Origin of the sequence: Chryseobacterium angstadtii (assembly GCF_001045465.1) — a bacterium.
Classification (GTDB): domain Bacteria; phylum Bacteroidota; class Bacteroidia; order Flavobacteriales; family Weeksellaceae; genus Chryseobacterium; species Chryseobacterium angstadtii.
The window spans coordinates 634,387-865,072 of record NZ_LFND01000003.1 but is presented as its reverse complement, the minus strand read 5'-3'; the positions used below and the strand labels follow the sequence as shown (position 1 = coordinate 865,072).

General features: G+C 37.4%; 202 protein-coding genes and 5 tRNA genes (2 of these 207 running past the window's edge). 85 read left to right on the top strand and 122 right to left on the bottom strand.

Going from position 1 to position 230,686, the window contains the following annotated elements:
* The 4 genes from ACM46_RS11740 to pepE all read right to left on the bottom strand — a co-directional run.
* Nucleotides 1-65, bottom strand: partial view of a sensor histidine kinase gene (locus ACM46_RS11740; RefSeq protein WP_048506818.1) — the 5' end (the start) only. The gene continues 1,087 nt to the left of window position 1, outside the view; the window shows 65 of its 1,152 coding nt (coding positions 1-65); the start codon lies at nt 63-65; the stop codon falls past the left edge of the window.
* A gap of 7 nt (nt 66-72) precedes the next feature.
* Nucleotides 73-1,443 carry a D-alanyl-D-alanine carboxypeptidase/D-alanyl-D-alanine endopeptidase gene (gene dacB / locus ACM46_RS11735; RefSeq protein ID WP_048506817.1) on the bottom strand — a complete coding sequence of 457 codons (1,371 nt, stop codon included), beginning with the start codon at nt 1,441-1,443 and terminating at the stop codon, nt 73-75.
* A gap of 57 nt (nt 1,444-1,500) precedes the next feature.
* On the bottom strand, nt 1,501-1,998 hold the full coding sequence (locus ACM46_RS11730) for a hypothetical protein (protein WP_048506816.1): 498 nt from the start codon (nt 1,996-1,998) through the stop codon (nt 1,501-1,503).
* Between the two features lie 81 nt (nt 1,999-2,079).
* Nucleotides 2,080-2,772, bottom strand: a complete 693-nt coding sequence (pepE, locus tag ACM46_RS11725) for a dipeptidase PepE (RefSeq protein WP_048506815.1) — start codon at nt 2,770-2,772, stop codon at nt 2,080-2,082.
* A gap of 195 nt (nt 2,773-2,967) precedes the next feature.
* Between pepE and ACM46_RS11720 the strand changes: the two genes are divergently transcribed.
* Complete coding sequence (locus ACM46_RS11720) at nt 2,968-3,534, top strand: tetratricopeptide repeat protein (protein ID WP_048506814.1); 567 nt, start codon at nt 2,968-2,970, stop codon at nt 3,532-3,534.
* Between the two features lie 219 nt (nt 3,535-3,753).
* Here ACM46_RS11720 and ACM46_RS11715 read toward each other — a convergent pair whose 3' ends face one another.
* A complete protein-coding gene (locus tag ACM46_RS11715) occupies nt 3,754-4,242 on the bottom strand; it encodes a YdeI/OmpD-associated family protein (RefSeq protein WP_048506813.1) in 489 nt (162 codons plus the stop codon).
* Nucleotides 4,243-4,427: 185 nt separating this feature from the next.
* Between ACM46_RS11715 and fsa the strand changes: the two genes are divergently transcribed.
* Complete coding sequence (gene fsa, locus ACM46_RS11710; RefSeq protein ID WP_048506812.1) at nt 4,428-5,081, top strand: fructose-6-phosphate aldolase; 654 nt, start codon at nt 4,428-4,430, stop codon at nt 5,079-5,081.
* A 58-nt stretch (nt 5,082-5,139) separates the two neighbouring features.
* Here fsa and ACM46_RS11705 read toward each other — a convergent pair whose 3' ends face one another.
* The 4 genes from ACM46_RS11705 to ACM46_RS11690 form a co-directional block, all read right to left on the bottom strand.
* Nucleotides 5,140-6,006: a GLPGLI family protein gene (locus tag ACM46_RS11705; protein WP_048506811.1), complete on the bottom strand. Its 867-nt coding sequence runs from the start codon at nt 6,004-6,006 to the stop codon at nt 5,140-5,142.
* 95 nt (nt 6,007-6,101) lie between these two features.
* Nucleotides 6,102-6,989 carry a GLPGLI family protein gene (locus tag ACM46_RS11700; protein ID WP_048506810.1) on the bottom strand — a complete coding sequence of 296 codons (888 nt, stop codon included), beginning with the start codon at nt 6,987-6,989 and terminating at the stop codon, nt 6,102-6,104.
* 56 nt (nt 6,990-7,045) lie between these two features.
* Nucleotides 7,046-8,989, bottom strand: coding sequence for a M56 family metallopeptidase (locus ACM46_RS11695; protein WP_048506809.1), 1,944 nt, complete (start codon nt 8,987-8,989; stop codon nt 7,046-7,048).
* A gap of 6 nt (nt 8,990-8,995) precedes the next feature.
* Nucleotides 8,996-9,361: a BlaI/MecI/CopY family transcriptional regulator gene (locus tag ACM46_RS11690; RefSeq protein WP_048506808.1), complete on the bottom strand. Its 366-nt coding sequence runs from the start codon at nt 9,359-9,361 to the stop codon at nt 8,996-8,998.
* Between the two features lie 335 nt (nt 9,362-9,696).
* Here ACM46_RS11690 and ACM46_RS11685 point away from each other — a divergent pair, with 335 nt between their 5' ends.
* The gene (locus ACM46_RS11685; RefSeq protein WP_048506807.1) at nt 9,697-10,284 is read left to right on the top strand and encodes a hypothetical protein; all 588 of its coding nucleotides are present in this window, start codon (nt 9,697-9,699) and stop codon (nt 10,282-10,284) included.
* A 601-nt stretch (nt 10,285-10,885) separates the two neighbouring features.
* On the opposite strand, the gene ACM46_RS11680 is transcribed toward ACM46_RS11685, so the two are convergent.
* On the bottom strand, nt 10,886-11,344 hold the full coding sequence (locus ACM46_RS11680; RefSeq protein ID WP_048507155.1) for a GNAT family N-acetyltransferase: 459 nt from the start codon (nt 11,342-11,344) through the stop codon (nt 10,886-10,888).
* Nucleotides 11,345-11,432: 88 nt separating this feature from the next.
* On the opposite strand from ACM46_RS11680, the gene ACM46_RS11675 reads away from it, so the two are divergent.
* From ACM46_RS11675 to ACM46_RS23675, 4 genes are all read left to right on the top strand, one after another.
* A complete protein-coding gene (locus ACM46_RS11675; RefSeq protein ID WP_048506806.1) occupies nt 11,433-12,881 on the top strand; it encodes an aminotransferase-like domain-containing protein in 1,449 nt (482 codons plus the stop codon).
* A 72-nt stretch (nt 12,882-12,953) separates the two neighbouring features.
* Nucleotides 12,954-13,205, top strand: coding sequence for an Ada metal-binding domain-containing protein (locus ACM46_RS11670; protein ID WP_048506805.1), 252 nt, complete (start codon nt 12,954-12,956; stop codon nt 13,203-13,205).
* A 427-nt stretch (nt 13,206-13,632) separates the two neighbouring features.
* The gene (locus ACM46_RS11665; protein WP_241486002.1) at nt 13,633-14,157 is read left to right on the top strand and encodes a GLPGLI family protein; all 525 of its coding nucleotides are present in this window, start codon (nt 13,633-13,635) and stop codon (nt 14,155-14,157) included.
* A 78-nt stretch (nt 14,158-14,235) separates the two neighbouring features.
* Complete coding sequence (locus ACM46_RS23675) at nt 14,236-14,382, top strand: hypothetical protein (RefSeq protein ID WP_241486001.1); 147 nt, start codon at nt 14,236-14,238, stop codon at nt 14,380-14,382.
* 96 nt (nt 14,383-14,478) lie between these two features.
* Here ACM46_RS23675 and ACM46_RS11660 read toward each other — a convergent pair.
* From ACM46_RS11660 to ACM46_RS11650, 3 genes are all read right to left on the bottom strand, one after another.
* Nucleotides 14,479-14,551, bottom strand: a tRNA-Met gene (locus tag ACM46_RS11660).
* Between the two features lie 38 nt (nt 14,552-14,589).
* Nucleotides 14,590-14,662, bottom strand: a tRNA-Met gene (locus ACM46_RS11655).
* A gap of 39 nt (nt 14,663-14,701) precedes the next feature.
* Nucleotides 14,702-14,774: transfer RNA gene (locus ACM46_RS11650), tRNA-Met, on the bottom strand.
* A 1,301-nt stretch (nt 14,775-16,075) separates the two neighbouring features.
* On the opposite strand from ACM46_RS11650, the gene ACM46_RS11645 reads away from it, so the two are divergent.
* The 4 genes from ACM46_RS11645 to ACM46_RS11630 all read left to right on the top strand — a co-directional run bounded on the left by ACM46_RS11645 (nt 16,076) and on the right by ACM46_RS11630 (nt 19,365).
* On the top strand, nt 16,076-17,041 hold the full coding sequence (locus tag ACM46_RS11645; protein WP_048506804.1) for a nuclear transport factor 2 family protein: 966 nt from the start codon (nt 16,076-16,078) through the stop codon (nt 17,039-17,041).
* Between the two features lie 54 nt (nt 17,042-17,095).
* Nucleotides 17,096-17,596 (top strand): peroxiredoxin family protein, encoded by a 501-nt coding sequence (locus tag ACM46_RS11640; protein WP_048506803.1) that lies wholly within the window; start codon nt 17,096-17,098, stop codon nt 17,594-17,596.
* Between the two features lie 9 nt (nt 17,597-17,605).
* Nucleotides 17,606-18,595: a peptide-methionine (R)-S-oxide reductase MsrB gene (gene msrB / locus ACM46_RS23820; protein ID WP_338151993.1), complete on the top strand. Its 990-nt coding sequence runs from the start codon at nt 17,606-17,608 to the stop codon at nt 18,593-18,595.
* 191 nt (nt 18,596-18,786) lie between these two features.
* Entirely contained in the window at nt 18,787-19,365 is a 579-nt protein-coding gene (locus tag ACM46_RS11630) for a cytochrome P460 family protein (protein ID WP_048506802.1), read from the top strand.
* Nucleotides 19,366-19,538: 173 nt separating this feature from the next.
* On the opposite strand, the gene ACM46_RS11625 is transcribed toward ACM46_RS11630, so the two are convergent.
* Nucleotides 19,539-19,611, bottom strand: a tRNA-Met gene (locus ACM46_RS11625).
* Nucleotides 19,612-19,712: 101 nt separating this feature from the next.
* Here ACM46_RS11625 and ACM46_RS11620 point away from each other — a divergent pair.
* From ACM46_RS11620 to ACM46_RS11585, 8 genes are all read left to right on the top strand, one after another.
* The gene (locus ACM46_RS11620; RefSeq protein WP_048506801.1) at nt 19,713-20,324 is read left to right on the top strand and encodes an L-threonylcarbamoyladenylate synthase; all 612 of its coding nucleotides are present in this window, start codon (nt 19,713-19,715) and stop codon (nt 20,322-20,324) included.
* A gap of 41 nt (nt 20,325-20,365) precedes the next feature.
* A complete protein-coding gene (locus ACM46_RS11615) occupies nt 20,366-21,070 on the top strand; it encodes a CPBP family intramembrane glutamic endopeptidase (RefSeq protein ID WP_048506800.1) in 705 nt (234 codons plus the stop codon).
* Between the two features lie 4 nt (nt 21,071-21,074).
* Nucleotides 21,075-21,833, top strand: a complete 759-nt coding sequence (gene yaaA, locus ACM46_RS11610; protein WP_048507153.1) for a peroxide stress protein YaaA — start codon at nt 21,075-21,077, stop codon at nt 21,831-21,833.
* Nucleotides 21,834-22,685: a peptide chain release factor N(5)-glutamine methyltransferase gene (gene prmC / locus ACM46_RS11605; protein WP_048506799.1), complete on the top strand. Its 852-nt coding sequence runs from the start codon at nt 21,834-21,836 to the stop codon at nt 22,683-22,685. It begins immediately after the preceding gene.
* A gap of 28 nt (nt 22,686-22,713) precedes the next feature.
* Complete coding sequence (locus tag ACM46_RS11600) at nt 22,714-23,739, top strand: serine hydrolase domain-containing protein (RefSeq protein WP_048506798.1); 1,026 nt, start codon at nt 22,714-22,716, stop codon at nt 23,737-23,739.
* A gap of 4 nt (nt 23,740-23,743) precedes the next feature.
* The gene (locus tag ACM46_RS11595) at nt 23,744-24,103 is read left to right on the top strand and encodes a DUF4180 domain-containing protein (protein WP_048506797.1); all 360 of its coding nucleotides are present in this window, start codon (nt 23,744-23,746) and stop codon (nt 24,101-24,103) included.
* A gap of 533 nt (nt 24,104-24,636) precedes the next feature.
* Nucleotides 24,637-25,209 (top strand): hypothetical protein, encoded by a 573-nt coding sequence (locus ACM46_RS11590; protein WP_048506796.1) that lies wholly within the window; start codon nt 24,637-24,639, stop codon nt 25,207-25,209.
* A 7-nt stretch (nt 25,210-25,216) separates the two neighbouring features.
* On the top strand, nt 25,217-26,758 hold the full coding sequence (locus ACM46_RS11585; protein ID WP_241486000.1) for an L-type lectin family protein: 1,542 nt from the start codon (nt 25,217-25,219) through the stop codon (nt 26,756-26,758).
* A 52-nt stretch (nt 26,759-26,810) separates the two neighbouring features.
* Here ACM46_RS11585 and ACM46_RS11580 read toward each other — a convergent pair whose 3' ends face one another.
* The 7 genes from ACM46_RS11580 to ACM46_RS11550 all read right to left on the bottom strand — a co-directional run bounded on the left by ACM46_RS11580 (nt 26,811) and on the right by ACM46_RS11550 (nt 35,501).
* Nucleotides 26,811-27,782 carry an NAD-dependent epimerase/dehydratase family protein gene (locus ACM46_RS11580; RefSeq protein WP_048506795.1) on the bottom strand — a complete coding sequence of 324 codons (972 nt, stop codon included), beginning with the start codon at nt 27,780-27,782 and terminating at the stop codon, nt 26,811-26,813.
* Nucleotides 27,779-28,564: an SDR family NAD(P)-dependent oxidoreductase gene (locus tag ACM46_RS11575; RefSeq protein WP_048506794.1), complete on the bottom strand. Its 786-nt coding sequence runs from the start codon at nt 28,562-28,564 to the stop codon at nt 27,779-27,781. Before ACM46_RS11575 ends, ACM46_RS11580 begins: the two co-directional genes overlap by 4 nt.
* Nucleotides 28,565-28,707: 143 nt before the next feature.
* Nucleotides 28,708-29,817, bottom strand: coding sequence for a helix-turn-helix domain-containing protein (locus ACM46_RS11570; protein ID WP_048506793.1), 1,110 nt, complete (start codon nt 29,815-29,817; stop codon nt 28,708-28,710).
* 30 nt (nt 29,818-29,847) lie between these two features.
* Nucleotides 29,848-30,501, bottom strand: a complete 654-nt coding sequence (locus ACM46_RS11565) for a rhomboid family intramembrane serine protease (protein WP_048506792.1) — start codon at nt 30,499-30,501, stop codon at nt 29,848-29,850.
* An 11-nt stretch (nt 30,502-30,512) separates the two neighbouring features.
* The gene (locus tag ACM46_RS11560; protein WP_048506791.1) at nt 30,513-33,101 is read right to left on the bottom strand and encodes a DNA gyrase/topoisomerase IV subunit A; all 2,589 of its coding nucleotides are present in this window, start codon (nt 33,099-33,101) and stop codon (nt 30,513-30,515) included.
* Nucleotides 33,102-33,108: 7 nt separating this feature from the next.
* Nucleotides 33,109-33,585, bottom strand: a complete 477-nt coding sequence (locus tag ACM46_RS11555) for a hypothetical protein (protein WP_048506790.1) — start codon at nt 33,583-33,585, stop codon at nt 33,109-33,111.
* A gap of 32 nt (nt 33,586-33,617) precedes the next feature.
* Nucleotides 33,618-35,501, bottom strand: coding sequence for a DNA topoisomerase IV subunit B (locus tag ACM46_RS11550; RefSeq protein WP_048506789.1), 1,884 nt, complete (start codon nt 35,499-35,501; stop codon nt 33,618-33,620).
* A 185-nt stretch (nt 35,502-35,686) separates the two neighbouring features.
* Between ACM46_RS11550 and ACM46_RS11545 the strand changes: the two genes are divergently transcribed.
* The 13 genes from ACM46_RS11545 to gwsS all read left to right on the top strand — a co-directional run bounded on the left by ACM46_RS11545 (nt 35,687) and on the right by gwsS (nt 49,880).
* Complete coding sequence (locus ACM46_RS11545) at nt 35,687-38,566, top strand: sensor histidine kinase (protein WP_048506788.1); 2,880 nt, start codon at nt 35,687-35,689, stop codon at nt 38,564-38,566.
* Nucleotides 38,541-39,272, top strand: a complete 732-nt coding sequence (locus ACM46_RS11540) for a LytR/AlgR family response regulator transcription factor (protein ID WP_048506787.1) — start codon at nt 38,541-38,543, stop codon at nt 39,270-39,272. The genes ACM46_RS11545 and ACM46_RS11540 overlap by 26 nt, the downstream gene beginning before the upstream one ends.
* A 344-nt stretch (nt 39,273-39,616) precedes the next feature.
* Nucleotides 39,617-39,820 carry a hypothetical protein gene (locus tag ACM46_RS11535; protein ID WP_048506786.1) on the top strand — a complete coding sequence of 68 codons (204 nt, stop codon included), beginning with the start codon at nt 39,617-39,619 and terminating at the stop codon, nt 39,818-39,820.
* A gap of 109 nt (nt 39,821-39,929) precedes the next feature.
* Nucleotides 39,930-41,180: a T9SS type A sorting domain-containing protein gene (locus ACM46_RS11530; RefSeq protein WP_048506785.1), complete on the top strand. Its 1,251-nt coding sequence runs from the start codon at nt 39,930-39,932 to the stop codon at nt 41,178-41,180.
* 122 nt (nt 41,181-41,302) lie between these two features.
* Nucleotides 41,303-42,352: a hypothetical protein gene (locus ACM46_RS11525; RefSeq protein WP_048506784.1), complete on the top strand. Its 1,050-nt coding sequence runs from the start codon at nt 41,303-41,305 to the stop codon at nt 42,350-42,352.
* Between the two features lie 227 nt (nt 42,353-42,579).
* Complete coding sequence (locus ACM46_RS11520) at nt 42,580-45,516, top strand: sensor histidine kinase (RefSeq protein ID WP_048506783.1); 2,937 nt, start codon at nt 42,580-42,582, stop codon at nt 45,514-45,516.
* Nucleotides 45,485-46,216 carry a LytR/AlgR family response regulator transcription factor gene (locus tag ACM46_RS11515; protein WP_048506782.1) on the top strand — a complete coding sequence of 244 codons (732 nt, stop codon included), beginning with the start codon at nt 45,485-45,487 and terminating at the stop codon, nt 46,214-46,216. Before ACM46_RS11520 ends, ACM46_RS11515 begins: the two co-directional genes overlap by 32 nt.
* A 400-nt stretch (nt 46,217-46,616) precedes the next feature.
* Nucleotides 46,617-46,832 (top strand): bacteriocin, encoded by a 216-nt coding sequence (locus tag ACM46_RS23115; RefSeq protein WP_117614431.1) that lies wholly within the window; start codon nt 46,617-46,619, stop codon nt 46,830-46,832.
* A gap of 38 nt (nt 46,833-46,870) precedes the next feature.
* Nucleotides 46,871-47,104 (top strand): hypothetical protein, encoded by a 234-nt coding sequence (locus ACM46_RS11510; RefSeq protein WP_048506781.1) that lies wholly within the window; start codon nt 46,871-46,873, stop codon nt 47,102-47,104.
* A gap of 75 nt (nt 47,105-47,179) precedes the next feature.
* Nucleotides 47,180-47,395 carry a hypothetical protein gene (locus ACM46_RS23205; RefSeq protein WP_131707579.1) on the top strand — a complete coding sequence of 72 codons (216 nt, stop codon included), beginning with the start codon at nt 47,180-47,182 and terminating at the stop codon, nt 47,393-47,395.
* Between the two features lie 135 nt (nt 47,396-47,530).
* On the top strand, nt 47,531-48,553 hold the full coding sequence (gene gwsG / locus ACM46_RS11505; protein ID WP_083997389.1) for a grasp-with-spasm system ATP-grasp peptide maturase: 1,023 nt from the start codon (nt 47,531-47,533) through the stop codon (nt 48,551-48,553).
* Entirely contained in the window at nt 48,550-48,774 is a 225-nt protein-coding gene (locus tag ACM46_RS11500) for a hypothetical protein (RefSeq protein ID WP_048506779.1), read from the top strand. The genes gwsG and ACM46_RS11500 overlap by 4 nt, the downstream gene beginning before the upstream one ends.
* The gene (gwsS, locus tag ACM46_RS11495) at nt 48,771-49,880 is read left to right on the top strand and encodes a grasp-with-spasm system SPASM domain peptide maturase (RefSeq protein ID WP_048506778.1); all 1,110 of its coding nucleotides are present in this window, start codon (nt 48,771-48,773) and stop codon (nt 49,878-49,880) included. Before ACM46_RS11500 ends, gwsS begins: the two co-directional genes overlap by 4 nt.
* A gap of 27 nt (nt 49,881-49,907) precedes the next feature.
* Here gwsS and ACM46_RS11490 read toward each other — a convergent pair whose 3' ends face one another.
* A complete protein-coding gene (locus ACM46_RS11490) occupies nt 49,908-50,441 on the bottom strand; it encodes a DUF2867 domain-containing protein (RefSeq protein ID WP_048506777.1) in 534 nt (177 codons plus the stop codon).
* Nucleotides 50,442-50,742: 301 nt separating this feature from the next.
* Between ACM46_RS11490 and ACM46_RS11485 the strand changes: the two genes are divergently transcribed.
* Nucleotides 50,743-51,549 carry a hypothetical protein gene (locus ACM46_RS11485; protein WP_048506776.1) on the top strand — a complete coding sequence of 269 codons (807 nt, stop codon included), beginning with the start codon at nt 50,743-50,745 and terminating at the stop codon, nt 51,547-51,549.
* Between the two features lie 110 nt (nt 51,550-51,659).
* The gene (locus tag ACM46_RS11480) at nt 51,660-52,808 is read left to right on the top strand and encodes a methionine aminotransferase (RefSeq protein WP_048506775.1); all 1,149 of its coding nucleotides are present in this window, start codon (nt 51,660-51,662) and stop codon (nt 52,806-52,808) included.
* Nucleotides 52,809-52,812: 4 nt separating this feature from the next.
* Here ACM46_RS11480 and cls read toward each other — a convergent pair whose 3' ends face one another.
* The 3 genes from cls to ACM46_RS11465 form a co-directional block, all read right to left on the bottom strand.
* Nucleotides 52,813-54,276, bottom strand: coding sequence for a cardiolipin synthase (gene cls / locus ACM46_RS11475; RefSeq protein ID WP_048506774.1), 1,464 nt, complete (start codon nt 54,274-54,276; stop codon nt 52,813-52,815).
* 117 nt (nt 54,277-54,393) lie between these two features.
* On the bottom strand, nt 54,394-55,158 hold the full coding sequence (locus ACM46_RS11470) for an SDR family NAD(P)-dependent oxidoreductase (RefSeq protein ID WP_048506773.1): 765 nt from the start codon (nt 55,156-55,158) through the stop codon (nt 54,394-54,396).
* Nucleotides 55,159-55,256: 98 nt separating this feature from the next.
* Nucleotides 55,257-56,195: a helix-turn-helix domain-containing protein gene (locus ACM46_RS11465; RefSeq protein ID WP_048506772.1), complete on the bottom strand. Its 939-nt coding sequence runs from the start codon at nt 56,193-56,195 to the stop codon at nt 55,257-55,259.
* A 143-nt stretch (nt 56,196-56,338) separates the two neighbouring features.
* Here ACM46_RS11465 and ACM46_RS23510 point away from each other — a divergent pair, with 143 nt between their 5' ends.
* From ACM46_RS23510 to ACM46_RS23505, 3 genes are all read left to right on the top strand, one after another.
* Complete coding sequence (locus ACM46_RS23510; RefSeq protein ID WP_173426480.1) at nt 56,339-56,503, top strand: hypothetical protein; 165 nt, start codon at nt 56,339-56,341, stop codon at nt 56,501-56,503.
* 152 nt (nt 56,504-56,655) lie between these two features.
* The gene (locus ACM46_RS23110) at nt 56,656-56,847 is read left to right on the top strand and encodes a hypothetical protein (protein ID WP_117614430.1); all 192 of its coding nucleotides are present in this window, start codon (nt 56,656-56,658) and stop codon (nt 56,845-56,847) included.
* A gap of 47 nt (nt 56,848-56,894) precedes the next feature.
* Nucleotides 56,895-57,062, top strand: coding sequence for a hypothetical protein (locus tag ACM46_RS23505; RefSeq protein WP_173426479.1), 168 nt, complete (start codon nt 56,895-56,897; stop codon nt 57,060-57,062).
* A gap of 88 nt (nt 57,063-57,150) precedes the next feature.
* Here the strand turns inward: ACM46_RS23505 and ychF are convergent, their stop codons facing one another.
* The 9 genes from ychF to ACM46_RS11415 form a co-directional block, all read right to left on the bottom strand.
* Nucleotides 57,151-58,242 (bottom strand): redox-regulated ATPase YchF, encoded by a 1,092-nt coding sequence (gene ychF / locus ACM46_RS11460; protein WP_048506771.1) that lies wholly within the window; start codon nt 58,240-58,242, stop codon nt 57,151-57,153.
* A gap of 203 nt (nt 58,243-58,445) precedes the next feature.
* Nucleotides 58,446-58,997, bottom strand: coding sequence for a ferritin (locus ACM46_RS11450; RefSeq protein WP_048506769.1), 552 nt, complete (start codon nt 58,995-58,997; stop codon nt 58,446-58,448).
* A gap of 176 nt (nt 58,998-59,173) precedes the next feature.
* Nucleotides 59,174-60,424, bottom strand: a complete 1,251-nt coding sequence (dctA, locus tag ACM46_RS11445) for a C4-dicarboxylate transporter DctA (RefSeq protein ID WP_048506768.1) — start codon at nt 60,422-60,424, stop codon at nt 59,174-59,176.
* A gap of 49 nt (nt 60,425-60,473) precedes the next feature.
* Nucleotides 60,474-61,691 carry a porin gene (locus tag ACM46_RS11440; RefSeq protein WP_048506767.1) on the bottom strand — a complete coding sequence of 406 codons (1,218 nt, stop codon included), beginning with the start codon at nt 61,689-61,691 and terminating at the stop codon, nt 60,474-60,476.
* A gap of 4 nt (nt 61,692-61,695) precedes the next feature.
* Complete coding sequence (locus ACM46_RS11435; protein ID WP_048506766.1) at nt 61,696-63,249, bottom strand: M14 family metallopeptidase; 1,554 nt, start codon at nt 63,247-63,249, stop codon at nt 61,696-61,698.
* Nucleotides 63,250-63,262: 13 nt separating this feature from the next.
* Nucleotides 63,263-64,561, bottom strand: coding sequence for a porin (locus ACM46_RS11430; RefSeq protein ID WP_048506765.1), 1,299 nt, complete (start codon nt 64,559-64,561; stop codon nt 63,263-63,265).
* Nucleotides 64,562-64,567: 6 nt separating this feature from the next.
* Nucleotides 64,568-65,710, bottom strand: a complete 1,143-nt coding sequence (gene iadA / locus ACM46_RS11425; RefSeq protein WP_048506764.1) for a beta-aspartyl-peptidase — start codon at nt 65,708-65,710, stop codon at nt 64,568-64,570.
* A 3-nt stretch (nt 65,711-65,713) separates the two neighbouring features.
* Entirely contained in the window at nt 65,714-67,069 is a 1,356-nt protein-coding gene (gene dcuC, locus ACM46_RS11420; RefSeq protein ID WP_241485999.1) for a C4-dicarboxylate transporter DcuC, read from the bottom strand.
* 11 nt (nt 67,070-67,080) lie between these two features.
* The gene (locus ACM46_RS11415; RefSeq protein ID WP_157859451.1) at nt 67,081-67,692 is read right to left on the bottom strand and encodes a lamin tail domain-containing protein; all 612 of its coding nucleotides are present in this window, start codon (nt 67,690-67,692) and stop codon (nt 67,081-67,083) included.
* Between the two features lie 139 nt (nt 67,693-67,831).
* On the opposite strand from ACM46_RS11415, the gene pdxR reads away from it, so the two are divergent.
* The gene (pdxR, locus tag ACM46_RS11410) at nt 67,832-69,331 is read left to right on the top strand and encodes a MocR-like pyridoxine biosynthesis transcription factor PdxR (RefSeq protein WP_048506762.1); all 1,500 of its coding nucleotides are present in this window, start codon (nt 67,832-67,834) and stop codon (nt 69,329-69,331) included.
* An 87-nt stretch (nt 69,332-69,418) separates the two neighbouring features.
* On the opposite strand, the gene ACM46_RS11405 is transcribed toward pdxR, so the two are convergent.
* The 8 genes from ACM46_RS11405 to ACM46_RS11375 form a co-directional block, all read right to left on the bottom strand.
* Nucleotides 69,419-71,023, bottom strand: coding sequence for a glycoside hydrolase family 10-like protein (locus ACM46_RS11405; protein WP_048506761.1), 1,605 nt, complete (start codon nt 71,021-71,023; stop codon nt 69,419-69,421).
* 188 nt (nt 71,024-71,211) lie between these two features.
* Complete coding sequence (locus tag ACM46_RS23660; protein WP_241485998.1) at nt 71,212-71,787, bottom strand: MFS transporter; 576 nt, start codon at nt 71,785-71,787, stop codon at nt 71,212-71,214.
* Nucleotides 71,772-72,587 (bottom strand): MFS transporter, encoded by an 816-nt coding sequence (locus ACM46_RS23655; RefSeq protein WP_241485997.1) that lies wholly within the window; start codon nt 72,585-72,587, stop codon nt 71,772-71,774. The genes ACM46_RS23660 and ACM46_RS23655 overlap by 16 nt, the downstream gene beginning before the upstream one ends.
* Nucleotides 72,588-72,616: 29 nt before the next feature.
* Nucleotides 72,617-73,945, bottom strand: coding sequence for a DcaP family trimeric outer membrane transporter (locus ACM46_RS11395; protein ID WP_048506760.1), 1,329 nt, complete (start codon nt 73,943-73,945; stop codon nt 72,617-72,619).
* Nucleotides 73,946-74,204: 259 nt separating this feature from the next.
* Nucleotides 74,205-76,010: a translational GTPase TypA gene (gene typA, locus ACM46_RS11390; protein WP_048506759.1), complete on the bottom strand. Its 1,806-nt coding sequence runs from the start codon at nt 76,008-76,010 to the stop codon at nt 74,205-74,207.
* A gap of 185 nt (nt 76,011-76,195) precedes the next feature.
* Nucleotides 76,196-76,501, bottom strand: a complete 306-nt coding sequence (locus tag ACM46_RS11385) for a DUF1294 domain-containing protein (RefSeq protein WP_241485996.1) — start codon at nt 76,499-76,501, stop codon at nt 76,196-76,198.
* 234 nt (nt 76,502-76,735) lie between these two features.
* Nucleotides 76,736-77,041, bottom strand: a complete 306-nt coding sequence (locus ACM46_RS11380; RefSeq protein WP_206541007.1) for a GIY-YIG nuclease family protein — start codon at nt 77,039-77,041, stop codon at nt 76,736-76,738.
* A 272-nt stretch (nt 77,042-77,313) separates the two neighbouring features.
* Nucleotides 77,314-77,991 (bottom strand): YceI family protein, encoded by a 678-nt coding sequence (locus tag ACM46_RS11375; protein ID WP_048506758.1) that lies wholly within the window; start codon nt 77,989-77,991, stop codon nt 77,314-77,316.
* Between the two features lie 292 nt (nt 77,992-78,283).
* Here ACM46_RS11375 and ACM46_RS11370 point away from each other — a divergent pair, with 292 nt between their 5' ends.
* Nucleotides 78,284-78,949 carry an O-methyltransferase gene (locus ACM46_RS11370; protein WP_048506757.1) on the top strand — a complete coding sequence of 222 codons (666 nt, stop codon included), beginning with the start codon at nt 78,284-78,286 and terminating at the stop codon, nt 78,947-78,949.
* Between the two features lie 193 nt (nt 78,950-79,142).
* On the opposite strand, the gene cas2 is transcribed toward ACM46_RS11370, so the two are convergent.
* The 3 genes from cas2 to cas9 are packed head-to-tail and all read right to left on the bottom strand — an operon-like array spanning nt 79,143 to nt 84,615.
* Complete coding sequence (cas2, locus tag ACM46_RS11365) at nt 79,143-79,481, bottom strand: CRISPR-associated endonuclease Cas2 (RefSeq protein WP_048506756.1); 339 nt, start codon at nt 79,479-79,481, stop codon at nt 79,143-79,145.
* The gene (gene cas1, locus ACM46_RS11360; protein ID WP_048506755.1) at nt 79,478-80,371 is read right to left on the bottom strand and encodes a type II CRISPR-associated endonuclease Cas1; all 894 of its coding nucleotides are present in this window, start codon (nt 80,369-80,371) and stop codon (nt 79,478-79,480) included. The genes cas2 and cas1 overlap by 4 nt, the downstream gene beginning before the upstream one ends.
* Nucleotides 80,372-80,373: 2 nt before the next feature.
* A complete protein-coding gene (gene cas9 / locus ACM46_RS11355) occupies nt 80,374-84,615 on the bottom strand; it encodes a type II CRISPR RNA-guided endonuclease Cas9 (RefSeq protein WP_206541006.1) in 4,242 nt (1,413 codons plus the stop codon).
* Between the two features lie 211 nt (nt 84,616-84,826).
* On the opposite strand from cas9, the gene ACM46_RS11350 reads away from it, so the two are divergent.
* Together ACM46_RS11350 and ACM46_RS11345 are read left to right on the top strand one after the other, a co-directional pair.
* On the top strand, nt 84,827-86,950 hold the full coding sequence (locus ACM46_RS11350) for a Tex family protein (protein ID WP_048506754.1): 2,124 nt from the start codon (nt 84,827-84,829) through the stop codon (nt 86,948-86,950).
* Nucleotides 86,951-86,995: 45 nt separating this feature from the next.
* Nucleotides 86,996-87,631 (top strand): HAD family hydrolase, encoded by a 636-nt coding sequence (locus tag ACM46_RS11345; protein WP_048506753.1) that lies wholly within the window; start codon nt 86,996-86,998, stop codon nt 87,629-87,631.
* 115 nt (nt 87,632-87,746) lie between these two features.
* On the opposite strand, the gene ACM46_RS11340 is transcribed toward ACM46_RS11345, so the two are convergent.
* The gene (locus ACM46_RS11340; protein WP_241485995.1) at nt 87,747-89,570 is read right to left on the bottom strand and encodes a helix-turn-helix transcriptional regulator; all 1,824 of its coding nucleotides are present in this window, start codon (nt 89,568-89,570) and stop codon (nt 87,747-87,749) included.
* Between the two features lie 247 nt (nt 89,571-89,817).
* Between ACM46_RS11340 and ACM46_RS11335 the strand changes: the two genes are divergently transcribed.
* The 5 genes from ACM46_RS11335 to ACM46_RS23375 are packed head-to-tail and all read left to right on the top strand — an operon-like array spanning nt 89,818 to nt 91,952.
* Entirely contained in the window at nt 89,818-90,282 is a 465-nt protein-coding gene (locus ACM46_RS11335) for a hypothetical protein (RefSeq protein WP_048506752.1), read from the top strand.
* Nucleotides 90,279-90,761, top strand: coding sequence for a hypothetical protein (locus tag ACM46_RS11330; protein ID WP_048506751.1), 483 nt, complete (start codon nt 90,279-90,281; stop codon nt 90,759-90,761). Before ACM46_RS11335 ends, ACM46_RS11330 begins: the two co-directional genes overlap by 4 nt.
* Nucleotides 90,761-91,219: a hypothetical protein gene (locus ACM46_RS11325; RefSeq protein WP_206541005.1), complete on the top strand. Its 459-nt coding sequence runs from the start codon at nt 90,761-90,763 to the stop codon at nt 91,217-91,219. The genes ACM46_RS11330 and ACM46_RS11325 overlap by 1 nt, the downstream gene beginning before the upstream one ends.
* Nucleotides 91,220-91,230: 11 nt before the next feature.
* A complete protein-coding gene (locus ACM46_RS11320) occupies nt 91,231-91,770 on the top strand; it encodes a hypothetical protein (protein ID WP_048506749.1) in 540 nt (179 codons plus the stop codon).
* A gap of 5 nt (nt 91,771-91,775) precedes the next feature.
* The gene (locus ACM46_RS23375) at nt 91,776-91,952 is read left to right on the top strand and encodes a hypothetical protein (protein ID WP_157859450.1); all 177 of its coding nucleotides are present in this window, start codon (nt 91,776-91,778) and stop codon (nt 91,950-91,952) included.
* A gap of 90 nt (nt 91,953-92,042) precedes the next feature.
* Here the strand turns inward: ACM46_RS23375 and ACM46_RS11315 are convergent, their stop codons facing one another.
* Entirely contained in the window at nt 92,043-93,638 is a 1,596-nt protein-coding gene (locus tag ACM46_RS11315; RefSeq protein ID WP_048506748.1) for a right-handed parallel beta-helix repeat-containing protein, read from the bottom strand.
* A 213-nt stretch (nt 93,639-93,851) separates the two neighbouring features.
* Between ACM46_RS11315 and ACM46_RS11310 the strand changes: the two genes are divergently transcribed.
* Nucleotides 93,852-94,355, top strand: a complete 504-nt coding sequence (locus ACM46_RS11310) for an RDD family protein (protein ID WP_048506747.1) — start codon at nt 93,852-93,854, stop codon at nt 94,353-94,355.
* Between the two features lie 138 nt (nt 94,356-94,493).
* Here the strand turns inward: ACM46_RS11310 and ACM46_RS11305 are convergent, their stop codons facing one another.
* From ACM46_RS11305 to ACM46_RS11295, 3 genes are all read right to left on the bottom strand, one after another.
* Nucleotides 94,494-96,065: a M20/M25/M40 family metallo-hydrolase gene (locus tag ACM46_RS11305; protein ID WP_048506746.1), complete on the bottom strand. Its 1,572-nt coding sequence runs from the start codon at nt 96,063-96,065 to the stop codon at nt 94,494-94,496.
* Nucleotides 96,066-96,191: 126 nt separating this feature from the next.
* Nucleotides 96,192-97,340: a hypothetical protein gene (locus tag ACM46_RS11300; RefSeq protein WP_048506745.1), complete on the bottom strand. Its 1,149-nt coding sequence runs from the start codon at nt 97,338-97,340 to the stop codon at nt 96,192-96,194.
* A 159-nt stretch (nt 97,341-97,499) separates the two neighbouring features.
* Nucleotides 97,500-97,871 carry a winged helix-turn-helix transcriptional regulator gene (locus tag ACM46_RS11295; RefSeq protein ID WP_048506744.1) on the bottom strand — a complete coding sequence of 124 codons (372 nt, stop codon included), beginning with the start codon at nt 97,869-97,871 and terminating at the stop codon, nt 97,500-97,502.
* Nucleotides 97,872-98,020: 149 nt separating this feature from the next.
* Here ACM46_RS11295 and ACM46_RS11290 point away from each other — a divergent pair, with 149 nt between their 5' ends.
* Together ACM46_RS11290 and ACM46_RS11285 are read left to right on the top strand one after the other, a co-directional pair.
* A complete protein-coding gene (locus ACM46_RS11290; RefSeq protein ID WP_048506743.1) occupies nt 98,021-98,554 on the top strand; it encodes a nuclear transport factor 2 family protein in 534 nt (177 codons plus the stop codon).
* Nucleotides 98,514-99,470 carry a DsbA family protein gene (locus ACM46_RS11285; protein WP_048506742.1) on the top strand — a complete coding sequence of 319 codons (957 nt, stop codon included), beginning with the start codon at nt 98,514-98,516 and terminating at the stop codon, nt 99,468-99,470. The genes ACM46_RS11290 and ACM46_RS11285 overlap by 41 nt, the downstream gene beginning before the upstream one ends.
* Before the next feature lie 215 nt (nt 99,471-99,685).
* On the opposite strand, the gene ACM46_RS11280 is transcribed toward ACM46_RS11285, so the two are convergent.
* The 6 genes from ACM46_RS11280 to ACM46_RS11255 form a co-directional block, all read right to left on the bottom strand.
* The gene (locus ACM46_RS11280) at nt 99,686-99,862 is read right to left on the bottom strand and encodes a histone H1 (protein WP_040994607.1); all 177 of its coding nucleotides are present in this window, start codon (nt 99,860-99,862) and stop codon (nt 99,686-99,688) included.
* Nucleotides 99,863-100,184: 322 nt separating this feature from the next.
* On the bottom strand, nt 100,185-101,534 hold the full coding sequence (locus ACM46_RS11275) for a DUF3526 domain-containing protein (RefSeq protein WP_048506741.1): 1,350 nt from the start codon (nt 101,532-101,534) through the stop codon (nt 100,185-100,187).
* 2 nt (nt 101,535-101,536) lie between these two features.
* Entirely contained in the window at nt 101,537-102,985 is a 1,449-nt protein-coding gene (locus ACM46_RS11270) for an ABC transporter permease (protein ID WP_048507146.1), read from the bottom strand.
* A gap of 10 nt (nt 102,986-102,995) precedes the next feature.
* Nucleotides 102,996-105,470, bottom strand: coding sequence for a TonB-dependent receptor (locus tag ACM46_RS11265; protein ID WP_048506740.1), 2,475 nt, complete (start codon nt 105,468-105,470; stop codon nt 102,996-102,998).
* Between the two features lie 10 nt (nt 105,471-105,480).
* Nucleotides 105,481-106,182 carry an ABC transporter ATP-binding protein gene (locus ACM46_RS11260; protein ID WP_048506739.1) on the bottom strand — a complete coding sequence of 234 codons (702 nt, stop codon included), beginning with the start codon at nt 106,180-106,182 and terminating at the stop codon, nt 105,481-105,483.
* Between the two features lie 71 nt (nt 106,183-106,253).
* Nucleotides 106,254-106,613: a hypothetical protein gene (locus tag ACM46_RS11255; RefSeq protein ID WP_048506738.1), complete on the bottom strand. Its 360-nt coding sequence runs from the start codon at nt 106,611-106,613 to the stop codon at nt 106,254-106,256.
* A 769-nt stretch (nt 106,614-107,382) separates the two neighbouring features.
* Between ACM46_RS11255 and ACM46_RS11250 the strand changes: the two genes are divergently transcribed.
* From ACM46_RS11250 to ACM46_RS11235, 4 genes are all read left to right on the top strand, one after another.
* Complete coding sequence (locus tag ACM46_RS11250; RefSeq protein ID WP_048506737.1) at nt 107,383-108,864, top strand: M1 family aminopeptidase; 1,482 nt, start codon at nt 107,383-107,385, stop codon at nt 108,862-108,864.
* Nucleotides 108,865-108,993: 129 nt separating this feature from the next.
* Nucleotides 108,994-109,509 (top strand): hypothetical protein, encoded by a 516-nt coding sequence (locus ACM46_RS11245; RefSeq protein WP_048506736.1) that lies wholly within the window; start codon nt 108,994-108,996, stop codon nt 109,507-109,509.
* A gap of 508 nt (nt 109,510-110,017) precedes the next feature.
* On the top strand, nt 110,018-110,932 hold the full coding sequence (locus ACM46_RS11240) for a helix-turn-helix domain-containing protein (RefSeq protein ID WP_048506735.1): 915 nt from the start codon (nt 110,018-110,020) through the stop codon (nt 110,930-110,932).
* 93 nt (nt 110,933-111,025) lie between these two features.
* Nucleotides 111,026-112,231 (top strand): MFS transporter, encoded by a 1,206-nt coding sequence (locus ACM46_RS11235; protein ID WP_048507145.1) that lies wholly within the window; start codon nt 111,026-111,028, stop codon nt 112,229-112,231.
* A gap of 70 nt (nt 112,232-112,301) precedes the next feature.
* Here the strand turns inward: ACM46_RS11235 and ACM46_RS22825 are convergent, their stop codons facing one another.
* The 3 genes from ACM46_RS22825 to bla all read right to left on the bottom strand — a co-directional run bounded on the left by ACM46_RS22825 (nt 112,302) and on the right by bla (nt 115,228).
* Nucleotides 112,302-113,177 carry a zinc metalloprotease gene (locus tag ACM46_RS22825; protein WP_053082695.1) on the bottom strand — a complete coding sequence of 292 codons (876 nt, stop codon included), beginning with the start codon at nt 113,175-113,177 and terminating at the stop codon, nt 112,302-112,304.
* 104 nt (nt 113,178-113,281) lie between these two features.
* Nucleotides 113,282-114,322, bottom strand: a complete 1,041-nt coding sequence (locus ACM46_RS11225) for a serine hydrolase domain-containing protein (protein WP_048506734.1) — start codon at nt 114,320-114,322, stop codon at nt 113,282-113,284.
* Nucleotides 114,323-115,228: a class A beta-lactamase, subclass A2 gene (bla, locus tag ACM46_RS11220; protein WP_048507143.1), complete on the bottom strand. Its 906-nt coding sequence runs from the start codon at nt 115,226-115,228 to the stop codon at nt 114,323-114,325.
* A gap of 909 nt (nt 115,229-116,137) precedes the next feature.
* Here bla and ACM46_RS11210 point away from each other — a divergent pair.
* The 6 genes from ACM46_RS11210 (at nt 116,138) to ACM46_RS11185 (ending at nt 123,743) form a co-directional block, all read left to right on the top strand.
* Nucleotides 116,138-116,584: a sugar dehydrogenase complex small subunit gene (locus ACM46_RS11210; protein ID WP_048506732.1), complete on the top strand. Its 447-nt coding sequence runs from the start codon at nt 116,138-116,140 to the stop codon at nt 116,582-116,584.
* Nucleotides 116,581-118,875 (top strand): GMC oxidoreductase, encoded by a 2,295-nt coding sequence (locus ACM46_RS11205; RefSeq protein WP_048506731.1) that lies wholly within the window; start codon nt 116,581-116,583, stop codon nt 118,873-118,875. Before ACM46_RS11210 ends, ACM46_RS11205 begins: the two co-directional genes overlap by 4 nt.
* 4 nt (nt 118,876-118,879) lie before the next feature.
* The gene (locus ACM46_RS11200) at nt 118,880-120,343 is read left to right on the top strand and encodes a ferritin-like domain-containing protein (RefSeq protein WP_048506730.1); all 1,464 of its coding nucleotides are present in this window, start codon (nt 118,880-118,882) and stop codon (nt 120,341-120,343) included.
* A gap of 18 nt (nt 120,344-120,361) precedes the next feature.
* Entirely contained in the window at nt 120,362-121,888 is a 1,527-nt protein-coding gene (locus tag ACM46_RS11195) for a peroxidase, FMP-type (RefSeq protein WP_048506729.1), read from the top strand.
* 914 nt (nt 121,889-122,802) lie between these two features.
* Complete coding sequence (locus tag ACM46_RS11190; protein WP_048506728.1) at nt 122,803-123,216, top strand: VOC family protein; 414 nt, start codon at nt 122,803-122,805, stop codon at nt 123,214-123,216.
* 167 nt (nt 123,217-123,383) lie between these two features.
* Nucleotides 123,384-123,743: a hypothetical protein gene (locus ACM46_RS11185; RefSeq protein WP_048506727.1), complete on the top strand. Its 360-nt coding sequence runs from the start codon at nt 123,384-123,386 to the stop codon at nt 123,741-123,743.
* Between the two features lie 99 nt (nt 123,744-123,842).
* On the opposite strand, the gene pgl is transcribed toward ACM46_RS11185, so the two are convergent.
* The 3 genes from pgl to gndA are packed head-to-tail and all read right to left on the bottom strand — an operon-like array spanning nt 123,843 to nt 127,491.
* The gene (gene pgl / locus ACM46_RS11180; protein WP_048506726.1) at nt 123,843-124,553 is read right to left on the bottom strand and encodes a 6-phosphogluconolactonase; all 711 of its coding nucleotides are present in this window, start codon (nt 124,551-124,553) and stop codon (nt 123,843-123,845) included.
* Nucleotides 124,554-124,579: 26 nt separating this feature from the next.
* Nucleotides 124,580-126,061, bottom strand: coding sequence for a glucose-6-phosphate dehydrogenase (gene zwf / locus ACM46_RS11175; RefSeq protein ID WP_048506725.1), 1,482 nt, complete (start codon nt 126,059-126,061; stop codon nt 124,580-124,582).
* Between the two features lie 11 nt (nt 126,062-126,072).
* Entirely contained in the window at nt 126,073-127,491 is a 1,419-nt protein-coding gene (gene gndA, locus ACM46_RS11170) for an NADP-dependent phosphogluconate dehydrogenase (protein ID WP_048506724.1), read from the bottom strand.
* 356 nt (nt 127,492-127,847) lie between these two features.
* Between gndA and ACM46_RS11165 the strand changes: the two genes are divergently transcribed.
* Together ACM46_RS11165 and ACM46_RS11160 are read left to right on the top strand one after the other, a co-directional pair.
* Entirely contained in the window at nt 127,848-128,606 is a 759-nt protein-coding gene (locus ACM46_RS11165) for a transporter (RefSeq protein WP_157859448.1), read from the top strand.
* A gap of 142 nt (nt 128,607-128,748) precedes the next feature.
* Nucleotides 128,749-130,167 (top strand): aminotransferase-like domain-containing protein, encoded by a 1,419-nt coding sequence (locus tag ACM46_RS11160; RefSeq protein WP_048506722.1) that lies wholly within the window; start codon nt 128,749-128,751, stop codon nt 130,165-130,167.
* A 135-nt stretch (nt 130,168-130,302) separates the two neighbouring features.
* Here ACM46_RS11160 and ACM46_RS11155 read toward each other — a convergent pair whose 3' ends face one another.
* The 5 genes from ACM46_RS11155 to ACM46_RS11135 all read right to left on the bottom strand — a co-directional run bounded on the left by ACM46_RS11155 (nt 130,303) and on the right by ACM46_RS11135 (nt 146,446).
* Nucleotides 130,303-135,312 carry a hypothetical protein gene (locus ACM46_RS11155; protein WP_048506721.1) on the bottom strand — a complete coding sequence of 1,670 codons (5,010 nt, stop codon included), beginning with the start codon at nt 135,310-135,312 and terminating at the stop codon, nt 130,303-130,305.
* 6 nt (nt 135,313-135,318) lie between these two features.
* The gene (locus ACM46_RS11150; protein ID WP_048506720.1) at nt 135,319-142,707 is read right to left on the bottom strand and encodes a coiled-coil domain-containing protein; all 7,389 of its coding nucleotides are present in this window, start codon (nt 142,705-142,707) and stop codon (nt 135,319-135,321) included.
* Between the two features lie 71 nt (nt 142,708-142,778).
* Nucleotides 142,779-143,798, bottom strand: coding sequence for a hypothetical protein (locus ACM46_RS11145; protein WP_048506719.1), 1,020 nt, complete (start codon nt 143,796-143,798; stop codon nt 142,779-142,781).
* A 494-nt stretch (nt 143,799-144,292) separates the two neighbouring features.
* Nucleotides 144,293-144,940, bottom strand: a complete 648-nt coding sequence (locus ACM46_RS11140; RefSeq protein WP_048506718.1) for an N-acetylmuramoyl-L-alanine amidase — start codon at nt 144,938-144,940, stop codon at nt 144,293-144,295.
* A gap of 282 nt (nt 144,941-145,222) precedes the next feature.
* On the bottom strand, nt 145,223-146,446 hold the full coding sequence (locus ACM46_RS11135; protein ID WP_048506717.1) for an autotransporter outer membrane beta-barrel domain-containing protein: 1,224 nt from the start codon (nt 146,444-146,446) through the stop codon (nt 145,223-145,225).
* A 319-nt stretch (nt 146,447-146,765) separates the two neighbouring features.
* On the opposite strand from ACM46_RS11135, the gene ACM46_RS23650 reads away from it, so the two are divergent.
* On the top strand, nt 146,766-147,281 hold the full coding sequence (locus ACM46_RS23650) for a hypothetical protein (protein ID WP_338151996.1): 516 nt from the start codon (nt 146,766-146,768) through the stop codon (nt 147,279-147,281).
* 367 nt (nt 147,282-147,648) lie between these two features.
* Here the strand turns inward: ACM46_RS23650 and ACM46_RS11120 are convergent, their stop codons facing one another.
* Nucleotides 147,649-148,065: a recombinase family protein gene (locus ACM46_RS11120; RefSeq protein WP_048506714.1), complete on the bottom strand. Its 417-nt coding sequence runs from the start codon at nt 148,063-148,065 to the stop codon at nt 147,649-147,651.
* 720 nt (nt 148,066-148,785) lie between these two features.
* On the opposite strand from ACM46_RS11120, the gene ACM46_RS11115 reads away from it, so the two are divergent.
* Nucleotides 148,786-149,502, top strand: coding sequence for a tetratricopeptide repeat protein (locus tag ACM46_RS11115; protein ID WP_048506713.1), 717 nt, complete (start codon nt 148,786-148,788; stop codon nt 149,500-149,502).
* Nucleotides 149,502-150,254, top strand: coding sequence for a helix-turn-helix transcriptional regulator (locus ACM46_RS11110; protein WP_048506712.1), 753 nt, complete (start codon nt 149,502-149,504; stop codon nt 150,252-150,254). Before ACM46_RS11115 ends, ACM46_RS11110 begins: the two co-directional genes overlap by 1 nt.
* A gap of 198 nt (nt 150,255-150,452) precedes the next feature.
* Here ACM46_RS11110 and ACM46_RS23875 read toward each other — a convergent pair whose 3' ends face one another.
* From ACM46_RS23875 to ACM46_RS11095, 4 genes are all read right to left on the bottom strand, one after another.
* Nucleotides 150,453-150,620: a bacteriocin-like protein gene (locus ACM46_RS23875; protein WP_420911832.1), complete on the bottom strand. Its 168-nt coding sequence runs from the start codon at nt 150,618-150,620 to the stop codon at nt 150,453-150,455.
* 198 nt (nt 150,621-150,818) lie between these two features.
* Nucleotides 150,819-150,893 (bottom strand) — tRNA-Arg (locus tag ACM46_RS11105).
* A gap of 372 nt (nt 150,894-151,265) precedes the next feature.
* Nucleotides 151,266-153,035 carry a TonB-dependent receptor gene (locus ACM46_RS11100; RefSeq protein WP_048506711.1) on the bottom strand — a complete coding sequence of 590 codons (1,770 nt, stop codon included), beginning with the start codon at nt 153,033-153,035 and terminating at the stop codon, nt 151,266-151,268.
* Between the two features lie 83 nt (nt 153,036-153,118).
* A complete protein-coding gene (locus ACM46_RS11095; protein ID WP_048506710.1) occupies nt 153,119-156,082 on the bottom strand; it encodes a tetratricopeptide repeat protein in 2,964 nt (987 codons plus the stop codon).
* Between the two features lie 236 nt (nt 156,083-156,318).
* Here ACM46_RS11095 and ACM46_RS11090 point away from each other — a divergent pair, with 236 nt between their 5' ends.
* From ACM46_RS11090 to ACM46_RS11080, 3 genes are all read left to right on the top strand, one after another.
* Nucleotides 156,319-158,559, top strand: coding sequence for a CocE/NonD family hydrolase (locus ACM46_RS11090; protein ID WP_083997386.1), 2,241 nt, complete (start codon nt 156,319-156,321; stop codon nt 158,557-158,559).
* A 113-nt stretch (nt 158,560-158,672) separates the two neighbouring features.
* Entirely contained in the window at nt 158,673-160,349 is a 1,677-nt protein-coding gene (locus ACM46_RS11085) for an APC family permease (RefSeq protein WP_048506709.1), read from the top strand.
* A gap of 131 nt (nt 160,350-160,480) precedes the next feature.
* Nucleotides 160,481-160,831 (top strand): Mpo1-like protein, encoded by a 351-nt coding sequence (locus ACM46_RS11080; RefSeq protein WP_048506708.1) that lies wholly within the window; start codon nt 160,481-160,483, stop codon nt 160,829-160,831.
* A gap of 165 nt (nt 160,832-160,996) precedes the next feature.
* On the opposite strand, the gene ACM46_RS11075 is transcribed toward ACM46_RS11080, so the two are convergent.
* Nucleotides 160,997-163,018 (bottom strand): hypothetical protein, encoded by a 2,022-nt coding sequence (locus tag ACM46_RS11075; RefSeq protein ID WP_048506707.1) that lies wholly within the window; start codon nt 163,016-163,018, stop codon nt 160,997-160,999.
* Between the two features lie 140 nt (nt 163,019-163,158).
* Between ACM46_RS11075 and ACM46_RS11070 the strand changes: the two genes are divergently transcribed.
* From ACM46_RS11070 to ACM46_RS11050, 5 genes are all read left to right on the top strand, one after another.
* Nucleotides 163,159-163,506, top strand: a complete 348-nt coding sequence (locus tag ACM46_RS11070; protein WP_048506706.1) for a DUF4377 domain-containing protein — start codon at nt 163,159-163,161, stop codon at nt 163,504-163,506.
* A 268-nt stretch (nt 163,507-163,774) separates the two neighbouring features.
* Nucleotides 163,775-165,994 (top strand): peptidase domain-containing ABC transporter, encoded by a 2,220-nt coding sequence (locus ACM46_RS11065; RefSeq protein ID WP_083997385.1) that lies wholly within the window; start codon nt 163,775-163,777, stop codon nt 165,992-165,994.
* Between the two features lie 8 nt (nt 165,995-166,002).
* Nucleotides 166,003-168,663 (top strand): lantibiotic dehydratase, encoded by a 2,661-nt coding sequence (locus tag ACM46_RS11060; protein ID WP_048506704.1) that lies wholly within the window; start codon nt 166,003-166,005, stop codon nt 168,661-168,663.
* Nucleotide 168,664: 1 nt separating this feature from the next.
* The gene (locus tag ACM46_RS11055; RefSeq protein WP_048506703.1) at nt 168,665-169,531 is read left to right on the top strand and encodes a thiopeptide-type bacteriocin biosynthesis protein; all 867 of its coding nucleotides are present in this window, start codon (nt 168,665-168,667) and stop codon (nt 169,529-169,531) included.
* Nucleotides 169,518-171,434, top strand: a complete 1,917-nt coding sequence (locus ACM46_RS11050) for a lanthionine synthetase LanC family protein (protein WP_048506702.1) — start codon at nt 169,518-169,520, stop codon at nt 171,432-171,434. Before ACM46_RS11055 ends, ACM46_RS11050 begins: the two co-directional genes overlap by 14 nt.
* A 384-nt stretch (nt 171,435-171,818) precedes the next feature.
* On the opposite strand, the gene ACM46_RS11045 is transcribed toward ACM46_RS11050, so the two are convergent.
* From ACM46_RS11045 to ACM46_RS11025, 5 genes are all read right to left on the bottom strand, one after another.
* Nucleotides 171,819-172,013, bottom strand: a complete 195-nt coding sequence (locus ACM46_RS11045; RefSeq protein ID WP_131707578.1) for a pinensin family lanthipeptide — start codon at nt 172,011-172,013, stop codon at nt 171,819-171,821.
* A gap of 97 nt (nt 172,014-172,110) precedes the next feature.
* Nucleotides 172,111-174,300: a TonB-dependent siderophore receptor gene (locus ACM46_RS11040; protein ID WP_048506700.1), complete on the bottom strand. Its 2,190-nt coding sequence runs from the start codon at nt 174,298-174,300 to the stop codon at nt 172,111-172,113.
* A gap of 11 nt (nt 174,301-174,311) precedes the next feature.
* Nucleotides 174,312-175,760, bottom strand: a complete 1,449-nt coding sequence (locus ACM46_RS11035; protein WP_048506699.1) for an ABC transporter permease — start codon at nt 175,758-175,760, stop codon at nt 174,312-174,314.
* A complete protein-coding gene (locus tag ACM46_RS11030) occupies nt 175,750-177,183 on the bottom strand; it encodes a DUF3526 domain-containing protein (protein WP_048506698.1) in 1,434 nt (477 codons plus the stop codon). The genes ACM46_RS11035 and ACM46_RS11030 overlap by 11 nt, the downstream gene beginning before the upstream one ends.
* A gap of 220 nt (nt 177,184-177,403) precedes the next feature.
* Nucleotides 177,404-178,105: an ABC transporter ATP-binding protein gene (locus ACM46_RS11025; RefSeq protein WP_048506697.1), complete on the bottom strand. Its 702-nt coding sequence runs from the start codon at nt 178,103-178,105 to the stop codon at nt 177,404-177,406.
* A 126-nt stretch (nt 178,106-178,231) separates the two neighbouring features.
* On the opposite strand from ACM46_RS11025, the gene ACM46_RS11020 reads away from it, so the two are divergent.
* On the top strand, nt 178,232-178,612 hold the full coding sequence (locus tag ACM46_RS11020) for a Fur family transcriptional regulator (protein WP_048506696.1): 381 nt from the start codon (nt 178,232-178,234) through the stop codon (nt 178,610-178,612).
* A gap of 393 nt (nt 178,613-179,005) precedes the next feature.
* On the opposite strand, the gene ACM46_RS11015 is transcribed toward ACM46_RS11020, so the two are convergent.
* Nucleotides 179,006-180,361 (bottom strand): deoxyguanosinetriphosphate triphosphohydrolase, encoded by a 1,356-nt coding sequence (locus ACM46_RS11015; RefSeq protein WP_048507141.1) that lies wholly within the window; start codon nt 180,359-180,361, stop codon nt 179,006-179,008.
* A 238-nt stretch (nt 180,362-180,599) separates the two neighbouring features.
* Here ACM46_RS11015 and ACM46_RS11010 point away from each other — a divergent pair, with 238 nt between their 5' ends.
* The gene (locus tag ACM46_RS11010) at nt 180,600-181,226 is read left to right on the top strand and encodes a class I SAM-dependent methyltransferase (RefSeq protein ID WP_048506695.1); all 627 of its coding nucleotides are present in this window, start codon (nt 180,600-180,602) and stop codon (nt 181,224-181,226) included.
* 7 nt (nt 181,227-181,233) lie between these two features.
* Here ACM46_RS11010 and ACM46_RS11005 read toward each other — a convergent pair whose 3' ends face one another.
* The 3 genes from ACM46_RS11005 to ACM46_RS23200 form a co-directional block, all read right to left on the bottom strand.
* Nucleotides 181,234-182,301, bottom strand: a complete 1,068-nt coding sequence (locus ACM46_RS11005; protein WP_083997384.1) for an endonuclease/exonuclease/phosphatase family protein — start codon at nt 182,299-182,301, stop codon at nt 181,234-181,236.
* 80 nt (nt 182,302-182,381) lie between these two features.
* Nucleotides 182,382-182,717, bottom strand: coding sequence for a DMT family transporter (locus tag ACM46_RS11000; RefSeq protein ID WP_048506693.1), 336 nt, complete (start codon nt 182,715-182,717; stop codon nt 182,382-182,384).
* A 1,062-nt stretch (nt 182,718-183,779) separates the two neighbouring features.
* Complete coding sequence (locus tag ACM46_RS23200) at nt 183,780-183,965, bottom strand: hypothetical protein (protein WP_131707577.1); 186 nt, start codon at nt 183,963-183,965, stop codon at nt 183,780-183,782.
* A 22-nt stretch (nt 183,966-183,987) separates the two neighbouring features.
* On the opposite strand from ACM46_RS23200, the gene ACM46_RS10995 reads away from it, so the two are divergent.
* From ACM46_RS10995 to ACM46_RS10975, 4 genes are all read left to right on the top strand, one after another.
* On the top strand, nt 183,988-184,707 hold the full coding sequence (locus tag ACM46_RS10995; RefSeq protein WP_048506692.1) for an AAA family ATPase: 720 nt from the start codon (nt 183,988-183,990) through the stop codon (nt 184,705-184,707).
* Entirely contained in the window at nt 184,704-185,441 is a 738-nt protein-coding gene (locus ACM46_RS10990) for a YggS family pyridoxal phosphate-dependent enzyme (protein WP_048506691.1), read from the top strand. The genes ACM46_RS10995 and ACM46_RS10990 overlap by 4 nt, the downstream gene beginning before the upstream one ends.
* A gap of 630 nt (nt 185,442-186,071) precedes the next feature.
* A complete protein-coding gene (locus ACM46_RS10980) occupies nt 186,072-187,010 on the top strand; it encodes a hypothetical protein (protein WP_048506689.1) in 939 nt (312 codons plus the stop codon).
* Between the two features lie 253 nt (nt 187,011-187,263).
* On the top strand, nt 187,264-187,446 hold the full coding sequence (locus tag ACM46_RS10975) for a hypothetical protein (RefSeq protein ID WP_048506688.1): 183 nt from the start codon (nt 187,264-187,266) through the stop codon (nt 187,444-187,446).
* A gap of 72 nt (nt 187,447-187,518) precedes the next feature.
* On the opposite strand, the gene gcvP is transcribed toward ACM46_RS10975, so the two are convergent.
* Nucleotides 187,519-190,377, bottom strand: coding sequence for an aminomethyl-transferring glycine dehydrogenase (gene gcvP, locus ACM46_RS10970; RefSeq protein WP_048506687.1), 2,859 nt, complete (start codon nt 190,375-190,377; stop codon nt 187,519-187,521).
* Between the two features lie 432 nt (nt 190,378-190,809).
* Here gcvP and ACM46_RS23575 point away from each other — a divergent pair, with 432 nt between their 5' ends.
* Nucleotides 190,810-190,962, top strand: coding sequence for a hypothetical protein (locus ACM46_RS23575; RefSeq protein ID WP_206541004.1), 153 nt, complete (start codon nt 190,810-190,812; stop codon nt 190,960-190,962).
* Nucleotide 190,963: 1 nt separating this feature from the next.
* Here the strand turns inward: ACM46_RS23575 and ACM46_RS10965 are convergent, their stop codons facing one another.
* The 24 genes from ACM46_RS10965 to tpx (ACM46_RS10850) form a co-directional block, all read right to left on the bottom strand.
* Nucleotides 190,964-191,611: a J domain-containing protein gene (locus ACM46_RS10965; protein WP_048506686.1), complete on the bottom strand. Its 648-nt coding sequence runs from the start codon at nt 191,609-191,611 to the stop codon at nt 190,964-190,966.
* A gap of 291 nt (nt 191,612-191,902) precedes the next feature.
* On the bottom strand, nt 191,903-192,160 hold the full coding sequence (locus ACM46_RS10960) for a hypothetical protein (RefSeq protein ID WP_048506685.1): 258 nt from the start codon (nt 192,158-192,160) through the stop codon (nt 191,903-191,905).
* A 90-nt stretch (nt 192,161-192,250) separates the two neighbouring features.
* Complete coding sequence (locus ACM46_RS10955) at nt 192,251-192,592, bottom strand: hypothetical protein (RefSeq protein ID WP_048506684.1); 342 nt, start codon at nt 192,590-192,592, stop codon at nt 192,251-192,253.
* A gap of 13 nt (nt 192,593-192,605) precedes the next feature.
* Entirely contained in the window at nt 192,606-193,184 is a 579-nt protein-coding gene (locus ACM46_RS10950) for an RNA polymerase sigma factor (RefSeq protein WP_048506683.1), read from the bottom strand.
* Nucleotides 193,185-193,512: 328 nt separating this feature from the next.
* Entirely contained in the window at nt 193,513-195,519 is a 2,007-nt protein-coding gene (locus ACM46_RS10945; protein WP_048506682.1) for a S9 family peptidase, read from the bottom strand.
* 121 nt (nt 195,520-195,640) lie between these two features.
* Nucleotides 195,641-196,096 carry a DoxX family protein gene (locus tag ACM46_RS10940; RefSeq protein WP_048506681.1) on the bottom strand — a complete coding sequence of 152 codons (456 nt, stop codon included), beginning with the start codon at nt 196,094-196,096 and terminating at the stop codon, nt 195,641-195,643.
* Between the two features lie 115 nt (nt 196,097-196,211).
* Entirely contained in the window at nt 196,212-196,655 is a 444-nt protein-coding gene (locus tag ACM46_RS10935; protein WP_048506680.1) for an SRPBCC family protein, read from the bottom strand.
* 109 nt (nt 196,656-196,764) lie between these two features.
* Nucleotides 196,765-197,193 carry an SRPBCC family protein gene (locus tag ACM46_RS10930; RefSeq protein ID WP_048506679.1) on the bottom strand — a complete coding sequence of 143 codons (429 nt, stop codon included), beginning with the start codon at nt 197,191-197,193 and terminating at the stop codon, nt 196,765-196,767.
* Between the two features lie 149 nt (nt 197,194-197,342).
* Nucleotides 197,343-198,197 (bottom strand): VOC family protein, encoded by an 855-nt coding sequence (locus tag ACM46_RS10925; protein ID WP_048506678.1) that lies wholly within the window; start codon nt 198,195-198,197, stop codon nt 197,343-197,345.
* Between the two features lie 98 nt (nt 198,198-198,295).
* Nucleotides 198,296-199,162, bottom strand: a complete 867-nt coding sequence (locus ACM46_RS10920; RefSeq protein ID WP_048506677.1) for a VOC family protein — start codon at nt 199,160-199,162, stop codon at nt 198,296-198,298.
* Between the two features lie 95 nt (nt 199,163-199,257).
* Nucleotides 199,258-199,497, bottom strand: coding sequence for a helix-hairpin-helix domain-containing protein (locus ACM46_RS10915; RefSeq protein ID WP_048506676.1), 240 nt, complete (start codon nt 199,495-199,497; stop codon nt 199,258-199,260).
* A gap of 35 nt (nt 199,498-199,532) precedes the next feature.
* Nucleotides 199,533-199,946, bottom strand: coding sequence for an SRPBCC family protein (locus ACM46_RS10910; RefSeq protein WP_048506675.1), 414 nt, complete (start codon nt 199,944-199,946; stop codon nt 199,533-199,535).
* A gap of 75 nt (nt 199,947-200,021) precedes the next feature.
* Nucleotides 200,022-200,453, bottom strand: a complete 432-nt coding sequence (locus ACM46_RS10905; RefSeq protein ID WP_048506674.1) for a VOC family protein — start codon at nt 200,451-200,453, stop codon at nt 200,022-200,024.
* 144 nt (nt 200,454-200,597) lie between these two features.
* A complete protein-coding gene (locus tag ACM46_RS10900; RefSeq protein WP_048506673.1) occupies nt 200,598-201,374 on the bottom strand; it encodes an alpha/beta fold hydrolase in 777 nt (258 codons plus the stop codon).
* 3 nt (nt 201,375-201,377) lie between these two features.
* Nucleotides 201,378-201,902, bottom strand: coding sequence for a DinB family protein (locus ACM46_RS10895; protein ID WP_048506672.1), 525 nt, complete (start codon nt 201,900-201,902; stop codon nt 201,378-201,380).
* A gap of 520 nt (nt 201,903-202,422) precedes the next feature.
* A complete protein-coding gene (locus ACM46_RS10890; RefSeq protein WP_048506671.1) occupies nt 202,423-202,662 on the bottom strand; it encodes an SRPBCC domain-containing protein in 240 nt (79 codons plus the stop codon).
* 15 nt (nt 202,663-202,677) lie between these two features.
* Nucleotides 202,678-203,118: an SRPBCC family protein gene (locus ACM46_RS10885; protein WP_048506670.1), complete on the bottom strand. Its 441-nt coding sequence runs from the start codon at nt 203,116-203,118 to the stop codon at nt 202,678-202,680.
* Between the two features lie 66 nt (nt 203,119-203,184).
* Complete coding sequence (locus ACM46_RS10880; RefSeq protein WP_048506669.1) at nt 203,185-203,646, bottom strand: hypothetical protein; 462 nt, start codon at nt 203,644-203,646, stop codon at nt 203,185-203,187.
* Between the two features lie 97 nt (nt 203,647-203,743).
* Nucleotides 203,744-204,157, bottom strand: coding sequence for a VOC family protein (locus ACM46_RS10875; protein ID WP_048506668.1), 414 nt, complete (start codon nt 204,155-204,157; stop codon nt 203,744-203,746).
* Between the two features lie 78 nt (nt 204,158-204,235).
* Nucleotides 204,236-204,826 carry a Crp/Fnr family transcriptional regulator gene (locus tag ACM46_RS10870; protein ID WP_048506667.1) on the bottom strand — a complete coding sequence of 197 codons (591 nt, stop codon included), beginning with the start codon at nt 204,824-204,826 and terminating at the stop codon, nt 204,236-204,238.
* A 204-nt stretch (nt 204,827-205,030) separates the two neighbouring features.
* The gene (locus ACM46_RS10865; protein ID WP_048506666.1) at nt 205,031-206,242 is read right to left on the bottom strand and encodes a DUF763 domain-containing protein; all 1,212 of its coding nucleotides are present in this window, start codon (nt 206,240-206,242) and stop codon (nt 205,031-205,033) included.
* Nucleotides 206,243-206,419: 177 nt separating this feature from the next.
* Complete coding sequence (locus ACM46_RS10860) at nt 206,420-206,824, bottom strand: glyoxalase superfamily protein (RefSeq protein WP_048506665.1); 405 nt, start codon at nt 206,822-206,824, stop codon at nt 206,420-206,422.
* A 130-nt stretch (nt 206,825-206,954) separates the two neighbouring features.
* Nucleotides 206,955-207,302 carry a VOC family protein gene (locus ACM46_RS10855; RefSeq protein WP_048506664.1) on the bottom strand — a complete coding sequence of 116 codons (348 nt, stop codon included), beginning with the start codon at nt 207,300-207,302 and terminating at the stop codon, nt 206,955-206,957.
* Nucleotides 207,303-207,391: 89 nt separating this feature from the next.
* A complete protein-coding gene (tpx, locus tag ACM46_RS10850) occupies nt 207,392-207,889 on the bottom strand; it encodes a thiol peroxidase (RefSeq protein ID WP_048506663.1) in 498 nt (165 codons plus the stop codon).
* A gap of 379 nt (nt 207,890-208,268) precedes the next feature.
* Here tpx (ACM46_RS10850) and ACM46_RS10845 point away from each other — a divergent pair, with 379 nt between their 5' ends.
* The 3 genes from ACM46_RS10845 (at nt 208,269) to ACM46_RS10835 (ending at nt 212,173) form a co-directional block, all read left to right on the top strand.
* Nucleotides 208,269-208,721, top strand: a complete 453-nt coding sequence (locus tag ACM46_RS10845; RefSeq protein WP_048506662.1) for a T9SS type A sorting domain-containing protein — start codon at nt 208,269-208,271, stop codon at nt 208,719-208,721.
* A gap of 13 nt (nt 208,722-208,734) precedes the next feature.
* Complete coding sequence (locus ACM46_RS22820) at nt 208,735-209,844, top strand: cadherin repeat domain-containing protein (RefSeq protein WP_053082693.1); 1,110 nt, start codon at nt 208,735-208,737, stop codon at nt 209,842-209,844.
* A 109-nt stretch (nt 209,845-209,953) separates the two neighbouring features.
* On the top strand, nt 209,954-212,173 hold the full coding sequence (locus ACM46_RS10835; protein WP_048506661.1) for an NADP-dependent isocitrate dehydrogenase: 2,220 nt from the start codon (nt 209,954-209,956) through the stop codon (nt 212,171-212,173).
* A 276-nt stretch (nt 212,174-212,449) separates the two neighbouring features.
* Here the strand turns inward: ACM46_RS10835 and ACM46_RS10830 are convergent, their stop codons facing one another.
* The 4 genes from ACM46_RS10830 to ACM46_RS10815 all read right to left on the bottom strand — a co-directional run bounded on the left by ACM46_RS10830 (nt 212,450) and on the right by ACM46_RS10815 (nt 216,052).
* A complete protein-coding gene (locus ACM46_RS10830) occupies nt 212,450-213,442 on the bottom strand; it encodes an MBL fold metallo-hydrolase (protein WP_048506660.1) in 993 nt (330 codons plus the stop codon).
* 74 nt (nt 213,443-213,516) lie between these two features.
* Complete coding sequence (locus tag ACM46_RS10825; RefSeq protein WP_048506659.1) at nt 213,517-214,518, bottom strand: aldo/keto reductase; 1,002 nt, start codon at nt 214,516-214,518, stop codon at nt 213,517-213,519.
* An 89-nt stretch (nt 214,519-214,607) separates the two neighbouring features.
* The gene (locus ACM46_RS10820) at nt 214,608-215,513 is read right to left on the bottom strand and encodes a helix-turn-helix domain-containing protein (RefSeq protein WP_048506658.1); all 906 of its coding nucleotides are present in this window, start codon (nt 215,511-215,513) and stop codon (nt 214,608-214,610) included.
* A gap of 119 nt (nt 215,514-215,632) precedes the next feature.
* The gene (locus ACM46_RS10815) at nt 215,633-216,052 is read right to left on the bottom strand and encodes a hypothetical protein (protein WP_131707576.1); all 420 of its coding nucleotides are present in this window, start codon (nt 216,050-216,052) and stop codon (nt 215,633-215,635) included.
* Nucleotides 216,053-216,466: 414 nt separating this feature from the next.
* Between ACM46_RS10815 and ACM46_RS10810 the strand changes: the two genes are divergently transcribed.
* Nucleotides 216,467-216,754 carry a GNAT family N-acetyltransferase gene (locus ACM46_RS10810; protein WP_048506657.1) on the top strand — a complete coding sequence of 96 codons (288 nt, stop codon included), beginning with the start codon at nt 216,467-216,469 and terminating at the stop codon, nt 216,752-216,754.
* A gap of 1 nt (nt 216,755) precedes the next feature.
* Here the strand turns inward: ACM46_RS10810 and ACM46_RS10805 are convergent, their stop codons facing one another.
* On the bottom strand, nt 216,756-217,796 hold the full coding sequence (locus ACM46_RS10805; RefSeq protein ID WP_241485992.1) for an MBL fold metallo-hydrolase: 1,041 nt from the start codon (nt 217,794-217,796) through the stop codon (nt 216,756-216,758).
* Nucleotides 217,797-218,016: 220 nt separating this feature from the next.
* Here ACM46_RS10805 and ACM46_RS10800 point away from each other — a divergent pair, with 220 nt between their 5' ends.
* Entirely contained in the window at nt 218,017-219,546 is a 1,530-nt protein-coding gene (locus ACM46_RS10800) for a S41 family peptidase (RefSeq protein WP_048506656.1), read from the top strand.
* A 51-nt stretch (nt 219,547-219,597) separates the two neighbouring features.
* Here ACM46_RS10800 and ACM46_RS10795 read toward each other — a convergent pair whose 3' ends face one another.
* The 6 genes from ACM46_RS10795 to ACM46_RS10770 all read right to left on the bottom strand — a co-directional run bounded on the left by ACM46_RS10795 (nt 219,598) and on the right by ACM46_RS10770 (nt 226,543).
* Nucleotides 219,598-220,188: a hypothetical protein gene (locus ACM46_RS10795; RefSeq protein ID WP_048506655.1), complete on the bottom strand. Its 591-nt coding sequence runs from the start codon at nt 220,186-220,188 to the stop codon at nt 219,598-219,600.
* Nucleotides 220,189-220,205: 17 nt separating this feature from the next.
* Nucleotides 220,206-220,706 carry an RNA polymerase sigma factor gene (locus ACM46_RS10790; protein ID WP_048506654.1) on the bottom strand — a complete coding sequence of 167 codons (501 nt, stop codon included), beginning with the start codon at nt 220,704-220,706 and terminating at the stop codon, nt 220,206-220,208.
* A gap of 116 nt (nt 220,707-220,822) precedes the next feature.
* Nucleotides 220,823-222,805 carry a M4 family metallopeptidase gene (locus ACM46_RS10785; protein WP_048506653.1) on the bottom strand — a complete coding sequence of 661 codons (1,983 nt, stop codon included), beginning with the start codon at nt 222,803-222,805 and terminating at the stop codon, nt 220,823-220,825.
* Between the two features lie 617 nt (nt 222,806-223,422).
* Nucleotides 223,423-224,238: a hypothetical protein gene (locus ACM46_RS10780; protein ID WP_048506652.1), complete on the bottom strand. Its 816-nt coding sequence runs from the start codon at nt 224,236-224,238 to the stop codon at nt 223,423-223,425.
* 11 nt (nt 224,239-224,249) lie between these two features.
* Complete coding sequence (locus tag ACM46_RS10775; protein ID WP_048506651.1) at nt 224,250-224,759, bottom strand: RNA polymerase sigma factor; 510 nt, start codon at nt 224,757-224,759, stop codon at nt 224,250-224,252.
* Between the two features lie 155 nt (nt 224,760-224,914).
* Entirely contained in the window at nt 224,915-226,543 is a 1,629-nt protein-coding gene (locus ACM46_RS10770; protein WP_048506650.1) for an NADP-dependent glyceraldehyde-3-phosphate dehydrogenase, read from the bottom strand.
* 176 nt (nt 226,544-226,719) lie between these two features.
* Between ACM46_RS10770 and tpx (ACM46_RS10765) the strand changes: the two genes are divergently transcribed.
* Complete coding sequence (gene tpx / locus ACM46_RS10765; RefSeq protein ID WP_173426478.1) at nt 226,720-227,292, top strand: thiol peroxidase; 573 nt, start codon at nt 226,720-226,722, stop codon at nt 227,290-227,292.
* Nucleotides 227,293-227,352: 60 nt separating this feature from the next.
* Here the strand turns inward: tpx (ACM46_RS10765) and ACM46_RS10760 are convergent, their stop codons facing one another.
* From ACM46_RS10760 to ACM46_RS10745, 4 genes are all read right to left on the bottom strand, one after another.
* Nucleotides 227,353-228,072, bottom strand: a complete 720-nt coding sequence (locus ACM46_RS10760) for a TonB-dependent receptor plug domain-containing protein (protein ID WP_048506649.1) — start codon at nt 228,070-228,072, stop codon at nt 227,353-227,355.
* A 167-nt stretch (nt 228,073-228,239) separates the two neighbouring features.
* Nucleotides 228,240-228,806: a hypothetical protein gene (locus tag ACM46_RS10755; protein ID WP_131707575.1), complete on the bottom strand. Its 567-nt coding sequence runs from the start codon at nt 228,804-228,806 to the stop codon at nt 228,240-228,242.
* A gap of 114 nt (nt 228,807-228,920) precedes the next feature.
* Complete coding sequence (locus ACM46_RS10750) at nt 228,921-229,859, bottom strand: tetratricopeptide repeat protein (RefSeq protein ID WP_048506647.1); 939 nt, start codon at nt 229,857-229,859, stop codon at nt 228,921-228,923.
* A gap of 97 nt (nt 229,860-229,956) precedes the next feature.
* Nucleotides 229,957-230,686, bottom strand: the 3' end of a protein-coding gene (locus ACM46_RS10745) for a urocanate hydratase (protein ID WP_048506646.1). Its footprint extends 1,256 nt past the window's final position; the window shows 730 of its 1,986 coding nt (coding positions 1,257-1,986); its start codon lies beyond the right edge, outside the window; it ends in the stop codon at nt 229,957-229,959.

Below are 230,686 nucleotides of genomic sequence, written 5' to 3'. Positions count from 1 at the left end.
ACCACCAAAGTCATCAGTAAAAATATAATCCAGTTATTGAGCCTGGCAAGTATGGATTTCCTCAAAGCTTTTTTATTTTAAAACATTCAGAATTTTCTGCAGTTCTGCATTTCCACTTCCCTGATAGTTATTAATGATAATTGAAAATACATATTTTTTTCCGTCTTTCGCCGTGTGATAGCCTGCAAAAGATTTCGTATCTCTCATGGTTCCGCTTTTCATCTTCATTCCGTTATCCTGAACGGGAAAACCATCGTAATAAGCATCAAACCAGGGTTGTTTTCCGGCATACAGCAGAGCCTGGACTTCCGCTTTTGCAGCCACATAATTTTGGGGAGAAAGTCCGCTTCCGTCGGCAAAATTGATCATATTCGGATTGATTCCTTTCGATTTCCAGAATTCTTTTAAAAAAGCAATTCCACTTTTAAAACTGGAATTTCCCTTTTTTTCTTTCCCTAAAGCTTTAATTAAAGTTTCTCCATAAAGGTTTACACTTTTCCTCAAAAACCAGTACACGATTTTATCCAAAGTCGGCGACTGATAAGTAAGAATTACATTTTTCGGAGCTCCGGTAGCCTGTTTTCCTTCTAATTCAAGCTGTGAACCCGTAATTACTTTCCCTGAAATCTCAATTCCTGCCTCTTTCAGCCATTGCCGAACCTCAGTTCCCAGCTGTAAAGGCGGATTAGGTACTGCCCCGGAAACAGTAACGGTTTTCCCCGCGGGCAATGTCCCGTTTATTAATGCCACATCGGAATGGGGAGCTGTAAAAATCAGGCTTTGGTCTGAATTACCGCCTGCCTTAAGATCATTCAGCCATTTTATATTTTCCAGCGGATAAGAAAACCCTTTGAATTCAGTTCCGCTGATATTGATATCAAACTGATTTTCCCTCCAGTTTGTTCCCCATACTCCTGCTCCGTAATAATTGCCGAGATCGTCCCATGGCCATCCTCCGGGAATTGTCTGATGGTCAAAGTAAGAATCATCAATCACCAGATTCCCCGAGATTTTTTTTATCCCGGAACTGTTGATCGCTTCCATTAATTTCTTTTTAAAATTTTCAGGTTTGTACGCATCATACCTCCAGCTTCCAAGAGTAGGATCTCCGTTTGAACTGATTACAAAATCTCCGTTCAGGATACCCGAAGAAATATTTCCGGAATAGCCTGCCATTGTTTTAAAGGTATAATTTTTCCCTAATGTTTCAAGAGCAGCACCCGCCGTGAAAATTTTCTGGGTAGAAGCTGTTGAAAGACCTTTATTTCCTTGGTATTCGTAGATAAATGCCCCATTTTCATCAGCTACATAAAATGATAATCCGGACGAAACCGCACCCGAAGAATCCATAAGGTCTTTGGTGGCTTTATCCAGTTTCTGCGCCATATTCTGAGCAGATAGTATTTGAACCGACAGTACAAAAACTGCAAGTGTTTTTTTCATTACAAGCTTATTTATTCAAATATAGAAAAGATTCTGCCTTAATTCAAATCAATCCCATCAACTTATGAAACCTGATAATATTCTTTCTAAAGTCCAGATCCCATTTATTTTTTTCAGCAATATTCTTTCTCCGTTTCCACATAAACTACCACAATAATGACCGTAGCTTATAATTACCTTGGACTTATCCAATGAAAATAAAGGTTTGCCAACAAACATAAAAGATGAATTCCCATGCTTTTTATTAAACTCATCCCAAAAATATTTTCCTTCTGATTTATATGCCAATAATTTATCTTTATGCACAATCCTTAAATTTTGGATATATTTTGGATTAAGTATGAATCCTCTAGAATCTTCGTATTGCCGTCTTAGTGATTTGATATCTTTTTGATTAAAGTCATTTTTTAATATTTTACTGTTTAGAAAATAATCATCATTTTGATTAGCCTTATAGTTTATATCTTCCGTAATAACTTTTATATTTTTAATATGTTCAGTTTTTACCTTAATAACATAATTAATAACATCATACATTTCTTCATCAGAAATCATTGGGACTTGCGATTTACAAATTCCAAAAAATAAAAAGACACAGATGAATAATCCTTTAAACACGAAATAATTTTAAAAGTACTAGATTGATGTTCCCGCTTCTATTTCATAAGGCTCTTTATCTTTCTCAAAAATTCTGGTCAGCTCACTGCCTTCCACGGTGATGGTGTCTCCAATTCTTCTGATCCAATTTCCTTCACGAAGACCAACAACCTTCATATCGTTCTGAGTCAGGAATTCTCTGATTCTTGTTTCTCTGGTTTCACCGTTGTGTTTCAGATCAGGATTGGGATCCAGATAATGCGGATTCAGGTTAAACGGAACCAGTCCCATACAATCAAAACTTGGCGGATACACAATAGGCATATCATTCGTCGTTTTCATATTCTGACCTCCAATATTGCTTCCGGCGCTGCATCCAAGATAAGCTTTTCCGGCTTCCACATTATTTTTAAGGACAGACATAAGCCCTTCTTCATGTAAAGTTTTCACCAGCAGAAAGGTATTTCCACCTCCCGTAAAATATCCCTGAGCGTTGTTCAGAGCTTCTGTTTTATTTTCAAATTCGTGAAGACCTTTTACTTTAATATGAATGGTTTCAAAAAAAGAGCGGGCCTTTGCTGTATAGTCTTCGTGAGAAATGCCCCCGGGTCTCGCGAAAGGAACAAAAATAATCTCGTCGATCCCTTGATACAGTTGTATTAATTCTTCTTTTAAGTATTCCAGATATTCTCCACCGAAAAGTGTGGAAGTTGAAGCCAATATGATATTCATAAAAGGAAATGATGTTGATGATTAATAAAAATTTCAATAGACAAAGATAAACTCAATCACCAACGAATCAAAAATTAAGCTAAAAAAAAGTAGGGTTCCGTTAATATTTTCTAAAAAAACTTAATGCTTCTAAAATTTAGGCGCTTGTGGAATTATTATTGAATTTTAGTATTTAGAATTTTAAAATGTAAGAATATGAAAATGACTAAAATTAATATTAAGAACCTATTTTTAGGATTAATACTTGTAGGAAGTGCCGGTTTGGCTAATGCACAGACCACTCAAACAGATAGTACTGCTAATACCGCTGCAGCTGCCACCACCACTCAGCAACAAGCAGGTAACCCAACTATCGAAGGCCTTAAAAAACAAATTGAAGCCAATCCAAAGGATGCAGAATCACTGGCAAAATTGGCTACAGCATACCAGGAAGCTTCAGACTGGACCAATGCGATTGATACCTGGAAAAAAATCTCCGTATTGTTACCGGATTGGGCTCCATCTTATTACAGTCAGGCTTATGCCTATCAATCTGCTAAAGATGATGCCAATGCCAAAATTGCTTATGAGAAATACATAGCCACTATAAAACCGGAAGAAGTAGAGCAAAATAAGAAGAATCTGGCTTATGCCTATTTTTACTTAGCTTTTGCAGAACAACAGACCAACCGTGATAAAGCAAAAGAACACATTGCTAAGTCGATCCAGTATGATCCTACCAATCAGGATGCTGTGAAACTGAGCAAAGCTTTAAATTCATAGTAAAAACAAAAATCCCGAACATGGGTGGCCCTTAAAAGTTATGCTTTTAAGGGCTTTTTTATGAAAATTCATTTAGTTCAAAGGACCTCGCTGAAAGTTTCTGATTTTGCGTCTTTTCGCTTTTTGCAACAAAGAAGTTTAAACAAGTTTGGTATCAAAATCAAACTTTGTGTGAAAAAAATATAGCTTTATCTTCAGCTTTGAGTTGAGCAATTTATTTTATTCAATTCTTTTTCCAAAGAAATCTGTTTCGCCACGAAGGTGCCGCATAATTTTTTCAATATTCCGTTCTATGCTGGCTTCTGTTTTCAGATTACTGATATAGCGGATCAGCTCGTTTCTTCTTGACGGAATCAGGTTTTCAAAATTACGGGTCGCTATTGGACTTCCTTTAATTGCTTCATCCAGCCTGGGGTGAATGGAAATGGTTCTGTCTGCATCATCAAATTCAACCGAAATTTCAATCATTTCACCAATTCTTTTGGGAGAATCTTTCAGCATAATCATATTGACATACAGTCTCCATTCCCCTAAATATTTCATCAGGTTCTGTCTGAACTCTTTCCCGTTCACCGTTCCTTTTACGGCAATAGGACTTTTATCCTTCCCCGCTGCCTCAAAGATTTCATATAAAATCTCTTCAGGAACAAAAACAAAAGGATTAATTCCTATAATGTCAAGGACGGCTGTAAAACTGTTGTTTTTCATGTTTAACAAATATAGTGTTTTGGGGTGAATTGGGTGCCGGTTTCGGGATGCGGGGTGTAGTTGTTATTACGTGTCCTGAAAATCCTCCAGCTTCTAGCTTTTGGCTTTTGGCCATCTATCAAAATTAAAATTTTCCACTCACAAAGGGATTCCTTATCTTTGCAATAATAAATCTATCAAACAAAATGAAATTTTTTATTGACACAGCCAATTTAGAGCAGATTAAGGAAGCAAGAGACCTTGGAATTTTAGATGGTGTAACTACCAACCCTTCATTAATGGCAAAAGAAGGAATTCAGGGGAGCGAAGCCATTAAAAACCATTATAAAACAATCTGCGAGCTTGTAGACGGAGATATTTCTGCTGAAGTACTTTCTACCACGTATGAAGAAATGATCAAAGAAGGGGAAGAATTGGCAGCAATCCACCCGAATATTGTGGTAAAAATCCCAATGATTAAAGACGGGATCAAAGCTTTAAAATATTTCTCCGATAAAGGGATCAAAACCAACTGTACGCTTATTTTCTCTGCTGGACAGGCTCTTTTAGCGGCTAAAGCGGGAGCAACTTATGTTTCTCCTTTCCTGGGAAGATTGGATGATATTTCTACAGACGGATTAGGTCTTATCCAGGAAATCAGATTAATTTTCGATAACTATATGTATGAAACGGAGATCCTTGCTGCATCTATCCGTCATTCTATGCATATCATCGACTGTGCTAAAATCGGAGCAGATGTTATTACGTCTCCACTTCCTCCGATCTTGAGTTTATTAAAGCACCCTTTAACTGACAGCGGACTGGCTCAGTTTGTTGCAGATTCTCAGAAACTGGCTTAATCATCAGAGTTATTCAGATATAAAAATCCCGAAGCTTTCGTTTCGGGATTTTATTTTTTTATTTTAAAAGATCAAGTTCTATAGGATTATTTTCTTTTTTGATCCTGTCTTTCATCTTTTTTTCCTGTTCTTTTCTTGATTTCTCGGGATCTATAAGTTTTTCGGAGTCATCTCTTTCTTCAATAATAATGCCCTGTGCCAGCATCTGTCTCTCGCTTTTCATGGGATCTGCACGGAAATCATTAAATGCTTTTTTATACTTGACTTCATTCAGAGTAATCAGAGGGTTGTAGCGTTCTTTATCTTTTGTACTTTTCCAGTCGTAGGTATTCGGAAGTTTTTTAATTCCTTTCAATTCGAAAGTGTAGGTAAGACTAGCATCTTCAATTTTCACAATTAATCCCGGCAAACCATGAAATTTATACGGCCCGTCCTGAATCGGAAGATCTGTTGTAAACCATGCTGTCCATTTTCTTCCTGCGAAATTACATACAGCTTTATGTGCGGTAAAATTTCCTACTTTTTCTCTCTCCGGAAGTATTTTCCAGTTCTGTGTTCTGCCATCCTGTACCATATATTCATCTGAACCGAGTGTTGTAAAGAAATTTATGGAATACGCAGGGTACGTCTTTTCAACACTGTATCTTACTTTCCCTTTGAATTTAAATCCTGAAAAATCAAAATCTGTATTCCCATTTTTAACCTGCTTTCCTATAGCTGCCTTCATCAGAGAATCCGATTCATAAAAGTCTTTACTGTAGAACTTTGACCCTTTTGGAGTTACATCCAGAATCATCAGTTCGGTTTCTGTTTTGTCTTGCGCTGTAGAATCTATTTTGTATTTATATTCGTAAGTAAAACGCTGGTTTTGTGCGTAGAAAAGCAATCCTGATAACAGGAAGAATAAAAAAAGGGATTTATTCATGATTTAGGTTTAAAGTTTTAAGTATTGAATATAATAAAAAGAAAACAGGGTGACTTCGAAAATCACCCTGTTTTTTATCATGTAGAAACGGTTTGCTACTTATAGAGTTCCGGTTCTATTTTATTGTTGTTTTTTTCTCTTTCTATTTTTGCTCTTTTCTCCATATTCCTATACATCTCATTCATATCTATGCTTTTTCCATCCTGATTTTTCATATTAACAACAGCACCCGCAGGAAGTGTACTCATCATTTGTTTCATATCTTTGGTAGGATCTGTGAGATAGTCTTTCCAGGCTTTTTTAAACTGCTTTTTATTGATTTCAATTTCTTTTCCGCCAATACCAACCATCGTCAGCCCCGGTATTTGAATATCTTCATCTGAAGCAGCTTCTGTTTTCTTGTTTCCTATTAAAGTCATGATATGGGAGCCTGTTTTATCTTCAATTTTTACGATAAGTCCCGGCAATCCATAAAATTTATAAGGTCCGTCCTGAAAAGGAATATCTGTTGAAAACCAAGCGGTCCAGCTTCTTCCTCCAAAATTTGTGGTGGCTTTTTGTGTATTGTATTCCCCTATTTTTTCCTTATCCGGAAGAATTTTCCATTCCGGCTTCTGGTCTTCAGCTACTTTATAGGTTGTATTTCCTATTTTTTCAGAAAAAGACATGCTGTAATCGGGATACTTCTTAGTGACACTTGTAAAAATGGTCCCCGGTTTTATATTTTTCTTGATACTGATATTTCCGCCAAATCCGCCTTTCACTTGTTTTGCGATGTCTGCTTTTGTGGTGGAATCTGAAATAAATTTTTCATGGCTGTAATATTTCGATCCGTTTTTGTCTATATCCAAAAGCATAATATCACTTTTCACCTCTGCTCTATTGGTAGAATCTGCGATGTATTTGTAATCATAAAAGAATCTGTTGGTCTGAGCGCCGGCCCATATTCCCAGAAGTAAAAAAAATAAAAGTTTAGTTTTCATAATTTGATTTTAATAAAAAAGCTTTGCCAATATCAACTGACAAAGCTTAATGGTACTTATTTTTTAGTCTGAATTCTTATTTCTCCCTTTGAGGTACTAAAACCGCTTTGTTTATTAATCGTGATGCTGCCAATAGTTTCAGGCTTAATGGCGTCCATCTCATCTTTAGTAATTTCTCTTCCGTCCAGGAAAATTTTGGTGTCGTCCAAACCACCGATTACCTTAAATTTCTTCACCCCATTCATCGCAATAGTCCCGTCTTTTGAATCTCTTTTAATATAATCCGCCTGCATTTCCAGTGTTCTTTGTTTAGTATTATTGTTCAGCTTATCAAAATTGCTGTCACTATAGAAAAATACACTTCCTCCGGTATTTCCGGAAAACTTTTTATTGATTTCCATCCTTATTTTTTCGCCTTGTATCCTTGCTTTTTCACCGGCTATTCTTGCCGATTCGCCCTGAATTCTGGCAAACTCGCCATTTTGTCTTGCGATTTCTCCCTGCTTTCTTGCTTCTTCACCTTTCAACCTCGCTTTTTCGCTCAGCTCCATTGCTTCAGCGCTTGCCTTTTCGGCTTTCTTTCTGGCTGCTTTTCCTGCTTTCATCGCTTTTCTGGCTTCTTTTTCTGTTGCAGGCCCCCATTGAGAAACCACATCATTGAAACGGTATACTTTTACTTTAGGAGCGTTCGGAGCTGCGGGCGGTTGTGGAACATCCTGAAAGTTGAAATTTAAATTGGCCAGATCAGGTATTTCCACCCCCATCTTTTCAAGAGCTTTGGTTTTATTCTTCCATTCATCGGATTTGAAGAACTCATTTATCTTTTGAGCTTCTCCGGTAGAAAAATTCATGGCTACTTTAAAGTCATCAGAGCTGGTAATTTTTCCAAGTTCTCCGGAAAGTTCACTGATTTCATCTATCTTCTGCTGAAACTCTTTGCTTTCCGGCTTCAGATCTTTTAAAGCTTTACTCTTTTCTTCAATTTTCCTTCCAAGATCCGTTATTTTTTTCTCACTAACGGATCCGTTGAACGATTTTGGCTCTTTAATCTCAACTTTTTCAATTTTCTCACGTTTTACGGTGTCTTTTTTAATTTGAGAAACGGCTTCCTCGATCGCTATATTTGTTTCTTTAATTTCTTTGTTCTTGGCATTTACCATGTAGGCAAAAGCTACTGAAAATAAAACCGGCAATGCAAAAATTCTACGCGCATACCCGAATTTGGTTTTTGGTTTTTGTAACATTTTGAGTCGTTTTTTTAGATTTGAACTTAAAAACGGACTGGCAGCAGGCAACTGTGTTCCGGAAAAGTGGCTTGCTAAAAGCATCTGCGCAAATGCTTTGGTGTCCGATTGTTTGACGGCTTTTTTATCCGCCAGGTATTCATGGATCAGGCTGATCTCTCTTTTAATGATATGAAAAAAAGGATTGAACCAGAAAACAGAAGTTACAATTTCAATAAATATCTTATCGAAAGAGTGTTTCTGCTCTATGTGGACCATTTCATGTTTTAAAATCTGTTCTCCTACATCAGAATTCAAGGTGATGGTATTTTTCCAGAAGAGATTTTTAAAATATGAAAAGGGAGCTTCAGTCAAGTCTGTACGGTAAAAATTGATTCCGTCGAAACTTTCTTTTTGAAACTGTTTTTTTAGTTGTTGGATTTTCAGAACTCCGAAGATGAGTTTTCCTAAAAAATAGAAAGAAACCAATCCCAAAGCTGAAAAAACAATTCTAAGATAAATGTAGCCATTGTCTATATTTTTTTCTGTGTTAAAATTCTGTATCTTATCAAGAAGCATATATACATCGCTGTTTACTTCTATCGTAAAATCATCTACCCTGATCAGGGGCAGCAGGAGCGATATCACCATCGCAGCCAGCAGATAAAATCTGTTGTAGTGATGAAATGTCTTGTCTTTTAAAGACAACTGGTAATACAAAAACATTACACCAGAACTTAGAATTACTTTTCCAAAGTATAAAAGCAGAGTTTCCATGATCTGTTAGTTTTTCTTTTTCAATTCGTCCAGAAGCATTTCAAGATCCTCTACCGTCATTTCATTTTTTTCTACAAGGAAAGAAACAGCGCTTTTATAAGAACCTTTAAAATAGTTTTTCACCAGACTTTTCATGGTCTTCCCGGAATACTGTTCTTTGGTTACCAAAGGAAAATATTCATGTTGTCTTCCGTATACATTATAGTCTACGAATTCTTTGTCTTTCAGGACTTTTAAAATAGTAGATACGGTATTCGTATGAGGTTTCGGCTCCGGAAACAGGTCCAGAACATCTTTCAGAAATCCTTTTTCCAGTTTCCATAAATACTGCATTACCTGTTCTTCCGCTTTTGTTAAATTCTGAATTTTCATATCCTTTTCATTTGATCATTATAGTGACATCCGTTTGATTGAATTCCATATCACTAATAAATTAGTTATACAAATGTAGAAATAAATCCGAATCAAACAACTAATTTTCTAGTGATAAAAATAAAACAAATGTAAGTAATTGATAATCAATTAAATAAATTTTATTAAAAAATGTTAAATTTTTAATCCACCTTATTTATACCCTGTTTAATATGCAGAAAAACTTCACATTAAGCTATAAATTCTTAAAACTTGTTAAATTTTATTAAATAAAATTAAAATGAATTTGTTTAAAGTGAGAAAATATATTTATTTTAGTGCTTTAAAAATTTCTCATGAAAAGATATAACTTATTGATTGTACTATTACTGCTTATTTTTAACGTTACTACAGCGCAAAAGAGGAATTCTCCGGCTGCAGATCTCAGTATCTTAAAGGAAACCAAAACGAAGATTGAAAATACAGTTCCACTGGTTATCAAGCATCTTCAGACCATCGCAGAGAAAGAAGGTGACAACACGGTTCTTAATAATGGAAAAACAGCTCTGGCAAAAGAATATGGTATTCTGGAGTCTGAATGGTTCCTGTACAGAAACAATATGAAGAACTGTATTCTTAATAATTCTTCCAAAAAAGCAAAAAAATGCATGGAATACCACACTCAATACCTGAGAAATACATTCATCAACTATGGTAATTATATTTCAAACCTTACAAGAAAGAACGGTTATCTGGGTGTAGAAGGTGATACAAAATTCGATTTCAAACCGATTGATATCACAACAAAATTAAGTGAAGCTTACTTCGGTGCCAATGATGCAGCAGGAAGAATGAAAGGAGATCAGAAAAAAGACTTTTTAGGACAGACGATGTCTGATGACAACAAACTTACTCCATTCAATCAACTGGCTCAAGCTCAATAAAATTAATCCCAACTATACTCAATCCTGCTTTTTTAAAGTGGGATTTTTTTTTGAATATTCATGTATTTCCGACCTGGCACATATATAAACACTTTTACTTACACCAATTCTTACATCAGCCAAATGATTGGCAACAGACAGTTCCTGCTATTCAGTTAAGCTCAGGTATCAATAAAGGTTAATAAAAAAGGGGTAAAAAATAAGGATTGATGAATAAACTGCCAGCCTATCTGATCTGGCTTGTAAGCAATTTGTAAAAAAGATCTCCGCCGGGAAGGCTGTTATGTACTAATCATAAAAACATTCGGGAAAAAGTAGAAAATGAGGCGGAGATCATTAAACATAAATAAAACTCTACAGCCAGTCTCCTGATCCATTAGAGCGCAACAAAATTAAGATTTGGGTTGATAAGGATGAAAAATATTTTATAGAATTAAATCTATAAAAATGTAGAAGTAATACTACTTCTGAGACAATAAGATTGATGTGATGATGTGGCGATGTAATGATGTGGTGATGTGCTGATAAGAGATTGTCTTAACATGATCACTTTCACATCCTAACTTCTAACCTCTAGCTTCTAACTTCTAACTTCTAACTTCTAGCTTCTAATTTCCTTCCACCAGTGATAATAATTATGATGTCCATCATACTCAAAGCCGCAGCGTGGATAAAGAGTATTCCCTATATCGTTGGTTTTTTCCGTTTCGAGCATCAGCCCACAGGCATTTGTCTCTTCGCACCATTGCTTGCTCCGGTTGATAAGCCCCACGGAAATCCCCTTTCCTCTGTAATCCGGATGTACAAACAAATCGCTTAGCAGCCATTGTTTCTGCAGTCTGGTATAATGAAACAATTTATAAAGCTGGACAAAACCCACCGCTTTTCCATCAGCTATCGCGAGAAACAGATCAGATTCATTATTCAGGAATCTTTCTTTAAGGAATATTTTTCCTTTTTCCACATCTGATTCCTGACGGTAAAAAACACGGTAAAGATTGAATAGCTCTGCTGTTTCGTTAAGATCCTCGAGGCCTGCTTTTTTAATAGTGTAATTCATTTCTTTAATTATTTTGATTAACAGTACAAAAGTACCTTCAAATAGGACTACATTTGTGTTCCACATTTTAAATATAAGGTAGTCCAGCATGCTTCCCTTCCAACATATCATCAGTATCGATAAAGAAAGCAAGACCGCAGTGTACAGACAGATTGCAGTCTCTATTATCGCGGCCATAAGAAAAGGTATACTCAAACCCGGTTCTCATCTTCCCGGAACCCGGGAGCTTTCAAAAGCACTGGAAGTTCACCGTAAAACAGTTATAGCCGCCTATGACGAACTGTATACGCAGGACTGGATCAACATTATTCCAAGAAAATACACTGTGGTTGCCGATAAGATCCCCATATTAAGACCCCAGCAATGGAATGATGAAGATCCCGTTTCTTCTTATGAAAACAGTTTCAACCTTCCGTTTAGAATAATTGATGAGAAGACAGAAAAAATACACACCACTCCACCTCCTGAGGTCATTATTGATGACGGACATCCGGATGTGAGGCTTTCTCCAATTGATGAGCTGCTTAAAACCTACCGGTCCTATACTTCCAAAAGACACAGTATCAAGTATGCCAATATTGGAACGGAGCAAGGTACTTTAAGGCTTCGGCAAGAACTCGCACTGTATCTTTCTGAAACAAGAGGTCTGAATATCCGTGCAGAAAATATTTTAATTACGCATGGCGCGCAAATGAGTATCTATCTTGCCGCACAGCTTATTTTGGGACCCGGCTCGAATATTATTGTAGGATCCCCCAATTATCCGGCAGCCAACATAGCATTTGAACAGACCGGAGCCATACTTACAGAAGTACCTGTGGATGAAAATGGTATAGATACCGAAGCTATTGAAATTATTTGCAGGAAAACAAAAATCAATGCGGTGTATGTCATCCCTCATCATCATTATCCTACGACGGTTACACTCAGCGCGGCCAGAAGGATGAAGCTTCAGGAACTATCGGCTACTTACTCATTTGCAATCATTGAAGATGATTATGACTATGATTATCATTATACTTCTTCACCTTATCTTCCTCTGGCAGGAAGCAGTCATCATGGAAATATCATTTATATAGGATCTTTCTCCAAAATCCTGGATCCCTCCCTCAGGATAGGTTTTATGATAGCTCCGGAAAACTTTATTGATCAGTGTACAGCATTACGGAAGATTATTGACGTAGGTGGTGACGGATATATGCAAAATGCATTGGCTTTTCTGATAAAAGAAGGCGAGCTTAAACGGCATATTAAAAAGGCAAAAAAAATCTATCATCAGCGAAGAGATTTTCTGGATACTTTACTAGAAGATAAGTTAGGTCATTATCTTTCCTATACCTGTCCATCCGGCGGCATGGCTTTCTGGGTTAAGCTGTCACCTGAATATCCTGTCCACCGTTTACTGGAAATTCCACAACTGAAAATTCTGCGCACCGATGAGAAAAGTAACGCTTTTCGGTTTGGTTTTGCTTCTATGGACGAAAAAGAGCTGGAAAAAATCGTGGATTTCCTGAAAGCAGCATTCGATCGCTTTTGATCATTGATTCAATTGCATCCATATGACAAGTTTTGGATTGTTTACTTACGGAAAACTGTAGATATTTATCCAATGGAAAAACATACTGATTTATCTGATCCTGTTTTAAGAAGTAAAATAAAAAACCGGAAACTTTATTTTGGAGGGAATCAAAAATTAAAAATTTACGGATTACTCACCTGTTCTTCCGGTAAAAGAATGAAAAGAGAAAACAGGGTCTTTTTTATATCAGAAAAAGAGGCGTTGGAAAATAATTACCGTCCTTGCGGGCATTGTATGAAGGAAAAATATAAACTCTGGCGGAATGAGCAGCATGGCAAATAAAGAGCCATAGAACTTAGCATTTTTTATCGCAAAGTTTAATATTATTACGTGGTATTTTAAGAAAATAAAGAAAAAAATCGATCAAAGATCAATTCGAATAAGCGAGCGTTTTATCCATAAAGCTTCATCAAATCAATCATGGATTGATTTTCTCCTTTGTAAAACTCAAAGTAATATACCATTAAGATAAAACTTTGCGCTAAAAAATGTCAGAGATTCTGTTTTTCATACAAAGATTAATATCATGACGCGATATTTCAAGAAAAGAAATAAATCAAAAGTTGATTCGGTTAAGCAAGAACTTTTACCGACGGCATAGCTCCTTTTTCCTATGTGAGTCAATACTGTTTTACTTAATAAAAATATTTGTATACTTGTTTTGAGATAATGCTGATGAATCATCTGAAACCAAGTCCTAGTTTTTTATATGAATAAGTCTGTTTTTCTTTTCTCTACCATTTTCTTTGGAACCATGTGTGCCCAGAAACAAATTCACATTCAATATCTCAATGTAAGATCAGCCATAGCCAATGTACATGAAGATCTTTATACCGATGGAAAAAATGTAATTTCTAAACAGAATGGCAATTTTGTATGGACTGATCCTGAATTTAATAGAAAACTGAAAGGCCGGGATTCTTACTTTATATCCAGTATTGACGATACTCAAAGTGACAGAGATTTTTTCTTTAACTCCTATGTAAAAGATAATGCCGAAGACAATTATTTTGTATACGATAAGGTTCCACATATTGAATGGAAAATAGATAAAGAAACCACAAAAAAAATACTGGGTTACCAATGCATCAAAGCTACAGCAATTTTCCGGGGCTCTCCCATAACAGCCTATTTTACTACAGAAATTCCATATTCAATAGGGCCTTTTAAATTTTTTGGACTGCTGGGTGCCATTCTTGATGTCAGAGTGGATAATAAAAGTTATGACATATAGAAAGCGGTTAAAGTTGATTTGAATGACCATACAAACATCAATTTCCAGCCTGAATTTCCCGAACATAAAAAAATTAAGATGAAAGATTTTATCATCCTGAAAGATGAAGCTCATCGTAACTTTGGTAAAGACATGGTAGTTCCGGCAGGTACAACCGTAAAATCATTGGAAGGGAGATTAATGGTAGAAAAAGTTTTTGAGTGGGAAACTCAGCCTTCTCAATAGATAAAAGAAGAATTTTCTTTTGTGTCAATGCTTTTTTATATCAGAATGGCATAAAAAAATAGGTACAACTTGCTGTTGCACCTATTCTTGGTTTAGTAGCGGGAACCGGACTCGAACCGATGACCTTCGGGTTATGAGCCCGACGAGCTACCTACTGCTCCATCCCGCGGTGTATTTTTAGAGTGTCTACCGAAAACACTTGCTTAGTAGCGGGAACCGGACTCGAACCGATGACCTTCGGGTTATGAGCCCGACGAGCTACCTACTGCTCCATCCCGCGGTGTATTTTTAGAGTGCTTACCGAAAGCACTTAACTTAGTAGCGGGAACCGGACTCGAACCGATGACCTTCGGGTTATGAGCCCGACGAGCTACCTACTGCTCCATCCCGCGATATTGTGAGTGCAAAGATAGGACTATTTTCCTAAACTACAAATATTCGGCCTATATTCGTTTCATATTCCCTTTAGTATTCGGATAATCAGCCTGAAAAGTTTTCTGTATGGAGAGGCTATTTAACTTCTCAATAACGAAATTTCACATTTACCTATCTATTTTTACAATTTTTGCAGAGCAGTACGGGTTTTTATATGGTATGCTTGTTTAAATTTCTTTGCGTTCTACTAACTATAAAATAAATCCAAAATCAAAAATTTAAGATCCACATCAGAACTAAAACCAGATTCTCAAAAAAAGCCGTCAATTTTGTCCTGATACAATTGAATTATTTCAAAATTCCATTCACAAGTTATTATAAAAGTAAATATTTTATAACGTAAATCCATATTGCTGATAATCTAATAATTTTTAAGCCAAATATGTAAATCAAACCAAGATCAGTAACATTTATCAAACAATCACTTTGTAATTTGATTTATTTTCATTAACTTACTATTCAACAAAAACTGAAAACTACTTTATTAATTTTCGTTTAATGTTGTATAAGTAAAAATACCCAACCTATATTCTATTTGATTTAAAAGAAATAAATCACCAGCTAAACAACGACATTATTTAAAATTTACATGAGACCATTATCAATTGTATTTGAACATATAATTGTGAAGTGGGAGGATATTGCTATGTGCTATAGAACTCTTTTTTCAAAATGTATAGCACATAATAAGTTTGAATTATTTGAATTAATAGATGAAGATTACACTAAACTTGTTTAAACTTTTTAGCAGAACATTAAAAATATAAAATAAGTCCATTAAACTCACTTTAAACTTAACCACAAAAGAGACAAAAGCTATTTGCACAGATGTTAGATCTGATAAAAGTTCTCAAAAGAATAAAAAATCAGAGATTTTTAAAGGTTTATGTGAACTTCTATACGCAAAGTATTTAAGCTTAAAAATCACTAAAGTGTTTAAAATAAAACTTTTGCGACTTTTGTGGTTTAATAAAAAAAGTTAAACAGTTTTACTTTTAAAACACCTGTATTTCAGACTAAATACAGAGGATTTTATTGCAGTTTGGCAGCTACTGAAAGAAAAATAAAGACACATTTAAAGGAATTTATTCATCAATAAAGAATCCTTAATGATCACTTCAACAGATACAGTCGCTTTCTGAAATCCTCATGAAATATCGACATAAAAAGTCGTTGATTTTTTTGGCAAATTTCCTTGTTACGGAAGTATGAGAAGACTTAACGATACCGGTCTATGACTATTAAAACTAAGTATATTATGATTTTAAAAAAAATTACATTCGTATTATCAGTTTCTGCCATTTTATTGAGCGCAGCCGCATGCAAACAGAACAATAATTCTATCGAAAAATCGGCAGGATCTAAAACGACGGACAACGAATCTGCTTACATGGAAAAAGTTCGTTCCAATGCTTCCACTTTTCATCAAAATTTCAGTAGCGGATCTTTTGAAAAGAATGGTCCATTGGTTGACGAAAACATTTATGTCAATTCCAATAATGCAATAGTGATTGGCCGTGATGCTTTTGTACAAAGAATAAAACGCTTTCACACTCCTTTCCCGCATCTTAATCTGCGCGATAGAATTGTAATTGTAGACGGAGATCAGGTTGGGCTGCTCTACATTATGCAAGACAAACAGGACGGGCCTTACGGAGAAATTCCGGCTTCGGGTAACAAAATCAATGTGTATGCCGCAGAATTTTTCACCATGAATGAAGATGCACTGATGAAAGAACTGCTTACCATTACTCAACTGGATCAGTTAAAAAAACAGATTACCGGTAAAGACAAAGTAGAAGAATTTGAAAAAGTCACCCTGCTTCCGATTAAACCTACCAGTGTTGATTTCAAGAAATTGACTAAAAAAACTATGGATAATTATGTTCAATATTTTAATACGCGTAATTGGACCGCTTTGGAAGCTATGTTTGCAACGGACGCAAATATTAAGATCAACGGTACATCTTATAAAGGTACTGCTGCATTGATAACCGACATGAAAAAACTCATCGAAAAAGTACCCAACGTCACCTATCATCTCATTAGAAACGTTGCCGAAGGCGATCGAGGTGCCATCGCTTATGAAGTAAACGGAACTGTTAAAAAAGGCTCTATTCAGGATGTAAAACAAGGAGTCCATTTCCAGTTTGATGACCAGGGGAAAATCATCAGCTCAGTAGTCGTTTTCAACAGCGAAGACTTTGAAAATCAGCTGAAATAACCAGCTGTTTCTGTATACATTACACTTTAGATTTAAATTTTAAAAAGAAAAATTATGAATAACCGCAACTACGGAATTGAAGGATCTCCTGCACCCGAATGGCCGGATTTCAGATGGATCGACGCCAATGGGAAAGATATTCCACCCATACATTTTAAAGACTATCAGGGAAAATTTCTGGTATTATTTTGTTTTCAGAGCTGGTGCCCGGGATGCCACAGCTCAGGATTTCCATCTCTACAAAAAATGATTGATGGTTTGGCTGATAACGATGATGTGAAATTCCTGGTAGTACAAACCGTTTTTGAAGGTCACGACCAAAATACTTTCCAAAAACTTAAAGAAACACAAGAACAATACGGACTGAAAATTCCTTTCGGACAGGACGATGGCAGTACTTCCAACCGGAATACATCATCCATTATGTCTCGTTACAACAATGGCGGTACACCCTGGTTTATTTTTATCAACAACGAAGGTCAGGTGGTATTTAATGATTTTCATCTCAACCCTGAAAAGGCGATTGAGTATTTACAAAGCATTACAAACAATTAAATATTTAGCATGATGATAAACTGGTTAGATGTTATAAAACGAGCCAACTTCGGCAATTCAAAACCCGACAAAAGAGTAGAAAAGACAGACGAAGAATGGGAAGCTATTCTAAGTCCCTCACAATTTTATATCACCCGTGAAAAAGGCACTGAACGGGCTCATAGTTCAGATTTATGCAACCTTTTTGAATCGGGCAGATATGCCTGTATTTGTTGCGATACCGAGCTTTTCGATTCGGAAGAAAAATTTCAAAGCGGCACAGGCTGGCCCAGTTTTACACAACCTATAAAAGAAAATGTAGTAGATTATACAAAAGATACTACTCACGGCATGTATCGTATAGAAGCTACCTGCAGCACCTGTGATGCACATCTGGGACATGTATTTCAGGATGGCCCGCCTCCCAGCGGATTACGATTTTGCATCAATGCCATTGCCATTAAAAAGGTAAAAAGTAAATTTCGTTTGGTCACTATTGGTGGCGGTTGCTTTTGGTGTACCGAAGCTATTTTCAAAAACCTCAAAGGGGTAAGCCAGGTAGAAAGCGGCTACAGTGGTGGTCGTACCCGCAATCCTACTTATCGCGAAGTAACCAGCGGGCTCACCGGTCATGCCGAAACCATCCAAATCACTTACGATTTTTCTGAAATTTCGTTTGAAGACATTATAAAAATACATCTTACCACACACAACCCTACCACACTCAATCAGCAGGGTGCAGACAAAGGGTCACAATATCGTAGTATTATCTTTTATCGCAACAATGAAGAACGTGAAACCGCCATGCGCGTCATCAAAGAAGTACAGACCTTGTATGACAGTATGGTTATAACCGAATTAAAAATGTTCGAAGCTTTTTATAAGGCAGAACTGCACCATCAGGATTATTACAACAACCATCAGGATCAACCCTACTGTCAGGCCGTCATCAATCCTAAGCTGGAAAAACTTAAAACCCTGTATAAAGACAAGCTTAAAACCAATACAGAAGAAGGTTAAACAATAGGGAAACAAAATTCAAAAAGTAAAACCCAACAACATGGTAACTCTTCAGGTTATTAAATACAACGAACAAATGAAACATGGCTTTAAACATTAAAACCAATCAAAGCATGAAAAATCGCACTTACAATTCATTGTTTTATCTATCATTAGTAATGATTAGTATTTTTATATATTCCTGTAAAAAAATGGGTCCGGACAAAAAAGCACCTTACACTTTCGATGAAAAAGGAGAGCTGATCCGCCCTACTAATTATCGTACCTGGGTTTTTGCAGGAACAGGAACTACACCCAAAGCACACGATTCAACCGCAATTTTCCCTGACTTTCAAAACATATACATTGATCCGGAAAGCTATGAATACTGGAAGGAAAACGGTTATTTCAGAGAAGGGACTATTTTTGTAAAGGAACTTATCCGCAAAGGAGATACCATTTCACCTATAGGCAAAGGCTTTTATCAGGGAGAAGCTTATTCGCTTTCCGCCACCATTAAAGATACCGTCAGATTTCCCAATTCCCCCGGCGGCTGGGAGTATTTTAAATATACGGATTACGAAAAAGGAATCCTTACAGAAAGCTCACCCGCTCTCGGTGGCAGCTGTATTAGTTGTCATAGCAATGCAAAGGCCGGATATGGACCTTTTCACGAATTATATATGGTTTTGCGGGATGCAAAAAAAGCAGGAAAGAATAATCCAGAGAATTTAAATACCCGTGGTGGATTGAAACCTGAAATGCCTTCTCACATGCGGGAAAAGGAATAATTTAATAAGTCAAAAATGGAATTCTTACTTTAAAACAGGAAGTAAGGACTAATAAATGCTGGGGGTTTCATTTTAATTCATTTGTATTCGGTTTTTAAAATTCCAAATAATATAACATAAAAAAATCGGTACAACTTGCTGCTGTACCGATTTTTTTCGTTTATAAAACTTAGTAGCGGGAACCGGACTCGAACAGATGACCTTCGGGTTATGAGCCCGACGAGCTACCTACTGCTCCATCCCGCGATATTGGATTGCAAATATACGATTATTTTTTGAAAACCCTAATTTTTCTTTTAAATAAAGGACTTTTATGAAAACTATTTTATTATTTGTATCTTTGTTTTATGGCAAAAATACTGAAAATATATCCTGATAACCCTCAGGAAAATCTTGTGAATGAGGTTATTAAAACCTTAAAAAATGGCGGACTGATTATCTATCCCTCCGATACCATCTATGCCTTAGGATGTAATATTTTTGACATAAAAGCTATGGAAAAGCTGGCTCAGCTGAAAAAAACCAAGCTGGAAAAAGCTAAATTCTCGATTATCTGTAATGATCTCAGCCATCTTTCAGATTTTACGAGACCTATTGACACCTCCACTTTCAGATTTTTGAAAAGCCATCTTCCGGGACCTTTTACCTTTATTCTTGATGCCAATAAAAACCTGCCTTTAGCTTATAAAAACCATAAAACAATTGGTATCCGTGTACCCGATCATCCGATTCCACAGCTGATTGTAGAAAAACTGGGCCACCCGATTGCATCAACTTCCATCAAAGACGATGACGAAATCATTGAATACTCTACAGATCCGGAACTGATTGCTGAAAAGTATGATCACTTAGTGGATATCGTGATTGATTCGGGATATGGTGACAATGTAGCCTCCACGATTGTGGATCTTACTTCGGGAGAGCCGGAAATTATCCGTCAGGGAAAAGGAATCATCTAATTAAGTATTAATTGTTAAAAGCTGACCGCTAATTTTTTGGGATGATGAGTTTGAATGGGAAATATGCATTGGGCGTTCTTTTGACCTTTGTACTTCTTGCTGCAGTAATGCTGTATGTTTTTCCATTGATTTATTTTATCACAGGAATAAAAGCATTTACCCCTACTAATTTCGGTTATACAAGAATTGCGCTCTGGCTTGTTCTCGCTTTGATATTGGCCTACAACTTTTTTATCGAAAAGGGCTCTTTTCTGCTCTGGAAAGATAAAAAATATCCGGTTCTGTTCTATATTAAAGCGGTTATTGCCTTGTATGTTATCTGTGCATTCGGTGGGGCCATGCTTAATCTGATCATTCAGCTTCTGACTCAGGAAGGAATGAGCCGTAAACTCGTTCAGATCTCTTCTGTTTTTAAAAATAATTATCTGCTGATTATCTTAACCTGCTTTACCGCGGGTGCCGTGGAAGAACTTCTGATGCGGGGATACATTCAGCCAAGAATTGAACACCTATACAGGAATCCATACATCGGTATTATTGTTTCTGCTGCCCTGTTTGGAATTCTGCACAGTACCTACGGAACCATCGGACAGGTTGTAATTCCTTTCTTTATCGGAACCGTTTTTGCTTTGTTTTATAAAAAATATACCAACATTAAAATTCTGATCATCTGCCATTTTATGTACGACTTTGTGTCTATGATGATTCTGAATTGTATTGATATTAAACATTTATCTGCATTTTAACATTATGAAAATTATAACTTCTCCTGCCAAACTGATGAACGTTGAGAATTCAACGGATTTACTGAGATCTACCACTCCGAAATTCATCGAAGAAGCAGCATTTATACAGTCTTATCTCAAACATAAATCGCCAAAATACCTTTCCGAATTAATGGAAATATCACCCAAACTGGCGGATGAAAACTGGGAAAGAAACCAGAGATGGAAAGACAAACCTACTGCAAAAGAATCTGCTCCCGCTATGTTCGCCTTTACCGGTGAAGTATACAGAGGACTGGATGCGAAAACCCTTGATAAAAATGCGATTGACTATCTGCAGAAAAATTACAGAATGCTTTCCGGACTGTACGGTCTTTTGAAGCCTTCTGATAAAGTAATGCTTTACAGACTGGAAATGGGTCGTCATTTCGAATTTGATCAATACAAAAATCTGTATGAATTCTGGAGAGAAAAAATCACGGAGCAGCTGAATTCTGAAATGAAGAAAGGCGAAATACTCCTTCATCTATGTAGTAATGAATACGGAAAAGTAATAGACAGAAAGAAATTAAATCATAAAGTAGTAGATTTTGATTTTTATGAACTGAAGGACGGAAAACTGAAAACCATTGTTGTTTACACCAAACATGCAAGAGGCCTCGTTGTAAGATTCTGCGCAGAAACCCAGGCAAAAACCCTGAATGATGTAAAAGCATTCAACTATGAAGGCTATTTGATTGATGAAGAAAAATCCACCGACACCAAACTGGTTTTCACAAGATAAATGACGCTATCCGAATTTAAAAAATATTGTAAAACTGAACTTTCCGAACTGTATACCGATTCGGAAAGTACTTTTTTGTCTGCTGTCTTTATACAGAAAATAGTAGGTTTCGATTCATTTCACCAGAGAAGACTTTCTCATCAGGAGCTTCTTATGGATGATGAACAGAAGCTTGTTCAGATGGTTTCCGATTTAAAAACCGGAAAACCTTATCAGCAAATCGTTGGAGAAACTGAATTTTACGGAATGGTATTTTTCGTGGATGAGCATGTTCTGATTCCCCGCCCGGAAACGGAAGAGCTTCTTGAAATAGCCATCAGAGAGATTAAGAATTCAAAGTTTAATATTCAGAATTTAAAGATTCTGGATATCGGAACCGGAAGCGGGGTGATTCCTTTGGTTTTAAAAAAATATTTTCCCAACGCAGACATTTCATCCATTGATTTTTCTGAAAAAGCATTAAGTACAGCTAAAAGAAATGCGGAACATCATCAGTTAGAAATTAACTTTATTCATGCAGATTATCTGAATTTTGAATTAAAGGAAAGCTATGATATCATTATTTCCAATCCGCCTTACATAGGAATTGAAGAGGAAATTGAGATTGCAGATTCTGTGAAGGAATTTGAACCGAAAATGGCTCTTTTCTCCCCGGTTCAGGATGCACTGATCTTCTACAGGAAAATAGCAGAAGATTCCAGATTTCATTTAAAAAATCAGGGGCTTTTATTTTTAGAAATTAACCAGAAACTGGGACCGGAAACATTGGAACTGTATACGGAACATTTTTCCGAAGCTCAATTAATCAAAGATTTATCTGAAAACGACCGCTTTATTGTTGGAAAGAAATAAGTAATTTTATCTTCTTAAACCAATACCCATGCGAACCTCTATATTCAGTGTGCTGACCGGATTTGCCCTTGTTTTACAACTTTCATCCTGCAAAAAGAATTCTCTTGATATTGTAAAAGAATACAGTGATAAAGGGGAATTCAATGGTTCGGTTGTCATTGTAGAAAACGGAAAAACGGTTTGTGATATGGCATTCGGGCTTAGTAACAGGGAGAAAAATATACAACTGGACAAAACCACTCCAATCTATATTGCCTCTTTAAGCAAGACTTTTACCGCAGTTTCGGTGATGCTTCTTCAGCAAAAAGGTCTTCTGAATTATGACGATAAAGCTTCAAAATACATACATCTGCCTGAATATGCTCAAAATGTAAGCATCAGGCAGCTTTTAAACCATACTTCGGGAATAAAGGACTACGAAACCATTATTTCTGATAAAAAAGGACTTACCAATCAGGATGTACTGAACTGGCTGAATAGTTTAGACAAGCTTCAATTCGCTTCAGGAAGCAGTTTTGAATACAGTAACAGCGGTTATATCATCCTTTCTTCAATCATTGAAAAAGTTTCAGGACAGCCGTATGGAACGTTTCTCAGTGAAAATATCTTTGTCCCGCTGGGCATGAAAAATACCTGGGTGTATGATTCCTCAACCGTTCATAAAAATAGGGCAACAGGCTATAATCAGAAAAAACAGCCGGATGATTATTCCATTCTGACAACAGGAGATGGCGGCATCTACTCCACTCCTGAAGATTTATATCTGTTTGATCAGGCTTTGAGAAATTTCAAACTGATCAATAAAAATAATACTTCTCTAATGTACTCTCCTCCTCAACTCTCCAACGGAAAAGTTTCCGGCTATGGTTTCGGATGGTTTATTGAGGAAGATGAAGGCAGGAAAACAGTAAGTCATACAGGCGGCCTGAATGGCTTCCGAGCCGTATTCTGGAGAGATCTCCAAAGGAACTGCTCTATCATAGCATTGACCAATCAGGGAGATGCATTTCCGCTGGATAACTTTTTACATGACATAAAAAAGACAATTCAATAACACCATGACTATTCAATCTCACGAAATTAATACGATAAAAATTGCAGAAATCATTTCTGATACCATTATAATCCAATCTGCACAGGATGGGCTCGATCTTATGGGAGACATCTATTATCAGGGTTTTGATAAAGTCATTCTTTATGAAAAAAACATGACTCCTGAATTCTTTGATTTAAAGACTAAAATGATGGGAGAAATTCTTCAAAAATTTTCAAACTACCGTATAGGATTGGCTATTGTAGGTGATTTCAGTAAATATGAAAGCAAAAGTATGAAGGATTTTATCTTTGAAAGTAATAGAATGAGACATGTCAGTTTCGTAGCTTCCGTTGAAGACGCACTAAAAAACTTTTCTCAATAAGCTCTTTTTCAATGTTTTCCATAAAATCAATAAAAAAACGCTTATCTTTTTACTATTATTACTTGTATAAATTTTATATTGTTTAAAATACAACACAATACTTTGTTTTATAAATTAAAATCAATTGTTAAACTTTATTAAATTAACAATAAAACAAGTTAAAAAGTATTAAATCAACTATTCAACAAGGTTAAATTCAAATTAATCCGCCAAAAACGATATTTTAAGTATTTTATTTGTATATTTGCACAAAACACAAAGGATTATGAATTTTACGCATTTACCAGCCTATAAGGCAACTTAATCAATTTACTTTATTGAATTTTTCAGATAAAACATAGATTGTTCTCTATGAGGCATACTTGTTATATCTGTTATATTTGGGACCCAATGCTTTCTATTAGCACTATTCAAATGAATAGGAAGGAGTACTTATTTCCTGTATGGAATTAAGCAGACCGGAACATACCTTCCAGGGAAAAAAACAACACAAAAAAACATAAAATACACAGATTAAAATGATTCAACTTATCATGATCAAAAAATTATTTCTACCAATCGTTTTACTAAGTACTTTTTCTTTTGCTCAAGTAGGAATTAATACTTCAATGCCTGACGAAAGCGCTATTCTGGATGTTTACAGCCAAAATAAGGGAATGCTGATCCCAAGACTTACTACTGCAAAAAGAGATGCTATCATCAATCCGGCCAACTCACTTCTTATCTATGATACTGATAAGAAATGTTTAAGCCAGAATATTGGCACACCTTTGAAACCTGACTGGTTATGTATCAGCAGTAATGCTGTAAAAATGTTTTATATGCCTAGTGTTTCTTTTGACACTTCCGTAAATGCCACTGCCCGAACTAAGGATTTGTATACCTTATATAAAACTCAGTTTGGATCTCCAAAAGCGAAAAGCACCAGCGCTCCTGCTGCAATTCCTTTTTTTCCATCAAGCAAAGACCTTTATTATTATGTAACGGATGCTGATCCTAATGTATTCAGTAATATTACTATTTCTGATGATGGTGTAATGAAGTATGATGTAAAAGCAGCCGCTACAGACTGTTCTTTTATTAATATCGTTTTTGTTGTTAAATAATTGAGTTATGATAAAAAATACCTTGATTGTACAACACAAAAGGTTTTTGTTTATTCTTTCCTTATTTATTTTCACACAGAATATTCAGGCACAGAATGAGCAGGGAACCGGTTATCCGTATTTTGTTAATTTCACCCAGGGATTACAGCCTCAGGAAGCCTATAAAGTTACTACCAGCGGTGTGCAGAATGATGCGACCTTTACTACAGACGGATTACGACTTACCCGCAGTGTGAATAATATTTCAGGAGGAGTAATCTTGGCTGATAAGATATTCAAAAGTGACCAGGGAATTAAATTTGAATTTGAATTTGCCATTTATGGAGTAAATACGAACGGAGGAGACGGTATCTCTATATTCTTAGTAGATGGATCTATTCCTAAAACCCAACTTAATCTCGGATATTTTGGTGGGGGATTAGGATATAGTTTTGTTCGTGGAGGCGAATCTACGGAAGGACTTAGAGGAGCATACCTTGGTATCGGTCTGGATGAATTCGGAAATTTTAAAACCAGCTTTAATCAGGGAGAAAGGGTTAGAAATGGAATTTTCGGAGTATCATTAACAGATGGGAGAAGCAATGTTTCTTTAAGAGCTAAACGCGGAAACCAATCCCTTTCATCAGCTGAGCCTGCAGGATACAATGGCTATCCGCTGCTTTACAGTATAGCGACCAATGCATCACCTTCCAGCAACAACAGATCTGCTTATCTGGATACTGCTACAGGTAAATATATTGGTGCTAAAAACACGACTCTTCAGCAATTCAGTATTGAAAGCGGCGGAACTACTATTCCTCCCACTGAAAATGATGCAAGATTCCGTAAAGCCTATGTCACACTGACTCCCAATCCTGCAGGTGGCTACAATATCACCCTGGAAATACAGCACGGAACTGTGAAAGAAAAAGTAATTGATAATTATTATTATCCAACTTCTCTGAAATATACGGAGACGACAATATCCAACAGTACGGTAAGAACTCTGGATACTTCAGCGCCTGCTACTTTCAGAATTGGGTTTGCTGCTTCTACCGGAGCTGCTAAAAATATACATTTATTGAAAAACTTAGGGGTTACAAGGCCTTACGCTGCGGAAGTAACGGATGATCTGTTTGCAGGATGCCCGGGGATAAAGTCAACCTATTATCCTTTGCTTAATGATGCGGCTTATTCTTCAGCAAGCGGTCAAAACCCACCAACACTTTCCTATAACAACCTTGATTTTAATTCATTCCGTTTTTTGGATAACAATGGCGCTGTGATTCCGAATATAACAGGCGGAGTTTATACGAACAGCCAAGGTACATGGACCTACTCACCCACTACCGGAGCACTTGCTTTCAGGCCTGCGGTTGGATTTACCGGAGTTGCCCAGATACAATATGATATTAAAGGCGGTGGAAGTAATGGTACTGAAGCTCCCTACAATAAGGAGGAATACAGATCATTGCCTGCACTGGTACAGGTTACTATTTCGAGTGCAAACAACTGTAGCAAAGCCTGCGTTATTTCCAATAAAAATGTAACACAGATTATCACAAGATAATTTTACAAAACCAGCTATCAATAGCTGGTTTTTATTTTTAACGAAATAAAAATCAACATTTACCACTCTTAATAAAATACTGAACAGCATCTTCTATTGCCTGATCAACAGGCTGATATTGGACACCCAATTCCTCTTTCGATTTTAGGTTGTTATAATAATTACAAATCTGAAGGGCCTTCATATTGGAAGTACTCAGGTTTGTTTTTATTTTTAATTTTCGCAATCCGTCACCAATCAATCCAAGAAAGTTCAACAACCTGTTTGGAATGGCTATCATGATTGGATTCTGAACAGTAATCTTGTTTATTTTCCTAAAAAATTCTCTGTAGCTTAAATTCTCATTGGCTAAAAGGTATTTTTCACCATTCCTTCCTCTTTTAACAGCATTCAACACTCCATGGGCAGCATCTTCCACATGTACAAAGTTTTTTCCTCCTTTTGGATAGAATACGACTCCCTTTTTCCAGACCCAGAAAATAATTTTCCCAGAGCTTGGTTTACTGTCATAAGCTCCGAGCATAAAAGTAGGATTAACAATGATAACGTCTGTGGCTTTACGGTTCTTTAAAAGATAATCTTCGGCGGCCAGCTTGCTTTGAGCATAGTAAGAATGTGTAAAGGGATATAGCTGAGGAGTATTTTCGCAACCCAAAACGGGAGCATTTCCATATCCCAGCGTATTGGCTGTACTTACAAACAGAAATTTCTGTGCTCCGGCCGCCACAGCTTGAGCAAACAAATGCAGTACGGCATCATAATTCGTCTTTTTATACTCCTCATAAGACAGCAGATCCTGACGGGTTTCCGCCGCAATGTGAATCACTGTATCTACTTCCTGCAAATACTGTGAAATATCTGAAAACAGATCTCCTTCTATCAGTCTGAGATTTTTACTTTCTTCGCCCATCCAGCTGCTTTTCTTGCGCACCAGAGCAATAACAGAATAATCATATTGTAATAATTTAATAACGGTATTAGTTCCCAGCAGCCCTGTAGCTCCGGTTACAAAAATATTTTTCATGCTTCAATTTCTTTTTTGATGGCGCTGGTCATCAGAGGCAGCTTAATCCAAATCGGCAGGATCTTCATCACCAGCCAACTTATAGGATTCACCATAATTACGGAATCTTTTCTGAAAAGCTGCCGGATACAGTAAGCAGCCACTTTATTTGGGTCCAAAAGGGTAAGTTTCCCCAAAACACCCTGTTTTTCAATTCTTTTGCAGACATCCATATTGGTTTTCATTGCCCCGGGATTCACTACGCTTACAAAGACATTCGTATCTTTCAATTCTTCGTGAAGTCCTCTCGAAAATGAATGGATAAAAGTTTTTGAGGCAGGATACACCGTTTTAAAACCAATCGGTGAAAAAGCTGCCATACTGGATACATTTAAAATATAGGCTTTAGGCTGTCTTAAAAGGTTAGGCAGCAGCTGATGAGTGATGAGTGAAGTAGCCGCTACATTCACCTGCAAAATGGTATTGATATAAGCGGGTGATGCATCTACAAACTTTTTGGTTCCGCCAAGTCCGGCATTATTGATCAGAACATGAATTTCGAAGGACTGGTTCAGCCATTCCGTAAGTTTCATCACATTTTCATTTACAGAAAGGTCTACTTCATAGTAATGTGCTTTGATATGATAGGTTTCTTCAAGTCTTTGGGAGAGTTCTTTTAAATGCTGGCCCGGAAGGCTTACCAAAATAACATTGATATTTTTCCCGGCCAGATTTTCGGCAAATGCTTTTCCAAGTCCCTGACTTGCTCCCGTTACTACAGCATATGATTCTTTCGTATCCATAAAACAATTTTATGGGACAAAGCTATCCCGAAAAAGGCCTCAGAATGTTCAGGATTATCCGAATGAACCCATTTTAAAAACAAACAAGATAAATCAATAAAATACTAATAATCAGGCTATTAAATAAAGCAAAACGTTAATATTTATAAATCGGAACTATTTTTATACTCGGAAGGGGTCTGATCTGTCAGTTTTTTAAAGGTGGTATTAAAAGAAGTCTTGGAATTGAATCCTGACTCGTAAGCAATTCCTAAAATAGACAATTTACTCTGAGGATCCTTCAGCAGTTTTTTGGCGTAGCTGATTCTGTACTCATTCACATACTGGAAAAAATTCTTTTTAAATCCGGTATTGATGACATAAGAAAGATGATGCGTAGAAACAGAGACCAATTCTGAAAGGCGGATCAGGTTTAGCTCACTGTCGAGATAAGGTTTCTGCTTCTCCATGATTTCTTCCAGCTGGCTTTTGATCTTGGCAAGTTCTTCGTCTGAGATCAGCTTTTTCTTTATTTCTTCGGTTCCGGGATCTTCATCAATGGAGATCAGTTCTTCACGCTGCTTTTCTTCCAAAGGGTAAATTTCCTTCTGTTTTAAAGAATAATACCCTACAAAATAGATCACCAGCAAAAAGACTCCGTTAATGAAAAAATTAAGAGCTTTAGAGTCATAGGATAAATTATAAACTACGTAGATAATGTTGATAATGAAAATAATAATCGTAATGTATTCCAGCCAGTTGAGATTGATTCCTTCTGTATTGGAAGAAAACTGCTGAATTCTTTTCTTGTGTTTCCTGATGGTAAAATAAGAAAGTCCCGTATAAAACAAAGCCTGAAAAAGAATAAGCCCGATAAAGATAAAATTGAAAACCGTATTATCTTCAAATCCTCCAAACCGCTGCAACAGAATATTGATCCAGAAGAAAACAGGAAGAATCAGGTATTTAAGGTCTGTTATCTTAAATTTAAATGAAGGATTGGTGTAAAACAAGACACTGAAATAGAACATGATCGGGGTCAGGAACTGAATCACCTGAACTGAGATGATGGAATGAACCTCAACCTGGGATTCTTTAACCAGTGTAAGCACTTCATCCAACCAGAAACTCGACCATAAAAAAAGAAATATCCCGAACCAGAAATTGGCTTTCCTGTTGACCCGCAAAGGATTGGATAATTTCAGTACAGACAACAAAACCAATGAACCATAGATTAATACAACGATGAAGCGGTTTAATTCTGATGTGTTCATTGGTTTTGATATTTTAAGTAAAGATAGCTTTTATCCTATTCTTTTCCTTACAAAAATTTCGTAGCCCAGATAAATTAACGGAAGCGACATAATTCCCAGATAAAGTGCATTGTGCATGGCCGTCTCAGGAGCTACAGCCACAGCGTAAACCAGGCCGAAAAAAGCGCCTCCAAGATGTGCGGCATGCCCGATATTATCGCTCTGTCTCGGATTCATCATCATGTATACGGAATATCCGAAATACAGGAGCCCGAAAATATAGCCTTTAATAGGAATCGGAATAAAGAAAATATAAATCCCGATATCCGGAATCATAGCTATAGAAGCAAACAATATCCCTGAAACTCCTCCACTGGCTCCTACAGCAGAATACCACGGCTGCTTCTGATAAATGTAAAGCGAGAGAAAATTCCCCAGCAATATAGATCCCAGATAAACTACTGCAAACCCTACATTTCCAAAAGCCTGAATAACGATGGGGCCAAAGAAATACAGCGTCATCATATTAAACACCAGGTGCATAATATCAGCATGCAGGAATCCGGATGAAATCAGACGGACGTATTCTTTTCTGTGCAGAATAGGTCCCACGCTGAATTTATATTTCTCAATAATACCGGCATTGTTGAAGGCAACAAAACTGATAATGGCTGTAATGATAATAAATAAGATGAGAATATTCATAGCTTTAATTCTTAATTTTCCGGTTCATCACTTTCAAAAAGATCTCCTATTACCGTTCGGTCATCATCCACAATACCGTCTCCGGTTTCCGGTTCTTCATATACTTCCGGTTCTTCTTCCACAGGTTCCGGGATGGTGATATTGATTGTTCTTACTTTAAATTTCGTAAACTGGTTTCCAATAGCCTTGATTCCTTTTACCGTAATGAATTCATCCAGTTGAATGACCTCTGTCTCCCGTTCTTTGCCTTTATCTTTAGCAAAAATAATCTCGGCGGAAGCACCATTGGCCACAATCACGTTTTCGATAAATGATTTCGGGTGTTCCGAAGGCATGAAGGTTTGTACATTCACGGTATTTTCCAGCAGGAATCTCTTGATAAAATAAATATCTTTTTCTCCGTCGTAATAGATGCAGGTTACCGGCTGTTGCGGTTTCCATTTTTCCAGAACCAGGTATTCATCATCAAAACGGTTGCCAAGATCGAAAGATACGAGTTTTACTTCCCCGTTGGTATTGATTGTCAGAATTCTGTCGTCTCCTTTAAAATTGCCTAAAAGGGTTCCTCTGGCATCTGCATTCAGTCTTCTTACCGTGTCATCAAACCAGATTTTCCTCGGGGCCAGCGTAGAAACACCTTCCTCTTTCATATCCACTTTTTTCACAGAATATTTGGTCACCAGATTTCCTTTGGAATCTCTTCCTTTAATCGCGAGATCGGAAAAATCGATTTCCATTTTATTTTTTCTGATTCTTGGATTCGGTTTTAAAAGGACGGTCACGGTTTCTGCTTCTCCATTCGGGTTGGCAGAGAAGTACAGCACTTCCGAACCTTTTTTATCAGAAGCCAGCGGATAATCCGTATTTCTGGTTACCGCAGTTACAGAAAAACGCTTCATGTAGTAAGGTCCGTCCCGGCCTTCGCGGTAGATCATGTTGTATACCGTACGCTTGTCGTTTTTCTTCCATATGGCAACGCTAAGAAGATCTTTCCCGACAAATATTTTGGCATCCACTTTTACAACTTTCATCGTTCCGTCTTTTCTGAATATGATGATGTCATCAATATCCGAGCAGTCGAACAGATACTGGTCTTTTTTCAGAGAGGTTCCGATGAAACCTTCTTCGAAATTGGCATAGAACTTCTCATTGGCTACTGCTACTTTTGTGGCGTCAATGGTATCAAAAATTCTAAGCTCAGTTTTTCTCTGTCTGTCTTTTCCGTATTTTTTCTGGATATTCAGATAATAATCAATTGCATAGGCAATCAGATTGGCAAGGTGATATTTTACCTGTTCTATTTTCCCTTCAAGAGCGGCAATATTTTCTTTAAATTTATCTAAATCGAATCTGGAAATTCTTTTAATTCTGATCTCGGTCAGTTTTAAAATATCTTCTTCCGTTACAGCTCTTAAAAGATGTTTGGTATGTGGTTTTAATCCTTTGTCAATAGTTTTAAGTACATCTTCCCAGGTTTTCACTTCTTCGATGTCATGATAAATCCTGTTCTCGATAAAAATTCTTTCCAGTGAAGAGAAATGCCAGCTTTCCTGAAGCTCGTGAAGTTCAATTTCCAGTTCTTTCTGAAGCAGTGAAACCGTATGGTCGGTATTCATTTTCAGAATATCGGAAACATTCATGAACATAGGTTTGTCGCCTACAATCACACAGGCATTCGGAGAAATAGTCACCTGACAGTCTGTAAAAGCATACAGTGCGTCTATCGTTTTATCCGGCGATACATCATTATGAAGGTGAACAAGAATCTCTACCGTATCGGAAGTATTGTCTTCAATTTTTTTGATTTTGATCTTTCCTTTTTCGTTGGCCTTCAGGATAGAATCAATCAGGTCGCTGGTTGTTTTTGAGAAGGGAAGTTCAGAAATCACAAGTGTATGCTTGTCTGTTTGGGTGATTCTGGCTCTCGCTCTTACCTTACCTCCTCTCTGGCCGTCATTGTACTCGGAAACATCCAGATATCCGGCGGTCAGAAAATCCGGAAACAGTTCGAATTTCTTTCCTTTCAGATAGGCAACGGATGCATTGATCAGTTCATTGAAATTATGCGGAAGAATCTTTGTGGAAAGTCCTACCCCGATTCCTTCCACTCCCTGTGCAAGAAGCAATGGGAACTTCACGGGTAGATCGATAGGCTCGTTATTTCTACCGTCGTAGGATTTCACCCATTCCGTAGTTTTAGGGTTAAAGACTACTTCCAGTGCGAAAGGAGTCAGTCTGGCTTCTATATATCTTGCAGCCGCAGCAGAATCCCCGGTATAAATATTTCCCCAGTTTCCCTGAGTATCTATGAGGAGTTCTTTCTGGCCAATCTGGACCATAGCATCTGTAATGGAGGCATCCCCGTGAGGGTGATACTTCATTGTATTTCCTACGATATTGGCTACTTTGTTGTAACGGCCGTCTTCCAATTCCCGCATAGAGTGCATAATCCTTCTCTGAACAGGCTTAAGCCCATCATAAACGGAAGGAATCGCTCTATCCAGAATTACATAGGAAGCATAGTCCAGAAACCAGTCTTTATAAAGTCCTGAGACTTTTTTCAAGCTCTCACCTTCGTGCGAGTTTTCTTCTGTCGTCATCTGTTTTTTAATCGTTTTTCTCTTTATTAGCTTTCACTACTTTATTCAGAGAGAGTTTTAAATCATTTACTTCTTTTTGGCTTAAATAAGATATTTCATATTTAAGTATGGTAGCACCGCTGCTTTTACTTGAAATCGTGATGTATAATCTTTTAAAAGAGAAAAGCTTTACAATCTCGTAGCTGATCAGTTTATACTTCGGAAATTCATCGTGAAGAGGTCTGTCTAAAAAAGGGATGATATTCCTGTTTTTAAAATTCAGCGCTTCTCCGTCACTGTCATATTCAAAGATCTGCCTTCCATTGAGGTGAAAAATCACCAATAACATTACCGGAAGCAGAATAAAACCATAGCTTACTTTTCCGACAGCATGAAATCTGTATTCGTTCAGCAAAAATGCGGTAATTCCAAATATAACCATCATCAGCAGCAGTGTGTGTATAAAATTGTAAACTGAAGCTTTATTACGGTTGCTAAGTCTCATTTCTGGTTTTTTATGTTTATTAGTTTATTTTATTAACCTGCAGCTTCATCCAAAACTTCTTTCTTATCAATATCCGTATCTTCCACTACCAGATTTTCAAGAATAAATACCTGCCTGTCCGGCGTATTTTTCCCCATATAGAACTCCAGCAGCTGATCTATAGTCTGATCCTTCCCTATTACAACAGGTTCCAGACGAATATCTTTTCCGATAAAATGTTTGAATTCATCCGGAGAAATCTCCCCAAGTCCTTTAAATCGGGTAATTTCAGGGTTTTTTCCCAGTTCGTTCAAAGCTTTTATTCTTTCTGCTTCTGTGTAGCAGTATCTTGTTTCTTTTTTATTTCTTACCCTGAATAATGGGGTCTGAAGAATGTACAGGTGCCCATTTTTGATGAGATCGGGGAAGAACTGAAGGAAGAAAGTGATCATCAGAAGACGGATGTGCATACCGTCCACATCGGCATCGGTAGATATAATAACCTGGTTGTATCTGAGATCTTCCAGACTTTCTTCAATATTTAATGCCGCCTGAAGAAGGTTGAACTCTTCATTCTCGTATACTACTTTTTTTGTCAGTCCGTAGCAGTTCAAAGGTTTTCCTTTCAGCGAGAATACGGCCTGAGTCTCCACATCTCTGGATTTGGTGATGGATCCGGATGCAGAATCTCCCTCGGTAATGAAGATCTGGGTCTCCCCTTTTCTTTCATTTTTCTGATCGTTGTAATGCTGTCTGCAATCGCGGAGTTTTTTGTTGTGAAGAGACACTTTTTTTGCTCTTTCCCTTGCCAGCTTCTGAATTCCCGAAAGCTCTTTTCTTTCTCTTTCCGAGATCAGGATCTTTCTCTGGATTGCTTCTGCAATTTCAGGGTTTTTGTGAAGGAAATTATCCAGCTTGCTTTTCAGGAAATCAATGATGAAAGTCCTTACGGTAGGTCCATTCGGTCCCATATCATTAGATCCCAGTTTGGTTTTGGTCTGAGATTCAAATACAGGTTCCTCTACATTGATAGAGATGGCTGCAATGATTGATTTTCTGATATCTGAAGCATCAAAATTCTTATTGAAAAATTCGCGGACTGTTTTCACATATGCCTCACGGAAAGCATTAAGGTGGGTTCCTCCCTGTGTGGTATTCTGTCCGTTTACGAAAGAGAAATACGTTTCTGTCTGCGATTTGTCTGAATGGGTGATGGCCAGCTCTATATCATTATCTTTCAGGTGAATGATTGAATAGAGGATTTCGTTTTCCATCTCTTCTTCCAAAAGGTCTTTAAGTCCGTTTTCAGAATAATAGGTTTCCCCGTTGAAAAGAATTTTCAGTCCGGGATTCAGATACGCGTAATTGCGTAACATCTTTTCTATATATTCCTTTCTGTATTTGAAATGCAGGAAAATATCTCCATCGGGAATGAAAGAAATCTCGGTTCCGTTACGGTCTGAAGTTTCTTTTTCTTCATGGTTTTCTGTGATCAGTCCTCTTGAAAACTCTGCCATTTTGAGTTTTCCGTCGCGGAAAGATCTTACTCTGAAATATTCTGAAAGTGCATTGACGGCTTTGGTACCCACCCCGTTCAGTCCTACAGACTTTTTGAAGGCTTTGCTGTCGTACTTACCACCCGTATTCATTTTGGAAACAGCATCTACTACTTTTCCCAGCGGGATTCCACGGCCAAAGTCACGGATAGAGACTTTACCGTCATCCAGCTTTATTTCAATTCTTTTCCCGGCTTTCATTCTGAACTCGTCAATGGAGTTGTCCAGAATTTCTTTCAGGAGAATGTAAATACCGTCATCGGCAGATGAGCCGTCTCCGAGCTTCCCGATGTACATTCCGGGGCGTAAACGGATGTGTTCCTGCCAGTCGAGGGTTCTGATATTATCTTCGGAGTAGATTGGATTTATTTCTTGTGACATATATGATTTCAGCAAACATACAAAAGTACGAAATTGTATAAAATTATCCGAATTTTTTCAATCTGATTTTTCCCAAAATTGAGCTTTTAAGCTTTGTATTATTATTAATCAAATGATATATTTACAACATTATTCAATATCAGGTGAAAAAATCAATTATTTTTCTTCTATTATATTTTATTTTATTGTTTTCATCATTATTTTCTGCACAGATTCCCGGAATGGTCAATTATAATGAAGAAGATGGGCTGAACTGTTCTTATACCTATCATCTCCGGCAGGATAAAAACGGTTTTATCTGGATAGGCAGTGATAACGGACTTTTCCGGTTTGACGGGAAAGAGTTTAAACAATATGGAAAAGAAGAAGGATTAAAAAATGTAGATATTATCTCTTGCGAACCCCTACCCAATGGTGAAGTTTTTATTCTTCCTTTCCTGAATGATTTTGCTTATCTGAAAAAAGGCCGCGTCATCAATCTGAATATTAATGATTATTTAAAAAACCAGTTTTCGAGTTCTATTCCTAAAATCACACGTGACGGCAATAAACTTTATCTGTATGGCACAACAAACCCGCAGAATATCTTCACGTATGAAAACGGCAAAGTAAAAAAAACGCCGATCCTTTTGGATTATAAACAAAGAGGGCTTTTAACTGTACAATATGACTTCCGCACTCAGAATCTGTATTTAAATGATCCTGTAAAGGGAGAGATCGTGATTTATCACATAGGCAGCAGGAAAGAACGAAGAATAAAAATAGATCCCGGGCATATTATTTGTGAAAAAGATGATCTTTTTGTTTTAAACAACAAAAACAGTATTGATATCTATCAGCTGGACAATCCTTATCATATTACCAAAAAATATTCTTATAGGACCAAAGAGAATGTTTTCTACGGAGCTATAGATAAAAATAACAAACTGTGGCTCAATGTTCAAAACGGGGGTGTTCTGTATTTTAAACAGTCACTGCTTGAAACTAAAAAAAATCTGGCTCCGCCTGTAAAAATTCTGGGCAACTATGTCATTAATAATGTGCTGGTAGACCGAGATGACAATGTGTGGTTTAATTCCCGGAACAGCGGTGTTTTCTTCATTCCCCAAGCGCTTTTTACGAATCACATCAATTTATCTGTAAAAAACAATTCCGAATACATCAAAGCGATTGCGAGGGATGATAAAAACATTATTCTGGGGTACAACAATTCTTATGGAGCCATTATTTATAAGAATGGTAAAATGCTGGAAATTGTTCTTGATAAAGATAATAAGGATGAAAACAAATCGATTTACATCAACAATAATCTGTCTATTTTCGGGCTGGCCTCTAAAATTGTTGTTCATACGATTTCCACTGGCGAGAATACCAAAATACAATACGCTTTAAAGAGCATTGTTCCCTATACTGAAGATTCTGTCTTTTTCTGTACTGCCGCCAGCCTGCTGGTTTATCATTTAAAGAACAAAAAGATAACCACCGTTCTCAACGAAAGGGTTTATACCGTTCTGCCTTATACCCAAGAAAATTTATTTATCGGGAATTTCAGTGATCTGTACAAATTCAATATCAAAACCAAAACGAAGACTTTATTTTTAAAAGGATATTATTTTACGGATATTAAAAAATTAAAGGACAATGTATATCTGGGAGCTACCAATCTGAACGGAATTATCCTCTTCAACGATCAAAGAATTTTAAATACGATTGAAAAAAAAGATGGTTTAATCAACGATCAGGTCAAAAAAATAACAGTCGAAAATAAAAATATGTTCTGGGCCAGCACCAATTCCGGAATATCCAGGATTGATCTCACAGGAGACAAGGCTTCCATTAACAATTTCACGCAGACAGACGGGCTACCCTCGAATGCCGTTTCAGATTGTGTGATCCGAAACGATACTATTTTCATAGGTACTTCTAAAGGACTGGGCATCTTTCCTGTAAAAAAATTAATGGCTCAGGAAAAGTTTATACAGAAAAAAGTGATCATCAACTCCATAACCATTGAAAATAATGAACATTACAATCCGGGCACAGATTTAACCGGTTACTCAAACAATACGGTGATATTCAGCCTTAGCTTTCCCGATTATGCGTCTCAGGGGAAAATAAGCTATAAATATAAAATAGAAGGTCTTAATGATTCGTGGCAGGTGAATAATTCTTCGAAAATCATACTCAGCTCTATTCCTCCCGGAAAATATGTATTCCGGGTTTACGGATTAGGGTATAACGGAAAACAGTCCTACACGTCTTCCGATATTGCTTTTGAAATCAAGCCGAGATTCTGGCAGACATGGTGGTTCAAACTTATACTTTCACTGATCGCCATCACTCTGATTTCTGTGATCATCAATTCCTATCTGCAAAAGAAGCGCAGTAAAAAGTTAGAGAAATTCTATCACGAAAAAAAAATAGCAGAATTGGAACTGCAGGCGATTAAAGCACAAATCAATCCTCATTTTATTTATAATTGCCTTAATTCCATCAAGTTTTTATTATTCAAGGAAGATTATCAGGAAACGGAAAATTATTTGGATATATTTTCCAGGCTGATCAGGAAAACCCTACATTATTCGGAGAAGACATTTATGCCCATTGAGGAAGAAATAGAGTACCTTTCTCTGTATATGGACATGGAAAAACTTCGCCAGAACGAGCTTTTTGATTATACGATTGAGGTATCCGAAAAAGTAAACAAAAGATGGCTGATTCCTTCATTATTAATCCAGCCCTTTGTGGAAAACGCTATAAAACATGGGATCTCCGGACTGAAACCCGACAAAGGCCTCATCAAAATATCTTTCGATTACATAGATTCTACCCTTTGCATCATTATTGAGGACAATGGTACCGGAATTAAGACTAAAAACGAGTCTCTCATGAATACAGACTCTTTCGGATTGAAATTATCCCAGAAAAGGATTAAAACCTTTCAACAGCTTTTTGAGACCCATATTACTCTGGAGGTCATCAATCTATCCGAGAAGCACGCCAGACAAGGAACCCAAATTAAACTATATATTACCCCTTATGAAAACTCAAATCTGCATCATTGACGACGAGAAACACGGAAGAGACTATATTGCCTTATTACTGAAGAAGGAGTTTCCTGATATCCAGATTGGCTACGAAGCTTCCAGTGTGGAGGAAGCTTACATCTACCTTACAAAACATTCACCGGATATTCTGTTCTTAGATATTCAGCTGAACGACGGTACTGCTTTCGATCTCCTTTCAAAATTTAAAGATATTTCCTCTCAGATTATTTTCGTTACTGCTTTTGAAAATTTTGCCATTCAGGCGATTAAAAACGGGGCTACGGATTATCTTTTAAAGCCTATTAATAAAATTGATTTCATCATAGCCGTTAATAAAGCGCTGGACAATATCAAAAAAACACAGCCTTTACCTACCAATACCAATCCTCTGCAGGATCATAAAATCATTCTTTCCACGCTGCAGGGATTCAAGGTAATCGGCATTGCCGACATTGTCCGCTGCGAGGCAGATTCCAGCTACACGACCTTTTATCTTATCAATAAAACCAAAATAATGGTCTCTAAAACGCTGCATGAATTTGAGCTGATGCTCCCTGAGCTTCATTTTTTCAGAATCCATCACAAGCATCTTATTAATGTTGATCATCTTCAGGAATACATCAAAGGCAGAGGCGGACAGGTGGTAATGAGTGACGGATCTGTTCTGGATGTATCTTTCCGAAGAAAAAATGATTTCCTTCAGAAGATAGGAAATGTGGAGTAACCTGAATTCGGAATAATGTATTTTTCTCAAATTTCAGACTTTCAACTGAGATTAAGAATGTCAATGGTGAATTTTGCTTTGCAAGTGAATATAGGTTGGAGAATAAGAGTCAAGACACATGATTCAGATGATAATTTATTAGCTTAATAACAACCGACTAGCAAGTAATAAACCAGTAACCAGCAACCAAAATCATCCCGAAACTCATAATCCATAATTCAAAACTCAGACTAGAACCACCCTTTTGCGCATTTACTTTCCCGGCCCCCGCACTTATTAGTTGTTCCTGTTTTTTGTTAAGGCTCTTCTCTATTTTCGTCATGCTAATCAACTAAAAAATTATCATGAAAAACATTGCTAACAAAGAACTGACTAAAAAACAAATGAATGCTATTGCAGGGGGAACTGCTTTTATTACTCCAAGCAGCCCGGGAGCAATCAACCCGTCTCAACCTCCTATCGTTCAAAATCCACAACAACCCATTGGAGGGATTCCTGCTATCTACACAATGCCATGGGGCGGGCTTCCGTGGGTGGAACCTAAATAATGGATATTAAACACCCATTCCGGTCTGATGACTGGAATGGGTGTTTAATATCCATTATTCTTTGCCAGATTACTCTGGCTTTATAAAACTTTTAATCTACACCATCACTATGAAAACACTACCTATTATTTTTAAAAAAAGTATTCTCCTGATGTTATTTGCATTTTTGGGAAATACATCGAATGCGCAGGCTCCATGCTCCGATTTCAATGCCACTACAAATTCAGGAGGGAATTGGGCTCCTTCGCCTGCACCTAATGGAAATGTATCTGTAAATTTCGGTTCCGCCAATACTTTAGACGGATCGCAGTATCTTATTTTAGGAGATCAGTCCGGAGGATCGTGGTATCAGAACTCTACAGATTTCAGAGATCTTGGAAAAAGATTCCTCGGGCAATGCCTGTTTTTTGATTTTTATCTGAAAAATGACAGTGGTTTCGGGCAGCCTTATCATCCCTTCATCACCATTTCAAATGGTACTCATAATGCTACATTTACCGCCAATATTACAGTAACACCAGGAAGCGGATGGGTACGTATTAAAGCTCCGATCCAGCTTTCAAGCGGCGGCGTACTCCCAAGTAATTCAGATGGAAGCTGGGTGCTGAATACCTCTACCAATCCGGCAGATTTTGATAACATGATGATGACTTCCACCACACTGGCCATTACTCCTGATATTACGAACACCCAGCAGGAAATAGTATATTTTGACAACATTTGCGTAAAACCATGCAGTGACTGTACAGCGGATTTTACACTGGATACTTCATTCAGTACCTTAAACAATAGCGCTACTGCGAATTTAACCTTGATCAACCCTATTCTTTATTCTACTCCCGGAAATCCCGGACCTACGTATTCTATAGATTGGGGAGACGGCAGTTCATCCAGCTTTATTTATCCTACTACCCTTCATACCTATTCCACGCCGGGCACTTATACCGTTTGTGTTACGGAAAATCAGGGTAAATTCTCCAAATGTAAAAGATGCTTTACTTTCTGCTACACCCCATCAAAAAACATCAGCAATACGGTAAAGGTAAAATCGCCTATGCCCGAAGTTGAAGCCATTATAAAAGCTGAACTTCAGGCTGACAACGAGCAAAAAGAATTTCTTATAGTTCCTAATCCTGCAATAAGTCATATAGAAATACCAACAACCCTGAACGAAAAGCAAACAGTTTCTGTAAGACTTATTGATTCTTCAGGAAAAGTAGTACTGGAAAAATCCGAGAATCTCGGGAAAGGACGTCAAAATATTAAACTTAATATAGAAAGGATGAATCAGGGAGTGTATATCGTTGAATTAAAATCAAACGGTAAAACCAGTTCACAAAAACTGATTATTTCAAAATAAACAGAAATCACTGATCCTGAATCCAATACAAATTATAAAAAGCTTATACCGAAAAAATTTCTACTACAGAAGAAGCTTTTCCCGGTTTATCAGCAAACAAATTAATATTTAAAATAGTAGTCATGAAAACAAGAGAATCATTAATAACACTGAAAAAAGCAGTACATAAATTCGCTTTTAAAGAAAACGCTGTTGGTATAAAAAGAACTTATCTATACAATTCAATCTTCGTTGTACTCCTATCAATAGTGTCTTTGGGCTGTCAAAAAAGTATTGATGAGATTACTGAGCAGCCTTTAGAAAAAAGCACGAAAAGCTATCTGAATAAGAATACAGATAATGACCCCAAAAAGATGTTAGCATTCGAAACATTGTCTGATTATGAAAAATTCTTCAACGATCCGGAATTTGCTAATAAAAAAATAGAAACTACAGATTATTCTCCATTACGCAATACCATTGATAAAATTAATGATTTAACCGATTCCCAGACTCCGGATCTGGAAACCAATCCTATAATTGAAGACGAGATTTATGAGGGCTATGGGTTATTGTTGGATATTTTGAATCAGAAAAAACTTGTAGAACTGGGGAATTACATTGTACGTGTGGATCTTGCAAAGGATAAAATTTACACCATACCCAAAAATTCCCCAAACGCTGTAGATGTTATTCTTAACAGTCCAACAGATGAGTCTTTAGTGGCTTCACATGATCCCAAAACTGAATTAATTTCTTTTCTGTTTAATTTTATAGGATGTAATGATCGTTGGGCACAAAAAAAACAGGTCAGATTAGATTCAGATTCCGATGGCGTATATTGCAGTAACAGGAAAAGAACAAAAAAGGAATTAACGTATCAGTCGGCCGGAATATATTTTTCTATTGTGGGAGAAGCTAAAGGACAGAAGCGTACCCTTATCTGGTTTAGCGACAACAGTCAATATCCTGATATTTCTTACTTCTCTTATACTTTCAAAAGAAGATGTGGCTCTTCAGAATATTGGGGAGGAGATCCTGATAGCTGGGGAAACAGTCTGGCCTGGTCTCATGATGGAAATAAAGCAACATTCAGACCTTATCAAAGTACATATGCTCTGAAAGAATTTAATGTGTATGCCAATATAGTAGGATGCGGAGGCTCCCACACATTACATATTGAAGATTATTAATTCTTACTATAGAAAGTAACTTAAAGAATAATAACATCCAATCTTTCCATCTCGGAAATCCGGGAGGAACTATACCATTGGAATAACGACAGCAGGAGCTATTGGGTTTCTGCTGTTTTTTTTGTTGTATTCCATGCTTAATTTTAATTCATTTTAAAGAATATTCACCTTTATGTGTTGCATTATTATTAATCAAATTCTATATTTACCGCATTATTCAATATAATGTGAAAAAATTATTAATACTTTTCTCATTTTCTTTTATTCTGCTTTTTTCAACATTGTCTTTTGCTCAGATCCCCGGAATGGTCAATTATAATGAAGAAGACGGCCTGAACAGTTCATATACCTACGGGCTCGTGCAGGATAAAAACGGATATATCTGGATAGGAAGTGATAATGGTCTTTTCCGGTTCGACGGAAAGGAATTCAAGCAGTTCAGCAGTAAAAACGGGCTGAAAAATATTGAAGCGCTATATTCTTATCCCCTTCCCAACGGAGAAATTTTTATCGCTACCTTTTTAAATGACTTTGCCTACCTCAAAAACGAGAATATCATCAATTCCACCATCAATACTGAGCTCAAAAAAATAAAATTCAAATACAACCCCGATTTTGCTATTGATGGAAATACACTTTATATGTTTTCCGGGACCAATCCGGATAATATTTATGTTTATCTGAATGAAAAAGTAACCATAATTCCTTTAGAAATAAAAAAAAAATCACCAGATCTCCGCTATACATTCGCATTCGATCCTCATAGCAGATTACTCTATTTTTATGATGACAGCCAGGGACGAAATCTAAAAGCGTATCATATCGACACAAAAAAAGAAACCACCTGCGATCTTTATGTGGAAAAGGGAACGGTTATCTTTAAAAACAAGAATTTTTTCATCTATAGAAACAAGAAAAGCATAGATATTTATGAACTTCAAAACCAATTTATTTTTAAAAAGATTGCAAGTTATCAAATACAGAAAAACGTTTACCGGGTAGTCATAGACCAAAATTTCAGGGTTTGGGCCTGTCTGGAAAAAGGAGGTGTTCTTTACTTCAAACAGTCTCTGAAAGATGGCGGCAACCTCTCTAACCCTGTTAAGATCATGGATCAGTACATTATTCATGATGTTCTGGTAGATAAAGACAATAATGTCTGGTTCTCAACCCGAAACAACGGCCTTTTTTTTATAACCGACAGATTTTTAAAAAACTACTTCCATCTTCCGGTCAGAAATAATTCATCATACATCAAAGCCATTGCAAAAAACGACAAGGGTATTTTTCTGGGTTATGATGAAGCAAAAAGCGGAATTTACCGTAATAAAACTATTACAGATCTTGTTTTTGAAAAAAATTTTAAAATTGAACATAAAGGCATATTTTCTGAAGGCAATACCGTTATATTCGGGCTTACAAAACGGGTTGTTCAGTACAATACGGAAACCGGGGAAAAACATTTTTTAAAGGAATTTGTTCTTAAAAACATTCTTCCCTACACTCCGGGATCTGTCTTGCTTTGCACTTCAGCGGGGCTTACCTCGTATAACTACCGTACCCGGAAGTACGAAGATTTACTCACTAACGAAAAAGTTTACACTGCCCTTCCCTTCGCCCAGGACAGCCTCTTCGCAGGAACATTTAAAGATCTTTACAAACTGAATACAGCCACCAAAAAGAAAACCCTGTTCCTGGAAGGTTATTATTTCACGGATATAAAGAAGCTGGCTCCCAATTTATATGCCGGAGCAACCAATCAGAACGGAATTATTCTCTTTAACAATTCCGGGATCCTTAAAACCATTACCGAAAGCAACGGATTGCCCACCAGCCAGATCAAAAAGCTAGAAATTGAGAACAAAAATACCCTCTGGGCAAGCACAAGCAGCGGACTTTGCAGAATAAGAATTTCAGAACGGACTATTGAAATTGATAATTTTACCCAGACCGACGGCCTGCCTTCAAGTGTGGTAACCGGATGCCTTATTTCCGGGGATACCATTTACGCAGGAACTTCCAAAGGACTTGGAATTCTGTCCATCAAAGATCTGCTCAGCCAAAAGAAATTCATCAATAAAAAAGTCATCATTAATTCCGTGAAAATCGGAGGAAAGGAAATTTTCGACTTCCGGCAGCCGTTAAAAGGCCAGTCATCGGACAACAATGTTACCTTCCATGTAAGCTTCCCCGACTTTACTTCCCAGGGAAATATAAGTTTCCGGTACAGGCTTGAAGGCGCCAGTGACAGCTGGCAGATCAGCAGTTCTCCAAAGATTATTTTCAATGCGCTGCCTCCGGGAAAATATGTTTTAAAAATATTCGGGCTGGGTTATAACGGAAAACGGTCTTATACATCCACGGATGTTCCTTTTGAAATTGTGCCGAAGTTCTGGCAGACGTGGTGGTTTAAATTAATGATCATCAGTCTCGGTGCCGCTGCCCTGTTTATTCTTATCCATACTTATTTTCAGAAGAAAAGAAATAAAAAACTGGAAACCCTTTATTATGAAAAGAAAATAGCCGAACTGGAACTTCAGGCAATCAAGGCACAGATCAACCCGCATTTTATCTACAACTGCCTCAATTCTATCCAGTTTCTGCTTTATAAAAAAAACTATCAGGAAACCGAAAATTATCTTGAAATATTTGCCCACATGATCAGGAAAACCCTGCATTATTCCGAGAAAACATTTATGCCGATCCGGGAAGAAACCGAATACCTGTCTCTTTATCTGAACATGGAAAAACTCAGACTGAAAGATGCCTTCGATTATACCATCACTATTTCTGACCGGGTAAACGAAAACTGGATAGTCCCTTCCCTGCTGATCCAGCCTTTTGTAGAAAACGCGATCAAGCACGGAATCTCCGGTTTAAAGGAAAGAAAAGGAAAAATACAGATCCTGTTTGACCATACCGAAACCTCACTTTGCGTCATCATTGAAGACAATGGAGTGGGTATCGGAAATGGAAATCAGGTAAAAGCTGATTCTTTCGGGGTAAAATTATCTCAGAAAAGAATTGAAACATTCAGGCAGCTTTTTGAGACTTATATACAACTGGAGATTTATGATCTTCAAGAAAAAGAGCAGAGACCCGGCACCCAGATCAAACTTTATATAAAACCTTATGAAAACAAAAATACAAACATGCATCATTGATGATGAGCAGGACGGAAGAGATTATATTGCGCTTTTACTGGAAAATGAATTTCCGGAAATTCAGACTGCATTTCAGGCTTCAAGTGTAGAGGAAGCTTATATTTATCTTTCCAAGAATTCACCTGACATTCTTTTTCTGGATGTTCAGCTTAAAGACGGGACGGCATTTGATCTTCTTTCGAAATTCAGAGCCATAGATTCACGGATTATTTTTATTACCGCTTATGAAAATTTCGCCATACAGGCCATCAAAAACGGAGCCGCCGATTATTTACTGAAACCCATCAAAAAAATAGATTTTATTATTGCCGTGAATAAGGTGCTGGACGCTATCAAGAAAAGCAAAAATACACCGGGAATTTCCTTAAACGAGAATAAAATCAGTCTTCCTACGCTTCAGGGATTCAAAATGACCAATGTAAGTGATATCATCCGCTGTGAAGCAGATTCCAGCTATACCACTTTTTATCTTACGGATAAATCTAAAGTCATTGTTTCCAAAACGCTGCATGAATTTGAAGAGCAGCTTACCAAATACAATTTCTTCAGAATTCATCATAAACATCTGATCAATCTTTTCCATCTTAAAGAATACATCAAAGGCAAAGGCGGCCAGGTGATCATGGCGGATCATTCTATTCTGGACGTCTCTGTACGCAGAAAAAATGATTTCCTATCAAGAATTGAATTCATGGAGTAAATGATCAACTCTATATTCTTATCAAAACAACCTTCCTTTCTATTTCTACCAACCGTACACTATTCAACAACAAACAACGATAAAACAACACCTTACCATTTCCAATTATTCCCAAAACATTTAATCTATAAAATAACTAATCAGCCCTCTTTAAGTGTCGGCTGATTTTTTTTGCGCTTAATTAAATTTTACACACACTTATGTGAAAAATGGCAACACTTATAAATTACAGCTGGTAAATCCGTAAAAAACGGGGTAAACTTGTTAGTGTAATATTACAAACAGATACGGTAAATCTTACTCTTTTTGAAAAGTAAAATACTGTAGCCTATATGAAATACTGCCCGCTAAACAACTACCTCACGGCGGAAAGACAGAGGTAAAACTAAATCTCAATAGTATGAAACTAGAAAGTTTAAAATCAAAGAAATTTGAAGAGTTGAGCGACAATGAAATGAATAAGGTTAGAGGAGGTGAAGTCACCCGTACCGGCGGAGGATACATCTATCTGTATGGAAAGACACAGTCTTATTCTGAAGATCGTTTTGTTGTGCTCAGAGATGGTACCTATGGTGATATGGCTTACAATGTGGGTGGTATATGGGAAATCATATAGATTGAATCCGGATTAAGATAACGCTAAATTAAAATATTATGAAACTAGAAAAATTAAAATCAGAAAAATTTAACACCCTCGGCAACAACGAAATGAGTATCATAAAGGCCGGACAAAACGTGGCTACCAATGGACACATGTTTATGAACAACGGGTCTCCGGACTGGACAAACAGGGATATGAATGTATATAATGATGATACAGGCAAACTTACCACCCAAATTTACTGGACGGCAGACGGCACCAAGCATGTAGTGTCCGTTACACTCTGACAGTCCCTCTAAAACCATAACCACTTAAAACGTCCCGAATAGTAAAAACAGGAATGAAACCAAAACCAAAATATTATGAGACTAGAATCCTTAAAATCAGAAAAATTCAAAGAATTGCAGGACAGTCAAATGTCAACAATCAGAGGAGGAGAATACTTTAATACGAAAGATGGCGGTATTCTCACCATTGGAGGCGTAAGACATACAGGCCTTCCTGAGCGATGGACTATAGGCCCCGATGGGGTAACGCTTACCAAACTTCAGGTTCAGTACGAGGGCACCTGGTATTAACATGAAATGATCAAACTGGAAGTGATGAATCATTTCCAGTTTTTTATTTTACATCTGAATGATGAAACCACCCCCTTCATCCGCTGCAAAATAAACTGGCTCCCGGCCTGATAAGACCTTAAAAAAACAATATGTATGATTCTCATTCAAAGCGACATCACCGATGCGTCTACCAACGATGTAATGGACTGGATTTTCTTTATGGAAAAAGAACAGCAGGTAAAAAGGATCAATAATGAAACGGTTGTTCAAAACATGAGTTTCAAAATATCCGATGCAGATGGCTTTTCGGCAAAGGTATCAACTGATCAGGGCGATTTGGACAGTACCGGAATACAAAAATTCTGGTACAGAAGAGGAAATTTCAGCAGCAAGACTTTAACCTACTCTATCCATGATATAGAACTTAAAAATCTTCTTCTCAAACTTCAGGGTAATTTCCAGCGGGAGAACGAAAGAATGATTGACAATATCTACACCGCCATGGAAAGCGGAAATAAAATCAACAGTTTCCATGAAAACTTTACCAATAAAATTCATAATCTTTCCTACGCCCGTAACGCAGGACTTAAAATTCCTGAAACACTGGTGACCAACAGCTTTGATGAACTGCTGGATTTTGCTATGCGCCATGATTTCATTATCACAAAAGATATTGAGTTTAATGCTTTCCGGTTTTCGTTTGGAGAACAGTCACAGGTGCACATTCATCAGCCTGTCGTAAAACTTTCCAGAAAAGACATTGAAAATCAAAGCATCAAAAACAAAGGGAAATATTTTGGCCATTTCTCTATGTACCAACAATATACAGCGAAAAAATATGAACTTCGGATCTTTTTCCTGAATGGAAAATTGTATACTATGGCCATATTTTCCCAGGCCAATGAAAAAACCCAAACCGATTTCAGAAACTACGACGCCGAAAGACCGAACCGCTGTGTTCAGTATCAGCTGCCAAAGGAAACCGAAATGAAGCTTACCACCTTTATGGAGTCTATTGATATGAACTGCGGCTCTATTGACATGATTTACACACCGGAGAAAGAATATGTCTTTTTGGAAGTAAATCCCGTAGGACAGTTTCAGTGGCTGTCCAAAAACTGCAACTATGACATAGAACGGCAAATAGCCATGGATCTGTTAAAAGAAAAAAGATGAAAAAAGAACAGGAAAAAATAAAGGAAGAAATACAGAACTGGATAGAAGAAAAGAATACCCAGCTATCTCCAAACGCAGGTACATGGCATATAGAAGTATATGAAAATACAGATGATGCAGAGCCTCAGGAGCCTGTAAAACTGGGCAAATACAATGCGGAAGTATCATCTACCAATCCGTTTTATAAACCTTATTCCAAAATGTTTTTATTACCCGTATGAATGAGCTGATGCTTTTATACAGTCACTGTATCATTGTAAAAGGAGCCTCCCGTTCCGTGATCTGTGATCTGCAGAGAAAAAATATCCATCCGGTTCCGAATGCTTTTGCGGAATTATTTGGGAATGGAAGGTATTTTAATGTTCCGGAAATCATGCGGCAGCTTGATGATGAGGGAAAAGAAATCCTCAATGAATATCTGGAGTTTATGGAGCAGAACGAGCTCGCTTTTCGTTGTTCTCACGACGAACTTGCTTTTTTTCCTGAAATGTCAGAAGAATGGTTGTTTCCCGCTCATATCTCACACTGTCTCCTTGATGCAGATCGTGATTTTTTCTATTTTAACGAAGATTTTCTTAAACAACTGGAACGGCTCTGCTGCAATTTCATTCAGTTCAGATTTTTTCAGGAGGCTTCCTGGGCCGAACTGAAGAGAATAATGGATATCATATGCCCTTCACAGATAAAATCGATAGAACTGATCATTCCTTATAAAGAAGAAGATTTTTTTTACCAGGATATAGAGATTTTAGTAAAAAAATATAAGAAAATAAGTATTCTTACCATCAGTGGTGCTTCTGTAGCTAAAATGTACAAACAGGGACATCATGGTTCAGGCTATATTATGCAGACCGATACAAAAATCGGCAGTGAGATTCATTGCGGTGTTGTTCACAGCAGCCTGTTTTCCGTTAATATTTCAACCTATACCGAATCCTTAAAATTCAATTCCTGCCTTAACCGGAAAATAAGTGTAGATGCAGAAGGGAATATTAAGAACTGTCCCAGTATGAAAGAAAGTTTTGGGAATATCAAAGACCGTTCTTTGAATGAAGCCGTGGATGATCCTGAATTTAAAAAATACTGGACTATTACTAAAGATCAGATTACGAAATGTAAAGACTGTGAATTCCGGCATGTGTGCACGGACTGCCGCGCTTATCTCGATCATCCGGAAGACCGGTATTCTGCGCCGCTTAAATGTGGTTATGATCCCCAGACCTGTGAATGGGAGGATTGGAGTACAAATCCTTTGAAGGAAAAGGCAATACACGAATACAGAATGCAGGAATTAGTCAAAAGTATGACCTTTTCTAAAAATAATTAGGTAACAAAGCCTCAATATCAACAAATATCAGCTTTCCAGTTTTTCGATCATTTTTTTCATCATAGCCGGAACAATCAGCTGATGGAAAGGACGAACCGGCAGAAAGTACAGTTTTCCCATCCAGTTATGGTATTTCACAGTTGTTGAGATGATAAGTGCATTTCTTTCCACCGCATTCTGTGTTTTATGATAAAGAAGAGATACCCTGAAATCAAGGTGCTTGTCATTTTCACCCATAATGATTTCGTTTTCTGTTTTATCGAATATTTTAAAAATTCCCACCTGTTCTCCTACTTCAAGCGGAAAATCATCCGTTGGCAACGGTTCTTTGGCTCCTGTCCCCGTTTTCAGCCCAAAAATTTTAACCAGACTGTTTCTGAATGCAAACATCTTCTTCCCCCATTGCGGGCTGCTGGTAAAAAAAGCACGGCCGATTTCTCTTGCACTTATATTTTTTCCACCATTGACTATATCTCCGGTAAAGTTATCCGTATAATCAAAATATTTTTTCTCCGCATACAGTATAGAGTCATCCGGAAATTCAGTCTTTTTGATATTCATGATCCTGGATTTAAATGAGTTATGTGTTTGTTCTAACAAATTTAGCAAGCTTATCATAAAAAAGAAATGAGTTTTCTCAGTTTTTTGATAAAATAGTTCATGAATATCATTTTAAAACAGGGCATTAAAACAACACTTAACGGTCATTTGTTTACACTTATTAGAAAAACAGCTACACTTACCAATTCACTGATAAAGGAATTATTAAACCCATTAATTTTATTCAAAACTAAAACACTGATGAGTGAATCATTTTTATTTAACTCTGAAGTAAAAACAACCAACCATAAAACTAAATACTATGAAAATCAGAAACATTGCAATTCTAGCATTGTCTGCCGGCCTTTTCCTTTTATCGGGATGCCGCGACAACAACGAACAACTTGAAGAGCCGGCTGCTCAATCCACCGTTTTAAGCAAGAATGAATCTTCCAACTTTCCTCCTCCACCGCCAGAGGTAGTACAAGAATTTGCACAGGACGGCATAGACGTTAATAAAATTAAAATCCAGTATTTCTCAGACGGACAGCCAGTGAATGTCATTGATAATCTGGAAGACAAATTCCCGGTTGCTTCTCTGGTAAAAAATCCGGTCGACCAGTCTGCACTGATTACCGTGAGAACTTTTACAACCGAAGAAAAGTATCTTATTTACGGAGATCAAAACGGTTTGAAATTCCGCGAAACAAAAGCTTTTAATGAATCCATTCAGAAATACGCCGAAGTAAACGGATTAGTTCAGATGGCTGAAGCGGGAGAACAGCTTCCGGATAGTTATTACAACTTTGAAAAACAGCAGTATCAGCTATTTTTCGGAGCATTTGGTCCGGGATGGCTTAGAGTGTATGATGATATTGTTCCTTACGGATCCAACAAATATGTGATGTCACCACTAACTCCTACTCTAGGATTCTGGTTCTTCGACAACTGGAATAATAAAATAGGATGCTACAAGAGACAGCATCTTTATATGGTGGAACACCTTTATGATAAAAAGTTTTTCAGAAAACATCTGGTATCTCTTTCCGGATGGGGAGGCTCTACCGTCATGTTCTGGGGAATTCTTGGTTTTGTAAACAACAAAGTAGAATCCATGATTCTGTTTTAAATATCGCAAAATAAATAGCAGGCTGTTTCGAAAGAAACGGCCTTTTTTGCATAAGTCTGTTTCATGATTGCAAAAAATAAATTAAATTCGGATCACCAAAACAGATCTTCATGATACAACTTCCTCTATCCAAACTTTCTAATGTAGGCACTACTATTTTCAGCCAGATGACGCAGCTTGCCAATGAAAATGAAGCGATTAATCTTTCTCAGGGATTTCCGGATTTCATGCCCGATGCTGAACTATTGAATCACGTAGACTATTTCATTAAAAAAGGATTCAATCAATACGCTCCGATGGGCGGAATGATCCCGTTAAAGGAAGAGATCGCCAGAAAAATTGAAAACAGCCATCAGGCCATCTACCATCCGGATTCTGAAATCACAATTACAGCTGGAGGAACTCAGGCTATTTTTACGGCGATTGCCACTTTTGTAAAAAAAGATGATGAAGTGATTATTTTTGAACCGGCTTATGACTGCTATGAACCTACGGTAGAGCTTTTCGGAGGAATTGTAAAACGTTTTGAAATGAAAGCTCCGGATTATGAAATCGACTGGAATACCGTAAAAGATCTGGTTAATGAAAAAACGAAGATGATCATTCTGAATAATCCGAATAATCCTTCGGGAAGGATTTTAAAGGAAAATGATCTTCAGGAGCTTATCAAACTTGTCAAAGACACCTCAATCCTTATCCTGAGTGATGAAGTTTATGAAAACATCGTATTTGATGGGAAACAGCATCTGAGTATCTGCCAGTATCCTGAGTTGAAAGAAAGAAGTCTTCTTGTGGCTTCCTTCGGGAAACTTTTCCATGTCACAGGCTGGAAAACCGGTTATTGTGCAGCTCCTAAAAACCTTACTGATGAATTCAGGAAAGTACACCAGTTCAATGTTTTCTGTGTTAATACGCCCATTCAGCTGGCTTTAGCGGAATACATGAAAAATGATGAGCATTATAAAAACCTGAACCATTTTTTCCAGGAAAAAAGAGACTTTTTAAGAAAAGGGCTTGCCGGAACCTCTTTTGGGCTCCTCGATTGTGAAGGAACCTACTTCCAGGCACTTACCTATGATAAAATTTCTGATAAAAATGATTTTGATTTTGCTTCTGAATTAACGATCAATCATAAGGTGGCAAGTGTACCTTTTTCATCTTTTTACAAAAACAAAAGAAATGATCATGTCATCAGATTATGTTTTGCGAAGAAACAGGAAACATTAGAGAAAGCAATAGAAAATCTTTCCAGACTTTAAATTTTTATATAAGAGGAGAAAGCAATCTGGCCATATGTTCAAAAAAGACTTTGTAACCCGGCCTTTTTTTCCATGAATCAAGGAAAATTTCTTCACAGTCCTTCATATCTTCATGAAACAGATCCTGAAGTTTTCCGTTGATCTTTTCATCAAAAACCAAAGCATTGACCTCAAAATTCAATTCCTGGCTTCTGACGTCCATATTCGCTGTTCCGACTGAGGAAAAGAGATCGTCTATGATCATGGTTTTGGCATGAATAAATCCTTTGGTATAAAAGAAAACCCTTACGTTACTCTCCAAAAGTTCTTCGTAATAGGAATAAGCCGCCGCGTTAACAATGACTGAATCACCGGATTTCGGAACCATAAGTCTTACATCTACTCCCGAAATGGCAGCCTGTTTAATGGCATTCAGAACGGTTTCAACCGGAATAAAATAGGGCGTAACAATATAGATTCTTTTTTTGGCAGAAAGTACTGCAGAAGCTGTACTCAGCATAATGGAAGGTTTGGTATCCGGACCGCTGGCCGCAGTCTGAATAAGCGAAGTTCCGTTTTCCTTTTTTCCTGTAAAATAAAGCGGTGAGATTTCAGGAATCTTTTCCGTTGCAAAAATCCAGTTGCTGAAAAATAAAAACTGAAAATAGAAAGCGGCTTCCCCTTTCATATACAGATGAACATCCCTCCAATATTGATGGGAATTAGGATTGATATATTTATCCGAAACATTGATTCCGCCCGTAAAAACTTCCGCACCATCCACAATAATTATTTTTCTGTGGTCTCTGTAGTTAACTCTGTTCGCCAGCAACCTGAACGTGATTTTATTCACCGGAGATACTTCTACTCCTCCGTTTTTCAATCTTTTCAACAGATTTCTTCCTATTTTTCCGCTGCCCATATCATCGTAAAGAAAACGGATCACCACTCCTTCCGCTGCTTTTCTGATCAGCAAATCGGCCAGCCTGTTTCCTATTTCGTCATTATCATAGATATAATATTCCAAATGGATATGATGAGCAGCTTTTTCAAGAACTTCAAAAACCTTTTCAAATTTCCCTTCCCCATTGATCAGTACTTCCGCATGATTTCCTTCCGATAGCGGGGAATGACCTGCCTTGTAGAGAAAATTAACCGTCGTTAAAAAAGGGTCTATAACTTCTTTATGAGTTTCCAATGTCTTATCATGGGTCTTGCGGATATAGTTGCTTACCGCCTGATAAACCTGTTCGTTTCTTTCTATTTTGAACGTATAGAACTTATTTTTTCTATAGTTCACCCCAAATACGAAATAGATAATGATTCCTACGATTGGGAGAAAGATAATCAGCATTAAATAGGCAAGCGTCTTACTGGTATTCCGGGTATCCATAATGATTTTACCCGACAGAAAAATAATTCCCAAAAGATAAAGAACCTCCAGACCGATAAGAATGTAAGGAAACTGATCTAGAAATTCTTTAAACATGGGTTCTATTTTTATATAAAGATAAGTAAAAGGGTAAACAGGCGAAAGGGTAAAAAGGCTTATTTGCTTATTTACCTTTTTACCCTTTTGCCTTTCAGCCTTATTGCTTTTTAGATTCTACAAAAACATTCCTCCCGAAGCCTCTATTCTCTGCCCCGTAATCCATCCTGCATCATCCGTACAAAGGAAAGCTACAATACCTCCTATATCATCCGGAAGTCCGGCTCTTCCCAACGCCGTAATACTGGATATCATTGAATTCACTCCTTGATCATCTCTGGTTCTACCGCCGCCAAAATCGGTCTCGATAGCTCCCGGAGCAATAACGTTAGCTTTGATTTTACGGGCTCCAAGTTCTTTTGCCATATATTTGGTAAGCATCTCAACACCTGCTTTCATGGAACCGTAAACGGATGATCCCGGCAGGGCAAATCTCGCAAGCCCTGAGGAAATATTAACAATTCCGCCACCATCATTGATAAAAGGAAGCATTTTTTGTGTCAGGAAAAAAACACCTTTAATGTGGATATTGACCATATCATCAAACTGCTCCTCTGTAGTTTCCATAATGGGAGAATATAAACCTGTTCCCGCATTATTGATCAGGAAATCGATGTTGGAGCTTCCGGTTTCACTTTCCAAATGATCTGTAACGTTTTTCACGAATGCATCAAAGCTTTTTACGTCTCTGGTATCCAATTGAAGGGCAAAGGCTTTTTGTCCCATTCCTTTGATTTCATTTACCACTGCATCGGCTTCTTCACGGCTGTTTTTATAGGTAATAATAACATCCAGCCCTTTTTGAGCCACTTTAAGAGCTGCGTTTTTTCCCAATCCACGGCTTCCGCCGGTTATTAATGCAATTTTTGATTTTGTATTCATCTTTTTATTGTTTGTTTCTTTTATTTAATGGTACAAAGTTGGGAAATTCCGGAGAGGAAACACTTGCCTGAATCAATCTGAAATTTGCAAAATTCAAATCATGACCGGAATTCCATTGGAGTGAAGGATGTTTTTCTTTTAAAAAAATTGGAAAAGTGGGCAATTTCTTCAAACCCCAACGCATAAGAAATTTCTGAAACATTCCATCTGGTTTGTCTCAGCATAATTTTAGCTTCCTGCACCATGCGATCTGCAATGAGTTCGGTGGTTGTTTTTCCTGTGCTCTCTTTTAATTTTTTATTTAAATAATTCACATGAACCGCCAGTCTGTCTGCATAATCTTTTGCGGTTTTCAAACGCAGCCTCTGTTCGGAAGATTCTATAGGAAACTGTCTTTCCAGAAGTTCAATGAATAATGAAACCACCCTTAATGAAGCATCATTGGAAGCCGAAAGCTTTGCAGCAGGCTGAAGTTTCTGTCCATAATGAATAAGTTCCAGAACATAATTTCTGATGAGATCATATTTGAACACATAATCAGAATCTATTTCTTTTTTGATCTTGGTAAACAGGATTTCTATTTCATTAGCCAGTTCATCATCAATCTCAAATAGCGGGATATTTCCGGGCTGGAAAATAGGAAGTTCTTCCAGTGAAAACCGGGATTGGGCCTTAATAAAAAAATCTTCTGTAAATACACAGAAACTCCCCGACTGATCCGGATCTTCAGGAACCCAGTGATACGGAACTTTTGGTGTTGCAAATAACAATGCATTTTTTTTGATAGCTATAATTTTATCTGCATATTCTGCCCTGTTCCGCCCTCTGATGAGACTGATTTTATAGTATTTCCTTCTGTTGTAAGGCATTTCGGAGGTTGCTTTTACCCTTTCAATGGTTTGTCTGATATCGAATACATTAAAGTGTCCGATATCTTTGTGCAGTCCTTTGGGGAAGATACTTTCAAGGTCTTTTCCCAGTTTGGCTGCCATCTCTTTATAAAAATCTTCAAGGGAAGCATGAGCCATTTTTTCCATAACCGGCAATTTGTAAAATTCAAATATACAAAGTTATCGGGATTTGAAAATAAAATTCAGTTTTACTTTTTTCTACATCCGGTGATGTATTTTTAAATATTTTCTTTAATTTAGATTTAACTAACTCACTAAAAATCAAAACAATGAAAAATCAGAATTTACAGAAAGGAACAAAACTGAACAAAAAGCAGTTAAGAAGCATCACCGGAGGATTAATGGACTGTATTGATCCCATGACCGGAGGCTGCAGGAAAATATCAATGGGCTGCGCTCAGCTACAGTGCAGACCTATCATTGATCCTTTATAGAAATTAAAACAGAAACCGTTCAGTGATTGAGCGGTTTTTTTATGCATTTTTATTATCAATTGCCACATTAGAATATTTTTTCTTCATTAGGTGATATATGTGAATATTTTTCATAACTTAGTCATCCAACTAACACACTAAAAATCATAATAATGACAAACCTATTTTTACAGAGCGGAAAAAAACTAAGTAAAAAACAATTAAAAACAATTGCCGGAGGTTTACTGAACTGTGTACAGCCTGTTCTTTGCCCTGACTATCCATGTGAGCCTTCTTCGGATCCAAACGGATGCACAATTATTTCCAAATCCTGTGCACAAAAAGAGTGCAGACCACAACCTTAGTCTACAAACAGCTCTTTAAAATTTAAACAAACTAAAACCAGATAAACATGAAAAACAACAGTTTAAACAACGGGAAAAAATTAACCAAAAGAGAGTTAAGAGTTATTACAGGAGGTAAAGAAATGTGTATTGATCCTGCAACAGGGGAATGCAGAAAATATGGAAGAGGCTGTGCGGAAGTTCAGTGCCAGGTGATCATCATAGATCCCATATAGACTACCTTCTACAACTTAAAATAAGCAAAAACCGCTTCAGAGAAGGTCTCTGAAGCGGCTTTTATTTATAACTAACTTTAATATACTTTTATACGTTGAATCTGAAGTGCATAATATCACCATCCTGAACGATGTATTCTTTACCTTCTACCGAAAGTTTTCCGGCTTCTTTAATTTTTAATTCCGAGCCATAAGTTACATAATCATCAAACTTGATGACTTCCGCACGGATGAAACCTTTTTCGAAATCGGTGTGGATTACTCCGGCAGCCTGTGGAGCTGTCCATCCCTGTCCTATTGTCCAGGCTCTAACTTCTTTCACTCCGGCAGTAAAATAGGTCTGAAGTTTCAACAGATCATAAGCTTTTCTGATCAGACGGTTTACTCCCGGCTCTTCAAGACCAAGTTCTTCAAGGAAGATCTCTCTTTCTTCATAGGTTTCAAGCTCGTTGATATCTGCCTCGATCTGTGCTGCTAGTACCACAATTTCTGCCCCTTCGTTTTTAGCCATTGCATCAATTTTCTCTATCCATTCGTTTCCGTTTTTGATAGAGTTTTCATCTACATTACAAACATATAATACAGGCTTTTTGGTTAAAAGCTGAATATCATCAATGATAGGTTTCGTTAAGTCATTGACCGGAAACTCTCTTGCATTCTTACCATTCTCAATGAATTTCTCCAGACTTTGAAGCGTTTCATATACCAGAATATCATCTTTCTTTCCGGATTTGATGAATTTTTTAGCTTTTTCAACAGCTTTTCCAACAGTTTCAAGGTCTTTAAGCTGTAATTCGATATCAATGATTTCTTTGTCTCTCATTGGATCTACAGAACCTTCCACATGGATGATATTACCGTTGTCAAAGCACCTTAAAACATGGATAATGGCTTCACATTCGCGGATATTGGCTAAGAACTGGTTTCCTAAACCTTCTCCTTTGCTGGCTCCTTTTACAAGACCTGCAATGTCAACAATTTCAACTACAGCCGGAAGTACTCTTTCAGGATTTACTAATTTCTCCAGTTCAAACAATCTGTGATCCGGTACAGATACCGTTCCTAAGTTCGGTTCTATGGTACAGAAAGGATAGTTCGCAGACTGTGCTTTTGCATTGCTCAGGCAGTTAAAAAGCGTTGATTTACCTACATTCGGAAGGCCTACAATTCCACATTTCATATTGTAAAATTCAAAGTTTAATGTTCAATGATACGATTAAAGTTCATGGTTCAGGGTCTTACGTGTAAAGTTATCCTTTATCTGCTCAGGACCATTGAACTTTCAGCCTGCAAAGATAGTGATTTTAAAGGGAGATTCATAATAAAAAAATCTGCTCATATTTTGACAGATTTTCAAATAAATTTCTCTTCACCAAAAGGCTTTTAAGGATTGGTTCCTGTAGCATCCTGAGCCAGCAGGACATCATTCGGAGCTTCCTGTAACGCTTTATCTAAAGTAAATAAAGATTCATCCGTTGCTCTGTCTCCTCCTGCAATTTTAAGTTTATCTATAAGGCTGGCAGCCAGTGTTTCTTCCTCAATCTGCTCCTGTACAAACCACTGCATGAAATTCCAGGTGGCCCAGTCTTTTTCTTTTAGAGCGAGGTCAACAATTTTGTAGATAGCCGTTGTATTATCTACCTCATGTTTGAATACCCCATCGAAACAGGCTGTCAGAGAATCCGGATCAGCGGGAGGAGCCGGAATGGCACTTACTTTGGGCTTTCCTCCTCTGTTCAGCACATACTCCATAAATTTAATGGAGTGATTTCTTTCTTCCTGCGAATGTCTGTAAAGGAAATTGGCGATACCCTGATATCCTTTATCATCTGCCCATATTCCGTAAGACAGGAAAACATGGGACGCGTGAATTTCTTTGTTCATCTGATCACTAAGTGCTTTTTCAATTGTTTTGGAGAGTCTGTTCGTATTCATAATACTATATTTTTGTGATTATGTAAATAATAATACAAAAATGGGTCCGTGGGTGTTTTATTTTCCTATCCCCTATTTTGAACACAGCACGCAATTGATTGATTTAAAACAAATTAATCATTCAGTTTATAGTTATTCTAAAATAGAAACTCTATTGGATTCCTGTAAAAATACGTTTATTTCATCTTTTCAAAGAGAACCTGTTCATCGAGATTTTTCTCAAATTTGGCTACAATAATTGTGGCAGCTGTATTTCCGATTACATTCGTCAAGGCTCTGGCTTCACTCATAAAACGGTCTATTCCCAAAATCAGCGCTACCGATTCTACCGGGACATGCCCTACAACCGGTAAAGTGGCTGCCAAAGTAACAAATCCGCTTCCTGTAACCCCGGCTGCTCCCTTGGAAGTAAGGAGAAGTACCAATAATAATGTAATTTCCTGCTGCCATGTAAGGTGCATATCCAACGCCTGGGAAATGAATACGGCTGCCATAGTGAGGTAAATACAGGTTCCATCCAGATTAAATGAATAGCCTGTAGGAATAACCAATCCCACAACGGGTTTGGAGCAGCCTGCCTCTTCCAGCTTCTGCATCACAGCCGGCAATACGGTTTCGGAAGAAGATGTTCCCAATACAATGAAGAGTTCTTCCTTTATATATTTCAGAAGCTGAAAAATGCTGATCTTCGTATAGAAATAAAGAATTCCACCAATTACAAAAACGATAAAGAATATGCAGGTAAGATAAAAGCTTATCATCAACAGTCCGAGAGAAGATAATGATTCCCAGCCATACTTCCCAATCGTAAATCCCATCGCCCCCATCGCCCCGAACGGAGCCAGATACATCACCATTTTAATGACAGCAAACAAGCCTTTCAAAAAGGATTGCAGTACATTAAGGACAGGAGCAGCATTTTTCTCTCCAATCTTGGTGAGTGCAATACCGAAAATTACAGCAAAGAAAAGAGCCTGCAGCAAATTGTCCGAAGCAATGGATGCAATAACATTTTCAGGAATAATATCCAGCAGCCATTCTACCGTACTTTTGGTATGCTCCGATTGCTTAATGTATGAGGAAACAGATGAGCCGTCCAGACTTTCCGGTTGAATGTGCATCCCTTCTCCGGGTTTAATCCAATTAACAAAAACAAGCCCGATAAGCAAGGCACTACTGGTCATAATCTCAAAATAGATAATGGAGGTAAGACCTATTTTTCCTACTTTTTTGATATCCTGCATTCCGGCAATTCCTATTACGATGGAACAGAAGATCAGCGGAGCAATCACCATTTTGATGAGCTTGATAAACCCGTCTCCCATAGGTTTGAGTTTTACGGCCAGATCAGGGTAAAATATCCCCAGTACAATTCCTGTCAGGATACCTATGATAACCTGAAAATATAAACTTTTTATTATTTTCATTGTTTAAAAAAGATAAATGGCTGTAAAAAACAACCGTAAGAAGTAGTTATTAAAAAACGATCTGGAAAACAAGGTCTGCTTTTAATTCATTAATATCACCTGTATACTGTAGACTGGAGACTGCTGCCTGTATCTTCAGATTATTTCCTTTAATATATTTGGTTAAACCCAGAGTATATGCTGAAACATCTTTCATTACAGAATTCTCAAAATCTTTAAATTCCGGAGATATTCTGGAATAGCGCAGATCTGCTGCCCAACCGTTTAATGTAACATATCCCAACTGGACATTATACGCATCTCCCAATACCAAATAAGAACTGATTTGCTGCGGCCGCAACAGGTCTGTGGCCGTCTGATTGGTATATATTCCATCCAGGGCCGTGGCATTGGCATTCGCATATTCTCCCAACAGAGAAAATCCTTTGTATTTAAGTAAAAGATCTGCATAAAACTTGCGATAATCCGGGTATTTCAGTTTCTGCCCGGCATCATAAAGGCTGAAGTCTCCATGCCCTTCACCTACCGGACTGCTCACTCCTTTGTTGTAAGATGCTGCTGCTCCTGCTGCTATCCTCAGGTTGGGCTCATGAAGCAAATCTGCAATAGCCTCTTCATTCCCCTCACTGAAAAAGCCCAGTGGATATAAGTCCAGCCTTGCTCCATACTTCAGACCTCCCCGATCCGTATCCCTTGAATTGCTTCCGAAAGAGTTTCTTCCGTCTCCTGAGGTCATCGCCAGCTGAGGAATTATTCCAAAGCTTCCCAACTGAAATCTTCCATCTGCAAAGAGCCCGAATTCCCTGCCCGTATTGGTGAGTGATGTGCTTAAAAGACTTCTCTCCGTAAACTGAAACTGGCTCTCGTTGATGTTCATTTCTTTATTATTCAGTGGAGTTCTTTTCTGTCCTGCCGTAATGGAAATGTTCTCAGTGGGATGATAGGCGAGCCAAGCATCCAGCAAAGGCTGGCTCAGGCTGAAATCAGTCTGGATAAAGAAACTTATTTTCTCTTTCACTGCTTTGCCTCCCAGGGAAAAATAAGCCCGTTGAACATTCAGCTCATTGGTTCCTTTTTTATCCGTTATTTTGCTGTAAGTGTAGGCAGGCTGCAGAAATCCTCCTATCGTAAACCTGTAATTATTGTCTTCAAAGCTGAAATTGAGTCCGGAACCCAATTCAAAATTCGCTGTATTCTCAGTTTTCTTTTTCTGTGCATCTATTGTGCAAAAGAAAATCAATGCTATATATATTGCTATTTTCTTCATTTCGTTAATTGGATAAAAGTTTTGAATTCATATATCGGTACACGGGAAGCTCATCCCCTAAAGCTGCTTTCAGTACTCCATACGCTGCAAAGCCGTTGTCTGCTTCAGGTTCTACGGTTTCGAAGACCAGTCCTTTATTCTTCTGGTTGGTATAAACAATGTAGGTTCCTGCCGGGAAATCTTTTGTTACTGAATGATTTTCCGTACTCAGAGTCTGTTCAAATGTTCCTTCAAATTTTACAGCGGCTTTCTTATACCTGGTTACTATATAGTTTTCAACCTCAAGTTTTTCAGGCTGCTGGGTTTGTACAACTTTTACTCCCAGAATCTTCAGTTTTTCGATCATCTTTTTTTCAGACGGCAAAATAAGATAGGCAGTTGGCATTGGCCGGGTTAAAATAGGTTTGGACCTTAAGGCATTGCGGATATTTACTTCTTCTGTCACTATTTTATTGGTGGAAAGGTCAATAAAGTCCAGCTCTTTTTGAGTTGGTTTTCTGGAAGATCTGATGATGACGTCTTTATTTTCCTGTTGAGCTTCTTTTAAAATACTCCTTAGTTTCTCTTTCTCTTGTACAGCCGACTGCATATAGGAAACTGCAATGAAAAAAGTAGTAGCGATTCTTCTTTTAAATGAGGTTCTTCCTATATCAATTCCTCTTACTTCAATCAGGGAAGATACACAGTTACTCAGGGCATATGATGTGGCACTTGCCCGTGCATTGATGGATCCAAGATTGAATACTGTATACCCGTTGTCTTTAGATGTAGTGAAGTAATCATGAGCTGAAAGCTGATGTTCTGCTAAAAATTTTTCTGCATTTTTCACAAATGTATTTTCCGTAAGTTCTCTTAAAGATCCCGGTACATTAAGATTTCCTGAATACAGAAACATCACATCATAAGGAACAGTATATCCGGCCTTCCCCATTTGCAGATAATCTGTCCGGAACGGATGAAACTCATGGAAATCCAAAGCCACTTCCGCATTAAAATCACTGAATGCCTGCTTTAAATAAATGCTTTCCGGAACAGTAAGTTTGGTTTGATCCCGATTCAGGTCCATGCCGTTCGCAGCCGTTCTTTCCTGCATTTCGTAGCCGTCTATATTCGCCATAGGAATGATGCCTATTTCCAGCTTATCCAGGAGTTGTGAATATTCCGGATTTTCAAGCAATTCCTGAATCAGGTACAGGACTCCTTCCGTACTTGCCGGTTCATTACCATGAATTCCGCCCTGGATCCATATTTTTATTTTATCTTCAACGGTGGATGTTTTGTTCAGGATTACTAACGGGATCTTCTTTCCTTTCTGGCTTTCTCCTACAAAAGACAGTTTCATTATATTTTTATGCTTGCTCCCCAGATTCTGTAAAAAAGACATCATTTCTTTATATTTCGTAAAACCTTTTTTCTTCTGAAAAGCCGGCGTAGTGATTTCCTGTGAAAATTCAGGGAAAAACGTCTCTGTTACTTTTTTACTCTGCGGATTAAATACCTGGGCCAGCCCCATTCCAGGAAATACCAGTATCAATGCATATTTTATTATACTTTTCATGCTCTTTTCTTTATTAAAAACCTACTGTAAATACCAGAGTACCGATCCATTCGTGCCCATTAATCAAAATTCCGTCATTATCCGTTGCGGTAGGATCAGCATCCACGTAAGTACCTGCCAGCTGGATTTTTGCTCCGTAATTTTTCCCAAGATATTTTGTAATGCCTAATGTATAGTAATTGGGACGGGCATAAAAAGCGGCGTTGTTCAGGTATGAATATTTATCTGCCTTTAAATGAGTGTACCGGGCATCCACAGACCACAGATTTTTAAAAATATATCCTGCCTGCAAATTAAAACCTGATCCCAGCATCATCCTGTTTTTTACATAATTGCCAACATCCTGAATTCCGTCTATTGCAAAATCGGGAGTTAATGATCCGTCATTTCGTACTCTCTGGGTAATATCATCACCCACATGTGCATTGGCTTTTACATATTCTCCCAACAGGGAAAATCCTTTGTATTTGAACAACATATCGATTCCGAATTTTTCATAATCCGGAAGGGCTTCATTCCCGTCTGCATCAAGATACAGAATGCTTCCGGTTTCTCTTCCTCTTCTGTCGCTGATTCCGTTATTATAGCTATAGGTAAATCCTATCAACAGTTTCGGAGTGAGCTCTCTCATCAAATCGCCCTGTCTGAACTGCCCGAAATTTCTGAAAAGCCCGAGCGGAAGGATATTGATCCGGCCTCCGTATTTAAGCCCACCTCTGTCCTTTTTAAAAACATTCATCCCATCTCCGTTGGTAACGGCAAGTGAAGGTTTGATGTGCACATCAGTTCCTCTGATTTTATAGGAGGCATCAATAAATAATCCGAATTCCCTGATAGACGAAAACACAGAGGTAACCCGGCTCCTCTCCGGCAGCTGCAGCGTTTGTGAACTCATTCCCAGTTCCAGGTTATCCGTGGGAGTAGCTTTCTGCCCAAATGTAACCGTATAATTATCATTAATATCATAGCTGACAAAACCATCGAGAAGCATGGTATTGCCTCCTTCATCAACATCTGCCTCGGTAGAGCCACTGAGGTCTACCTGGAGTCTGTATTTGAATTTTTCATTTTCAGAAGTCCCGGATAATCTTACCCTGAAACGGCGCATTCTGAACCTGTTATAAAGATCATCGCTGTTGGAAAATTTCCTTGTTTCCAGGTAAGGCTGGATAAAACCGTCCAGCTGCATTTTGTATCCGCTATCACCCGTAAACTGGAGCCCTTCTCCAAAATTGTATTTCTCCAACCGGATCTGGCCGGAAATATAGGTAGCCCAAAATACCATAAGAGCAAAAATTAAAAACCTTTTCATATCAGGTTATTCAAAATTTCCTTTCACTATGATCTTTCCGTCTGACATCATCTGTCTGCCATTTGCAAATACATCCGTAAGCTGTAAATCCTTATCCATAAAGCATAAGTCAGCATCACAGCCTTTTTCTATTCTTCCCTTATTTTTTAAAGCAAGGTTCTTAGCAGGATTGAAAGTAATAAGCTTAATGGCATCCTGAATGGGCAAATTTCCTTCTTTAACCAGGGCTTTAAACTGTTCGTAATTAAGGTGAACCGGAGCTTTTCTGAAGCCTATCATTTTTTTATTTTCATCCAGCTTTGCCAGACCTGCGTTTCCGTCACTGCTGAAGGTAAGCTGATCAATGGAAATTCCCTGTTCCAATGCATACAGCACAGATTTGTAAGGCTCCGTATATTGAGATGCTCCTGTTGTAATATCAATCATTCCTCCCAATGCAGCGAATTTCAATGACTGATCGAAAAGTTCTTTGGTTCTGGCTACATGCGTAGGGGAAATATGTTCAATGGGGTATTCATATTTTTCCACGATCTCCATCAACACATCAATCTGTGAAGACATTCTTCCAAGATGAATATGAAGAATTCCTTTTTTTCCTGAAATCATTCCTCCTACACTTACCTCACGTAAATGCTTCAGAAGCTCTCTTGCTGTGGGATAAGAAGACCTTTCGTCACTTATAGCCACTTTACATCCCAATACTTTATCAATAAAGATCATGTCATCCTGAATATTGGAGGTAATAGTAACGGGATCTATACTGAAATAGCTGGTAAACATATAAGCACTGATTCCTTCATCGGTAAGGGATTTGGCTTTAGCGTAAAGGGTTTTAACACTTCTTGCTGTTCCATCTGTTCCCAGAAGGCCTACTACGGTTGTGGTACCACATGATACCAATTCGCTGAGCATAATTTCCGGTGTCATGGAAGCGTATCCGTATTTACCGCCTGCACCTATGATATGAACATGCTGATCGATAAAACCCGGTGTCACGATTTTTCCCGAGGCATCTATGATGTCAGAGAATGCCGGATGGGCATCTATCTGATCTTCTATGGCAATAATCTTTCCTGATCCGATAAGAATATCTTTTGTCCCCAGATGCTGAGGAGCGTAAACTTCTGCGTTTTTTATAAGTGTAAGCATATTTTAAATAAATTGGTAGATTAACATGATTATTAAGGTTACTGCAACGGGAATGATATTCCGTTTGACAAGATCTATGACGGGCACTTTGGCGACTTCTGCCGCCGCAATAAGTATCCCTGAAACCGGAGAAACCGTCCTCCCCAACGTTGCTGAAAACTGCATGGGCAAAAGGATAGAAACCGTTTTTATTCCAAGCCTGCCTGCCAGATCCGGGATAAGCGGGCCGAAGGCAAAAAAAGCGGCATTTCCACTTCCCATCAGCATTGCAGCAAGAAAAATCATAATAGCCATCACCACACCAATCCCTATTGCTCCGAATCCCAAATGCTGCGTAAGATCAATAAGACCATCAATAAATCCAAGGTGAATGAGCCCCTGCGCAAAAATATCTGCTGCTATGATCAGGGTAACCACCGTTTTAAAGATATCTCCCATTCCGGACCAGAAAACATTCATGGTCTTAAAGGCCTCTTTTACGGATCTTTTTCTGATGGATTCAAGGATTATCGCAACAAAGAGGCTTACAAACATAGCAGTAGTAGTCCCGATGCTTATTTTTACTCCTAAAAAATCAAATATATCTGAAAACATGATCAGTAAAATCATCGGAAGTACCGGAATAAGTGCATAATACAAAGGGGCTGTAAGCTCTATATTTTCTGAATGGCCTTCCTTTTCTGTAAAATCATCTTTTTTATCGAAATACCTGTTGACTAAATAATAGACAACCATCATTACTATGGTAAGGGGAATTACCAGCGGAATCTGCTCCTGTACAAAATAGTTAATAGGATCCATCTGTAAAATGGAAGTAGAACTTACCGTGGTAGGTGAAGCCGGTCCAAGGCATAAGGCTGTACTTGCTGTAATAACGGATACTGCTGATAAGCGGCTTACTCCGAGATTAACAAGAATAGGAAATATGGAAGCCATAAGCAAAAGTCCCAACCCGGCTGCCGAAGGAATACACACAAAAAGAACCTGCCCGATGGGAATGGTGAGCGATGCCGCCACATAAGGATACTTTCTGAATAGTTTCAGGGGCTTCATAGCAAGATATACCAGGGAAGTTGACGCTCCTATCTTATCAATATAAGCCACAAATCCACCGATAGCCATGATCATAAGCCCTACATCAGTATTGGTTTTTACGAATGAATCTTTTACGGCCGCAAAAGCATCAAAGCCAACAAACCCGCTAGATTTCGGAAAGGGATTGTGACCGGGAAGATAGTATGCGATAACCAGCATCAACATTCCTGCTGATAATAAAACAGCATGCGGATAGTATTTTTTGATCAGCAAATATGCTACAATACCAATAAATACAATGGAAATAAGAGGACCTGAATACATAATTTTTGTTTTTAAAAATTAGAGTTATTATTCTTCTTTCCCGGTGAAAAAAGACTGCTGCTTACCGAACTGTGCTGAACAAAGCTTCCTGTAATATCAGGATTTCTTGTAAAAGCTTCATTAGGATTGTTTGAAAGCGGACCAATATCAAAGGTAGCTACAGTAGTTCCTGCAGCATCAGTAACTGTGATAAAATCAACTTCATTATTCAAACTGAGGTTTCCTGTAGTGGAAGTCTGCACTACTGCTCCGCCAAAGGTTCCGGATGGAGTACCGCCTCCGAAAACAACTAAAGCTTTACGCGGCTGAATTATGCTTCCGGCAGGAAAAACATGAACGGGAATATTATTGGTAAGCCCGGTTGCATCAAAAATTTTGTACCCGCTTACATCCAATGCTGTAGTGGTGGTATTGAAAAACTCAATAAACTCATCCTGTTCCTGGCTGTATTTTCCGTCTCCGTTAGCATCCCCTTCAAGAGCTACATTGGACGGGTCATAAAGAACTTCGTTAATGATGAGTGGATCTGATACAATGGCATCTTCCATCATCACATCATCTGTTTTACAGGCAATAAGTAAAAAAGATACAAAACTGAGAAGTAAGGAAATATTCGTTTTCATGATGATTACTTTATATTTTGTTCGATAACGGGTGATCATTATAGATTTCTTACCGTTAAAGTGTTTTAATTATTTTTTATTTAACAAAAACAAAAATGAACAAAGTTTTCAGTAACTTGTACATACCAATACCCAGAACATGAGCATACCAGTCGTAAATATTAGCAATTTTATATCTCCTGATCTGTTTTATAAAAAATTTAAAAAAAATCAGCTTAAATATTTAACCATTAAGGAAGTTTTCAGAGATATTATTGAACAAAACAAAATCCTCACAGGCACAAAAATACCTTCCAGCCGTGTTCTTGCGGAGCTTCTGAAGGTGTCCCGGAGTTCGGTGATAAAAGCTTATGAGCTGCTTGTTTTTGAAGGGCTTATAGAGTCAAAAAAAGGGGCTGGTTATATCATTCTGGAAAGAGTGAAGAAAGACGTTGATACAAAGGATAAAATAAATCCGGAAATAAGATATCCTTCCATATCTGATACCGGAAAAAGCTTTCAGTCCAATGTTCATATTATGAATACTACTTCAGACCAGTATATTGCTTTCAGGCCGGGGCTTCCTCCGCTGGATATTTTCCCAATCAACCAATGGAAGAATCTCTACAATCTCTACTGGCGCAATGTAAAGGCATCTTCTCTGAACTATTCCAATGTGTCCGGCATCATCAATTTCAAAAAAAATATTGCGGAATATCTTTACTCAATGCGGGGCATCCAATGTAATCCTGAGCAGATCATCATTGTATCCGGCTCCCTGCAGTCGTTATTTTTAGTAGGTTCCGCCCTAATCAATCCCGGTGATCCGGTGATCATGGAAAACCCTACCTTTCCCAATGTACACTCTATTTTTAAAAGCCTGAATGCAGAGCTTCATGCACTAGAAGTAGATGAAGAAGGGATTAATGTTCATCTTTTTCCAGAAGAAATAAAACCCAAGATCATCCATGTTACTCCTTCCAATCAGTATCCGACAGGAATTAAAATGAGCCGGAAAAGAAAGCTGGATCTTCTGGAATGGGCTACAGAAAAGGGATCAATCATCATAGAAAATGATTATGATCATGAAATCAGCAACTGGGGACTAAAAGATCCTTCTCTATTTGAAATGGATCATCATGACAGGGTAGTTTACCTGGGTACTTTCAACAGATTGCTGCACCCTTCCATCAGGCTGGGTTATATGATTGTACCTTATTATCTTCTGGATGTGATAAAGGCTCTCCAAAAGCATTCCCACAGGTTTGTTTCGCCTTCCAATCAGATTGTGATGAGTGAATTTATAAAAAGAAATTATCTGTTTAATCACATCAAAAATGTAATTGATGCTGCGGAAGAACGTGAGTACATATTTAAAACGGTCCTTACCGAGAACATTCATGAATCCTTCAGGCTGCAAGACTCAGGGGTACGAAGCCTTCATCTTTTGGGGAATATAGACCAGTCACTGGATGACAGGAAACTGGTGAGTATCCTTAAAGACCATCAGATTATTGCCCACCCCTACAGCAAGTGTTTTATATCTTCTGCCAGAAACGGGATTATTCTGGGGCATACAGCAGTAAGAAAACATCTGATGCAAAATAAAATCATAGAGATTGCCCAGGTGTATAATAAACTGATAAAAAATATCTGGTAGCAGGCTAAGACTCTATAAAAACAGGACATCCTAACCAGAGAATGTCCTAATAATATTACGACCAATGAAGTTTGCTAAAGAAACCAGCTATTTGATCTTTTTCGCCATGTAATCGCTTTCATTTCCAAGTCTGTCTACCGCTTTGATGGCAACTGCATTTAATTTTTTTCCGTCTTTAAATTTCAGAATATCTTTTGAAAGGGTATCCAATGTAAGAATTTCTGTTTCCCAAACGCCATTGTACTGAGTAAAAAGAACCCATTGGAAAACGTCTCCGATGTTCTTAATACTCCAGCTTGTTTTCACAGAACTTCCATTATCCGTCACAAATATAGTCGGAGTCTGCAATGGAACAGCCTTTATCCACGGAGTTTTCGGAACAAGAGCTTTTTCTTTGTAAGGACCGTTTTTCAATACGGGAAGCATATTGGGATTTTTTGTAAGTCCGGCAATGCTCCAGTGAATTTCCCCAGCATCGTTTTTTAGGACCTGTCTTGAGATTTCTATTTGGTTCTTAATTTCCTCAGGACGGTCTGATACTTTGATTTCAACAGTATTCAGTCCGGGCCATAAATGACGGTTCATTGTATTTTCAGACTTCCACCAGTTCAATAGAGCTTCAAAACCCTGTCCTTTTGAATCTATAGGCCAGTACAGCTGTGGCGAAAAATAATCTACCCAGCCTTTATTCAGCCATAATTTGGCATCCGCATACAATTCGTCATATTGGGAAGAACCAACGATTCCTGCAGGATATCCGGGTTTCCAGATTCCAAACGGACTGATTCCGAATCTTACATAATTTTTTTCTGCGTGAATTTCTTTATAGATCCTTTCTACAAATCTGTTCACATTATCTCTTCTCCAGTCTGCTCTGGATAATGTTCCTCCGTTTCTCAGGTATTCGTTCCAACTTGCATTATCCGGGAAATCGGCTCCTCTGTTGTAGGTGGCATAAGGATAAAAATAGTCGTCAAAATGTACGGCATCAATATCATATCTCTGCACGATATCTTTTACTACATTCGAAACATGGCCCTGTGTTTTGGGATTGGCAGGATCAAACCAATACATTCCGTTTTTTAATTTAATCACGATATCGGAAAGCTTATTCGCCATGGAAAGGCTGTTTACAGAACCTCCGTTGGTATGATGGGCACGGTAAGGATTCAGCCATACGTGCAGCTCCAGGCCTCTTTTATGGGCTTCTTCAATCCAGAACTGAAGAGGATCATAATTAGGATAAGGAGCAATTCCCGTCTGTCCGGTCAGGAAGTACGACCAGGGTTCTATGTTGCTTGTATAAAGTGCATCTGCAGAAGGTCTGATCTGAAAGATGGCGGCATTAAAATTATTGTCTTTAAGCATATCCAGCATGCTTATGGCTTCTGCTTTCTGCTGATCGACGGTTAAATTATTTCTTGAAGGCCAGTTGATATTGGCTACACTTGCGATCCAGGCTCCGCGAAATTCTCTTTTAACTTCAGGAAGAGTGGTTCTGAAATTTTCTTCGGCCGGAGGAATTGCTGCTATAGGCTTTACAGGGTCTTTTGGTTTTGCTGAGTTGGTGTTGGGTTTTGCTGTATTTTTTGCAGGCACTTCCGTAGCAGGTATTTTGTTTGCTGCACATGAAGTACTTACAAAGGCTGATGCACCCAGAAGATAAATTAATTTTATGGTATTGATTTTCATACGTTGTGGTCTGAAAAGGATTTGCTTTCGATTTTAAAAATACAAAACTAACAATATAAAGACCATTTATCCGAATTTGGAAAGTAAAAAAAGTTAAAACAAAAGCAGTATGCATATTTTTATTCATACTGCCTTAGTTATTGCCAATAAATTTGAAGCTTATCTGTCTGATTATAAAGGTTTAAAATCTATTTTTCAATACTTTCCTCTTCTGTAAGATCATTTTTATAAGTTTCCGGAATGTATATGATATTGATAATTATAGCAAGAATCACTAAAAGTAAAGGATAAATTAAACCAGTATATGGTGAAAGTACAGCACTTACAACAAATGATGATTTAATTAGTTCAGTAACAAAAGTAGTTGCACCACCAATAAATCCGTTTCCCATATTCTGAGCAAATCCCATGCTTGTATACCTTATTTTTGTAGGAAAAATTTCCAGCATAAAAGCTCCTAAAGGGCCATAGGTGGCGGCTCCCGCCACCGAAAGTAAAAAGCTGACTCCCATAATTTTTAAAATGGCCATATTACTGATTGAATGTACTTCTGTAAGCCCGTCCGGGTTTCCAATTTTCATGAAAAGATAAAAAGAAACCGGAATCATAATAAGGCTTGAAATAAGCCCTCCAAGAAGGACTTTCTTACGGCCCACACGATCACTTAATGCGCCAAAATACTGATAAAAATAAGAACTGAAAAGAGTAACAGTACCCGTAATTAAGAGCACCGTAGTATCTTCAAGCTTTACGGCACGCTGCATAAAAAAAGGGTAACAAACAAACTGGTTTGCATTACCGAACTTTGGGCTGCATTGCCTCCAAAAATTGCTTTCAGCATCGTCTTAATATTTCCTTTTGTACTGAATGCCTCTTTAATTGGAGATCTGCTTGTTTTTCCGGCCTGTTTCAGAGCTTCAAAAACAGGACTCTCATGCAGTTTTCTTCGGACAGAATAGCTTAAAATGACAAGAACGGAGCTTAAAAGAAAAGGAATTCGCCATCCGTAATCGGTAAAATCAGCTTCAGACATAGCACTCCTTGTAATGAATATCACACTAAGACAGATTAAAAGACCTATAGGTACGGTAGCCTGAATAAATCCGGTATAAAATCCTCTTCTGTTTACCGGGGCATGCTCTGCCACATAGATCACTGCACCGGCATATTCACCACTGATGGCCAGCCCCTGCATCAACCTGCAAATTAATAATAAAACAGGAGCCGCCCATCCTATACTGGAAAAATTAGGAATACAACCAATAAAGAATGTAGATACTCCCATTAAAACCAAAGACAGAATAAAAGAATATTTCCGCCCAATCCTATCTCCGATACTTCCAAAAATAAGTGAACCTATCGGACGAAACATAAAGGATGAGGCCACTACTCCTAATGTTTCGAGAAAATGTGATCCATCGGCCGGGAAAAGATTTAAAGAAAGGGTTCCTGCAAGAATTATTGCAAGAAACATGTCATCCCATTCTATAAGTGTTCCTGCAGATGATGCAATAATTACTGTTAATATGCTATTTTTAGTGGTTTTGTTTTCTGTATTCATCATTATTGTGTTTAAATTATTTGTGTATCTGTTTAAAACATAAAAAATGTAGCAAGGTGGAAACGGTTGTTTTTGGCATTAAACTCATTTCCAACCCCTCTACCACTAATTTGAGCATCTCCCCAGGTAGCAAAGGTATTTTCCACCTCAAATCTAAACTTGATGTTCTTGTTCAGGATCCAGTCTACCCGCGGTACGACCTTCCACAGATGATCTACGCTACGCGCACCGGGAGTCCCAGAAACAGCACCCCAAGCTGCCGTGACACCATATGCCGTGGGAGTTCTGCCTTGTACCGGATCATTTGCTCCCAGATTTTTTACTGCTCCTGCAAAAAGACCCAGTGCTATTTTTTTGTCTGTAACCTGTTGGAAATCTATCCAGGCGCTTCTTGTATTCATGGTTCTGAAAATATCAGCTTCCCCGGGAGCAGAATACCCCATAAAACCACCCAGCATAACAAATGTTGCTGCATTCTGAGCCATTATTGCCGAAGCACTGATTGTTAAGGGCTTGGTAATCACTTTTGCATACAATACTGCAGTAATGCTTTTTACTTTATTGTGATTAACTACCGGAGGATTCCCCGAGGATAACTGAGGCCTGAGTACCTCATACTGCCCGGCTATTCCGGCTATGAAATTGGGCGATTTGTACTGAAGCTGTAAGTGAGTGGAAGGCATTCCGCTGTCTCTGTACGGAGAAGTATTGGGGGTGAAATCGCGTTGTGAAGTAACGGCAGCAATAATTTTAAAATGTTCGTCCAGTTTTTGGGTAAGTCTTACCTGCGGATTACGGTTTAAAGCAAAAGTAGGAGAACCTGATCCGTAATTGACAACGTTCGGAAGGCAATCCAGAATAACAATAGGATTCCAGTACTGCCCTATTCCCAGCTGTGTTTTTTCCCAATCAAACGTTACATAGGCATGGCGAAGTCTTAGTTCGTTGATACCTGCTTCTGTAGATCCGAAGAATTCAGCTTCTAAAATCCCGGCCGTTTCTGCTCCTAATACTTTGGGGCCTTTTACATTAATTCCGGCTCTTGATAATACGGAAAGCATATGAAATTTAGGAGCATCATTAATGTCGTTTCCTTTTACATCCAACTGTCTATCTTTTGGATACAGCGGAACCAGATTTTCACCGGCACCAATGGTCTGTCTGGTATCGTAAAATATATAGTTTCTCAGAAAGCCATAAAAACTAACCTTTACGGAAAGATCTTTTACTTCTTTTGATGATACGGGATTAACAGTTAATGATAAAGAATCATTTTTCTTGTCTGTAGTATTCTGTGCTACCCCTAATACAGGGCACAACAAGGATAGAGAACAAACTAATTGTAAGGTCTTTTTTTTCATTATTTGTGTTTTTAATTACGCGATGCGTAGGAACAAACATACAATTAATATCATTTAAACAGATGAAAATCAATTAGTTTAAACAAATAGATTTAATTCAATATTAAAATAAATTAAAAACGCAATAATGATTTAATTTTAAAAATTAAAAAGACAATATTTCATAAAAATATACAGTAACAATTTTAAGTATGAAGCCCATTATAAAAGCAAAAACCTCCGAAAAAATCCGGAGGTTTGTATATTATATAGAAATTAATTAAGCTTTCGCTGATCTTTCCATTCTTTTTCTTTCTTCTTCAGAAAGGACTTTCTTTCTCATTCTGATGAAGTTCGGAGTTACTTCAATCGCTTCATCACCCTGAATATATTCCATACATTCTTCCAGTGAGAATAAGATTTTCGGAGCAACACCGGTATCTTTATCTTTTCCTGAAGCTCTCATGTTATTCAACTGTTTTGCTTCTACGATGTTTACTACCAGGTCTCCAGGTTTGTTTTGTTCACCGATGATCATACCTGCATAGATTTCCTCACCCGGATCTACGAAGAACTTACCTCTATCCTGTAGTTTAGCAATAGAATATTCTGTAGCAGGACCTTGAGTTTTGCTGATCAGTACTCCATTGTTTCTTCCAGGAATAACACCTTTGAAAGGCTTGTATTCTGTGAAACGGTGCGCCATAATAGCTTCACCAGCAGTAGCCGTAAGCATTTGAGAACGCAATCCGATCAAACCTCTTGAAGGAATTTCGAATTCCATGTGCTGCATTTCACCTTTAGTTTCCATAATGTGAAGGTCACCTTTTCTCTGAGTTGCCAGGTCGATAACTCTTGAAGCATATTCTTCAGGAACGTCAACAACCAAAGATTCGTAAGGCTCACATCTTTCTCCATCAATTTCTCTAAAGATAACCTGCGGCTGACCGATAGTCATTTCATACCCTTCTCTTCTCATGGTTTCAATTAAAACTGACAAGTGAAGAATACCTCTACCAAAAACAAGGAATGTATTGGCATCATCTGTCTGCTGAACCCTTAATGCAAGGTTTTTCTCTAATTCTTTTGTTAATCTTTCTTTCAGGTGGTTAGAAGTTACATATTTACCGTCTTTACCGAAGAAAGGTGAATTGTTGATAGAGAACGTCATGTTCAATGTAGGCTCATCAATAGCAGTTCTTTCCAATGGTTCAGGATTTTCAAGATCTACGAAAGAATCTCCGATCTGGAAAGCATCGAAACCTACCACAGCACAGATATCTCCTGCCTGTACTTCAGTTACTTTTTTCTTTCCTAATCCTTCGAAAACGTAAAGTTCTTTTACTTTTCCTTTCACTACTTTTCCGTCTGCCTGTGCAAGACCGATCCACTGAGATTCCTTGATCTCCCCTCTTGTTACTTTCCCGATAGCAATTCTTCCTAAGAAAGAAGAGAAATCCAAAGAAGTAATCTGCATCTGAAGGTTTCCTTCAGTTACTTTTGGTGCAGGAACATACTGTAAAATTCCATCCAATAACGGCAGGATATCTTCAGTTTGTTCTAGTGAAGTATTGAACCAACCTTGTTTTGAAGATCCGTAGAAAGTTGGGAAATCCAACTGCTCTTCAGTAGCTTCAAGGTTGAAGAATAAATCGAATACCTGATCGTGAACTTCGTCCGGACGGCAGTTTGGCTTATCTACTTTGTTGATTACCACCAAAGGTCTAAGGCCTAATTCCAATGCTTTCTGAAGTACGAATCTTGTCTGAGGCATTGGTCCTTCAAAGGCATCAACTAAAAGGATTACCCCGTCTGCCATTTTCAGAACTCTTTCTACCTCTCCACCGAAATCGGCGTGACCAGGAGTGTCAATTACATTAATTTTAGTGTCTTTATAGGTAACAGAAATATTTTTAGATAGAATGGTAATCCCTCTTTCTCTTTCAAGATCGTTATTATCCATTATTAATTCTCCACTTTCCTGATTTTCTCTGAAAATGTTTGTAGCATGAATGATCTTGTCAACCAAAGTGGTCTTTCCGTGGTCAACGTGTGCGATAATCGCAATATTTCTAATGTTTTGCATGAATGATTTTTACGGGTGCAAAAATAGTGATTTTCAATGAATAATAAGCAAGAATATCAATTAATTAACAAATTCATAATGAGCACTTTCACTACTTTTCCCTGTTAAAGCTTTAAAATTGAATATTTTAGAATTACAATTAATGATAAGTTTAAGAATAGTGCATTAGACTTTAATGATTAATATCACCTATATTTTTCAAAAAAATAAATACCTGCCGCCTGAATTAAAATAATCGCCACCCATTTTAATAAAAAAGATACTTTTGAAACTTTATGTCTGAATATCAGCATCCCTAAAGCGGCTCCCACACTTCCTCCTGTAAGAGTAAGACCTAAAAGCGTGATTTCCGGAACTCTCCTTTTGTGTTTAACCGCCAACCTTTTATCCAGCCCAAAAACAACGAAAGTGAAGAGATTGATTATAAGCAAAATGTATATCATCTGTGCAAAAGTAAGGAATTTGGAGGTGGCTTCGAGAGCCTCAGCCACCTTGTATTTGCCTTTTGATTTAAAAAGATGTCTTTTTACTTCTAATTTTATTAGTTAAAAAATATCACAACTACCCACAAAAGGTGGCTGAGGCTCTCGAAGCCACCTTCTATTTCTTGTTCAATTTAATAAGTACTTCTACTCATTAATCAAAAACACATCAAAATTATTCAAAAAAATGTAGCTTCGGAAACCTCAGCCACCTGCAGCTCTCCATTCTCAAATCCACCATTACTAATCCCTCAAATCTCTACATGCAATCGCCAGTTCGGGCAGTAATTCTGGCTCACCATTAATCAAAGCTTCCTTTTTCTTTCGGCTCCACCCCTGAATCTGCTTTTCTCTGTAGAAAGCCAGATCTATTCTATCATATTCTTCAAAATAAATAAGTTTTACGGGTAATCGTTTCTTCGTATGATTCGAACCATTTCCTGCTTGATGCTGCTCAATTCTTCTTTCGAGATCATTTGTGCTTCCTGTATAATAACTGCCATCAGAGCACAGCAAAATATACATCCAGCCTTTAATTTCGTTTTTCATATTGTGTTTTTATAAATATAAGATGTTTTTTGATGCGGTGGCTTCGAGAGCCTCAGCCACCTACTATTCGCCTTTTGATTTAAAAGTTATCTTTTTACTTCTCAATTTTATTAATTAAAAAAACATCACAACTACCCACCAAAAGGTGGCTGAGGCTCTCGAAGCCACCTTCAGTTTTTCTCAAACATAAAATTTACTCATATAACCTGAGTTTACCGAATAAAAAAAGCTGCCTTCTTACGAAAGCAGCTCTCACTATTGTATCTAACAAGTTATTTTTTAGCTTTTACATCAACAGCAATTTCAATGTCTTTGCTGATCATCCATTCTGCAGGATCTGCTTCTGAAGTCCCAAACTTAAGTCCCCAATCTGCTCTGTTTACTGTGAATTTAGCCTGAACAGCCGCTGAATTATCTGTTACATCCACTTTAGCAGGGAACGTTACGTTCATTGTTTTTCCTGATAATGTAAGGTTTCCGCTCACAGTTTTATTAGCTCCGGCTACTGCATCTTTAGGTGCTTCTTTCAAATCGGTAACACTTGTAATTTTGAAATCTGAAGTTGGGTTCTTTGTTGTATCAAAGAAATCAGGATTTTTTAAGTGCGCTTCAAGATCTCCAGGTTTTTTATCTTTTTCTGTTACTGAAGCTGGATCTACTTTAATTGAATTCATATCAATTACGAAGTTTCCGGCAGCCAGCTGACCTCCTTCAATGCTCAGATCTCCTGACTTTACGTTAAGTGTTCCCCAACGAGGAGCCATTCCTCCTTTATGGAAAGCTTTCCAGTTCACTACAGAAGTAGCTACATCAACTGCTAAAACTTCTCCTTTGCTTTCTGCTACTTTCTGTTCCGTAGCTGTAGCAGCAGTCTCTGCCGATTTCTCTTTACTACATGATGCCGCAAGCAATCCTATTCCTACTAACGCAATTACACTAAGTTTTTTCATATTATTTATTTGTTTAGAAAATTGTTTAAAACTTTAAATTTAAGAATTTCAAAATTAGAAAACCTTATTAATGATAAACTTAACATACATCAAGAAATGAAAAATATCTCGTTTTATTGTTCAATAATTAATAATAGAGGTAAAATAACCGATTTCAAATTCACTATCTTTAAGCGAATTAAACTTTCACAGCAGCTTAGAAAATAATTATAATTTCGAATCAATTCTGACTTGCTGATGATGGTTGTTAATGTCAATAGAAAATTGTTAATCATTAAACCAATTTAAAAATATGAATCAGCAGCTATTTGAAAAAGTAGACAGGTATATCGGTAATTTGCTAGCACCAGAGGATCCTATTCTTCAAGAGGTTATTCAGTCTCTGGATGATGCTTCTATGCCACAAATCAGTGTAACCCCTACTCAGGGTAAGTTTCTGCAGTTAATGCTGCTCACGAGTAAATCTAAACGTGTCCTGGAACTGGGTACTTTGGGAGCTTACAGTACGATTTGGATGGCCAGAGCAATTCCCGCGGACGGCAAAGTAATCACCGTAGAATTTGATCCGCATCACCTCCGTGTTGCCCGTCAGAATATTGAAAAAGCAGGACTTTCAGATAAAATAGATCTGCGGGGCGGCAAGGCAATAGATGTATTAAACGAACTTATTTCCAAAGGGGAAGAAACTTTCGATTTTATTTTTATTGATGCTGATAAACCACCTTATACCGAGTATTTTGAATTAGCGCTACAGCTTTCGCATCCGGGAACCATTATTATTTGTGACAATGTAATCCGGGAAGGCAAAGTTCTTGATGAAAATACCACTGATGAAAGAGTGAAAGGCGTACAACGTTTCAATCAGACCCTTGCCAACAACCCAAAAGTGACTGCTACCATTATGCAAACCGTAGGGGAAAAAGAATACGACGGAATGGCAATCGCTATTGTCAATTAAATTTCAGTCAGAACATTTTCTTTAAGGATGAATTTATTATCTTAGTGATTAGTCACAGTTTTAAAGAGACAGATAACAGCATATGAGCAGTTGTGAATTGCTTTCAAAATTTACTATCTTAGTGATTAGTCACAGCCTCAAAATTTAACCCATTGAAATTCAATGGGTTTATTGCTTAATTAGAATTTTAAAATTAGAATAATTCAAGTTGCTGAAAGGTTGGAGGTGGCTCTTCTTTATTTCTGGCAAAGAAGATTTCGATATCCCCAAACTGTTTATCGGTAATACACATAATCGCAACCTTACCTGCTTTTGGAAGCATAAATTTAACCCTTTTGATATGCACTTCCGCATTTTCCCGGCTTGGGCAATGGCGAACGTACATTGAAAACTGGAAAAGAGTAAATCCATCATCAATCAAACCCTTACGAAACCGATTAGCATCTCTCATATTGGCTTTTGTTTCTGTTGGGAGATCATATAATACTAAAACCCACATAATTCTGTACGCGTTAAACCTTTCGGAATTCATATCAGTTCAGGATAAGATATCAGTCTTTTTTCCCCTGTATAACATTTATATAATGATGTAGCTGTTGTTTTTACCGCTACCAACAAAGGTCTTGTTTTATCATCTATCCTCAAATCCTTAGTTGCAATCTGTAAAATATGAGCTTTATATTCCTTCGTCAGCTCTTCCGTTTGGGGATTGTTCTTGAGCCAATCCATCACCAATAGATCAACAAAAGGACGGTATGGTTCCATCAGGTCATCAGCCAAACAATAGGGATTATATTTATTTTTATGAAAAATCCCCAACACAGGCAGTAAACCGGTTTCTACGATTGATCTTGCCACCATACTTCTCAGAACTGAATACCCAAAATTAAAGAACTGGTTGGGTGAATCTCCAAAACGTCCTCTCAAAAAGTCAAGGCTTATGAGATATTTCCAGTAATGCTGAGCTGCTATACCTTCCATATTGGTGATATCACCACTCTTTACATTTTTCTGATACTCTATCATAGGCTCAAAATAGTTTCCTAACCGTATCAGAAGATTTTTCTGGTTTTCAATTTTACATTCTACAGTCTGTTTCCAAAGTTGCTTTTTCAAAGGTTCACTCGCTTCAAGCTGATCTTTAACTCTATCCGAATGCTCCGTATGCCCATAAAGAGGAAGCATTATTCCATGTGGTAAATGCTGTGCATCACAACTGATAACCACTACATTATTCCCCATCATTTTTTGGATCAACTGATGTGAAAGGGTGATCTGGAAATGGTCCAGCATGAGCAGGCCCAGATCTTCAACGGGAACACTGCCTTTCTCTACTTTAGTTTCAGGACATAGGATTTTCATCTGTTCGTCTTTGAGCTTAAGATAAGCGGGACTGCCAATGTAGATAGAGCGGGTGATCATGATTACGATTTAGTTATATTTCCTATACGGTCAATTTTTAACTTTATACAGCAATCTTTAATCATTTTGCCATCAACAGCTCTTTCCATCTTGTTTAAAGTAGAAAATTCAGCTTTATTTACAATGGAAACAGCAATATTTTGTTTTACAAAGAAAATTTGGCTGCCAGAAAAGCTTACCACTTTATAAATATTATGTATAAACTCCTGAGAAGCATACTTAAAATCAATCTTATTCACAGACTCACCTTCCGCGGCAACATATACCAAATCATTAGGACATAAATAAAAATCGTTTTTACTTTTTAATGTAACGGGCGCCAATCCCTGTTTCTGTCTTTCAATCACCTCATTTAAAGGAATCGTTTCGTATGTCCTTTTACCTTTGTCATCTTCATATATGGCAAAAAAGAGATTAGTGCCTTTTGCTGTTTCTACATATTTATGTTTTTTATTTCCGATTTGGCCTAAAGGAAATTTGCTGCCTAATTCAAAAATCCTCACTTTAGTAATAGGCTGATGCAGTTTCCCTTCATTAAATTTCTCGATATTATTATTCATATCTTCAATTCCTTCAGACGAAAAGGCTTCTTCAGAACTATTGCCTTTGTATTCAAGATAATTTTTTAAAATTTTCTGAACTCCTGTATCTGTAATAGAATTTATTGTTTTTAAATCAAAAGAAGTATCAATACTTTTCCTCGTAGCAGTTAGTATTTTTCCTTTAGGAACTTTGATTCCCGGTAAATCTACTTTTCCGGAAACCGTATCTTTATGCAATGGTTTTCTGATTGCCCAATTTAAACCTTGCTGTTCCACTAAGCCTTTTACTTTAACATTATCTTTTTCAATCCATTTTTCATAATGATTTGTGGCTTTATTAATTACACGAAGATTCTGTTTAAAACTTACAATAATTTTCTCAAGATTCTCTTTAGCTTCAACAGTAAAATCATTCCACGGTTTCAAAAATTCTACAGGAACATCTTTTACAATTCTTTCTCCTGTTTGCGAATGCTGATAGGTTTTCTTTTCAAACTTCATCAGCTTTCTTTTTAAATCATACCGTTTCATTTCTGATTTCGCAGACTTATTATTAAGTAGATTAACATGATCTTTCGTTGCACAGGCAATTACCAAAGCATCTAATGCATGATGACGATGATCGATTCTCTTTTTAGAAAACCCCTTTGAAAATTCAACGGGTACTGTTGGCAAAAACTTTTGATACTTTTCATTCCAGACCGTAAAATAGCTAGACTTTGTAAGCTCGTTCATTCGTTCAAAACGAGGAAGAATTAAATCATTCCAGACATCATTCAATCCCCAGTCCTGTTTAAGTTGTGATGTAATTTTTCCATTCCCAGGAATGATATCCTTAGAATTTACGCCCTCATCATTTTCCTTTTTCCTTACAATATTAGAAAGGATACCTGAAATATATTTACTGATATACCGGGTATCATTAAGCTGACGTTCAATCATTTCTTCCGGGATTTCTTCCAGCAGGAGTTTTGATCTTTTAGACCGATTATTAGCATAATTTTTCTTCACAAAGTCTTCATATTCTTCTACTTCAAAGACTTTAGTTTTATCAGAGATTTTATAGCCATGAAACTGTTTAATAAATCCAAGACCAATGTAATTATCTTTTAGCCTGTTAACTAAAGATTCACAAATCACCTTATTGCTAAAACTGTCATCAAAATATCGGCTTTGAGGAATAATATGTTCAATTTCATATTCAGTTGTAAAAAGTTTATTAAGAGGAATAATATCTCCTGTATAAGGTGAACGGTATTTTTGTTCCAGCCAAAGTTTATATTTTTTCAGATCGGATGGAGAAGGCTGAGCTGTTTTACTGATCTTAAGAATATCATCATCTACAGAAATCTCAGAATTCAGGGCTCCATCTTCATATATCTTCAGAATCTCCTGCTGCATGGGGGAATAAGGCCTTACATTCTGCACTTCACTATCATTCATCATTTCTGCCAGTAAAGCTTTAATACGAAGGTTGGTATTTTCGTTTTCTGATATTTTTTGAGTCATTTTATTTCGCTCCTTTGCAGGAAGTTTCATTTCCCTGCCAAGTTCAATATGAATTTCATCAAAAAAATCTGCTGCTCCATTCCCATATTTTATCCAGATATCTTTCACGACCCGGACAGTCTCCATGATCACCTGTTCTACAATCGGATTACGAAGAGAATGCTGTTTGAATTCTTTCAAATACTCTTCAATATCATCCACAGAATTCCATTTTCCTGCGACTGAAGCTTCAGAATGCCTTCCATATACTACATATTGAGCTAACCATAAAGGCAAGCCCTGAAAATCACTTTCTTTCTGAAGAGAAAGAGTCTTTTCTCTTATATTATCTTTAATATTTTCATCATATTCCCCGATAATTATTTTCTGAATCCTGTTTTTTATTTTTTCATCAACAGCTTCCCAGTTCCAGTGCTTCCCTATTCTCATCAATGGTAATAGTTTCTTAATGGCTTTCTCAGAAAAGGAGCCATATTCACTATCAAACGGAGGAAATTTTCTGAAAGCTTCAAAGAACGAATCATTATCGAGCTCATTTTTCTTTGCAAAGGATTTCAAGGCTTTTTCATATTCTGTTTTATCATTCACAGAATAGATTATATGCCAGATTTGTTGCTCCATTTCTCTTGTAAAGATATTATCCGGGCTATCCCCTACTTTCTTAAGTCTTTCCGAAATCATTGTTCCGGTCTCATTGCAGGGATATTTTTTATCTTCCACATAGTTCCAGCGATGTGTTTTTTCACTTAATTTAAAATGTCTTAAACATGCTTTCTGGTCAACTTCTTTTCTGATATTTAGAAATACAAAAAGATCTTCATAGTCTTCTGCTGTTTTTAAACACTCCGAAGTTATATTCACATCATCATCTCTTCTGTATATTTTCAGATTAGACATCCATTGCCAGATGCGAAATTCCTGATAATATGGATTTGATTTAGGGATAACTTTCAGGAATTGAATTCCTTCCGCTCCGTTTTTATCTCTGTATTTTCTACATTCCAAAGTACAGTTAGAAACAGAAGATTTCTGACTTTTTAAAGGTCTTTGATAAAAAATGATATCCTCTAAGAAAAGATGTATAAAACTCTTTTTAGCCAGACTTAACTGGTGGGTGTCATTATTTCTGTATAATTCTCTCACACAATCACTGTATAAGTCTTCATTTTGCAGTTCAAGATGAAAGTCTTTCTGTTTTTCAAGAATCTTTCTCAGCTCTTCTTTATAAAACTTTCGTTCAATTGTTCGGACAAGTTTTCCCTTTATTTTTTGTTTAGGATTCTGAAGAATGGCATCATAAATATAAGATCCTACCGTTTTGTGGGCTGTTTCAATCTCCTGTTCTGTTTTCGCCTTAATGGCAATCCAGTCCTTTTCAGAATCAACGGCTTTAAAAGTCCGCCTTACTTCACCATTTTTTAATAGGGATTCGGTGATAATAAATTCTTTCGAACGCCCGAGCCAATCTTCCGGCTTTGTTGTTTGTTTTTCATATTTCCATCCGTTGGTAAAATATATATCAAAAAGGATATTTCCTTTCACTTTTTCCCCGGAATCAATCACTTTATCAACATTTAACGTCACAAATGTTTTATCTTTTTCTTCGTCAAAATCTTCTCCTCTGAGCTGATAGTAGCCTCTTTTCTGATTAAAATTCAAAAGAATCCATGCCAGCTCTTCTTTCTCTATTTTTTGAGAGACTGCTTTTTTTCTTAAATAATAAATAGTCCAGTCATAAGGAACTTTTTTGTTTCCTGATAAAAGCTCAGGTTGAGATATTTTAAAGTCCGAAAGCATTTCTTCAAAAGAATTCTTGAAAATAAAGCCTTCATTGTTATAGGGCAGCTTAGGTTCTGTTTCTGCTTTAAATTTCCCAAATCTTTTATCGAAATCTATTTGAGCAGCATAATAATACGGCAGAAAACCTAAAATATTCAAAACCCGGTGCAGTCTTTCTCTTCTTAGTAAAAACCGTTCACGCAGCCTTCTTATTCCTCTATAACCAGTTCTGGCAGCTGTTTGCGAAACAGAATTTCCCTTTCCAAAATCTCCTAAAACATCCTGTGACATAGGCAATACTCGGGTTCCCATTCCCAGAATACTTCCCTGCCTCTCTTCAGCATTTTGTTTAATTAAAGCCCAGCCAATTGAATTGGTTCCTAAATCTAACCCAAGTATATTCTTAATCATCATTTTATATTTTGAAACTACATAAAAATAGAAATAAAAAAAATATTCAGATTATGGTTTCCCATACATGATAAAAAGATTTTTTCATTTATATTTGTTTATAATTTTGAAAGCAATTCACAATAAGGATTATTCCGTTGTGAAAACATTTAAGGCGGGGCAACTCGCCTTTTTCCATTCCAAAACCTTATTTTAGCTTTTCGAAAACAGAACAATGACGATTGTAACTTATATACAGCAACAGCTCAATATCTCGGAGAAGAGCATTAACAATACCCTTCAATTATTAGCAGAAGACTGCACTGTTCCATTTATTTCCCGCTACAGAAAGGATAAAACAGGAAACCTGGATGAAGTTCAGATTGAAGAAATTTCCAAGATCAGTAAACATTTTGAGGAACTTGTGAAACGAAAGGAAAGTATTTTAAAATCCATTGAAGAACAAAATGCGCTGACTCCTGAGCTTAAACAAAGAATTGAGGAAAGTTTTGATATCCTGGAACTGGAAGATCTTTATCTGCCCTTTAAAAAGCGCAGAAAGACAAAAGCAGATGCTGCTAAAGAAAAAGGTCTGGAACCTTTGGCCAAGATTATCATGAGTCAGAAAAACAATAATTTACAGTTTCTGGTTTCTAAATATCTGAACAATGAGGTTCCTACCGAAGAAGATGCACTTCAGGGAGCCAGAGATATTATGGCAGAATGGATCAATGAAAATATGTACGTCCGCAAAAATCTTCGCCGTCTTTTCCAGCGTAAAGCCATGATTACTTCCAAAGTCGTTAAAGCTAAAAAGGATGAAGAAGACGCCCAGAAGTTTTCGCAGTATTTTGAATGGGAAGAAAGCCTCGGCAGAACACCTTCTCACAGACTTTTGGCCATGCTCAGAGCTGAATCTGAAGGTTTTGTAAAAGTGAATATTGGCATTGATAAAGAAGAAGCCATTGACTTTATAGAAAAAGCCATCATTAAATCTAACAATGAAAGTTCTGAACAGATTGCCATCGCCATTAAAGACAGCTACAAACGGCTTTTAGAACCTGCTATTTCCAACGAAACCTTGCAGGAAGCTAAAGAAAAAGCCGACAAAAAAGCCATTGAAATATTCTCCGAAAACCTAAGTCAGCTGCTTCTGGCACCTCCTTTAGGGGAAAAAAGAATCCTTGCCATTGACCCGGGATACAAAAGCGGATGCAAAGTGGTATGTCTGGATGAAAAAGGAGATCTTCTCCATAATGAGACCCTCTACCCTCACGCCCCGCAAAATGAAAGCGGAATGGCCATGAAAAAAATCCGTTCTATGGTGAATGCCTATAATATTGAAGCCATATCCATCGGAAACGGAACCGCCAGCCGGGAAACTGAATTTTTCATCAAAAAAATCGCTTTTGATAAGCCATTGCAGGTTTTTGTGGTGTCTGAAGCCGGAGCTTCCGTATATTCTGCCAGTAAAATTGCCAGGGATGAATTCCCGTCTTATGATGTGACCGTACGAGGTGCCGTTTCCATTGGAAGAAGACTTTCTGATCCGCTGGCAGAACTGGTTAAAATTGATGCCAAGTCTATCGGTGTGGGCCAGTATCAGCATGATGTAGATCAGACCCAATTGAAAAACGAACTGGATTCAACGGTGATGCGATGTGTTAACTCCGTAGGGATCAACTTAAATACGGCAAGTAAATCATTATTGAGTTACGTTTCCGGAATTGGGGAGAAAATGGCAGAAAACATAGTGAATTACCGCACGGAAAACGGTGCTTTTGAAGACCGGAAACAGTTAAAAAAAGTTCCGAGACTGGGAGAAAAAGCTTTTCAGCAGGCAGCCGCTTTCGTAAGAATTGCTCATGCAAAAAATCCTCTGGATAATTCGGCTGTTCATCCTGAAGCTTATGGAATTGTAGAGAAAATGGCTAAAGATTTGGGCATTAAAACCCATGAACTGATTGCCAGCAAGGAGAAGATAGCTTTAGTAAAACCTGAAAATTATACTACAGAAGAAATCGGGATTTTGGGAATTAAGGATATTTTGAAAGAGCTGGAAAAACCCGGATTAGATCCCAGAAAAGCAGCCAAAGTATTCGAGTTCGATCCTAATGTAAAAAGCATCAGAGATTTAAAACCCGGAATGATTCTTCCCGGAATTGTCAATAATATTACGGCTTTCGGATGTTTTGTAGACATGGGAATTAAGGAAAGCGGTCTTGTTCATATTTCTCAGCTTAAAGATGGGTTTGTATCTGACGTGAATGAAGTGGTAAAACTTCACCAGCATGTCCGCGTGAAAGTGACAGAAGTAGATGAAGCAAGAAAAAGAATTCAGCTGAGCATGATTTTATAAGGATCTGAAATCTGTTCAATATTACAAACAAAATAACAATCCATTTTGAGCTATAAAAATTTAATTTTCGATTTAGACGGAACGCTTTGGGATTCAAGACTTACGATTATCAAAATCTGGAATAATGTTTTAAATCAATATCAGTTACTCCAAAAGGATCTGAAACCTGAAGACATGGATCAGTACATGGGACTTTTAGCTGATGACATTTTAAGAGCGATTGTTCCCGGCATTTCGGATCAACAGGTAAATGAAGTTCTTTCCGAAATCGTGAACAGTGAAAATAAAGTGTTGCATGTTGAAGGCGGAATCCTTTATAACGGAGTTGAAGAAACATTAAAGAATTTAGCAAAAACCCACAGACTTTTTATTGTCAGCAACTGCCAGGACGGATATATTGAATCTTTTTTAGACTATTATCAATTCAATGATCTTTTTACAGATATTGAATCTCACGGCCGGACTAAAAAACCTAAGTCAGAGAACATTCAACTGATTATGGAAAGGAATCAATTAAGCATTGAAAACTCCGTTTACATCGGTGATACCCAAACAGATTATAATGCTGCAAAAGTAAATAACCTGTCCTTTATTTTCTGTGAATTTGGCTTCGGAAATTTGAGCATAAGTGATTATCAACCTTCTATTTCTACGTTTTCAGATCTGGAATCCTATGTTTAGTTTAAGAAAATTATCATCATAACCATAATAAGGCTGCCCAAAAGGACAGCCTTATCACTTTTAATCATTTAAAATAATCTTTATCTATAATAGCCTAGACTTAATGATGATCCTGTTAACCTATCCCCTTTAGATAGTTTACAAGGTCAGTTTCGGGGTTTAGAGCAAATTTCTGCTTTAATCTGTATTTGGTCATCCGTACACTTTTGGGTTCTACGTTGAGAAGGCTGGCAATTTGTTTTGTGTCCATTCCCAGGTATAAATAAGCACAGTATTTCTGATCCAGTAAAGTCAGTTTCTGGGTGGCTTTTTCGTTCAGACTTCTGAAAAAATCAGGGTGTATCTCCTGTATCTGGTATTTAGTTTTTTCAAATTCGTTATTGGCACGCGTTTCTTCCCGTAATATCTGCTGTATATTGATCGGTTCTTCTGTGGCCAGTTTTTCCTTTAACTGCAACAGAACATTGTCTTTATGCTGTAAATGCAACTGATTGGCAAGCACTTCATCATTCAGCTTCTGCTGCTTCAGAATCAGGAGTTCCTGTTCTGCTTTCAGCCTTGCCTGTGCTTCTTGTTCAAGCTGTATCTGCATTTCGGCTTCATGTTTTTCCGTATTCAACTTTTTCTCTTTTTCTATGGACAACCTTAGCTTGAAGTGATAAGAACGGAACATAAAGAATGACCCGATAGCTCCTATAATCCCGAGGATAATATACAGCAGCTTTTGTTTTTGTAATGATTTTACTTCCTGCTCACTTTTCTCGGCCTGGTATTGTGCATCCAGTCTTTTTACATTGGATGCTTCGTCCTGGTTGAATTGGTCAATAGTATATTTTGTTACTTTTTTCTGATATTCAATAGCTTTTACCAGGTTCCCTTTCTTTTCATATAATTCTGCCAAATCACTTACGATTTGTATCATTATGTAATAGTAAACCGGTGATTGGGTTAGTAATCCCGCTTCTGCCTGCAGTAAATATTTTTCCGCTTTGTCCAGATCATTATCTCTTGTTGCCAAATTAGCCAGCATCCCAAGACTCCCAGCCTTTATAGATTGTGGTTTTGCAATGTATTGGGAGGCATTAAGTGCTTCACTTATATTATATTGTATTTGTTTCCGCAAATCCGGCGTTAAATCAGAGGAATATTTCAGAATATAACTGGCAATATTATTCCGGGCAATAGCATAGGTATTACCTGATACCTGCCCAGGAAACTCTTTATACAGCATGGCTGCTTTTTCAGAATTATCCATAATGGCTTTCAGATCTTCCTTTTTGTTGCTTTTTTCATATTGATAAGTATAAGCGGTTGCCAATGCAGTGTAAGCATTACTTAACTGGTTTTTATTTCCCGACTTTTCTGCTTGTTCTATGCATTTACGAGCGTATTTAAAGCTGTTTTTCAGATCGCTCCAGGTAGTATAGGTGCCGTATAACAGGTAATAGAGTTTAAATTCAAGCATTGGGTCACCTTCCGTTTTTTCCAATAATGATATACTTTTAAGGAGATAGGTAGTTGATTTTTTATATTCATAAAGGGAGAACATATAATAAGCCGGCAAAAAATCAGCGTAAGCCTGTGCTATTTTATTATTGTTTTTGGATGAACTGGCTGTGGCAGAATCTATATATGGACGCACCTTATCATACTCTTCAAGGTTACAAAGGATAATACCCTGATAAGTATAAGCCTTTGTTATAGCCAAATGATCATTAACAGACCGTGCAAATTGCAGAAATTCTTTGTTGTAGCCCGAGGCTTTATCGTACAACTGTTCACTTCTGTATATTTCAATAAGAAGTTCGTAAAGTTTCAATTTTTCAGCAATGGATAATTTCTCTGTTTTTAGTTTATTGATCAGGCTGTCCGTATAGGTATTTTGGGCATACAGCATACTGCCAATCAGCAGAAGAACGAAACATAAATTTTTTATCATAAAACAAATGTATAAATTCTGTAATCGGTTTAATCGGAATTGTCCATTTTTTTGACTTGACAAAAACACTTTAAAACATTGAAAACCAAATGAAAACAGAAAAACTGTAGTCACTTTGTAGTCGGGGTATATTTGACTGTAGTCGATTTGACGTCATCATAATTTTGCATAACGCGTGTCAGGAAAATAATTTCGCTATGATAAAAGTTGATGTTATAAAAATTAAAAAAAAACAATAATAAACAGTATGAAAGACTACCGATTTTACAAAGAAACAAGTCCGAATGTTTACCAACGTAAAAGTCTCAACAACCAATACATTATTATGGCATTGCTACTCTTTGCTGTTGGTTTGTGGTTTTTCATTAAAAGAGGACCTCAAGCAGAAGCCTACATTTTTGCAGGCATTGTGTTGTTGTTTGGCTGTGGTTTTCTCTCCCGGATGTTCAGCAGCGTAGTTATTGATATGAACAGACAGACTGTTGTTCAAAAAGCAGGTCTTTTATCAGCTACACAGCAAATTACCTTTTCAGATATTCAAAGCTTTAGCATTAATAACCGTATTTATGTGCTCATACTCATTTCATCAGCTTTTGCCGTGGTTATGGACGGAAATAAGCAAAAATCTGTTTTGCTGGGGCAAAGCCTTATGAATTCAAAAAACACGGAAGTGCTCTTGTTGGAGACCGAAAAAATACTGGGCATACGATGAAAGAACAGATGATGTATTGGCAAGGAGGTAATCTGGTGCTGACTCCTAATAAATGTTATGCACCCAGAGCCGTACGGGTAATCATTGCAGGATTATGCTTCTGGATTTTGTCCGTTTTTCTTGCCGTTCGTTTTGGAGACTTCTGGCAACTGCCACTGGCGATCGGCTCCTGTTTGTCTGTAATGGCACTTTTATATAAAATTTTCAGTGCAGATATCCGGATTATGATACCAGCTGGTGAGGGTAAAATAACCATGAGTTTCGGAGGGTATTTCAAACGGAATTTCATTTCAAAAAATGAAACAGAGATTGTACAGAATTCCCTGAATGGAAAGCCCTATTTTGCCATTGCAGACAAAAGCAGTCCTTATGGAAAATCTTATCAGATAAGTCCGTTTCTTACTCATAAAAAGAGGTGCCGGATATTTGAAGAAGAAGTATTACCGGTTATACAAAAACAGATAAATACAAAAAATTAATGATGTCCTATAAATATCTTATTCCGGACGGAAAAGCTTATAAAATAACAACATTTGTTTCCTTAGCTCATATCATTCTGGTTGCATGGCTGTTTATAGGTATCGCTACTGTAGTGTATAGCGCGTATTTCAAAACCGGTCTCTCACTTATTGCTTTTACAGTGTTAATCATAGTCTTGATGTTGTTGAGATCATCCAAAACAAGGCTTTTCCCTGAAGAAAAGATGATAAAAATAGATACAGGAGTCCGGGGAAAAGAACCGATACAATACCCCTTCTCCGATTTTTCAGGATTTGAGCTGGAAACTGTTTATTATCTGCGTCTGCCCATCAATACAGAGCTTTTTGTAAGGTTCGGTACAGGTGAAACCAGTAAGCGCCATGTGCTGGCACAATCCTTTGGTAAAAGGAAAATACAGCAACTGTACAATGAATTAGAAGAAATACTGAATACATAAATTTTAGGATTATGAAAAAGACAATTTTAACACTAACACTTCTAGGAGGTTTTGCCATTTGTTTCGGACAAAGTATTATTGGAAAATATGCAGAATCAGCTATCATAGCTCCGGATAAGGTTAGAAATATGATGCAGAACGATGTAGTAATTACCCAAGATAAAAGCTCTTCCAAAAAAATATGGATCAGCAATCTTATTGGGAAAACTACTTTTTATGCGGTAAGAAACGCGGCCAACGAAGATAAAGAAGTGTATAATATTCCGCCACAAAATATGGCAGGCTATGCTGTGAATATAGGATGCATTGTTTTTGACAAAGAAGAGCAGCAGATATCTATTGCTCTGAATAACAAAAGTAATTGTCTCGGAATGTCACCATTAGATTACGGCAATGTTTCTGTAGGAAAAGGAGGTATTAAAGCCGGAGGCGTGAAAGTAGGTGCCAATGGAGAGATATCGGCTGGCGGTACCAAAACAGGGAAAAAAGGAGTAAGTGTGAATGCCAAACAAGCACTTTCCGGGGTGCAGTATGTAGGTTCAAAAAAATAATATATATGAAAAAAACACTGGGTATTATCCTTATTCTGATCGGTTTCATTTTGGTGGTAATTCTCAAAATGGGACCTGCAAAGGAAACCAACTTCTTGTTTCTCTATGGCGATTGGCCATTGATTGGCGTTGCATTAATTTGCCTTGTTCCCGGTCTAATTCTTTATAATAAGAACCGGTAAAAATGAAAAGACTAAATTAATTTACGAAAAATTCATCGCAAAAATAATAAGGCTGCCGAAATTGACGGCCTTATTATTCTTATAGATTTTTTAGAATTGCTCTACAGGAGGAAAGCTTGATAAATTTATATAATTATTACGGAACACTCTAAGTTTTTTAATGACATTTAAAAACCTGTATTCGCTGCGAAAAACATTCAGCACTGTATTTCCTACCATTTCATAGGTCTCCTGAAAAGTCTGCTGCTGAGGATTAGGGCCTGCCGGTTCTACGAACTCTACAAAAACACCGTATCTCATAGCAGTTCCGTTGCCGATCATTTTATTATACCTCAATGAAATTTCTTTATTTTTTGTTCCGCGAAGGGTAATTCCTGTTAACAGATCTTCCAAACCTGAATCTTTCATTCCCGGATTTTCAATGGTATTAAAGTTGGCAGACAGTAAATAATTATTGGCTTCAATCATAATTCCATTTTCCTTTGTCATTTTAATATTATTGTTGGCAATTTCAACTCCTTTTGTATCAGAAATATAAATTCCTGCATAGCGGATATCATTGATTACATTATTAGAGACCACTCCCAGATCTACAAATCTTACATTAATCCCATGCTGGCCTGCATTTCTGACTACATTTCCTGAAACTACCACATTTTTTGCATAAAGCTGCGGAACCTCTGGCGCTGTTGTATTATTGATCAAAATACCATCGCCTCCCTCGCCTGTATTTTCAACAATATTATTAGAAATTACTATATTATTGCTGACATAACCTGCCTTATCAGAGTTTTGAAGCTTGATCCCAACTTTCACGGTATTTCTCACTCTGTTTCCTATCACGGTAAGATTTGAAATACCGGAATCAAGATACATCCCGTGTTCCAGAATGGTATTTTCAACATCATTATCTGAAATACTGACAAAATTGGAGTTTTCAGCAATGTAAATACCCTGTGACGAATTTTCAAAGTGATTTTTAAAAATGGTCAGATTTTCTCCGGCTACTACAATACCCATATTATCCTTTTTGTAACTGGAACCTGCTGTTGCCCAACCATCAGGAAATTCATTGGTAACCCTGTTGAATCTGAAAATAAAATGTTTAACTCCACCCCATCCTGATACTGCAGAATAAGTGAAATTTTTAAACCTATTCTTTTCGATAATAAGATTCTTAGCATTGTGAGCCATAATCCCTACATTTTTGGAACTGGAACTGGCTACATATTCACCTTTCTTTCCTTCTAAACTAAAACCTTTAATCGAGATATTTTCTTTATTTTCGCAATTAAAAATTTCCTTGCTTTCTGCTGTCTGCTTTATCTTACAGTTATTCGACAGGATCTTTTGATTACTTTGCAGATAAAGTGTTCCATCAATCTCAATAGACATTTCATCAAAAAAGATATCATATCCCGGAGCCAGAGCCTTGTTAATACGTTCTGTAACGGTTGTAACTGAGATACCCGGTTCCTTGATATTCCACCACAATGCATTCACGTAGCCTGACCATTGTCTTTCATAAAAATCATTATCCTTTTTCCGATAGATCACTCCATCTTCAACAGCAGTTCCTACCTTTTTGTAAGTGACAGCCTGGTGCGTATAATTATCTGCCAGTTCTACAATGTCTTCATTAGGATAGCTATTACCCGATGTGAAAAAAGCATTTGCGTAAATCATAAAATTTTGTTTTTTGGTTTATATTAATTGGTAAAAATTCCTGCAGTCATTTTACTGACACAAATGTAGATACGCGATACGACAGAACCTGACGTGTTTTATTGAACTATTATTTTTATTTTTGAATGATCGGAAAAATAAAAGATATCCATGAAAATATCTGAGCTTAAAGACAGAAGAATTATTCGCTGACCCACCCGGCAGTTTGATAAATTGGGATACAGGATTTATAATTCTTTTGAGTATGATTTCCCTTATGATGCTACTTATAAAGGCAATGAGAGAGAAAGGCTTTTCGCTAAACTTATTGATATGCTTCCCTTCTTTCTTATTTCTTTATTTCTTTTTGAAAAAATAGCCATCGTTGGCTTTCTCTACTCTATTCTGTGTGTTATTATTTCAGGAACTATATGCGAAATGTATTGGGGAAGCACTTTAGGAAAGAGTATGTTTAAAATAAAAGTAATTGATGATTTTGGAAATAATCCAAGACTCTTACTATCTTTAAAAAGAAACTTATTATGCCTTGCGAATCTCAGACCGATCTTTACGGACTATATTCCTCCGCCCAACCATACTTGGGAAAATGAATCTACTCAGATGAATTTCAGTATGAACCTGAACAACAAAATCTGTAAAACCTACATCGTCAAAAAAAGTAAAATCCCGGAAATAAAAAACCTTCTCTATCCACAAAAAACAAAGGCTGCACAATAATCTGTACAGCCCCTGTTTTTTCCTAATATAATCTAATGTCTGAAATCTAAAATCTTGACTCTTGACTCTTGATTCTTGATTCTTGATTCTTGATTCTTGATTCTTGACTCTTAATTCTTAATTCTTAATTCTTAACTCTTACTTATACTCCTTAGAACTCCTCCTCGGCTCCTTCGCTTCCGGCCATTTTACCGTTTCACCTTTATCATCCTGAGGCATTATTCTTCTTTCTCTGCTTGTAAATTCAGGATCTTCTGAAGCCATGTAAGCTAAAGCAGCTGTTAATACCACGTTGTTTTTCACCTCATCGAAAACAATCTTGTCATAGGTATCTTTTGTTGTATGCCAGGTATATCCGAAATATCCCCAGTTCAGTGAGCTTAGAGAGAAGCCCGGAACTCCTGCTGCCACGAATGAAGCATGATCCGAACCTCCGCCGCCCGGCATTCCGGGAAAATCTGTTTTAATCTGATCTCTTACCGTTTTTGGAACTCCGTTCAGCCATTTTCCGATATAGCTGTAAGAATCTACGAATCCCTGACCGCTGATATTAACGACACGTCCGGTTCCGTTATCCTGATTAAATACAGCCTGTACTCCTTTCATGATCTGCGGATTATCTGCTACGAAACCTCTTGATCCGTTAAGTCCCTGCTCTTCACTTCCCCAAAGACCTAATACAATTGTTCTTTTATTGTTGGGATAATATTTCTTTAAAATCCTCATGGTCTCCAGCATGGTAAGCGTTCCGGTTCCGTTGTCTGTTGCGCCCTGTGCTCCGTCCCATGAATCCAGGTGAGCAGAAAGGATGACATATTCTTCCGGTTTTTCTTTTCCTTTGATCATTCCGATTGTATTAAAACTTTTCGCATCAGGAAGGATCTTAGACTGCGCTTCCACCTTGATTTTAGGTTTAGCGCCATTTTCTGCCATTCTGTAAAGCATTCCGTAATCTTCTACATCAATGTCTATCATTGGAATCTTTGAGGTTTTAGCCCCGAAAATTCTGTTGGCTCCCATGATTCCTGTCCAGTTGGAAATAGCAATTCCTGCTGCTCCGGCTTTTTCAAGAGCTTCCGGAAGGGTATTATTGTCGTAGCCTATATTTTTCACATAGTCACGGAAATCTTTTGCTGCTTTTTCCTTTTCTGCTTTCAATTTTTCGTAAAGCTCAGGAGTGGCAAATTCTTTGATCTGCTCATCGGAGCGGCCGATCTTTTGGTATTGTGCGATAAGTACTATTTTCCCTTTTGCGTAAGGAAGCCATGCATCAAACTCGGCTTTGGAAGAAACTTTCGGAAGAATCACCACCTCTGCTTCCACGGCTTTTTTGGTAGCCGGGCTCCATGCAAGCTGCGTTGCGGCAAGAGATTTCACACGCGGATATACCATATCTACATGGGTAATCCCACGCTGCCATCCTTTCCATGTTCCGAACTGCTGAAGGTTGGCATCTATTCCCCATGAACGGAGCTTTTCTGCAGACCATTCATTGGCGGCCAACATTTCAGGTGTTCCAACAAGACGTGGTCCAATGCCGTCCAGAAGCTCATAGGCCATATTTTCCAGCTGGGAACTGTTGTTGATTTCATCTACAAAGCTTTTTACAATAGGATTCAGTTTTTCATTAGGATCTACCTTCACCTGAGCCCATGAGAACTGGGCAGCCAGCACAACCGCAGGCACAGCAAAAAATCTATTTATCTTCATAATATTTATTGAAAGCTTAAAGATAGTAGAATTTATGGGAAGGACAAAGGGATTATGGGATGAAAAAGCTAAAAGAATCAGGGAATAAAATGTCAATTTCTCATTTTGACTTTTCGCCCCAAAACCTTACTTTTCATTGACAAAAGCCTGTTCCTCTGCAGAAAGCAGAACGGCATCTTCTTTCTGTTCTTTCACAGGTACATTTTCCCAGATATTTTTACTGAAATCTACTTTCTGAGTCAATCCTTCCTTATCGGATTTCTCAAAAGTATTATAAATAATTTCCCTGCTGAATTTTCTTTCGTGCTTCTTCCCAAGATAGAATGCGGAGTATTTATCCCCTTCAAACCGGGTCATAGCAGGAAGATAACTGCCGTCTTTTTTGTAAAAATCGAAAATAAGGGAAGCATCTCCAAGCTGATAATCGTATTCTACTCCTTCTGCCGTTTTTCTTCTTACAGGAGGATAACCGGTTTGTATATAATGTACTTCAAAGTAGGTAATGACTTTATCTGTTGTATTGTATTTAAGCTCCCCTTTCAGTTCAATCCCAACTGAGGAATTGATCTTAAAAGTGATCAGCTGCTCATCTCCCTCCTCGAAAACCATCTTTCCCGAATATTTAGAACCAATATTTCTTATATGCCCCAAAGTCCGGTTCAGTTCAAAATTGAAGAAATAATTTCCCATATACTCATGCGAAAACTCTTTGCTTCCTGTGGTAAATATAGTGTCGGCTTTTATATTTTTCAGATATTTTACATTATTCAGCTGCATCTGCAGGATTTCATCATAATTTTTCCGGATGCCTTCTTTATAGTTGTAATGATTGCTCTTGCTCCATAATTTGGTTTCTGCAATCACCAGGAAATAGAGTTTATCATTATCAAGCCTCTTCTCTTTATACACTACATCATAAAGAGAAGGTTCGTTGTAATATCTTTTGTGATAGTTTTTACTTACGTCTCCAAAAAGTTTTCTTATATCTACACTTGCTATTTTCACTTCTCCTACATTTTTATAGGCAGGAGCCAACCTGATCTGAGAATTAAAGACCGCTACTTTCTTTTTCTGATAACCGGAAGCCGAAACTTCAAAATCGGAAGCTTCATTACTGACGGGTGCAAAGCCATCTTCATTGGTATAAACAATCTGATCGCGAAGAATAACTCTCGCGTGCGATATAGGTTTTCCGTTTTCGGAATCGACTACTTTTAATTTCTGGGCTGTGAAAAACCCGGAAAGAAGGATCATAAAAAGGTAAAAATGTTTCATAGTATCCGTATAATTAGCTAAAAAAAGCAATGGTTCAAATTATGAGTTCCGAAATAATTGTTGCTTCTCGCAGATTTATAGAAAGAACTTCTAATATTGCAATCGTTTTCATAGTCTGATTAGATCATCTCAATATTTGCATTTCTAAATTATAAATGGCTATGAGGTTTTATGTTCCCGGTATATTGAATTCCTGTAATTAATCCCCCAATTAGCGATTTCATCTATTATAGGTTCCACTGTTCTTCCATATTCTGTGATTTCGTATTCCACTGTCACTGGTTTTGTATTTAAAATAGTACGGGTTACCAGATGATTAATTTCCATGTCCTGAAGCTCTTTAGAAAGCATTTTGGCCCCTATTCCATCAATTTCCCTTAAAAGGTCCATAAAACGCAACTTGCCTCCCATAATCAAAGTTCCAAGGATATGAAATTTCCATTTCCCGGATAAGATTCCCATGGTATCTTTAATAGCTAATATTCTGGTTTTACAGTTTAAATTATTATTTACAATGGCTTTTTTTTTCATGCTATTGATTTAAGAAATATTTCATAAAGATATAAAAAAAGTAAGATAGTTTCCTAAAGGAAATCAGTTTATAAAAGGAAATCCATAGTGATTTGAAAGTTAGTATACTTTAGATTTGCATTATACTTTTAATTAAAATTTAAAATACAATGAAAAACAAACTGGAAATAGTATTAAAAAAGCCGGCTATAATTGGGATATTTGTGCTTGGTTTAATTCCATCCGCTATTAAAGCACAGGTAAAATCCCAGCCACTGGAAGTGGTAGGAAAGATGTTTGAAGCCTTTGGAAAAGGGGATATGGAAAGCCTTAAAAAAACAGTTTCAGAAAAAACAGTCTGGATTTATGAAGGTCCTCGCGCAATTCCTTACACAGGATCTTATGAAGGCAAAAAAGGTGTGGTTCAATTTATCACCAACATTTCTTCCAATGTAGAAATCCTGGATTTTAAAGTGCTTAAAATGCTGGCAGAAAATAATACCGTAGTGGCTTTGGGATACGAAAAACAGAAGATTAAAGTCAACGGAAATATTCTTGAACAGAAATGGGTTCAGGTATACACTGTTGAAAACGGTTTGATCACCAGAATGGAAGAATATGCCAACACGGCCGCAGCTGAAAGACTTTTTAAAAAAAATAGAAATGGAAAACACAATAGATCACACTTCGATAAAAAATCCTGAAAAAAACAATCCGCTTTTGTGCAATATTGAGAATGGAATGTGTGAAATACTGCCATTTGAGGAGAAAGGGTTAGTAATAAAAAACATTCATGCTCAGTCAAAAGAAGTCCCTGTAAAGATGATCTACTTTACAGATCCTATTTGTTCTTCCTGTTGGGGAATAGAGCCCCAGTTAAGAAAATTAAAACTGGAGTATGGAAAGTATATTACAATAGAATACCGGATGGGAGGACTTCTGCCTAACTGGAGTTATAATTCAGGAGGTATCAGTAAACCTTCTGATGTAGCCCACCATTGGGATGAAGTAAGTATATATTATGATATGCCGATAGATGGAGACGTCTGGCTTCAAGACCCTTTGCAATCTTCTTTTCCTCCTTCTGTAGCGTTTAAGGGAGCGCAAATACAGGATAATGAAAAGGCTGTTGTTTTTCTAAGAGAGCTTAGAGAGCTGGTTTTTCTTGAAAAAAAGAATATTACCCGCTGGGAACACATAACAGAAGCAGCTCAAAAGGCAGGTTTGGATGTGAAAAAATTGAAAACAGATTTTGAAAATTCTGCAAAATTAATGTTTGAGCAGGATTTAGAACAGGCAAAAGGTTATGGAGTAAGAGCCTTCCCTACCATTTTCTTTGAGAATAATAATGGTGACAGAGAGATTATTTCCGGATCCAAGCCTTACTCTTTTTACGAGACAGCTCTATTGAAATTGTATCCTGACGCAGATAAATATGAGTATTCAAAAGATTGGAAATCATTATTTTCAATATATAACAGTCTTACTGCAAGGGAATTTTCGGAATTATCCGGCATTCAAAGAGATAAGAGCGAGGAATTTCTTAATCAATTAACAGACAGTCAAAAACTTATAAAAACCCAAACCAAGAATGGATCAATCTGGAGACTGAAGTTATAATGAATTCCGAGCAAAAAAGTCTAACACACAGAAACATTTTCTAATGATATAAAATGATAGGTAGTATCTCATTAACTGTATTAGTGAGATATTTTCTTAATCAATTTTACCTAAGAATAAAAAACTCTGGCGCAAACCGATTCACCCTATTTCTTGTGGAAACTCTAAATCAAGGCATAAAAAAAGCCGGCTCAGTGAGCCGGCTTGAGAACAAATTATTTTTTAGCTTCTTCTACAGAAACTTTTCTGAATTCTTTGAACAGTTTGCTAAGTTCCAAAGCTGATTTACGAGCTCTTGTACCTGCAGCTTTGTTTCCTTTTTCTGCTTGTTGGTTAGCCTCAGTTGCAAACGCTTCGAATTCAGCGTTGATTTTTTCAATTAGTTCTTTCATTATTTTTAAAATTTAGGCTGCAAATATAGGTTTTATGGTAATTCCAGCCTAGCTCAGATTAAAAAAGTTTGGGTTAAAATGCTATTTTTTTCTGCTTTTAATCCATCAGACTGTTATTTTTTGCATTTACATTAAAAATTCATCCATTTTATTAGCCATATCAAGCCTTTTGGAAGATTATTCCGAAATTATTTCATCGCCCTGTCACTACATTTATTTTTATTCCAAAATTCTATGTTTAGATTATACAATTTTCCAATTTTAAAACGTATAATTTTCAGTTGCAAAACATGATTTTTTAATAATACCCTAAAATATCCTCTTACAAAACTGTCTGCTTCCTGAAATTAATAACTCCCAGACCATAAAACAGCAAACCGAACAGCAATAGCGGTCCCAGCATTACCAACCACCTGATTGTACTCCGTTTATTGTAATATTCCAGCTGAAACTGTTTCCAGTTGGTATTTCCCGTAGGCTCATTCGCAAAGATTTTAGGATAAAAAAGAAGCCTTTTCTTCTCATGAAACTGTTCTGTCTCCTGTATAAACCTCAACTGATCGGCTAATCCGGACCCTGTAAGATCACTTAACTGAAACTGCACATGAAGTCCGGGAACAAAATAAGAAAGCGTACGGCTCATTTCTTCTCTCTTCCAAAGCTTTTCGTTCAGCTGATCAGCCTGGTCTTTGGATTCGTCATCACCCATCTGCTGCATGGCATAATACCAAAGCCAATTGAAATTTCCTTCCGGAAATCCATAAGATCTGAATTGAGGATAATGTCTGTAAAACTTTTCTATAGTCGGTTTCTGATCGGTATCCCATTTTTCATGATAGGCCTCTCTCTGCTCAATAGCCGTATCCAATGCTTCCGGTAAAGGATATTGATTTAAAATAAAATGATTGAGAACCGCAGGAAGAATAACGGTTAAAACAATCCAAAAACACAGAAGCCCCGCAGCGCCCGCTCTGGAGCTCTTATTCCAGGAAACCACCCAAAAACTTAATGCAAACCAAACGATAATATAGAAGAGTGAGACCAAAACAAAACCGCCCAATGCCGCATTAATCCTCAAATCAAGGATGGGAATGGCCAGAATAATCAGAAAAAATAAAACTCCGGTAATCACTGCAAAACGGACCATGAATTTCTGAAACAAGATCCTGAATGGGGTTTGAGACTGCACGGAAAGCAGAATCCATGTACTTTCCTCTTTTTCTTCGGACAAAAGATTATAACAGTAGGAAATAATCACGAGCGGAAACAGAAAAATAATCACAAATCCCAGATCCAGACTTCCCAGAAGGAGGCTGACAGGATTCTGAAGATCCGTATCGTACTTCTGCCCTTCCAGATTTCTGATCGTCAGACTCTGTATGGATGGATTCACGTCTCTCTGCCCTATCAACAGGCCATTCAGGTTGTCTGTTTTATTCACCAACCCGAATTTCAGGTAGTACAGCAGAAGTCCAAGGTCTTTTTCAATATAGCCTGTGTATCTCTCAATATGTTCTTTCTGATACACTGCCGTATGATCAATATTGGCTTTTTGCTTGTCTATAAACTGCCTTCCAACAAAAATACTTACCAGTCCTGAGAACATCAGGAACAACATTCCCAGATAGGCAGATTGGGAACGGATAAAGTTCTTAAATAATAAAAGGTACATGATTAATTGATTTTTATTGTTTTAGACATGATGTAAAGGCACAACAGAATACCGAGAGTCCATAGCAAAAGGGAAATTAAGGACGTAATCTCATTCTGAAACAGCTGATTCCCGGTAATAAATCTGTATTGAAAATCGGGAAGTTCTTTCCAGTGATCTCTGCTAATGGTATAGGGTTTATCATTTTCCTGCTGTTTTTTATTGCTGATATTTTCCATCTGCAGTTTATTCATGAGCTGGGCCAGCTGATACCTGTAAGCTTCTACCTGTTCCTGATAACTAATGTAGGAATTGAAATCTGATCCTGTTAGTGCTGTAGACAGGTCTTTGACCGCCTGAAAAGGATTAACAAAAGCAAGTGAACGGTTGACGCTGTTCTGCTCTTCATAAATATCAAGCTGTTTCTGCCAGTATCTATTGTAAATTCCGGAACTGATCTTCTCTCCTTCAGCCATTATGTAACCGCTGTAATTAAAAGGAAGCTCTTCTGTGGTTTTTACCTGATAAGCCTGCAGCAAGGAATCCTTTATTCCTTTATAGTAGATATCTTTGGGATTGTGACTGTCTCCGGTTTTTACCAGTTCGTTTTCTACTTTGGTATCAAAATCTATCTTGGAGGGCGCCGGATACAGATAAGCTCCAAAAGCCTGAGCCGTTCTTGGAATGATGATGATAAACAGCAACCATAAACCAATCAGCTTAACTAAGGAAGACTTTGAGGTTCTGCTTACCGCAGACACCATCACACAAACGCTGCAAATGATAAAAAAGTAAACCAAATAGACCGCTGCGATCCAAACTAACCGCAAAAATTCGTCGAAAGCGCCTTTAAAACCTGTAAGGGAAAACCAAATCACTGTGGATAGGATCATCACAGGAATAAAAACCATGCTTACCAACCCAAGCAGCCCTATAATCTTTCCTGCAAAGATCTCTTTCCACGCTGCTCCCTGGCTGATGAGTACTTTGAGTGTATTATTTTCCCGCTCTGCTGAAATACAACTAAAACCAAGAAAAAATATAAACAGAGGAATCAGAGTCTGTAAAATCATGGCTGTACTTACTTCCCCGAATCTCAGCATTCCGGAAGAAAACCCGGCTTCGGAGAAATTAACCGTATTCTGCTTATGAGCTTCCAGAAAGACTGAACTTCCCATATACCGCTCCAATCCATAATCAAAAAAGCTCAACGGATATCTCGCTCTGAAAATCAGGTATCCGTAATGGGCCATTCTGTGAGGATGCTTGTCCGGCTTATCTTCCCACTGCTGGCGGACTTCTGTCTGATGCTCAGTCCTGATATCTTCCTGTATTTTATAATCCTCCCATCCGGTGTACGCTGCAAAAGCAAACAGGAGGCTGAGGATCAGCAGAAGAAAAAGAACCGCCTTATTCTGTAATGACTGTTTCCAAAACTGTGTTGAAATCAGACGGATAATAGGTATTCTCATATTCATAGATTTAAAATTTATATACGGCTGTGAGCACTGCATTTCTTGGAGCTCCAGGAAACAGACGAAGGTAATTTTGTGCACCCAGCCAGTACGTGGTGTTAAAAAGGTTATTTACGTTGAAGGATATACTCACAGGTCCCTGTTTTGGAGTATAATAAACAGCAGCATCAAAAACGGTATATCCCGGAACCAAGAATGAGCGGTTATACATCGGAACTTTGTTTCCGCTGTACTGAACTCCGAATCCTACTGCGATATCCTTCAGATAAGACGAATCCCTGAAGCTGTATTTCTGCCAGATATTGGCACTGTGAAACGGAGTATTCTGTTTTCTCGCTCCGATGAGCGCAGGATTGATATCGTCTATAATCCGGGCATCATTGTATCCGTAAGAGGCAAATACCTGCCATTCAGGAAGAATATTTCCGATCATATCCATCTCGAATCCACGGCTCCGCTCCTGTCCCCTGGTTACCAGACGGTCCGGTTCGGAAGGGTCATTGGCATTCAAAAGTATATTCCGCTGACGGATTTCATAGAACGCAACATCCACATGAATCTTTTTATTAAAGAAATCTGCTTTCATCCCGACTTCCTTAGACTGACTCCTCAAAGGTTCAAAAGCCCTGCCTTCAGGAATCACTACAGGAGCTAATGAGGCTGTATTAGACTGTGGCTGAAATCCTTCGATATAAGAAGCATACACATTAATGCTTTCATTCACATTGTACGTAAGACCGATTCTTGGGATTACCTTGCTGTCTTTAACGATGATTTCATTATTTTCTTTATAGCGGGTAATATCTTCAAACCAATCCTGTCTGAGGCTTAAAAATAAATTCAAGCGGTTCCATTTGATCTGATCCTGAATATAAATTCCGTTAGAACGTATCAGCGCAGCCGGCAGTGCAGTCTTTGAAAATATATATTCACCCGGATTTTTAATGCTGTAAACAGGATTAGCCAGATTGAAATGTTCTACATTCGGCTTAGGCATGGTAACCCCGTTTACCGTTATCATCTGATAATCGCCGGCATTCTGAGGGTTGTAGGAAGAAGCTGTTTTTCCATTGGTAAGAAGATATCCTCTTGCCGTATTCTGTGCTCCCCCTTTGGTTTTATGAGTACTTATAAAATCATATCCTGCGAGAATTTTATGCTCTAAAGGTCCTGTTTTAAGGTTGAATACCAGATAGGCATTAAGGTTATCCGTATTCCAGAACTGGTTTCTCTGAACCATCTGCATTCCTGCCAGTGTGGGAATAGGTTTGTTGTTTGCATCCACAGCAAAAGCATTGGTTGTTCTGTGCTCCTGAAGATCTTCTTTCCAGGTTTGCTTCATATAGGATGCATTGATACTGATCTTTTCCGTAATACGATGGGTAAAATTGGACATTATGATCAGTTCCTTCGATTTAAAATAATCATTCACGGCTCCCAGATTGAAGCTGATGGGTGTACTTTTCAGATCCGTCATTCCATCTACCGCTCCGAAAATCGGCTGTCCGCGGTCTATTTTCCCGTTCAGATCACTGTAGATCATTTCCACATTAATTGCGGTTCTGTCATTGGGAATATAAGAAAACGAAGGCGACACCAGAACACTCTTCTGAGACTGAATATCCCTGAAGCTCTGTGCCTGTGCATAACCTGCGTTGAAACGGTATAAAAGTGTTTTTTCCTTGTTCAACGGCCCTGTAAAATCCAGTGAGCTTCTTATGGTACTGAAACTTCCTACACTCATAGTCACTTCCCGGCTTGTACTTTTCAATGGTTTTTTCGTGACCAAAACAATACTACCTCCCGGATCTACACTGGAAAGAACGGCACTGGCGGGACCTTTAATCACTTCTATCTTTTCCAGATTGGTTGTGATAGGCTGCATAAAATAATACTGCCGGGTCCGCATTCCGTTGATAATAGTTCCTTCTTCATTCTGAGCAATCCCCCGGATGCTGAACTGATTGTAGTAGCTTACCGGAGTCACACTGCTCGCCATTTTTACGGCATCTCCCAGCTGGAAAGCCTGCCGGTCACTAATCAGCTCCTTACTTACCGTAGAAACAGAAAAAGGAATATCCTTGTTCTGAACTCCTATTTTAGTTGAAGAAAAGGAATAATCGCTATGGTATTTTTTGGATGCCCGGCCTACAATTTCCACCTCCTGAATATTTCCGACCTTATAAAGACGGATGATCAGTTTCCTGGTTAAAAAAGTGCTGTCTACTTCAATCTGCTCGTGATAAACATCATAGGATTCAGCATTTACACTTACTTCGTAGCGTCCTTTTTTGATATCAGGTATGCTGAAATTTCCGTCATGAGATACCGTTTCATATCTGTTTTCTTTATTTTCAACAATAATTCTGGCATTTTTAAGTTTCTGATGACTTCCTCCCGTCACTTCTCCGGACAATGTCTCCTGCGCACAGACTTTCACACCGGCAACGGCCAGTGCTGCTGTGATATACAAATATTTCATTACCCGGTTCTTAAATGGTTTCCAAATAAATCTTCTGCAGTTCGTTGGCTGTCACAGATTGGGCATCAAGGGTATGAACCAATCTTCCTTCCTTCATAATCCCGATCCGCGTTCCTACATTCACCGCATTGAAAATATCGTGGGTAGCCATCATAATGGTCTTCCCTTTTGCAGCAAGATTTTTACAGATTCTTGTGAACTCTGCGGTAGCTTTCGGATCCAATCCTGAAGTAGGTTCATCCATTAAGATAAGGTCTGCACATTTCGCAACAGCAATGGCAATGGCTACTTTCTGACGCATCCCTTTGGAATAGGCTGCCAGATTTTTGTGATGGGCTTCTTTCTGAAGACTCGTGTTTTCCAGCAGCATGGCCAGCTCCTCTCTGGTGTACCTGAAACCTGCCATCTGGCTGAAGAAATCTAAATTTTCAATTCCTGTAAGATTGGGATATAATTGTACCACTTCCGGAATATATGCTGTAAACTTTTTAGTTGTTTCTCCATTGATTTCCACCGGAACACCTTTGATAAGAGCCTGTCCGGAACTTGCTTTTAAGAACCCTAAGAATATATTGATTGTAGTGGTTTTCCCGGCTCCGTTTTGTCCGAGCAGACAGAAAATTTCTCCTTTCTCTACGGATATATTGAGACCGCTTAGGGCAGTAACATGGTTGTACTGCTTACTAAGCTCTATTGCTTGTAATATTGACATGACAATGTATTATGTAATTAAATCATTAAAAAAAGTTCAGCCCGCAAAAGCAGGCAAGGGATATTTAAAAACTATAATACGGTCGGCGGACCTCTGTCCGAAAGGGAAAAAAGAGTGTATGAAAATAGAAACTCAGGGGAATAGAAGATCTTTCCCGTGATTTTTGATACAGAAAAAACAGCGGTGTAAATCTTTCCGATTCCACCTTCGCCCAAAAGTTTATGGTGGCAGATGGGGCACTTTGTATCACATGATGAAAAGGCCTTCTTGAAAATCTTTCCATGTTCTCCTTTAGACTGCTGAAAAGAATTCCCGGCATTCTGACTGTGAAGAAAATGATGGTGGAGATATTCCGCCGGAGAGACCGCAAAGGCATACACAGCAATGAATAATGCTGTTAAAAAGTGTTTAAAATGCCTCGTAATTCTCAATAGATAAATTTGCTGATTAAACTGAATTTTGCGAAATTAAAAAATATTTAGTTAACAAAAGGCTTACTTACAGGGATTTTAATATTTTTCTGTAAAACGCTTATTATTCTGTTTTTAATATCAAAGCTGTTTAAACTTTTTGATTAAACCACAAAAGTTTTTGAATGCTTTAGTTTAAAGATGAAAATATATGAGGTTATTAAAGTTCACATAAGTATTTTAAAAATATGCGATTTTTCATTTGTCATGCTCAAAATCTGCGTAACCTGCTTGATCTGCGAGATAATTTTTTAAACATTAAGATCAATGAAGATGATAAGTGAAGTTAAGATAAAATCCAATGGATTTTTTTAAGCTACACTGTAATACTTAAAGCGAAGCTTACCTTAATTATTCTTCAATGCTTAAAAAAACTTAATGGTTTATGATTTAACCACAAAAGTTTTTGAATGTTTTAGTTTAAAAATGGAAATATATGAGGTTATTAAAGTTCATATAAGTATTTTAAAAATCTGCGTAATCTGCTTGATCTGCGAGATAATTTTTAAATTAAGATCAATGAAGAGGGTAAGTAAAGTTAAGATAAAAATCCAATGAATTTTTTTAAGCTATGCAGTAATACTTAAAGCGAAGCTTACCTTAATTATTCTTCAATGTTTAAAAAATCTTAATGGTTTATGATTTAACCACAAAATAAACATTGTATGTAAGAAATGATATATCTGGGTTGTTTATATTTTAGATCCTTTAATTTAATTAGTCTTACGATATGATCAGGTCTTTATTTTTTCTTCTGTTTCTTATTCCGTTGTATGCTTTTTCGCAGCATCAAATCAATTATAAAGTTTTTTACGACAAGAATCTTGAACAGAATGGTTTAAAAATCCAGGTTGATTATACCCAGAAAAAATCTTCGGATACTATCGCTTTTTATTATGCCAATGACAACTGGGACGAGAAAGAGCTTTTTAAAAGTCTTATTCTCCAGGAAAAAGACAATCCGGGGATACGTTTTGATATTAAACCGGAAGATAACAAGATCAGAGTCCACCATAAAGAAAGCAGGAAAATTTCTTTTATCTACTACATCAAACAGGATTTTAAAGACCTTAACTACCGTATTTTCAACCGTCCTAAGGTTAAGGATCAATTTTTCCATGTTATGGGCAAGAACCTGTTTATGGTTCCCACCTCATTCACCAAAATGCCGGATGATCAGGAATTTGAATTTTCCATTGAATGGATCGGTTTTCCGCAAGACTTTAAAATACACAATACCTTTGCAAGCCAGATTAAAAAGCAGAACATAAAAACCGTACTGTGGGAAGGATTTTACAATTCTCTTTTTGTAGGCGGAGATTACCGTATTTATGATTTTAAAATCCATGAAAAGCCTGTTTATTTTGCGATAAGAGATGAATGGAACAACGGGTTTTCCGACGATTTCCTTTGTACCAATCTCAAAAAAGCAGTACAGTCCCAGAGGGATTTCTGGAAAGATTACGACAAAGAATATTTTACGGTAATCATGAGCCCCACCGTTTCTCAAAAAGACAGTCTGTTTAAAGGCTACAGCTCTACCGGATCTGCTATTAAAAATGCATTTATGATACAAGGGACCAACAACCCTTTTAACAGCAAAAGCTCTTATCTCTATCTGCTTCATCATGAGCTGATGCATGAATGGATTGGCAATACAATACAGAACAAGCATGAAGAGCTCAATTACTGGTTCAGTGAAGGCTTTACAGACTATTACACCTATAAAAACAGACTGAGAATAAAAGATATTTCATTCGATGAATGGCTGAAACTTTTCAATGAGGAAGTCATCAGAAGCCACTGGAAAAATCCACAGCGAAAGATCCCGAACTATACCATAAAAGATGATTTCTGGAAAAGCCGGAATACAGAAAAAGTACCCTACCGAAGAGGTGCTGTCTTCGCTTTCTGGCTGGATAACCAAATCATGATCAAAAGCGGCTATAAGAAATCACTGGACGATTTTATGCAGGAGCTTTTAAATAGATGTAAAGAGAAAAAACTGAAGCTGACAGACGAACTTTTTCTTGATCTTGCTCAAAAATATCTGGATAAGGATATTTCTTATTTCTTCCAGAAGCATATCCTCAGTGGTGAAGATATAGATCTCATAAATGAAAAATGGATCAATGGTTTTCAGTTTAAAATAACCGATGAGATTCCACAGCTTCAGGTTGATAAAAATGCCAGCTTAAAATATCCGTTGTGATTATTTTTATGACAAATCGTTTTTACACTTTGATATATCTAGTGAATTAATCAACTGTATTGATAAAATTAATTAGAACTGTATCCCTTTTGAAGACAATAATCTTCTAATTTTGAATAAAAAATATTCATGAGCATCATTTCAAAATTTACAGTAGGTTCTGAAGAGGGAATTTCTGATCTCATCACCATCATTGATTCTTCGGTTTATACTATGCACAAGGGACTGGTTCCGGAGGAAGACCTTAAAACATACATCAAAAACAATATTGATCCCAGAAAAATGATCAATGACCTCAACGATCTTTCCAATCAGCTTATTATTACTTATATAGACGAAAAACCAGCCGGTTACAGCATTTTGAAAAGCAGTTCAGGGCACCCTGCTCTTCCCGAAGATAAAAGAGCTACCCAAATCAGTTTTGTGATTCTCCCTGAATTTGATTCTCCGGAAGCGAGAGAATCACTTTGGAAAAAGAGTAGAGCTGCAGCATCTTTTACGGATATTATCTGGATGAATATCATGAACCATGATCCGCTTTCTACATTTTTAAAAGAATCAGGTTTTTCTGTGGCGGCGGATACTACAGCGGGACCTTTTCAATTGCCATCGCAAATATTACAATTTGAAATCAGACGAGGTTAGAGTTTTACAGTGCTATGGGGTCTTTTCTTTCAAATATTTTGACAGGATTCTTTTAACCACAAAAAGGCACAAAAGCTTTTTAAACTTTAAATAAAATATTAACCACAGAATGCACAGATTTTCACAGATGTTGATGTTGAATTTTTTAATCTCCCGCAGATTATACGGATTGGGCAGATTCGTTTATAATGCCCAATAAAAATCTTTGATTTTTTATAAAGCTTTAGTGTACTTTTCTGCAATAGGATTTTAAACTTCATACAGAAAAGTGTCTAAAAACTTTTGTGCCTTTTGTGGTTAAATAATAAACCATTAAGATCAATGAAGATGATAAGAATAATTAAGGAAAATCAAATGATTTTTTAAGTTGTGTCTCTTACAAGCGAAGCTCATCTTAATATTCTTAAAAGCTTAAAAAAGCTTAATGGTTCAATTATCATTACAAACAAAAAAATAGATAAAATTTAATTTCGGTTTGCGTATCTTTGATTTTTATAATTTCTACACCATGAGCGATCAGTTGGAAACCATAGAAGATTATTACCGACGTATCCGGAACAATCAAATTAAAATGTTTGATTCGGATGATTTTGAAACCGGTAAATCTCATTTCAATATTTCCATGCGGAAATACTGCAGTTTTAAAAGTCCGTACAACCGCCGTGATTATTACAAAGTAAGTTTTATTATCGGAAAAGGGACTTTTCAGTATGGGTCTCATGAGTTGTATATCGACCGTCCTGCCCTCTTTTTTCCTTCCCCCAATATTCCGTATTCGTGGGAATGTGACGGAGATCTCCAGGAAGGCTATTTCTGTTTGTTTAATCAGGAGTTTTTCAACGGAAATTCTGAATTCAATTTATTTAAAAAAACGTCTCTTTTCAAGGAATGGAGCAAGCCTATTGTTTTTTTAACGGAAGAACAGACGCAGCTGGCTACTCTTTATTTTGAACAGATGTACAAACTGAATAATTCGGCTTATCCTTTCCGCTGCAACAGTATTAAAAGTCATCTGGCTTCTGTGATGCATCTGGCCCTTGAAAACCGTGTGGACGATATTCACCCTCATGAACTTCCCGCCAACATCCGTCTTTACCGTTTATTTGATGAACTTCTCAACAAACAGTTCCCACTGGATTCCCCGGCTTATCCGCTGGCTTTGAAAACAGCATCTGACTTCGCTGAGCACCTGAATGTACACGTTAATCACCTGAATTCATCGGTAAAATCTGTAACACAGCTTACCACTACGCAGATCATTAAAGAAAGGGTATTTGAGGAATCTAAAAACCTTCTGAAATACACCAACTGGGACATTGCAGAAATTGGTTATACATTGGGATTCGAGCAGCCTTCCCATTTCAATAATTTCTTTAAGAAGCATGCTGAGGTTTCTCCTTTAAAATTTAAAAATGCATTCTGAATATTTGATTTTCGTAATTTTTACTTTGTCTTTTAAAATTGCATTCAAAGATTTCTGGCTTATTTTTGTACCGTAAAATAACGAATGAATATGTTGTTGAAAGAAGCGTCTGAAAAAAGAATCAGACTTATAACCATTATGGCATTTGTGTCTATCCCGCTTTCCGGATTTGTCACAGATATTTATCTACCCTCTTTCCCTTCGATGGCGAAAGAAATGATGGTTTCGGAAAAAGATATCCAGATCACATTAACGTCTTATTTACTGAGCTATGGGATCTCACAGCTTTTTGTGGGAGGAATTCTGGACAGTATCGGACGCTACCGTCCCAAGCTGATTGCCTTATTTTTACTTATCATCAGCAATATTCTGATCACAATGACCGACAGCATCCTCCTGATCTGCCTGCTAAGGATCCTTCAGGGAGCTGCAGTTTCTGTACTGGTGGTAGCTACGCGGGCTATTTTTGTAGATCTTTATGATTCTGAAAAAGTAAAACATTATCTCAGCTATTTCACCATCGTTTGGTCTTGCGGACCTATTCTTGCGCCTTTTCTGGGTGGGTATCTTGAAAAACTGTTTAACTGGCATGCCAATTTTCATTTTCTGGCTCTGTATGCCGGAATCCTGTTTCTTTTTGAATGGTTCTTCAGTGGTGAAAGCTTACCTGAGAAAAAGAAACTTAATCTTTCCGAAAATATCAGCCTGTATAAGATGATGCTTAAAAACAGAATTTTCATGCTCGGCATCTTTATTCTGGGGCTTAGTTATTCTATTGTTATGCTGTTCAATATTACAGGACCTTTTATTATTGAAAACACTTTTCATTTTACGCCTGTCGTGATTGGATACTGTACCCTGATTTTAGGATTTTCATGGATGATTGGTGGCTTTATAGGGAAACGAAGACTTAAACTGGATTTCAAAGAAAGAATCCTACAGCCTATTATTCTGCAGCTGGTTTTGATTGCAGGGCTTATTATCACCAGCTTTTATGCTGAAAGCCTTTATATTATGATTCCGTTTGCGTTTTTTATTCATATCTGTTCCGGGATCCTGTTTACCTCATTCTTTACAACGAGTATGCTGTACTTTCCGAAAAATGCAGGTACGGCGGGCGGCTTGATGGGAGGTTTGGTTTATGTGATTACTTCTGTGACCAGTTTTATTATCTCCGTAAGCGGAACCGTTACCGAACAGGATGGTCTCGCCTGGCGTTATCTGGCCATTGCCATTATACTTTTAGGAATTATCCTCGTCATGCACCAGGCTGTAAAAAAAGAAAAAGCAGAGAATTGATCTCTGCTTTTTTTGTTAGTGTTTTCTAAAGATTTATTATGCTTTTTTCCTCAAAAAGTATAGATCTGTGTTAAGGACATGGTATTTTCTTTCCGTTTTTGTCATAACAGCATGTTTCATTAACGTAGCATGGATGATAAGGATAAATCTGCTTAATGAACGAAACGTCCGTTGGCGATAAATTTGTATTCCAGGGTGTTGAATACCCTCCTTCCGTTAATGAAGCCGGAATTGCATAGTGCATGATAGAAGCAGGGTCATAAGCTGTATAGTTGGTAGCGTCAGTGCTGTATCTGTAAAATATATTATTGTCTACCATTTCTTTCGTCCAGGGAGGAGTCTGCGTATCTTTATAATATTTATATACCGCCTCTTTATTCCAGGGAATATTGGCCGTAGGGTTTTGATGCTCATGAATAAATCCCAAAGCATGCCCGAATTCGTGCAATATAACCTGTTTGATAGATTCTTCCGGTTCAAATTCATTAACCCATCCGAAAATCATGGTAGGTTTATCTTGTGGCACAGCTTTGCTATCTATTCCGATATAGGAAGAAGAGCCTCCGTTTCCAAAGAAAATTCTGATATCTGCTACATTTCCGCTGGTTGTAATATCGTAAGGAATAAATTTAAAATTGATTTTGTTCTTTTCATGAAATTTATATTCAACGCCGTTTGCGGAAGCCTGAGTCCATAATTTTACATATTCTCTCACTTTATTTTTCTGAAAATCTGTTCCATTTAAAAAACGAACCGTTATACGCAGAGGAAAATTTACAGAATGAGGCCAAAGGTTTTTTTTCAATACAGCAGATTCAGCCCCGACAGATTTCTCATCCTGGTAGGCTGTATAAAGTTCAGTACAAAGCCGTGGCTGGCCTTCTGATTTCTTATCCGCACAGCTTACTACAGCGAGCAAAGCCAAAGATACAATTAGAGTTTTCATGATTTTTAGTTTTTGTTGATTGCAATGATTCTTATCAACAAATCTAAATCACCGGAAATTATCTTTCAAGTACCCTTTTGTGTGATTTTAGTTCAGAGAATTTATTATTGTCCATTTTTCACCAAACTACTTTTTAAAATCACATTTTTAATCTGTGCTTCCTTGTAGCTCCAGTAGTTTCTGTCTCTCGGCATTTGGTTTTCCAAAATAATAAGACTGACATCAGTCGCAGGAAAATGAACATTCAGACAGGTGAACCCATCTCCCAGCCCGGTAACGGCATAATAATTCAATCCGGCTTCCTTGATGATACGCACATTGTACCCAAATCCCATACTTTCTTTTCCAAAAACATTATGCTGTGAGCTTGTTGTTGCTGAGGTCATCATCGCAAAAGTCCCTGATTTCAATAATTTTCCGTTGAATAAAGCATCATCCCACAAAGACAGGTCATGAGCCGTAGAAATGATTCCCGCAGCAGGCAAATTATCTTTGTTTAAAAATGATTTCTCTACTTTTTCGAACTTATTTTCCTTGTTCATATAGCCGTTGACAAGGTTTCTTTTATGATCTTTATTATAGCAGAACGTATTTTTCATTTTCAGCATCCTGAACAGCTCATCTGCAAGTTCTACGTAGGTTTTACCGGATATTTTTTCAAGGATTTCGCCTAAAAGTATATAAGACAGATTGCCATATTTGAACTGCGAGCCGGGTTCAAAAGCAAGCGGCTTTTCCGTATCAACAATTCCGTGGGTATGATTAAGCAGCTGGTGAACCGTCACCGAATCTGCCCACGATTCCGTTAAAGAAGGCAGATATTGTTTTATCGGAGCCTGTAGGCGTATATTTCCTTTTTCAACTTCCTTCAAAATAAGAACAGCCGTGACCTGTTTTGAATTCGACATGATTTCAAACTGGTCGTCACGTTGTAAGGGAATCCCCGCTTCAAAGTCTTTATACCCGAAAGTTTTGGCGTACTTCACTTTTCCGGCTTTTGTTACCAGCACCGTCCCGTTAAAGGATATCGGATTCGACTGTGAAACAATACTGTCTATTTTTTTCGAAAAATCATCCGTATGCTGCGCTTTAGCCGTTGAAAGCCCGAGAATAATCAGCAGGAATCCTGTCAGTTTTAATTGCATCTAATTCTTTTTTTCAATGGTGTAATAGTTCCACACTGCTTTGGCTATATCTGCTATTATTTTTTCAGTTTCTGCCCTTTCTTCCGTAATATTTTTAAGATAAACGGAGAGAATAAAATGCTTTCCGTCGGGAAGTTTTACAATCCCCACGTCATTCATGGCAGCTCTCAGATTCGCCTCATTTGTGGAGGAAATTCCGGTCCGGTGAGCGACTTCCGTATCTTTTGGAAGCCCTGCTTTCATCCATGTAATTCCGCGTGAAGTTTCCACCATAATCTGATACAGATATCTCGTAGTTTCTTTTTTCAGGACTTTCCCTTTATAAAATTTCTCTAGAAGTTCAGTAGTCGCCAAAGGAGTCGTTGTATTGACATATAAATTTTCCCAGGACGACATCTGCTGTTCATCTACTTTAATGACAAAATCTCTGATTCCCTGTTTATTGATGAATTTCTGAACAGATTCCGTTCCTCCCAGTCTGTTCAAAAGCAGATCGCAGCCATTATTATCACTGTGTGAAACGGTATATCTCAGCAGCTGATCCAATGTCAGATAGATATTTCCGTCCGGAAATTCGTCCCGCATCGGGCTCCAGGTATCGGGGTGAAGCTCTTCCTTTTTCACGAAAAACTTCTGATCCAGTTTCCATTTTCCCTGATCTACTTTATTCAGAACCGCCAATGCAATGTGAAATTTAAAAACACTCATCATCGGCATATTCAGATTTCCGTTGATGCTTAAAGTGTCTTTGTCTTCAATCCCTTTCACGGATATTCCTGCGGTCGCATTTTTTGTGGAAAGAATCTTTTGGAGTTGTGTTCTTAAATTTTCGGCAGACTGTGCCTTTATATTCAGGTGGGCAGCGAATAAGATGATCAGAGGAATCAGCTTCTTGGTACAATACATAGTTTTTAGGAGTGTCTTTTTCTTCAGATAAAAATATACATTCATTTTACAATTCCAATAATTATTTTTCTTAAATCTTTGAATTCTTTCTTTTTAACTGAAAAATTTGTTTAAACTTTTTAGCAGAACATTAAAAGTATAAAATAAGTCTGTTACACTCATTTTAAACTTAACCACAAAAGAGACAAAAGCTATTTGCACAGATGTTAGATCTGATAGAAGTATTTAAACATAAAAATCAATAAAGTGTTTAAAATAAAACTTTTACGACCTTTGTGGTTAAATAATAAACCATTAAAATTTTTTAAGTATTGAAGAATAATTAACGTAAGCTTCACTTTAAGTATTACTGTGTAGCTTAAAAAAATCCATTGGATTTTTATCTTAACTTTACTTACCATCTTCATTGATCTTAATGTTTAAAAATTATCTCGCAGATTACGCAGATTTTTAAAATACTATGTGAACTTTAATAACATCATATATTTTCATCTTTAAACTAAAACATTCAAAAACTTTTGTGGCTTTTGTGGTTTAGTAAAAAAGAGTAAACAGCTTTGAAAAGCAGGGAAATTGGTTTCAGCATTTTATCTCTATTTAAAATAATTCTAAATTAAGTGAAAACAAAACACCTCAAATCCCCTATCCATAAAGGCTTAGCTAAAATACATCAAATAAATGCTATCAAAAATTAGGTAGAAATACTGAACACCAGCTACCACATTCTGGTTAATTTTGAGTAAACAAAAACTGATAACTATGGATCACTTAAAAAACAACCCTCCATTTCTGAAAAAAGAGGGGTTCTAAGATGGTATCCCGAAAAATCCGACCGATAAAAATTCATCGGAAAGACGAGTTCCTCCTTGTGTGGAACTGAAAATTCTTTAACCACCAAATTTTAACGAAATGACTACGATTAACAAAATCCTCAACGTCGACGATTATTATTTCGACGTGTTCATGTCGATCTCAGAAGCACTTACCGGGTTTTCTGTGAACGAACTGCAATCCACAGGCTTAGCAGAAACGTATTACACCTATATTTTAGGGAATTTAGAAGCGGCCACCTTTGCCGAATTTCTTACTGTTTCCAAAAATGTAATTGAAAATTCTTACACCCCGGATCAGCTGAGAAATGCTATCACTGCTGAAATCATAGCAGACTCCGGAATGAATGATATGGCCGGCAAAATAATTACCCTCTGGTATCTGGGAACCTGGGAAGGCAACTACATCAATGATCTTTCTTATCAGGAAGGTCTGGTGTGGAATGTGATGCATGCCCATCCGCCGGGAGCCAAACAGCCCGGCTACAAATCCTGGAATGTTCAACCTGTAAACAGTAACTCATGAGCCAGACCCAAGCAAAAAAAGACGTGATCATTGTAGGAACCGGAATCGCCGGATCACTGATTGCCAAACTGCTGACCGATCATGTGTACGATGTCAACGAAAAAAAATTCATTCACCGTGCAACAGCTACTCATCAGTTCAAAAAAATACTGACCGAGCTTGGTGCAGATGGCATCAAGAAAATAGAAGATTTACGCGAATCTGATCAATACAAAAAAGAAACTGAAAACGCTAAAAATCAAACGGACCAGGAAATAGAGACTCTTGCTGAAAAAAAGAATACAAACAAAGAGACGCTTAAAAATCAACTGGGTTTAGAATTCTTTAAAAAATATCTGTTTTTACAATTCTTCCAGGAAATATCGGTTCTGATGTACGAAGCAGGACTGGAAGCCGGAATAGAACTGGATTCTGCGTCTTCAATGACCAATTATAATGAGTATATGCGTACTTTTTATAAACAATCGGCTAAAGTTCCGAATTCACCTTATCCTAATTTAAAACAGGCCCCTTCACCCAATGTGCTGGACATCACTCCTATTACTCCGCCTTTTCCTGATAAAAATGGTTATCTGGTTCAGTTTGGTCCGATGCCTTTCGCCAGCGATGCCATCAGAGTCGGAGGCGGAACTACACTTCACTGGCTGGGAACTACCCCGAGAATGCTTCCGAATGATTTCAGACTTACAGAAAAATACGGCATTGAAATCAATCAACCTGATTCAAAAGGAAAAGCCCCTATCAACTGGCCAATTGATTATGAAACGCTAAGACCCTATTATGAAATGGCTGAATTTGAAATCGGGGTTTCGGGAGACGTTTCCAAGCAGGAATATCCTATTGATGAAAGTACTGAAGAATATTATGGCAATTATGTATTTCCGATGGAAGAAATTCCTCAGAGTTATATGGATCAGAAGATCATTGACGGTCTCTCCGGAATGAGTGTTCAGCTCAATTTTCAAAAGATTCCGTTATTAATGGTTCCTTCACCACAGGGAAGAAATTCTGTCCCGAATCCGAAATACGGGAAGACCAAAATTATCAAAGCCGAGCCTACCCATGCAGGCTACAAACTGGCTTTGGACGGTTCAGAAAAAGAAGAATACAAAGCGCTGGGATCTGTTTGGAATCCTTATATGGGAGAACGCTGTGAAGGAAATGCCTCATGTGTTCCCATCTGCCCGGTTCAGGCGAAATACAACGCCTTAAAAACGCTGAAAAAAGCCTTGTATAAAGTCAATGAAAATGATAATCTGAAACGCAATCCGCATATTGAGATTCAGGCGCAGAGTGTGGTGTACAAATTGAGTGTGGATCAGGAAAATCACGACAGAATTTCAAAGATTCATATAAGAAAATATGCTTCCAGAGAAAAAACAGCCTTTGTGGAAGAAGCCGTAGATACCTCAGATTCTATTGTCATTCTGGCGGCCAACGCTTTTGAAAATCCGAAGATCCTTCTGAATTCAAAATATACAGTAAACGAAAACGGTCAGAAAGTTCAAAAGACCGTAGCCAACCGTAGTGATCAGGTGGGAAGAAATTTAATGGATCATATGGTGATGCTTACCTGGGGATTATTTCCGGAGCCGGTTTATCCTTACAGAGGTCCCGGTTCTACCACCAATATTTCTTCTTTCCGTGACGGAAGTTTCAGAAGTGAGTTTTCCGCATGGATTTCACCGCTTGACAACTGGGGATGGAGCTGGCCAACGATTTCTCCGAGCTCTGATGTTGCAGAATTTTTGAATGACGGTCTTTTCGGGGCAGAATTAAAAGAAGCTCTTACGCACCGCCTCTCCAGACAGGTTTTGTTTCATTTTGAAATTGAACAGCTGCCGAATCCCAATAACAGAGTAACCATTAATGACCAGTATATGGATGTTCTTGGAATACCGCGACCTGTGATTCATTATGAGCTGACAGATTATGAGAAAAGAGCAATGGAACAGGCCAAACTGGCTTCGGATCAGATGTTTGAAAAATTGGGCATTGAAGATTTCACAACCTATAATGCAACAGACCCGAATACTTTTCTTTACAACAATGTAAGATATTCCTACAACGGAGCAGGTCATATCGTAGGGACTCACCGAATGGGCTCCAATCCGGAGGATTCCGTGACAGACAGCTACTGTAAGGCATGGGACCACCCGAATTTATACATCGTGGGTGCCGGAAATATGACAACACTGGGAACATCCAACCCTACTTTAACCTTATCTGCATTTACCATCCGTTCCGTAGAATCGATTTTAAATGATTTGCAAACTCAATTAAAAAACTGAAAACATGAGGCAAAGACTTATCCATAAAACAGAACCTCAGAAAACTTTATCAAAAGGTTCAAACGCTTTCAGCAGAAATGCTGTTGTTGAAGAAGCTATTTCACTGCAGTCCTTACTATTTGATTCTTCCATCAGTAAAGAGGAATGGACGGAAGGATTAAAATATCACAACAAGACCCTGACCAACCTTTTACTCAATGATCAGATAAAAGAATTTGATGAATATCTGAGTTCACAGTTCGGTTCAGGAATTTCAGAGGTATCAGACAGTGTAAAGAAAAGATGGGCAGATGTTGATTACCGGCCTGTTTTGCAGGATCTTTTGCAGACAGCTATCCTTATTGAGCATTCTACCATTCCGCCTTATCTTACTGCTTTGTATTCCATTAAAGACGGAACCAATGCACTGGCTTCACAGATTATCAGAAGTGTGGCTGTGGAAGAAATGCTTCACATGATTATGGTCTGCAATGTGATGAATGCCGTGAATATTCAACCTTCCGTCAACCGCCCGCAGAACTATCCTACTTACCCGATGAAATTACCCATGAATGTTGATTTCTATGTAGGTTTGGAAACGTTCTGTTCCAACAGTATTGCCACCTTTATTGCTATTGAAAGTCCGAGTAATCCACTAGTAAAGGCACCTAAATATGAGACAGAACCGGAATTGGCTTCGTTCCGTGCAAAAACTGCCGCCGTACAGGAAAACAATTTCTGGACACTCGAAAATATGAAAGGCTTTATCATGGAAAATGTACATACCATTGGAGAATATTATGATGTTCTATTCTTTTATATTACCGTTTTCCAAATTATAGCGTACTACCAGGAACACGGAAGCCTTCCTCAAAACTTCAAAGAACTGAATAGAGGAGGAATTTTCACCGGAGATCCTGCTAAGCAGATTCGCCCGGAACAGTATTACGGCAGCGGAGGAAAGTTGCATCCCGTAGAAGCTTTGGCGGGTGTCATTGCTGTATTCCAGGAAATTAAAGGTCAGGGTGAAGGGGCTGATGATTCTATTTTTGATGTTGATCCTTCCCAGTTTGAAGAAGGTGCAGAACTCGCTCATTATTTCAGATTTAAAGAAGTTTTTCATGAACATTTCTACGTAGAAGGAAATTATGAACCATTTACGGATGAAAACGGAATGATGCCAGTTTCCACTCCACCCAATGGAAAGCCTTTACCTGTAGACTGGAACGGCGCTTATCCTATGAAAGAAAATCCTAAACTTAGCGACTATGCCGGTAATAAAGCGCTGTATGCACAGGGACTTGAATTCAACAAAACCTATAGAAAACTTCTGGATGCCATTCAGAGTGCTGTAGAAGGAAATCATCAGGAACTGGAAAAATCAATTATGTATATGTATGCCCTGAAAGAGCAGGCTGTAGGATTGATGAAACAACCGCTGGATTCTCAATCCAATGCAGGACCTACTTTCGAATACACCAATTTATAACCATAAAAACGATATATCATGCTTAAACGTAAAAAAGAAAGTCTCGAAAAAGGAGGACTACAACTCCGTAAGAGTTCAAACGAAGACCAGAAAACGCTGGCCGAAATCATGGACGGATATTCCAAGCTTCTCATTGATGATCCTGTGATGCCTTTTAGGGAAGAAAACCTGCAGGAAATAGCCCGTAATGTAGATTATGGTGTGTTGGAAGCACTGGATGGGACATGGGTAAGCTACAACGCCAACTACAATAAAAATATAGGTCAACCTTCATTGGCAGGCGGGATACATACTACGATCATGCCTTCACCAGGTACAAATTCCGGTACGATTCCCGGCAAATTCAGTTTTGACTGTGAAGAGTATATTGAAAAGTTAACCTTTTCCCTTGTTCCCGGCGGAGTCCGTAACCGTGGCGGTGCCAGTGAGCTATTTTGCGGAGCCGTGAAATATGAGCAGACGATTAAAAGTGTCAATAAAGAAGCCGGAAATCCGGATTTACAATATGCTTCGATTCATGAGGAAAACGGAATGTATTTGTGGCTGAGTGATGTTTACAATCATGCTGCAACCAAAGAATCGATTGAAAAAGACCGCGGCATTCATGCTTTTTCTAAAAATGATTTTAAAAAATACGGATATGACGGAAAATACAGAGACGAACCACTGGTTCAGGTAAAGGATGAAAACGGCAATCCTTCCTACATTCTTTTAAGTGATTTAAAAGAAGGACAGGAATACTTCGAAATTATCCCAGCCCAGGAACTGAAACCGGGAGATGGTGTAAAAGGTCCTTATTTTATTCCCGACTACTCTATTTCAAGAAGCGGTGTGATTCCTCATGGCAGTACCATAACTTTACTGGGAGATATTGCACCCAGCGGAGATCATTATTTAATCAATGGTTCTCCCAAATTTCCTTACGGCGACGATGCCTGGCAGACGGATCATCTTTCTATTTCAAAAACCATGGGCGGAGCAGGTCATGAAACCATCAATCTTGATGAGCCGGCACCGGCATGGGTTCACCAGACATTAGATGATGATAATGACGAGGGTTCTAATAAAATCTACACGCAAAGGATACTGGCTAATGATTTATATCCTTACTCCGTGCGCCCTGATTTACGATTGAGAGATACTTTAAGCGGGCAGAATGTCAGCAACTATGTTTTTGTGAAAATGTCATCAAAAATGAAGACAGGTGCACAGGGAGGTATTTTAAATGTTCCTTTTGTGAACCGTTTTGTTCCTACCGTTGAGGTGGATTTCTGTTTATGGATTGAAACCATCATTGAAGACGGAAAAGAAATTCTTCAGCTTCAGTATGAGCAGATTGTATTTTTCGAATTTGATTTCGGAAATGACGGCGGCACTACAAGCTGGCCACACATTCAGGTGAATACGCTCCGTAAACTGAAAGATATTCCTGAGGATCAGAGAAAAGTAATAGAAGATCAGTTTTTTAACTGTAAGGAAAATAATGCAGACGATACAGGAGAAGCCGGGAATGCAGCTGGCAGATGTCCTTATCATAAAGGGTAATATATTTGAAAAGGAGACCTTTATTGGTCTCTTTTTTTATGAAGGTCCTTAAACTTTTATTTTTCTGAAGAGTGAAATGGAAAAGAAAATTATGCAATTTATCCAATTAATATTCAATACTTTTTTTCTTCTTTATAATTAGAAAAACGCAAAGACGCTATTTTTTTACTTGCTTTATGGGTATAAGGCGCAAGGATTTTATCTCCGATAAAATTTTATACCGCTAATACATAACATTAATTGAACTTCTGTTTTCAAAGTAATTAAACTTAAAAATAATAGAAATCTTTGACTTTTTTAATCAAGCCATTGCTAAGTGAAACGCCCTTGCGCCCTAAAACATAAGCATTAAATGACCTTTGCGCCATTGCGTTCAACCAATAAACATTAAAAAGTTCTCTTGGATTTAGCAGATGACGCAGATCTTTGTTGAAACACGCAAAGGGGACACAAGTTATATAAAAAAATAGCTTTTTTAAGGCGCCAGGATTTTATCTCCGATAAAATTAAATACTGATTATTTCACAATGGGTGTGTTTAACAGGAAACTTTTGATCGTCTTACTTCTTAATATCCACACCATTTCAATCTTTCGGCTTTGCGTTTTCCAAAAAAGGATTTTAAACGATTTACATCTCCGAAAATACACCGTTTTTTATTAATCCGGGTTCGGATAGAAAGTGATTGTTCTTTTATATGTTTTTATTTATCGCAAGGGTAAACAAGGTTTTTATACTTTTTGAATGTTTCTAAAGTTAAACAAAGCCACTTCGTTTATTAAAGTAATACAAAATAGAATATAACTTCGATCTGTTTTACGCATTTAAATATTTATAGATGAAAATGATTACCTACTGACACTATGCTGTCATACCTCTGCTCTATTTTTGCAGCATTATTTAAAATTTTTAATAATGAATTTAGTATCAATACGTATTATCACGGCTCATATCGAGAGCCTGGTAGAGTTTTATGAGCACATTACAGGAATTAAGGCGGTACAGTATACTCCGGATTTCGCAGAACTGAGAACAGCCACTGCAACCCTTGCTATCGGAAGTACCAGAACTTTACAGTTTTTTGGTGGAGAAGATATAGCACAGCCTGAAGCAAACCGTTCTGCCATTATAGAGTTCCTGGTAGATGATGTAGAAAAAGAGTTTGAACGGTTAAAAAATCGTCTTTCTTCCTGCCTTATACAGGAGCCAACCACCATGCCATGGGGAAATAAATCATTATTATTCAGAGATCCGGACGGCAACCTGGTAAATTTTTTCACTCCGGTCACAAAAGAAGCAACAGAAAAATTCAGTCCGGAAAAAAAGTAAAAACATTGATTTATAAGCTCCTAGCATTAAAACTCAATCTCCATAAAAGGGATAAGCTCTAAAAAATGGAATCGATAAAATACAGGGGATAAAATTCTTTTGTCTTTAATTACTTTTTTACTTTGATTTTTTTGAGCTTATAGGTAAATTTGTATAAAATTTAATTAATGAACTATAGACTTGAGCTCAATACACAGGAACCTAATTCTAATATTGTATTTAACACGATCGTGTTTGATCCGTTCAAGGTGAATATAGTTGAAAGATATATCGGGAAGATGAATTTCCACCCGAAACTGTCTTATGTCTTATTTAAAATCAGGACTCTGGATGACCAGATCATTAAAACGAAAGAAGGTAACTCGAGAGTTAAAATCAAAGGAGATCAATTTGAAACTTATCAGAGATTGGTAAGGGTTCTGAATTCTTATGACTATAAAAACAGGCTGATCAACAGACAGGAAGCAGATCAGGAATATGTGCATTTCATGCTGAGCCTAGTGTTGGCTAACTATCAGCTTAATTAAGAGTTATTATCCTGATGAAATAATTACATACAAAATAAACCAGCAGCCCGGAATTCCGGGCTGCTGGTTTATTATTCAGGAAAATATTTTAGACTTATCCTATCCTTTCGCTTTCTCATCTGTAAAAAACTGAAAGCTTTCTTTTTTGTCAATCAGCTGCATTGGATATAGTGCGGGATTGTATTCTCCGTTTAAAATTTCGTTCAGAGCATGTTTCTTGGATTCCCCGAATGCTACAGCCAGAATATTTTCGGCTTTATTAATCAAAGGGGCAGTCAATGTAATGCGGAACATTTCCTGAGGCTTCAGGTAATAAGCAGCCACCCATTTTTCCTTTTCATCTAGGACCGCTTCACCCGGAAATAAAGAGGCTGTATGACCATCGTCACCCATTCCCAGGAGAATAAAATCAAAAACGCCTTCATTTCCGAGAACGTTTCTGATCTGCTGCTCGTATACTTCAGCATAGTTTTCAGGTTGTATTCCGTCCTGGTACATCGGGAAAATATGATCTCTGACGACAGGAACTTTATCCAGAAGAGTTTCAAAAGTCATCCTTGCATTGCTTTTATCATCGTTTAAAGGAACCCATCGTTCATCCACCCAGAAAACGTATACTTTATTCCACTCGATCTTTTCTGCATATTCCTGAGTCGCCAATAGACTAAAAATGGCTTTCGGAGAAGATCCTCCGCTCAGGGCAACTGCAAAACGGTTATTTTTTTCGATAGATTTTTTTGAAAGATCAACAAATAGATCCGCTGCCTTTTTATACAGTGTTTCCAAATCATTAAATACCGTAATATTCATTTTTTTCTCTTTTAATTAATAATCATTTAGACCCACTTATGGCCCTGTCTTTTAACCAATTCTTCGCTGGCTTTCGGTCCCCAGCTTCCGGCTTCATAATTAGGGAAAGAGGTGTCCTTATTGCTTCCCCAGGATTCCTGTATGGTTTTTACCACATCCCAGGCTTCTTCCACCTGATCGGAACGCATAAACAGCGTAAGATCACCTAAAAGAGCATCCAGCAGCAAGGTTTCATAAGCTTCCGGAGTATCATCCTGGCAGGCAAAATAGTCGAAAATCATTTCTACAGGCTCCAGAACCAGTGAAAGCCCCGGCTTTTTGGTCATAAACTGAAGTCTGATATCCATCATCGGCTGAATATTGATGATTAATCTGTTGGCTGACAAAAGATGCGGGCTGTCCGAAAACGTAGAATGAGGCAGCGATTTAAACTGAATGGTAATATAGGAATGTTTTTCCTTCATTTTCTTTCCGGTACGAACGTAGAAAGGAACGTTTTGCCATCTTTCATTATCCAGATAAAACTTCACGGCAGCAAAAGTCTCTGTATTGGAATCTTCTGCAATGCCTTCTTCCTGACGATAGCCTTTAGACTCAACTCCGTTGATCATTCCTTTTCCGTACTGGCCTCTTACCGCATAATGATCTACCTGATCCGGTGAAATTCTGCGAATGCATTTCAGTACATCTACTTTACGGTCTCTGATTTCACCTGATTCCAATGAAGCAGGCGGTTCCATGGCCACCATACAGAGAATCTGAAGCAGGTGATTCTGAACCATATCCATTAAGGCTCCTGTCTGCTCGTAAAATGCTCCTCTGGTTTCCACACCTACTTCTTCGGCCACCGTAATCTGAACCGACTCTATGTATTTATGCTTCCATAAAGGTTCGAAAATAGAGTTTCCAAACCTGAATGCCAGAATATTCTGTACGGTTTCTTTTCCAAGATAATGGTCGATACGATAAATCTGCTCTTCTTCGAATGTCTGTGCCAGAAGGCTGTTGAGTTCAATGGCAGACTGCTTATTGTGTCCGAAAGGTTTTTCAATAATAATCCTGTCTTTCTCAGCATCTGAAGCCAAAGACGTATTTTTAATATGATTGGAGATTGTGGCAATGAAATTAGGCCCGATTGATAGATAAAACAATCTGTTACCTCTTTTTCCATATTCCTGATCCAAATCTTCTAATCTCTGATACAAAGCCTGATAGGAACTTTCCTGATCCAGCTGATGCTGAAAATACGTGATATGAGACCTGAAACCAGACCAATCTCTCGGAGTTCCTTTTTTCCTGGAAAAGTGTTCCAGGTTTTCTTCGATATAATTTCTAAAATTTTCATCGGTATTTTCGGCTCTTCCCAGCGCAACAATATTAAACTGTTCGGGCATTCTGCCGTCTATGTATAAATTATAAAACGCGGGAAATAGTTTTCTTTTTGCTAAATCTCCTGTAGCCCCAAAAATAATGATTGTAGTGGGGTATATGGCTTTTTCTTCGTCCATCTTTTCTTATTTTAATGATTTGCTGCTTGCCATGATGTATGAAAAACACCTTCCCTGTCCGTACGCTGATAGGTATGTGCTCCGAAATAATCTCTTTGGGCCTGGATAAGATTCACCGGAAGCGATTCTGTTGTATAGGCATCAAAATACCCTAGCGCGGTCTGAAGTCCTAAACTCGGAATACCGTTGGAGACGGCAAAAGCAGCTGTTTTCCGTAATGAAGAGATCTTTTCTTTAACGATAGCAGCAATATCCTTATCCAGCAAAATGTTAGACAAATCCGGATCTTTTGTATAAGCTGAGTAAAACTTTTCCAGTAAAACCGAACGGATGATACAACCTCCTCTCCAGATTTTCACCACATCCTGCAGCGGGATCTGGAAGTCGTATTCTTTAGATGCTTTTACCAGCAAAGCCAAGCCTTGTGCATAGCTGATCAATGTAGCCAGATACAAAGCATCTCCCACTTCTCTGATAAATAGATCTGTATTTTCCGGACTGGTAATCTGTTTTTCTGAATACAGCTGGGAAGCCAGAATTCTTTCGTCTTTATAGGCAGATAGTATTCTTGAAGTTACAGCAATATCAATAGTCGGGATAGAAACCCCGATTTCCATGGCCTGTTCAGAGGTCCATTTTCCGGTTCCTTTTGCTCCTGCCTTATCTAAAATCTGATCGACAAGATAGCCGTCCGTTAATGAATCTTTCTGCTGAAAAATATCTCTGGTAATCTCTATCAGGAATGAATTCATTTCCCCATTGTTCCATTCTTTAAAAACGTTATACAACTGATCGTTGTTCAGATTGGCTCCTCTTTTAAGCAAATCATAAGCTTCACTGATGAGCTGCATAATGGCATATTCAATACCGTTGTGTACCATTTTCACATAGTTTCCGGCAGAACCTTTTCCCATGTAAGCGGTACAGGCTTCGTTATTCACTTTTGCAGAAATTGCTTCCAACATGGGTTGAAGAAGGTGAAAAGCTTCCAGATCTCCTCCCGGCATAATGCTGGGACCTGTTCTGGCTCCTTTTTCGCCTCCTGAAACGCCCATTCCCATAAAGTGCAGGTTCTTTGATGCCAGATCGGCAATACGTCTGTTGGTGTCTTCAAAATAGGAATTACCAGCATCTATAACGATATCTCCTTTACTCAGCAGCGGTGTAATATTCTCCAGAACGGCATCTACCGGTTTTCCGGCAGGAACCATAAGAATGATTTTTCTGGGGGTTTCCAATGCAGATACAAAGTCTTCTAAAGTAACCGTTCCTTTTACTTTCATTTCAGGACCGGCACCGGTTTGTAATTCTTTTACCTTTTCTTCATCAAGGTCAAAGCCTGCGATTGAAAAATGATGATCGGCAATATTATAAAGTAGATTGCGCCCCATTACTCCGAGGCCAACCATCCCGTAATTATATTTCTCCATTATTTAGTATTATATAAATTCTGTTATACAGAGAATAAAATTACGGAAATGCATAGTGAGAAAAAAATAAAAGGGTGTAAAAAATCCTTAATTTCCTGTTAAAATCTATATCGATTAAAAGAAAACAGCGTCAATAAAAATCGCGACACTTTTTTATCTTTTATGGCTATTTATATTGTTCCAAACAGAAACTTCAATCACCGGACCAATTCCTGCAAAAAAATAAATTAGTGTTAAGGTTTCTTTATGGTGTTATTTTACATCTCTACTTATAAAGTTTTAAAAAAAAATAAAATCAATTCAAATTGTTAGACTAATCTAACAAAATTATAAGTTTGCAATAATAAATTACCCATGTGAAATTAGCAATTGTGAAAATACGGCAAAGAATTATTATTTTATTTTTGAATTCAGGCTTTTTAATCATCCATGCTCAGAAATTAAATCCTATACAACTCGACCGTCCGGATCAGACTGAAACTGTTTGCACGGTTCCTAAAGCATATCTGCAGGTTGAGAATGGATTCCGGCTCGAACATATTACAAAAAAAGAAAACCGGTATGAGTTTCCTTCTGTTTTATGGAAATACGGATTGACGAATACTATTGAGCTGCGTTTTATAACCGAATTAGCCAAAGAAAATGAGGAAGTCAAAATCCGTCCTGTTTCAGTAGGATTTAAAACACAGCTTATAGAGGAACGGGGAATTATACCTAAGACGTCATTAATTGCCCATGTAATGGTTCAAATAAATAAAAATGCACAATTATTTACCCCAAGATTCCGGTTTACATTTCAAAATAATTTATCAAAAAAAGCCTCTATCGGGTATAATCTGGGAATGGAATGGAATCCCGAAAATACCATCCCAACTTATATCTATACTTTAACTTACGGTAGATCTCTCAACGAATATCTGGGAGCTTATATAGAAACTTACGGATTCTATTCTCAAAACAAAAAAGCCGATTCACGGATCAATGGAGGACTTACCTATCTGATGAGTTCCAACTTTATGATTGATCTTTCTTCGGGATTTGGCCTATCGAAGAGCTCTCCGAAATATTTCATTGCCCTGGGTGTCTCATTCAGAACCAAATTAAAAAGAAAGTAAAAAGAATTGAATAGTTATTTTTTAATGATAAATAATAATTCAAACAATTGTGGTTTATTATTTGATAAAGTGAATAATAAAATCTATGCTGCTGAGTTATGAATAGGAATGATCAATAAAAATTTAATTAAACAGCCCTACTATGTTGCGACCCTGGAATCTTGACCTGAAAATAAATGAAAAACATTCTCATCTCCCTGTTTACAAACAAATCATTGAAACCATTATAGAAGCTGTAAATTCCGGAAAACTGAAACAGGGATATGTTTTGCCCGGAACGAGAAAGATGGCAGATATACTGAAAGTCAGCAGAAATACGGTAGTTGAAGCCTATAACCATCTGGAATATGAAGGATGGGTAGTCTCTCATCCAAGATCGGGAACATTGATATCCCACTATCTGCCTGAAGGACACAAGAAAAATATTCATAACAACAGCAGAATTATACATGCGATGAATCAAATTTTCTTTGACGAAGGCCTCCCCGATCCCAATCTTTCCCCGATGAATGACCTACTGAGAGAATATAAACAGGTCATAAAAAAAATCAAAAAACATCAGCTTCATATCTTTAATAATACCGCAGGATATGAAAAACTCCGAACAGTACTTTCCCAAATGCTAAATCACCAGCGCAGGATTATTGGCGACGAAAGCAATATATGCATTACCAAAGGAGAACAAATGGCTTTTTTCCTTATTTCACAGTATCTTTTCCAAAAGGATGACTGTGTTATTGTAGAGCATCCTGGCTACCGACCTGCATGGAATACTTTTGAACATGCCGGAGCCTCAATTCTGCACATCCCGGTAGACCCGGAAGGAATTCTTGTTGACGAGATCAAAAAACACCTTGAAAAAGGAAAGAAAATAAAGGCCGTTTTCATTACTCCGAATTCTCAATATCCAACTACCGTTATTTTAAGTGAAGAAAGGCGTGCAGCACTTATAGAGCTTTCCAATACATACGATTTTTTCGTTATAGAATATGATTACTGTATTGATCTGAACTATGACGGGACCCGTTTTTTACCGTTATGCAGTGATGAAAATCTCAGAAACTATATGTACATAGGATCTTTTAATACTTCGGTAAGTCATTTTATCAATCTGGCTTACATTGTAGGCAGCAAGGATATTATAGAGAAGATCAAGACTTACAAAAATATGATAGATATGAATGGAGATCCTATTATGGAAAGGGCTTTTCATAATTTAATTGAAGACGGAACCTATACAAAACATCTGAAAAAATCGGTTCTCTACTACAAAAACAAAAGAGATTTCTTCGAAGATCTTTTGAATAAATACCTCAAAGATAAAATCAGGTTTACAAAACCTGTGTTTGGGCTTAGCTACTGGATCACACCCGTAAAACATATCAGAGATGATTACAACACCTACTTAAAGGATGAACTGATCTCAAAAGGCATCATCCCTATTTTAATGGGCCGCGATTATTACAGCACCCATGAAGGTGAAGGATTCCTGGTGAGCTTTGGCTCCGTATCCGAAAAAAAATTAGAGGAAGCAGTAAAGATTGTCGCGAAATATTTTTGATTTTTTCTTTGTTTTTAAACTATCGTTAATTTTTCCCGCTAAAGAAAAAAACCTTGTCAAGATTTTGAACCTTGACAAGGGTAAGGGGTTATTTCAAATTGCATCGATGATTTACTACAATTGATATTGCTTATTTTATTTGGGAGTAACATTTAAATTAATCGGTACTCTTTCACTGATCAACGGTAAAGCATAAATGGAATCACTCTGAATGCCATCTAAAGCAACATCTCCATTAACAGAGGCACCGAAAAGCCCTTCCCAAACATTCAGTGATTCTTTGTGGCTACCCAGTTTACTGTTTTGGGAAGAATGGGTTCGAACGGTCAAGATTCTGGCATATCCGTTAATACCCTCTTTATTTTTCCTGAATGCAGTACTGATATCTTCTGCATCATGGTTTAAAACAGCTTTTTTCATTCCTTTCAAGGCCACTGCAGCCACATAGGATTCTGTTGGCAGTCCTCCTACATCAAACGATCTCTTTGAAAGGATCAGAAATTTTTCACAATTTTCACCAATTTCCTGCTCAATTTTCATCAGATATTCTTCATCTGCAATACTGATTTCACAATTCTTTTCAATATTTCCCTTTTGATCAAGGCTATACCGGATCGTGAAATCCAGAGCATCTTTGTTGTCATCTCTCCATGAACGCGGAATAAATGTTTTTGTATCCGGAAGATGCTGTACCCATTCACTTTCTGTCCATCCGCTTCCCAACTGATCGAGATCGCTCTCCGGAAAACTTTCGTGCAGGCCTTCTTCCAATGCCCGTCTCACGGAAATCTTCATCATGGACCAGGGTTTTAAATGAAAATCTGTGTCCGCATCTTTAAAAACTCCCGATGTTTCAGGAATATTGACAATAAAGCAACTGGCATTAATTTTTGGCAGGATGCTATTCTGATCAAAGGTTAATCCGATGGGACCTACCGCATCAAAAACAAATCGCTTTGTTGTGATCAACTTCGTTTCATCCAAAGGATCCTGTTCCTCGGTTTCCTTTATATGATGATTGTTTTTGTCAAGTTCCGGAGTTCCATCTCCACTGATGATGGGATCCAGCCCGGCCTGCATGAACAACTTTCCGGTTTTATCTTTTTCTACAACTTCTATTCCTACCTGAAGTTTTTCGGCCAGTCCGGCTTCAGTATACCATACATCATCCAAAACAATCAGTAATGAAGCTGCATTTGAAATATTTCCTGTTTTTTCTTCAGTCTGTAAACTTTTGGTGAGCGGTACAATAAACCTTATGGCAGGGCGTGGCAGTTTTTTGCTGATTCTTGTTTTCCGGAAATGACGACGCCACCTTGTACCTGGATCAATGCCTTTAGAAATTGAGTGGGCTTTCACAATATCATTATAACCTTCAAGCAATTCGTATCTGCTATGCAGCTGTACATTCAGCAGGTAATATAAAGCCCGTTTTTCATCGGGACGGCTATGTGTAAAAATAATCTGCCGAGTGCTTCCATCCGGATTGGCTGTCAGAAAAAACCGGCGGGTGACATTGGATGTAAAATCGGGACGTTCTGCAAAATCCACTTCAAACTTCATGGCTTTCGTAGTATCTGTGTTCACAGGATCTAAAACATTATCAACGTCCGCGGGATTATCCAGGATACCTTTATTAAATGTACTTAGTTTTCCGTTCCAGCTCCACATCTGATGCTCTGTTGTTACCTGATGGGTAAGGCAAAGCTTTTTGCATAAAGCTTTATCATTTTGAATTTCCAGATAAGCTTGTACTTTATCTCTGGTAAGATCTGTATTATTTTCAAAAATAATTTTATCCCAAATTTCTTCAGGTTTAATCTCAAATTTGGAAGCTGTTTCTATGAAATAATGACTTGGAGGTGACTTGTAATAATCAACACCATCCGAAGTATACAGAACAAGATTCTCCTTCATAAACTCATGAAAACGTCTGTCCGGATCTCCATCCTTAAAATATTTTGCATTGATAAGGCCGGAAACTTTTATATGGAGAATTTCCCCGGCGCGCAGTTCCATCTTCATTCTTTTAGTTACCTCTTCTGTACTTTCAATTCCTAAAGTATTTGTTCCATCTTTGAGGTTAATTTCAATAATTCTGCTGAGATCACTTAAAGTATCTCCTTTACCAAGCGGTACTACTATTTTATTGACTTTTCCTTCTCTGGAATTATCTAAACTGAACAGGATTTTGGTTTCAATGAGTAGATCGTCTGAAACTGCAGGATCACAAAAATGATGGTATTCAGGATCCTCTTTCAGACCAATCAGTCTGTTATGATTATATTCTTTAGCGATAGCCTTTTTTAAATCCTTATCATCACTCTGCAAGGCAGTCCACGCGTACCAATTCCAGAAATGGGTAGAAGGTTTTTTAACCGTAAGACATATTTTACCGGAATGATTATGCAATAATGTTACGGATAATTCCTGCTGACTGGCTTTATCGGTCTGATCTTTTATTCCATAGAATTCTTCCCTGATTTCCTGGTACGGCTTCAGTTCATAGGTCAATAATTTAAGGCCTTCCGGAAGCGCAGGAACAGGCAATTCCATTTCCTTAATGATATCGCTGCAAGAAGAAATTCTGGGCGAACTTACGGGAACTCTGCGCAGAAAGTGAAAGTCACAAATATTTTTAGTGATGTCGGTCTCCAGCTTTTTCTTAAATGATGTCAGACTGCCATTTCGCAATTCGGGAGGTAAAACACCGCTATTCAATACTACATATGCTTTGAATTTATAGTGATATCCATAAAAATAAGCATAAGGAACATGTTTAATGATTTGTCCTGTTGTGCTATTTGTTTCTATGTCAAATATATTTTCCAGCATTACATCTCCTTCATTGATACTTTGGTTTCCTGTTTCAAAATCATTGTTTGTTTTCTGAAAGCCAGCGACTAAGCTGTTCTTTTCATTTTTAACTTCCACAAACCGCTGTCTGAATGAAAAATCAGGATCTTCTTTATTTTCTTCATCAGTACTGAACTTGGGTAGAAAAGAAGGAATAAGAAAAGAGGTTTCAAATGATTGATCTGTCTTTTTTAACTTCTTTTTACCTGCTTCTTTTTGAAACTGTACGCGGTTTATCTTGCAACGGTTCAGGTATTTCCATTCTTCTCCGAAATTATCATCATTCCGTTTTTGTGACCTGTTCTGGATAACCACATACCCGGAAATTTCATCAAAAAGATCGTCATCCGGATCCGGTAATGTCTTTAAAGTTCCCGGATCGTGCTTCATTCTTATATCCAGCTTTTCTACCGCCGTGTTCAGACGTATACGGACAGGCGGAATATTGGAATACATGACATTATCAAAGTTTTTCTCCTCCTCTATCATCAGATTGATCACAGCAAAACATCTCTTTATTAAGGCTCTCAGTTGTGGAACGGATAGTTTCAATTCTTCGGTATCTAAAGTAAGATTCTCGTCGGCGACATGAAAAAAACAATTTAAAATAAGTCTCCATTGAAATTCGTGGCTTTCAAAATACTCAGAGCTTCCTTCTTTCCCCTGAAGTTTAATATTTTGCGGGCTTAAGAATTTCAGATATTTCTGTTTAAAAGCTTTTAATCTAAGCTCACCGGCAGGTACAAAATAATTTCCATACACCGGAATATCCGTACACAGCGCCTCCAGAATGTTCCAGGACTCCTGACAGGTGAACATGTCATAGAGTTTTACATCTTTTGAATGTCCCTGGCTATCGGTTGTCCTGAAATCTGTATTCTTTGCAGATTCAGTGATAGAGGCAAGTACCCATTGTTCTTTTCTGCCATTGATTTTAATAACTTCATAGATTAAACCAATCTCTTCTTTCCATTGGGATAGAAAATTATCACTGTTAAATTCTCCATCGGAAATAGTTTTTGCAATGATTTTGGAGAAAAAGGTGATTTTGCCTTTTATTTGCTCATCTTCATTAAAAGACGCAATAAGATATTGGGAAAGTCTTTTCCAATCGGGTTGATAATCTACTAATTTCAGCGCAATGTCTTTTAATTTTGCCTGATCATAGTCTAATTGGGTCTTTAAAGCTTCCCTTATGCTTTGGTGAAATTTCGTATCTACTAACACTTTTTTACCCTCTTTTTCTTCCCAGATTTCTCCAAAAGCAATATAATTCCTGAGTTCCAGTGCAACACCTCTGAAAAAGAGCCTGCTCATATCTTTTATATTTTGCTTGACCCCATTCGCAGTTATATCTTCTACATTATATCTGCTTATAAATCCTGCAATTTCTTCCAATGGGTTGATATGATAAAACAGTTTTTCCAGCCATTTTTCGCTCCAGTCTTCCGTGTCGTTTACCTCCAAAGTGATTAAAGTACCATCAAAATTGGCCTTATCGTCTCTAAGTTTTATACCATGCTTCGTCTGATCCGGTTTCGGGATAGGAGTAACAGCACTATGTACATTTACGGCATAGGATTCTCCGTTGATCTCCCGTAGATATTTTTTCTGCATAAAACCATTCTCATCCCATACAGGAGGTAGATTATCTTCCAGTACCCAGTCGTCAGAATCAATAGGAAAAGCAACAAAATGTGTAATTGGCTTGTTATCAGCTTTATCAAAGTCAAAATTGTCAGCGGCAAAGAATACCAGGGAAAGAGCTTCATTTAAAGGAGCTAATTTCTGGGCCTTTCCGGCAATGGCTCCAATCAGATAAGCTTCCGGAATAGAATCCTGCGCATCTTCTAAATGAATATCTCCAGCTTTATTTACAGCTGATATTTTATTTTTATTAATGGTCTGCCCGGTTACTATGCATTTATTGAGCTCTTCGTTATAGCAGGATATGAGTTTCTTTATATCTTTTTCTGCATCAGTAAAATTATGGGCATTAACAACAAATGTAAATGATGTATTTATTTGCTGGTAAGAAGGATTTAAAGGATCTGAATTATTCTCTTTATAAAAATACAACAACAACTTTTGAGGTTGTTCTTTCCAATACCATGGATATAATACTTTAGCAAGATCTTCCAATGGATTGTTATCGTTAATGGTTCCATTTCTCAGGATTTCAGGAAGGGTTTCTTCTTCTTTATCTATGTACACTCCCGCCAAAGAAAGTGATATTCCGAATGTATCTCTGACCGTTACTACAGAAGGGTCTAATTGTATATGTATCATATTATTTTAAGCTAAACTGTTAAGAATTTCATCAGTATCATAATCTATCTCCTCAGAAGAATTGCTGCTGTCTTCACCGGGACCGCTGAACACTTTGGTAAACTCCCGTCTCACGGTAATGGTCACAAAACGGCATACTTCTATTTTCACCCGGATCATGCCTTTTCCCTGTATCTGGGTGCCGATTGCACTTTTCGTATAGGTCGCCTCAAGACGTACATATAATGATACGGTAACCATACCCATGATATCTGCATTTCCTGAAAGCATGACAAACATGGCCACTCTGCTGATGTCAGCTTCTTTTGGCTTTTTCACGAACTCACCTTCCAGTCCCATAGCAATAATGAGTGAGCCGCTCATCCAGCCCGCATTGAAGGCAAAGCATGCACTGGCATGGATACTCATGGCAAAATCCATGGTGAGGCCGTTACCGTTATTCGGTTTACTTGGTTCGTAGAGGAAGTTACATTTAAAGTATCCGCCGCCTCCGAAAATAAAGAATGCCAGATTAAACGGTGCTTCCCTGCTGCTCAGATAGAATCCTGTGCCTATTTTAAAATTAATTTTCGGGAATTTGCTGCCTACAATTTCCTCGCCCTGGTCAATAAGTGACAGTAAAAAGAAAGCTCCGAAAGACAGGTTAGACAATGATGTGGTACCTCCGCCTACCGTAATATTCGGGATGTTGACTGCCGCTTTGATTCCTGTAGGGATTTCTATTTCCTTACCTCCTTCATATTTGTATTTCAGCTTCTGTATACTGACTTTGAAATAGTCTGTTTTCTTTCCTTTTGCATCTTTGGCAGGAGGTACCGCTCCGGTCTTGCTCATTTCTTTGGTAGCATCGGTAAGAATTTTTAGCAATCCGCTCATCTTTATGTTTTGAGGATCAAGATCAAAATTGAATTTCCCGTCATTCATTTTTACCACAGCATTTTCAAATGTGATAAGCTCCTGTCCGGAAATATGAACAATCCATGATCCTGCTAAAGCTCCTGTACTTTTTGTGGTGGTGGTTCCGAACGGATCTATATCTGCATCCATATTGGCGAAAAACCTTCCTTTGTCCAGTTCCACAATCAATGAGCCTAAAGAGAAGAGTTTTTTTCTGTCGTTAAAAGCAATATCTGCTTTGGCTTTTACCCAGCCCCGAAGTTCTTTCCTGTCGAATCCCTGGGTTACTTTTATTTTATCCCTGAATTCATCCATGAATTTAAATCCGGGGATCATATTGGTAAAATCTGCACTGAGTTTATTGATGATATTACTGAAATCAAACTTCTTCAACATGGAATTGGAAAAATTGTCCCAGGTTTCTTTAGCAGGCAGAAGGCTGTCTGCAATAGCTGCAATGGGTAGATTGATTCCCACGGCATTAAGACGGTCTTCAAATTCCTGTACTTTGCCCATCACCGGGGTAAGCGACAGTTTTTCTTCTATATCTTTCCAGTCGGTATTGACGATCATAGAAATGGTCTCCCGATTGAAGCCCATACCCGGCGCGGTAAATTTTTCGAATACTGCCCTGTAATTGTTGAGTGTGGTATCTGCCACATCTTTCATGCTTTCCCAACTTTTTGCTACAGCGTCTGATTTTTGTACAATTTCTGCTATATGTCCTGCAACTTCTCCCAGTTCTGTGTTCAGCTCATTGGCCAATGCAATGGATGCGCTGATTATTTTATCCGGATCTCCTTTCTTCAAAGCTTCCTCAAGGTCTTTGAACTTTTGATATTTACCCAGCCATTCGTTGACGATTACCGGATCAAAGTTTCCACCTTTTATCAATTCCAAAAGGCTTTGCTTTATAGAATCCATAATATTGTTGATCCAGGAATTGACGGAAACGAGAATGCTATAAACACAAACCTCATCTTCTTTTCTTCCAAATAATACCGGTAAAAAGAACCGGATCAGTAACTGGTTGATTAATATGGCATCCGCTTGATTCCTTGTTTCCTCAAATTTTACATCAAACTCTGATTTCTTCAGATCATAAAAACCTTCAAGCTTCTTAATTTCATTATTAATCAATGCCCAGGCTGTGTCCCAGGCTTCATCTGTCTGCTCTTTAAATTCTTCTGTGAGCTTTTTAATATCTTTTTCTACCTCCTCGATAGAAGTTTGTAATTCTGCGTAAAATGCTTGAAGTCCTTCGTCTATATTGTCTCTGAAATCTTTATAAGAGTCTTTTGTTTTCTGAGTGAAGTTTTCCAACGTATCATGATTAAAGCCTTCTATTTCCGCAATGAAATCTAAGAAATAGGTTCTGATTTTATCAATCGCAGCAAGGATTTTATCCTTTATCTTTTGATCAATTCCTTTTGCATCTTTGATTTTAGTCTTTAAATCATCAATGGTCTGAAGTCCCGCTTTTATCCTGTCGATTATCTCATCAATTTTGTCAAGTTCTGCAAAGGCATTTTCTACTTCCCCATCTAAATTATCCAGCAGACCTTCAAACATCTTTTTATTATCGAGGAAAGTTTTTACCTTTTCTATGATATTCTCATTGAATACATTTCGAACTCTTTCCAAACCAAGATCCAGATTCAGTCTGAAGCTATTCAGTTCTTTCTGCACCCGTTCAACTTCCGTTTTAAAACGTTCGATATTTTTTTCATTGTCGGAAGTAAACTGATCAATTTCTTTTTTAAGTTGAGCAAACTGTTCATCAAGGAATGAATGGGCTCTGAACAGTAATCCGTCTGCTCCTTCCAGTATTTTTAACCAAACCGGCTGTACGAGGAAATTGAAATTGGAGTTATCTATTTTTTCCGATACTGATGGATCTTTTAACCAGAAATCTATTTGGTCATTTTCAACAGTAAGTACATTCTTTTTGTTCAGTAAGCTTTCATGTTCTTTTTTTAATTCTTGATTATTGACCCAGTCAAATTCTTTTTCAATTTCAACAATACGACTCTGAATGGATTGTATTTCTGCATCATTAGCTTTTTTAATTTCCCTTATTCTATCTTCAATTCCCTTCAGATATTGTAGTGGAATATTATTCTTTGGTTCCAATGGCTTTATACTATCAATATAACCGGAACGGATATGTTTTTTATAATCATCTATACTAATAGCCTGATAAGATCTCAACCTGTTTTCAATATCCACAAACCCGTTGGCTGTTTTTTGCAGTATGCCCGGTTTTCCTTTTTCTCCGAATAAATCGGTATAACCTGATTTTTTCAGAACTTCTTCGTTCTTCAGATCATTATTTTTAGTATTCAGCCTCATCATCGTTACCGTTCTCAGTTTACCCGTAAAAATTGAATCGGGATAATAGGCCCCGGTAACGGAAACAGGAGACTGAGAACTTTCAACCCTAAATGTAAAGCGTTCAAAACCGGGATATACATCTAAGGGAGCAGCGAGAGGGGCATTCAAACCTTCTCCTTTTACAGAGGCACTGGGCGAAATATCAAATTGCTTAGGGAGCGGCAATAGCGTATAATCCGTATACAGCACCGCAGGCCAGACATTGGTATTGGCATCTATGACCACATCAACTCCCCTGTAGTTTACTTTTTCCCGGCAATCGGTATAAAAATAAAGGTTTTCGGGCTCTGAAATGGTCACCGAAACAGTCTGGGTATGAAAATCGCTTCCGGCCAAAGCTTCCACAAGGACCTGAGGTTTAGGATATACTTCAGGATCTGCTTCTTTATTCCAAAGCGGAACTTCCCATCCTATGCCATCCCATTCGTTAGTTCCCAAATGGTATTTCTTTACGGTTTTACCCCATGACCCCAAAACAGGGATGATTTTGGATTTAAAGGTCATGGCTTTTACACAGCCGCTAGCTTCCATTATATTGCCTTCATAGTCGGGATAAGAACGGCTGGGCTCCAGGATTTCAATATATTCCCTTACTTTTCTTACCAATACTCTTCCGTTATGATCCGGCTGACCGGGAAACTGCTTTGACGTGACTACTGTTCTTTCATATTCGATAACATGTTTGGCTTTGTTCCAGAATACACCTATCCTTCCGATGCGTTCTACAGCATAAAAATGGGTTCTCCCCATTGTTGTGGTATTCTTAATAATGGTTTTATCCTGCGCAAACCGTGCAGTCTGCTTTGCCCACATTCCCAAAGAAGAAAACGCTATGTTTTTGATTTCGGCCGAAGTAGATTTTTTACCTTCTAAAAAGGCTTTCCAGAATTCTTTGTAGATGACTTCTGCTTCAAAGCCATAAAAAGCACCACCGGCTAATCCGTCAGCATTATGTAACCGTTTGATCTGTGCTAAAAGATCATCCTGCTTTTCTATGGACCTGATAGGGTACTTGATATCCGGACCAATGATTTCCAAAACATTCTTTTCTGATTTTCTGAGCAAAACAACCGTTCCTTCTTTGCTGTAGCCTGCGTATATCGATGTTGTTGTAAGCCTGCCAGAATCACCAGGACAGATGATTTCTCCGTCTGTTATGATCAGATCATTGGATTCATAAGGTTCAAATTCAATAACTTTATTATCCAGACCGATATCCAGTTTTATGATTTTTTTGTCAGCTTTATAGGCATAAATCAGATCGGATTCTTTCAGCAGTTCATCATCCTGAATTTCTTCACTTTTCAAGCTGATTGTTCCGTTTAAGACTTCAAACCGGTTTGATTCTCTCCGGTAATAAATAGCATTATTAATGATGATCAGCTGAGTATTGACAGAATTGTCTGTTGTTTCTTTGGCGTATATTATATTCTTTTCATCTACTGAACTATTTTCCGACTTCTCTATTTTTCCTTCTTTAATTATAAAATGAGCTGATTCAACAATGGAAAATCTTGGCTGGACAGTCAGTTCCTTTGAAAATTCTGTCTTACCAAATGCATCAGACCCACTTGGTTCCAGAATACCTAACCGGGACAGCCAGGCTCTGTAAAATGCCAGATAATAATTATAGGCTTTTGAAAAGGCTTCTTTTTGGCCTTCCGTAGCTTTCCACTGGATAGAATTGAGAGCAGGCGGAGGCGCTTCTCCAAGCTTAGAGCCCAATTCAGCAATATAGGTTTTGTTATCCGTATCCAGTATAGACACCAACCCATACAAGCTTTCAAACTGAGCATTGAGCAACGGAACACCAGGGGCCTGATCTCCCGTACGTCCCCAAATACGTTTCAGATTCCAGGCAGGGGCTACAAATCTTTTATTAAACCGGTCCTGTGCAATCGTTAATACGGCCGGAGGGCTCAGTCTGTATTCTATTTTTTTGCCTTTTTGCGGCTCTCCAATTTCAACATACTCAATTTTTTCGTCTTTGTTTTCTTGCTTGTCTTTCTTCTCTTTGCCTAATTCATCATGCTTCACGTAGGCTTCTCCTATGGATTGTGAAGGCAGGATCAATTTAAATCCTTTATCTGCCACTGCATCATTCGCTATTTCCCAGGCTCCGTCTTCATTGTTGAGATCTGATTTCTGAGCGACCAGCCATTCATTGTCATTTTCACCTTTGTTCTGAATAAACTGGGTATCTATCAACCCCGTAAACTGAGGATTATGATCCAGAATGACTGCTTTTACTCTTGAAGAATGATCCTGCCCATCTGTATTCGTTTCCGGATTGTACTTCAGTATCTGCATATCTACCCGAAAATCCTGTGCTATATTGATGCTTTCGGAAATCTGCAAAATGTATTTGATCTTCTCATCTGTTTTAGCATCCTTACTGTTTTCAGTGAGAGGAATAATCAGCGGGTACTGAACACGTTCTCCCATTCCCTGCCCAACAGCATTTGCGGTACCGGGAGCCAGGTATTTGTCTTTTCTTAAAAGATCCTGTCCGAATGGTTTTATATCTTTTACCGGGAGTCTGAAATTACGGATAGCATAATTAAGCTCAATATCATTAGCTATAGATTCATTATACTGCCATAGAAAGAAAGGTTTTTGGGTAGATTTACGGGTAAGATTAAAGTAAATGGCTCCAAAATCGCCCTTCTCTTTTAATCCTCTTAATTCAAACTGTAAAGAGCCTATGGAAACGGAAGGCATATAAGTTATTCCTTTTCCTTCGTACACAACCTGTTTTATCTCTATTCTGAATAAAGTTCCATTATCATTTACGCATTCTGTATTGCTGGAGGAATTAAATGTCAGCTGGGCATTCAGTTCTTCCCCGTTTACATCTCTTACATTTGGAAATGTTACCAATTCATCGTAAAATGGTTTTTTCAGTAATTTCAGATCGACATCTACAAGGTAGGTTTTAAGCAGATTATAACCGGCGCTGCCATATCTGTCTGTTTCATAATTATAATCACTACAAACTACGTAGGGCTCATCTGTTGCATTTTTTGTCCCTATAGAAGGAGCTATGGAAAACGGTAAGCTCTTATTGACTACTTTGCGGCTGCTTTTTACTCTATTTAGTAAATCATTGGCTTTATCAAGGAGATTCAGCTGTTTCAGTGTACGGTCCCGGCTCCAGTTCCCGATTCTGGTATATATTTCCCCTTTATAATAGCCTGCAATCTGTACAAAGTGCAGATCCGCCGTATCAAGAATGAAATCAATTGAAAAATCGTTTTTGAAACAGGAATAAATTGGGAAAATACTTCTTTTATTATCATTTTCCGTTAAAAAAAGCCATGCCTGATTGCCATACTTCGTATTCCAGCTATTTACTGCCTCTCCTAATCTATTGCTCAGACCCTTTTCAAAAATAGTATATGATAATTTCCAGTTAAACTCCTTACCACCGTCAACAAAATCATCTAGCCGTTTGTTTGACTGCCATACTACAGGAGAGTCTATTTCATCGTCAGCTCCCATCCTGAAATAGGGTTGACTGCTATTTCTTACCCCAAACCAAAATTGGAATTTAGTATTATATTCATTGTGCATTAAACATCCGGGAGCATCAAAGTAGAACAACCGATCCGATGATTCGAAATCTTCATCAATAATCACTACCGGAAACGGTTCATCCCTGCCTTCTGAATCTAACAAATACAGATGTCCTTTATTGATACCTATCTGCTGAGCTTCATCAAGTTCTAAATAAACATCGTCGGGTTCTGATGCATTAAAGTATACATACTTATATTGTCCTCCAATGGTTTGAGAATTGGTAAGCCTTAACCTATTAAACTTTATTTCTTTCTTTTTTAAGGAATCTTCTGCCTCTTGGCTCAGGGGCAACAGAAATAAGGTATGAGGTATATTCCATGAGGGTTTCGTAATCGTAGGATTTTCTTTAACAAAAGCGGTTCCCTCAAAAAGAGGATCTCCTTCCTTTTGAGGGTTTCTGGTTGTGAAAAAAATTCCAAATTTTAATCCGGTGTCATCCGCATCATCTCCCCATTGCAATTCTGCAATCAAATGAAGATGGTTTTTAAAATAAGTATTAAGCTTATCGGGAATAGTATAGGGCATAGCATTTTGAATTTAAAGATTAGAAATAATGCATAAAATGGAAAGCCAACAGGATCTGTAAACGATTAGTCCTATTGTTTCAGAGGAATTTTTTTCTCTTCTATCAGCTTTGTTGCCAGTTTTAAAAATTCGTCAGAAAGACCTTTTACCTCATCAGAAGAAATTTGCATCCCTTTCATTGCGACAAGTGTCCCAGGATCTATATTACGCTTTTTAAGCACTTCCGTTACCGCTTCCACTTCACGTTCATTTTTTGTTTCTTTAGGATTCTCACTTAGTTTAAAGCCTAAATATCCTGCTGCACTTACTCCTAATAAAGTAAGCTGCCAGGTTTCGAATTCCAGAAACGGAAATACTTTCGCCAATACATTATCTCTGAATACAAATACAAAAGCAATCCCGAAAATAAGGTTAAAAACCAGGCACTGAAACCTGTGAATACTGACCCCTCCATCATCAGAAAGGATATCTGTAATCCATCCTTTCGAATCTTCTATATCCTGATGCCGAAGACGAATAGGATTGGTGTTTTCTTTCATCTGCGTTTTATTCATGGTATCTCCCAGGACGGAAACTCCCAATCCTCCGGCCAATAAAATAACAGCGCTTGGAGTAAGTGCTACCAAAAACCCCGTATAGATATAGAACGACAAGTAACAGGATAAAATAATCATTGTCCACCAAAATACCTGCATTCTTGCAAAACTGTAGGGCCTTTCTTCTATCGGTTTTAAACCGCTTCCATCAGGAGAATAACTTAAATCCCGGCAGAGTGCTGTTTTCATGACAAGGGCAATTCCCGCCACCCAAATCAATAAAAACGAGATCCAGAATGAAGCTTCAAAACTCTTCCCTTTCTTCTTATAAAGAATTTCCGGATACTTTTTCTGGTATTCATAAGCAGTTAACAATGTGGGATCAGGCTGTTTTTGCTGTTCATCTTTTTTAGCTCCCACATCCTGAGGAGTAGTACCAGGGCTCGTCTGATTCGCTTGCTGACTGGTAGAATCAATAATAGCAGGATTAGCTGCATACAAATAACTTGAAGAGCTTAAAAAACTCAACATCAATAGAATAACAATTTTTTTCATAGTTAGAAATTTTTAGTTTAATGTAGTTTGTTCCTATGATCAGAATAAAGACCCCTTACATTTTAAACTTCTTCCCTATTCCAATCTATTTTTGGAGGTGTTTAAATCCCTATTTTATTACTTCATAAAATCTGCTCCGGTTGTTTCTTTTCAACTGATGGTTCTGTTTTATCTGTTAATAATTATTACCACATCCTGTTCCTTCACAAATTTTGTAATTATATGTTGTCCTGTCAATTACCCGTTTGGGTACTATTGTTAAACCTGAATTTGGATTTAAAAAATGTAGATGACAACGCTGAATGCTAAAAAAAGAGATATTTGATTTCTATAACCAAGACTATCCGAACCTCATCGCTTCTCGTTTAAAACCTGATACTTCGTGATCATCATTAAAATAAAAAAACCTTATCCAAAAAATAACAAAAGAAGACACTCTGAAAAGCGGTCTGTTTTCAGATTATTTAAGAATAGGGTAAGTTTTTTTGATCTGTCTAGATATCAGAATCTTCTGTATCCAATACATTGAACAACTGCTGCACCTCGGTTTTCTTTATACTGCTGTGTTTATTGATAAAGTCATCGACAGCAATTGACAAGGCACTTGCAAGAGATTTTTTGTAAGCAGTCTGCCTTAATCTTTGGGCATCGTTCGTTTCTGTAATAAAACTGATCTCAGCCAAAACAGCAGCTGTTTTAGGAGAATGATAAGCAGGATTCAGGACTCCCAATTTCATTTCTTTGACTCCTCTGTTTTTATAGCCTGTTGCCTGTACCAGTCTTTGCTGTACGGAAGAGGCCAACAGCACTGAGTCGCCACCGGCACCCGGATAAACATAGGTTTCCGTCCCCTGTGTTGTGGTATCACTCCAGCCGTTAAAATGTATGGAAATAAAGACATCCGCTTTATTGGTCAAAGCGAGGTTTGCTCTGTCTTTAAGGGATAAATTCGTATCAGTACTCCGGGTAAGATGAACCTGATGTTTCTTTAATCTCAGCTCTTCCGCAAGAAGGAGGCCGATTTCAAGAGTTAAATTTTTTTCGAGGTCTCCTAAGGCAGAAACTGCGTGATTTGCATCGGAGCCGCCCACATTATTCACACCACCATGCCCCGGATCTATGACAATGATTCCAGTTTTCATGATATTTAGTTTTCTTAAAATTAGTTATTTTAATTTAAATATCTGATAAAAAGTTTTTTTAACTGAAATAAATTTAAATGCACCATTTTAATTGACATTCAATTAAAAGCAGACCTTTAAAAGTATAGCCCGTTGTAAATTACGTCCCAATTCGGGAGAAAGCCATTTGCCAAACATCTGCCTCCACGATATACTGAAAAAACCGGAATAATCTTCCGGCTTCTCTTACTTTTAATCAAAGAAAATACTAAAATTACAATCTACTACTCAAGAGAAAGATCATTAGTTTGCTTTAATTGCAAAAACATAATTTTCACCATTTTGGTTAAGACTGGTTGTGGAGGTATTTCCATATGCTCTTGTATTCGTATCCCATATATATAGTCTTAAATTGGCAGCTGAAACATCAACTCTTATAATTCCTGCTGAAAACATCCCATATGTAAAAGCTCCTGCACCGCCGGTAGACTGTTGGGTAAGTACAAGACTGTTATTGTTAATGAAACTAAAATTATTGGTCGACAAAGCTGTATTAGAATCCGACAATGTTAATCTTGAAGCATATCTCGTATCAGCGGCTGTAGCCCCATTCACAAGAAAGCCTATAAATATAAACCATCTACCCTGTGGCAGATCAATATAAGCATTCATGTACTTATCTGCTGTTGTTCCATATGGGGTACTCACTGTTGGTGTTATTCCCGTTACGTTAGTCACAGTTGTATTTTGCCAGGTCGCTAATCCGTTACTATCAGAAGTTAATACTTTACCGGCTCCCTGGGTTCCGTCTGTAATTTTTACCGCCCCGTTAGTTGTTCCGTTATTGATCTCCAATCTTGTTCCCGGTGTAGCTGTTCCTACCCCGACATTTCCACTATTGAGGATGGTTACACCGGCTCCGGCAGTATTATTGGCTTGTAATGTAGCAAAAGTTCCGGCTCCGGATGCCGAGGTATTTGCGATCTTGATCACACCGTTGGTATTATTCCCGTTAGTTGATGTAATATTTAATGCTGTACCTGTGGTTAACCCAGTAGTTGAAATATCTAATGCCCTACCTGTAGTAATGGAGTTAGCGGTTAAATTAGTTGCCGTTGTAGCAGCAGCTGTACTGCTCCATGTAATATTATTCGTTCCCATAGTCACAGTGCGGTTATTGCCTAAAGTTCCATCTGAAGTATAGATATTTACATTTCCTGTATCTAATTTTCTCCAGGCTGTTCCCTCAAAATAATAATATCCGGTAGATGTAATGTTCACTGTTTGGCCTGTTGCTGTACCAGTAGAAATATTATTGATATAAATCAGCGTTCCATCAGGAACTCCAGACATATTAAATGCCTTTAATCGGTCTATTCTCGGAGCAATGATTCCGTCCACACTGGTTGCAGAAAGATTTTTGGCCACAACATCTAAAGTAGCTGCAGGATTGGTTGTATTTACCCCCACCTGGGCTTTAACAGAAGGGATCAAGAAAAGAACTCCCAACACAATAATTTTTTTCATTTTGGTTTATATTTAAATTTTATCTTTCAGCAGGCGTGTTTTACTAGCAATCTGTTGATTCGTACCGCTAATAATTTTAAAGAGAGCATGAATATTGATTTTTTAATGTGCCTATTGCTCATCATTTATTTTAATTTGAAATATTTTAAAAGCTGAGATTGATAGTGATAGCCCTGATGCTTATATTATTTCTGATCAACCACTCATGAAACCAAGTGCAAAGCTATTTCCTTTAAACTTTCACCACACAATAAGTAAGTACTAATAAGTATCAGATAAGCACCAAATAAGTACTCAATGCTTATAATTAGTCCATTCAATTACCAACCTTCTCTGCTTCAGGCCAAAAAGCAGACAATTTTCAGACATACGTATTACATACTATGATTTTTTAGGGACTCATATTGCCTCCGGTAAAGGGGAAGCCCAATCTGCCTATCTGTTTCTTAACCAAAAGTATAATCTTGGAGGAAGCGAATATAATTTTGATCTCTTCAACCCTGAATTTAATGGATTCCGGCAGAGAGAGCTTGCAATAAATGCAGTAGCTAAGGCAGGAATAGAGGTACAGTACAATCTTCTCAAAAATATGTACATCACTCCTTCTTTCCAATACGGAAAAATAAGTGACCGGTTTTCTCCATTTAACAAAGATAGTAATGATATGTATGGTTATGGGCTTAACCTGGGCTATGAATCTTTACTTGCCCCCATCAATATCAATGTGGCCAAAAACAATCTTGTGAATTTCTGGGGAATTTATTTCAGTATCTACAGTAATACTCTGCCCGCAATCCGGACAAAATGCAGTTTTCACAGAAGTGCCGCAGTTTAAACATTTATTATTCATTTCTTAAATCCTGCCAATGCGGAAATATTTGCTGTCACAATATTCTTTTCTGAAAAAAAATCTTCCATTTTGATATTGTATTTCTGCTAATTTTAAATTTTTTAGATAACTGAACGTTAGATAAATTATGTTTTTTCTGAAACTTCAGAATGGTTAAAATCGTAGCTTCATCATAAGATTTAAATTTTTGATTGTTGGCTATCTTTTTCCCAAACAACAAATCGTTCAATATAATAATGTCTAAAGAAGTCAGAGTACGCTTAGATAATATAGCGCTGCATTTCAACCTTTTATCCGGAAATTTCATTTCTATAATATCTTCAAAAATTTTTTTATAATCCGGCATACGCTGTTATTTAGAGGTTTGGTATTTATTGATCCATCGGTATAATGTAGTTTTTGGAATCTTATATTCTTCAATAATCTGAGTCTTCGTCTTTATGTTGTCATCAATAAGACTAAGGACAAATTCAATGATCTCCGTTGTATAAAGATGTTTCTTAAACACTGGCAAAGAAGTCTTATCTTTTGGTTTTTGGGCTTTGGAAGCGTATAGCATTAAATGGGTGGAATACAACCTGAAAAAATCATATTTTAAAAGCTTGGACCACTTCATTAAAATATCACAATCCAAAGATTTTTGGGTATACATCTCTTCAATCATTGACTGAATACAGTCAAAATAGTCACAAATTCTGTCAATATGAAGAGAATCTTCCTGAACCTTCGTCTTAATAAGTTTTCCAATATGAATATCGTTTAAATACATGCTTTTTTATTTTAAATTAGTCAATAATGCTGATGAATATTTCGAATGAAGGAACAGTTTGTTCTAAACTTTTACCGCTGTAAAAGTTGAAATGGTTTTTGGATTCTGCGAATATAGAATGTATATGAATTCACTTTGAAAGCAGTAAGCAAATCAAGTATCTAATACGTATGGATTTTACTCCGTTTTCAAATAATGTGAACTATCTTTTTTAGTACAGAAGTGTAGTATTTTAAATCTGATTTCGAACATCAATACTTTTACAGAAGATTATTTTAAAGTTTTAGATGGTACAATTTAAATCAACAAGAATTGATTTTTTTACATACCATAATATTTTTTCACTGAAAATATATCATGCGAGTAAATTAAACTTATTGATAATCAAATCATAGTATATAATACGTAGCCCGCTTAATTGCACGTATATAATAAGTATGATACTTTTGAGAAGAAAAAAAACAATGATGTCATTAGAATATAATAACAATTTGAAAAATGAATCCCGAAAAAAGTCATGTAAGAATGTCAGAATTATTATAAATATTTTCCACATTTTCTTTCAGGAATATTAAAAATACATACTGTAATATTCCACCGACAATTATTAAAAAAACCAAATGTTTCATCAGTAAAATTTCCGGAAAAATTTACTCAATACATAGTTACAGAATAACTTCAAATTATTAGTTTAACAAAATAAAAAGTATCGAAAATTTCATGATCACAAAAAAAATTATTTCGTTTATATTCCTTTTTACACTACATACCTTATCTTTTTCTCAGGAGTCCAAAGAGAAGCAGTTAATGGCAGAAATTCAGGTTTTAGATCCTGATGCCATAGGCGATAAAGAAATTAAAAAAATTAATGGAATCATTGCCGAGTGCAAAAAAATGGATTACAAAGACTGTCTGGCATTCAGCTATGCCGTAATGGCCAATATCTATTTCAGAGATAATGACAAAATAAAAGCCCTAGCCTATATCAACAAAATTGATGATGAAAAGTTAATCTATTCAGGCACCTCTTCAAATATTCTATACTACGTAAAGAATACCCAGTCTACCATCTATCAGGATGCCGGAAAATATATGGCAGCCTTAAAAAAACTGGATGAGATGCCTCAAGATATAAAAGATAATCCCTGCATCAATTACAGAGTACAACTAAAAAAAGGGACTGTGCATGATGAAACTAAGAATGCTAAAGAAGCTTTTATCAGCTTCAAAGAAGCCTACAGATTATCGAAAGTATGCAGAAGTCATCCTGATTATTTCCCCCCGAATCAAAGAAACCGAATCAGTGAAACGTATGCAGCAACTCCTTATTTAGCCACTGCTTTTTTACAGATCAATAAACTGGATTCAGCCAAGATCTATATTTCAGAAGCATTGAAAGATATTGAAGTACTACGCAAAACCGGAAGCTTCAATTAATGCACGACACCTATTTTTATGCAGGGTCTATTTACAGGAAAACCAATGATTATAAAAAAGCACAGTATTATTATCTGGAAGCAAAAAAAATTGCAGACAAGTATTTCCCAACTGAAAACAGCCAGCTGGATATTGCAGAAGAGCTTAGAGAGTTATATATAAAGATGGGTGAAAAAGACAGCGTTGCTTATTATTCTCAAAAAATCATTGAAATCCAGCATGCCAATGAATCGAAAAATATTTCAGTAAAAAATACCATAGACAATAAAGATTTAAATGAAAAGGAATCTCTAAAGAATAATAATAAAAACTTAATCTATTCACTCATTGGGGCTGCAATAGTATGCTGTTTCTTAATCTATATTGCATTCTTCTTTTACAGGAAAAATAAAAGTAAAAAACTGGACAAAATTGATATCCCACTAGTGGAAAGTACACCACAGAATAATTATAGCGAATTATTTGAAGAAGTAGTATTACTCGCAAAGCAGAACAAACAGGAATTTTTGACAAGGTTTAATGACCTTTATCCTGATTTTACAAGAAAGATCTTACTTTTAAACAATAATATTCAAAGCTCAGAACTGAGATTTTGTGCTTATCTGTACCTCAATTTTTCTACAAAAGATATTGCAGAATATACTTTTACATCTGTAAGAACAGTGCAGACAAAAAAATACAATTTAAGGAAGAAATTAAACATTCCCACAGACATTGACATCTATGTTTGGTTCAGTGATTTGCTGAAATAAGCTTTAATGGGTATTTATCTGATTATATCAGGAAATTACTGATTTCTAATGGTATTAATATTTACCATTACAAACACAATATTGCTTCCAAAAATTCGTACAAACATGCCATTTTGATTTTTCATAAACACAACAAAAAAGCCCTCTCAATGAGAAGGCTTAATTTGTACTTTATAATCAGATCATCTGAAAAGAGAGTTAACTTCCAATAGGAACGCAAGAACAAAGACAATCATAAATACCCTGTTCCGGATCACACACATAGATAGACTCACATTTAAGGTAGTATTTTGCCGGGCATACGGTTGTGCCTGATCCCTGGATTGATCTCATCCCCTCTCTTGTAATTTTCTTTAAATTTTTCATAATTATTTATTAATATGTTTGTTTTATAGTACATATAGTACCTATTCCCAAATATAACTAAATAAAATTAACTACAAAACACTTCTGAGAGAATCTATACCCTTTTTATTCCTGAATTATCAAGAATTTTTTGAATGAAACAATTCTTCGAGGGCTATTTGGGTTATAAAATAAAAAAGCCCCTATAGCAGGGGCGATTGGTGACCGCAGAAGGATTCGAACCCTCACTGTCGGAGCCGAAATCCGAAGTTCTATCCATTAAACTATGCAGCCGTATTCATAAGCAATATTTCATAAGCTTTGAATAATCACAAAGACTTATCACTTATGTTTTCCGACTGCGAAAATACAGATTTTTTTACAATTTATCCAGTTTGTAAAAGTTTAATTCTAAAATCATTTACAGGATCAATCGCCTTTTGAAGAATGATCCATCGGTAATAATATTCGAAAAAAGGAACTACCTTGAAGCAAATAATTAAATGTCAGATATTTAAAAACAAAACATCCAACATCCAAGATAATTTTCAGATGAAAGCAGGAAACCTATTCTTTCCATTATCAATGTTAAAAAATAACATAGTACACAACAAAAAGCCCTGCATTCCGGAATGCAGGGCTTTTTTATATCGAATATTTTTAATCTTAGAAAGTAATCTTCACTCCTCCCATCACCTGAGCACCTAAGACCTTATAGCCTTTATACGTCTGGTAATTGGAGTTCAGCAGGTTGTTTCCGAGTGCAAAAACACTGAAATTCTTGTGGAATTTATATTCTGCGGAAAGGTTCAGATCTGCATATCCTCCTACTTTGTCATTTCTGTTTTCCGTAGACTGGTAAACCATGTTTGGATTGGCTACCCCGTCAATAGCGAAAGAGTTTGTCGTTCTGTCACTGGCAAATATTCCTTTGAATCCTAACAGTAATTTCTTGTCAAGCATGGTATATTTAGCTCCGATGCTTGCATTCAACAGAGGCACGTTATAAATATCCGCGTAATTTTTCAGGTTATATTTGGTAAACCTTACTTCTCCGTCCAATACTAAGTTTTCAAGCGGAAAATACTGTACGCTGCCTTTAATATCACTTACATTTCCATCATCATATACCGCAGAGAATGTATTCGCGAAATCATAGGCAGAACGGTTCAGAGAATAGGTATTATCAAATAAACTGTTTCCCTGGAAGAACATAATATTCCTCATTTTTCCGTAACCGGCAGAGAAGTCGTATTTAAACGTTTCGTCGATGTCTCCACGTAAACCTATATAAAAATGATATTGTGTCTCTGTAGGCTTTAAAAACTGGTCAGAAAGGATGAATGGGTTCGCCTGCAGAAGATCTCCGTAAGTGTTCAGCTTTAAACCTCCGTCTACCCCTCCGTAGAATTTAAATTCTTTAGCAGCAGCCACCTGAAACTCAGCCTGTGGGAACCAGTAAGTTTTATTATTTTTTACTTCCCCGCCCATGGTATCATTTGAATTTTTGGCATTCAGGAAAGAAAATCCGGAACCCAGCATTAAATAAGAATCTCCTTTTCTGAAAGTTACTTTCGGAGTAAGGCTGGTATTAAAGAAATTGGATGAGTTTTTCTCTCTGATTGCAAAATCTGTTTTCACAGCTTCCACTCCAACTCCTAAATCAGCGTTTAAAACAACACCTGATTTACCGATTTCCACGGCATGCTTGGAAAGATTAGCTAGGATGGAAACCTGGTTTTCCTGGGCATCAAAATGATCTTTCAGGAAAGATGATTTCACCCTTACATCATTTAATATTTCATTGGAATAAAAATCATAATATCCATTGACTTTAAACTGGTTCACTCTCTGCTTCAGATCCACATCTGCAGAAGGCGTCAATGCATAAATTCCGTAATATCTATTATTATCCAGGCCATACTGAGCGTTCAGGTTGAATTTCCCTTTTTCTCCGTATGAATTTAAATAAGCCCCGATGGCTGTAGAGCTCTGTTTAGAATCCCAGTCATATTCTTTTTTCAGGCCTAATGTAGAAAGGAAATGGAAATCTGCTCCTACTTCCAGCTTGTTGTCAAGAGTTTTGGAAATATTGGCATCACCGAGAATCTTCCCGAAATTACCCATACCGAACTGCAGATAGTTATTCTGCGCCGTTCCTTCGAATTTCGGGGTTACATCCTGTCCCTGAATGGTAGATGTTTTAAAATCCGAAACCGCAGGCACATCCGTGATGGTGTATTTCACAGGGTTCTGGGATTTCTCTTCCGGCGGATAATTCTTGATGGTTTCCACAGAGGTTTTCTTCTTCTCAATCTTCTTCACCTCCGGCTCCCTTTTCTTATTAAGAATCAGTTTTTCCTCCTTGATCTGGGAAAACGCAAACTGCGAAAACCCTAAAAATAATATGGATAATAATTGAATTTTTCTGTTCATTATTTTTTGTATTTAAGTATTTCAGTAAAAACGTATTAATGATTTTTACATGAATACATTATACATTAATACAATAGTACATTCTACTTTTTAATCTGCTTTTTAACCTCTTTTGCCTCTGCTACAATCTCAGGGAAATCTTTATAGTTTTCAATGATCTGGTCGCAGGTATAACTTGCCTGGTAATTGTCTTTCAGTCCCAGATAGTTTTTAGCCATCAGTACCAAAGCTTTTGCTCCCCAATAATCTTCGGATGCATAATTGTTAGCCAGTTTAAAGATCGTTTCATTGGAAGACTTGAATGCCTTTCCTTTATTCTGATAATAAGCTTTTGCATAAATAGCTTCTGCCGCCACCGATGTGTTGGACGATTTTTCAAGAGAAGTATACGCTGACTGCGCCTCTTTATCTTTCCCTGAATTCATAAGGCTTCTCGCCTTAATCACCTTCGCTGTTTCAATCACCGCTGCGGAGTTTTTCGTATTCGCAATTACGGCATCTGCCAGCTTCTCGGCCTGAGAGAAGTTTTTCTCGTCGGCATACATTTTCATCAACTCTACATTCGCATAGTTTTTAATGCCAACGTCTGAAAAATTTTTAAGGTTTTCAAGATACTTTTTAGCTTCCGAGGTGTTCCCCTGAGCAACAAAGATCTGTGCCAGACGGGTCTGCGCATCATCCTGATAATCATTCTGTACCGCTGCTACCTCCTGAAGAACAAGAAGCGCTTTGGTTGCATTATTGGTTTGATAGTAGCTTTCTCCCAACTCGTATTTAGCCTGGTAAAGCCCTTCTCCGGTAGGATTCTGCGTCAAATATTTTTCGTAGTAAGAAATAGCATTTTTGTAGTCTTTCTTCGTGAAATACTGTTTCCCGGTAGAAAGATTGATCTCGTCTATTTCAGAAGCAGCCACATTCACCCCGATGTTTTTTGCAAAGTTTTCATAACCGGAAACATCACCATTTTTCGTAAAAATAGGTTTGGCAGCCTGAACAATTTTATCAGCATAAGCCGTATTTTTATACTGCTCGCCTAAGGATTTAAGCTCAGAAAGAGCTTTATCACTCTGGTTCTGGTCAATATAATTCTGTGCTCTGTAAATAGAGGCATTCGCAACAAGATCTTTATCTGAAGACGTCTTAATCACTTTTGCAAAATAATCATTGGAGTTGGCAAAATCGTCCTGCGCGGAATAAGCGGTTCCCATTTCGTACTGAGCATCATCATAATACTCAGAATCCGGGTATTTGGACAGAAGAGTTTTCAGATTGGTGATTTTTGCCTGTGTATCACCTTTAAATCCTAAAGCCATCGCTTTTTGATATAAGGTATAATCTGTGGCATCTTCGTTTTTATCATAGATTGCAATCGCTTCGTTCAGATCGTTATTCGCATAATGGATGTCTGCCAGACGAAGTTCTGCATCATTTTTAAATTCAGGTTTCGGATTGCTCAGATACTGTTTGAAATAAGTCTGCGCCTGATCGAATTTTTTAGCTTTAAAATAAGCATAGCCTAAATCATAAGGCAACTGCTGTTTTTCAGGGAAGGTTTCGTTAAGAAGCTTCTCGTAACGAACAATTGCAGACGGATAATTCCCTTTCTGATAATATACCTGTCCCAGCCAGTATAAAGCTCTGTTGTAAAATTCTTTATTGATGTTGAATCCTAAACTTCTCAGGAAATACCTTTCCGCTTCGTCATAGTTTCCTTTGTTGAATTCTTCTGTTCCCAACAAATAAGAAACCTCCTGATCTACTTTATTGATCTCAGGAGTAGAATTTTGAAGCCTGTCGATCGCGTTAAGCGTTTCTTTATAGTTTCCGGAATACAGATAAGATTTCACAAGAAGAGATCTCATTTCCGAAGCATTGGCATCATTCTGATTGTCGTTGATATAGCTTTGAATCACCCCTGAAGGACTTTCAAACGGATTCCCGATATCATAACTTAATTTTGCGTACTGCTCGTGAGCCAGTTTTTTAACCTTAGCATCATAATTCATCTGGTATGAAGAACGGAATGCTGAAAGCGCTTCCTGCTTTTTATCTACCGCCAGATAAGCGTTTCCTAACTGATAATAAGCATTCTGAGCAAGCGCTGAATTGCTGTTGACAAGCTGGTTGTAATAAGAAACCGCTTCATCATATTTTTTAAGCTGAGCCGCTACAAACCCCATTTCATACAAATCGTTTTCAGAAGGGTTCTGCTGTACGCTCAGATAGTCTTTTAAATGCGGATACGCCGAATTATAATCATTTTTCATGAAATAACTCTCTCCGATGATCTTATGAACTTCTGCTTTGTAAGCATCAGAAATATTCTCATTCAGTAAAGCCGTTCCCTCAGAAATAGCCTGATCATAATTTTTATCGTTGTAGTACATCTGTACATAATAAGGACGTACCAGTTTAGAGAATTTAGCCTCGTCTTTTACAGAATCGAAATACTGGAAAGCCTTATCATTCTGTCCACCCGAATAATACAGGTGTCCCAGCATATAAGCGATGTCTCCTTTTTGAGAAGCATCCGCTGTTTTATAAGCTTCTTCCAGGGCATCGGTAGCTCCTTTGGTATCTCCCGTCATGAATTTTGCATACCCAAGTTTCAGGATGTACTGTGTATTTTCTTCTTTTGAAAGCTGATACTGGTTAACTTTTTTCAAGGTCTCCAGCGCTTTGTCAAAATCTTTTTTGGCCAAATAATAATCTGCCAGCGGAAGATTCGCCTGGGCAAAATAGGCAGAATTCGGATACTCTTTCATAAAGGCTGTAAGCCCTTCCTCTGCATGATTTTTCTGAAGGATCACACCGATCACATTATCAAAAAACTGCGCCGCTTCTTTTCTGGATCTCGACAAATTCTGGTTATAGAAATATTGTCTTGCGTATTCAAACTGAGAAGCATTGTATATTTTGGTCTGATAAAGATTTTCTGCGAGATTGAACCTGTAATTGTCCTGCTGTGTAAAGTACTGTGACTGTTGTGCTTCGGAAACTCCGAAATAAAGCACGGCAGCTGAGAGAAGTATTTTTTTTGAATTCATTCTTTTTCTGAATAAAAAGATTAGTCTATATAAGTTAACGAAAATATTAAAAACTTATTGTTTAAGCAAGTTTTAAAGGTTTAATAACATAAATTAACAATTAATTCCATTTCACTGTTTGATGATAAAAAATGATTAATTTAGTATCATAAAACAGAATGGATATCAATTCGGAATCATCAAAAAAATATTCTGACTGAATTCTCATTCTAGACCAGCTAAAAACATACCATTACATGAAAATTAAGATACTTTTAGCATTAATTTTTGCTAACCTGATGCAGGCTCAAAAATTTTATTTTCCGAAGACTGCCGTAACAGACTCGGTTGTTCTGGAAAAACAAATGCCTCTGTTGGCATCAAAACTCCTCAAGCAGACTCCGCTGCTGAAACTTAAGAAAACCAGCAAAATGGCCTATTTAGACCAACTTTTCCGTTTACAGCTGGTTGCGAAGGATTACAAAAAATCCAATACTTCTTTAGCAGATTACCGCAAGGAATTTGCAGACCATGACATGGCAGGGAATAAATTCATTATCTACGAATTTTACAGTCTGGCCAAAATAGCGGAAGCAAAAGAAAAAATTCCGTTTCCAGGTGCCCTTCAAAAAGCATTCAATGCAAAATATGAAAGTCTCCCGGATAAGCTGATCACCAAAATAAGTATTGCAGTGGACGGGGATGTGGGTGCCGCAAGAAAAGCACTGAAGGAAACGCTGAACAAACAGAAAGACAAAGACAGTATAGACTATGGATCTGCACTCGCTCTTTGCAGAAGCTACCTGAACTACAAAACCTTTTCCGTCACTAAACCTCAGATTACTCAATTGGTTATCTCCAAAGACAATGAAAAGTTTATTACCGAAACAAAGGATATCAAGACAAAAAGCGGAAATACCCTTACAATCATCATTGTCAGAAAAAAAACAAATACGTCTCCCCTTCCTGTCATTCTCACCAATAATATCTATGCAGGTCCTATTGATGCTTATTTCGGAAAAAGAGCAGCCGTATACAATTACGTAGGTGCTGTAGTGAATACCCGCGGAAAAAGAAACAGCAATGACGAGAACAATCCTTTTGAACACGAATCTCAGGATATTTATGAAGTTATCGACTGGGTAAGCAAGCAACCCTGGTGTGATGGTAAAGTGGGCATGATTGGCGGAAGTTATCTGGGCTTCAGTCAGTGGGCAGCTGTAAAAAAATTACATCCGGCTCTGAAAACCATTGTTCCTCAGGTGGCCGTAGGAATCGGAATAGACTATCCTGCCCAAAACAATATTTTCATGAGCTACATGCTGAGATGGGTTCAATATGTAACGAACAACAAACTTACTGATGAAGCAGATTTTGCCAATGCCAAGAAATGGGACTCTATTAATACCGCATGGTACAAAAGCGGCCGGTCTTTCAGGTCTCTGGATATGATAAGCGGCAAGCCTAGCAAAATATTTCAGAGATGGCTGGATCATCCCGGCTACGACCAGTACTGGCAGAAAATGGTGCCTTACAAAGAAGATTTTGCCAACATCAATATCCCGATTTTAACGACTACAGGATATTACGATGATGATCAGATCGGGGCGATGTACTATTTTAAACAGCATCATCAATATAACAAAAATCCTAATCATTATCTGGTAATAGGTCCTTACGATCACGGTGGTGCCCAAAGCTTTGGATTTACCTATGCCAATGGCAATCCCATAGATCCAGTAGCCAGAATAAGCATTGATGATCTTGCTTTTTCATGGTTTGACTATATTCTGAAAAATGGTAAAAAACCGGCACTGTTACAAGACAGAATCAATTTTCAGGTGATGAATACCAATACCTGGAAACATGCTCCTTCTCTTGAAAAAATGCATACTTCAACGGTTAAGTTTTATCTTCAGGACCGGAAAAACAGTTCATCTGTCTTTAATCAGCCTGCTCAGAAAGATTTCGTAAAACAAACAGTTGATTTCAAAAACCGGGATGAAAAAGAAACTTATCACCCGGTAAGTAAAATAGACAATATAAAAACCACCAACTCTGTTTATTTCGAAAGTGAGGTTTTAGACAAAGACCTTATCATCAGTGGAAATCTGGCCGGATACTTCAATGTTTCCATCAACAAAAAAGATTTTGACACTGATACCTATCTGTATCAGATCCAGCCGGACGGCAAGTCTTTTTTATTATCCACCCACATTGTAAGAGCCAGCTATGCGAAAAACAATGCAGTGCGTCAACTCCTTCAGCCCGGGAAAACGGAACAGATTCCTATTACGAATTCGATGTTCATCAGCAAAAAAATTGAAAAAGGAAGCAAATTGGTCCTGCTGGTAGGCGTAAATAAAAACTCAAGCTGGCAGATTAATTACGGAACCGGAAAAGATGTAAGTGATGAAACCATAAAAGATGCCGGTGAGCCTTTGGAAATTAAGTGGTATAACGACAGCTATGTGGAAATACCTATTTATCAAGAATAAAGGCTTTTAGCTCTTATAAACTCAGTCTTTTAACTAAAAATTATGATTACATCCAACATCAAAATAAAAAATCATTACATTTGCTTTTTTTCAAACTCAAATATAAATATTGAATGAATCAACTTTTCAGAAGGAAAAACTATTCAGAAACAGATACATCTACTAGCCTTTTAAGGGTTTTAGGTGTTTGGGATATCGTTTTTTTTGGTATTGCGGCCATTATAGGAGCAGGAAGCTTCAGCAGTTTAGGTGAAGCGGTTTTCAGAGGAGGCCCCGGAGTTATTCTACTATATTTAATTTGTGGTTTTGCCTGCGGTTTTACAGCATTATGCTATGCAGAATTTGCCAGCAGAATTCCTACAGCGGGTTCCGCATATACGTATGCCTATGCCAGCTTCGGAGAACTGATTGCATGGGTAATCGGATGGGCACTGATCATGGAGTATTCTTTCGGGAATATTTATGTAGCCTTTTCATGGTCCGACTATTTCACCAGCTTCCTGGGACGTCTGGGTATGCATATCCCGGATTATCTGACCTGCAGCTATACGGAAGCCAGAAAAGCCGTTCAATATGGCTCAGAGAATAAGGAACTGCTCAATGCATGGAAAACAGCACCGCTAATCGGAAGTTTAAAATTCATCGTTGATCTTCCTGCATTGGTGATCAACGGACTTATTACATGGCTATGTTATGTAGGAGTAAAAGAGAGTAAAAACTTCAACAATTCCTTAGTTATTTTAAAGCTGGCGGTTATTGTTTTGGTTATTCTTGTCGGTTTTGCTTACATCAATACAGATAACTGGACCCCGCTTAATCCGGAAACTCAGGTGGCTTCTTTCATGCCTAACGGTTTTGCAGGCGTAATGAGTGCTGTTTCAGGAGTATTCTTTGCCTACATAGGTTTTGATGCCCTGAGTGTACTTTCCGAAGAAACAAAAGACCCACAGAAAACGCTTCCAAAAGGAATGATTATTTCTCTTGTGCTTTGTACGGTAATTTATATTGCATTAACCCTTGTTTTAACGGGAATGGTAGATTACAGAAAATTTGACGGTGTAGGTGATCCGCTTTCATTCATCTTCGAAAAATCTAATGCCAATGTAGCCTGGATGGAACTTGTGGTTTCTTTTGTTGCCATCGTTGCCATCACTACTGTATTACTGGTTTTCCAGATGGGACAGCCGAGAATATGGTATGCCATGAGCCGTGACGGTCTGATGCCTCAAAGGTTCCAGAAAGTACATCCAAAGTATAAAACACCTTCCTACGCAACCGTCATAACAGGTATTGCTGTGGGAGTTCCTATCCTGTTTACAGATAAAACCTTTATTCTTGACTTCACCAGCATCGGAACGATCTTCGCCTTTGTACTGGTTTGTGCCGGAGTTCTAATGCTTCCTGCAAAAGAAAAGATCAAAGGCAGATTCCACCTTCCTTATATTAATGGTAAAATCATATTCCCGGTTATTTTCATTGGAGGATTGGTTGCTTTCTATATGTGGCAGCCAGCATTTTTCACCACCTTAATGGACTGGAATGATCCTAAAGAAGGAGAATTCAGAGCTTCCATCTTTGTTTTCATCGTGATTAATTTGATTCTGTGTCTTTTTGCCTTCATCAAGAACTTCTCTTTAATTCCTCTTATCGGTTTAAGCTCCTGTTTATACCTTCTTACGGGGATGAGCCATGAGAACTGGTTCTGGTTCGGCCTTTGGTTTGCGCTGGGACTTGTGATCTACTTCTGCTACGGGTACAGAAACAGTAAACTCAGAAAAGAAATAAAGTAAAATATTAACTTACAAAAATAAAAGGGCAAATGGCGAATAAGCTAATTTGCCCTTTTGCTTTTTTGCCTATCCCATCAAAATCGGCAGTATTATTGCTTAGGTTTCAGCAGAAACTATAAACTAATTCCGCCATGTCAGAAAGAATAAAAACTTACAGAGAATTTTATCAGTTCTATCTTACTGAACACAGTAAAACAGGAACAAGGATTTTTCACTTTATAGGAACTCTTTTGGTATTCGTTGTCATCTGGTACGTGATCAGTTCAGGAAAAGAAAGATTTCTATGGTACATTCCCATCTTTGGTTATGGTTTTGCATGGTTCAGTCATGCAGTTATTGAAAAAAATAAACCTGCCACTTTCAAATACCCACTCTGGTCTTTAATTTCAGATTTCAGGCTTTTCTTTGAACTACTGATCGGTAAACAGAAATTCATAGGAACTTCTGCTAAGGTGAAAAATGATGAAAGTTCTGAAGGTTAATTTGAGGTATTTTCTACCATAAAAGTTACTGTAATTTTTTTTCCGAGTGTGATACTTGGGTTAATATTTTTCATAGTTTCGGCGGCCTCCGGCCGCCGAAACTATGAAAAACCAATCATTAAATTTAAACTTTAAATACAAAAATAAAAATATCTGAAAATCAGACTATTTAAACCTTTTCTTAAAGTTAAATTTAATCATATTCATTAGGCCGGGTTCTATAATATCGATCCCTAATCCGAAGTTGCTGTTGGCCACGGTATGATGATCTTCCCTGAATATTTCGAACTGATCCTGTGGAATTTCAAGATTCACCAGAGGATTGTTTTCAATCAAAACTACGGCTCCGTTTTTTGAAATCTTTTTGCGGCTTTTATATTCAAAATACGGATTACTGATGGTACTTTCCTGAACGGTATATTTTTCTTCCGTATCAATTTTCTGATCCGTAAACAAACTGATCTCATATTTCTCGCTGTCGAAATTATGCCAGAAAGGAAGATCTTTGTGCATATAGTCTCTTGCGCTTGCCTTGATGACATTACGGTCGAAATACATCAGAAAACGATTATTCTGAGGATCTGTGTAATAAGGATTTTCCACGGCAGCGGTATAATAAATCTTAAATTCATTCAGTTTTTTATCATCGCTTACAATATCAATGGCGGCATCTTTGAAGACATTTCTTACATCGGTCCCGTTCCTGTCATTAGAATAATTAAGAGCGTAAAACAGGAAATTATTCCAGCTGTCTACAATCTCTCTTTTATTCGTACTCTTAAAATATCTCCTCATGGCATTGGCCCGGCTGCCTTTGTACGTTGTGGTCACTTTCAGCCTGCCTGTTGAATTCTGGACATTGAAATCTACTTTTTCATCGATGCAGTAATATGGAAACCGGTAGGATTTTCTTTCCATCAGCTCCTGATCCGGTTTTACTTCCAGGTAATACATAAAATAAATGAAGCTGCGGTTTTCTATCAGACCGAATTCATCCCGGACTGTAGCATCCACGAAATATTCCTGTCCTTTATAATCGATCTTTACCACCACATGATTAAAGCTGAGTAAGGAAGGGAGATAATATTTGATATAATAATCGGTCTGAAAATTAACCAGAACAATTGAAGAATCTACTCCGATATAATCCAGAATCACTTTCAGCAGCACACATTTTGCCTTGCAGTCGCCCTGTTTGTTTTCATAGGTAACAGAGGGTTCCTGTGGCTTGTGTCCGTTCATCTCATCAGCATTGAATACATAATAGATGTGATTCTGTACGTATTCTATAGCAAACTGTAACTTTTCATCAATTCCGGCTATAGCATCAAGCTTTTCAATAAGGTGAGGCGCAAAATCCTGCAGGGAAGATGTACGAAAAACCTCATCATAGATAGGAACAATATAATTGGAAAGCTCCTTCCAGTTCTTTTCCGTTGCAAAATCTATGAACGGAAAAATCTCCCTGCCGGCATCTACCGGATTGATATAGTTTTCCTCTTCGATGACAAACCGTTCCCCTTTCTTCAACTGGTGAATCTCAGGTTCCAGAACATTCCCTTCGTCATCTCTGAAAAAAGTTTTTTTATAGGCCACATTCTCTTCTCTGTCATTGATGAAAGTGAATTTAAAACTTCCGTAAGCCCAATAATTATCCGGACTTACCCAAACATATTTCGAAAATTCTTTTCTCAGGAAATCACGTTCTGTAAAAGCTTTAAACCGGGAGTCTTCAAGAATCAGAACATCATACAGCCGCAGATCTTTGATGGTGATGTTGATTTTTTTATTGCTGCTTAAAATCCCGCCGCTGCTCTGACTCTCACTGTCCAGTACTTTTATTTTGGTATCGGGAATCTTATCTATTAAAACACCGTCTCTCAAAACACTGATCCGGTGGATACTGTAGACCTCATTTTCTTCTACAATAACATCTGAAACAGACGCCCGTTCAAGGTTTCCCGGCTCATTCAGCGTATAGGCCAGACAGACATATTCACTGTTTTCGGTATTGCTTGTATAATATTTTTTGTCGAGAAAATAGCAGTAGTCTCTTCCTTCATCAATTTGTTTTCTGGCAAATTCGGAATCGTGAATCTTATTGATTAATTCACTATCCTCTAAATGTCCTGCCCATATTTCGGGTTTTTGAATTTTGTAATTCTCAATCTGAATTGGATTATTCATATTATATTAAAGTATTTGTGTTCTTTGGTTAAATATTTAGAAGCGTTCAAATTAAATAATTAAAAACTAAAAAAACAATAGGAGATCTACGGTAAAAATTTCGGCATGGTAATTGCGAACAAAGGTGTAAAATAAAGTTTATGAAAATTATAGCAACAATTCTAAAAGGAGCTGTTCCTGCAGTAGCACTATTCGCAATGACACAATGTACCACTACGGCCAATACAGCCGGAGCAGACGAGAAAACGTTCATCGTAGGACCTGAAACCGCAGACTGTACAGGAGTAGCACCCATGAAATGTTTGCAGGTAAAAGAAAAAGCATCTGAAAGCTGGACCAATTTCTACACGAATATTGAAGGATTTACTTACGAACCGGGATATGAATATGTTTTAAAAGTAAAAACAGAAAAAATTGCCAATCCACCGGCAGACGCTTCTTCAATAAAATACACACTGATTAAGCAGGTTTCCAAAACCAAAAAGTAATACATCAAACTCCCGGAAATGTCCGGGAGTTTTTTTATGCTTCCTTCCTTCCTTCCTTCCTTCCTTCCTTCCTTCCTTCCTTCCTTCCTTCCTTCCTTCCTTCAAGTTTCAGAATTAATTAAAAAAATTCAGGCTCTGTACCGTTATTTTTTATAAATTGCAACAACATTGCATTAACTACAAAATTGCAATATCTATTAAATACAGTTTCTTTTTAAAGTGACCGACATCCGGGACTTATTAAAAAGGGACACAGTATAAGCAGCCAATGGAAAATAACAGACTCAGGAAAATTACTCATCATTTTAAAGGAAAACGATATCCGTTTTTCCGCCAGCTCGACACTATGGACTGTGGGCCGACATGTCTAAAAATGATTTCAGCATACCACGGAAAAGAACTCTCCTTAAACTATCTGCGGGATCTTTCTGATGTCCGGAGTCAGGGAACTTCAGTATCCGGATTGAAATATGCAGCTGAAAAATTGGGTTTTAAAACATTAGCCGCCGAATTAAGTCTCGAAATATTACTTGAAAAAGCACCACTTCCCTGCATCCTGCATTGGGATCATAATCACTTCGTTGTCTTATGGCATCTTACTGAAAAACATGCTTATGTAGGAAATCCTGCGCTGGGAAAGAATATGCGCTATACCATCCATGATTTTATGGAGCACTGGAACACACCGGGGCGAGAGAATAAAGGGATTGCCATCTTTGCAGAATCCACTGAGGCTTTTAACCAAATAAAAGATCAGCCGGATCCTCCTGTGAATCTTTTCTCATTATTAAAACGCATAGACGACCGTAAAAATATCTATTATGTAACTGCAGCGTTAATTACAGCTACCCTTCTGACCCTGGCCATCCCATTGTTAACACAAGCCGTTGTAGATAAAGCTATTTCTAAAAAAGACATCGGAATACTAGCCATTATCTGTTTGGGGCAGCTCCTCTTATTTACAGGCAGAATTATTACCGATTTCTTCCGAAGCCGGATTCTTTTCAAGCTGGGAATGAATATCAGTATAAAACTCATTTATGAATTTGTAGATAAACTGATGCAGCTTAGGCTTTCTTTCTTTGAATACAGAAGCAGCGGCGATAATTTGCAGAGAATCTATGATAACCAGCGTGTAGAGGAATTCCTTACCAAAAACTGCGTAAGTGCCGGACTTTCCATAATCATTCTCATGGTCAATGGTGGATTACTGTGCTACTACAACTGGAAACTTTTTGCTCTGTTTATTGTTGCCAGCATTATAAGCATAGTGTGGACCAATCTTTTCGAGGAAAAAAGACGACGCCTTGATCAACGGACTTTCAGCCTGCTTTCCAATGCCCAGCGCCATCAGATAGAAACCTTCGAAGCAATGACAGAAATAAGGCTTACAGGTGCAGAACAGGAAAAAAACCAGTTATGGAAAACCCTGCAGGAAGAAACCTACAAAGTGAAAATGGAAAACCTGAAACTCGATCAGCGAATCCAGGGTGTAGCTCTTTTCATCAATGAAACCACCGGAGTCCTTACCACCTTTCTGACGGCTTCTCTGGTGATCAACGGAACACTGTCTCTCGGAGCCATGCTTGCAATCACTTATATGTATGGTGCGCTCAATGGTACAGTCAACCAGCTGTCTGATTTTATCCGTTCCATGCAGACTGCCAAATTCAGCCTTCAGCGTATTTCTGAAGTAGAACATGAAGAGACGGAAGATGCCCATTCTATTTTAAATTTAAAGAAAGGTGAATCCGGTTCTATTGAATTATGCAACGTAAGCTTCCGATACGGAAAATTATCTCCTGATGTACTTCATAATTTGTCTTTAACGATTCCCGCCGGAAAAGTAACTGCGATTGTAGGAATGAGCGGAAGCGGAAAAACAACCCTTTTGAAACTGCTTCTTAAATTTTTCACTGCCACAGAAGGCGTGATCACATTCTGCGGACAGGATCTCAAAATAATCAAAGCAAAAAGTTTACGGAAACAATGTGGGGCAGTAATGCAGGATTCTTTCCTCTTCACGGACACCATAGCCGGGAATATCTGGGTCGGAAGTGCGGAAAAAGATCTCAACCGGGTAAAAAACGCTTGTAAAATGGTCAATATGCAGGAATTTATAGAAAGTCTTCCTTTTTCTTATGACACCCAGATCGGAAGTGAAGGAATCGGATTGAGTGAAGGACAAAAACAACGCCTGCTGATTGCCCGCCTTATTTACCGCCAGCCCGATTATATATTTCTGGATGAAGCCACCAATTCTCTCGATGCCAACAACGAAAGACTGATTGTTGAAAATCTGAACAGCTTCTTCGTAGGAAGAACCGTTGTTATTGTGGCCCACCGACTGAGCACGGTAGTTCATGCAGACAACATTATAGTACTGGATAAAGGAAATATTGTTGAACAGGGCACTCATGAAGCGTTGACCCAATCAAAGGGCGCCTATTATCATTTAGTTAAAAATCAACTTGAACTCGGAAAATAAATTTTGGAATGAGTCTTACTATTTTACCTCACATTTTTACACGGTTTGCCGCATTACCCGTACACAGCTTAAATAAACTGAGCATTTCAGACATTGGAAACCAGTTGCATCAATGGCAAATAGCAGCAGAAAAAGAGAAAAGCTGCAGGGAAAGGCTATGTGATGATCTTTATACCCTGATCCAGCAATCTTCTGATGATCAGGAACGAAAACTGCTTTTAAACCTGAAACGTTCCGTATACAACAAACGGCAGAATGCAGATGTGCTGGTACAAAAAATACCTCACGAAACCTTCGGTAAAATCCGTCAGTCATGGGAAGACTGGCTGAAGTCAGTCGCGGAATATAAAACATTCGAAAAATTATGGGACAAGAGTTTCCGGGAACAGCTTTGGTTGCACAGAAAAGATATTCAAAGGCAGACTAGCGAATATCCTTTCAGAAACGGAGTTTTGCTTTCCAGTAAAGATCTGTATGAGCAACTCGATAATTTCAGCCATGCGGAAGTACAGTCTCTCAATAAAGATGCTGAACGAATTGAATTCAGTGTGCTCCGCTACCTTACGCGTATGGCGTACAAAACCTCTCCTTTCAGTACATTCACTTATTTAGGGCTTACCCAAATGGATTCCGGAACCTGCGAGCCATTGTCTTCTTCTCAGGAAATTCCAGACTGCAGAATAAGGTTGAATAATAAACTTCTGAAACGGATCAAAAAGCTGATGGAACGCCATCCCGGCCTTCAGGAATTACTGTTCGTCAATACCAACAGCAGCATTACAGAAGGCAACGGCCAATTCAGTTTTCTGATGAATTGCATCAATATTGAAGTATTTCAGGAAATACAGGCTACCAACGTAAACCATTATATCAGAGAACTTCTTGAAAGTTCAAAGGAGAACATTTCATTAGCATCATTTATTGAACTTCTTTCCCATCGCATAGATGCTGATCCTTCAGAATTAAAGCATTATCTGTTGAAACTGACTGATTCCGGATTTCTGGAGCTTAGCCTGGAATGTTCTGAAATAGATCCGAACTGGGACACTCATCTTTTATTATTTCTAGAACAGCACACCCCAAATAATGAGGCGGCTGAACAGCTTTATAAAATGGTATCCAGTCTTCAGCAGGCAAAAAATACATTCGGGACAGCCGGAACAGCCGAACGGGAAATTCTTCTGAAAAATACGTCCGGGCTTTTTGATCGCATTATTTCCGATCTTGAACATCAGGCGGGAATTATAAAACTTCCAAAAGATGAACTGCAAAACATGCTTGATGATATTCTGCAACGGTACAAAAACGGACAGGGGTTTGAAAAGCTCCCCTATCTTCCGGTTGATTACCGCCAGGAAGGATTTATTTATGAAGATACTTTTACAGATAAGGTCCATCAGATTGAAGAAAATACAGTTCATGAGATGGGACAGCTCCTTTCCGAGCTGTGTAACCGTTTAACTGCTTTTGATATCCGGGGAAAAGAAAAAAGCAACCTTAAAAATTTCTTCATTTCCAGATACGGCAAAGATAAGTCTGTTTCTCTCGTGACTTTTTACCATGATTATTACAGGTATAAAAATGAAATGGAAAGCAAAGAGGATCAGAAGGAAATATATTCTGGCGCTTCATGGTCTGATACTTTCTGGAAAGATCTTCAACAAAATGAACAGCCATTTGGTGAAATAAAAATTCAAAAGGAGAATTTAAACCAGCTTCCGTTTTCAAAAGGCTCTTCTGTGGCTGGTTCTGCTTTTCTGCAGTTTTTTGATGAACATTCGGAAACGGGTACAAAAGCTGTTGTAAACGGGCTTATGCAGGGAATGGGTAAGATGAGCGGCCGGTTTCTCCATTTATTCCATCCTGAAATTTCCGCAACCCACAGGGAATATAACAAACGCTTATTTCCGGATCAGCTACTTATTGAGCTTAATGATGATTCCAGTTTTAATGCCAATATTCATCCGCCTTTATTAGATTTTGAGGTGAAAATGCCCGCTTCCAATACCCAGATGAAAAAGAACCAACAGATTCCTTTAGACCGCATCATTGTGGGCTATCATTCAGACCATGACAGCCTCTGTTTAACGGACACTGTTCAGAATAAAGAAATTTATGCCTTTGATCTCTGTTTGGAAACTATTACGAACAGATCCAATCTTTATCAGCTTATGTCTCTGTTCAATCCCTGTATTTATGTCAGTTATTTTCCTTTAATACAAGTCATTGATGATCAATATTCAAAACAGTTTACCCATGAGGAGATCCGGATTTTTCCACGAATTGTTTTTGAGGACCAATTGATCCTCCGTCGCAAAGGATGGCTGGTTCCTCTGAATTCTGTTCCCGTACAGCATCAGGAAGAAAGTCATGCGATGTACTTTTTACGTTTCCATCAATGGTTGCTGGAAAACAGCCTGCCATCTTCTGTATTTCTTTATCTGCAGTCCGCCTTCATTCCTGAGGATCCGTCTTCTGATAAAACTTCAGGAACCCGTGATGATTACAAACCTCAGTTTATCGGTTTTGAGCAGCCTTTGCTGTTTAATCTTTTCAACAAACTGCTCAGCAGAGCCGGATCCTACATTTATCTTGAAGAAGTTTTGCCTTCTGTAAACGGTTCCAGGGAAAGAGTCAGTGAACATTTAATCCAATGGTATAATTTTTAGCATGATGCAGAAACTCTGGAATACCTACTATCTGTACTACAAAGGCGATGCAGATCATCTATTGAAAGAAGTTGTACACACGTCCCTACAAAATATACAGGAACAACTTGGAAAAGAGGTTCGGTTTTTCTTTATCCGGTACTTTGAAAACGGTTATCATGTCCGTTTGAGACTGCTTCTGTCTGCTGATGAAGTGCCTCTGTTTTTTTCTGTGCTAAAAGATCAGTTATCAAATTATGAACGGGTTCACGAGACTCAAGTGGTACTGAAAGAGGCTCAGTACATTCCGGAAACAGACCGTTACGGCAATGCAGATACCATAGCCTATGCGGAAAGCCAGTTCTATGGATCTTCTCAATTTATCCTGAACAATCTGGTACAAAACTACCTGATTACCACTCAAGAAAGATATCTTCTTGCTCTGAAAACCCAGATGGCATTTTTTAAAGGAATGAAGCTATCCCAACACGACAGTCTGCAGTTATGCCACGAGTTTGTAGAAAGCTGGCTTCCGGTTCCTTATTCGGAAAACCCTGATGAAGTGGAACAGAACAGAAAAAGTCTTTTATCTGCTTTTCAGCAACAGTTTGATACTTACAAAGCTGCATTGTACGAAAGTTTGGAAGAATTCCGGGGATCATTGGATACTACGGAAGATCCTTTTCTACAGGAGTTTCTGGAAGTCAATAATAAAGTATACGAAAACTATGCTCGTTCCCAATTATCAAAGAATCAAATCAATGAAGCACTGCTCAGTTTTATTCATATGAACAACAACCGTTTAGGAATCATCAATGCAGAAGAATCCTATCTTCTTTTTTTAATCATGCAAACCATTCCCTTAATAAAGAACTATGATGAAAGATAAAGAGCTTCATGAACTGCAAAACGGATTGAATGAAATACGTGAATTTCTCCTGTCTAAAAGAAAAAAGGATACTAATGGATTCTATTGGGACACCATTGCCCATGATCCGCATACAGGGGAAGTTTCTTTTACGTTCAACTCTTCTTTATGGAACGGAACCGGAGGTATTGCCTGGTTTTTCCTCCTGCTTTATGAAAACTTCGGAAATAAAGACGATCTGAAAACTGCCGAAGGTTCATTTTCCAAAATATATGTTTATTCCAAAGATGAAAAAATATCAAACCCCAGTTTATATGACGGAATATGTGGAGTCATCTATTTGGGTTTAGAGCTATATCGGGTTACACAAAAGGATTTATACCTTCAGCAAACTTTGGAACTTTATGATCTGTACAGGCAAAAAATTATAGAAGAACAGACGGAAGACCTGCTGATTGGTACCTCCGGAATCTTAATAGCGGTTTGTAGCCTTTATCATTATACAAAAGATGAAAGATTATACCGTGATATCAATGTCTTAATCAATTCTCTTCTGGAAAAGGCACAGATAGCAGAAGCCGGGATCAAATGGGGCCGGAATCATCTTTCCGTGGATTCTCTGTGTGGTTTTTCGCATGGTAATTCCGGGATTGCTTTTTCCCTGCTTCAGATTGGAAAATATTTTAATCATCAGGAACTGATCTGGCTAGCTGAACAAGCTTTCCTCTATGAAGATCTTTATGATCATCCACAAAAAAATAACTGGATGGATCTGAGGTGGGAAAATTCCAAAGCTCAGTTGTCTCATTTATTCGAATGGGATAAAAACACGTTTCTTCAGGATGATTTCGATCTTAATGCATGGGCGCACGGAGCCTGTGGAATTGGGAGTGCAAGAATGTCGGCATTCAGGATTACACATGATCCAAAGTACAAAGAAGACTGCATCCGGATATTTAAAAGGTGTAAAAATGATATCAGATCAAGGTCCAAACAAAATCACATTCTATTCAGCGGATATGGAGGGATTTCTGATTTCCTTTTGCAGTTTCATGAGCTATTTGACGATACGGAAGCTTTAGATCTTGCTCAGGAAATTGTTTTTGAGGGTTTAGAAAAAAGCAGGTCACATCATCATGCTGCATGGGGCGTTCAGAAGACTGAAGATCTGGGCCTGATGACGGGAACAGCAGGCATCGGCTTTTCTATGCTTACTATTATAAAAGGAAAAACATTTAATTCTATTCTTCATCCGGAACTTCCTGTTGAGGAAAATAAGCCCCGGGATTTCATACTTTCGGAAGATATAAAGGTCAAAAAGAGTTTTTTTGGACGGTTTTATCCCAAAACACTTGAAATTCTACAACATGACATTCCTTCATTCCGATTGAATGATGACTTTCAAACCGTAGACGAATTTGGAGATTTCCTGTTAAAAACTATTGAAGAATTACCTGAAAAAGAGGCTGAATACCTATCTGATATTCATCAATTTGAAACTAAAAAAATCAATATCAGGAAGAAACACAAAGGAGCTTTATGTTTTCAGACACGACTCAGAATATTAAAAGAAGAACTGAATGAATACCTGGGAAATGGAGAAACCGACCTTCAAAAAAAACAATTTGTCCGTAATCCTTTTATTCATATTCATGAATCCAAATGGAACTGGAACGAAGAAAATCCCAAAGAATCTGATGCCGGACAATATCACCACATCTTTTACAGCACCGATCAGGAAATCTTTCACCTTACACTGGAGCCCTTTCTTACAGCGGTTCTTCAGCTCCTGGAAAATCCATTAAGCATAGAAGAACTGGCAGCATATTTCCATTATTCAGAAGGTGAAAAAGAAAGGATAGAAAAAAAACTGACAGAGCAAATTCTGGAACTGCTTAAAAACTTTTTTATAAGAACAAAATAAGATTAATGATGATTAAAAAGATTTAAAAATTTAAAGATTTAAAGATTTGAGCCGACTACATGATACATCCGCTTCATCGAATCAAGCAAAGGTTGATTCCATCTTTGCCTTACTAAACTATCCAATGTTAAACTCAACTTTGCGTATAACAAATTATTAAAACGTTGAATAAAAACGCCTCCTTCATCGAATCAATCTTTGATTGATTCTGTCTTTGCTTTACTGAAACTATATAATGTTGGAATCAGCTTTGCGTTGAAAAAAAATTATTTTATCAGAAAAAATATACGATAAAATATCCTCTACTCTTTTTCTGAAAATCTTTAAACAAAAAAAGGGCTGCTTTATTCCCATAAAGCAGCCCTGGAAGTTTTCCCCCAATAATTAGCACTGAACAGTTCCGCAAACGTGAAGTTTGTCCTGAGTTTTAATAGTGTGGGTTGGGTGGTCATGATCTCCTGCCGGAGCAATTCCTAAACCACCTTGTAGTTTTTTAGACAAATCTTTGTCAAGAGCTGTTACGAAGCTTTCGATTTTAAGATCATCGATGTTTAGCTTCATCTTTTTGTTGTTTTCCATAATAAAACATTTTTTAATTTGGCCTACTGTTCTAGGGTTTCGGCTTTCCCTTGTTGTAAAGATAATAATTTTACTGCAACAATGTTGCATTTATTTGTTAAAATTTCACTCCTATCTGCAATTTAAAATTGAAAGGGTTACTTTCCTTGTACATCCAGTTCTCTCCTACCACGGCAGTCCAGTCAGCATTGTATCTTGCGGTGACATTTCCGTCTGTGATATACCTCTTATTCAGAAGATTATCGAATATTCCGCGGAAGAACCATTTTTTATATTGATACATAATGCTGGCATCCAGTTTTACAAAATCAGGGATACGGACTCCCGGCACATCGGTCTCTCGAACGAATGCGGCGGTTTCTCCCAAAGCTAAAGAAAGGCCGTGCAGTTTTCCTTTCTGGAATTTGTACATCACCCATGTATTGAGCTGATGTCTCGGTACGCTTGAAAATCTTTTCCCAACAAGTTCTGAAGCATAAGGATCTTTGGAATAAACAGAATTGATGTAGGAATAATTAGCCGTTAAAGTAATGTTGGGATAAATGGAGCCGATTACATCAATTTCGATTCCTTTATTTCTCACCTGATTAAGCTGGGTAAGAAGTCCCGTAGCCGGATCCTGAGAGAAAGAATTGTTTCTGATGATTCTGTAAGCACTTACGGAAGTAGACAAAAGACCATCAAACCAATCTTTTTTTAAACCTATTTCTGTGTTGTAACTTTCCAAAGGCTTCCATTCTTTTCCCTGCGGATCTGCTCCAGCCATCGGGTCAAAACTCTGATCATAAGAGAAGAAAGCTGCGAAATTCTTTTGAATCAAATAAGTGACTCCCACTCTTGGATTGAATGCATGATGACGGTAAGTTTTATCTTCTCCGTCAGGTGTGTAAGGCCCTTTGATATAACGTTCCCGTCTGTTCTTACTGTATCGGAATCCTGCGTCTACAAATAACCGGTTCCAGAACTTGAAATTATTGTAGACATAGGCTCCTGCGGTTTTATCTGTTGAAATTGTATAGTCAATCTGATCATCTGCTTCCGGCTGGATCAGTAAATTACGGTCGATTCCATAATTCTGCTGATACCGGTTGAAAACAAATTCATTGACTCCCTGAATATGATCTGTATTGCTTTTACTGCTGTTGAAATCTATTCCGGAAAGTACGGTATGCACAATATTGGGTGTGATGTTGTAACTGCCGCTTACAAACAACTGCGTATTATAAGTCAGGTATTTTTGTTTATTTCTGAAACTGGAACGAAGAGCATTTCCTTCATCATCAAACATAGGCGGAGTGTAACTGTTTATTCCTCCCAGAATACTCCACTGATCCAGCGGGGTGCTTTTAACAGATGACTGGGAAACTATTTTCCATTGATCATTGAACTGATGCTGAAATACCAATCTTCCGTAATGCTCGTCAAGTTTGGAAGTCGGCAGATTAGGATCGCCCTGATAATTAGCTTTCCACGGATGCTTTTGAACCATAGTCTCTTTTTCATACTGGATAAAATTACTCGATTGCAGCGCTCTGCCTATCATCATATTCCATTCTGCCAGTAAGAAAGTATTTTTACTGAAATTATATTGAACAACCGGAGCCACAACCCATTTGCGACGCTTGGCATAATCTGCATAATAGCCCTGTGATTCATAAGCCGCATTGAATCTGAAAGAAAAACCTTTCTCTTTCAGCTTACTTCCCAGATCAACAGCAGCCCTGTAAAATCCGAAACTTCCTGCCGTTACATTAGCCTCCCCGATTCTATTGGCATGGGGCGCTTTGGTATTGATATTCAGAGAACCTCCTCCGGTACCCATTGAATTGATAAATCCTGCAGGGCCTTTAATAACATCCACCTGCTCTATTAAAGCTACATCTTCCTGTGAAAGCCCTCCAGCAAAAGATGGCAATCCGTTTCTGAATGTACTTACGGGACTGAAGCCTCTTAACTGTACATTAAAAGTTCCTGAGAAAACATTTCCAGCTCCGGTGGCATCTCCAATATAAATTCCACTTACATTACGAAGCGCATCCTGAACATCAAAAGCGCCCTGAAGATTCAGCAGATTGCTTTTGATGCTTACGATATTCTGAGGAATTTCCAACAACTTATCATTCCGTTTCAGAGTTCCGGAAAGACTGTCTGTTTTAATCTGTTTCATTGCGGTCAGCAGCACTTCATCTATCTTTTTTTCAGATAAGGAATCTCTTTTTTCTTGCGCACATACTAAAGAAAATGACCCCAAAAGGGCAACCGTCACCAGGACGTAATTTTTCTTCATTTTTTCAATATTTATTGTTTAAATTTTCTGATCAATAACAGCCCTGCCATTAAGCAAATCAGGCTTAGCATCCAAAGAATCAGTATTCCGGAAATGAAGTCTGCCGTTCTTACGTCGTGATGTTTAATGGTAAACAAAGGCAGCGTTTTAAGCTCTTCCCGGGAGAATTTCGATAAGCTTCTCTTTCCGTTTTTCACAGAAAATACCTTGTCAAAAAAGCGGATCTGCCATGTATGACGGAAATCTTCAACATCCTTTTTATAGCCCAGATAATCTGCTCTGCTTGTTCTGGCCAGAAGGGTAAAAAGATGCTCCGTACTCTGAACAGGATTATATCTGATGAGCCTGTATGCCGTTTGGTTGGCTTTTCTATCACCTTCCCATAAAGAATCAATAACTGCCTTCATCCGGTTTTGCTTGATATAATAGTACCCTGCGAAAAAAGCATCATTCTGATTGTCAATAGTATCTGAAGGACTGTAAACGAAAGCGTATTCCGGGAAGTTCCTGTAAAAACTGTCAACCACCATTTTAGGCTTCATTGCCCAGACCTCATCACTGATCTGTCTGTCTTTTTCTTCAAGATCCAGAAGTTTAAGATCGGAAGGATGTCTTCCCTGCGCAGTTTTATTAATAATCAGCGGCAGCAGGAACAGTAAAAAAATCCAGCAAGCCAAGCATGAAAACAGATTGAAGACACTGTTTTTATCCAAAGAAATAATGACAAAACACAAGGAAATCCAGATCACACAATAGGAAAACAGCAAAAAGAACCAGAGAAAAGCATCTTTAACCGATGGAAAGCCCGATGGAGACAGCAGTATTCCTAAAGCATTCACTATGGAAGCCGCCAAAAAAACAATGATCAGGCGCGTGATCAATTTCACAAAAAGTATACGCTTCAATGTTCCACCCTGAACGATTAAAAGACTGCTGATTCCCTTTTCCTTTTCAGAAGAAATAATAGGATAAACCAAAACAATAATAAGTAAAGGGACCAAGTATAAATTGACGTATACCATATCCAGACGGCCTTCAAAAAGAATCATGGGATTCGTCATTTCTCTGTCTAAAGCGGCGTAATCTGTATAATAATTTACTTTTTCCGTAACCGGGGTAATGTCTTTTATTCCGGCGGCCAGTCCGGTCAGGGGATATGGTTGATCATAAGCCACACGCGGATATCTGTAATCTATCACATAGGGATTTCCTGCATTTTCCGCCTGCTGTTTTTTCTCTGCATCCAATGTATCCTTAAAAGCCTTCAATGTAGTATGATAGTCTTTTACAGATTCTTTTTTAGCTTCATCAATAGCTTTCAGTTTCTTTTCAGTTAGCAGGTTTCCGGAATAAACGGCATAACCTCCTACTATAAAGAACAGCAAAAACAGGATCCAGACTGCCAGCTGCCTTGAGATATGTTTCCATTCGTACACTAACAGCATTATCTTATCCTTCATAGCTTAAAAAATAATTTCGTTTAATAATGAATCTGAAAGAAAGAATCAACAGTATTATCCATAGCAGCAATGATAAAACTGCTGTCACATGATGCCTCAACACATTTCCGACAGACGGATACTCATATCTAAAATCCGGCAGACTGTTGTAGAAATCGCGGTTACTCATTTTAGCTTTATCAGAAACGGCCAGTTCCAGTTCTCTTTTATTCAGTCTGTTCATCATATCATTTCTGTAGGTCTCGGCTTTGTTGAAAAAGTCAATATGATGGTATACATCTGTTCCGGCAAGTCCCATGGATAATTGACGCACGGCAAGAAAGGGATTGATAATTCCCATATAATCCATGAATTTTTGCTGCTGTTTAAATTTTTCTTCTATTTTTTCAGAATAAAACCGATGTACTTTGCTTTCATAGGCTTCGGCCTGTATGAGATCAAGTGCAAAACGTATATTTTCCGGCAATTGACTGATATTATCTACTTTAAATTCTTTGAGGTGCTGTTTCAGATACACTTCAGACCTTGTGGTGTAAGGTCCGTCATTATTAAGACCTTTATCGAAACCTGTTTTCACCTGATGTTCAAACTCGTGGTACGATGTTAATGGATATTTTCCGTCCGCTGCTGAACTGCTGAATTTCGGGATCAAGAGAACGCAGAGGATCCAGAGTGTAATATTCGTCATCAGTGAAGCCCATGAAGAGCGACTGAATGCGGAGATAAGCAAGACCACTCCTGAAATAAGAAAGAAGTACACAGCATATAAACCCAACCAGCAAAGTGCCCTCAATAAATGATTAACAGGTTCATTTTCAAAAATCAAACCCGCAATAATTACCAAAGATGGCGGAATGGTAAATAACAGAACTGCCAGATAAAGCGCTATGAATTTTCCGGTAACCAAATGTCCGAATGAAGCGCCCTGCACGGACAAAAGTTTTAGAAAACCTTTTTCGCGTTCGGACGAAATACTTGAAAATCCTAAACCAATAACAAATAATGGCACAAGCCATAGAAAAAAGAATGCAGTATTAAGGTCCGGTTTCCTCATAAAAGCTTCTAAATCCGGCAGTCTGTAGGTATGTATCTGAGGACGTTTGTGGGCCTCTACTCTATAATAATTTTCTGAATATATTTGAGTTCCGGATTCCAGAAGTGAAAGGTAACTTACGGGTTTAAAGAGAAATGTTCCCCAATGTGCCGCGCTGTGGTTCCCTCTGTCCTGGTTTTTCCATTCTCTGTCTATAAGTTCTTTGGCTTCTCTGTTCTTCACCCAAGCTGTACCAAGCTGTACGTAATTACTTCCCAAAACTCCCAGCAGAACCAAAATAAAAAACAGTACAAATATTTTCAGCCCATTTTCCTGAAATACTCTAAATTCATGTTGAGCAACTAAAAACGTTATCTTGAAATTCTTCATTAATTCACTTTTGACTATTTCAACCTGGAATGGCTCTTTTTTATGAAACTTTAAAACAATTTTTGACTATGATAGAATCCGTATGAAATTAGAATCCTATAAAATCATTATTGCAACATTGTAACAAAAGTAATAATTATTTTCAATAACGCATCATTGTTGCGATAAAATGTCAGGTATTTTTTTTCTTTGCTCAAACTGGAAATGGTTTCCTTCTTATTTATCCCTGCATATAATCAAGATAGATGTTCTCCAGCTCATTGGCTGTTACTCCTGAAGTATTCATTTCCTTTACCAGAATTCCGTTCTTCAAAATCCCGATCCTGCTGCAGGTCTCTCTAACTCTGAAAATATCATGGGAAGCCATTAACACAGCAGCTCCTTCTTCCGCCAGTTTTTTAAGAAGAGAGGAAAGTTCATTACTGGCTAAAGGATCCAGGCCGCTGGCAGGTTCATCCAATAAATACACTTTTGCTTTTTTTGCATAGGCTATTGCAATCCCTACTTTCTGCCTCATCCCTTTGGAATAGGCTCCCGTTTTTTTGTGATGCGAATCTTTTTGCAGCCCGCACGCACTGAGAATATCCGAAAGCTCTTCCGTACTGTAGTTTTTTCCCGCCAGCCTGCAGAAATAGTATAGGTTTTCAATGCCTGTGAGATAAGAATACAAGTTGACATTCTCGGGAATATAGCCGGTTATTTCCCTCGCCTCTTTTGCTTCTGTACTGGTATTGATCCCGTTAAGAAGAGTTGCTCCAGTATCCGGTATCAAAAAACCCAGAAGCATGTTGAGAGTCGTTGACTTTCCTGCTCCGTTAGGCCCTAACAAACCATATATTTCTCCTTCAGCTACGGATAAGGAAAGTTGTTTTACGGCCTGCTTTCCATTATAGGATTTGCTTGTATTTTCTATCTTTATCATACTAATTATTGTATTTGATTTTAATGCTTTAGAAATTCCGTTAATGCAATAATGTTTCAAAAATAAAGATTATATTTGTTACTGCAACAATATGGCATTAATTATATTGAATTTTTTACAGAAAACATGAAACAGTCGAGAAATACAATAGCAAGAAAGGAGATTACAAAGCTTATCCACGAATCCGGAGTCGCTTTGTCTCATGCGGAACTGCAGGTTCTATTGGATGGACTTTGCGACCGTGTAACGACATACAGAGTACTTGAAAGGCTAATGGATGAAGGTATCATTCATAAAGTGGTAGATATAGACGGTACTTTGAAGTATGCAGAATGTCATACCTGTACAACAGAAATTCATCATCATGATCATCTGCATTTCAGCTGTGAACAGTGCAAAACGGTAACCTGTGTAGAAGATGTTGAGCCTAAGATTAAATTACCTGTGAATTACAAAGTTCATAAAATCAATCTGACCGTCTCGGGAATTTGTCCGAATTGCCAGTAATGATCGTTTTTTTACCTTGAATTATTAAAACACGGATTTCACAAATGCTTTTCACTAATGTCACTATTACGTCTTGTATACTTGTGTCATTAGTGAAAAGCATTTGTGGTATTTGTGGTTAGAAAAATTTTAAATTTTTTACGCAAAGGATTATCTCAAAACTGCATATTTTAGATAAGCTAAGAGAGAACCAATTTCATTGATTCGATGAAGCGGGTGGATAAGGTGGATGTTTTTTCTAGAGCAGTCATTTATTTGGGGAGCTTTACATCTAAAAGAATCAGTAATTGAAGTTTTTATGTAAAAAATGCTTCCGGCAATATCATTGGTAAGCCTGGATATTGCTGGAAGCATTTATAATATTAGTAGTCAAATACCGGATGGATGTTACCGCTACACAGTCATTCCAATATCAATTCCTTTGATTTTTCTGTAAAGGTCGGTGGCAAAGTTATCGGTCATTCCTGAAACAAAATCAATAACGCCAAGCACTTTCTGATAGTCTGTTCCTTCTTCGTAAACAAACTGTTTCGGGAGTAATTTCAATGCTTTTTTATCATAAGATTTTCTCTCGTGTTCCGGTTTCATTATGGATGGAATAAAATGATCGAGAAGTTCATACATTACGTTGTAGCCTGCATTTTCAATTTCAACAACAGCTTTGTGGTTATAAATTTTTTCAATTGAAAAAGCTTCAATATCCTGCAAGGCACGGTTTTCAGATTTATAGATATCCAAAAGTCCGTTATCCAGATTTCCCTGAAGAATATTTTCAAAATTATGCTTATAAATTTCCAGCGATTTATTAATCAGTGCATTGATGGCTTTTGCTCTCAGATAGGATATTTTCTCGTTTTCATTGGAAATGGACGTCAGTTTATTCTTAACCCGGTCCATATCATTGCTTTCAGACTTAATCAATTCAAAAAAGAGATTCTCACAGTCGGATGTGGAAACAATTCCCAATCTGTGGGCATCTTCCATATCAATAATATTATAGCAGATATCATCAGCAGCTTCTACGAGCCATACAAACGGATGTCTTTTAAAAATATAGGGTTCTTCGTTTTCTAAAATTAAATTCGTTGCTTTGGCAATTTCCAGGAAAATATCTTTTTCATTCTGGAAAAAACCGAATTTCTTTCTGTGAATAATTCCCTTTTTCTTGGCAACGGCTTCACACGGATATTTGGCAATACTCGCCAAAGTGGAAAATGTGAGCTGAATTCCACCCTCATCTTTACCCTGCTGACGCTGTGCAAGAACTCTTATTGCATTGGCATTTCCTTCAAAATTGACCAGATCTGCCCATTCTTTTTCATTGAACTTCTGCTTCAGGTCTTTTTCATTTCTTTCAAAATAACTGGCAATTGCATCTTCTCCTGAATGTCCGAACGCCGGGTTCCCCACATCATGGCATAAACAGGCAGCCGCGATAACGTTTCCTAAATTATGAAGATAAAAGTTTTTAGAATCTTCCGTAAGATCATTTTTATAAGCATCGAAGATAAATTCTCCGATAATACTTCCTAAACTTCTGCCCACTGACGAGACTTCCAACGAGTGTGTCAGCCTGTTGTGTACAAAAACACTTCCGGGAAGAGGAAAAACCTGGGTTTTATTCTGCAGCCTTCTGAAAGCAGAAGAGAAGATAATTCTATCGAAATCTCTCTGAAAATCAGTTCTTGAAGCTTTGGTGTGTGGATTGTTTCCTGTACGCTGATTCGTGAAAATCTGGTTTAAATTCATCATTTTTCAAAATTACTCCAAATTTTATTTTTACGGAATAGTATTTTAACTTTTATTGAAAAGGAAATCTTCTTCTAAAGTCGTATCGGTTTCAGGGATTTTATTTACAAAATCTATTTTGACCAGTGTTTTTTCCATTCACGAAAATGATGGGAAACAGTCTATATTTGGAACTTCAAAACAGTTCATTCCTAATGATGAACAGTAATAACCATAATCTTTATTAAATTTGAATACAATGACCGATACTGCATGGCTTGAAAGATGGAACGACAGATACAAAGGTGAAGAATTTGCTTATGGCACTAAGCCCAATACCTATTTAAAAGAACAGCTGGAAACATTAAAACCCGGCTCTATCCTTTTTCCTGCTGAAGGTGAAGGACGAAATGCTGTTTTTGCCGCCACACAAGGATGGAAGGTTTCAGCTTTTGATATCAGCAGTGAAGGAAAAAACAAGGCTTTACAACTCGCTGGCCATCATCATGTGACTATTGATTATCAGATCGGAGAACTGCAGACTCTGAACTTTCAACCGGAGCAGTTTGATGCTATTGCTCTTATCTATGCACACTTTCCGGCAGATATCAAATCATCTATCCACAAAATGCTGGATCGGTATCTTCGTCAAGACGGGATCATTATTTTTGAAGCTTTCAGCAAAAGTCATCTTGACTATGTAGCCAGAAATGAAAAAGTAGGCGGCCCGAAAGATATAGACTCCTTATTTTCTATTGATGAAATCAGAGCAGATTTTTCTAATTACAGCATAATAGAACTGGAAGAAAAAGAAATAGAACTCAGTGAAGGCTTGTTTCATAACGGAACTGGTTCTGTCATCCGGTTTAAAGGACAAAAGCTTTAGCATCCAATTATTTACTCCGTACGGTAAAAGTACTCCAAACGGCTTTATGATCCGAAGGCCAGATTCCTGTGGGAAGAGAGAATTTATCTTTTGAAGTTTCCGGAGTGGATATATTCTTAACAATGGTTTCTTTAGGTCCTACAATATAACTATCATCTACCTTTATTTTTCCATTATCATAATAAAATATATAGTCAATTCTATCCCGTTCATCAGCCTTTGGTGCCCACGGCTTCTGTGCTACCCATGTAAACCCGGGATAATCTGCCTCATTAGGATACATCACCCTGTAACTGTCCTTAAAGCCTGCTTTGTCAAGAGACAGAGTCGAACTCCAGGGCATAACAACACCATTATGATCATATTTATTTTTGACCGCTTCTGTCCAGTCAAGATGAGAAGCTTCGTTAAAATCCCCTCCTAAGATGACGATTCGGCCTTTTTGAATATCTTCCTTTGAACGCTCTATAAAATCTTTAATCTGTTGTGGCCTTTGAGATTGACTATTCATCTGAGCGATTTTCCCCAGATCCGTTACAGGTGCTGATAACGGCTTTGAAGTGACAGGATCATACCCTCTTGGATAGTATACTGCATAATGAGTATAATCCAGATGACCGGAATAAACAGCAATTTCCTGCCCCGGCCTGATTTCTGCGATAAGGCGATGATAAGTGCCATTACTAAAGCTTGAATAATCTTTAACAGGGTATTTACTCAGAACCCCGTTATCATCTCCTTTAGATGCATAATACGTTTTTCCTTTGGCTTTCAAAGAGGCTACAATACGCTCATCAAAAGAAGTATTGTTATAGTTCCTAACCTCTGATAACGTCACAAAATCCGGTTCGCGAGCCGCTATTTCATTAACAATCGCATCATATCCTCCGGAAACCTGAGTTCCTTCCTGCCATATATTGAACTGTAGTACACTAAATGAATACTTTTCTTGATTTAAAGCTAATTCAGATGATGTATTATCTAAATTTTGAGAAAAATCCATACTTCTCTCTGGGCAATAATAAAAACCTAAGAAAGCCGCTAAAAGAGACGTGAAAAATATATGTTTTTCCATTATCTTAATTATTTTAGTGTATGTTCATTGTATATTGAGAAATCAATTCATTCAATTATCCTCGCATTTAATCAAAAAAATCAATGCGTTCCCATTTTTGAAAACACATTAATAACAATCACCCCGACTACGATTAATGCAATTCCTATGATTGCCGGCAGATCCGGGACCTGTTTAAATGCAACCACTCCAATCAGTGTTATAAAAATAATCCCTACCCCGGACCATATGGCATAAGTGATTCCCACAGGGATCTGCCGTAGTGTAATGCTCAGAAAATAAAATGCGGCGGCATATCCTATTACGGTCACTACAGAAGGCCAGAATTTTGAAAATTCTTCAGACTTTTTCAGAAAAGTAGTAGCAATAATTTCAAATATAATGGCTAAAGCAAGAAAGATATAACTACGTCCCATACGGCTTGTTTTCTACAAAAGTAAGGAAAAGGCATTCGTTATTGTCCGAAAACCATTATTTTCATCTTTATGATCTTAATTTTTTAACCGAAAATCAGTTCTCAATTTTCACAATTTTCCAATCCTAACCTATTCATTTATAAGCAAGAAACAATCCGGCTGAATTGAAATTTTCCCAGGTCATCAAATTTCATTTTTACAAAAGCATCTGTTACAAAAAATTCAAACCGATTAAAAATATTTTTCCTAAAAAACCTGACAGTAAGTGTTTACGAGCTGTCAGTATTTCATGGACTTGTGACAAAATTTTCGAATGGATGTCATAAAAGCTGCCATGTGACAGAAATTTACAGCTCAAATTTCATGACGAAGAATAAGTTTTCTTAACATAATATTTTCTTCATCTATCAAAATCTGACGTTTAAAAGTAACCCAAAAACCGGTTGCTATGCATCGCATTTCTTATTTTTTGTTTTATCAAGTCCAATATAGAAGCATTCAAACGGTTGTCAATTTTATATTTTTTTAAAGATAAGACAATAAATATATCAATAATTTTATAAAAACACATTAATTTTTTGTAAACAAATAAAGGCTTTAAATTAAGTTTCAAAACACATAACATACTGATATACATCATAATTATTTACTTTGGCACGTGATTTGAAAACTGTAATATTGCAATTAGAAAATTGATAAAATAAAGTCAAATAATTAAAAATAAAACAAAATGGTAACTTACATTGGTATCGCAACATGTTTAGTAGTGTTCACTTCTTACTTTATGACTGTAAAAAGAGAAGAAAGAAACTAGTTCTATAATAAAGAAAGCCTATAGAACAACTATATTAATTGTATTGTTTATGTTTTTTAATCTGATGATTCAGATTCTGCTCTTTTACTCATCAGGAGTAAAAGGGCCTAAAAAACATAACTTTTTTAACTGAATTTCATAGCAAATTTTTTATATCCCAATAGTCAAGCTGAGTTTTTACTCGGCTTTTCTTGTTTTTGAGTCTTTTCCTATTTCCAAGAAGAAGAAGAAGAAGGCATTCCATCAGCTTAGGTTTGGGCTAAAGCCGGATGGAAGGTATTATTTTTTGTAAACGGGTTAAAACCCGTTCCTATTGAATATAAATTACAATTTTTCATTTGCCATTTTACTCTTTTCACTTCCCCCTGGCCTACCTTCTTATTCTCATTCAGGACCCTGGGTCTCATCCAATAAAGCATTATCTTTGTATTCATAAAAATTTTTATCAGCGTTAGTATGAATCTATACAATCTTATCATTCAGGATAAAGAGGAAATAAGCCTCAACGATGTATTTCTCGGCAAAAACAACAGAGATCAGCTGGTACAGCTTATCAAGGAGCATACCTATGTGAAAGAGCTTCAGGAATACGGGCTTCCGGTGAATAATAAGATTCTTCTGCAGGGAAACTCCGGCTGCGGAAAAACGATGACTGCAAAAGCGGTTGCCAACGCGCTGGGTAAAAATATACTGATCTTAAATCTCAGCAATATTGTTTCTTCGCGCATCGGGGAAACGTCTCAGAATATTAAAATGATTTTTGACAAGGCCGCCAGAGAAAGATCTGTTCTTTTTCTGGATGAACTTGATCAGATCGGAAAAGCAAGAGGAAGCGATGATAAGGATGTAGGGGAAATGAGAAGACTTGTGAATACACTGCTTCAACTTATTGATTATTATCCTGAAAACGCCTTGCTGATCTGTGCAACCAATCATGCGGAAATTATTGATACTGCCTTATTAAGACGTTTCCAGCTGAAGATCAATTATGAAATGCCTTCTGCTGAATTTCTGGATACTTATTATGATACTATTCTTTCTCAATTTCCGGAAGACCTCAGAAGCATACACCGTAAATATGGTATTTCCTTTGCCGAAGCTAAGGACCACACTTTTACAGCCGTAAAATCGGCTCTGATTAAAAAACTGGAATCCCAGGAAATTACACAGCCATGAAAGAAGATATCCTCCTCCATCTTGAACTCATTGATGACCGAATAAAAAAGGCTTGTGAGAAGGCTGGCAGAAATCCCGATGAAGTCAGGTTACTGCTGGCTACCAAAACGGTTTCCGCGGAACGCATTAAAACAGCCCTTGAAAGCGGACAAACCTTAATTGCTGAAAATAAAGTACAGGAACTGAAGGAAAAGTATGAAATTCTAAAAGATATACCACACGAAAATCATTTTATCGGACATCTGCAGACCAATAAGATTAAAGATATTCTAAAATATGATGTCGTCTGCGTACAGTCTCTGGACCGTTGGGATCTTGCCGAAAAACTCCACCAAAGGCTTCTGTATGAAGGGAAAACAATAGAGGTGCTTATTCAGGTGAATACTTCCCAGGAAGAAAGTAAATTCGGAGTTCATCCTGACGAAGCTGTAGAACTTACCAGAAGAGTTTCAGAATTGAGTACATTAAAAATTAAGGGATTAATGACCATTGGTCTTTTCAGTGCTGAAACGGAGAAAGTAAGAGCCTGTTTTAAAATTCTGAAGAGTCTGCAGCAGGAAATTATCCGCCAAAACATTCCCAACGTAGAAATGAAAGAACTTTCTATGGGAATGAGCGGTGATCTGGAAACAGCCATTGAAGAAGGAGCTACTATTGTAAGAGTAGGAACTGCTATTTTTGGGGCGAGAATTTATCCCGATTCCTATTACTGGAACGAGGAGAAAGGAGTTTAAGAATTTTGCAAACCAATAAATAAGTCTAATTTTTAAGCCTTACTATTTTTGTTTAATTTTTTCTAAAAAAAACAAATTTTCCTTTTAAAATTAATCCTATAATTGATAATCATAAAAAATTTTCGTTAAAAACGTTAATCTTTTCATTTACAATAGTTTACATTGAAAATATTTATAGATTTACGGCAACACAAATACCGTAATGATGAAACACAATAATTTCATTTTTCTACAGAAAGTTTTTGGAATAACCCTCTGTCTTTCAGTTTTTATTATACTGGCCGACTGTTCCCACTCTTCAACAAACAATGAAAGTGAAGCGATAAAAACCACTTTTTTAGTAACCTGTATAACGATCGCCACGATTTTTATTGTTCTTTATATTTCTAAAAAAATAAAAAGGAAAGAGTAGAAATCCAGAGCTTGTAATTAAAATTAGAGCTAAATTTATTATTTTATTTAAAATTTTTTGCAACTTTAAGGGTATCTATTTCCTTATAGGCTTATATGAGTTTAAGTTTCCTCCATCCATTTCTCTTATCTGAAGTAGTCAATAAACTAGGAAGTCATTCAATACTGTTCTGAATAGGAAATAAGACAAAAAAATAATATAAATTAAAAATATATTTTATGGCAAGAGATTTTGGAACCAGCTTAGCTTTACAAAAATTCAAAAAAACTATAGAGTTTCATATAAGAAATTATTGGCAGACACAAACAAGCTTAATATATTCGGAAAGATGGCTTGAAACATTAACAGACGGAAAATTACCAAAGACATTAGCTGCTTATCCGGGTGATAATAAAAGGCCATTTAAAAGCATAGATATATCTCCAGAAAAATTTATTGCCAATTTCAAAAATCTTGAAAATGCAGTAAAAGAAAATAGTATTATTAATATTATTACTGCATTTGAAGTATATCTCTTTGACATCGTTAAGAGAATATTCTTTTTATTTCCTGAACTTTTAGAGGAGTCTACAATGCCTTTTGAAGCTAATGAAATTAGTAAAGCAATACTTCATTCCAATATGAGAGATTGGTTTTCACAAAGAGTTACCGATAAATACCTCAGAAATTCAACACATCTAAAAATGTTACATAAAATTCAATCTCTTGCAAAATGTGATTTAAAGGTAGCCCACAAAGATAAAATTGAAGAATGGAATAAGTGGACCTATGTCCGAAACGCAATTGTACATAATGGAAGAGAAGTTTCAGAAGATTTATGTAGAGTTTGGCCGGAAAAATATTCTACAACAGGAGAGCAATTATCATTTACAGATAAAGATTTTATAGTCGTCCATGGTCTTGCCTTAGCACTTGCAAAAATCATTGATGAAAGAGTTATGGTTAATCATATCAAAATTTCCGATGCACAATTATTGGTTAGAGAGTTTTTTGTGAAAAACGGGATTGATGACCCTAAAGAACTATCAGTACTCCTTCATCAAATACTAAAAATAAAAGCAAAAACGCAAGAAATAGATTCAGCTCTAGGGTTTCAAAGAAGAACTAATTCTGCCGTAGAAGGATGGCGGTTTTCTCATTACAATTTCACTCCCTAACTTTCTTTTATTAATCTTATAATCTCATATAAAAGCACAATAAACCCCTCTCATTTCTGAGAAGGGTTTATTTTTATCTGGAAAATCTCATATTCTACGCTTCTTTATTAAATATATTGAAGTAAAAAACGCATGTGGTCATAAATCATCCCTTCACAATATTTCCTATTTATCACATACAAAATTCCCATCTCAACAAAACATTCGGCATATTTTTTGCTCATAAATAACTAGTAACCAAACAAATACATTTATGATTAAAAAATTACTCTTTGGCTGTCTATTCCTGACAGCAGCATTCCTGTTTTCATGTGATAAATCTCAAAATACATCATCGGAAAATGACGGTAAAGTATCAATTAAAACAGTTTCAATGGTAACTTTTGGTGCCATGGCTGTTGCACTTCTCGTAGCCTACAGCTATCGAAGAAGATAAGTGAAAATAAGAAATAACAAAAAAAACACCCGTTTAGAATCTAAATGGGTGTCTTATATTTATAGTAAATGATTACATATAAGCTTCAATCGGCTCACAAGTACATACTAAGTTTCTGTCTCCATAAGCTTCATCAACTCTGGATACGGAAGCGAAGAATTTGTGCTCTCTTACCCACTCCAGCGGATAAGCTGCCTTTTCTCTGCTGTATGGTTTATCCCAGGAATCTGAGATTACCAGCTGTTCTGTGTGAGGAGCGTTTTTAAGAACGTTGTTAGCCTGATCTGCTTCTCCGTTAGCAATCTCATCAATTTCTTTTTTGATAGAGATTAATGCTTCTGCAAAACGATCGATTTCAGACTTGCTTTCAGATTCTGTTGGTTCAATCATCAATGTTCCTGCTACAGGGAAAGAAACCGTTGGAGCATGGAATCCATAATCCATCAATCTCTTCGCTACATCAGCTACTTCAATTCCTAAAGATTTGAACTGACGGAAGTCTACGATACATTCGTGAGCTACTCTTCCACTTTCGTTTGAATACAAGATCGGGAAATGCTCTGCTAAAATTTCTTTAAGATAATTCGCATTCATGATCGCATGACCTGTCGCTTTTTTCAATCCATCTGTTCCTAGCATCTTAATGTAAGAATAAGAGATGTTAAGGATCAGACCTGAACCGTAAGGCGCAGCAGAAATACCGTCGATTGCTTCTTTAGCTCCGATTCTGATATTCGCATTAGAAGGAAGGAAAGGTACTAAGTGCTTAGCCACACAGATTGGACCAACTCCAGGACCTCCTCCTCCGTGAGGAATAGCGAAAGTTTTGTGTAAGTTCAAGTGACAAACGTCTGCTCCGATGTTTCCAGGACTTGTAAATCCTACCTGAGCGTTCATGTTTGCCCCATCCATATATACCTGTCCGCCGTGTTCGTGGATCAGACTGGTAATTTCTTTAATATTGGCATCGAAGAATCCGTAAGTTGACGGATAGGTAATCATCACACAAGATAAATTCTCGGAATGCTGCTCTGTTTTAGCTTTTAAATCTTCGAAATCGATTTCTCCGTTTTCAAGATTTTTAACGACAACAATTTTCATTCCTGCCATTGCTGCAGAAGCCGGGTTGGTTCCGTGCGCAGACTGAGGAATCAATACTACATTTCTGTGGCCTTCACCTCTTGAAATATGATATTCTCTGATCACCATTAATCCTGCATATTCTCCCTGAGCACCTGAATTCGGCTGTAATGAAGTCCCTGCAAAACCTGTGATTTCAGCAAGATCTTTTTCAAGTTCTTTGATCATTTCCTGATAACCTCCGGCCTGATCTACCGGTACAAACGGGTGTACACTTCCCCAGTCTGCCCAGGAAAGCGGAAGCATCTGGGTAGCTGCGTTCAGCTTCATGGTACAAGATCCAAGAGAAATCATAGAATGTGTTAAAGAAAGGTCTTTTCTTTCAAGACGCTTGATATAACGCATCAATTCTGTTTCCGTGTGGTATCTGTTGAATACCTGCTCCGTAAGAATTTCGTCTTTTCTCAACAATTCTTCCGGAATGCTGTATCCTTCTTTTATTTCTAATTTGAAAGTCTGCTTGTCTTTGAACTGAGCGAAAGAAGCCATTAAATAATTTAATTTCTCCAATGTTGTACTCTCGTTGATCGCGATACTTACCACTCCTTCTGTGAAATAATTCAGATTCAGTCTGTGATCAAGCATCATTCTCGTCAGTCTTCCTTTTTCGTCCTCACTCATGGTGATTTTCACGGTATCGAAGATAGGCTCTTCAACCACCTGATATCCTAATGCTTTAAGACCGTTTTTCAAAGCATTGGCTTTAAAGTGGATCTGATCCGCAATATAATTTAATCCTTTAGGACCGTGATAAACAGAATACATTCCTGCCATTACCGCAAGAAGTACCTGTGCAGTACAGATGTTGGAAGTCGCTCTTTCTCTTTTAATGTGCTGTTCTCTGGTCTGAAGTGCCATTCTTAATGCACGTTTTCCGTACATATCCTGAGAAACCCCGATAATTCTTCCCGGAATATCTCTTTTGTAATCTTCTCTACAAGAGAAAAATGCTGCGTGAGGACCTCCGTATCCTAATGGAATACCAAATCTCTGTGAAGTACCAACGGCACAGTCAGCTCCCATTGAAGCCGGAGATTTAAGTTTAACCAAAGCCATCGGATCACAAGCAACAACAACCTGTAAATCTAATTTTTTATATTCAACAATATCTTCAGTGTAATCTAAGACAATACCGTTTTTACCCGGATACTGTAATAAGACACCGTAATAAGTTTCGTCAAACTGGTGAGTTTTGTGATCACCTTCCACGATTTCGATTTCTAAACCTTCTGCTTTAGTTTTTAAAACGGCAACAGTTTGAGGTAAAACAAGATCGGAAACGAAGAATTTGTTTGCATTGGCTTTCTTCTGGTCCTTCGTTCTGTTGTTAAAGAACATATGCATCGCTTCGGCAGCCGCAGTAGATTCATCCAGAAGAGAAGCATTCGCCAGTGTAAAGCCTGTAAGGTCGCACACTACAGTCTGGAAATTAAGAAGAGCTTCCAGCCTTCCCTGTGCAATTTCTGCCTGATAAGGAGTATACGCCGTATACCAGCTTGGATTTTCAAAGATATTTCTTTGAATGGCTGATGGCAAAAGTGTATTGTGGTATCCAAAACCAATGTAGCTCGTGTAATCAGTATTCTTCGATGCCAATTCTTTCGAATGGTTCAGCATTTCGTATTCTGAAAGCGGTGCAGAGATCTCAAGGTCTTTCTCCAGGCGGATGGAAGAAGGAATGGTCTGAGAAATTAGTTCTTCAATACTTGAAACGCCCAATTTTTCCAGCATCGCCTGTTTATCGGCTTCATTAAGGGAAATGTGACGGCTCACAAACTGTTCTGTATTCATTTTTATTTATTAGATTTTGTTCGTAAAAAAGATTCGTAAAATTACAATTTTTTAAACGATTGTACAACTGTTCCAATTTGCCGGTATAATAAAGAAAAACGGATATGAGTTTTGGAAAAAATAATGATGTTTTGCTTTCAGGAGGGGAAGTTTGAAGCCTAAATCGAAACTACGGGACATAATAATCGCTTTAGCCTATCATAATGATACATAGCAATAATCTTCAACCTTCCTCTTTTGACTTCGCTTCATTCAAATTTTCAGGTTTTGAACTGAATCAGAATTATTTTCAGGGAAAAGATAAGTTCAAAAATCTTAAATTCAACCCCAAAATTTTAGGTTAAACAAACGGTAAACATCCTAATCAACAGGCATTATAACATTTATGAAATTTTATTAATTATATTTATTCTAAATTAATATATTTGTAGCATGAATATGATTGTCCCGTTTAAAGTACCGCCTTTAGCTCCTGCATTTGCATTTAATAATGAAGATATGTATTGCGAAAAGAAATCCTGCTGTAAGAAATTCAAGAAAGGAAAGAGATGCAAAAAGTGTCCGGGAAGAAAAAAGATGGCTTAAATTAAGCGAAATTCTTGACTAAAAAATACAAGGCTACAGCCAAAATAATTATTCCCCAGATCAGCATCATGATCTTTGGCTGTCCGGATCTATTGATTCGTGTGCTGGGCTGAGGCTTAAACATTTCCTCTACACTGTTTTTAAACTGAGCACCATCGTTCTCAAAAACTTCCGTAATGGTAATCCCTTGTACCGCCGTTTTGTGCAGCAGTGAATTGGTGGCATGAAGCAGAATCTGAAATTTCCCGTCTTTAAATTCCGTAATCTTAAAAATTCTTTCTCCAAAAGGTTTTTCCAGACCGAAAGGTAATACTTTCACGACATCAGCATTGCTCGTCTGCCAGTTGATAATAATCTCCTCTCCTTTTTTTGCATGAATTTTATTCGCCGTAAACGTTTTGATGGAAGGCGGAATATTGTATCTGAAACTTTTCTGATGATTTTCTAAATTCTGATCGTACGTTCGTCTCTTTGCGGAATCACTTAATATCTCATAAGCTTCCTGGATTTCACGGAAACGGTCAGCAAAAAAATCGTCATTGTCGTTTTTATCGGGATGATATTTTAAAGACAGTTTTCTATAAGCCTTTTTGATGTCTTCTTCTGAAGCATCCGGAGAAATCCCTAGAAAATAGTAGTAATCTTTCATTGAACTACGCAAAAATAAGGAATTATTTTTTTGTTGCTTTCATGTGGGATCAATAAAAGCATCTGTATTGGTTAAAATTCTTTTATTTTTGATTGATTGTGGTACTGGTGGCTTCGGGAGCCTCAGCCACCAGTACTGTCGGTATAAGTATCAATTTTCAGATCTACAGCGTCTGTAATTCGTAGGTGGCTGAGGCTCCCGAAGCCACCATTAACCATATAAAAAGACTCCGGCGCGGGAAGCAGAGCTTCCCGCGCCGGAGTTAAACAATTTCAATTTAGTTTCTACTGCTTATGCTTCCGCAGTATTATCCTTTCTGCAGCATCTTGAAGAGAATTCTTTTTTGAATTTCCCTTTCAGTTCCTGATACTGCTCATCATTCATTTCTCTGATTTTGTCTGCAAGGGCAAAAGGTGATCTTTCTTTGATTCCGTATTCATTAAAAATACCTTTCATAAATCTTTTTCTTTGTCCTATTTTTTTTGCTGCCAAAGCTACACCTACAACAGCTAATGCTCCAAGAGCTCCTTTTAATGCTGAATTTTTCATTTATTCAAAATTTTAAATTTTACTACTTTCTGTTTTTTATATAGACGGATGAATTTCAATTTTACTTTACTACTTCTTAAAATTTTTAAATTATCCGTTTGTTTTGTTATTTCTGTTAAAGAATCCGCCTGAACATCTGTCTTTCCAGATTTCTTTAAATTTCTCTCTTTCTTCAGGAGACAGCCCGGCCATTTTCTCTCTCATCTTTCTTTCCTTAAAATCTTTCATCCCTTTTCCGAAATGGAAGCCTCCGAAAAGAATCTTACTTAACACCAGTATTCCCATGGCCTGCCAGAATGTAATGCTTTTTACACCCAGGATCTCAGGAAGCAGGCAGTTCCAAAGCCACATTACAATAAATGTAACGGCAAATAAGATCAACGGCGGACATAATAATAAAAAAATCCAGCCTTTTTTGTGTTTATGATTCATAATTTATTCTTTACTAACTATTTAAATCTTCGTATAATTTTCTCAGCCTGTTTCTCAGATGCTTCACAGCATAGTTTTTCCTGCTGATGATGGTCTTTATATTTTCACCCTGTTCGTCTGCGATTTGCTGAAGTGTTTTATCATTCAGTTCATTTTCTACGTAAACCAACCGTTGCTTTTCCGGAAGTTCGTCCAGCGCTTCAAAAAGCTTTTTCCATATTTCATCCTGGAACATTTTCACTTCGGGACCTGCGCTTTCATCCAGCAACAGGATATCCTTGATAGAAAAACTTCCATCGTCATCTTCATACACGAAATCTTCAAGATTTTCGGTTTTCTTTTTACGGTAACGGTCTGTGATTTTATTCGCAGTTACCCTGTACAGCCAGCCGCCTACATTCACAATCTCCGAAAGATTGGTCAGACTGCTGAACTGAAACCACACTTCCTGCAGAATATCTTCCGCATCTTCAGTGTTTTTCACTTTCGGACGAATATAGGACATCAGCTTTCCTCCGTACTTTGAAACGGTTTGTGAGATGATGCTTGCTTTCTCCTCTTGTGGCATTGTTATTTCTTCGACAACCTCCATATTGCTATGACGAACTGTCTTTTGGTTTTACTTTAATAAATTTAAAAAAAATTCTTGATTTTTGGTTTATTTGAGGAATGATGCGGGTTGCGAGTTGTGGGATTCGGGATACGGGGTGTGGGATTCGAGGTGCGGGTTTTGGGTAAATTGTTGTGAGTTGCCGGTTTCGTGCTATTATTTATTAAAGTTGACTAAAACTAGTATTTCAACATCTACAGTCTAAAATCTGATGTCTAAAATCTAATTTCTAACTTCTAACTTCTAACTTCTAAATTAAAAAAAAACGGAAAGCATTACACTCCCCGTTTCTATCATAATAAAATATCTCTTACTTTTTGTTGAAGTTTTCAGCAAAGAAGCCCATCATATACTTGTACAGTTCTATTCTGCTTGGCTCTTTTCTGAATCCGTGTCCTTCATCATATTTTACCATGTAAGGAACTTCTACTCCTTTCGCACGCATGGCTTTTACAATCTGATCAGATTCGTTGATGTTTACCCTTGGATCGTTCGCTCCCTGAACAACAAATAAAGGTTTCTTGATTTTGTCAATATGGAACACCGGAGAAACTTCTTTGGCTATTTTCGCTTCTTCAGGATTATCAAGATCATACCAGATCTGTTTTACCATTTCTTTGTAAGGCTTCCAGTATTCAGGGAAAGATTCAAAGAACGTGAAGATATTGGACACTCCTACATAATCTACACCACAGGCATAAAGGTCCGGAGTTTTAATCAGTCCCATCAATGTAGCATAACCACCATGACTTCCTCCATAGATTGCAATTTTATTTTTATCAATCCAACCTTGCTCTATTACATATTTTACTCCATCCTCTACATCATCCATTGCCTTACGTCCGATCTGCTTGTATCCTGACTGCTGAAATTCTTTTCCATAACCACCGGAAATTCTGAAATTCACATGGAGCGTAGCATAACCTCTGCTGGCAAAAAGCTGGTCTTCAGGATTGAATCCCCACTCATCCCTGATTCCCTGAGGACCTCCGTGAGGGTTTACAATTAATGGAACTTTCTTCCCATTCACTGCATCTTTAGGCATGGTGATATATCCTCTGATGGTAATTCCGTCTCTGCTTTTGAACTCGATAGGCTTCATTTCAGCCATATCTTCTTCTTTAAGCTGAGGCATCAGGTTGTAAAGAAGTTTGATCTGTTTTGTTTTTGTATCATATTCGTAGTAGGTTCCGTAAAGCCTGTCACTTCCCACTACTACCAAAAGTTTGTCTTCATTGTCATCAGAAGAAACCACTGAAAATTCTTTGTCTTTAAATTCAGATTTCAGTTTATCATGAACTTCCTTGTAGAATTTGCTGACAGGAATTGTTTCTCCTTTTGTACCCGTATAGCTGATATAATCCAACTCATAATTTCTGTTTTTACGGGCAGTACTTATAGAGCTCACATCATACACAGGATTGGAATATACTTCCTTGATAATAGCATTCTTTTTAAGATCATAAAGAACAATTCTGGCCTTGTCGCTGTCCAGATTCGTTACCACATAGGCTTCGTCTTTATTTTGAGAATTGGCATTCAATTCTATGATGCTGAAGGTATTTTTCCAGTCGGTTGATTTAATCAGATTAAATTTTCCGGTTTCCAAATCTTTATAATAGGTTTTTGTAGTGAGACCGTTTTCCAAAACGGTATATCCCCTCATATTCCCTTTTTTATCAAAAATATACCCGTCAATAGGACTATTAACATCTTTATTTTCATAAAGCTGCGTCATTTCTCCAGTATTGAAATTGATTTTATACGGTTCGAAAATCTGCTTATTGTTTTTATTCAGAGCAACAATAACGAATTCTGTATCCTTGATGATATCGGCAAAATTGAGTGTTACTCCATCAAAAGGAGTCAAATCTTTGAGATTTTTTCCATCGATATCCACTGCATACAAATGGTTGTTTTCATTTCCGCCTTTATCCTGCGTGTAGAAAAGTCTTTTTTTATCCAGCCATCCATAGCTTCCGATAAGGTCATCTTTTTCTACAATTGCTTTCGTTATTTTCCCAGTTTTCAATTCCTTTACATAGACATGATTTTTTTTGTCTTTGTCTTTTTCTTTGTAGGAAAGGTATTGTCCGTCCGGTGAAATTTTGAATTGTGAAGCATTAGGTCTTGCAAAATAGTCTTCTACTTTGTACTTAAAGCTTCCTTTATCATAAGAAACCAGCTTCTCCAGATTTTCTTTGGAAGTAGGAAGCGTGGGATCGCCCGGCAGTTTAGCCGTTGAAGTCTGTGCATTGATCATAATGGCTGACAGTACGATTTGAGCCGCACCAAAAATTTTAGTATTAAAATTCATACTCATGTCTTTTATAATTTAGGCATTTATTAAATAGCAGGTGTGCTATATAATAGGACAACCTTAAACTGAAAATGTTACACAAGTCATAGAATAATTTATCAATATGGGCGTCTATTTACTATAGATAAATCCCAAAATACCACGTCCAGGCTATTAAAATAAGCTGCATTGGAATCCTTTCTTTATAGAGATACTGCATTCCGGGCCCCGTATAATCACCTTTGAAAATATTAATTTTTTTCTTTGATGAATTGATGTTGGCTATAAATACCAAAACATAAAAAATAATCAGCAGTATAGCTGTAATCTCACGTAGGGACGGGATCATCAATCCTATTCCCGCTGCTATTTCCAGAACTCCTGTAAAATATACCCAGAATAATTTTCCGGGAACGAAATCAGGAATCATCATTGCCATTCCTTTCTGAAATTTAAAATGAGAAAGTCCTGTAAATATGATGAAAACTGCCATTCCAAGATTACCGGAGAATAAAAAATCTGGTTTTCCATGAAGGACGAAGGTAGCAAGCAGAGCGAGAATAAATGTCCCGAAAAGAATGCTTAATAATTTCATATTGCTGTTTATTATAACCGATCAGAAAGATAAGGCATCTTCGCCGGATACCAATAATAAACCTTATAGATTTTTGAAATCTATAAGGTTGGTTTTTATTAATATAATGTACGGATTATTTATTTTCAGCAAGGTTTTTCACCACCTCTAATCCTTTTGTAAATCCCATATTCAGATGTTCTTCCCATTCTTTATCGACCTGTACTTCGGTATGAAGCTTAGTTTTCCCATCCAGATCAATGAGGATGTATTTTTCGAAAGAACCGCTCCATTCGGTTACTTCTTTGCTGTGAAGATCTTCGTTACCTTCTTTGTCTACCATTCCCAGATGTTTAAAAATAATCTGATTCGGTTTCTCCAGGCTGTCAATGGTTGATACCATTCCTTCTCCTTCTGCATTAATAAAATAGGTCTTTCCGCCTACTTTCCAGTCGGTTTTCATTACGCTTCCCGGACCGAAAAACTGGGTCCATTCGCTATACGTTGCAGGGTTCCAAAGAACATCCCATACTTTTTCGCATGGTGCGTTGATAATAGTTTCGTAAGATAAGGTTTCCATATTTTAATTTTTTAGTGTTTTTTACCACCCCGTCAGGTTTTCAATCTGTCACCCCTTCGGCGCACGGGGAATTACGGAGGGCTTAATAAATGATAAAGCCGTATTTTATTTACAGTTGATTTTCTGAAAGGTTCTTTACAATTCCCAAAGCTGTCGGGAATTTTTCTTCAAAAAACGACTGGAATTCTTCCGGTGTGTTAATTTCAATTTTCAGTATAGTTCCGGTCTCCGTTTCCTGCAAAATATAGCCTTCTGTGGCATCACCCCAATCCTGTTCTGTTTCTACACCATCATAAATCTCTCCAAGATGCAGAAACTTCATTTCCGTATGAGGTATGTTCTTTTCAACACGGCTGTACATTCCGTTGTTGTTGGGATCGAGAAACTTCATGATACTTCCTTCATCAAAGGTTCCCTGATAAAAAGAACCTTCCGTAAAGGCAGTGGTCCACTGTCTGTAGGTGATATCATTCCAAAGTACTTCCCATACCTTTTCGCGGGGTGCATCAATCTGGATTTCAAAAAATATTTTTTGCATTGTTTTTTATTTTGTGTGTGAAATTACTAGAGGTTGGATATAAAATTACTATTAAAAAACAACAAACCACAGAGTTGAAGGGTTAAATTGTAAAAGAGCAAATCTGCTGAATAGCCATTTTACCGTTTTGCAGTTTCGCTTTCTCGATTTTACGAATTATACGCTTCCTCCAAATCTTTGATTATAATTTTTTTCATTTTCATAATAGCCTGAAGCACTTTCTGTACTTTGTCCTGATCAGAATCATTAATCAGCTGCATTGATTGTTTGGGAAAAATCTGCCAGCTCAATCCATACTTGTCTTTTACCCAGCCGCAAACCTCTTCACTTCCTCCTTCGGATGAAAGGCTTTCCCAGAAATAATCTGTTTCTTCCTGCCCGTCTGTCATTACCACCATGGAAATACCTTCATTAAAATCAAACTCATAATCGGAAGAGCTATCCATGCAAAAAAGGCTGTAATCGTCCACCATAAAATGAGCATGCATTACATTTTCGGGATTTTCACCGGTTTCTCCTCCTTCTTTGTATCTTGATATATTTCCGATATCAGAATTGGGGAATATCCGGGTATAAAATTCCATAGCTTCTACCGCTTTCCCATTATTCCCGTGAATAAACATCAGGGTGGGTACCAATTTCTGATCACTTGCTTTTTCACCTAAAAAAAGCTGCCAGGTAACACCGTATTGATCACGAACCCAGCCGTATTTCTTACTCCACGGATAGGAATCCAATTCCATCAGGACTCCTCCACCCTCTTTTAATTGTTCCCAATATTTCTGAATCTCATCCTCAGTATCACAGATAATCATAAAGGAAACAGAAGCATTTTTCTCCTGTTGAGGGCCATTGAGAAGCATGATTTTCTGTCCGAAAAGTTCAATATTAATAACAACCGGTGTTTCTACGGTAATTTTCCCGTTAAATATCCCACAATAAAAATCTGCTGATTTTCTGGCGTCTCCGTTATATAAAATACATGGAAATATCGTGTTATTCATAGCTTTGGGTTTATGTTATTTTAAGAGAATAAAAATGTAAAGGGAACAGATGGGCTAAATTGCCTTTTTACCGTTTTGCAGTTTCGCCTTTTCCACTTTTACGAATTATACGCTTCTTCCAGCTCCTCAACAACAATCTTCTGCATTTTCATCATTGCCTGCATTACTTTCTGAGCTCTTGCCTGATCAGGATCACTCATCAGCTGAATCAGTCTTTTGGGAACAATTTGCCAGCTCAGTCCATATTTATCTTTCAGCCAGCCGCACATGCTTTCTCTTCCACCATCTGAAATAAGGGTATTCCAGAGATGATCGGTCTGCTGCTGATCGTCCGTCATGATGACGATGGAAATTCCTTCATTGAAATCAAACTGATGATCGTAGGAATTATCCATACAGTAGAAGCTGTAGCCGTCAATGGTAAATTGGGCATGCTGAATATGATCGGCAGGCTCGGATACAGGATGTCCTTCACCACCATCTCCGTATCTCAGAATATTGCCGATACTTGAGTCAGGGAAAGTTTTGGTATAGAACTCCATAGCTTCCATGGCTTTTCCATCATTCTGGTGAATAAACATCAGTGTAGGAACAATTTTCTGTGATTCCGGTTTGTCTCCTAAATACAGCTGCCAGGTAGTTCCGTATTTATCCTGTACCCAACCGTATTTTTTGCTCCAGGAATAAGAATCGAGGGCCATAAGGGCAATTCCTCCTTCTATAAGCCTGTCCCAGTATTGCTGCACCTCATCTTCTGTTGTACAGATCACCATAAAGGAAACCGACGCATTTTTTTTGAAGTGAGGTCCGCCGTTCAGGAGCATAAGTTTCTGCCCGAAAAGATCAACATTCATCACCATTGGAGTATCTGCGGTAATTTTTCCGCCAAACACCTGAGCATAGAATTCGGCTGCTTCTTTTGATTCTCCGTCGAACCAGAGACAAGGGAAAATATCGTTATTCATTGTATTCAATTTTAGAGTTGAAAAGATATAGTTTTATCATCATTGTAAGCAAATTAAGCTTTCAACAATTAAAAGTATCCGGTAAATTACACTTATTAATCTCTGAAAGAAACATGATGTTCTTTCATATGATTTTTCAGTTTTTCCATAGCATTTTTCCCAAAACCATGCATCTGCATAATCTCTTTCTCGGAATAGCCTGAAAGTTTTTCCAGAGAGTCTATTTTTTCCTTTTCCAGAGATCTTCTTGCCGGTACTGCGATAATGCCATACAGGAAATCATTGCTTTTAACAATATGATTAACGGCGCAAATGGAGGTTAAGCATTTGGCCATTATTACCAGATTCAACATGACTAAAGATGAGTATTTCAGTTGTTTTCAACGTATTTATGAAAGTTGTCGAGAATAGCATACCAGCCGTCTCTCTGCATTTCCACAGAATTTTGTGTTTCAGGATCGAAAGTTTCGGTAATCTTTGTGGTATTTTCGTCTATCTTTTCGAAAGTAACTTCTACCTTTCTGGCATCTTCCAAATGGTATTTAATCAGGCTATTCGGAATAACTTCATCGTAAGTTCCTTCAAAATCGAAACCGAAGCTTTTGTCTTTCGCTTCCATTCTGGTTTTAAATTTGCCTCCTACTCTTAAATCATTTTCTGAACTTGGACACTCCCAGCTTTCGTGGGCAAAATTCCATTTTGTGATGTGGTTGGGTTCATTGAAATAGTTCCAAACCTTTTCTACAGGAGCCAAAATTGTAATGTCTATCTTAATTGGATTCATAATTTTATTTTTTTAATGCGAATGGAAAGGCAGTCCGGGTGAGAACTGCCCTTATAAATTTAATTAAATATAAGATTATTTTGTATATTCTTCATTATAATTCACCATCCAATGAACCCCATATTTATCCTGGAAGCTTCCGAAATAATCTCCCCAGAACTGATCTTCAATAGGCATTTCTACATTTCCGCCTTCTGAAAGACCTTTGAACAGTCTGTCTGCTTCATCTTTTGATTCGGGGAAAATGGAAACATAATTATTATTTCCTACGTTAAGAGTTTGTCCAAAGCTTGGAACGATATCAGAAGCCATCAGGAGGTCATTTCCAATAGGCAGGGCAACGTGCATTACTCTGTTTTTTTCTTCTTCCGATAAGTTTTCAGTTCCGGGAGCGTTGCCCATTTTGTGGATTTCACCCAGGAATTCACCACCGAAAACAGATTTGTAAAAATTGAAAGCTTCTTCTGCTTTCCCGTCAAAATTGAGATAAGGATTTAATTTAGCCATGATTTTTGGTTTTAAATGTTATTATTAAAAAATGAGTTTATTAGATTAAATGATTAAGGTTTCTTTAAGCTATTAAGAATTGGCAGTTATCAGATTTCAAAATCTATATAACTTATCTTAACTCAACTTAAAACCTGTATTATTTTAATGGTTTAAAAATTTGATCACCTCGTTTACCGTCATATCTATTAAAAGGTGATCTGTATTTCCTTCGAAATCGGCCATCATATAGGAACCGTGGCCTGCCGGAAGGATCATTAATTGAGAATCCTCGATCAATCGCCACATTTCCACTGTATGTTCCGGTTTCATCACGTCTTTGTCTCCGCTGATCAACAGTGTGGGAACTTTGATAGAGGTTAGAACTTCATCCTCCCAGTCTTCAAAAGTCTGCATCCTTTTGCTGTCTTTTTCGAAGAGGTTTTCCAGCTTTGAAAAATCGGGATTCAGATTGAGAAAATTGATTTTAAGGGGTTCAGGCATGGATTCTAATGTGGCTTCGGCCATACTTTCAAAAAAGCCTTCCATCATTCCGTTTTTCTTGTAAAATGAAGATGCTATGATAAGTTTTTCGGTGATGTCCGGATAAAGATGAGCAATCTGCATGACGGTATTTCCCCCGTTGCTGAATCCCCAAAATGCAGCTTTTTCGATGTGAAGTTCTTTCAAAAGGGCGGCTACATCATGGGCATCTTGTTCAAATGTCTCAGGAATGTCTCTGTGATCAGTCATTCCATGATTCTGAAGATCAATTCCTATCAACTGAAACTGTTTTTCAAGCCGGGAGATTATTTCTTTAAAATCAAACAAAATGGAAGAACCGCCGCCATGAATCAAAACCAAAGGCTTTCCGGAACCGTAGACTTCATAATACATTCTGATCCCATTGACCTGCTTGTAGCCTTTTTCTTTGGGTTCCATCGACTAGTATTTTATATTGTCATCTACATCGTATGACATTCCCGGATATCCCAGAATTTTTCTCATCAGGCCTATCTGTCCGCATAAATAATCCTCGCGACCTAAGCACATTCCTGCAAAATTAAGTTTGGTTTCACGGATAAAAGGAATATTCATCCCGATCTCAAAAATTTCATCCAGCTCTTCATCGGTCACTTCATGCAGCTTCTGGAATACTTTTGGGGAAATATCATGAAATTTTTTTTCTAATTCATCTAAGCTCGGATAGCTGTAGCTTTCGTCCAATGCTTTTCCCTGAAAGAAAAGATCGCTGTAAGGGTCTTCATCTCTGAGACCTAAAACCCAGCCCAGGCCGTAGCGCATGTTCACAAAGTTTCCTGCCATCCATACGATATGATTGGTTTTACCGTCAATTCTTTTCAGTGCATCTTCTTCCGAAATACCATCCAAAACATTGAGAAAGCTTTGGGTGTGCATTCTGTAGGCCGGAATAACGAGTTCTATTTTCTGGGATTTTGGTGTGTCCATATTTTCTATTTATTTAGGTTATAGTGTATTTTATGATTTAACCTGGATTGGGTATTAAATAATTGATTTTTTTTAATGTTTTTATTTATCGCAAGGGTAAACAAAGGTTTTTTATCTTTTTTGAGTATACTTTTTAAGATAAACAAGGCCACTTCGTTGATTAAAGTAATACAAGAGGGGTGGCTTCTATCAATTTTATGTTTTTAGAAAGCTTTTATTTATCGCAAGGGTAAACAAAGATTTTTTTTATCTTTTTTGAGTATGTTTTTAAGATAAACAAAGCCACTTCGTTTATTAAAGTAATACAAGAGATGAGAGATTACTTCATTACTTCGATAGGTTTTTATGCCTTTGATTCAACATATTTTTTAAACCTGTTGAGAACTGACTGACAAAAATCTTTTTGCAGATCGAGAGGTGTATGATCTTCAGGCTGAAATGTTTCACGAATGGTTGTTGTATTTCCGTCAGATTGAAATTCTATTACAGATTTTCTGCCGTCTTCCTGTCTACTTTTGATTTATTGATAAGGAATGACTGTTACATATTTTCCTTCATAACTAAAACCTTCTTTTCCATCTAAACATTCCATTCTGTAGAAAAACTGTCCTCCTTCACGCACATCATTTTCTGCAAAAGGGCAATGCCAATCTTCAAAAGGAATATTCCATCGTTGAATATCTTCAGGATAATTCCATTTTTCCCAAACGGTCTGTAAAGGCTTTTCTACAAGAACCGTCGCTGTTATATCCTGTTTCATCAATTAGATAGTTTATCAATAGGTATATCTGTCTTTATAGGGAACATGGAGTCCCTCTTCTACAAATTTTCTCAAAATCCTCAGATACAGAGCCCAGCAGAATGAAGTCTGACGAAAATGTTCGTTGGTATTTTTCCATTCTGTATGGTGAAAACTTATTCTGACGCCTTTTCCGGTTTCTTCTAAAATAAATCCGACTTTGGTTCCTATCCAGTCTTTATCGCCTTCTGTAATTAAGAATTCTATTTCGTAGGGTGCGCTTAACTTTGAGACTTTTCCTTTTAAAATATCTGTTTCGGAGAATTCAAAAGTATATTCTGAATCAGGTTCCGGTGTACCCTGGCAATAGTGTGTCCACCATTCATTGAGAAACTCGGGAACGGAGACCATTTGAAATACATTTTCCAATGTGGCATCTACCTCCAGATTATGAAGGATTGAAAAGGAATTGTCCATATTTTTTGGTTTTTAGATTTTTATGATCCTACGCCGAAAATAGAAGTCAGCAGGATTCCGGCCGTATTATTTTATAGCTCCCGGTTTTCCGAGAATTCTTCTGAGGTAACCCAGCTGTCCGCTGTGATAAAGCTCATGAAGGCAAAAAATAGCAATATCATTAATCATTTCAGGATTAAAACTTTCCATGCTGATGAGTTTTGCTTCCAGTTTATCCTGAGATTCTTTCAGATACGATTTCAGTTCTTCAAAAGTAACCAGCTCATCTTTTCTTTCAAGGGGAATGGCTCCTCTATTGTAGCTTGAAAATTTTTCGCTGTCCCAAACGGGTTTTTCGCCAAGCATTTCGAGAAAAGGATTTCGTATGTAAATTAAATGTCCCAGGATCCAATTCATATTATTGGCTTCACCATTCGGAAAAATCATAGATTCTTCATGGGAAATTCCTTCGATATTCATTAATATTACTTTATAATTGCTGAATACCTGAACCTTTACTATTTCAATATCATTTGATTTTGTTTCCATAGCCTGTCGTTTTGTTTTTCAGAAAATATTTTTGAATTCTATTAAGTACAGAGATCTCGTTGTAGATTTTCAGAATGGAATTTTAACCTGTTACGGATTAAAATTCGGCAGGCATTTGAGAAATATCAGCAAATGTTATATTCCAGCCATGTCCGTCTAAGTCCCAAAAAGAGTTCTGATACATCCATCCGTAATCCTGCGGATCTTCATGCTGTGAGGCTCCGTTTTCAAGGGCCGCATTCACTACCTGATCTACTTCTTCACGGCTGTCTAAACCAAGGGCAACAAGAACCTGAGTGGTATCTCCTTTCGGAACCGGTCTTTCTGAAAAAGTCTGAAAATATTCTTCTGTGAGAAACATAATATAAATGCTCTCTTCTTTCACGACTACGCATGTGGCTTTTTCGTCTGAAAATTGTTCATTAATTTCAAAACCCAGCTTGGTCCAGAATGCTTTGGTTCTTTGTACATCTTTTACCGGAAGGTTGACATAAATTTGATTGGCTTTCATATTAGTAATTATTTAGTGTTAAACTTTAAACCAAAATTACCAAGCCTTCATGAAAATCAACTTGCCATAGGACAAGATTTAATTTTTCTTGGAATGAGAGACAATTTCTTTTCGGATACGGCTTAAAGATGTGTCTGTAACTCCCAGATAAGAGGCAATCTGCTTGAGAGGGGCAAATTGTACCACCAATGATTTCTGTTCTAAAAGATTCAGGTAACGTCTGGTAGCAGAAAGGGTAAACATTTCCACAGACCGCTGTTTATAGGCGAAAAGCTCTTTTGACATCCACGATCTTCCCCATTCTCTGAGATTAGGAATTTTGTGGAATAAATCCTGAAAGGTTTCATAATCGAACCGATAACATTCACAGTCTGTGATACACACAATATTTTCCTGAGAAGGAATTCTTTGAAACAATGACAGTACTTCAATGATGATTTCGTTATCTGCAAAAAAGTGAGTGGTTACTTCATTTCCGTTAAAGTCATTCACGTAAGAGCGGGCCAGTCCTTTTTCAAGAATGTAATATTCATTAGCTGTTTTTCCTTCTTCAAGGATGAGATCTCCTTTCTGAAATGAGACTTTTTCGTGGGCCTGGAATATTTCGTCAAGCTCTTCCTGTAGAAAAAATGGGAACTCGTAGCAGATTTCTAAGGCTTTACTGGTCATTGAAATGGTGTTTTTTTTGAGGATTTAAAAATATAATATTTAATTGAATCCAAAATGAAAAAAATTAAACAAATTAATAGAATACATAAAAAACACCCCATTTAACTGTATTACTAACAACTATTTTTACTCTTTCTAAATAATTAAACACATTTCAACATCGTTTTTCATTATTTAAAAAGCCTCTATCTTAAAAAAATTATATCAGAATAAAGAAAGCTGAATGGATGGAGGGTTTTTAGGTGGTTTTGCATCCCCAAAAACGGTTTTTCCACCAAAGCGCCAGGAATTCTGTCTCTCCTCTTCTATCACCTGCTGAATATCAAAATCCGGGGTGAAATCTTTTTCTGTGGCTGTTACGATTTCGTGGAGCTTCTTTAAAGTATTCTGTTTATCGGAATTTCCGAGTCGGGATTTTTCAATTCCTTTTCTGAGAATGCTGATGCTTTCGTCATATGTTTGAGTAGGAACGGGAAAAGGATGTCCGTCTTTTCCGCCATGGGCAAAAGAGAATCTTGCCGGATCCGCAAATCTTGAGGGAGCTCCGTGAATCACTTCACTTACCAATGCCAATGACTGCATAGTTCTTGGTCCTACTCCTTCCAGCATCAAAAGATCTTCGAAGTTCTGTGGCTGCTGCTCGCGGGTTACATACAAAAGGGCACCGAGACGTTTCAGATCCACATCGGAAGCCTGAACATCATGATGTGCGGGAAGAATCAGTCTTGAAAAATCTCTCATCACATCTACAGAATCGGTATGGGAAATATCCAGAATTCCCTTCCGGTTTTCTGAAGCTTCCGCATCGGTAAGATTAAGGATTTTCCCTCTTGAAACACCATTGATTCCCGTGTGAGGTTCCTCTATAAATGATTTGATATTGCCAGAATGCCAGTGATAACGTCTGGCAGTACCATCTGATTCATGCATTCCCTGCTGTACTACGCTCCAGCTTCCGTTATCGGCAAGAATGAAATTATGAAGATAGAGCTGGTACCCATCCTGAATAGCCGTATTATCTACTTTCGCAGACAGTTTGCTGGCTCTTACCAGTTCATAACCATTCAGACCGGTTTTATCAGCAATCTGAAGGAGTTCTGACGGAGTTTCCCGGGAGAATTTCCCTTTTCCGCCGCAGATATACAATCCCAGCGACTGAGAATTAGGATTAATGGAACGTTTCAAAGCTCCCATCACCGAAGTTGTGATTCCGGAAGAATGCCAGTCCATTCCCATCACGGCACCAAAGCTCTGGAACCAGAAGGGATCTGCAAGCCTACGGAGCACTTCATCTTTACCGTAATCCATAAGAATGACTTCAATAATAGAAAGTCCAAGTACGGACATACGTTCATACAACCACGGCGGTACTTTTCCATAGTGTAAAGGGAGATCTGCTGTTCCTGAACGTTTCATTATAATATTATGGAGTAAAGGTAGTTATTGCAAGGTTTAATTTTTAATGATCTGAATCATTTTTTGGAGTTAGGGGTAGGTTTTGGCTAAAGCCAATGGGTTTTCATTTTTGAGAATGAACGGGCTAAAGCCCGTTCCTGTTGAATGGTTCAAAGTGCATTTTAATAATTAATCTAATCAATGATTGTGATCAAATTTGAGGTCTTTGTGCTTTTCTTCATCAAATTCTTCATTGAAGATAATTTTGTTTCCAAAAGGATCATCTACAGCAAAGGATACTGCATCATAGAATGTCTTTTCCAGTCCGGGACGGTTGTACGCATATTGTTTATCAATCAGCTCTTTATGATATTCCGCAACCTCTTCGCCCCAGATAAACACTCTGCTTCCGGGCGTTCCGTCGCCGTGATGTTCACTTAAATGAAACACCATATTTCCTTTTTTTACTTCCATGTAGGCGGGTGCATTTTCATGGAAATAATGTTCCCACATGACTTCAAAACCCAGCCAGTCTACGTAAAACTCCACTGCTTTTTGGTAATCGAAAATTCTGAGAACGGGGATGATTTTTTCTGCTTTCATAGTTTATGGCTTATGGCTTATGGCTTATGGCTTATGGCTTATGGCTTATGGCTTATGGCTTATGGCTTATGGCTTATGCAAAATTAATTATTGCTTATTGCTTATTGCTTATTGCTTATTGCAAAATTACCTATTGATGGGAAAGTATATTGATGAGATTTCCAAAGGGATCTTTTACAAAAAATCTGCGTACGCCCCAGTCTTCATCAGTAATTGGGTACGTAATTTCGAAGCCTGCCTGCTTTACTTTTTCATACAGTTCATCTGCATTATCCACTTCTATTGAGAGCAGTGGGACTTTCGTATCATTTCCGCCCTGAGCGGCAAAGCTTATCTGGACTTTCGCCTCTTCATGGTTTCCGAATGTTTTGATCCAGCCGTGATCCATTATGGTTTCAAGGCCCAAAATATCCTGATAAAACAAATCTGCCTTAGACAGATCTTCCGTTTTTATATTTGAAACGATTCTTTTTACCATTTTCAACAGAATTTAGAAATTATTCCCGCCAAAAAAGCCCTGTAAAAATAAAATTTCCACAAGGCTTATATCATTTTATTTTTCAGATCTTATTTCAAAGCAGAAAGAGCTGCTTCGTAATTAGGTTCGTCTGCAATTTCAGCCACCTGTTCTGTATATACTACTTTATTATCAGCATCAGTTACAATCACGGCACGGCTTAAAAGACCTTTCAACGGAGAGTCTGCAATCGTAAGCTGGTTATCATCTCCGAAACTGCTTCTGAAATCCGAAAGTGTTTCTACATTATTCAAACCTTCAGCAGCACAGAATCTTCCTAATGCAAAAGGTAAATCTTTGGAAACATTGATCACAACCGTATTATCTAAGCTTGAAGCTTCTTCGTTGAATTTTCTTGCTGAAGAGGCACACGTAGGGGTATCAATACTTGGGAAAATATTGAATACTTTTTTCTTCCCTTCAAAATTTTCAAGGGTTTTTACGTTTAATGCTGAATCTACCAGAGCAAAATCGTTAATTGTAGTTCCTACTGATGGTAAAGTTCCTATTGTGCTTACTGCGTTTCCTTTTAGTGTAATATTTGACATAATATTTTTTTAGTTTTTCAAATTTACTCAAAATAGAAAATTTTTGACCCCAAATAAAGGTTAAATAATTCTTAAAGTAATTTGAGGCCGGGATAAGACACTTCCTTTTTTAATAATGTCAGGAAGTTGAAGGCTGAAAGTTGGAAGTTATTCGAGCCTGAAAGCAAGTCTATACTCCATTTCCATTGACTTTTTAAGGTTGTTTCATCAAATTTTACAGTAGCTTTTAAAATTATTGATTCATAACAACCTACAGCCTCATCATCTCAATTGTATTGCCCTAAACACAGGTAAAAGTGAAAATAAAAAGACATATCTCCCTCTGCTTATTTTTATGTCAAATTTTTATTTATATTCGCTTTCCAAAAAAATAATAACTATGCGAAAAAAAATTACTTTCCTGCTCTTTGGAGTGCCGGTTTTTGGCTTCGCCCAATCTGTGATCGGCAATATCAATTCCGGGGCAGTATCTGATACCGGTTTCACGCATTCTGTAGGAGAAATTTATGTAATTCCTTCGGATCCTGATCAGGCCAGCTCAGGGACCCTCGGCATGTTCTACCAATCCGTACTACAGGTTTTAGGCGTTAAAGAACTTGAAAAAGATCACGTTAAGATCTATCCCAATCCTACTGCTGATTTCGTTCATATCACTTTAAATTCAAATTCTAAAATTGAGGATGCTGAAGTATATGACATTGCAGGAAGGCTTGTATTGAAAGCTAAACTGGAAAGCGAAAAGCTGGATCTTCGAAGCCTTAACTCCGGAGTTTATATGGTTTCATTCAAGAACCCGGATATCAAACCTCTTAAAATCATTAAAAAACCTTAAAAACTAATCAAACATGAAAAAATTATACGCTGCTCTTGGATTATTTGTTGCCACCTTTCTAAGCGCCCAGGTTCCGCAGGCTTTCAGCTACCAGACCATTGCATTCAACGCTTCGGGAGCACCTATCGTTAACGGAAATGTATCATTGAAGGTAAGTATTCTGGAGAATACGGCTACAGGAAATGTTTTATATACTGAAGTACATAATAAAACAACCAATGCAAAAGGATTGGTGAATCTTAATATCGGACAGGGAACTCCTTCAACAGGAACTTTTGGGGGAATCAACTGGGGAACGAATTCTAAATTTGTAAAAGTGGAAATGGATCCTCAGGGTGGTTCGAACTACACTAATGTAGGGGTGAACCAGCTGATGAGTGTTCCTTATGCACAGGTGAGTAAAACTGTGGTTACTGGTGCCGGACAAGGCATTACACTGGTTTCTCCGAATGGAACGAATTATACTTTAAATGTAAGTGATTCAGGAACATTGAGCTTACCAACTACTTCCGGTTCATCTAACAGCTTACCATCCAATCTATATATGTACGGATCGTACAATTCTTTCAACAATTCTACCGCTGAACTATTAAAAGGAAATGGTTCTCCAAAAGTAGGCTATAAATATTTACAGGCGAACAGTCAAATTAAATTTTTAGCTTCGCCAAGTAATGGTGCACAAACTTATGGTTCAGATTCTAATGGAAATGTTGTTCCTAATGGAAATAATTATAACATTGCCTCCAATGGATATTATCAGGTGTTGATTGAAAATTTTATAGGAACGACAAAAGTTAACTTTGCTAATTTTAGTCCAAAAATTAAATTCACGGCAATAGGCGCTACCCTTCCCACAACCTCTGTAACCTACAGCACTTCTACAGGGAAGTTTACGGTAAACATCAATGGAGTTACTACAAGCAGCGGCGGTTCTTTCTACATCCAACTCGCAACGGAAGGTCCAAATCCTGAGGATTTAGGGGATAATTTAAATGACGGATCTTTCGATATAGATGGTTCTGCCATTACTTTTCCCAATCTGACTTCCACTCCTAAAAACTATAAACTTGAATTCAATCTCAATTTTAACGGAACAGGAACCTACACAATTGTAGAAATCTAAAAATTTAAAGAGGCACAGGCCTCTTTTTTTATGCAAAATACATTCATAAAACAATCATATTTAGTAAATTTGTGATTCTTAAAAATTCAAATAATATAATAACAGTATAATGTCAGACAAATCAAAAATCTATTACACATTAACGGATGAGGCTCCGATGCTGGCTACACACTCTTTTTTACCGATTGTGAAAGCTTTTACAAAATCAGCAAATATTGAAATTGCAGTTCCGGATATTTCTTTGGCAGGAAGAATTTTAGCAAACTTTCCTGAATTTTTGAAAGATGACCAGAAGATTGGAGATGCTTTGGCTGAATTAGGCCAGCTGGCTACTCAACCTGATGCCAACATTATCAAATTACCTAATATTTCAGCTTCTGCACCTCAGTTAGACGCTGCTATTGCTGAATTACAGGCGAAAGGTTTTGCAGTTCCCAATTATCCGGCTGAACCTAAAAATGATGAAGAGAAAGCTATTAAAGCTCAATATGCGAAAGTTTTAGGAAGTGCTGTAAACCCGGTATTAAGAGAAGGGAATTCTGACAGACGTGCTCCAAAAGCTGTTAAAAACTATGCAAAAGCCAATCCTCACAGAATGGGTGACTGGGCTTCTGACAGCAAAACAGATGTTGCTCATATGGATGGAGGAGATTTCTACGGAACAGAAACTTCTACTACTCTTGAGAATGCTACCAAATATAAAATTGTTTTCAAAGGGAATGATGGTGCTGAAACTTTATTAAAAGATTTCGCGGGTCTTCAGGCCGGAGAAGTAATTGATTCTTCTGTAATGAATTTAAACTCATTGAAAGCATTTGTTCAGCAGGCTATTGATGAAGCTAAAAACAGAAACGTACTTCTTTCTGCCCACCTGAAAGCTACGATGATGAAAATCTCCGACCCTATTATTTTCGGGGCTATCGTAGAAACTTTCTTCAAAGATGTATTCGCTAAATATGCTGAGACTTTCAAGTCTTTAGATATCAACCCTAACAACGGTCTTGCGGATCTTTTCGATAAAATTAAAGGAAATGCTCAGGAAGCTGACATCAAAGCTGATATTGAAACTGCTTTGGCTAACGGACCAAGAGTAGCCATGGTGAATTCCGACAAAGGAATCACGAATTTCCACGTACCTTCTGATATCATTGTTGATGCTTCTATGGCTGCTTTGGTAAGAGGCGGAGGTAAAATGTGGAACAAAGACGGAAACGAGGAAGATACGGTATGTATCATTCCGGACCGTTCTTATGCAGGTTTCTATCAGTCTGTTATTGATGACATGAAGGCTCACGGAAAATTAGACCCTACTACTATGGGATCTGTTCCGAATGTAGGTTTAATGGCTCAGAAAGCTGAAGAATACGGTTCTCATGATAAAACTTTCCAGGCATCGGCTGAAGGAACTATTGAAGTTCAGGACGAAGCAGGAAGCATCCTTCTTTCTCAAAAAGTAGAAAAAGGAGATATCTTCAGAATGTGCCAGACTAAAGATGCTCCTATCCAGGACTGGGTAAAACTGGCGGTAAACAGATCAAGACTTTCTGATACTCCGGCTATTTTCTGGCTAGACAAAGGAAGAGCACACGACAGAGAAATCATCAAAAAAGTAGAAAAATATCTTCAGGATCACGATACTGCAGGCTTAGACATCAGAATTCTTGATGTAAAAGACGCTATGACTGAAACATTGAGAAGAGCAAGAGAAGGAAAAGACACGATCTCTGTTTCAGGAAACGTATTGAGAGATTATTTAACGGATCTTTTCCCTATCCTTGAATTGGGTACTTCTGCAAAAATGCTTTCTATTGTTCCATTGATGAACGGAGGAGGTTTATTTGAAACAGGAGCAGGAGGTTCTGCCCCTAAACACGTAGAACAGTTTATTGAAGAAGGATATCTGAGATGGGATTCTTTAGGTGAATTCTTAGCTCTTCAGGCTTCTTTGGAGCACCTGGCACAAACACAGGGCAATACAAAATCTCAGGTTCTAGCTGATGCATTGGATGAAGCCAATGCTAAATTCCTGGCTACAGACAAATCCCCTGCAAGAAAAGTAGGACAGATTGATAACAGAGGTTCTCACTTCTATTTAGCGATGTACTGGGCTGAAGCTTTAGCTGCTCAGACTGCAGATGCTGAAATGGCCGCTCATTTTGCTCCGGTTGCAGCTGCAATGCAGGAAAGTGAAGAGGTAATCAATGCAGAATTAATAAGTGCTCAGGGTAAACCGCAAAATGTTGGCGGTTACTACAAAACTGATACTTATAAAACTTATGAAGCGATGAGACCTAGCACCGTTTTGAATGAAATTATTGACGGAATTTAATTTCCGGTTTTGATATCACAAAAAGCTCCTTTTTTAAGGGGCTTTTTTGTTTTCATTAAGGTTGAAAAATATAAAATGATGGATATTTTATCAATGAATGATAAGTTTTGGCTAAAGCCAATGGATTTTTATTGTTGAGAACGAACGGGCTAAAGCCCGTTCCTATTGAATTTGTAAAACAATAAATCCTCCCGGAAATGAGAGGATTTATTTTCAAAATAATGTTGTAGAAAATTTAAGCTATGTTTATTGGATCTTTCTTTAATTTTCAAGCTTTTAATTCATAAAACTCTCAGGAATCCATTCGTAGGCCGTGCCTTTTTTCCTGGTAAAACCCAAGCCCGGCCAGGGAAGGTGACAGGCAAAAGCTCTGTCTCTTGTATCGGCCAGCTCCTTAAGAATTTTCAAGCGGGAGTCCGCAGCAATATCCAGATCTGTATCTCCGGAAAATCCCCATTCAGGATGAGGAAAGAGAATCACATCAGAATGGATGAGATCTGCCATATAAATAAGTTTTTCATTCCCTGAAGAAATTGTTATAATGGTAAGCCCCGGCGTATGTCCCGGAAACATCTGAAAACTAAAGTGATCATGTAACGTCTTTTTGAAATCATAAAATTTCAGTTTCGGACGGATCGTTTTCAAAATCTTCTGAATAGGCGGAAGCAGCTGATGAAGCAATTCCGGCTGGGTTTTTAAAAAACTATTTTTAAAATCTTTCAGGTAAGCCTGCATCCAGAAATCATGCTCAACCTTTGAAATATAAAAATCTGCATTCGGGAAAACAAGATTATACTGCTTATCCACAACTCCACCAATATGATCCGGATGGGCATGGGAAATAAAAACATCTGTAATATCAGCAGGAGAAAATCCGGCTTTTTGCAAACTTTTTAAAATAAAGCCTGTTCTTTCATCTGCAAAAATCCCCATTCCGGTATCCATTAAAACCAGTCTGTTTTTTGTTCTGACAAGCATCAGATTCATGGCCATGTCTATAAAACTATCGGGTCGAAAATGGTCCCGGAGGATTTTCTTTAGCTGGGGTACATCTGCTCTTGGGGCAAATGTATTCACATTTTTTTCATGGATATATCCGTCGGTAAGAATAAAAAGTTCCAATTCTCCCAGTCTTATTTTTTTAAATGCAGAAAGATCGTCCTCAGAAGGCAGTAAAACTGTCTGTCTGCCTGCAAAAACATTGGAAAAAGGGATGATGCTTAATGCTCCCGCCATTACTCCGCTTTTTATCAATTCTCTTCTGTTCATAATACATCATGGGTTTATATAAATATTCCGGATTTCCGCTAATGAATTCAGAAATCCGGAAGTATTCAATCATTTTAATTATTAACCAGTTTCATAGAACCTTCTGTGTAGCGCTCTCCTACGTTAGGGTATTTTTTAAGAAGTGAATCAATGGTTTCCAAGTCTGATGGAGAAAGATCAATATTCACTGCTTCAATATTCTCTTCCAGGTATTTAATGCGTTTTGTTCCCGGAATAGGAATAATATCCTGTCCCTGATTCAATACCCAGGCAAGGGCCAACTGGGTTCCTTTTACCCCTTTAGACGCTGCAAATTCGTTGATCTCTCTGGCCAGGTTTCTGTTATTTTCCAGATATTCTTCCTGATAACGCGGCAGTGTTTTTCTGAAATCTTCGTCCCCGAAATTCTGCACTTCATTAATGTTGGCAAAAAGCCCTCTTGCCAGTGGAGAATAAGGAACCAAAGTAATTCCGAGCTCTCTGATTGTAGACAGTATTTCTTTTTCTACGTCTTTGGTAAGAATGGAATACTCGGACTGCAATGCTGTAATGGGGTGAATTTTATTGGCTTTTCTGATAGATTCGGCGGAAGCTTCGGATAGCCCGAGGTATTTTACTTTTCCTTCCTTTACCAGCTCTGCCATAGCTCCTACCGTTTCTTCCACAGGAATATTGGGATCTACCCGATGTGCATAATACAAATCAATGGTGTCTATTTTCAGTCGCTGAAGGCTTAAATCTACAGCCTGTCTGATCCATTCCGGTGAACCGTCAAAATAAGTTCCCGGCGCTCCGCTGTGGCTTGGTTTTCCATCTTTAAATCTAAATCCGAATTTGGTAGCAATAAAGATTTTATCGCGGTTGGGAACCAAAACTTTTGAGATCAGCTTTTCATTTTCTCCGGCAGCGTACATATCTGCAGTATCCCAGAAATTGACCCCTAAGTCCAGTGCTTTGTGCAGTGTGCTGATGCTTTCCTGTTCGTCCGCCGGACCGTATGCAAAACTCATTCCCATACATCCCAAACCTACGGCAGATAACTGCTCTCCTGTTTTTCCTAATTGTCTGAATTTCATAATTGTCTGTGATTTTTAAATTGATAAGACAAATGTAGAACAAGAATAAACCGGATCTGATATAGAATTCAAACTAAGAATTATAAAATTCAAACATGCGCTATTCTTACTGCATTGGGAGTCATCCCTGTCTGTTTTTTGAAAAAATTGGTAAAATAAGCGGGTTCTTCAAATCCTAATCCGTAAGCTATTTCAGAAATATTCCAGTCGGTGTGTTTCAGCAATGCATTCGCTTCCTGAATAATTCTTGAAGTGATCTGCTGGCTGGTTGTTTTTCCAGTCATTTCTTTTACGGAACGGTTTAAAGAGTTCACGTGAATAGACAAACTCTGGGCATAATCGTTGGGCGTTTTTAATTTCAGAAATGCTTCCGGGCTATCAATCGGAAACTGTCTTTCCAGGAGCTCCATAAAGAGTGAAGCTACTCTGTGTGAGGCATTCTGATAAGGCTCAAAGCTTTCTGCGGGGTGCATTTTCATGGTCTCATGAATCAACAGATGCAGACATGTCCGAAGCATATCGTATTTGTGAATGTATTCCGACTGAATTTCTGTCATCATTTTGATAAAGATATCCGAGACGGTTTTCTGCTGCTCTTCGTCCACGAAAAACATAGGTGTTCCTCCAATTTTAAAGAGCTGTGAATCCTGGAGATTCCCCAATCGTGCACCATTCTGAAGAAACTGATCTGTAAAAAGACAAAACCATCCTGTCTGATCTTCATCATCCGCTTCCCAGGAATAAGGAACTATAGGATTTGAAAACAGGAGTGCGGGACGGTCTACATAGATCCATTTATCAGCATAATGGAGTTTCCCTTTTCCTATAATAAGTGATATTTTAAAGTAATCACGCCTGCTGTAAGGAGTCATCAGCGAACAGCTCTCGCGTGTAAACACATTAAAATGCCCTACTCCCAGAGTGGTTATATGTTCCAGTCTCTGCGTAGAGGCATTCCGGGCATAAAACCCCTGTAATGTTTCTTTAGATTCCATACTGCTAAGTTATAAAATTCAAACCAATAAATGTTTTTCAAATGCCAATCATTGAGTCCATAAAAAATGACCGGCAAAATGCCGGCCACTTAAAATTGAATATATAGTTGCTACCTGGTTTAGTGATGATGTCCGTTTCCTTTATCTACTTTGTATACTTTGACCTTTTTAACCTTCCCATTTTTGTAATTATTTTTGTTACGGTTATAGACTGCTACAGGGTACTGACCTTTGTAATATTTCTTTTTGAACTTGATATATTTTTCTCTTCCGAGGATTCTTTCTATCTCATAGTAGCGGTCTTCTCTCCATCTGTCCGGATTATTTACATAAGCTCTGTTCCATGAATCATAATCACGGTACCTGTCATTTAAAGCATTAATCTGATTGGCCTGAGCCACAGAAAGCAGAAGATCAGCTGCTACCGACTGCCAGTTGATATCCGTAATACTTCTTCTGTAATCGTTATAATAGTCTGACTGTGCATAGCTGAGGCTAAATGTTCCTGTAAGCATCAATGCGAGTATTATCTTTTTCATTTTTTAGCGTTTTAAGGTTAACACTTTTAGCATTGACAATTAAAATGCCAATTCGATAATCCTGGTTCATAATATTTGTTAAAAGCCATAATAAAAGGCCATATTATTTATCTAAAACATTGATTTAAAGCACAAATAATACACAGCAAATAATTCGATCATTTTTAAAGAATTATCTATATTTCACTGAAAAATTCTAACATACTAAAACTCTTTAATCCAACTTATCTTTACTTAAACTCACTTAAAATTTCGTTAAGTTTCATGAAAAGCCGTGTTTTGTATTATTTTAATTTGTAATTTTAAGAGTGAGAAGTATAAATCCGCAAGGATTGTGATGTTGCGAGAGGATTAAATTGCTTTACAAACTGAAGAAAGCAAATCATTTTTTAACTCAACCCAATCTAAATTACTATGGAAAATATAAAATTTGAAATATCTCCATATCAGGATGAACTGCAGCTATTAATTGATGGCGAAAAAGCGGGATATATGTCTATAAAAATTGACGGAAGGCTGCTGATTGTCTATTACACTAAAATTACTGAAGAACGTGAAGGTCATGGATACGCCAAGATGCTTCTGGATGAATTGGTACGTTATTCTGAGGAAAAAGATCTTCTGGTAGATCCGGAATGTGATTTTGTGCGCCAGCAGTTTGAGAATCATCCTGCCCGGTATAAAGATATATGGCATGCCTGAATCAGTCTTCCCACCAGTTTCTGAACTGATGGCCGGTATTTTTCATATCCACGATTTCTCCAATCATCGGGGTAAGGATATTATGTCCTTTTTCTTTTCCTAACTCTGTTACTTTCTGAAGCGGCTCGTTCCAGGGATGAAGGGCCAGTGCGAATTTTGAAGAATGAACCGGAATGACATTTTCCGCTTTAAGATCAACAGCAATCTGAATCACATCTTCGGGCAACGCGTGAATGTATCTCCAGGCTTCATCGTACTGACCATTTTCAAGAACAGCATAATCAAAAGGCCCGAACTGTTCGCCTATTGCTTTAAAATGACTGTCATAACCACTGTCGCCACCTAAAAATATCTTTTTGGAAGGGGTTTCCAGAACATAGGAAGCCCACAATGTATTGTTCTGCTTTATTTTTCTTCCGGAAAAATGTCTTGCTGTTGTAAAAGTAATTTTCAGGTTGTTTTTCAAAAGAATTTCCGTTCCCCATTCTTCTTCAATCAAATCATCTTCGGAATATCCCCATCTTTCAAGGTGCGCTCCGGCTCCTAATGGCAGAATAGCTTTACCAGTCCGGTTTCTGATAGAATGTACAGTAGGATAATCCAAATGATCAAAATGATCGTGGGTGATGACCAGATAATCAATTTCAGGAATATCTTCGGGGTGAAACAGATCAGAGCCTTTAAACGCTTTATTGAAATATTTGAATGGCGAACCGTACAAACTTAGCACAGGATCCACAAGAAAAGAAATTCCATCCGTCTGCAGATAATACGATGAGTGACCTAACCATATCAATACATCCTGATCTTTTTTAATACTTTTCAAATCCGTATGAACAGCGGGGATATTTTTTAACGGCTTCAACAGCGGATCTTTTTTTCCTAAAATGAAATCATAAGTCACTTTTAGCGTGCTGTATCCCTCAGTAATAGACGGCGTATGGCTGATGTTCCGGAACTGTCCGTTTTTATAAAATTCTGACTGCTTAATCCGTTCCAGTCTTTTTCCTTTTGGTGCCGCTCCAAAAGCAGGCTTATTCATTATCCAAAAGTAAGCTGCTATCAAAAGAACAGCTATTAAAATCAAATACATCATCTGCATCAAAATAAACATCAAAGATATTGACTTTTTGGTTTTACATTAAAAATCCTATTGGCTTTTAACTAAATTTATAAAGCTTTCTGAATAATTTATTATTTATTTACATTAAAATAATTTCAAACTTTCTAACTTAGCAGATTGAAAAAAAATTCAAAACACGTTGAAAAACTATTCGATAATACTGCTGGCCGCAGCCCTCTCTTCCTGCACTTCTATCCGAAGGCATAATGAACAGAGAGCTACATGCATAGAACCGGAGGAGCTGAAGCAGGATGTAGACTATGCCTATTTAAAACTTCAGCAGATGCACCCTCAGCTCTACTGGTATATTTCCAAACAGGAACTTGATCATAAATTTGACAGTCTTAAAGAAACCATCGACCAACCATTAACTCCGCTTCAGTTTTATTTTAAACTACAACCCGTTATAGCGGATATCCGCGAAGGCCATCTGGCTTTGAGAATTCCAAGAAAAAAATTCACTAAGAAGCAGATTAAAGATCTGGAGCATAAAAAAGGGATGTTCAGCCGTTTTGAATATTATATAAAAGATAACCGTTTATTTATTATTCAGAATAAAGATTCAATTGAAAATATACAGCCAGGAACTGAAGTTTTAGCCATCAATACAATCCCGGTATCCGAATATCTAAAAAAATACCGTGATCTGATCAGCAGCGACGGTTACAATACCACTTTTCAGGATTATTTTCTAAAAGATGTTTTTTTTAATTTTTATACCGCAGAAAACGGATTTTCCGATACTGCATCAATAGAAACCCTTTATAACAGTGAAAAAAAACTTTATACTCTTCACAGGGAATCCAAATCCAAAAACGATCTGGACCATGACAAGCAACAGGAAAAAAGGACTTTCGAAAAGAAAGTCAATGATTATGTAGCTTCAAGCAATTCCTATAACCGTAATTTTCAGTTTCTGGATAAAGACAGTACAACGGCCTATATAAAGGTAAAAAGCTTTTCACGGGATTATTCCGATAAATTCTATAAGGAGGCGTTTGAAAAAATAAAAAAAGCCGGATCTCAATACCTTATCATAGATGTCCGGAACAATTACGGAGGATCACTTCATGAGATCAATAATCTGTATTCTTATCTGGCTCCGGAACCTTATGTCCTGATAAAACCTTCACAGCTTACTTCAAGGACTACTCCGTTAAAAACCAATTATTTCAGGAAAAGCAGTCCTTTTCAATATGCTTTTAAAAGTCTGGTGTATCCTACTTATGTTTTTGCACAAACCTTCAGCACTTATAAGAAAGATGGCAAGGTTTATTACAAAATGAAAGCCGATCAGCCTACAAAACCCAATAAGAACGCATTCCACGGAAAGGTTTTTGTACTGATCAACGGTGGCAGTTTTTCCGCCTCTTCCATTATTACGGCCAAACTGAAGTATGATAAAAGAGCCGTTCTCGTAGGTGAAGAAACCGGCGGTGCCAATGACGGAACGGTTGCCGGATTTTATTCGTATCAGAAGCTTCCCCATTCAAAAATAAATTTACCCATCGGATTGCTTCTTGTACAGCCAAATATTGATTTTGTCAACGCAAAAAAAGGAGTAACTCCTGATATTACCATTCCTGAAAGCATGCAGGATATTATTGATCACAAAGATCCACAACTGGATTGGATCAAGAATGAAATAGCAAAAGAAAAGGCACATTAAGTGATTTTCTATAGTTTCGGCGGGCTTTCAGCCCGCCGAAACTATAAAAAATCATTTTTTCAACTCTTTCAGAAGATCCTCTATATGGACAATATATCTTCCATAGTAGCGTTGGAACCAGAATTTCCCACTTATATACAGAACAAACAGTCCTATAACCACTGAGCTGATCAGTATGACTGCTGCCTTCACCTCACTTATCGGTTCTGGCCATGGTATAAATTCAATTACAATAATTATTTCACAGACAATAAAGGGCACAAAACTCAGATAATAAGAAAGATAGTACTGCTTATTGAGATTAAACTGCGCGACCAGATCTTTTAAAGAATCATAGGTTTTCAGCATTGGATTGCTAATATCATTATAAAGTCTGAAGAATTTACTGAAAAAGAAGATCGTTACAAAAAGCATTGATGCGATAAGAACCGTGATGTAAAACTGCAGTTTAAAAGGTTTGCAGAAAGCACATACAATGAATGCAAAAATAAAGATCCCGATGATGTACCAGAATTCCATGCGCATATTTCTGCGTACTTTTTCCAGTGGGAGACTGATCTTATTTCTCTGCTCAATACTTATTTCAGGGGTTTCCTCTGAAACATCTTCATTCCATACGTTTTTTAGTTCATCTATATTCATTGGTATTGATTTAAAAATTAGGAGTTATTAGAGTTTAAGATATCTTTCAGTTTGTTTTTGGCCCGGTTCATTCTTACTCTGGCATTACCTTCGGAAATACCCATCTGTTCTGCAATCTCTTTCCCTGAAAAGTCTTCCAGAAAATAAAAGATAAAAGCTTTATCAATAGCATTCAGCAAGCGGATTGCTTCATACATTCTGGTTAACTTTTCTTCTTTGTCAAAATCATAATCATCCTGAGCAATTTTATACACGGAAAAGTCTTCATTAGAGATAAAACTTCTTTTTTTCTCAGATTTAAGAAAAATAATGGCGGTATTGAGTGCAATCCTGTATAACCAGGTAGAAAATTCGCTCTGTCCTCTGAAACTGGGATAAGCTTTCCATATCTGATAGGTTATTTCCTGAAAAAGATCATCGCGGTCGTCTTTTTCGGACATATACATTTTAGAAATCTTAAAAATGATTCCTTTATGTTTTTCAATCCTTTGTAAAAATTCCTGCTCTAATGAGTTCATGATTTCGGGCTCTATAGAGTTAGTTTTAAATGTAAAAAAATGTTACAGATATTTCTGCAAAATAAAAAAATCCGACAGAAATACTTCTGCCGGACTCCACTTTACTTGCTATAAAATTATTCTACTATAACTTTCTTTGTTGAAACAGGGTTCCCGTCTGAAGTAATCTTCAATAGGTAAATACCCTTCTGAACATCATTGACATTCATTTTATTAGCACCTTTGCTAAGCTTTTGCGCAGCCTTGATCAATCTTCCTGAAACATCATAAAGCTCTGCGGAAGCATTATTTTTATCATTTTCTATGGTAAATACACCGTCTTTTACAGGATTCGGATAAACCCTGAACTGATCCTGGGTACGCGTTGTTTCATTAGTCGCCAGTATTCCGTTTCCGATACCTACAGCGTACCATGCTTTCACATTTTGCTGCTGTTCGTTGCTGGAAGCCCCATACAGATCCGTCACAGCCTGTTTTGTGAAATTATAGGCATCCATATAGGTTGTATTAGGGGTCATATAATTCACCAAAGCCCTGTAAATAATTTTTTCTGCTTTCTCTATGGTAATTCCGGTTACATTAAAAGCATTTCCAATGTCATTGGTTCCCGAACCACCTTGCGAAAGAAGATAGAACCAATAGTTTCCTACTCCACTGTTCGTATGCACTCCTCCATAATCATTATTTGCATCAGGATTGGCTGTACTTGCCCAATAAGTTCCATTATAGGTATCAGGCTGTGGCCCCGGATCTACATTATTAGGATCAGACATATTTCTCATATATGAACTGGTAAAAAAAGGAGGAACAGGAATTCCTTCTCCAATTGTCCAGTTCGGAGTACCTCCGGAATAAAACTCGATGGCCGTTCCCATCATATCTGCAATAGATTCATTGATGGCTCCGGATTCTGATTGATAATTTAATCCTCCCAAACCATTTCTTCCTATAATCAGGTGGGAATATTCATGTCCTGCCACATCTATTCCCACTACAGGATTCATTAAAGTAATCAATCCTCCGAAAAGAGTTCCGTTACCATACAGCATACATACAATTCCACCGTACAAAGGAGTATCAAGAGCGGCAGCATTGGCCCCTCCGGTAAATCCTCCGAAATCGAAGTTGTAATAGTTGTCTATTTTAGCTCCATTACCATCATAACTTTTTCTGTTATGTCTTGCCATATAATAATCATAGGCATTTTTCATTCCCCAATGAACCTCTACAGGAGGTTTTGTATTGGCATCCGTATAATCTGCTACGGGATTGATATATTCTTCAACGTTAATAATTCCGCCATTGACGGTATCTACATCAAGATTGGTCCCATTCCTTGTATGAATATTTCTTGCATTATCCATCAAACGGAACTGCCCGTTATAAGAATCAACCGTGATAGACTGATTTCCTTTATAGTACGTTGCACTTGTAGAAGGAGTATCTGCATCATGAACCCTTGAATTTTTCTTCACCACAGTCCCGGTTACATTGTCTATATAATATGTAAAAGCCTGCAAAGGTTTCATGGACAAAGCTTCCACCTTAGAAGTGTGGTAAAGAACTGCTTTCCGTCCATTATTTACTTTTGTGATCACCTCTTCAATGCCGGAAATAGTAATTTTACCCAGCGGTTTAAGATCGGCAATAATAATTGATCTTATCCTTTGAGAAGTAGGCTGCTGTCTTGGAGAAAGATTGATATCTGTGATAATCTCACCGTTCACATACGTTAATTTACCATTTTTTTCATGCAGTAACACCACATCATCCATTACTTTCACTCCTTTGTAATAATGCTCATAAACCGAATGCATTATTCCCAGTTCGTCTTTATTCTGTTTAAGGAGTCTGTAAGAATGGTCACTTCCTGTTCCAAGCCATTCTCCAAGATGATTGGTTAAAAAATCTGATGAAATATTTTGTCCGCTAAAATCGGCACTAAAATTTCCCAAGACAGAAGTTGAAGAAATTTTCGGAAGGTCCTTCACTGAAATTTCTTTTTTTCCTTTGTTCTGGGCCTGTACTAATGCAACAGGTGCAAAACCGAAAACCGCAGCAAAAGCCAGGGCACGGGCTAAAATAATTATTCTTTTCATATTACATTTAATTTTTATTTCACAGTTAGTAGAAAAAGCTAGAAAATGTTACATTATTTCCAAACAAATACTACTTTCATTGTTAAGTTCACTTCCGTTTCATAAAGTAAAAGAGAAACAAAAAAATGATAAAAGATTAAAAATGAATCTATTATAGAGAAAAATAATTCCAGGAAAAGTATTTACCTAAAGAATATAAAAAAACCCAACAGGAAAATTTTCCTGCCAGGCCCCATTGTGTGTTTTTTTTAGTTTTTCCGGCAAAAAATGCCGCGGTACAAAAATAATTTTAACCCATAAACGATCTTTTGAAAGTCTATTGATTAAGGTTTGAACAGTCAGTATGAAATTTAAGTAACCACAAGTCTAAATATGTTACTAACATTTTACATTTCTAGCAGTTAGTAGAATAAAAGTAAAAATGTTACACTTTTTATGGAAAAATTTTCATTAAAAGTGAAAATTAATTTCTTTTATTTTTAAAATTATTCCCAAAGCTTTATAACAGCCTTTTTCCGGCAGGAGCATTTTTTATTCGTTAATATAAAAAACAGACCCGACAAAAGTTTTGCCGGGTTTATGTATAGGTTTTATTCCAAATCTTTTAAAAGAATAAATCAATTCAGATTGTTGAGTGCATCTTGAAGGATATGAACATCAATGAATTCCATTTTAACGCCGATAATAATGAAAAGAAAAAGAACCAACGTTAAAAATATGATGATAAAAATGTATACAGAAACAAACCATAAGATAGTATTCAGTATATTTCCTTTAAGCCCGAAATGATTCATGAAAAACCTTTGAGAGCGTTCAAACCAAGAGTTCCCTCTTCCTCTTTTGGGTCTGGGCTCAACTCCGTTCAATTCATCCACAAGCTGAACAACATCTTCTATATAGCGCCCATACATGTAATATATCCAATATTTTATAATAAACCAAACGAGCATCAGTGTAATAAGAAAACTGATCCCGAAAATGGAAAGATTATACTTCACCTCAAAATGAAAATTGATCTTGACAAGTGACAACAGAAGTGCAAGAGGAATGTAGGAAATATAATAGGAAATGTAGATTTCTTTCGATATTAAAAGCTGTGTTTTCAGGTTAAATAAGTCATAGTTGGTGTTGATACTGCTGTTGCAGAGCATTTTGTACAGTTTAAGAAAGCGGGCATAGAAATAAACGATCAATGCCAGGGTCAGGGTGACGACAAAAGCTGAAATGATCACAATATTTGTATCTCCGGAAGCAAACGGAAACCCTATCAGAAGCGTAGGTAATGTGACGACCATCAGCCAGAATTCTGTTTGCATATTGATTTTGAGCATCTGCAACGGAGAATGGATTTCACGCTGTTTCTCAAAAGAGATCTCAGGCAGATCCTGCCTGTTGTCTTTATCCCAAAGTTCTTTAAAATTTTCTAACTCCATTTGTTTTTCTTTTAAATCTGGCTGCTCTTTTGCTTTTCAATAATTTCTTTCAGTTTTACCTTCGCTCTATTCATTTTTACCCGGGCATTCACTTCCGTAATACCCAGTTGGCGGGCAATTTCTTTACCTGAAAAATCTTCCAAAAAGAAAAAAATAAGCGCCTTATCTATAGGGCTGAGCTGATGAATAGCCTCATACATCAGTTTCATATTTCTATCGTCTGCGTCATTGTAGGATTCCTGCGGAACAACAAGATTCTCTACTCCCTGATTTTGTATAAAACTACGCTTTTTTTCGCTACGCAGAAATACAATTGCCGTATTCAGTGCAGTTCGGTAGAGCCATGTTGAGAAGTCACTTCTCCTTTGGAAATCTGCGTATGATTTCCAGGCCTGATAAATGATCTCCTGATACAGGTCATTCTGATCATCCTGATTGTCCATATACATTTTAGAAATCTTGAATATAACACCTTTATGTTTTTCAATTTTTTCCAAAAACTCTTTTTCCATTAAAGACATGCTCTAAACTCTAGTCATAAAATAGTATTTTCATCAAAATACTACATTTTCAACATAAAAACTAAAAACTACACGGCTTAAAGTACAAAATCCTTAAAAAATAAAGAAATTTATTATGAATTATTATTTTATGTTAAATAGAGTTAAAAGTATGTCTAGAAAATATAATCGGTACTTAAAAAATTAGAATCATGTTCTCTCACAATGGTATTCAATAATTTTTTATTGGAATCTGTGAGCTTTGCCGCAACCAGGGATCTGATAGAGAATGAACGGAGGGCATCAAAAACAGAAAGTGTTCCTTCTGCACTGTCTTTTCTTCCTGTAAACGGAAAGACATCCGGACCACGCTGTGCCTGACAGTTGATATTAACACGGCTCACCAAATTCACGAACGGATCAATCAATCTGGAAACTTCCTGTGGATCTTCACTGAAAATACTTACCTGCATTCCATGCGATGCATTCACCTGATACTCTATGGGCTCTTCTATATCTTCAAACGGAACCACCGGGATTACCGGGCCAAACTGCTCTTCATGGTAGAGCTTCATATCACTGTTCACGGGATATACCACAGCAGGAAAAACAAAAGACTCCTCAGTAAATCCTCCGTTTTCATTTAAAATTTTTGCCCCTTTAGTCAAAGCATCTTCTATACATTCTTTAAGATAGGATGGCTTATTGACTTCCGGAAGCGGAGTTACTTTCACTTCTTTTTCCCAGGGAAGTCCCGGTTTCAATGCTGAAACGGCTGCACTTAATTTTTGCGTGAATTCTCCGGCAATTTCTTTCTGAACAAATATCAGCTTTAGTGCCGTACAACGCTGTCCGTTGAATGAAAGAGAGCCCAGAATACATTCGCTGACCGCAACATCAAGATCTGCATTTTTAGTTACGATAGCTGCATTTTTGGCATCGAGGCTCAGAATGGCGCGCAAACGATTGACTTTAGGATGAAGCTTTTTCAGTCCGTTGGCCACTTTACTTGATCCGATAAAGGCAAGAACATTTACTTTTCCACTTTCCATAATCGGGGTAATAATTTCCGAACCTTTTCCATAGAGTGTGTTTACAGTTCCTTTCGGGAAAGCTTCTTTAAATGCATTTAGTAAGGGATAATGAGCCAGTACTCCATGTTTCGGGAGTTTGAATAAAATGGTATTTCCCATGATAAGCGCAGGAATCAGCGTTGTAAAAATCTCATTTAAAGGATAATTGAAAGGTCCCATACTTAAAACAACCCCCAGCGGAGCTCTTCTGATCTGAGCTATGGTTCCTTCTGCCTGCTGGAAACGGGAAGATTCCCTGTCCAGATCTTTCAATGCATCAATAGTTTGATTGATATAATCTACGGTACGGTCAAATTCTTTCGTGGAATCAGCCAGCGTTTTTCCAATTTCCCACATCAACAGTCTGATCACCAGATCTCTCTGCTGAATCATAAGATATACAAACTTCTGCATACACTGAATTCTGCCTTCAACAGACATGGTTGGCCATTCTCCCAAACCGTTATCATATGCTTTAACGCATGCCTCAAGAACATCCATAGCTTCTTCAGGACCAATATTCGGGATACTTCCGAGAAGTTTTCTCTGAAGACCACTTTCTGTAGAAATACAGACCGGAGAATAAATATTTTGAACCTCTCCTTTCCATTCTACCAGTTCGCCATTGAGAAGATAGACATTCTGATGGATTTCGGGAACTTTAAATTCTTCAGGAATTTCACTTTCACCTTTAAAAATATTTTGAAATAACGGCTTGTTTACTGAATCCATAAATTTTGTTTTTTATAATTTGGAGTCTACTCTATAATTTTTATAGAATAAAGGTAGCCGTTAAAATTGATTTTAAAAATAATCTGTTGATAGATTTGTTCTATTGGGCGGGTGTTTGAATTAAAATTAATGTCAGATACTGAAAAAATGAATAATTTTACTAAAAATAAAATTTCATGTTGTCAAAATTAGCTTTCAGCACATTAGTGTTCTTCTCAGCATTTATTTTCGCTCAAAATAGCAAAACAGCAAATACTGTTCTGATGGGAGGAAAACCAGTACACACTTACGCCAAACTGCCGGCAGTAAATAAAGCAGCACCCCAATTTACGCTTACGGATATGACGATGAAAGATCAAACCCTTGATTCTTACAAAGGAAAATTTATGATCCTTAATATTTTCCCAAGTGTAGATACAGGTGTTTGTTCCGCTTCTGTACATCATTTTAATGAAGATGCAGCGAGTATTCCCAATACGGTTGTTCTTTGTATTTCCAAAGACCTGCCTTTTGCCCAGAAAAGATTTTGTGGCGCAGAAGGAATCAAGAATGTAGTGATGCTTTCAGATTTCCGTTCAGATTTCGGAAAAACTTATGGTGTAGAAATTACAGATTCTGCCATGAAGGGATTGTTAAGCAGAGCTGTTGTTGTCATAGATCCTTCAGGAAAAATTATCTATGAAGAGCAGGTAGCCGATATTTCACAGGAACCGAATTATGAAGCAGCAATTGCAGCGATAAAAAAGTAAGTTTTGCTTTTAAACTATGATAAAACAGGCTGCGGCGATCTTCGATCGCCGCAGCCTGTTTTACTTCTTAATCTTCCCTTTTTTCGTTTTAATAATGATGACTCCGTTCCGGGCCTTTTCACCATAGACCGCAGTGGCAGAGGCTCCTCTCAGAACATTCATGGTTTCTATCATATTAGAATCCATCGTATTGAGTTCTTCCAGGCTGCTCACCTTTCCATTAATGATACACAAAGGTTTTTCAGCATTTCTTAATGTAGATGTAGCACCTCCTATTGTTATTTTCTGGTGAGGAGTACTGTCTTTTGGTACAGTAGGAACTCCATTGCCAATCAAACCGCTTAACTTTGCCTGCATATCATTCTGTTGAGCATTCACCAAAAGATTTCCCGGTACTACTGTCGTTGAACCAAGCAGCATTTTTTGTTTCTTTTGAAAAATCACTACATCTTTTAGTTCGTCTGATTTTAAAGTATCATGAATCTCATTTTGCTGTGCATGTACAGAAACAAATCCTCCTGTTGTCAACATAAAACCTACCGCAAACTTCGTAAACAATGAATTAATCAAAGAATAGTTCAGATCTCTGTTAAGCTGCGATGTGTTAAAATTTCCGCAAATAACTTCTGAAGAATGAGAAAAAACCTCTATAATCTCCTGATCAGAAGCAGAAGTAAAATCGTGAACTGTTTTCGAGCAGACGGAACAGAATCTTCCTTTTTCATCGGGGGTCATCATTTCCCAATTTTCGTGACATGGTTTTGGTATCGTGATTTTCATAGTCTCTTTTTTAAATAAAGATGCTTTGATTCTGAAAAAGGTTGGAAAGAGTATCCTGAAAATTTAGATAAATTCTATACAAAAAATTCAGCGATATATTCTTTTTGATTAAAAGCAAAAATGGAGATCAATCTAAAGCTTGAAATTATATGTTTTTTTTGAAGCCCTTATTTCTTACTTTCGATAACAATAACTCCATTTCTCCCCTTGTTACCATAAAGCTTTACTGCCCCTTCACCAGAAAGGACTTTTATACTTTTTACCTGATCAGAATTGATCTTTTTCATTCTTTCTTCAGATATTTTCTTATCATCCAATAAGATCAAAGGCTGTGTAGATTCAATGTTTTCTTTTGTTGGCATACCTAGCCATATGGTTTTATTGATGGTATTGTTAATAACCTCTACAGCAGGCAGCCCTTTTTTAAAGTCAATCTTTTTCACTTCTTCCCCTTTTAATTCCTGCGCATTGGCGGTGGTTATCATTCCTCCTGCAGCCAATAATCCTAATGCCAGTTTGCCTGTTAGTGAAAAGTTTAAATTCCGTTCTAATTGGTCCTGTGTAAATCTTCCACAGACTTTTTCATCAGAATTAAAATTGGCCAACAATTCTTCATCTGAAAAGTTGGTAAAGTCCTTAACCACTTTAGAACAAACAGAGCAAAATTTTCCTTTTTCATCGGGACTCATGGTGTCCCAATTTTCATGACATGGTTTTGATATGGTAAGTTTCATAATCTCTTTTTTAATTTCTAATAAAGATGCAAGATTTACAATAAAGGTTGGAAACGCAACTGAAATATTTTGATCCAACTTGTTGAATTATGAAAAGATTTAATTCAATAAACTCTATTTAAGCATCGGAAATATTTTCTTTCTGAAAATAAAAACAATTAATCCTGAAAGCAGCAGTGATAAAATAGAAACAAAAATCCCAATAAGTTGAGATCTTCTAACCTGTTTCGTCTGAAATTTAAGCTCTTTTTTAATTTCCTTTTTTGCATGATCAATAATAGGTGGATGATAAAGTTCAATTCTTATTTTCAATATAGGATCTTCAAAACCATATTCCTTCGCTTTTTCAAAAGTTTCCCGGGCACCATCTTTATCTGCCAGCAAATAAGAAATGTTTCCCAGATCAAAAAGAAGCTGTGCCACTATTTTATCTTTAGGCACTACAAAAGATATTCTTTCGTTTAACTGATAATAAAGCTGTTCTCTAAGGAGCTCCAAACCTTCTTTTTTCAATGTTGATTTTGGAAGATCTTCTTTTCCAAAATCAGTGTTGATCAAATGTTGGGAGGTAAAATATTTTTCGCCTTTAAGTTTAGCTTTTAAAATATTAATGTGAATCCATTCTGAATAAAAATGTGATTTTGAACTGATCTTCACAGATCTTTCAATCCAGCGTAAAGCTTCCTTATCATTTCCCAAAAGTTCATAAGCTGTTCCCATATTGGAAGCTGTGGAATATCTGCCGGGAGCCATAGATTCAATTCTTTTGTATAAGTCAACCGCTTCCCTGTATTTCCCTTGTAGGATCAAAATATATCCCTGATCCGAAAGGTAGTCTACATGTTTAGTTTCTTTATATCCTTTTTCAAGTGATACTAACAATTCTTTTAAACGATCATTTCCTCCGAAATTGTGTCCGTAAGGAACAAATCCCTCATAATCTCCAAACAGCATTTCCCCGTTTGCCAACAGTTTAGTATCTCCATTAAGACAACCTGAAACAGGGCCTGAGAGCAAAAACCCCAATATTGCAGCTAAAATATATTTTCTCATATATCGTAAAATAACTTTAGATAGTTTTGAATAAAAATAAAAAAACTTTGCTATACAAAATACAGCAAAGTCATTTATGATCTAATTTCTTTTTTAATTAAAACAAACTCTCATCCACAAAATTCGGTAGTGTCACCTTCAGATTCGGTTCTGCCTCCATTGCTCTTTTAATAGCGAAAACAGCACCTTCATTTCTGGCCCAGCTTCTTCTTGAGATACCGTTGTTTACATCCCAGAAGAGCATGGATTTCAGTCTTCGGTCTGCATCTTCACTTCCGTCCAGCAGCATTCCGAAACCTCCGTTGATCACTTCGCCCCAGCCTACTCCACCTCCGTTATGGATGGAAACCCATGTAGCGCCACGGAAACTGTCACCAATCACATTGTGAATCGCCATATCTGCCGTAAATCTTGAACCGTCATAGATGTTGGAAGTCTCTCTGTAAGGCGAATCCGTACCGGAAACATCATGGTGATCTCTTCCTAAAACTACCGGTCCGATCTCTCCGTTTTTGATGGCATTGTTGAAAGCTTCCGCAATTTTCATTCTTCCTTCTGCATCTGCATAAAGAATTCTTGCCTGAGAACCTACCACCAGTTTATTTTCCTGAGCGCCTTTGATCCACTGAATATTGTCTTTCATCTGCTGCTGGATTTCTTCAGGAGAGTTTTTCACCATCTCTTCCAGAACAGCACATGCAATGTCGTCCGTTTTCTGTAAATCTTCCGGATTTCCGCTGGCACATACCCAACGGAACGGACCGAAACCATAATCGAAGCACATAGGTCCCATAATATCCTGAACATAGCTCGGATATTTAAATTCT

Coding starts and splice junctions, on each gene's coding strand:
- ACM46_RS11185 (WP_048506727.1), top strand. CDS start 123,384: ATGAACTATAGACTTGAGCTCAATACACAGGAACCTAATTCTAATATT.
- ACM46_RS23575 (WP_206541004.1), top strand. CDS start 190,810: ATGAATATGATTGTCCCGTTTAAAGTACCGCCTTTAGCTCCTGCATTT.
- typA (WP_048506759.1), bottom strand. CDS start 76,010: ATGCAAAACATTAGAAATATTGCGATTATCGCACACGTTGACCACGGA.
- ACM46_RS11300 (WP_048506745.1), bottom strand. CDS start 97,340: ATGAAACATTTTTACCTTTTTATGATCCTTCTTTCCGGGTTTTTCACA.
- ACM46_RS11010 (WP_048506695.1), top strand. CDS start 180,600: ATGACCGATACTGCATGGCTTGAAAGATGGAACGACAGATACAAAGGT.
- ACM46_RS10925 (WP_048506678.1), bottom strand. CDS start 198,197: ATGAATAACACGATATTTCCATGTATTTTATATAACGGAGACGCCAGA.
- ACM46_RS11275 (WP_048506741.1), bottom strand. CDS start 101,534: ATGTACCTTTTATTATTTAAGAACTTTATCCGTTCCCAATCTGCCTAT.
- ACM46_RS10870 (WP_048506667.1), bottom strand. CDS start 204,826: ATGACCAGTAAAGCCTTAGAAATCTGCTACGAGTTCCCATTTTTTCTA.
- ACM46_RS23200 (WP_131707577.1), bottom strand. CDS start 183,965: ATGAATACAAAGATAATGCTTTATTGGATGAGACCCAGGGTCCTGAAT.
- ACM46_RS10790 (WP_048506654.1), bottom strand. CDS start 220,706: ATGAACTCATTAGAGCAGGAATTTTTACAAAGGATTGAAAAACATAAA.
- fsa (WP_048506812.1), top strand. CDS start 4,428: ATGAAATTTTTTATTGACACAGCCAATTTAGAGCAGATTAAGGAAGCA.
- dacB (WP_048506817.1), bottom strand. CDS start 1,443: ATGAAAAAAACACTTGCAGTTTTTGTACTGTCGGTTCAAATACTATCT.
- ACM46_RS10750 (WP_048506647.1), bottom strand. CDS start 229,859: ATGAGAAAATATATTTTAGCTGCAATATTGGGGTTTTTGCTCTCAGGC.
- ACM46_RS11210 (WP_048506732.1), top strand. CDS start 116,138: ATGACTACGATTAACAAAATCCTCAACGTCGACGATTATTATTTCGAC.
- ACM46_RS11370 (WP_048506757.1), top strand. CDS start 78,284: ATGAATCAGCAGCTATTTGAAAAAGTAGACAGGTATATCGGTAATTTG.
- ACM46_RS10940 (WP_048506681.1), bottom strand. CDS start 196,096: ATGAAATTATTAAGCATTCTTTTCGGGACATTTATTCTCGCTCTGCTT.
- ACM46_RS23875 (WP_420911832.1), bottom strand. CDS start 150,620: ATGAAAAATTTAAAGAAAATTACAAGAGAGGGGATGAGATCAATCCAG.
- ACM46_RS10815 (WP_131707576.1), bottom strand. CDS start 216,052: ATGAAAAAGATAATACTCGCATTGATGCTTACAGGAACATTTAGCCTC.
- ACM46_RS11140 (WP_048506718.1), bottom strand. CDS start 144,940: ATGAAAACTGGAATCATTGTCATAGATCCGGGGCATGGTGGTGTGAAT.
- ACM46_RS11515 (WP_048506782.1), top strand. CDS start 45,485: ATGAAAACAAAAATACAAACATGCATCATTGATGATGAGCAGGACGGA.
- ACM46_RS11550 (WP_048506789.1), bottom strand. CDS start 35,501: ATGTCACAAGAAATAAATCCAATCTACTCCGAAGATAATATCAGAACC.
- bla (WP_048507143.1), bottom strand. CDS start 115,228: ATGTATTGTACCAAGAAGCTGATTCCTCTGATCATCTTATTCGCTGCC.
- ACM46_RS10865 (WP_048506666.1), bottom strand. CDS start 206,242: ATGAAACGTTCAGGAACAGCAGATCTCCCTTTACACTATGGAAAAGTA.
- ACM46_RS11500 (WP_048506779.1), top strand. CDS start 48,550: ATGAAAAAAGAACAGGAAAAAATAAAGGAAGAAATACAGAACTGGATA.
- tpx (WP_173426478.1), top strand. CDS start 226,720: ATGTTGTCAAAATTAGCTTTCAGCACATTAGTGTTCTTCTCAGCATTT.
- ACM46_RS11565 (WP_048506792.1), bottom strand. CDS start 30,501: ATGAATATTCTCATCTTATTTATTATCATTACAGCCATTATCAGTTTT.
- ACM46_RS11270 (WP_048507146.1), bottom strand. CDS start 102,985: ATGAGAATACCTATTATCCGTCTGATTTCAACACAGTTTTGGAAACAG.
- ACM46_RS10760 (WP_048506649.1), bottom strand. CDS start 228,072: ATGAAAATCACGATACCAAAACCATGTCACGAAAATTGGGAAATGATG.
- ACM46_RS11070 (WP_048506706.1), top strand. CDS start 163,159: ATGAAAATTATAGCAACAATTCTAAAAGGAGCTGTTCCTGCAGTAGCA.
- ACM46_RS11020 (WP_048506696.1), top strand. CDS start 178,232: ATGAAACAGTCGAGAAATACAATAGCAAGAAAGGAGATTACAAAGCTT.
- ACM46_RS10845 (WP_048506662.1), top strand. CDS start 208,269: ATGCGAAAAAAAATTACTTTCCTGCTCTTTGGAGTGCCGGTTTTTGGC.
- ACM46_RS11645 (WP_048506804.1), top strand. CDS start 16,076: ATGATTTTAAAAAAAATTACATTCGTATTATCAGTTTCTGCCATTTTA.
- ACM46_RS11615 (WP_048506800.1), top strand. CDS start 20,366: ATGATGAGTTTGAATGGGAAATATGCATTGGGCGTTCTTTTGACCTTT.
- ACM46_RS11580 (WP_048506795.1), bottom strand. CDS start 27,782: ATGAAAAATATTTTTGTAACCGGAGCTACAGGGCTGCTGGGAACTAAT.
- ACM46_RS10825 (WP_048506659.1), bottom strand. CDS start 214,518: ATGAAATTCAGACAATTAGGAAAAACAGGAGAGCAGTTATCTGCCGTA.
- ACM46_RS11585 (WP_241486000.1), top strand. CDS start 25,217: ATGATAAAAAATACCTTGATTGTACAACACAAAAGGTTTTTGTTTATT.
- ACM46_RS23115 (WP_117614431.1), top strand. CDS start 46,617: ATGAAACTAGAAAGTTTAAAATCAAAGAAATTTGAAGAGTTGAGCGAC.
- ACM46_RS11335 (WP_048506752.1), top strand. CDS start 89,818: ATGAAAGACTACCGATTTTACAAAGAAACAAGTCCGAATGTTTACCAA.
- ACM46_RS11015 (WP_048507141.1), bottom strand. CDS start 180,361: ATGAATTTAAACCAGATTTTCACGAATCAGCGTACAGGAAACAATCCA.
- ACM46_RS10920 (WP_048506677.1), bottom strand. CDS start 199,162: ATGAATAACGATATTTTCCCTTGTCTCTGGTTCGACGGAGAATCAAAA.
- ACM46_RS10810 (WP_048506657.1), top strand. CDS start 216,467: ATGGAAAATATAAAATTTGAAATATCTCCATATCAGGATGAACTGCAG.
- ACM46_RS11720 (WP_048506814.1), top strand. CDS start 2,968: ATGAAAATGACTAAAATTAATATTAAGAACCTATTTTTAGGATTAATA.
- ACM46_RS11430 (WP_048506765.1), bottom strand. CDS start 64,561: ATGAAAAGGTTTTTAATTTTTGCTCTTATGGTATTTTGGGCTACCTAT.
- ACM46_RS11670 (WP_048506805.1), top strand. CDS start 12,954: ATGGAAAAACATACTGATTTATCTGATCCTGTTTTAAGAAGTAAAATA.
- zwf (WP_048506725.1), bottom strand. CDS start 126,061: ATGGACGAAGAAAAAGCCATATACCCCACTACAATCATTATTTTTGGG.
- gndA (WP_048506724.1), bottom strand. CDS start 127,491: ATGGAGAAATATAATTACGGGATGGTTGGCCTCGGAGTAATGGGGCGC.
- ACM46_RS23660 (WP_241485998.1), bottom strand. CDS start 71,787: ATGCAGCGTGCCGTAAAGCTTGAAGATACTACGGTGCTCTTAATTACG.
- ACM46_RS11535 (WP_048506786.1), top strand. CDS start 39,617: ATGAAAAACATTGCTAACAAAGAACTGACTAAAAAACAAATGAATGCT.
- ACM46_RS11200 (WP_048506730.1), top strand. CDS start 118,880: ATGAGGCAAAGACTTATCCATAAAACAGAACCTCAGAAAACTTTATCA.
- ACM46_RS11440 (WP_048506767.1), bottom strand. CDS start 61,691: ATGAAGAAAATAGCAATATATATAGCATTGATTTTCTTTTGCACAATA.
- msrB (WP_338151993.1), top strand. CDS start 17,606: ATGATGATAAACTGGTTAGATGTTATAAAACGAGCCAACTTCGGCAAT.
- ACM46_RS10875 (WP_048506668.1), bottom strand. CDS start 204,157: ATGAAAGCCAATCAAATTTATGTCAACCTTCCGGTAAAAGATGTACAA.
- ACM46_RS11195 (WP_048506729.1), top strand. CDS start 120,362: ATGCTTAAACGTAAAAAAGAAAGTCTCGAAAAAGGAGGACTACAACTC.
- ACM46_RS11560 (WP_048506791.1), bottom strand. CDS start 33,101: ATGACGACAGAAGAAAACTCGCACGAAGGTGAGAGCTTGAAAAAAGTC.
- ACM46_RS11000 (WP_048506693.1), bottom strand. CDS start 182,717: ATGGGACGTAGTTATATCTTTCTTGCTTTAGCCATTATATTTGAAATT.
- ACM46_RS11695 (WP_048506809.1), bottom strand. CDS start 8,989: ATGGAAACTCTGCTTTTATACTTTGGAAAAGTAATTCTAAGTTCTGGT.
- ACM46_RS10990 (WP_048506691.1), top strand. CDS start 184,704: ATGAAAGAAGATATCCTCCTCCATCTTGAACTCATTGATGACCGAATA.
- ACM46_RS10835 (WP_048506661.1), top strand. CDS start 209,954: ATGTCAGACAAATCAAAAATCTATTACACATTAACGGATGAGGCTCCG.
- ACM46_RS11315 (WP_048506748.1), bottom strand. CDS start 93,638: ATGATTTACGCAAATGCTTTTTTCACATCGGGTAATAGCTATCCTAAT.
- dctA (WP_048506768.1), bottom strand. CDS start 60,424: ATGAAAATAATAAAAAGTTTATATTTTCAGGTTATCATAGGTATCCTG.
- ACM46_RS11050 (WP_048506702.1), top strand. CDS start 169,518: ATGATGAAAGATAAAGAGCTTCATGAACTGCAAAACGGATTGAATGAA.
- ACM46_RS10935 (WP_048506680.1), bottom strand. CDS start 196,655: ATGGAAACCTTATCTTACGAAACTATTATCAACGCACCATGCGAAAAA.
- ACM46_RS10860 (WP_048506665.1), bottom strand. CDS start 206,824: ATGAAAGCAGAAAAAATCATCCCCGTTCTCAGAATTTTCGATTACCAA.
- ACM46_RS11145 (WP_048506719.1), bottom strand. CDS start 143,798: ATGAAAAAAATTGTTATTCTATTGATGTTGAGTTTTTTAAGCTCTTCA.
- ACM46_RS11085 (WP_048506709.1), top strand. CDS start 158,673: ATGAATCAACTTTTCAGAAGGAAAAACTATTCAGAAACAGATACATCT.
- ACM46_RS23110 (WP_117614430.1), top strand. CDS start 56,656: ATGACAAACCTATTTTTACAGAGCGGAAAAAAACTAAGTAAAAAACAA.
- ACM46_RS11115 (WP_048506713.1), top strand. CDS start 148,786: ATGATCACAAAAAAAATTATTTCGTTTATATTCCTTTTTACACTACAT.
- ACM46_RS11570 (WP_048506793.1), bottom strand. CDS start 29,817: ATGAACACATCAGAATTAAACCGCTTCATCGTTGTATTAATCTATGGT.
- gcvP (WP_048506687.1), bottom strand. CDS start 190,377: ATGAATACAGAACAGTTTGTGAGCCGTCACATTTCCCTTAATGAAGCC.
- ACM46_RS11035 (WP_048506699.1), bottom strand. CDS start 175,760: ATGAAGGATAAGATAATGCTGTTAGTGTACGAATGGAAACATATCTCA.
- ACM46_RS10915 (WP_048506676.1), bottom strand. CDS start 199,497: ATGGCCAAATGCTTAACCTCCATTTGCGCCGTTAATCATATTGTTAAA.
- cas9 (WP_206541006.1), bottom strand. CDS start 84,615: ATGATGATTAAGAATATACTTGGGTTAGATTTAGGAACCAATTCAATT.
- ACM46_RS11240 (WP_048506735.1), top strand. CDS start 110,018: ATGAGCGATCAGTTGGAAACCATAGAAGATTATTACCGACGTATCCGG.
- ACM46_RS10890 (WP_048506671.1), bottom strand. CDS start 202,662: ATGAAACAGGATATAACAGCGACGGTTCTTGTAGAAAAGCCTTTACAG.
- ACM46_RS11075 (WP_048506707.1), bottom strand. CDS start 163,018: ATGAATAATCCAATTCAGATTGAGAATTACAAAATTCAAAAACCCGAA.
- dcuC (WP_241485999.1), bottom strand. CDS start 67,069: ATGTATTCAGGTCCTCTTATTTCCATTGTATTTATTGGTATTGTAGCA.
- ACM46_RS11575 (WP_048506794.1), bottom strand. CDS start 28,564: ATGGATACGAAAGAATCATATGCTGTAGTAACGGGAGCAAGTCAGGGA.
- ACM46_RS11540 (WP_048506787.1), top strand. CDS start 38,541: ATGAAAACTCAAATCTGCATCATTGACGACGAGAAACACGGAAGAGAC.
- ACM46_RS11305 (WP_048506746.1), bottom strand. CDS start 96,065: ATGAAGATAAATAGATTTTTTGCTGTGCCTGCGGTTGTGCTGGCTGCC.
- ACM46_RS11685 (WP_048506807.1), top strand. CDS start 9,697: ATGAAAAGATATAACTTATTGATTGTACTATTACTGCTTATTTTTAAC.
- ACM46_RS11590 (WP_048506796.1), top strand. CDS start 24,637: ATGATCAAAAAATTATTTCTACCAATCGTTTTACTAAGTACTTTTTCT.
- prmC (WP_048506799.1), top strand. CDS start 21,834: ATGACGCTATCCGAATTTAAAAAATATTGTAAAACTGAACTTTCCGAA.
- ACM46_RS10980 (WP_048506689.1), top strand. CDS start 186,072: ATGGCAAGAGATTTTGGAACCAGCTTAGCTTTACAAAAATTCAAAAAA.
- ACM46_RS11700 (WP_048506810.1), bottom strand. CDS start 6,989: ATGAAAACTAAACTTTTATTTTTTTTACTTCTGGGAATATGGGCCGGC.
- ACM46_RS11730 (WP_048506816.1), bottom strand. CDS start 1,998: ATGATTTCTGATGAAGAAATGTATGATGTTATTAATTATGTTATTAAG.
- ACM46_RS11480 (WP_048506775.1), top strand. CDS start 51,660: ATGATACAACTTCCTCTATCCAAACTTTCTAATGTAGGCACTACTATT.
- ACM46_RS11285 (WP_048506742.1), top strand. CDS start 98,514: ATGGAAAACACAATAGATCACACTTCGATAAAAAATCCTGAAAAAAAC.
- ACM46_RS10780 (WP_048506652.1), bottom strand. CDS start 224,238: ATGGAGTTAGAAAATTTTAAAGAACTTTGGGATAAAGACAACAGGCAG.
- ACM46_RS10930 (WP_048506679.1), bottom strand. CDS start 197,193: ATGCAAAAAATATTTTTTGAAATCCAGATTGATGCACCCCGCGAAAAG.
- ACM46_RS10820 (WP_048506658.1), bottom strand. CDS start 215,513: ATGGAATCTAAAGAAACATTACAGGGGTTTTATGCCCGGAATGCCTCT.
- ACM46_RS11110 (WP_048506712.1), top strand. CDS start 149,502: ATGCACGACACCTATTTTTATGCAGGGTCTATTTACAGGAAAACCAAT.
- ACM46_RS10805 (WP_241485992.1), bottom strand. CDS start 217,796: ATGAATAAGCCTGCTTTTGGAGCGGCACCAAAAGGAAAAAGACTGGAA.
- ACM46_RS11065 (WP_083997385.1), top strand. CDS start 163,775: ATGGAAAATAACAGACTCAGGAAAATTACTCATCATTTTAAAGGAAAA.
- ACM46_RS10910 (WP_048506675.1), bottom strand. CDS start 199,946: ATGAATCCAATTAAGATAGACATTACAATTTTGGCTCCTGTAGAAAAG.
- ACM46_RS10775 (WP_048506651.1), bottom strand. CDS start 224,759: ATGTCTTTAATGGAAAAAGAGTTTTTGGAAAAAATTGAAAAACATAAA.
- ACM46_RS11325 (WP_206541005.1), top strand. CDS start 90,761: ATGATGTCCTATAAATATCTTATTCCGGACGGAAAAGCTTATAAAATA.
- ACM46_RS11135 (WP_048506717.1), bottom strand. CDS start 146,446: ATGAAAAAAATTATTGTGTTGGGAGTTCTTTTCTTGATCCCTTCTGTT.
- ACM46_RS11260 (WP_048506739.1), bottom strand. CDS start 106,182: ATGTCAATATTACAAGCAATAGAGCTTAGTAAGCAGTACAACCATGTT.
- ACM46_RS11100 (WP_048506711.1), bottom strand. CDS start 153,035: ATGAACAGAAAAATTCAATTATTATCCATATTATTTTTAGGGTTTTCG.
- ACM46_RS11435 (WP_048506766.1), bottom strand. CDS start 63,249: ATGAAAAGTATAATAAAATATGCATTGATACTGGTATTTCCTGGAATG.
- ACM46_RS11095 (WP_048506710.1), bottom strand. CDS start 156,082: ATGAATTCAAAAAAAATACTTCTCTCAGCTGCCGTGCTTTATTTCGGA.
- ACM46_RS10855 (WP_048506664.1), bottom strand. CDS start 207,302: ATGGTAAAAAGAATCGTTTCAAATATAAAAACGGAAGATCTGTCTAAG.
- ACM46_RS10955 (WP_048506684.1), bottom strand. CDS start 192,592: ATGAATCATAAACACAAAAAAGGCTGGATTTTTTTATTATTATGTCCG.
- yaaA (WP_048507153.1), top strand. CDS start 21,075: ATGAAAATTATAACTTCTCCTGCCAAACTGATGAACGTTGAGAATTCA.
- ACM46_RS11280 (WP_040994607.1), bottom strand. CDS start 99,862: ATGAAAGAACTAATTGAAAAAATCAACGCTGAATTCGAAGCGTTTGCA.
- ACM46_RS11485 (WP_048506776.1), top strand. CDS start 50,743: ATGAAAATCAGAAACATTGCAATTCTAGCATTGTCTGCCGGCCTTTTC.
- ACM46_RS10900 (WP_048506673.1), bottom strand. CDS start 201,374: ATGGAACCCAAAGAAAAAGGCTACAAGCAGGTCAATGGGATCAGAATG.
- ACM46_RS10770 (WP_048506650.1), bottom strand. CDS start 226,543: ATGGATTCAGTAAACAAGCCGTTATTTCAAAATATTTTTAAAGGTGAA.
- ACM46_RS11265 (WP_048506740.1), bottom strand. CDS start 105,470: ATGAAATATTTGTATATCACAGCAGCACTGGCCGTTGCCGGTGTGAAA.
- tpx (WP_048506663.1), bottom strand. CDS start 207,889: ATGTCAAATATTACACTAAAAGGAAACGCAGTAAGCACAATAGGAACT.
- ACM46_RS11510 (WP_048506781.1), top strand. CDS start 46,871: ATGAAACTAGAAAAATTAAAATCAGAAAAATTTAACACCCTCGGCAAC.
- cas1 (WP_048506755.1), bottom strand. CDS start 80,371: ATGATCACCCGCTCTATCTACATTGGCAGTCCCGCTTATCTTAAGCTC.
- ACM46_RS10895 (WP_048506672.1), bottom strand. CDS start 201,902: ATGGACACACCAAAATCCCAGAAAATAGAACTCGTTATTCCGGCCTAC.
- ACM46_RS11450 (WP_048506769.1), bottom strand. CDS start 58,997: ATGAATACGAACAGACTCTCCAAAACAATTGAAAAAGCACTTAGTGAT.
- ACM46_RS11060 (WP_048506704.1), top strand. CDS start 166,003: ATGAGTCTTACTATTTTACCTCACATTTTTACACGGTTTGCCGCATTA.
- ACM46_RS10830 (WP_048506660.1), bottom strand. CDS start 213,442: ATGAACAGAAGAGAATTGATAAAAAGCGGAGTAATGGCGGGAGCATTA.
- ACM46_RS11405 (WP_048506761.1), bottom strand. CDS start 71,023: ATGAAAATCAATACCATAAAATTAATTTATCTTCTGGGTGCATCAGCC.
- cas2 (WP_048506756.1), bottom strand. CDS start 79,481: ATGAATTCCGAAAGGTTTAACGCGTACAGAATTATGTGGGTTTTAGTA.
- ACM46_RS10975 (WP_048506688.1), top strand. CDS start 187,264: ATGATTAAAAAATTACTCTTTGGCTGTCTATTCCTGACAGCAGCATTC.
- ACM46_RS10945 (WP_048506682.1), bottom strand. CDS start 195,519: ATGAATTTTAATACTAAAATTTTTGGTGCGGCTCAAATCGTACTGTCA.
- ACM46_RS11375 (WP_048506758.1), bottom strand. CDS start 77,991: ATGAAAAAACTTAGTGTAATTGCGTTAGTAGGAATAGGATTGCTTGCG.
- ACM46_RS11190 (WP_048506728.1), top strand. CDS start 122,803: ATGAATTTAGTATCAATACGTATTATCACGGCTCATATCGAGAGCCTG.
- ACM46_RS11330 (WP_048506751.1), top strand. CDS start 90,279: ATGAAAGAACAGATGATGTATTGGCAAGGAGGTAATCTGGTGCTGACT.
- ACM46_RS11155 (WP_048506721.1), bottom strand. CDS start 135,312: ATGATACATATACAATTAGACCCTTCTGTAGTAACGGTCAGAGATACA.
- pdxR (WP_048506762.1), top strand. CDS start 67,832: ATGAGCATACCAGTCGTAAATATTAGCAATTTTATATCTCCTGATCTG.
- ACM46_RS11005 (WP_083997384.1), bottom strand. CDS start 182,301: ATGGAAAAACATATATTTTTCACGTCTCTTTTAGCGGCTTTCTTAGGT.
- ACM46_RS11030 (WP_048506698.1), bottom strand. CDS start 177,183: ATGAAGAATTTCAAGATAACGTTTTTAGTTGCTCAACATGAATTTAGA.
- ACM46_RS11040 (WP_048506700.1), bottom strand. CDS start 174,300: ATGAAGAAAAATTACGTCCTGGTGACGGTTGCCCTTTTGGGGTCATTT.
- pepE (WP_048506815.1), bottom strand. CDS start 2,772: ATGAATATCATATTGGCTTCAACTTCCACACTTTTCGGTGGAGAATAT.
- ACM46_RS10950 (WP_048506683.1), bottom strand. CDS start 193,184: ATGGAGGTTGTCGAAGAAATAACAATGCCACAAGAGGAGAAAGCAAGC.
- ACM46_RS11465 (WP_048506772.1), bottom strand. CDS start 56,195: ATGGAAAAAATGGCTCATGCTTCCCTTGAAGATTTTTATAAAGAGATG.
- ACM46_RS11320 (WP_048506749.1), top strand. CDS start 91,231: ATGAAAAAGACAATTTTAACACTAACACTTCTAGGAGGTTTTGCCATT.
- ACM46_RS23675 (WP_241486001.1), top strand. CDS start 14,236: ATGAAAGATTTTATCATCCTGAAAGATGAAGCTCATCGTAACTTTGGT.
- ACM46_RS23205 (WP_131707579.1), top strand. CDS start 47,180: ATGAGACTAGAATCCTTAAAATCAGAAAAATTCAAAGAATTGCAGGAC.
- ACM46_RS23505 (WP_173426479.1), top strand. CDS start 56,895: ATGAAAAACAACAGTTTAAACAACGGGAAAAAATTAACCAAAAGAGAG.
- ACM46_RS11630 (WP_048506802.1), top strand. CDS start 18,787: ATGGGTCCGGACAAAAAAGCACCTTACACTTTCGATGAAAAAGGAGAG.
- ACM46_RS11245 (WP_048506736.1), top strand. CDS start 108,994: ATGAGCATCATTTCAAAATTTACAGTAGGTTCTGAAGAGGGAATTTCT.
- ACM46_RS11055 (WP_048506703.1), top strand. CDS start 168,665: ATGATGCAGAAACTCTGGAATACCTACTATCTGTACTACAAAGGCGAT.
- ACM46_RS10995 (WP_048506692.1), top strand. CDS start 183,988: ATGAATCTATACAATCTTATCATTCAGGATAAAGAGGAAATAAGCCTC.
- ACM46_RS11680 (WP_048507155.1), bottom strand. CDS start 11,344: ATGAATTACACTATTAAAAAAGCAGGCCTCGAGGATCTTAACGAAACA.
- ACM46_RS23375 (WP_157859450.1), top strand. CDS start 91,776: ATGAAAAAAACACTGGGTATTATCCTTATTCTGATCGGTTTCATTTTG.
- ACM46_RS23510 (WP_173426480.1), top strand. CDS start 56,339: ATGAAAAATCAGAATTTACAGAAAGGAACAAAACTGAACAAAAAGCAG.
- ACM46_RS11705 (WP_048506811.1), bottom strand. CDS start 6,006: ATGAATAAATCCCTTTTTTTATTCTTCCTGTTATCAGGATTGCTTTTC.
- ACM46_RS10795 (WP_048506655.1), bottom strand. CDS start 220,188: ATGAATATAGATGAACTAAAAAACGTATGGAATGAAGATGTTTCAGAG.
- ACM46_RS10905 (WP_048506674.1), bottom strand. CDS start 200,453: ATGGCTAAATTAAATCCTTATCTCAATTTTGACGGGAAAGCAGAAGAA.
- ACM46_RS11415 (WP_157859451.1), bottom strand. CDS start 67,692: ATGAAAACGAATATTTCCTTACTTCTCAGTTTTGTATCTTTTTTACTT.
- gwsG (WP_083997389.1), top strand. CDS start 47,531: ATGATTCTCATTCAAAGCGACATCACCGATGCGTCTACCAACGATGTA.
- iadA (WP_048506764.1), bottom strand. CDS start 65,710: ATGCTTACACTTATAAAAAACGCAGAAGTTTACGCTCCTCAGCATCTG.
- ACM46_RS11250 (WP_048506737.1), top strand. CDS start 107,383: ATGATCAGGTCTTTATTTTTTCTTCTGTTTCTTATTCCGTTGTATGCT.
- ACM46_RS10880 (WP_048506669.1), bottom strand. CDS start 203,646: ATGGAAACAAAATCAAATGATATTGAAATAGTAAAGGTTCAGGTATTC.
- ACM46_RS11715 (WP_048506813.1), bottom strand. CDS start 4,242: ATGAAAAACAACAGTTTTACAGCCGTCCTTGACATTATAGGAATTAAT.
- ACM46_RS11555 (WP_048506790.1), bottom strand. CDS start 33,585: ATGAGACTTAGCAACCGTAATAAAGCTTCAGTTTACAATTTTATACAC.
- ACM46_RS11380 (WP_206541007.1), bottom strand. CDS start 77,041: ATGAAAAACGAAATTAAAGGCTGGATGTATATTTTGCTGTGCTCTGAT.
- ACM46_RS11205 (WP_048506731.1), top strand. CDS start 116,581: ATGAGCCAGACCCAAGCAAAAAAAGACGTGATCATTGTAGGAACCGGA.
- ACM46_RS22825 (WP_053082695.1), bottom strand. CDS start 113,177: ATGAAAACTCTAATTGTATCTTTGGCTTTGCTCGCTGTAGTAAGCTGT.
- gwsS (WP_048506778.1), top strand. CDS start 48,771: ATGAATGAGCTGATGCTTTTATACAGTCACTGTATCATTGTAAAAGGA.
- ACM46_RS11675 (WP_048506806.1), top strand. CDS start 11,433: ATGCTTCCCTTCCAACATATCATCAGTATCGATAAAGAAAGCAAGACC.
- ACM46_RS11080 (WP_048506708.1), top strand. CDS start 160,481: ATGTCAGAAAGAATAAAAACTTACAGAGAATTTTATCAGTTCTATCTT.
- ACM46_RS22820 (WP_053082693.1), top strand. CDS start 208,735: ATGAAAAAATTATACGCTGCTCTTGGATTATTTGTTGCCACCTTTCTA.
- cls (WP_048506774.1), bottom strand. CDS start 54,276: ATGTTTAAAGAATTTCTAGATCAGTTTCCTTACATTCTTATCGGTCTG.
- ACM46_RS11525 (WP_048506784.1), top strand. CDS start 41,303: ATGAAAACAAGAGAATCATTAATAACACTGAAAAAAGCAGTACATAAA.
- ACM46_RS11530 (WP_048506785.1), top strand. CDS start 39,930: ATGAAAACACTACCTATTATTTTTAAAAAAAGTATTCTCCTGATGTTA.
- ACM46_RS11120 (WP_048506714.1), bottom strand. CDS start 148,065: ATGTATTTAAACGATATTCATATTGGAAAACTTATTAAGACGAAGGTT.
- ACM46_RS11225 (WP_048506734.1), bottom strand. CDS start 114,322: ATGCAATTAAAACTGACAGGATTCCTGCTGATTATTCTCGGGCTTTCA.
- ACM46_RS11150 (WP_048506720.1), bottom strand. CDS start 142,707: ATGCCCTATACTATTCCCGATAAGCTTAATACTTATTTTAAAAACCAT.
- ACM46_RS11620 (WP_048506801.1), top strand. CDS start 19,713: ATGGCAAAAATACTGAAAATATATCCTGATAACCCTCAGGAAAATCTT.
- ACM46_RS11290 (WP_048506743.1), top strand. CDS start 98,021: ATGAAAAACAAACTGGAAATAGTATTAAAAAAGCCGGCTATAATTGGG.
- ACM46_RS11090 (WP_083997386.1), top strand. CDS start 156,319: ATGAAAATTAAGATACTTTTAGCATTAATTTTTGCTAACCTGATGCAG.
- ACM46_RS11295 (WP_048506744.1), bottom strand. CDS start 97,871: ATGAAAAAAAAAGCCATTGTAAATAATAATTTAAACTGTAAAACCAGA.
- ACM46_RS11045 (WP_131707578.1), bottom strand. CDS start 172,013: ATGGAAAACAACAAAAAGATGAAGCTAAACATCGATGATCTTAAAATC.
- ACM46_RS10755 (WP_131707575.1), bottom strand. CDS start 228,806: ATGAAACTTACCATATCAAAACCATGTCATGAAAATTGGGACACCATG.
- ACM46_RS10965 (WP_048506686.1), bottom strand. CDS start 191,611: ATGAAAGATTACTACTATTTTCTAGGGATTTCTCCGGATGCTTCAGAA.
- ACM46_RS11600 (WP_048506798.1), top strand. CDS start 22,714: ATGCGAACCTCTATATTCAGTGTGCTGACCGGATTTGCCCTTGTTTTA.
- ACM46_RS10785 (WP_048506653.1), bottom strand. CDS start 222,805: ATGAAAAGAATAATTATTTTAGCCCGTGCCCTGGCTTTTGCTGCGGTT.
- ACM46_RS11395 (WP_048506760.1), bottom strand. CDS start 73,945: ATGAAAAAAAAGACCTTACAATTAGTTTGTTCTCTATCCTTGTTGTGC.
- ACM46_RS11470 (WP_048506773.1), bottom strand. CDS start 55,158: ATGAATACAAAATCAAAAATTGCATTAATAACCGGCGGAAGCCGTGGA.
- ACM46_RS11160 (WP_048506722.1), top strand. CDS start 128,749: ATGTTGCGACCCTGGAATCTTGACCTGAAAATAAATGAAAAACATTCT.
- pgl (WP_048506726.1), bottom strand. CDS start 124,553: ATGAATATTACGGTATTTAATGATTTGGAAACACTGTATAAAAAGGCA.
- ACM46_RS11340 (WP_241485995.1), bottom strand. CDS start 89,570: ATGATAAAAAATTTATGTTTCGTTCTTCTGCTGATTGGCAGTATGCTG.
- ACM46_RS23655 (WP_241485997.1), bottom strand. CDS start 72,587: ATGATGAATACAGAAAACAAAACCACTAAAAATAGCATATTAACAGTA.
- ACM46_RS11690 (WP_048506808.1), bottom strand. CDS start 9,361: ATGAAAATTCAGAATTTAACAAAAGCGGAAGAACAGGTAATGCAGTAT.
- ACM46_RS11595 (WP_048506797.1), top strand. CDS start 23,744: ATGACTATTCAATCTCACGAAATTAATACGATAAAAATTGCAGAAATC.
- ychF (WP_048506771.1), bottom strand. CDS start 58,242: ATGAAATGTGGAATTGTAGGCCTTCCGAATGTAGGTAAATCAACGCTT.
- ACM46_RS11665 (WP_241486002.1), top strand. CDS start 13,633: ATGAATAAGTCTGTTTTTCTTTTCTCTACCATTTTCTTTGGAACCATG.
- ACM46_RS11350 (WP_048506754.1), top strand. CDS start 84,827: ATGACGATTGTAACTTATATACAGCAACAGCTCAATATCTCGGAGAAG.
- ACM46_RS11025 (WP_048506697.1), bottom strand. CDS start 178,105: ATGATAAAGATAGAAAATACAAGCAAATCCTATAATGGAAAGCAGGCC.
- ACM46_RS10885 (WP_048506670.1), bottom strand. CDS start 203,118: ATGGACAATTCCTTTTCAATCCTTCATAATCTGGAGGTAGATGCCACA.
- ACM46_RS11490 (WP_048506777.1), bottom strand. CDS start 50,441: ATGAATATCAAAAAGACTGAATTTCCGGATGACTCTATACTGTATGCG.
- ACM46_RS10960 (WP_048506685.1), bottom strand. CDS start 192,160: ATGAAAAATTCAGCATTAAAAGGAGCTCTTGGAGCATTAGCTGTTGTA.
- ACM46_RS11640 (WP_048506803.1), top strand. CDS start 17,096: ATGAATAACCGCAACTACGGAATTGAAGGATCTCCTGCACCCGAATGG.